Origin of the sequence: Longimicrobium sp. (assembly GCF_036388275.1) — a bacterium.
Lineage (GTDB): Bacteria > Gemmatimonadota > Gemmatimonadetes > Longimicrobiales > Longimicrobiaceae > Longimicrobium.
In genome coordinates, this window is record NZ_DASVSF010000053.1 from 1 (window position 1) to 171334 (window position 171334).

At 69.5% G+C, this 171334-nt stretch carries 139 protein-coding genes, 1 tRNA gene, 2 pseudogenes and 1 riboswitch; of the genes and pseudogenes, 57 read left to right on the plus strand and 85 right to left on the minus strand.

Annotated elements, in window-relative coordinates:
- Positions 1 to 188 (plus strand): annotated as a pseudogene (locus VF632_RS10420) (hypothetical protein); the annotation flags it as partial.
- 130 nt (positions 189 to 318) lie between these two features.
- Here the strand turns inward: VF632_RS10420 and VF632_RS10425 are convergent.
- From VF632_RS10425 to VF632_RS10435, 3 genes are all read right to left on the minus strand, one after another.
- Positions 319 to 1377: a BMP family ABC transporter substrate-binding protein gene (locus VF632_RS10425; RefSeq protein WP_331022821.1), complete on the minus strand. Its 1059-nt coding sequence runs from the start codon at positions 1375 to 1377 to the stop codon at positions 319 to 321.
- Entirely contained in the window at positions 1367 to 3175 is a 1809-nt protein-coding gene (locus tag VF632_RS10430; protein WP_331022822.1) for a methyl-accepting chemotaxis protein, read from the minus strand. The genes VF632_RS10425 and VF632_RS10430 overlap by 11 nt, the downstream gene beginning before the upstream one ends.
- 255 nt (positions 3176 to 3430) lie before the next feature.
- On the minus strand, positions 3431 to 3679 hold the full coding sequence (locus VF632_RS10435; protein ID WP_331022823.1) for a hypothetical protein: 249 nt from the start codon (positions 3677 to 3679) through the stop codon (positions 3431 to 3433).
- Between the two features lie 180 nt (positions 3680 to 3859).
- Here VF632_RS10435 and VF632_RS10440 point away from each other — a divergent pair, with 180 nt between their 5' ends.
- Together VF632_RS10440 and VF632_RS10445 are read left to right on the plus strand one after the other, a co-directional pair.
- On the plus strand, positions 3860 to 5401 hold the full coding sequence (locus VF632_RS10440) for a pre-peptidase C-terminal domain-containing protein (protein ID WP_331022824.1): 1542 nt from the start codon (positions 3860 to 3862) through the stop codon (positions 5399 to 5401).
- 36 nt (positions 5402 to 5437) lie between these two features.
- Positions 5438 to 5932: a hypothetical protein gene (locus tag VF632_RS10445; protein ID WP_331022825.1), complete on the plus strand. Its 495-nt coding sequence runs from the start codon at positions 5438 to 5440 to the stop codon at positions 5930 to 5932.
- A 473-nt stretch (positions 5933 to 6405) separates the two neighbouring features.
- Here the strand turns inward: VF632_RS10445 and VF632_RS10450 are convergent, their stop codons facing one another.
- The 9 genes from VF632_RS10450 to VF632_RS10490 form a co-directional block, all read right to left on the minus strand.
- Complete coding sequence (locus VF632_RS10450) at positions 6406 to 9072, minus strand: PAS domain S-box protein (protein ID WP_331022826.1); 2667 nt, start codon at positions 9070 to 9072, stop codon at positions 6406 to 6408.
- A 446-nt stretch (positions 9073 to 9518) separates the two neighbouring features.
- Entirely contained in the window at positions 9519 to 11126 is a 1608-nt protein-coding gene (locus tag VF632_RS10455) for a hybrid sensor histidine kinase/response regulator (protein WP_331022827.1), read from the minus strand.
- The gene (gene cheB, locus VF632_RS10460) at positions 11126 to 12184 is read right to left on the minus strand and encodes a chemotaxis-specific protein-glutamate methyltransferase CheB (RefSeq protein WP_331022828.1); all 1059 of its coding nucleotides are present in this window, start codon (positions 12182 to 12184) and stop codon (positions 11126 to 11128) included. Before cheB ends, VF632_RS10455 begins: the two co-directional genes overlap by 1 nt.
- Positions 12181 to 13026, minus strand: a complete 846-nt coding sequence (locus tag VF632_RS10465; protein WP_331022829.1) for a protein-glutamate O-methyltransferase CheR — start codon at positions 13024 to 13026, stop codon at positions 12181 to 12183. Before VF632_RS10465 ends, cheB begins: the two co-directional genes overlap by 4 nt.
- The gene (locus VF632_RS10470; protein ID WP_331022830.1) at positions 13026 to 14909 is read right to left on the minus strand and encodes a HEAT repeat domain-containing protein; all 1884 of its coding nucleotides are present in this window, start codon (positions 14907 to 14909) and stop codon (positions 13026 to 13028) included. Before VF632_RS10470 ends, VF632_RS10465 begins: the two co-directional genes overlap by 1 nt.
- Entirely contained in the window at positions 14902 to 16884 is a 1983-nt protein-coding gene (locus tag VF632_RS10475; RefSeq protein ID WP_331022831.1) for a methyl-accepting chemotaxis protein, read from the minus strand. The genes VF632_RS10470 and VF632_RS10475 overlap by 8 nt, the downstream gene beginning before the upstream one ends.
- Positions 16881 to 17303 (minus strand): chemotaxis protein CheW, encoded by a 423-nt coding sequence (locus tag VF632_RS10480; protein WP_331022832.1) that lies wholly within the window; start codon positions 17301 to 17303, stop codon positions 16881 to 16883. Before VF632_RS10480 ends, VF632_RS10475 begins: the two co-directional genes overlap by 4 nt.
- The gene (locus tag VF632_RS10485; RefSeq protein WP_331022833.1) at positions 17300 to 17686 is read right to left on the minus strand and encodes a response regulator; all 387 of its coding nucleotides are present in this window, start codon (positions 17684 to 17686) and stop codon (positions 17300 to 17302) included. Before VF632_RS10485 ends, VF632_RS10480 begins: the two co-directional genes overlap by 4 nt.
- Complete coding sequence (locus VF632_RS10490; RefSeq protein WP_331022834.1) at positions 17676 to 19556, minus strand: chemotaxis protein CheA; 1881 nt, start codon at positions 19554 to 19556, stop codon at positions 17676 to 17678. Before VF632_RS10490 ends, VF632_RS10485 begins: the two co-directional genes overlap by 11 nt.
- 563 nt (positions 19557 to 20119) lie before the next feature.
- On the opposite strand from VF632_RS10490, the gene VF632_RS10495 reads away from it, so the two are divergent.
- Both VF632_RS10495 and VF632_RS10500 read left to right on the plus strand, forming a co-directional pair.
- The gene (locus tag VF632_RS10495; RefSeq protein WP_331022835.1) at positions 20120 to 21415 is read left to right on the plus strand and encodes a hypothetical protein; all 1296 of its coding nucleotides are present in this window, start codon (positions 20120 to 20122) and stop codon (positions 21413 to 21415) included.
- Positions 21416 to 21807: 392 nt separating this feature from the next.
- On the plus strand, positions 21808 to 22449 hold the full coding sequence (locus VF632_RS10500) for a hypothetical protein (RefSeq protein ID WP_331022836.1): 642 nt from the start codon (positions 21808 to 21810) through the stop codon (positions 22447 to 22449).
- Between the two features lie 149 nt (positions 22450 to 22598).
- On the opposite strand, the gene VF632_RS10505 is transcribed toward VF632_RS10500, so the two are convergent.
- Positions 22599 to 22672 (minus strand) — tRNA-Arg (locus tag VF632_RS10505).
- 331 nt (positions 22673 to 23003) lie between these two features.
- Between VF632_RS10505 and VF632_RS10510 the strand changes: the two genes are divergently transcribed.
- Both VF632_RS10510 and VF632_RS10515 read left to right on the plus strand, forming a co-directional pair.
- Positions 23004 to 23501 carry a VOC family protein gene (locus VF632_RS10510; RefSeq protein ID WP_331022837.1) on the plus strand — a complete coding sequence of 166 codons (498 nt, stop codon included), beginning with the start codon at positions 23004 to 23006 and terminating at the stop codon, positions 23499 to 23501.
- Complete coding sequence (locus VF632_RS10515; RefSeq protein WP_331022838.1) at positions 23498 to 23833, plus strand: helix-hairpin-helix domain-containing protein; 336 nt, start codon at positions 23498 to 23500, stop codon at positions 23831 to 23833. Before VF632_RS10510 ends, VF632_RS10515 begins: the two co-directional genes overlap by 4 nt.
- Positions 23834 to 24176: 343 nt before the next feature.
- Here the strand turns inward: VF632_RS10515 and VF632_RS10520 are convergent, their stop codons facing one another.
- On the minus strand, positions 24177 to 24800 hold the full coding sequence (locus VF632_RS10520; protein WP_331022839.1) for a PadR family transcriptional regulator: 624 nt from the start codon (positions 24798 to 24800) through the stop codon (positions 24177 to 24179).
- Positions 24801 to 24967: 167 nt separating this feature from the next.
- Between VF632_RS10520 and VF632_RS10525 the strand changes: the two genes are divergently transcribed.
- The gene (locus tag VF632_RS10525; protein ID WP_331022840.1) at positions 24968 to 25564 is read left to right on the plus strand and encodes a VOC family protein; all 597 of its coding nucleotides are present in this window, start codon (positions 24968 to 24970) and stop codon (positions 25562 to 25564) included.
- A 228-nt stretch (positions 25565 to 25792) separates the two neighbouring features.
- Here VF632_RS10525 and VF632_RS10530 read toward each other — a convergent pair whose 3' ends face one another.
- Entirely contained in the window at positions 25793 to 27262 is a 1470-nt protein-coding gene (locus VF632_RS10530) for a S8 family serine peptidase (RefSeq protein ID WP_331022841.1), read from the minus strand.
- A gap of 59 nt (positions 27263 to 27321) precedes the next feature.
- Positions 27322 to 27397, minus strand: a riboswitch (cyclic di-GMP riboswitch).
- Between the two features lie 554 nt (positions 27398 to 27951).
- Between VF632_RS10530 and VF632_RS10535 the strand changes: the two genes are divergently transcribed.
- The 4 genes from VF632_RS10535 (at position 27952) to VF632_RS10550 (ending at position 30465) form a co-directional block, all read left to right on the plus strand.
- On the plus strand, positions 27952 to 28323 hold the full coding sequence (locus VF632_RS10535) for a response regulator (protein WP_331022842.1): 372 nt from the start codon (positions 27952 to 27954) through the stop codon (positions 28321 to 28323).
- A gap of 242 nt (positions 28324 to 28565) precedes the next feature.
- A complete protein-coding gene (locus tag VF632_RS10540; protein WP_331022843.1) occupies positions 28566 to 28967 on the plus strand; it encodes a response regulator in 402 nt (133 codons plus the stop codon).
- Between the two features lie 321 nt (positions 28968 to 29288).
- On the plus strand, positions 29289 to 29411 hold the full coding sequence (locus VF632_RS10545; RefSeq protein ID WP_331022844.1) for a hypothetical protein: 123 nt from the start codon (positions 29289 to 29291) through the stop codon (positions 29409 to 29411).
- A 58-nt stretch (positions 29412 to 29469) separates the two neighbouring features.
- Positions 29470 to 30465 carry an HD-GYP domain-containing protein gene (locus VF632_RS10550; RefSeq protein WP_331022845.1) on the plus strand — a complete coding sequence of 332 codons (996 nt, stop codon included), beginning with the start codon at positions 29470 to 29472 and terminating at the stop codon, positions 30463 to 30465.
- Positions 30466 to 30622: 157 nt separating this feature from the next.
- Here VF632_RS10550 and VF632_RS10555 read toward each other — a convergent pair whose 3' ends face one another.
- Positions 30623 to 31984, minus strand: coding sequence for a sigma-54 dependent transcriptional regulator (locus VF632_RS10555; protein WP_331022846.1), 1362 nt, complete (start codon positions 31982 to 31984; stop codon positions 30623 to 30625).
- An 85-nt stretch (positions 31985 to 32069) separates the two neighbouring features.
- Here VF632_RS10555 and VF632_RS10560 point away from each other — a divergent pair, with 85 nt between their 5' ends.
- Positions 32070 to 33122, plus strand: coding sequence for an HD-GYP domain-containing protein (locus tag VF632_RS10560; protein ID WP_331022847.1), 1053 nt, complete (start codon positions 32070 to 32072; stop codon positions 33120 to 33122).
- 252 nt (positions 33123 to 33374) lie between these two features.
- Positions 33375 to 33839 carry a cold-shock protein gene (locus tag VF632_RS28045; RefSeq protein WP_349263943.1) on the plus strand — a complete coding sequence of 155 codons (465 nt, stop codon included), beginning with the start codon at positions 33375 to 33377 and terminating at the stop codon, positions 33837 to 33839.
- 248 nt (positions 33840 to 34087) lie between these two features.
- On the opposite strand, the gene rpsU is transcribed toward VF632_RS28045, so the two are convergent.
- The 4 genes from rpsU to VF632_RS10585 form a co-directional block, all read right to left on the minus strand.
- On the minus strand, positions 34088 to 34297 hold the full coding sequence (gene rpsU, locus VF632_RS10570; protein WP_331022848.1) for a 30S ribosomal protein S21: 210 nt from the start codon (positions 34295 to 34297) through the stop codon (positions 34088 to 34090).
- A gap of 144 nt (positions 34298 to 34441) precedes the next feature.
- Positions 34442 to 35971 carry a serine hydrolase gene (locus VF632_RS10575; protein WP_331022849.1) on the minus strand — a complete coding sequence of 510 codons (1530 nt, stop codon included), beginning with the start codon at positions 35969 to 35971 and terminating at the stop codon, positions 34442 to 34444.
- A gap of 97 nt (positions 35972 to 36068) precedes the next feature.
- Positions 36069 to 37298, minus strand: coding sequence for a serine hydrolase domain-containing protein (locus VF632_RS10580; RefSeq protein WP_331022850.1), 1230 nt, complete (start codon positions 37296 to 37298; stop codon positions 36069 to 36071).
- A gap of 89 nt (positions 37299 to 37387) precedes the next feature.
- Positions 37388 to 38422, minus strand: coding sequence for a Leu/Phe/Val dehydrogenase (locus VF632_RS10585; protein ID WP_331022851.1), 1035 nt, complete (start codon positions 38420 to 38422; stop codon positions 37388 to 37390).
- 386 nt (positions 38423 to 38808) lie between these two features.
- Here VF632_RS10585 and VF632_RS10590 point away from each other — a divergent pair, with 386 nt between their 5' ends.
- The 3 genes from VF632_RS10590 (at position 38809) to VF632_RS10600 (ending at position 45830) form a co-directional block, all read left to right on the plus strand.
- Positions 38809 to 41649: a S8 family serine peptidase gene (locus VF632_RS10590; RefSeq protein ID WP_331022852.1), complete on the plus strand. Its 2841-nt coding sequence runs from the start codon at positions 38809 to 38811 to the stop codon at positions 41647 to 41649.
- 419 nt (positions 41650 to 42068) lie between these two features.
- Positions 42069 to 44924, plus strand: coding sequence for a S8 family serine peptidase (locus tag VF632_RS10595; RefSeq protein WP_331022853.1), 2856 nt, complete (start codon positions 42069 to 42071; stop codon positions 44922 to 44924).
- 207 nt (positions 44925 to 45131) lie between these two features.
- On the plus strand, positions 45132 to 45830 hold the full coding sequence (locus tag VF632_RS10600) for a GntR family transcriptional regulator (RefSeq protein WP_331022854.1): 699 nt from the start codon (positions 45132 to 45134) through the stop codon (positions 45828 to 45830).
- Between the two features lie 15 nt (positions 45831 to 45845).
- Here the strand turns inward: VF632_RS10600 and VF632_RS10605 are convergent, their stop codons facing one another.
- The 3 genes from VF632_RS10605 to VF632_RS10615 form a co-directional block, all read right to left on the minus strand.
- Positions 45846 to 46502, minus strand: coding sequence for a class I SAM-dependent methyltransferase (locus VF632_RS10605; protein WP_331022855.1), 657 nt, complete (start codon positions 46500 to 46502; stop codon positions 45846 to 45848).
- A gap of 495 nt (positions 46503 to 46997) precedes the next feature.
- Positions 46998 to 49295 (minus strand): hypothetical protein, encoded by a 2298-nt coding sequence (locus tag VF632_RS10610; protein ID WP_331022856.1) that lies wholly within the window; start codon positions 49293 to 49295, stop codon positions 46998 to 47000.
- Positions 49296 to 49467: 172 nt separating this feature from the next.
- Positions 49468 to 51096, minus strand: coding sequence for a peptidase dimerization domain-containing protein (locus VF632_RS10615; protein WP_331022857.1), 1629 nt, complete (start codon positions 51094 to 51096; stop codon positions 49468 to 49470).
- Between the two features lie 201 nt (positions 51097 to 51297).
- Here VF632_RS10615 and VF632_RS10620 point away from each other — a divergent pair, with 201 nt between their 5' ends.
- On the plus strand, positions 51298 to 53202 hold the full coding sequence (locus tag VF632_RS10620) for a flavin monoamine oxidase family protein (protein ID WP_331022858.1): 1905 nt from the start codon (positions 51298 to 51300) through the stop codon (positions 53200 to 53202).
- A 56-nt stretch (positions 53203 to 53258) separates the two neighbouring features.
- Here the strand turns inward: VF632_RS10620 and VF632_RS10625 are convergent, their stop codons facing one another.
- Positions 53259 to 53879, minus strand: a complete 621-nt coding sequence (locus VF632_RS10625) for a hypothetical protein (protein ID WP_331022859.1) — start codon at positions 53877 to 53879, stop codon at positions 53259 to 53261.
- Positions 53880 to 54186: 307 nt separating this feature from the next.
- A complete protein-coding gene (locus tag VF632_RS10630; protein WP_331022860.1) occupies positions 54187 to 55011 on the minus strand; it encodes a hypothetical protein in 825 nt (274 codons plus the stop codon).
- A 101-nt stretch (positions 55012 to 55112) separates the two neighbouring features.
- Here VF632_RS10630 and VF632_RS28050 point away from each other — a divergent pair.
- Positions 55113 to 55284: pseudogene (locus VF632_RS28050) on the plus strand (IMP dehydrogenase); the annotation flags it as partial.
- Between the two features lie 196 nt (positions 55285 to 55480).
- On the opposite strand, the gene VF632_RS10635 reads toward VF632_RS28050, so the two are convergent.
- Positions 55481 to 56770, minus strand: coding sequence for a hypothetical protein (locus VF632_RS10635; protein WP_331022861.1), 1290 nt, complete (start codon positions 56768 to 56770; stop codon positions 55481 to 55483).
- 1165 nt (positions 56771 to 57935) lie between these two features.
- On the opposite strand from VF632_RS10635, the gene VF632_RS10640 reads away from it, so the two are divergent.
- Both VF632_RS10640 and VF632_RS10645 read left to right on the plus strand, forming a co-directional pair.
- Positions 57936 to 59045: a helix-turn-helix domain-containing protein gene (locus VF632_RS10640; RefSeq protein WP_331022862.1), complete on the plus strand. Its 1110-nt coding sequence runs from the start codon at positions 57936 to 57938 to the stop codon at positions 59043 to 59045.
- A gap of 232 nt (positions 59046 to 59277) precedes the next feature.
- Entirely contained in the window at positions 59278 to 59940 is a 663-nt protein-coding gene (locus VF632_RS10645; RefSeq protein WP_331022863.1) for a hypothetical protein, read from the plus strand.
- A 321-nt stretch (positions 59941 to 60261) separates the two neighbouring features.
- On the opposite strand, the gene VF632_RS10650 is transcribed toward VF632_RS10645, so the two are convergent.
- From VF632_RS10650 to VF632_RS10660, 3 genes are all read right to left on the minus strand, one after another.
- Positions 60262 to 62088 carry an alpha-amylase family glycosyl hydrolase gene (locus VF632_RS10650; RefSeq protein ID WP_331022864.1) on the minus strand — a complete coding sequence of 609 codons (1827 nt, stop codon included), beginning with the start codon at positions 62086 to 62088 and terminating at the stop codon, positions 60262 to 60264.
- 142 nt (positions 62089 to 62230) lie between these two features.
- Positions 62231 to 65809, minus strand: coding sequence for a M1 family aminopeptidase (locus VF632_RS10655; protein WP_331022865.1), 3579 nt, complete (start codon positions 65807 to 65809; stop codon positions 62231 to 62233).
- A 9-nt stretch (positions 65810 to 65818) separates the two neighbouring features.
- Positions 65819 to 66697 carry an ABC transporter ATP-binding protein gene (locus VF632_RS10660; RefSeq protein WP_331022866.1) on the minus strand — a complete coding sequence of 293 codons (879 nt, stop codon included), beginning with the start codon at positions 66695 to 66697 and terminating at the stop codon, positions 65819 to 65821.
- Between the two features lie 509 nt (positions 66698 to 67206).
- Between VF632_RS10660 and VF632_RS10665 the strand changes: the two genes are divergently transcribed.
- From VF632_RS10665 to VF632_RS10720, 12 genes are all read left to right on the plus strand, one after another.
- Complete coding sequence (locus tag VF632_RS10665; RefSeq protein WP_331022867.1) at positions 67207 to 69063, plus strand: hypothetical protein; 1857 nt, start codon at positions 67207 to 67209, stop codon at positions 69061 to 69063.
- 323 nt (positions 69064 to 69386) lie between these two features.
- On the plus strand, positions 69387 to 69908 hold the full coding sequence (locus tag VF632_RS10670; RefSeq protein WP_331022868.1) for a hypothetical protein: 522 nt from the start codon (positions 69387 to 69389) through the stop codon (positions 69906 to 69908).
- The gene (locus tag VF632_RS10675) at positions 69905 to 70657 is read left to right on the plus strand and encodes a hypothetical protein (protein ID WP_331022869.1); all 753 of its coding nucleotides are present in this window, start codon (positions 69905 to 69907) and stop codon (positions 70655 to 70657) included. Before VF632_RS10670 ends, VF632_RS10675 begins: the two co-directional genes overlap by 4 nt.
- Positions 70658 to 70675: 18 nt before the next feature.
- Positions 70676 to 71338, plus strand: a complete 663-nt coding sequence (locus VF632_RS10680; protein ID WP_331022870.1) for a hypothetical protein — start codon at positions 70676 to 70678, stop codon at positions 71336 to 71338.
- A gap of 25 nt (positions 71339 to 71363) precedes the next feature.
- Positions 71364 to 72710: an NTP/NDP exchange transporter gene (locus VF632_RS10685; RefSeq protein WP_331022871.1), complete on the plus strand. Its 1347-nt coding sequence runs from the start codon at positions 71364 to 71366 to the stop codon at positions 72708 to 72710.
- A gap of 290 nt (positions 72711 to 73000) precedes the next feature.
- The gene (locus VF632_RS10690) at positions 73001 to 74224 is read left to right on the plus strand and encodes an alpha/beta fold hydrolase (protein ID WP_331022872.1); all 1224 of its coding nucleotides are present in this window, start codon (positions 73001 to 73003) and stop codon (positions 74222 to 74224) included.
- A 118-nt stretch (positions 74225 to 74342) separates the two neighbouring features.
- Positions 74343 to 75455 carry a serine hydrolase domain-containing protein gene (locus VF632_RS10695; protein WP_331022873.1) on the plus strand — a complete coding sequence of 371 codons (1113 nt, stop codon included), beginning with the start codon at positions 74343 to 74345 and terminating at the stop codon, positions 75453 to 75455.
- A 50-nt stretch (positions 75456 to 75505) separates the two neighbouring features.
- Positions 75506 to 76738 (plus strand): Kelch repeat-containing protein, encoded by a 1233-nt coding sequence (locus VF632_RS10700; RefSeq protein ID WP_331022874.1) that lies wholly within the window; start codon positions 75506 to 75508, stop codon positions 76736 to 76738.
- A 49-nt stretch (positions 76739 to 76787) separates the two neighbouring features.
- Complete coding sequence (locus VF632_RS10705) at positions 76788 to 79178, plus strand: TonB-dependent receptor plug domain-containing protein (protein ID WP_331022875.1); 2391 nt, start codon at positions 76788 to 76790, stop codon at positions 79176 to 79178.
- A gap of 83 nt (positions 79179 to 79261) precedes the next feature.
- Positions 79262 to 79699, plus strand: a complete 438-nt coding sequence (locus VF632_RS10710) for a VOC family protein (protein WP_331022876.1) — start codon at positions 79262 to 79264, stop codon at positions 79697 to 79699.
- A gap of 210 nt (positions 79700 to 79909) precedes the next feature.
- The gene (locus VF632_RS10715) at positions 79910 to 80860 is read left to right on the plus strand and encodes a hypothetical protein (RefSeq protein WP_331022877.1); all 951 of its coding nucleotides are present in this window, start codon (positions 79910 to 79912) and stop codon (positions 80858 to 80860) included.
- A 167-nt stretch (positions 80861 to 81027) separates the two neighbouring features.
- Positions 81028 to 81594 carry a hypothetical protein gene (locus VF632_RS10720; protein ID WP_331022878.1) on the plus strand — a complete coding sequence of 189 codons (567 nt, stop codon included), beginning with the start codon at positions 81028 to 81030 and terminating at the stop codon, positions 81592 to 81594.
- Positions 81595 to 82080: 486 nt separating this feature from the next.
- Here the strand turns inward: VF632_RS10720 and VF632_RS10725 are convergent, their stop codons facing one another.
- Positions 82081 to 82332 carry a hypothetical protein gene (locus tag VF632_RS10725; protein ID WP_331022879.1) on the minus strand — a complete coding sequence of 84 codons (252 nt, stop codon included), beginning with the start codon at positions 82330 to 82332 and terminating at the stop codon, positions 82081 to 82083.
- Here VF632_RS10725 and VF632_RS10730 point away from each other — a divergent pair.
- From VF632_RS10730 to VF632_RS10740, 3 genes are all read left to right on the plus strand, one after another.
- Positions 82331 to 82690, plus strand: a complete 360-nt coding sequence (locus VF632_RS10730) for a hypothetical protein (protein WP_331022880.1) — start codon at positions 82331 to 82333, stop codon at positions 82688 to 82690. The two genes, VF632_RS10725 and VF632_RS10730, sit on opposite strands and share 2 nt — an antisense overlap.
- Before the next feature lie 410 nt (positions 82691 to 83100).
- A complete protein-coding gene (locus VF632_RS10735) occupies positions 83101 to 83895 on the plus strand; it encodes a hypothetical protein (protein WP_331022881.1) in 795 nt (264 codons plus the stop codon).
- 247 nt (positions 83896 to 84142) lie between these two features.
- A complete protein-coding gene (locus VF632_RS10740) occupies positions 84143 to 84871 on the plus strand; it encodes an endonuclease NucS domain-containing protein (protein WP_331022882.1) in 729 nt (242 codons plus the stop codon).
- Positions 84872 to 84999: 128 nt separating this feature from the next.
- Here VF632_RS10740 and VF632_RS10745 read toward each other — a convergent pair whose 3' ends face one another.
- The 3 genes from VF632_RS10745 to VF632_RS10755 are packed head-to-tail and all read right to left on the minus strand — an operon-like array spanning position 85000 to position 89467.
- Positions 85000 to 85692, minus strand: coding sequence for a redoxin domain-containing protein (locus tag VF632_RS10745; protein WP_331022883.1), 693 nt, complete (start codon positions 85690 to 85692; stop codon positions 85000 to 85002).
- A complete protein-coding gene (locus VF632_RS10750) occupies positions 85689 to 87959 on the minus strand; it encodes a protein-disulfide reductase DsbD family protein (protein ID WP_331022884.1) in 2271 nt (756 codons plus the stop codon). Before VF632_RS10750 ends, VF632_RS10745 begins: the two co-directional genes overlap by 4 nt.
- Before the next feature lie 53 nt (positions 87960 to 88012).
- Complete coding sequence (locus tag VF632_RS10755) at positions 88013 to 89467, minus strand: serine hydrolase domain-containing protein (protein ID WP_331022885.1); 1455 nt, start codon at positions 89465 to 89467, stop codon at positions 88013 to 88015.
- A gap of 236 nt (positions 89468 to 89703) precedes the next feature.
- On the opposite strand from VF632_RS10755, the gene VF632_RS10760 reads away from it, so the two are divergent.
- The 5 genes from VF632_RS10760 to VF632_RS10780 all read left to right on the plus strand — a co-directional run bounded on the left by VF632_RS10760 (position 89704) and on the right by VF632_RS10780 (position 93110).
- Positions 89704 to 90684: a sensor histidine kinase gene (locus VF632_RS10760; RefSeq protein ID WP_331022886.1), complete on the plus strand. Its 981-nt coding sequence runs from the start codon at positions 89704 to 89706 to the stop codon at positions 90682 to 90684.
- The gene (locus VF632_RS10765) at positions 90681 to 91418 is read left to right on the plus strand and encodes a LytTR family DNA-binding domain-containing protein (protein ID WP_331022887.1); all 738 of its coding nucleotides are present in this window, start codon (positions 90681 to 90683) and stop codon (positions 91416 to 91418) included. The genes VF632_RS10760 and VF632_RS10765 overlap by 4 nt, the downstream gene beginning before the upstream one ends.
- Positions 91419 to 91531: 113 nt before the next feature.
- Positions 91532 to 92128, plus strand: coding sequence for a TetR/AcrR family transcriptional regulator (locus VF632_RS10770; RefSeq protein WP_331022888.1), 597 nt, complete (start codon positions 91532 to 91534; stop codon positions 92126 to 92128).
- Positions 92118 to 92525 (plus strand): SgcJ/EcaC family oxidoreductase, encoded by a 408-nt coding sequence (locus VF632_RS10775; protein WP_331022889.1) that lies wholly within the window; start codon positions 92118 to 92120, stop codon positions 92523 to 92525. The genes VF632_RS10770 and VF632_RS10775 overlap by 11 nt, the downstream gene beginning before the upstream one ends.
- A 162-nt stretch (positions 92526 to 92687) precedes the next feature.
- The gene (locus tag VF632_RS10780) at positions 92688 to 93110 is read left to right on the plus strand and encodes a hypothetical protein (RefSeq protein WP_331022890.1); all 423 of its coding nucleotides are present in this window, start codon (positions 92688 to 92690) and stop codon (positions 93108 to 93110) included.
- An 18-nt stretch (positions 93111 to 93128) separates the two neighbouring features.
- On the opposite strand, the gene VF632_RS10785 is transcribed toward VF632_RS10780, so the two are convergent.
- The 9 genes from VF632_RS10785 to VF632_RS10825 all read right to left on the minus strand — a co-directional run bounded on the left by VF632_RS10785 (position 93129) and on the right by VF632_RS10825 (position 105680).
- A complete protein-coding gene (locus VF632_RS10785) occupies positions 93129 to 93593 on the minus strand; it encodes a hypothetical protein (RefSeq protein WP_331022891.1) in 465 nt (154 codons plus the stop codon).
- A gap of 109 nt (positions 93594 to 93702) precedes the next feature.
- A complete protein-coding gene (locus tag VF632_RS10790; protein ID WP_331022892.1) occupies positions 93703 to 93915 on the minus strand; it encodes a hypothetical protein in 213 nt (70 codons plus the stop codon).
- Between the two features lie 985 nt (positions 93916 to 94900).
- Complete coding sequence (locus tag VF632_RS10795; RefSeq protein WP_331022893.1) at positions 94901 to 97057, minus strand: PAS domain-containing sensor histidine kinase; 2157 nt, start codon at positions 97055 to 97057, stop codon at positions 94901 to 94903.
- A 145-nt stretch (positions 97058 to 97202) separates the two neighbouring features.
- On the minus strand, positions 97203 to 97658 hold the full coding sequence (locus VF632_RS10800; RefSeq protein ID WP_331022894.1) for an RES family NAD+ phosphorylase: 456 nt from the start codon (positions 97656 to 97658) through the stop codon (positions 97203 to 97205).
- Positions 97658 to 98242 (minus strand): type II toxin-antitoxin system Xre/ParS family antitoxin, encoded by a 585-nt coding sequence (gene parS / locus VF632_RS10805; RefSeq protein WP_331022895.1) that lies wholly within the window; start codon positions 98240 to 98242, stop codon positions 97658 to 97660. The genes VF632_RS10800 and parS overlap by 1 nt, the downstream gene beginning before the upstream one ends.
- Before the next feature lie 53 nt (positions 98243 to 98295).
- Entirely contained in the window at positions 98296 to 99183 is an 888-nt protein-coding gene (locus VF632_RS10810) for an oxygenase MpaB family protein (protein ID WP_331022896.1), read from the minus strand.
- Positions 99184 to 99262: 79 nt separating this feature from the next.
- The gene (locus VF632_RS10815; RefSeq protein ID WP_331022897.1) at positions 99263 to 102895 is read right to left on the minus strand and encodes a hypothetical protein; all 3633 of its coding nucleotides are present in this window, start codon (positions 102893 to 102895) and stop codon (positions 99263 to 99265) included.
- Positions 102892 to 103797 (minus strand): ABC transporter ATP-binding protein, encoded by a 906-nt coding sequence (locus tag VF632_RS10820; RefSeq protein WP_331022898.1) that lies wholly within the window; start codon positions 103795 to 103797, stop codon positions 102892 to 102894. Before VF632_RS10820 ends, VF632_RS10815 begins: the two co-directional genes overlap by 4 nt.
- Before the next feature lie 923 nt (positions 103798 to 104720).
- Positions 104721 to 105680 carry an alpha/beta hydrolase family protein gene (locus tag VF632_RS10825; protein WP_331022899.1) on the minus strand — a complete coding sequence of 320 codons (960 nt, stop codon included), beginning with the start codon at positions 105678 to 105680 and terminating at the stop codon, positions 104721 to 104723.
- Positions 105681 to 105823: 143 nt separating this feature from the next.
- Here VF632_RS10825 and VF632_RS10830 point away from each other — a divergent pair, with 143 nt between their 5' ends.
- Complete coding sequence (locus VF632_RS10830; RefSeq protein ID WP_331022900.1) at positions 105824 to 107035, plus strand: DUF5700 domain-containing putative Zn-dependent protease; 1212 nt, start codon at positions 105824 to 105826, stop codon at positions 107033 to 107035.
- A gap of 178 nt (positions 107036 to 107213) precedes the next feature.
- Here the strand turns inward: VF632_RS10830 and VF632_RS10835 are convergent, their stop codons facing one another.
- Positions 107214 to 107453 (minus strand): hypothetical protein, encoded by a 240-nt coding sequence (locus VF632_RS10835; protein ID WP_331022901.1) that lies wholly within the window; start codon positions 107451 to 107453, stop codon positions 107214 to 107216.
- Between the two features lie 572 nt (positions 107454 to 108025).
- Between VF632_RS10835 and VF632_RS10840 the strand changes: the two genes are divergently transcribed.
- The 3 genes from VF632_RS10840 to VF632_RS10850 all read left to right on the plus strand — a co-directional run bounded on the left by VF632_RS10840 (position 108026) and on the right by VF632_RS10850 (position 110431).
- A complete protein-coding gene (locus VF632_RS10840) occupies positions 108026 to 108850 on the plus strand; it encodes a hypothetical protein (RefSeq protein ID WP_331022902.1) in 825 nt (274 codons plus the stop codon).
- A 123-nt stretch (positions 108851 to 108973) separates the two neighbouring features.
- A complete protein-coding gene (locus VF632_RS10845; protein ID WP_331022903.1) occupies positions 108974 to 109606 on the plus strand; it encodes a hypothetical protein in 633 nt (210 codons plus the stop codon).
- 150 nt (positions 109607 to 109756) lie between these two features.
- Positions 109757 to 110431, plus strand: a complete 675-nt coding sequence (locus tag VF632_RS10850) for a hypothetical protein (RefSeq protein ID WP_331022904.1) — start codon at positions 109757 to 109759, stop codon at positions 110429 to 110431.
- 321 nt (positions 110432 to 110752) lie between these two features.
- Here the strand turns inward: VF632_RS10850 and VF632_RS10855 are convergent, their stop codons facing one another.
- The 11 genes from VF632_RS10855 to VF632_RS10905 all read right to left on the minus strand — a co-directional run bounded on the left by VF632_RS10855 (position 110753) and on the right by VF632_RS10905 (position 124005).
- Positions 110753 to 111337, minus strand: a complete 585-nt coding sequence (locus VF632_RS10855) for a single-stranded DNA-binding protein (protein WP_331022905.1) — start codon at positions 111335 to 111337, stop codon at positions 110753 to 110755.
- A 73-nt stretch (positions 111338 to 111410) separates the two neighbouring features.
- Positions 111411 to 111890, minus strand: coding sequence for a ribosomal protein S18-alanine N-acetyltransferase (rimI, locus tag VF632_RS10860; protein WP_331022906.1), 480 nt, complete (start codon positions 111888 to 111890; stop codon positions 111411 to 111413).
- Between the two features lie 11 nt (positions 111891 to 111901).
- Positions 111902 to 112612, minus strand: a complete 711-nt coding sequence (gene tsaB, locus VF632_RS10865) for a tRNA (adenosine(37)-N6)-threonylcarbamoyltransferase complex dimerization subunit type 1 TsaB (protein ID WP_331022907.1) — start codon at positions 112610 to 112612, stop codon at positions 111902 to 111904.
- The gene (gene tsaE / locus VF632_RS10870; protein WP_331022908.1) at positions 112609 to 113073 is read right to left on the minus strand and encodes a tRNA (adenosine(37)-N6)-threonylcarbamoyltransferase complex ATPase subunit type 1 TsaE; all 465 of its coding nucleotides are present in this window, start codon (positions 113071 to 113073) and stop codon (positions 112609 to 112611) included. Before tsaE ends, tsaB begins: the two co-directional genes overlap by 4 nt.
- Positions 113070 to 115118 carry an excinuclease ABC subunit UvrB gene (uvrB, locus tag VF632_RS10875; RefSeq protein WP_331022909.1) on the minus strand — a complete coding sequence of 683 codons (2049 nt, stop codon included), beginning with the start codon at positions 115116 to 115118 and terminating at the stop codon, positions 113070 to 113072. Before uvrB ends, tsaE begins: the two co-directional genes overlap by 4 nt.
- Before the next feature lie 130 nt (positions 115119 to 115248).
- Positions 115249 to 117516 (minus strand): bifunctional (p)ppGpp synthetase/guanosine-3',5'-bis(diphosphate) 3'-pyrophosphohydrolase, encoded by a 2268-nt coding sequence (locus tag VF632_RS10880; RefSeq protein WP_331022910.1) that lies wholly within the window; start codon positions 117514 to 117516, stop codon positions 115249 to 115251.
- A 105-nt stretch (positions 117517 to 117621) separates the two neighbouring features.
- Positions 117622 to 118377: a RadC family protein gene (gene radC, locus VF632_RS10885; RefSeq protein WP_331022911.1), complete on the minus strand. Its 756-nt coding sequence runs from the start codon at positions 118375 to 118377 to the stop codon at positions 117622 to 117624.
- Positions 118378 to 118585: 208 nt separating this feature from the next.
- Positions 118586 to 121855 (minus strand): preprotein translocase subunit SecA, encoded by a 3270-nt coding sequence (gene secA, locus VF632_RS10890; protein WP_331022912.1) that lies wholly within the window; start codon positions 121853 to 121855, stop codon positions 118586 to 118588.
- A gap of 19 nt (positions 121856 to 121874) precedes the next feature.
- A complete protein-coding gene (nadD, locus tag VF632_RS10895; protein ID WP_331022913.1) occupies positions 121875 to 122456 on the minus strand; it encodes a nicotinate-nucleotide adenylyltransferase in 582 nt (193 codons plus the stop codon).
- Positions 122457 to 122464: 8 nt separating this feature from the next.
- Positions 122465 to 123238, minus strand: a complete 774-nt coding sequence (locus VF632_RS10900; protein ID WP_331022914.1) for an outer membrane protein assembly factor BamD — start codon at positions 123236 to 123238, stop codon at positions 122465 to 122467.
- 38 nt (positions 123239 to 123276) lie between these two features.
- The gene (locus VF632_RS10905; protein WP_331022915.1) at positions 123277 to 124005 is read right to left on the minus strand and encodes a tetratricopeptide repeat protein; all 729 of its coding nucleotides are present in this window, start codon (positions 124003 to 124005) and stop codon (positions 123277 to 123279) included.
- A gap of 161 nt (positions 124006 to 124166) precedes the next feature.
- Here VF632_RS10905 and VF632_RS10910 point away from each other — a divergent pair, with 161 nt between their 5' ends.
- The gene (locus tag VF632_RS10910; RefSeq protein ID WP_331022916.1) at positions 124167 to 125306 is read left to right on the plus strand and encodes a nucleotidyltransferase family protein; all 1140 of its coding nucleotides are present in this window, start codon (positions 124167 to 124169) and stop codon (positions 125304 to 125306) included.
- A gap of 45 nt (positions 125307 to 125351) precedes the next feature.
- Here VF632_RS10910 and VF632_RS10915 read toward each other — a convergent pair whose 3' ends face one another.
- From VF632_RS10915 to VF632_RS10985, 15 genes are all read right to left on the minus strand, one after another.
- Positions 125352 to 126779, minus strand: a complete 1428-nt coding sequence (locus VF632_RS10915; RefSeq protein WP_331022917.1) for a sugar transferase — start codon at positions 126777 to 126779, stop codon at positions 125352 to 125354.
- 151 nt (positions 126780 to 126930) lie between these two features.
- Entirely contained in the window at positions 126931 to 128139 is a 1209-nt protein-coding gene (locus tag VF632_RS10920; RefSeq protein ID WP_331022918.1) for a glycosyltransferase, read from the minus strand.
- Between the two features lie 14 nt (positions 128140 to 128153).
- The gene (locus VF632_RS10925) at positions 128154 to 128975 is read right to left on the minus strand and encodes a sulfotransferase (RefSeq protein ID WP_331022919.1); all 822 of its coding nucleotides are present in this window, start codon (positions 128973 to 128975) and stop codon (positions 128154 to 128156) included.
- Positions 128976 to 129003: 28 nt separating this feature from the next.
- The gene (locus tag VF632_RS10930; protein ID WP_331022920.1) at positions 129004 to 129768 is read right to left on the minus strand and encodes a class I SAM-dependent methyltransferase; all 765 of its coding nucleotides are present in this window, start codon (positions 129766 to 129768) and stop codon (positions 129004 to 129006) included.
- Positions 129769 to 129803: 35 nt separating this feature from the next.
- Positions 129804 to 131018 (minus strand): glycosyltransferase family 4 protein, encoded by a 1215-nt coding sequence (locus VF632_RS10935; RefSeq protein ID WP_331022921.1) that lies wholly within the window; start codon positions 131016 to 131018, stop codon positions 129804 to 129806.
- Positions 131019 to 131025: 7 nt separating this feature from the next.
- Positions 131026 to 132282, minus strand: a complete 1257-nt coding sequence (locus VF632_RS10940) for a hypothetical protein (RefSeq protein ID WP_331022922.1) — start codon at positions 132280 to 132282, stop codon at positions 131026 to 131028.
- The gene (locus VF632_RS10945; RefSeq protein WP_331022923.1) at positions 132279 to 132944 is read right to left on the minus strand and encodes a class I SAM-dependent methyltransferase; all 666 of its coding nucleotides are present in this window, start codon (positions 132942 to 132944) and stop codon (positions 132279 to 132281) included. The genes VF632_RS10940 and VF632_RS10945 overlap by 4 nt, the downstream gene beginning before the upstream one ends.
- A gap of 232 nt (positions 132945 to 133176) precedes the next feature.
- Positions 133177 to 134457, minus strand: a complete 1281-nt coding sequence (locus tag VF632_RS10950) for an acyltransferase (RefSeq protein WP_331022924.1) — start codon at positions 134455 to 134457, stop codon at positions 133177 to 133179.
- Positions 134458 to 134542: 85 nt separating this feature from the next.
- Positions 134543 to 137005, minus strand: coding sequence for a polysaccharide biosynthesis tyrosine autokinase (locus VF632_RS10955; RefSeq protein ID WP_331022925.1), 2463 nt, complete (start codon positions 137003 to 137005; stop codon positions 134543 to 134545).
- Between the two features lie 8 nt (positions 137006 to 137013).
- Entirely contained in the window at positions 137014 to 137655 is a 642-nt protein-coding gene (locus VF632_RS10960) for a polysaccharide biosynthesis/export family protein (RefSeq protein ID WP_331022926.1), read from the minus strand.
- A 55-nt stretch (positions 137656 to 137710) separates the two neighbouring features.
- Positions 137711 to 138640, minus strand: coding sequence for a sulfotransferase (locus VF632_RS10965; protein ID WP_331022927.1), 930 nt, complete (start codon positions 138638 to 138640; stop codon positions 137711 to 137713).
- The gene (locus VF632_RS10970; RefSeq protein ID WP_331022928.1) at positions 138637 to 140094 is read right to left on the minus strand and encodes a lipopolysaccharide biosynthesis protein; all 1458 of its coding nucleotides are present in this window, start codon (positions 140092 to 140094) and stop codon (positions 138637 to 138639) included. The genes VF632_RS10965 and VF632_RS10970 overlap by 4 nt, the downstream gene beginning before the upstream one ends.
- Positions 140091 to 141986: a sulfate adenylyltransferase subunit CysN gene (gene cysN, locus VF632_RS10975; RefSeq protein ID WP_349263990.1), complete on the minus strand. Its 1896-nt coding sequence runs from the start codon at positions 141984 to 141986 to the stop codon at positions 140091 to 140093. The genes VF632_RS10970 and cysN overlap by 4 nt, the downstream gene beginning before the upstream one ends.
- Before the next feature lie 74 nt (positions 141987 to 142060).
- Positions 142061 to 143026, minus strand: coding sequence for a sulfate adenylyltransferase subunit CysD (gene cysD, locus VF632_RS10980; RefSeq protein WP_331022930.1), 966 nt, complete (start codon positions 143024 to 143026; stop codon positions 142061 to 142063).
- 47 nt (positions 143027 to 143073) lie between these two features.
- Positions 143074 to 144138: an SDR family oxidoreductase gene (locus tag VF632_RS10985; RefSeq protein ID WP_331022931.1), complete on the minus strand. Its 1065-nt coding sequence runs from the start codon at positions 144136 to 144138 to the stop codon at positions 143074 to 143076.
- A 429-nt stretch (positions 144139 to 144567) separates the two neighbouring features.
- On the opposite strand from VF632_RS10985, the gene VF632_RS10990 reads away from it, so the two are divergent.
- The 4 genes from VF632_RS10990 (at position 144568) to VF632_RS11005 (ending at position 148324) form a co-directional block, all read left to right on the plus strand.
- Positions 144568 to 145896 (plus strand): aminotransferase class V-fold PLP-dependent enzyme, encoded by a 1329-nt coding sequence (locus tag VF632_RS10990; RefSeq protein ID WP_331022932.1) that lies wholly within the window; start codon positions 144568 to 144570, stop codon positions 145894 to 145896.
- Between the two features lie 368 nt (positions 145897 to 146264).
- The gene (locus tag VF632_RS10995; protein WP_331022933.1) at positions 146265 to 146621 is read left to right on the plus strand and encodes a hypothetical protein; all 357 of its coding nucleotides are present in this window, start codon (positions 146265 to 146267) and stop codon (positions 146619 to 146621) included.
- A 261-nt stretch (positions 146622 to 146882) separates the two neighbouring features.
- Positions 146883 to 147551 carry a YceH family protein gene (locus VF632_RS11000; RefSeq protein ID WP_331022934.1) on the plus strand — a complete coding sequence of 223 codons (669 nt, stop codon included), beginning with the start codon at positions 146883 to 146885 and terminating at the stop codon, positions 147549 to 147551.
- An 8-nt stretch (positions 147552 to 147559) separates the two neighbouring features.
- Positions 147560 to 148324: a DNA alkylation repair protein gene (locus VF632_RS11005; RefSeq protein ID WP_331022935.1), complete on the plus strand. Its 765-nt coding sequence runs from the start codon at positions 147560 to 147562 to the stop codon at positions 148322 to 148324.
- Between the two features lie 216 nt (positions 148325 to 148540).
- On the opposite strand, the gene VF632_RS11010 is transcribed toward VF632_RS11005, so the two are convergent.
- Positions 148541 to 149323 carry a nucleotidyltransferase domain-containing protein gene (locus VF632_RS11010; RefSeq protein WP_331022936.1) on the minus strand — a complete coding sequence of 261 codons (783 nt, stop codon included), beginning with the start codon at positions 149321 to 149323 and terminating at the stop codon, positions 148541 to 148543.
- Between the two features lie 437 nt (positions 149324 to 149760).
- Between VF632_RS11010 and VF632_RS11015 the strand changes: the two genes are divergently transcribed.
- Positions 149761 to 149949: a phosphopantetheine-binding protein gene (locus VF632_RS11015; RefSeq protein WP_331022937.1), complete on the plus strand. Its 189-nt coding sequence runs from the start codon at positions 149761 to 149763 to the stop codon at positions 149947 to 149949.
- Here the strand turns inward: VF632_RS11015 and VF632_RS11020 are convergent.
- The 5 genes from VF632_RS11020 to VF632_RS11040 all read right to left on the minus strand — a co-directional run bounded on the left by VF632_RS11020 (position 149946) and on the right by VF632_RS11040 (position 156718).
- Positions 149946 to 150659 carry a B3/B4 domain-containing protein gene (locus VF632_RS11020; RefSeq protein WP_331022938.1) on the minus strand — a complete coding sequence of 238 codons (714 nt, stop codon included), beginning with the start codon at positions 150657 to 150659 and terminating at the stop codon, positions 149946 to 149948. The genes VF632_RS11015 and VF632_RS11020 overlap by 4 nt on opposite strands.
- Positions 150656 to 151300 (minus strand): DUF6875 domain-containing protein, encoded by a 645-nt coding sequence (locus VF632_RS11025; protein WP_331022939.1) that lies wholly within the window; start codon positions 151298 to 151300, stop codon positions 150656 to 150658. The genes VF632_RS11020 and VF632_RS11025 overlap by 4 nt, the downstream gene beginning before the upstream one ends.
- A 422-nt stretch (positions 151301 to 151722) precedes the next feature.
- On the minus strand, positions 151723 to 153963 hold the full coding sequence (locus VF632_RS11030; RefSeq protein WP_331022940.1) for a putative bifunctional diguanylate cyclase/phosphodiesterase: 2241 nt from the start codon (positions 153961 to 153963) through the stop codon (positions 151723 to 151725).
- Between the two features lie 158 nt (positions 153964 to 154121).
- The gene (locus VF632_RS11035) at positions 154122 to 155981 is read right to left on the minus strand and encodes a DUF885 domain-containing protein (protein WP_331022941.1); all 1860 of its coding nucleotides are present in this window, start codon (positions 155979 to 155981) and stop codon (positions 154122 to 154124) included.
- Positions 155982 to 156337: 356 nt separating this feature from the next.
- Complete coding sequence (locus tag VF632_RS11040; RefSeq protein WP_331022942.1) at positions 156338 to 156718, minus strand: hypothetical protein; 381 nt, start codon at positions 156716 to 156718, stop codon at positions 156338 to 156340.
- Between the two features lie 381 nt (positions 156719 to 157099).
- Here VF632_RS11040 and VF632_RS11045 point away from each other — a divergent pair, with 381 nt between their 5' ends.
- Both VF632_RS11045 and VF632_RS11050 read left to right on the plus strand, forming a co-directional pair.
- On the plus strand, positions 157100 to 157624 hold the full coding sequence (locus tag VF632_RS11045; protein ID WP_331022943.1) for a hypothetical protein: 525 nt from the start codon (positions 157100 to 157102) through the stop codon (positions 157622 to 157624).
- A 106-nt stretch (positions 157625 to 157730) separates the two neighbouring features.
- Positions 157731 to 158306: a GNAT family N-acetyltransferase gene (locus tag VF632_RS11050; protein ID WP_331022944.1), complete on the plus strand. Its 576-nt coding sequence runs from the start codon at positions 157731 to 157733 to the stop codon at positions 158304 to 158306.
- 40 nt (positions 158307 to 158346) lie between these two features.
- Here the strand turns inward: VF632_RS11050 and VF632_RS11055 are convergent, their stop codons facing one another.
- The gene (locus tag VF632_RS11055; protein ID WP_349263991.1) at positions 158347 to 158700 is read right to left on the minus strand and encodes a DUF2200 domain-containing protein; all 354 of its coding nucleotides are present in this window, start codon (positions 158698 to 158700) and stop codon (positions 158347 to 158349) included.
- Between the two features lie 34 nt (positions 158701 to 158734).
- Positions 158735 to 159145, minus strand: coding sequence for a VOC family protein (locus tag VF632_RS11060; RefSeq protein ID WP_331022946.1), 411 nt, complete (start codon positions 159143 to 159145; stop codon positions 158735 to 158737).
- Between the two features lie 204 nt (positions 159146 to 159349).
- Here VF632_RS11060 and VF632_RS28225 point away from each other — a divergent pair, with 204 nt between their 5' ends.
- Positions 159350 to 159721: an addiction module protein gene (locus tag VF632_RS28225; RefSeq protein WP_414682891.1), complete on the plus strand. Its 372-nt coding sequence runs from the start codon at positions 159350 to 159352 to the stop codon at positions 159719 to 159721.
- Between the two features lie 157 nt (positions 159722 to 159878).
- On the opposite strand, the gene VF632_RS11065 is transcribed toward VF632_RS28225, so the two are convergent.
- The 6 genes from VF632_RS11065 to queG all read right to left on the minus strand — a co-directional run bounded on the left by VF632_RS11065 (position 159879) and on the right by queG (position 165856).
- Complete coding sequence (locus tag VF632_RS11065; RefSeq protein ID WP_331022947.1) at positions 159879 to 161660, minus strand: hypothetical protein; 1782 nt, start codon at positions 161658 to 161660, stop codon at positions 159879 to 159881.
- 153 nt (positions 161661 to 161813) lie between these two features.
- Complete coding sequence (locus tag VF632_RS11070; RefSeq protein WP_331022948.1) at positions 161814 to 162554, minus strand: hypothetical protein; 741 nt, start codon at positions 162552 to 162554, stop codon at positions 161814 to 161816.
- Positions 162555 to 162556: 2 nt separating this feature from the next.
- Positions 162557 to 162865, minus strand: a complete 309-nt coding sequence (locus VF632_RS11075; RefSeq protein WP_331022949.1) for a hypothetical protein — start codon at positions 162863 to 162865, stop codon at positions 162557 to 162559.
- Positions 162866 to 163607: 742 nt separating this feature from the next.
- Positions 163608 to 163742, minus strand: coding sequence for a hypothetical protein (locus VF632_RS11080; protein ID WP_331022950.1), 135 nt, complete (start codon positions 163740 to 163742; stop codon positions 163608 to 163610).
- Between the two features lie 475 nt (positions 163743 to 164217).
- Positions 164218 to 164520: a hypothetical protein gene (locus VF632_RS11085; RefSeq protein WP_331022951.1), complete on the minus strand. Its 303-nt coding sequence runs from the start codon at positions 164518 to 164520 to the stop codon at positions 164218 to 164220.
- Between the two features lie 169 nt (positions 164521 to 164689).
- On the minus strand, positions 164690 to 165856 hold the full coding sequence (queG, locus tag VF632_RS11090) for a tRNA epoxyqueuosine(34) reductase QueG (protein WP_331022952.1): 1167 nt from the start codon (positions 165854 to 165856) through the stop codon (positions 164690 to 164692).
- A gap of 125 nt (positions 165857 to 165981) precedes the next feature.
- Between queG and VF632_RS11095 the strand changes: the two genes are divergently transcribed.
- The 3 genes from VF632_RS11095 (at position 165982) to VF632_RS11105 (ending at position 168015) form a co-directional block, all read left to right on the plus strand.
- On the plus strand, positions 165982 to 166377 hold the full coding sequence (locus VF632_RS11095; RefSeq protein WP_331022953.1) for a GxxExxY protein: 396 nt from the start codon (positions 165982 to 165984) through the stop codon (positions 166375 to 166377).
- Positions 166378 to 166501: 124 nt separating this feature from the next.
- On the plus strand, positions 166502 to 166879 hold the full coding sequence (locus VF632_RS11100) for a carboxymuconolactone decarboxylase family protein (protein ID WP_331022954.1): 378 nt from the start codon (positions 166502 to 166504) through the stop codon (positions 166877 to 166879).
- On the plus strand, positions 166876 to 168015 hold the full coding sequence (locus tag VF632_RS11105) for an aminotransferase class V-fold PLP-dependent enzyme (protein WP_331022955.1): 1140 nt from the start codon (positions 166876 to 166878) through the stop codon (positions 168013 to 168015). Before VF632_RS11100 ends, VF632_RS11105 begins: the two co-directional genes overlap by 4 nt.
- Before the next feature lie 153 nt (positions 168016 to 168168).
- Here the strand turns inward: VF632_RS11105 and VF632_RS11110 are convergent, their stop codons facing one another.
- A complete protein-coding gene (locus VF632_RS11110; protein ID WP_331022956.1) occupies positions 168169 to 170628 on the minus strand; it encodes a fibronectin type III domain-containing protein in 2460 nt (819 codons plus the stop codon).
- A gap of 487 nt (positions 170629 to 171115) precedes the next feature.
- On the minus strand, positions 171116 to 171334 hold a 219-nt coding region (locus tag VF632_RS11115; RefSeq protein ID WP_331022957.1), incomplete at its 5' end, for a hypothetical protein.

Below are 171334 nucleotides of genomic sequence, written 5' to 3' on the forward strand. Positions count from 1 at the left end.
GCAACGCAGCCGGCGTGCACTGGCGCAGCGACTACACCGAGTCGCTTCCCTTCGGCGAGGCCATCGCCATCGGCCTGCTCCAGGAGATGAGCCTCACCTTCAACGAAGACGACGCGTTCTTCCAACTCACCCGCTTCGACGAGACCACCATTCGCATCTTCGACGGCAAGGTGGTTCCGGCGCTCTGACACCGGCTTCGCACTCTGTGTGAATCTTTCACGCGGAGGCGGGGAGGAAAACTGAAGAGCCGCGGAGGGGCACCCAACGCCTCCGCGGCTCTCCGTTCCTCCGCGCCTCCGCGTGAGATTCTTCGTCCTCCTACGGGCCTGCGGTGGCGCTTTCGGGAACGCGCGGCACCTGGATGAGGCCCGCGATCACCGCCTGGCGCAGCGTCTCGACCCGCGCGTAGACGGCGGCGGGGATCAGCGGGCGGTTGCGCTCGTCGTAGATCCATCCCACGGCATCCTCGGCCAGCCCCTGCGACACCACGCCGCCCTGGAAGGCGCCCCGGGCCTCCTGCCCCACCAGCCCGCGGACCGAAACGCCCAGGTTCTTGGTGATGGAGGTGAGCACGCGCCCGGGCGCCTGGTCCCACTGGTCCACGTCTACCCCGATCACCCACTTTCCCGACTCGCGCGCGGCGCGGAAGACGCCCGCGCCCGTGCCGCCCGAGGCGTGAAAGATCACGTCCGCGCCCGCGGCGTACTGCCCGGCGGCCAGCGCGTACCCGCGCGCGGGATCGTTGAAGGCGGCGGGCGTGCTGCCGGCGAACTCCACGTCCACGCGGCAGTCGGGGCACACGCGCAGCACGCCGGCCGTATAGCCCGCCTCGAACTGGCGGATCACCGGCGCATCCATCCCGCCCACGAAGCCCACGCGGCCCGAGCGGGTCATCAGCCCGGCCAGGGCGCCCGCCAGGAATGCGCCCTCCTCCGAGCGGTAGGTGATGCCGGCCAGGTTGGCGGGCGGCGGCTGGGCGCGCCCCTGCGCGTCAGCCACGGGCGAGTAGTCGAGCACCGCGAAGTGCACCGACGGGTACTCCTTGGCCAGCTCGAACGCGGGCGCGCTGGCCATGAAGCTCACCCCAACCACCAGGTCGCGCTTCGCCTCCGCGTACTTGCGAAGGTCGTCGGGCTTCCCTTCCCCGCCCACCGCCTCGGTGACGGCGGTGTCGGCGCCCAGCTCGGTGGCGGCGGCGGCCAGGCCGGTGAGCGCGGCGTCGTTGAAGCCGCGGTCGCCCCGCCCGCCGCTGCTCAGCACCAGGCCCACAGACACGGAATCCCCCGCGCCGGTCCCCGCCGTCTCGCCGCCGCCGCAGCCGGCAAGCGACAGCGTGGCGAGCGCGAGGAGGAGGGGACGAAGTCGTTCAGCGGCCATGGGCACCCGGGAGTTTGAAGTAGCTGACGCGCGATTCCAGCTGGTCGGCCTCGGCGGCCATCTTTTCCGCCGTGGCCGCCAGCTCTTCGGACGCGGCCACGTTGCTCTGCGTGATCCCCTCGACGTCGCCGGTGCGCGAGTGGACGAGGGAAATCTGCTCCGTCTGATGAACGGACGCGCCGGCCACCTCTTCCATCAGCCCGGCGGCCTCGCGGATCATGGGCTCCAGCTGCGCCATCACCGAGGCGGAGCGCTCCGCGATCCCCCGGCTGCTCCCCGCGATGGCGCCGATCTCCTCCGCCGCCTCCTGGCTGCGCTCCGCCAGCCGGCGCACCTCGTCGGCGACCACGGCGAACCCGCGGCCGTGCTCGCCGGCGCGAGCCGCCTCGATGGCGGCGTTCAGCGCCAGCAGGTTGGTCTGCTCGGCGAGGTAGTGGATGACGGAGATGCGGTCGGTGATGCGCTTCATGGCATCCATCGTCTCCGCCGCGGCCGTGGCGCCCAGCTGCGCGTCGCCCGCGCCGCGAAGGACCACGCCACGCATGTCGCGGGTGCGCTGGGCGCTCTGCCCGGCGGAGGCGTTCACCTCGTCCAGCGCCTGCGCCGTTTCGCGGACGGCCTGCGCCTGCTCGGTGGCGGATGCCGACAGCTCCTGCGCGCTGGCCGCCACCTGGGCGGCGCTGGCCGACATGGTCTGCGTGGCACCGCGGATTTCGTCGATCACCGTGCCCAGCCGCTGCTGCATGTCGGCGAAGGCGCCACCGAAGCGGTCGTCCGCCGACCGGGGCTGCACGCGGCGCGTGAGGTTGCCCTCGGCGATCTCGCCCGCCACGGCCGCCATGTCGCGCAGGTACGCCGTCATCCCCACGAACGCGTGACCGAAGGTGTCGCGCTCCGACCGGGGGTGCACGGGTACGTCCAGGTCGCCCGCGGCGATGCGGTCCGCCGCGTGCGCCATCTCGCGCAGGTACGCCGTCATCCCCCGCATGGCGGCCAGCAGGCGCCCCAGCTCGTCGTCGGCCGCCGCCACGCCGTTGTCCGACTCGTCTTCCACGTCGCCCGCGCTCACCCGCTCCGCCACGCGCACCGCCTCGGCCACCTGCGTGGCGACGGAGTCCAGCACGCCGCGCGAGATCTGCCAGAGCAGCCAGGTGGCGAGCGCCGCCACGGCCAGGACGAGAATCAGCGCGACGATGCCCACCCGCCGCGAGGCCGCGAACACGCGCCCGATGTCGGCCTCGCGCTCGCTTCGCAGGGTGGAGAGGCGGGCGCGCAGCTCGGCGCGGCCGCGGGTCATCCCCTGCAGGTCGCGGATCATCTCCGGGCTGCTTTCGCCGCCGATGAAGCGCGCCGTGGTCCCCCGGGCCAGGGTGTACCACGCCTCGAACCCGTCGCGGAGCGCCTCCGTCTCCGCGCCCTCGACCGCCCCGGTCTCGCGAAGCGCGTCCACGTCGCGAAGGTAGCGCGTCCGCAGGGTGTCGGTGTCGGACAGCTTGGCGGTGTCGCGCAGGGCGACGGCGTCCTGCAGCCCGCGCTGCACCGCCTCGACGCTTTCGCCCAGGTTGCGACCCAGCTGCACCGCGGGTACGTAGCGCGAGCCGATGCGCTCGCCCTGCAGCAGGTTCAGCAGCACGGCGAAGGCGCCCACGGCCAGCACGGTAGCCAGGGCGGCCAGCGCCAGCCGGGGGAGCATCTCCATGCGGTCGCGAAAGCCCAGCCCGCCCAGGTGGGCGCGGGCGCGCGACGGGCGGCCGGCCAGCAGCGTGCGGGCCAGCGTGGTCCAGGGGCTAACGGCCATGGTGCCCGGCCGTCTGAGGAGCGAGCGGGGCCGGCGGCGGCCCCGAGGGCGAGGGCGCCGGGAACGAAGTAAGCCGCTCCGGGGAGCGGCGTATTTGCGATGAGACGAGCACGATGCACTTCCTCGCGCGGGCCGGTCAGTTGGACGGGAAACCCAGTCTAACGAATCGGCGCGGCGGGGTCAAATGCAGGTGTGGCAGGCACTTCCGCGATTTGGGGCGGGTAATGGCCGATGGATGACCAGCGTCCCTGTCGGTCACTCGCTCACGGCCCACCGGGGCCTGGTCCGCGCCTCGCGCGAGATCAGGGCAACCCCTTCCTCCGCCATCCCCCGCATGTGGCGGGTGAGGATGGCTTCGAAGTCCGCGGCGAAGCGCCGCTCCGGGGTGGATTCATACACCTGGCTGCACCCGCGGCAGGCGATCACGCCTTCTTCGGGGATGTACGTCCACGCCGCCACGCATTCCATCTTGTGCTCCAGTACGGCCACCGGCTCCCCTTCCATTCCGGGTTCCCGACAACGGGCGTTCTGAGAGGATACGAGCGATCCCGGCGGATCGGATTCGTCCGCGTTCGGGGAGGGGCGCGGATGATGAAGGTTGACATGGCCGGGGACGGCAGCAGATTGAGCTGACCGGCCGATCCCCTCCCGCGCCGTCCTCCATCCCCCGCCCCGAATGGCCCCGTGACCCTTTTCCCGACCGGGCTCTTTTTCCGCCTCCGCCGCAACGGTGCGCTTCTCCTCTGCGCCGCCGCGTCCATCGCCGCCGCGAGCCCAGCCGCCGCGCAGTCCACCACGTTCCGCGGCAAGGTGCTGTACGAGAAGGTGCCGGCGGGCCCGACGGGGCTGCGGCTGGACGCGCCGGTGCGCACGGCGGCGGCGGGGGTGCGGGTGGAGGTGGTCGCCTCGCCCTCGCGGCAGGTGCTGGGGAGCGGGTTCACCGACGCGAAGGGCGCCTACTCGATTCCCGTGACGTTCCGGGGACGGCAGGCGGTGTTCGTGCGGGCGCTGGCGCAAACGGAGAACGCCACCGTGGTGCGCGTGGGCGACCGGATGGAATTCGCCATGGTGGCGGCGACGGCGACCGTCACGCCCGGCCGCGCGGTCAGCACCGATCTGCTGGCGACGGACAGCACTCGGATCGCGGGCGCCTTCAACATCGCCACGACGGTCGCGCGGGCGAACGCGCTGGTGCAAGCCGCGCAGCCGGGCGTGGCCCTTCCCAAGGTGGAGATCCGCTGGGACACGGCGTACGTGGGAGGCACCTTCTTCCGCCGATCGCAGAACGCCGTATTCGTCAACGGAAAGCGCGACGAAGACAGCGACGAGTACGACGACCACGTGATCGCCCACGAGTACGGCCACTTCCTGATGTCGGCCTTTTCCAGCGACCCCAGCCCCGGCGGCGGCCACGGCTTCGGCGAGCGGCTTGACCCGCGGCTGGCGTGGTCGGAGGGGTGGGGAAACTTCTTCGGCGCGGCGGCAACGGGCGCGTCCACCTACATCGACACGGGGAGGCTCCACGGGAGGCAGGTGGTGCTGCTGAACATGGACCTGGAGGTGGATGCCCCGCGGAACGACGTTCCCGGCATCTGGAGCGAGCACTCGGTGGGCTCGGCGCTCTGGGACTGGTTCGACGCGGCGGGCGAGGAGGGCGACTCGGTGGCGCTGGGGTTCGCTCCCCTGTGGGCGGCCTTCACCGGGCTGGCCAAGGTGCCGGACGCCTACCTGCTGCGCTACGCCGACGTGCTGGGCGCGCAGACGCGGCAGGGGCGGCTGCTGGCGGCCACGCTGCAGGCACGCGGCATCCGCTACGCCGTGGGCCAGGAGCCCCGCCCGCGCGATCCGTTTCCCGAGCCGCTGCCGGCGGGAACCTCGGTGACGGGAACGGTGGACAGCCGCAGCACGCGGCGCAGTAACCTGTACCGCTCGTCGGCGCACTACGGGTTCACCGTGTCCCAGGGCCGGCAGGTGACGATCACGCTCAAGATCCTGGAAGCGCGCGACGAGGACTTCGCCGACCTGGACCTGTACCTGTTCGACGAGACGGGCGAGCAGGTGGCCACGTCGAACGCGGTGAACGGCGTGGGCGACAGCGAGCGCATCCAGCAGCAGCTGGAGCCCGGCTATTACCGGGTGGAGGTGAGGAGCTGGAGCAGGGGCGGCTCGCCGCTGCCCGCCGGCAGCGCCCACCAGGGCACCTTTTCGCTCGTCGCGCGGTACTGAGCGCGCACGGCCTACCCCGTCCCCGACATCGATCTCATGAAGCTCGTCCTTTTCACCGCCTGCATGCTCGCCGCCGTCCCCGCGTCTGCCCAGTCGGGCGTGCTCCGCCTGAGCGGGACCGAAGGCAAGGTGACCGCGCCCGTGACGGTGGAGTTGGTGCCGCTGCCGGACCCCGGACCGGGGCGGCGCCGCGTAAGGATCGTGGGGCTTCCCAGCGTGTCGGCGCCGTCGCTGACGCTGGACGTGAGCGCGGAAAACGGCATCGCGCTGGCGAGCCCCGTGGTATGGACGGGCGCGGCGACGGCGGGCGAGGAGGTGGCGCTGGAGGTGGAGCTGGTGGTGAACGGGCCGGGAGAGCAGCGGCTGGTGGTGGCCGCCACCGTAAAGCACGACAACGGCTTCAGCCAGACGGGGCTTCACGTCTTCAGCCTGAACCCCGCCGCGAACGCCAGCTTTCTGAAGCGCCTCCCGGCCGCGCCGACGGACCCGGGCGGCAGGCGCATCCTGGAAGTGCCCGCCGCAACGCCGTAAACAGCGAAAGACAGGATCACGCGGGAGGGGCGGAGGCCGCGGCGGGTGAACCCGCGGCTGGACCAGCGGAAAGCCCCGGCTCGGGCCGCTGTCGCGTCCCGCCCGGGGCTTCACCTGCACGCACACCAGCTGCCGACGCGCACCGCTGTCATCCCGACGGAGCGGCCCCGGTGAACCTTCCCCCACGCCGATGACAGCAGCGACGGAGGGATCCGCCACACACCTGCGGTCGTGCACCGGTCCGTCCCGCACGCCGGACCCGCCGCGCGAAGCTGGGACGTGCCACCTTGACCTCCCACACACCGGAGCAAGCCAGTCCGCGCAGGCGGACTTCGGGTCGTTGTTGCAGCGACTTCAGTCGCCCGTGCCGGGATTGACGCCAAAGCGGTGGCAAGCGCGAAGACAGGCGCGGCAGCCGAGGGCCGAGAACAACGGAGGAGCCAACTCTTGCGTGTAACCCGCTTACCCGTTTTTCAGCCGGTGGAAACCACGGCGCCCCGCGTGAGCGCCTCGCGGACGTGGTCCAGCAGGGCCTCGCGCGAGAATGGCTTTTCCAGCAGCATCACGGTGGGGTCCAGCACTCCGTGGTCCGCCAGCGCGTCGTCCGTGTAGCCCGACATGAACAGCGTCGGCAGGCCGGGCCAGCGGCGCGCCACCTCGTCCGCCAGGTCGCGCCCGCCCATCCGCGGCATCACCACGTCCGTCAGCAGCAGGTCCAGCGCCCCGCCGCACTCCGCCGCCACGTGCAGCGCCTGGGCGCCGTCCGCCGCGTCCATCACACGATATCCCGCGCCCGTGAGCACGGTGCGGACGAAGGTGCGCACCGCGGCGTCGTCGTCCACCAGCAGCACGGTTCCCGTACCCGCCGCGGGCGTCCGCGCCGGCAGCGCGGCCACGGCGCCGGGAAGCTCGTCCGTCGCGGGAAGGTACACGTGGAAGGTGGCGCCGCGGCCAGGCTCGCTCTCGGCCCACACGGTGCCTCCGCTCTGCTTGATGATGCCGTACACCGTCGCCAGCCCCAGCCCGGTGCCCAGCCCCGCCGGCTTGGTGGTGAAGAACGGCTCGAAGATCTGCGGCAGCACCTCCGGGGCAATGCCCTCGCCCGTGTCCGACGCGGAGATGACCACGTAGCGGCCCGGCTTCAGGTTCACGGGCGGCGCGCACAGGCCGTCGGCCGGGCCCACCACGGCCGCGCGGGTGGTGATGCGCAGGGTGCCGCCGGCGGGCATGGCGTCGCGCGCATTCACCGCCAGGTTCAGCAGCACCTGCTCCACTTGCGCGGGATCGGCCCGCACCTGCCCCGCCGCCGGGTCAAGCTCCACCTGCAGCCGCACGTCTTCGCGCAGCAGCCGGCGGAACATGCGCTCCAGGTCGCGGATGGTGGCGTTCAGGTTCAGCACGCGGGGCTGCAGCACCTGGCGGCGGCTGAAGGCCAGCAGCTGGCGGGTGAGCCCCGTGGCGCGTGCGGCGGCGTTGCGGATCTCCATCAGGTCCGCGTGCATCTCGCCGCCCGGCTCCACGTCGGACAGGAGCATCTCGGTGTAGCCGGTGATGGCCGTGAGCAGGTTGTTGAAGTCGTGCGCCACGCCCCCCGCCAGCCGCCCCACGGACTCCAGCCGCTTGGCGTCCACCAGCTGCGCCTCCAGCTGCTTGCGCTGGGTGACGTCTTCCATGGCCCCGATCATCCGCACGGCGGCGCCATCGGGGTCGCGCAGCACGTAGCCCCGGTCCAGCACCGTGGCCCAGCCGCCGTCGCCCCGCCGGATGCGGTACTCGTCCTGCCACGACGACCCGTTCCCGTCCACCACCTGGTACAGGCCGGCGACCACGCGTTCCTGGTCGTCGGGGTGCAGCTGCTGGATCCACCATTCGGCCGGCGCCTGGGCACTGGACTTCCGGTGGCCGAGAACGGTTTCCAGCGCCTCGTTCCACACCACGCGACCCAGCACCAGGTTCCAGTCCCACACGACGTCGTTGGTGGCCCGCGCCGCGATGCGGAAGCGCTCCTCCGACTGCCGCAGCTCCTCCGCCGCCCGTACCCGGTCCGTGGCGTCGAGCATCAGGCCGTCCCACACGACGGTGCCGTCGGGGCGGCGCTCGGGGCGCGAGGTGGCGTACACCGTCCGTACGTCGCCGCTCGGCGTGCGGATGCGGCCGTCCCAGCGAAAATCCTGCAGCGTGGCCGCCGACGCCGCGATGGCCGCGTGCAGCGCCGGCCGGTCCTCGGGAAGCACCAGCTCCTGCATGAACGACGGGTTCTGCTCCACGTAGGCCCGGTCCACCTCGCACAGGCTGCAGGCACCCTCGCTCACGTACGGCCACGACGTGGACCCGTCGGGGTGCAGCGCGAACTGGTACACCATCCCCGGCACCTTCGAGGCGATCCGCTCGAAGCGCGCCTCGCTGCGGCGCAGGGCCGCCTCCACGCGCACCTCGTCGGTGACGTCCACCACGTGGGCGAAGATGCCGGTCACGTGTCCCCGGGCGCGCACCGGCTGGTACACGAAGCTCACGAACCGCTCCTCCACCGGCACGCCGGGGCGGGGCTGCATGCGAATGGGAACGGCCGTGGCCACGAACGGCTCGCCGGTCTGGTACACCCGGTCCAGCAGCTCGAAGAAGCCCTGCCCTTCCAGGTCCGGCAGCGCCTCGCGCACGGGCCTGCCGAGCAGGTCGCTGCGCCCCACCAGCCGCTGGTAGGGCTCGTTGGCCACGGTGAACACGTGGTCCGGGCCCTCCGTCGCGGCGACCATGGCCGGCGCATCGCGAAAGAGCGCGTCGAACCGGGCGCGCTCCGCCTGCAGCCGCTCGCGCTCGGCGTCGACGCGCGTGGTGACGTCGTGCGCGCTTACCAGCCACGCAGGGCGGCCCTCCACCTCTACCCGCTCCGCCGCCAGTTCCACGTGGATCTCGGAGCCGTCGCCCCGCCGCAGCCGCCGCGCGGACGCATGGCCGTTTCGCGGCGGCAGCGGCCCGATCTCCTGCGGCCCCAGGTCAAGGAACTGGCAACGCGTGTAGCCGAACGCGCGGCACGCGGCGTCGTTCACGTCGAGCACCTCGCCGGTGCCGGCATCCACCACCCACAGGGGAACGGGTGCGCGCGCGAACAGCGTTTCCGTCGCGGGAAGCGTGGCCTGCATGGGCATTCTGCCGGGGGGCGCGGGGGTGTCCGAAAGAGGGGCAATTCGGCGAATATCGCGTGCACGAAATGTCGGGGCGGCGGCCCCCCTCAACAACCCCCGTCTCGGTTCCCAAAACGCAACTGCAGCGCCGTTTTTGCGCATACCGTCCGCATGTGTACGCCGCCTCTGTTCCCTAGCGGGAACGCCGCTCGACGGGGTGACGAATGCGCTCGGAATGTGTAGTGGCAACCGCTGGATCGATCTATCGTGACGTCGGAAAAAGATCGGAGTTCCTCACCGCGTGTCGCGGGAGCCAGGTCGTGCGGCGCTGGCTGGCGCCGCTCGCCGGAATCGGTTGCGCGGGAGTGCGGCCGGCGGTGTCGGAAGGGGAACAGGCGGGACGTGTGGGGAGCCATTCTGAAGGCAGGGACACCCACCGCAACCCGCGGCACCCCCGGACGCCGCTACGGCGCGCGCGTGCCGCCGGGGCGCGGCGGGGGAGTCGCGGCCAGGGGAAGGCGCAGGGTAAAGGCGGAGCCCTGGCCGGGGGTGCTCTCGATGCCGAGGCTGCCGCCCAGCAGGCCGGCCAGCCGGCGCGAGATGGGAAGCCCCAGCCCCGTGCCGCCGCGGCCGGCGCTCCCGCCCGTCTGCTCGAACTCCTGGAACACGCGCTCGTGGTCCTCGGGGCTGATGCCGGGCCCCGTATCCTCCACCCGCACCTCCGCCCACCGGCCGGCCGACGACACCGTCACCCGCACGGAGCCCGCGTCCGTGAACTTGACCGCGTTGGAGAGCAGGTTCAGCACGATCTGCCGCACCCGCCCAGGGTCGGTGACCACGTGCACGGGCTCGCCCGGGCGGATCTCCAGCTCCAGGTTCTTGTTGCGCGCCTGCAGCTCCACCGTGCCGGCCACGTCGCGCAGCAGCAGCGCCAGCTCCGTGGGCTCGGGGAACATCTCCAGCTTGCCGGCCTCCATCTTGGAGATGTCGAGCACGTCGTTCACCAGCTCCAGCAGGTGGCGGGCGCTGCGCACCACCCGCTCCAGCGTGCCGCCCTGGGTGGGCGTCAGGTCGCCGTACACCCCCTCCTGCAGCAGCTCGCCGTAGCCCAGGATGGCGTTGAGCGGCGTGCGCAGCTCGTGGCTCATGCTGGCAAAGAAGCGCGAGCGCTCCGTCATGGCCTGCTCCAGCACCGCCGCCTGCTCCTCGAGCGCGCGCGCCTGCTGCCGCGTCTGCGCGTGCAGCACGGCGTTGTCCAGCGCCAGCGTGGCCTGCCGACCCAGCAGCCCCAGCAGCGCCAGGTCCTCGTCGCCGAACGGCACCCCGCTCGCCCGAAAGGCGGCGAGCATCGCCGGGCCGTTGGACGAGCGTGCCACGCACACCCCGGCCCCCGCGCCCAGGGCGTACGGCCACTCCCCGTCGTCCCCGGCGGTGAACCGCACGGCGGGCGCGCCGGGGGCGCACGACAGATGCTCCAGCACCAGGTCCACCATCACGAACCACCCCGGGTCGTCGGGGCCGATGCCGAAACCGGCGCGCACCTCCGGCACCGACACGGCGCCGGGCATGGCGAGCAGCACCACCTCCGCGCGAAAGGTGCGCGCCACCTGCCCGGCCACGCCGTCGGCCAGCGCCTGCAGGTCCACCGCCTCCAGCGCCAGCCCCGACACCCGCGCCACCGACGCCAGCTCGTCGTAGCCGCGCTTGATGCGCGCCATCACGCCCACGCGCGCCAGCAGCTCGGCGCGGCTGCACCCCTTGTTCAGGAAGTCGTAGGCGCCCAGGTCCAGCCCGCGCACCAGCAGCTCCTCGGTGGGGGCCTGCGCCGTGAGGAGCAGGATGGGGATGGGGGCGGTGGACGGGTCCTGCTTGAGGCGCTCCACCACCTCGAAGCCGTCCATCCCCGGCATCTGCACGTCCAGGACGATGACGTCGGGGCACTCGGCCTGGGCGCGCTCGATCCCCTCCGGGCCCGACGAGGCGCTCTCCACCGTGTGCCCGGCGGCGTTGAGGATGGCGGCCACGGTGGCCCGCGAAACCTTCTGGTCGTCCACCACGAGAACGCGCGCCATCACCCCACTCCTACGATGGAGGCGAGCACGCCGGCCATCTCTTCCAGGTCCACGTCGCGCTCCGCCGATGGGCGCGCCGCCGCCGGCATCCCGTCGATCACCGCCGTCCGCGCGCTCTCCACCAGGCCGCGGCCGCCGGCGGCGCGGATGCGGGCCAGCCCCTCGGCCCCGTCGTTCCCCATTCCCGTGAGCACCACGCCCACGGCCGCGCTCCCCGCGGCCCGCGCCACGGAGTCGAAGAGCGTGTCCACGCAGGGCTTGTGCAGGCTCGCCGGATCGTCCCACAGGCGGATGGAGAGGGTGCCGTCGGCCGCGCGCTTCACCGCCATCTGCCGTCCCCCCGGGGCGATGAGCACCGTCCCCGGCACCACCGGGTCGCCGTCGCGGGCCTCCGCCACGTGCAGCGGGCTGCGCCGGTCCAGGCGCTCCGCCAGCGTCTCGGTAAAGCCGTGGGGCATGTGCTGGGCGATGACCACGGCCGCCGCGAAGCCGGCGGGGAGCGCGGGAACCAGCTCCGCCAGCGCCCGCGGCCCGCCCGTGGACGAGCCGATGGCCACCACCTCGTACCGCCCCTGCCGCGCGGCCGAAGCCGTGGCGCCCGCCCTGGACGACGATGGGCGCGGGGGATGCGGGGGCGCGGCGCGCGGGGCGGTGCGGGCGCGCAGCGCGGCGGCCACCTTCTCGCGCAGCAGCGGCGCCAGGGCGTGGATGTCCATCCCCGTGCCGGCGCCCTTGTCCATGAAGTCCACCGCCCCGGCCTCCAGCGCGCGCAGGGTGATCTCCGCCCCCGCCTGGGTGTGGGAGGAAAGGAGAAGGACGGGGGTGGGGCACTCGCGCATGATGCTTTCCAGCGCGGCCATCCCGTCCATCCCCGGCATCTCCACGTCCATGATCACCAGGTCGGGGCGCAGCGCGCGCACCTGGGCCAGCGCCTCCTCGCCGTCGCGCGCGCCGCCCACCACGGTGACGCCGGGGAGCGGGCCCAGCATGCGCTCCGTGGCCCGGCGCACGAAGGCGCTGTCGTCCACCAGCAGCACGCGCGCGGGCTCTTCCGTCACGCGGCCTCCAGGGGGCGCCGGTAGAAGAGCGCGCCGGGGCGGCGGTGCAGCTCGAAGGGAATGGGAACGTGGCGCAGGCTCTCGGCGTGCCCCAGGAACAGGTACCCGCCGGGGGCCAGCGCCTCCCACAGCCCCCGCGCCGCGCGCAGCACGGCGCCCTCGTCGAAGTAGATCATCACGTTGCGGCAAAGGACCAGGTGCTGGGGGCGGAGGGCCGTCCACCAGCCGTCCTGGACCAGGTTTGCGGATGCGAAGCGCACGGGCGCGCGCACCACGGGCTTGACCGTCCACGCGTCCTCGCCGCGCGGGTCGAACCAGCGGGCGCGCCAGGGCTCGTCCGTGGCGCGAAAGGCGTGGCCGCTGTAAACGCCCGCCTCCGCCCGCTCCAGCGCCCTGGGATCCACGTCCACCCCCGTCACCCGCAGCGCGCCGGGCGCGGCGAACAGCCCGCGCTCCCGGGCCAGGATGGAGAGCGTGTACGCCTCTTCCCCCGTGGAGCAGGCCGCGCTCAGCAGCCGCGCCTGGCCGCCGAGGCCCAGCCGCGCCGCCAGCTCCGGCAGCACTTCGCCGCCAATCACGTCGAGCGATCCCTGCTCGCGGCAGAAGTAGCTCTCGTTGTTGGTCAGGTGCGGTACCAGCCGCCCCCGCTCCGCTTCGCGCTCGGGGTGGAAGCGAAGGTGGAAGAGGAGCGCGTCGAACGACTCCAAGCCCAGCGCCGCGCGCCGCGGCTCCAGCCGGGTACGCAGGATCTCGCGCCGCTCGGGGCCCCAGCGGTGGCCCAGCTCCTCGGCCAGCCACTCCGCCCACAGGCGGAACTCCTCGTCGCTGAACGGAACCGCCATCAGCCGGCGGCCGTATGGGCGGCGAGGGCGCGGACGGCGGCCCGGCGGACGAGCGGGTCGGCGTCGTGCTCCGCGGCGGCGCGCAGCGCGGGCTCCGCGCCGGGCGCATGCACCCGCTCCAGCGTGCGGGCGGCCGCCAGGCGCAGGCGCCAGTCCGCGTCGGCCAGGGCGCGCACCAGCCGCTCCTCGGCCCCCGCCGGCGCGATCTTGCGCAGCGCGATGGCGGCCACCCGGCGCAGGTCGCGGTGGTCCCCGTCGATCCGCGCGGCCACGGCCTCGGCCGCGCGCGGGTCGCCCAGCTCGCCCAGCGCGTGCAGGGCCGCCGCCTCCAGCCCCGGGTCGTCCCCGCTGCCCAGCACCTGCAGCAGCACCTCCAGCGCTTCCGCCGCGCCCGTGCGCCCCAGCGCCCGCACCGCGGCGAAGCGCGCGCCCGCGTCCGTCCCGCGCGCCAGGAGGGCGAGAGGTGCCACCGCCGCGGCCCCGCCGGTGACGGCGAGCGCCGCGGCGAGCGCGCGGATGGCCGCCGGGTCCGTTTCCCGCGCCAGCGCGGCGGCGACCGCGGCGGCCACGGCGTCTCCCGGGCACCGGGCGATGCCCTCCGCCGCCGCGTGCCGCGTTTCCGCGGACGGGTCGTTCAGCAGGGGCACCAGCAGCTGGCAGGCGCCGCCGGGAAGACGGCCCAGCGCGAGCGCGGCCCCGGCGCGCCGGCCGGGCTCCGCCAGCGCCTCGCCCAGCAGCGCGCGCACTTCCGCGGCCGGCGCCGCGCGCCCCAGCGCCTCGGCCACGGTGGCGCGCACCTCGGGGTCGGCGTCGTCCAGCAGCGCGGCGACGCGCGCGGCGGCGGCGCGGTCGGGCAGCGGGGGAAGCGCGGCGAGCAGCTCCTCGCGCGCCCCCGCGTCCGCCGCCTCGATGCGGGGAAGGAGGACGGCCAAGGCGACATCGGAGGGAAGCAAGCCCAGCGCGCCCGCGGCCGCCGGCCCGCGCTCGGAGTCTCCCAGCGCGTCCGCCAGCAGCGCCGCCGCCTCTTCCGTCCCCGCCACGCCCAGCAGCACCGCGGCCCGCTCGTCCGCCGGCGCCCCGCCGGAGAAGCGCGCGGCGAGGGCGTCCGCGTCCGCCCGCGCCGCTTCGCGCAGCCACTCCGGGAGCGGGGGCGGCGCGCCGGGAAGGAGCCCCGCCGCCGCGGCCAGGGCGGCGCGGCGCAGCTCCGCGTCGTCCGCGAAGGCAGGGCCGCGCAGCGCATCCAGCCCCGCCGGCTCTCCCAGCTCGCCGATGGCTTCCACCGCCGCGCCCGCGAGCAGGGGATCGGCCGTAGCGGCCGCGAGCGCCGGCAGCGCCCGCGCCGCGCCGATGCGGCCCAGCGCGAAGACGGCCGCCAGCGCGCGCCAGGGATCGCCGCCCCCCGCGACGGCGGCCAGCGCCTCGACCGAGCGGGGATCGCGCAGGGAGCCCAGCGCGTCCGCGGCCGCGGCGGCCACGTTGGCGTCCGCGTCGCCCAGCGCCGCCTCCAGCCCGCCACGCGCGGCGGGGTTGGCGGATTCGCCCAGCGCAGACGCGGCCAGCAGGCGGACGTCGGGGTCCGCGTCGTGGCGCACCAGGCGGTCCAGCGCGCGCAGTGCGCCGGCCAGCGCCCCCGGCGCGGCGAGGGCGGCCAGGATGGAGCGCGCGGCGTTGCGGCGGCCTGCGTCGCCCCCGTCGCGCAGGGCGGCCTCCAGCGCGGGAAGCAGGAGGCGGGCGTGGCGCAGCCGGGGGAGCGCGGCCAGCGCGCGGTCGCGCACCCACGTGCGCTCGTCCGCGGCGCCGGCCAGGGCGCGCGCCGCCGCTTCGCCGCCCCGCCCGGCCTCCAGCAGCCCGGCCAGCTCCTCCGCCAGTGCCGGGTCAGACACGGAAGCGGCTCACCAGCTCGGTGAGGCGCGCGGCCTGCGCGGCCACGTCGTCGGCCGCGCTGCGGGCCTCGCGCACGGAGGCCTGCGCGGCGCGGGCGCCCTGCGCGATGTTTTCCGTGGCGCGGAGGATCATCTCCCCGCCCCGCTTCTGCTCGGCGGTGGCCGCGAAGACCTCCTGCGTCTGCTGGTTCATGCTCTCCGTGGCCTGCACGATCTGCCGGCTGGCCAGCGCCTGCTCGCGGGTGGCGATGCGCACCTCCTCGGAAACGTGCTGGATGTGCTGCGTGGCCTGCTGCGCCTGCCGCGCGGCCAGCACCTGCTGCTCCGTCGCCAGCGACACCTCCTGCATCAGCTCCGCGGTCCGCGCCGCCGCGGCCACGATGCGCTCCAGCGCGGTGGCCGCCGCCTCGGCCAGGGTGATTCCCTGCTCCGTCCGCTCGCCCAGCGCGCCGCTGCTTTCCATCGCCGAATCCACGCCGCCCCGGACCGCCTTGATGGTGTGGCCGATCTCGCGCGCCGACTCTACCGAGCGCTCGGCGAGCCGGCGGATCTCCTGCGCCACCACCGCGAAGCCGCGCCCGTGCTCGCCCGCGCGCGCGGCCTCGATGGCCGCGTTCAGGGCGAGCAGGTTGGTCTGGTCGGCGATGTCCTCGATGGTTTCCGAGATCTGCCCCACCGACTCGCCCTGCGCGGTCAGCACGCGCATGCGCTCCGTGAGCCGGTTGACCTCGTCGTGAATGCGGCGCATCCCCGCGACCGTCTGTTCGACCGTGTCTCCGCCGGTGCTGGCCGCGGACTTGGCGTCCAGGGCAATGCGGCGCGTCTCGTCCACGTGGCGGCCCACCTGCTGGATGCTCGCCGCCATCTCCTCGATGGTGGCGGACGTTTCCTCCACCGCCGTCCCCAGCGTGTCGGCGCTGCCGGCGGTGTGCTCGATGGACTGCCCCATCTGGGCGATGGAGCTGCTGGTCTGCTCCACCGACGCCGCGAGCGACTCCGCAATGGAGGCCACGCGGGTGATCTGCGCGGCGATCTCCTCCATGGAGGTGGAGGTCTCCTCCGTGGCGGCCACCTGCTCGTCGACCGTGGCGGCCATGCGCTGCGAGGTGGCCGAGATCTGCTCGGCCGCGGCGGCGGTCTGCACCGCGGCGGTGTTCACGCCCCCCACGGCGCCCCGCAGGTCGCGCGACATGCGGTTCAGGGTGTCGGTGAGCTGCCCCAGCTCGTCGCGGCTCCCCGCCTTCGCCTGCCCGGTCAGGTCGCCCTCCGCCACGCCGCCGGCAAAGCGCACGGCCTCCTGCAGCGGCTTGCCGATGCGGGTGGCCAGGAACCACGCGGTGCCCACCGCAACGGCGAGCGCCAGCACGGTGAGCCAGACGGCGGTGTCGCGCGCGCGGTCGGTGGCGGCGCGCACGTCGTTGCGGCGCGCCATGGACAGCTTGGTCTCCTGCTCGTGGAAACGGGACAGCACGTCGCGGGCGCGGTTGGCCCCCCGCCGCCCCGCACCGGACTGGACGAAACGGGCGACGGAGTCCAGCGGCGGCCCGCCGGCCTGCAGCGTGGCCCGGCGCAGCGCGATCCCGGGCGTGGCGACGGTGCTCACCCAGTCGCCGGCAAAGGTGACGACGCTGTCCAGGCGGGCCTCCTGCACGGGGTCGCTCACCAGCCGCTTGGCATCGGCGTGGAAAAACTCCACGCGCCGGTCGGCCTCGGCGTACATGGTGAGCGCCGTGTCCTGCCCGCTGAGCAGGAAGTCGCGATACGCCAGGGTGCGGTCCGCCAGCGCCACCTCCAGCTGCACCGCCGCGCGCTGCACGTCCTCCACCCGCCGCGACTCGGCATCCAGCCGGGTGAGCCGCCGCCCCTGCACGGCCACGGTGAAGGCGATGACCCCCATCAGCGCCAGCACGGGCACGAAGCCCAGCAGGATCTTGTTGCGCACCCGCATGTCGCCGAACCATTCCGACACGCTCATCTCGCCTCTTCGCCCAGGACACGTTCCAGGTGCAGCAGCGCCACGCGGCGCCCGGACCCCGGCACGGCGATGCCGGCCAGCCATCCGGGCGGCAGCGCCGCCGTTGCTTCATCCGGGGCCGCCTCTTCGTCCCCGTCCTCGTCCAGCAGTCCCACCACGCGGTCCACCAGCAGCCCCACCGCCTCCCGTCCGCCCCCCCACACCACCACCAGCCGTCCCGCCGCCCCCACCGGCGCCAGCCCCAGCCGCTCGCCAAGGTCCACGACGGCCAGCACCGTCCCGCGCACCTGTGAAATGCCACGCACGCCATTCAGCGCGAACGGCACCCGGGTGACCGGCGGGGGGCGCAGCACCTCGCGCACCCGCTCGGCGGGAATGCCGAACTCCGCGCCCCCCACGCTCACCGACAGCGTGCTCACGCCGCTCCGTCCAGCCGCGCGGCGAGCGCGGCCAGCAGCTGGGCGGGCTGCCAGGGCTTGGGAAGGAACCCGTTTGCCCCCGCCTGCCGCGCCGCCGCCTGGTCCGCCTCGGACGCCTCGGTGGAGCAGACGAGGACGGGGACGGACGTCATCCCCAGCTCCCCCCGCAGCCGGCGGATGAACTCCAGGCCGTCCATTCCCGGCATGTTGATGTCCACCACCATGCCGTGCACCTCCGGGTCGCGCGCGGCGGCGTCCAGCCCCTCGGCCCCGTCGGCGGCAAAGGCCAGCTCGTAGTGCGGGCCCAGGACCATGCGGTACATGCGCACCATCATGGGGCTGTCTTCCACCACCAGCAGCCGGCGTCGCCGTTCATCCCCCACCCGTGCCTCCCCGGTACAGGTCTACGTTCATCTCCAGCATCTCCCCCGGATCCAGCAGCAGCACCACCCGTCCGCGCGCGTCCACCACCGCGCCCGACACGCCGCGCGGGCCGCCCAGCGCCGACGGGAGCGCGCGCACGGCGGCGGCGTCCTGCGCCAGCAGCCGGTCGGCGCCCAGCGCCGCCGCCCGCGCCCCGCGCCGCAGCACCAAAACGAAGCGCGGGTCCGGCGCCGGCGCCCAGCCGAACACGCGGTCCAGGCGCACCAGCGGCACGGCCTCGTCGTGCACGGCGACGGTTTCCGCCGGGCCCGTGCGGCCGGGCGCGCCGGCGCGGAGGGTTTCTTCCACGTCCAGCGCCGGGATGGCGAAGGTTTCCCCCGCGGCCTGAAAGAAGAGGACGGGCACCAGCGCCACCGTCAGCGGAACGAGCAGGACGAAGCGGGTGCCTCCCTCGTCGCCGTCCTCCACCCGCACTTGGCCGCGCAGCCGCGACACGGCCTCGCGCACCACGTCCAGCCCCACGCCGCGCCCCGAAACCTCGTCCGCCACGGTCCGCGTGCTGAAACCGGGACGAAAGAGCAGGTCGTCGATCTCCTCCTCGTCCAGCGCCTCGCCCTCCGCCACCAGGCCCAGCTGGCGGGCGCGGCGCTCGATGGCGGCGCGGTCCAGCCCGCGCCCGTCGTCTTCTACCTCGATGCGCACGCGGTCGCCCTCCTGCGCGGCGGAGAGGCGGACGGTCGCCGTTTCGGGCTTGCCGGCCGCGCGGCGTTCGTCCGGCGGCTCCACGCCGTGGTCGACGGCGTTGCGCACCAGGTGCAGGAGCGGGTCCAGCAGCGCGTCGGAGGTGGCCTTGTCCAGCTCCGTCCCCTCGCCGTGCAGCTCCACGCGCACGCGCTTGCCGCGCTCGCGAGCAAGCTCGGCGGCCAGCGGGGGAAAGCGCGAGAACACGCGCTCCACGGCCACCAGCCGGAGCGACGTGGCGCCGCGGCGCACGGCCGAGGCCGACGCCTCCAGCTCCTCCAGCCGCTCGGCGGCGCCGCGGCGCAGTCTCGCGGCCTGCAGCGCCTGCGCGTTCTCCGCCATCCACGCGCGCAGCCCCTCCACGGCGCGCACCAGGTCGTCTACCTGGCCCAGCAGCGGGTCCAGCCGGGCAAACGGAATGCGCAGCGATTCTTCCCGTGCCCCCGCGTCGCTCCGGCGCTCCGGCGCCGGCGCGTCCCCGGGCGATGGCGTCCGCGCGGCAGGTGCGGGCGCCACGGCCGGCGACACGGCGCTGTCGGCCGGGAGGGGAACGCGCGGCGGGATGGATGGAAGCGGCGCGGCTTCCGTGGATGTCGGGGCTTCCGCTCGCGCACCGCCGGCGGCGGATGGAACCGCGGCGGATGCGTCATCCAGGGTCTCCGCGTCATCCGCGGCCTCGGCGGACGGCGCGGGGGCGGCGAGCGCGTCGGCGAGCTCCGCGCGCAGGGGGGCCAAGGGCGCAAAGGCCTGCTCCTGCTCCGCCCCGCCCGCGGCCTCCAGCGCGCGGTGAAGGGCGGCGGCGGCGCGCTGCAGCGTCTCCAGCGGCAGCACGGCGGGCGCGGGAGCGTGCTTGAACGCGTCTTCCACGCCGTGCACCAGCTCCTGCAGGGGCCGCAGCCCCAGCATGGCGGCATTGCCCTTGATGGTGTGCAGCGCGCGCAGCAGCTCGGCGCGCTGGGCCTCGTCGGGCGCCTGTCCGGCATCCAGCCCCGCCAGCACGGCATCGAGCCGCGCCAGCTGGGCGCGGCCCTCGTCGCGAAAGTCGCCGAAGAGCTCGGAAAGGTCCAGCAGGTCCGACAGCGTGTCCGTCCAGTGCCGATGGTGGGTGCCCGCAATGTAAACTGCCATGCAAACTTACGACCACCGGCAGCGGCGGGCGGCAGAACCAGCACCTCAAGCGGCACGACGATGGTGATCGGTCGCGGATGAGCTGCCAACACGCAATCCGCCTCAAAGTCGCACTATCCGGGAAGTGCCACAAAATCACACTATTGGGGCGCCTACAGATGCGCCACCGTGAGCGTGCGCCGGGGGTCCGGCATGAACTCACATGGCGGCATCTGGAGGTACCCATGAGCAGCACCCCGAAGCCGGAGGCACCGGCAGCGGCAAAGCCAGTGCGCCAGAGAAAACCCGCACCTGGCTCGAGGACAGGCGGGCCGTTCGTCGATCCACAGCCTGCTGAGGAACGAGATCCGGAGGACGCGGCGCGCAGATTTCATCGCGGGCTCAACCTCCTGGGGAGCGGGAACTGATCCGGAGGGCTCCGCCGCCGGGCGCTCAATCCGGCGGGGGGATACATCGCGGGAACGCAATCCCATCCGCTCATGGGATGTCGCCTTCAGGTAGCGTGTATCTGGACGTTGTGTTAAGGTGTCACATCGAGAGTACCCCTTTGAGGCTTTCCCGATATGGGCGTCGATCGCGCGGCAGAGAACGAGCGCGGCTGCATCTGGACTGCCCCGAACTGGGTTCTGGGGGAACTCTCCGTTGTCGTGGAAATCGACGACGACATCCTCGCCGTAGAGTTGTGGAGGGCCGTGGCAAGGGTCCGGCTATGGGCCCACTCCATAGAGAACCGTGAGGCGTTGTTCAGCGGACGTGACGACTCCATCGCGGATCGGCGCGCATCCATCGAGCGTACCGAACCCGATCTCGCGCGCCTGCTGGATGTCTTCGCCCGCTTCCACGGCTCAGTGGATCCACCCACCGAGAAGGAAGTGATCGCGGCGTGCAGAAAAGTAGCGGGGTGGGCAGAGCAGCGTAGCGCATACGAAACTGCAATGCAGTTTGCCGAGGCGGCCGCGATGGTAGATCCGGAGGATCCGCGACTCGCAAACGATGCCGGCCGTGTGTGCCGCAGGGCAGGAGATCGCCCGCGGGCTGAGGTCTGGTATTCCCGGGGGATCGGCTTGGCGCGGCGGTCACAGAACAAGAAGCAGTACGCCAGCGGATATCTAGGCCTCGCGGCGGTGCTGAGGGACGGGGGTGAGCACTATCCCGCGATGGCCCTGATTCGCCGTGCGGGCAACGCCGCCAAGCGCGGGGGTTTGCGCGGCAAGGCGGCGGAGGCGTACCAGGACGCTCTGGGCGTGGCAACGATCCACGGCGACATCACCCGCGCGGTATTCTTTGCCTACCGTGCCCTGAGTGTCTATCCCGTGCACCACAAGCGATTCCCCGCGTTTGCGCATGACGTCGCCTTCCTGCTGATCAACCGGGGCCTGTACTCAGCCGCAACGTCCATCCTGCCAGCTGTGCTGAAGCACATTCAGAGGCCGGTCGAGCGACTGGTGGTCCTCGGCTCGCTGGCTCGAGCAGCCGGCGGCGCAGGGAATCAAGAGGTTTTCCGATCTGCCCTGAGCGAAATCCGTGCGATGGCCTTTGCCCAGCGATCAACGTGGGCGGGCGCGATCTATAGCGCGGGCGAGGGGGCTAGACTGCTCGAGCTTTGGGACGTAGCCGCAGATCTGGCGGATGAAGCGATCAGAGCGGCACGTGAGAACGACGACCCCGTGGTCCTTCAGCTCGCCACACAACTCGCCGCTGAAACCGAACATCGTATTGAGGGGGTGGAGACCTGCCCAGAAGATGACCCCGCAGGGCGGTACCTGCGAACCTTGGCAGCGGAGCTGCAGCTTCGGCTGGCTCGCTGGCGGGGACCGACGTGGCGGCCCCGCCGCTCCCGCGGGGCCCAGGACGACTAGTTCCCCGAACCCAGCACCAAGCCCCCATCGTCCGCCGCTGTAGCAGAGCTGTCCTGGGGCATGGACTGTGTCGTTGTGGTGGAGTCCTGCCCCCGATTGCCTGACCCGAGAACCAGTCCTCCGCTCCCCGAAGGACCGGCGCCAGCAGCACTTGAAGTCGGGCTCGAGTTGCACGCTGCGCAGAGAAGTAGCGCAGCGGCTACGAGGGACGCGCGCAATTTCATGGGAGGCTCCGTCGAGGAAGTCGGGTAGCATCGGCCCAGGCACCCAGCCTGGGCCGACTCGCGTGAAAATACCCTTGCCACACGTTTTTCGCCACAGAGTCAATCCAGCTGCTGTCCGTCATTAAGTGGCACTTTTTCAGGTGGCGCTTGGACGGGTACGCTGGGAGCATGAAAAGCTCACTTTCGCTAGCGGCTGCACCGATTCTGACGTACCTGCTCCACCTGATCGCGCGGGAGGCTGGTATCCATGCGCTCGCCACCCGTGGCTGGGCAACGGCGAGCTACGTAGAAGCCGACACCAGACAGTGGGGAACATCGGATGAGCTCCGCGCCCTCGCGAAAAGGGGCCTCGTGCGCCAGCTCGACGTTCGCCCGCCAGGAGGTACCCGTTCCGTGTTCATCTACCGGATCACGCAGAAGGGCGCGGACCGGGTTGCCGCAACGGCGGGCATCGCCCCAGCGGTCGTCACTCCGCCCTTTGCAGGCCGGGAGACCCGAGTCTATCTGCGGGACGGCGTCGTAGCGGCCATCTCCGGACTGCGAGACGCGGCTGGGGAAACTCACATACGCCCGCGGGAGTGGGTGTTGGGTGAGACGGGGTGGTGCTCCGCCCGCGAGATCAGCCGGGCATGGGAGAAAGCAGCCAAGGAGAGTGGCGCGGCGGAGTTCTATTTCGTCACGGACGACATGCAGTGGCTCGTCCGCAACGGCTTCGCAGAGCATCAGGTCGTGAACGCAGTCCACGTGTACCGCCTCACGCCGGCCGGCGCCGCGCTCCAGGCCCTGGAGTGGAACGAACCACGCGGATGATGAACGCGGCACCTGCGGCTGCGCAGTGCAGAGCCGTCCCGCTGGACGTCTGCGAACGTTTTTGGCAGGGCGTGCGCGAACGTGCAAGCAAACCATCACGCATAAAGAACGAGGGTCGCACCGCGGCTGCGGTGCGACCCTCTCTTCAGTGCCCCCGGCGGGACTTGAACCCACTACCTCAGGATTAGGAATCCTGCGCTCTATCCGGATGAGCTACGAGGGCGAACGGCTAAAAAGGTAAGCCGATCCGCCGTTTCGGTCAACCGATCTTTCTAGCGGCGGGACGGGGGCAAACCCGCCACAACCAAAGCGCACGATGTCATCTCGAGGAGCAGGCCCAAGACGACCAGGTCGGCGGCGGTGAGGCGCTCGTGGCGCTCGGCTGCGCGGCGGGGCATGGCCGGGTAGAGTGCATCGCGCGTCAAGATCGACGGGCCGCGCCGAGTTGACGCCGGGCGTAGTCTAGTTTAGATTAGACCATGCCGGGAGGACGTCCCAACGCCGCGTTCGGCTGCGCCCACCCGCTTCTCTCTTCACCCCTCACTACACCGCCCATGCAGCCCCTTCTCTCCGCGGACTCGCCCGCCCCGACCGGCCCGCGCGCTCACTTCGGCAAGCTCTCGCCGGTGCTCGTCGTCGACGCCGTCGAGCCCTGCCTCGCGTTCTGGACCGAGCGCCTCGGCTTCCGCCAGGCGAACGCAGTTCCGGGCGAGGACGGCCGGCTCGTGTTCGCGAGCGCCGAGCGCGACGCCGTCGAGATCATGTACCAGTCGCACGCGAGCGTGCTCGCAGCCGAGCCCGAGGCCACGCGCCCCGAGCGAGCGCGCGACCTCGCCGGACACGCCGCGGCGCTCTTCATCGAGGTGGACGACCTTGACGCGGTCGAGGCCGCGCTGGCCGGCGCCCCGGTGGTGAAGGCGCGCCACGAGACGTTCTACGGCACCGCCGAGCTGTACGTGCGCGAGCCCGGCGGCACCACGGTCGGGTTCTCCATGCGCCTGCCGGCCCCGCCGGCGCCGGCCGCCGCGACGACCGCCGGGGTCGACCCGTGAGTGCCGCGCAGATCGCCCGCGCGCGCCGCGCGCCACCTTCGATCACGCGCGAGACGGTCGCGCGGCTCGAGGACCTGCCGAACGTCGGGCCGTCCATCGCCGGGGACCTGCGCGGCATCGGAGTGTCACACCCCGGCGACCTCGCCGGGCGTGACCCGTACGCGCTCTACGACGCGCTATGCGCCGCGACCGGCGTACGCCACGACCCGTGCGTGCTCGACGTGTTCCTCTCGGCGGTGCGCTTCATGGAGGGCGCGCCCGCACGTCCGTGGTGGCACTACACCGCCGAGCGCAAACGCGCGCTCGCGGCGCGGGCGCACTCCGGCCCGTAACCTTCGGGGACCTTGGAGGGAGCGGCCGTGGCCTACGCGACCTCGGGTGCGGTCCGCAGCCAAGGCACCGCGCCACGATTTCGCGCTACCTGGCGCTCTACCGCGCCGGGGGCTTGGATGCGCTCCTGCAGAGGGCGCACAGGCGAGCGCTCGGCCGCCGAGGCGGCCCGGCTGCTGGGGCGATCTCCCGGCTCGTGGCCCGTGACGAGGTGCGGCGCGCGCAGCCGCAGGAGCCTTTGCCCCTGCGATAGCTCGGCACCAGGTGGCCGCTCGCAGGCACCAAAGAGAATGCCCCCCACGGCAAGCCATGCGGGGCATTCACGTTGTCTCACAGGGTGTTTCGTCAATCGGGTTCCTGGTGCCCCCAGTGGAGCGCCGCGGCGACCTCGCCGAGCCAGGCCAGTTCCGCCTCGAACTGGCGGATGGTGAAGCTCACGATGAGCTCGGCGACCGCGACCGTCGGCCCCGTATCGGCCCGGATCGCCGCGAGAGTCGCCCGCTCCCGTGCCGCCTCGGCCTCGAGGAAGGCCCGCCGCCGAGCGAGCTGGAGCGCCCGTACCGCCGGGTCGCCCTGTGTCGCGAGCACGAGCCAGGTGAGGAAGGGCGGTGGCGGACGCTGGGTCGCCCACTCGGGCCGCGCAAGCGCGGCCGCGTACGCCCGCCGCCCCGCCGCGGTCACCCGGAAGACGCGGCGTTCCGGCCCGCCCCCGCCGGATCCCCGTTCGGTGGACCCGCGCTCGGCGCCGGCGGCGCGGCCGGGGGCCGGCCCAATGTGCCCGGCGTCGGCGAGCTTGCGGAGCGAGTAGTAGACCTGCGGGCGCGAAACGCCGGCCCAGTCGCCGACCTCGCGCAGTGCGAGCTCCTGGTTCACCTCGTAGCCGTGCATCGGCCGCTCGAGGAGCAGGCCCAGGACGACGAGGTCGGCGGCGGTGAGGCGCTCGTGGCGCTCGGCTGCGGGGCGGGGCATGGCCGGGGAGAGTACGCCGCGCCGCACCGCGCGTCAAGATCGACGGGCCGCGCCGAGTTGACGCCGGGGGTAGTCTAGTTTAGACTAGATGATGCCGGGAGGACGTCCCCAGCGCCGCGTTCGGCTGCGCCCACCCGCTTCTCTCTTCACCTCTCACTACACCGCCCATGCAGCCCCTTCTCTCCGCGGACGCGGGTCCGCAGACCAACCGCCGCGAGTTCCTGGGCAAGGCCACCGCCATGGCCGTAACGGCCGTGAGCGCCCCCGCCCTGCTGGCCGCGTGGGACAGCTCGCCCGCCCCGACCGGCCCCCGCGCTCACTTCGGCAAGCTCTCGCCGGTGCTCGTCGTCGACGCCGTCGAGCCGTGCCTCGCGTTCTGGACCGAGCGCCTCGGCTTCCGCCAGGCGAACGCAGTCCCGGGCGAGGACGGCCGGCTCGTGTTCGCGAGCGCCGAGCGCGACGCCGTCGAGATCATGTACCAGTCGCGCGCGAGCGTGCTCGCAGCCGAGCCCGAGGCCACGCGCCCCGAGCGAGCGCGCGACCTCGCCGGACACGCCGCGGCACTCTTCATCGAGGTGGACGACCTTGACGCGATCGAGGCCGCGCTGGCCGGCGCCCCGGTGGTGAAGGCGCGCCACGAGACGTTCTACGGCACCGCCGAGCTGTACGTGCGCGAGCCCGGCGGCACCACGGTCGGGTTCTCCATGCGCCTGCCGGCCCCGCCGGCCCCGCCCGCCGCGACGACCACCGGGGTCGACCCGTGAGTGCCGCGCAGATCGCCCGCGCGCGCCGCGCGCCACCTTTATCACTCCGTTCCGCGGGACTGTTTCGATTGCCCGTCCTGACGTAACTGGAACCTGGGTTGGATATCGAAAGCCCGCAGGCGGCAACGGTGCCGCCCTGCGGGCTTTTGTCAGGCTACGAACCGAAGCCGGGGCACGGAGACGAATCTCCGTGCCCCGGCTTTCGGTGTCGAGCGTGCTGCCGGGCGACTACAGCCCCAGCGCGGCGCCCACGTCGATGCGGCCGCGGCCATAGTACGGGTCGGTGCCCGACTGGCCCAGGTCCGCCGAGGACGCCTCGATGATCTGCTTGATGCGCACCGGGTTGCCGGTGCCGTGCTCCGCCATCAGCAGGGCGGCGAGGCCGGCCACGTGCGGCGCAGCCTGGCTCGTGCCCACCTGGCCCGTCAGGCGGTTGCCGGCCTGGCAGCCCGCGTAGCCCAGCACGCCGCCCGTCGCCGACAGCACCAGCTTGGTCTTGCTGCAGTACGACCACACCCACGAAGCGATGTCGTTGCCCCAGGGCCACGGCGACGCCGCGAAGTCAGCGCGGTAGTTGCCGCCCGGCGCCGCCACGTTGATGGACGAGCGGCCGAAGTTGGTGAAGGCCGACGGCTGGTCGACGTAGGCGCCGGCGGACTCGGGACCCACCGCCGAGACGCAGATCACGTGCACGGTGCCGCAGTAGGTCTTGAACAGGTTGCCGTCGTGGTCCAGGTCGGCCCTCTCGTTGCCGGCGGCGACGACGACCAGCATGCCCTTCTGCTTGGCGTAGTTCATGGTGCGCTGGATCAGCGCCACCGCCTGCCCGTTGCCCGGCTTCGCGAAGACGCCGCCCAGGCTCATGTTGGCGACGTGCGCGCCCTGGTCGGCCGCCCAGGTGATGCCCGAGATGATGCCGCCCAGCGAGCCGCTTCCCTTGGCGCCCAGCACCTTCACGCCGATCAGCGTGGTGCGCGAGGTGACGCCGGCCAGCGCGATGGCCTTGCTGCTCACCTGCGTGGCGACGTTCGTTCCGTGGCCGTTGTAGTCGGAGATCTGGTTGCGCGACGGGAAGTACGTGGAGGTGATGGTGTTGTCACCCGGCACGAACGAACGCGAGCGCGACAGGTCCACCAGCCCGTTCAGGTCCGGCGCGTCGTAGTCGATGCCGGTGTCCAGGATGGCCACCGTGACGTTCGAGGAGCCCAGCTTGCCGGCGGCCCACGCCTTGTTGGCGCCGATGGAGCGCATGTTCCACTGCCACACGTAGCGCGAGGCGGTGGCGGGATTGGCCTGGCTCTGGATCTCGTCGGCCGCCGAGCCGTCGAACTCCATGCTCGCGGCGTCCTGCGGCTGGTGAAGCGTGAACTCGGTGTCGGCGGTCACGCCGGCCACGCTGCTCATGGCGCGGATCTCGGCCGCGCCGGCGTCGGAAAGCCCCTCGACCATCGCGAAGCCCACGCCGGCATGCGCGTAGGTGACGGTTCCCCCGAGGCCCTGCACACGCTCGGCGAAACCAGCGGGAACACCGTTGCCCTTGAACAGCACCAGCGACGAAGAGGAACCCGCTTCTACGGACAGGCTGGTTCCGGCCATGGTGGGGGCCAGGGGGGCCGAAGCCTCGTCGGAACAGGCAGCGAGCGCCAGGGTGCCGGCAAGGGCACAGGCAAGGGACGAAACCGGGGTGAAACGCTTCATCAGGCGAGCTCCACGAAAGGAAATTGAGGGAAGAACCCGTGGGAGAACAGGTCCTGGTCCTCGGCGGCCGGGCTGTCTGCGAGAGACCCCTTGGCTTTGCGGACCGGCCTCGCAGCCGGGGTGCCTTTTTCGGGGAAGGGTGGAACGCCCGGCGCGACGGGACCGTCGGTGGGCGTCACTCAATATACCCGCCGAACGAACGTACGTCAACTCCCCGCCGGATGCTAAAGCGTTGGAGGAGAGCCGTTTGCAATTTCTGCGGGTCGCGCCTTTGACGTCCTTGCGCTACGCGCGCCGGCAGACGCACTCCATCCGCCGTCCCGGTTCCTCGCCCGCCCGTTCGCCTCACGAACCCCCGTGTGGCCTTCCCTGTCCCGCGCGCCGCGGCATGGCGCGGACGCTGCCTAACACCCGAGGGCTCACCCTCCACCCCGTTTCTCGCATCTTGTTGCAAACGCACGACTTGGCCCGCAGGCAGCCGGCTCCCGCAAACGGAGGAAATCGTCCGGAATCCGGACGAGACGGCGCGGGAGGAGGAATGCAGGAGGTTGCGGGAGCGGCAGTTACACGGATTCGTACGGATTTCGGGCAGCGGCCCGGGCGGACGGATCACGGACGGTGAGACTCGCGGCCCCACACGGGCCGCCAACCTGGGAAGGCGCGCAGCCGTGCGCCGGGAAAGGAACACGATGAACCGCACGATTCTGCTCGTCGACGACGAGGACGACATCCGCGAGGTCGCGCAGGTCACGCTCGAAATGACGGCGGGGTGGGAGGTGCACACCGCGCAGGACGGGCTGGAGGGCGTGGCCATGGCGCGCCAGTGGCGGCCGGATGCCATCCTGCTGGACGTGATGATGCCGGGGATGGATGGCCCCAACACCGTCAGGGCGCTGCGGACCGATCCCTCCACGGCGGGCATCCCCGTGCTGCTGCTGACTGCCAAGGTGCGCTCGTGCGACCGCCGCGGCTTCTCGGAGCTGGACGTGGCCGGCGTGCTCTCGAAGCCGTTCGACCCGATGGAGCTGGCCAGCCAGGTCTCGGCCGCGCTGGGCTGGTGAAGCCCCGGGCCGGGCACCCGCCCGGCCGCGGACACCGCCGCCCCGCGATCATGGCATCGCGGGGGTCCAGCGGCGCACGCCCATTCCCCCGCATACAAGCCGACTTCATTCCCCGGCAAAAGACGCCAAAGTGGCGCTCACCCACGGGTGGGGGATAGATTCAGGCCTGTCCCGGCCGTTCGTCCTTGCGCATCGCACGCGAGGGGAGCGGACACCTGCAGGCCGCCTTGCCCCGAGACGACGTGACCGAATCCACGGAAACCGCCCGCGAGCCGCGCGCCACCATCCTGGTGGTGGACGACGACGACGGCGTCCGGCGCATCTCGCGCCGCATGCTGGAGCGCTCCGGCTACCACGTGCTGGAGGCCGCGACGGGACCCGAGGCCCTGGACGTGGCCGCGAGCCACGAGGGGCCCATAGACCTGATGGTCGTGGACGTGCTGATGCCCGGGATGACGGGCAACCAGGCGTCGCACCACCTGCGCGACCTGCGGCCCGGCGTTCCCATCCTGTGCATCTCCGGGCACCCCGAGAACGAGGTGGTGCGCTATGGCATCGCCGGCCACGGCACCGCCTTCCTGCAAAAGCCCTTCACCTTCGAGCAGCTCGCCGGCGCCGTCCAGGCGCTGATCGGCGCGCACTGACCCATCGGGGGCCCCGGCCCCCGCGCGGACCTCCCCGGTCCGCATCGAACACGCGGCGCCCCGCCCGTACGAAATCCGCACACTTTCCCAGAATCTCCAGCAACGACGCGGAACTTCCCCCTCCCGCCTCCCCCGCCCCGTCCGGAATCCGCACGATCCCCGCCCCTTCCGCGACCCTCCCGGGAATTCCATAACTCCATCCCGACAAACAACATAGGGCGAACCGCCATCGCGGAACGCCATTCGCCTTGTCCAGGGCCAGCCGCCGCGAGGGTCCGACAGGGGACCCGCGGACCGAACCCCCCGAACGGAGACCTTCCCATGACCCGCTACGAACGCCTCGAGGCCCGCGCCCGCTTCGCCCGCTCGCTTCGCCTGGCCATGCAGGCCGCCACGGCGCTCACCACCTGCATGGTGGCCGCGTACGCCGGCGCCCTGCTGTAGGCCCATCCATCGCCCGCCTTCATCGAACTTCCCTCCACGTCTCGCCCAGGAAACCGCCATGATGTTCACCGGACGCATTCTCATCGTCAGCGACCGCCGCGACGTGATCGCCGAGCTCGAGCCCATCATCCGGGCCGGCCAGCACCTGGCCAGCGTGGTGCCCGACGGCCAGGAAGCGCTCCACGTGCTCGAAGACGGGCTGGTCCCCGACGTGATGATCAGCGACCTGGGCTGCGAGCGCTCGTACGACCACATCGCCTACGTGCGCCGCTTCCGCGAGCTGAACGGGGCGGGATGCCACCTGGTGGTCACCGAGCCGGGCGCGCCGTTCAGCGGGCCGGGGCGGGCCGTCAACGACCGCTTCGCCGTGCTTCCCCGCCCCTTCGACACGGCCCGGGTGAGCACGCAGCTGGAAGACGCCCTGCGCCGGGTGGAGCAGGACTTCCGCGCCCTGCGGGCAGAGATGTGGCGGTCGATGGACCGGCTGAAGCGCGAGGTGGAAGACGCCCGCGGCGAGATGGTGCAGGCGCTGGCGCGCACGATCGGCGCGCGCGACGTGTACATGCACGGCCACTGCGAGCGCGTGGGCGACATGTGCCGCAAGATCGCGCTGGTGCTGAACCTGAACGACGAGCGCACCCACCTGCTTTCCACGGCCGCGCAGCTCCACGAGCTGGGCAAGATCTCGGTGCCGGTGGAGCTGCTTCACAAGACGGAGCCGCTGGACGCGGGCGAGCTGGAGCGCATTCGCGGGCACTTCAAGGTGGGCGCCGAGATCGTGCGCGGGGTGCCGTCGCTGCAGCCGCTGGCCGCGGTCATCGAGCACCTGGGCACCGACCACGCCGACCTGGCCACGCACGTGCCGCCCGACGCGCCGGAGTACCTGCTGATCGGCATCCTGCGGGTGGTGGACGTGTGGGATGCCATGAACCACGCGCGCGCCTACCGCCCGGCGATGTCGCGCGGCTACTGGGAGCCCCTGCTGCGGGATGGAGCCGAAGACCGCTTTCACCCGGCGGCCGTGGCGGCGCTCTTCCGCGTGCTGGGCGACTGAGGGACTTCGGCGGTAGGGGCGAGCCCCGCCTGGGACGGCTGAAGCCGCGGCAATGAACGCGGAAAGCCCCGCAAACGGCGCGGGGCTTCACGACCAGGGGACGGCGGGCGGTACCGTTGTGACTTTCCCTACGTTCGTTACCGTCGCTACCGTGGTTTTACCGGCCCGCCGCCTCCAGCCCGTACTGCGCGATCTTCGCGTGAAGGGTGCTTCGCGAGATGCCCAGCTTTTCCGCCGCGGCGGTGCGGTTGCCGTTCAGCAGGTACAGCGCGCGCTCGATGTGCCGCTGCTCCACCTGGGCGAGGGACAGGATCTCGGCGTCTTCGCGGTTGGCGCGCGGGGCGCCCCGGGCACGGAGCGGCTCGGGAAGGTGCTCCAGGTCGATGCGCTCGGCGCCCGACGCCAGCACCAGGGCGCGCTCCAACACGTTGCGCAGCTCGCGGACGTTCCCCGGCCAGGCGTACTCGGCCAGCGCCGTGGCGGCGCGCGGCGCCAGCTGCCCGGGAGAGGAGGGATGCCGGCCGCCCAGCTCGCGGAGAAAGCGGTGCATCAGCTCCAGCACGTCCTCGCGGCTGCGGTCGCGCAGCGGGGGAATGGTCAGCGGAAAGACCGACAGGCGGTAGAACAGGTCTTCGCGGAACTTGCCGGTGCGCACCTCGGCGGTCAGGTCCTTGTTGGTGGCGGCGAGCAGGCGCACGTCAACCGTCATCTCGCGGGTGCCGCCCAGGCGGCGGAAGGTGCGGGTTTCCAGCACGCGCAGCAGCTTGGGCTGCAGCTCCGGCGCCAGGTCGCCGATCTCGTCCAGGAAGAGCGTGCCCCGGTCCGCCACCTCGAACAGCCCGCGCTTCATCTCGCGCGCGTCGGTGAACGCGCCCTTCTCGTGGCCGAACAGCTCGGAGTCCAGGAACGTGGCCGACAGCCCCGCGCAGTTGATCTCCACGAACGGCGAACGCGCCCGCGGGCTGCGCGAGTGGATCATCTGTGCCACCCAGCTCTTGCCCGTGCCGCTTTCGCCCAGCAGCAGCGCCGTGGTATCGGCCGAGCCGGCCAGCAGCTCCACCTGCCGCGCCAGCGCCACCATCCGCGCCGACGTGCCCAGCGAGGCCGCCGTCTCGCCGCCGGCCAGCTGCCGCGACAGCAGCTCGTTGGTGCGCCGCAGCTCCTGCTTCTCGGCCGCGCGCTCCGCCGCCACCTCCACGTGCGCCAGGTCCACCGGCTTGGTGAGGAAGGTCTCGGCGCCGGCCTGCATGGCGTCGACCGCCGTCTCCACCTCGGCGTGGCCGGTGAGCATGATCACCGCGGCGCCGCGCGACACCAGCACGTCCAGCACCTGCAGGCCCGACATGCCCGGAAGGTCCAGGTCCAGCAGCACCACGTCCGGACGGGTCGATTCCCAGCGACGGAGCCCGTCTTCGCCGCTGCCGGCCTGGTGCACCTCCCAGCCCTTTCGCTGAAAGAAACGCGTGAGAACGCTCAGAACGCCGGGGTCGTCGTCGATGACGAGAATGGATCGTGGCATCGTATGTGAAATTGGCGATCGGGTGCGCCCCGCTGCAGCCGTGAGGTCCCTGCCGGCGGCGTGGGGCGCCGCCACCGGGCGCACTATGATAACACCATCGGCCCCCTCCGCGCGCATCCTTGCGGCGGACGACGACGAGTCGGCCCTGCGCGTGCTGAACCGCATCCTGACGCGGGGCGGGTTCGGCGAGGTGCGGACCACGACGGACGGCACGCGCGTGGAGGCGATGTTCCGCGAGTTCCGCCCCGACATGGTGCTGCTGGACCTGCACATGGGCGCCATCCAGGCGCCCGAGGTCATCCGCCAGCTGCGCGCGCAGATCCCCCCCGAGGACCACGTGCCCATCCTGGTGGTCAGCGGCGACCTGTCCGACGAATCGCGGCTGGCCGTGCTGGCCGAGGGCGCCGCCGACTTCATCAACAAGCCGTACTCCCCGGGCGAGGTGATGCTGCGCGTGCGCAACCACCTGCAGACCCGCCTGCTGCACACCGCCGTCCGCGAGCAGAACCGCACCCTGGAGGCACGCGTGCGTGAACGGACCGAGGCCCTGGAGCGCACCGCGGGCGAAGTGCTGGAGCGGCTGGCCCGCGCCGCCGAGCTGCGCGACGACGACACCGGGCTGCACACCCGCCGGGTGGGCGAGCTGGCCGGCGACCTGGCGCGGGCCATGGGCCTGCCCGAAGACCAGGTGCAGGCGCTGCGGCTGGCCTCCACCCTTCACGACATCGGCAAGATCGGCATTCCCGACTCGGTGCTGCTCAAGCCCGGCCGGCTGACCCCCGAGGAGTGGGAAGTGATGAAGTCGCACACCGTCATCGGGGCGCGCATTTTGGCCGAGGGCTCGTCGGAGGTGGTGCGCCTGGCCGAGCAGATCGCCCGGTCGCACCACGAGCGCTGGGACGGGGGCGGCTACCCGATGGGGCTGGCCGGCACCGACATTCCCCTTCCCGCCCGCATCGTGGCCCTGGCCGACGTGTACGACGCGCTGACCAGCGACCGCCCCTACCGCGCCGCCTGGGCGGTGCCGCGCGTGCTGGACGAGATCCGCTCGCTGCGCGGCACCCACTTCGACCCCGCCGTGGTCGACGCGTTCATGGAGGCGGTGGTGCCCTCGCTGCACGCCCGCGAAGCCGCGTGAAAACACCGTCCGCATGCCGCCCGGTTCCCGCCGGAACACCCGGAGCAGGCCCAAACGACGTTGTAGAGCGGATTTGCGGGACAAACAGATGACGGCCGGCCGCGCGGTGGCGCCGATCCTGCATGGGCACGCCCTCGCCGCCGAAGCACGCTCCCGGCAAATAAGACCCTTGGCGCGCGGAGCAAATCGGCTTAGGTTGCCGCCAGCGAAAGTCGCTGCGCTCCATCATCAACATCCAGCACGTGGACGGACATGGCCAGGGAGACGGGAGTAGTCAAGTGGTTCAACCCGGAGAAGGGCTTCGGGTTCATTACCCGTGACAACGGGGAGAAGGACGTCTTCGTCCACCACAGCGCCATCCAGGGCGGCGGGTTCCGCACCCTGAACGACGGCGAGCGCGTGGAGTTCGACGTCGTGCAGGGCACCAAGGGCCCCGCGGCCGAGAATGTCGTTCGCCTGGATGCGCCCGCCGATGGCGGTGGCGGTGACAGCGGCGGCAGCCGTGGCGGTGGCGGCTACGGCGGCGGCGGTGGTGGCCGCAGCGGTGGCGGCGGTGGGTACGGCGGTGGCAGTGGTGGCGGCGGCTACGGCGGTGGTGGCGGCGGCCGCGGAGGCGGCGGTGGCGGCTACGGCGGTGGTGGCGGCGGCCGTGGCGGCGGTTACGGCGGCGGTGGTGGTGGCCGCGGCCGTGGCGGCGGTGACGACGACCGCTGGTAGCCGATCAGCCGGAACACAACGGACGAGGCCCGGGCGCTATGCCCGGGCCTCGTTCTGTTTTCGTCCGCGTCGAACGAGCATCACGCGGAGGACGCGAAGAAACGGACGAGCCGCGGAGGGCGGATGCACCTCCACGGCTCTCTTCTTTCTCCGCGGCTCCGCCCGGAACCGAGTCGTCGATCAGGGATGACGCGGGGAGAAATGCAAGAGGCCCGATCCGCGGGGGATTGGGCCTCTCTGCTTGCGGATCAGAAGTCGAACCGGCGGGCGGCGCGCTTGCGGTCCTTGTGACGGCGGCGCTCGGCGGCCTTCTCCTTGAGCTTCCGCGCCTCGCTGGGCTTCTCGTAGTGCCGCTTGCGGCGCATGTCCTTGAACAGACCCGAACGAATCATCCGACGGCGGAACTGCTTGAGCGCCCAATCCAGGCGGTCAGTCTCTGCAAGCTGAATCTCGACCACGTCTTCTCCCTTCTGAGGAAACGATTGAAGACCCGCGCAGACGTGCCCCGGGTCTCCCGATTCTCCATCAATCCCATGACCAGACCCTCAAAATAATCGATTTTCCGCACAAGTCAACCAGGGGTCCACACGCGGATGCCGGGGCTACGGCGCGGAGGCCGCCGGCGCGTCGGGTGCGCGCACCCGTTCGTTGGCGCCCATCCGCATCCGGGGCACGCGCCCCCGCTCGTCGATGATGAACGAGAGGAAGCTTTCGCCCATGGCGCGGTTGGCCCAGCGGGCCAGGAACACGTCGTGGTGCCAGTGCTCCAGCGGCGCGGTGTTGCGCCCGCCCAGATCCGCCACGAGCACGCCATTCACGTGGCGGAGAACCACGGCGGACTGGATGCTGTCGGCGTCCACGTAGGTGCCGGCGTACGCCTGCAGCGGCAGCGACGGGCGGGTGCCGGCGGCCCGGTGCGACCTCCGCTCGCGCTCGGCGGCGCGCTCGCGCTCCGCCGCCTGCGTGTACGCGGGGCGCAGCTCGGCGCTCCAGTCTCGCCGCGGGCCGCCCAGGAACTCGTCGACGATGCGGTACATCAGCGCGTGCCGCACCTCGGCGTGGTCCAGGTTGGCGTAGATCACCAGCCCCAGCCGCTCTTCGGGCACCAGCGCCAGGATGGCCGTCATCCCGTCGATGCTTCCGGTGTGCATGGCCAGCTTGCGCCCGCGGTAGTCCTGCAGGAACCACCCCAGCCCGTAGGCGGTGAAGCTGGGGCGCGACAGCCGCGTGGCCTCGGGATAGAACGAGGCGGCGGGGATGAGGAACTGCGGCGTCAGCATCTCGCGATGGCTGGCCGCGCTCACCAGCCGGCGCCCGGCCACCCGGCCGCTGTCCAGCTGAAAGCGGATCCACCGCGCCATGTCGCTGACCGACGAGTTCATCGACCCCGCAGGGCCGATGTTGTCGAAGTCCAGGTACGGCACGGGGATCACCGTGTCGTTCACCTCCACGTGGGGAGTCGCCACGTTCGGCCGCTCCGCCAGGCCGGCGTAGCCCGTCAGCGTCTCGCCCATCCCCAGCGGCTGCAGGATGCGGCTGCGGACGAACTCGCTCCACGGCACCCCCGACGCCTGCTGCACCACCCTCCCCGCCACCATGTAGCCGACGTTGTTGTACTGGTACCGCGTGCGGAGCGCGGCGAACGGGCGCACGAAGCGCAGCCGCCGCAGGATGTCGTCGCTGGTGTTGGGAGACGCGAACCAGATGGCGTCGCTCCCCGGCAGCCCCGTGCGGTGGGTGAGCAGGTCGCGCACGGTCAGCTGGCCGGTCAGCGCGGGATCGTACAGCCGGAAGCCGGGCAGGTGCATGGAAACGGGATCGTCCCAGCGCACCTTTCCCTCGTCCACCAGCATGGCCAGCGCGGTGGCGGTGAACGCCTTGGTGGTCGAGGCGATGGCGAACGAGGTGTGCTCGTCCACGCGGTCGTTTCCCCCCACCGTCCTCACGCCGAAGCCGCGCGCGTACACCACCGAGTCGTCCTTGACGATGGCGATGGCCATCCCCGGCACGTGCCAGTCGCGCATGGCACCCTGGACGTACGCGTCGAACCCGTCCAGCGGTCGTTCCTGCGCGGCGGCGGGCGCGGAGGCCAGCACGGCGGTGGCGACGAGCGCGCGGCGGAGGATCGGCATCGGCGAGGCGCGCATGGTGGATTCGAAACGGTGGCGGGGAAACGGCGGCTGGACGGATCAAAGCTAGAGACGTGGCCTCACCCCGGCAAACGCTCGATCACGGTGCCGGCACCCCGGCGATGACGGCGTCGTACACCCGGCGGCGGAACCGCTGCATGTCTACCTCCATCTTCGGCAGGTAGGTGCGGTTGGCCAGCAGGACCACCCAGGTGCGGCTGACGGGATCGATCCAGATGGAGGTGCCGGTGACGCCCGTGTGGCCGAACGCGTACACCTCTTCGCACGCGCGGTGATCGGGCACTTTGCCTTCGCGGCAGTACACCTCCCATCCCAGGGCCCGCGTTCCCACGCCGGGCTGCGGGCGGGTGAAGCCGCGGACGGTGCGGGTGTTGAACACGCGGACGTCTTCCAGCCGGCCCTCGTTGGCGATTGTGGCGGCGAAGATGGCCAGGTCGCCCAGGGTGGAGAACGCGCCCGCGTTGCCCGTCACGCCGTCCAGCCGGCGCGCCACCTCGTCGAACGATCCCCCCGTGTACGGCTCGTCGGCCTCGGAGAGGTGAAGGGTCGGCGCGCAGTCGGCGCAGCCGGGGGGCACGCCCATGGCCGTGCGCGTCATCCCCAGCGGCCCCCACACGCGGCGCTGGAGATACCGAGGCAGGGGCTCGCCGGCCGCCCGCTCCGCCACTTCCCACAGGATGACGAAGCCGAGGTCGGAGTACAGCACGTCCTTCCCCGGCTCCAGCGCCAGCGGGCGGGACACCAGGTAGCGCCGCACCTGGGCGGGAGGCACGTCGGCGATGTCGGCTGCGCCGGCGCGGACGCCGGCGCTGTGGGTGAGCAGCTGGCGGACGGTGACCCGGTCCTTGTCCCCGCCGGAGAACTCGGGCACGTACTGCCGCACGGGCGCGTCCAGGTCCAGCCGCCCGTCTTCCACCAGCGCCATGACCGCCGCCGTGGTGGCGACCACCTTGGTGAGCGAGGCCAGGTCGAAGCGCGTGCGGTGCGGCGTCACCTCCGGTGCATCGTCGTCCCAGGTCGTCTGGCCGTAGACGGCGACGTGCTGGATGGCGCCACGGTTTCCAATCGCCAGCGCGGCGCCGGGAAAGGCCCCGGCCCGGACGCGCGCGCGCACCAGGCTGTCTGCCGCGGCCAGGCTGGCTGCGGGCAGGGCGATGGGCGGCGGGATCAGGGCGCGCTCCACCAGCCCCGGCGGTCCGGCCCGCACGTCGCCGCGCCCGGCGTTCACGCGCGCTCCGGCGAAACCCACCAGTACGGCCACCGCCGCGCAGGTGATCAGGACCCGCGAATTCTTGATTTCGTACAGCACGTTCCGCCCGTTGATAACCGAACCGCCGCCCTTCCCCGCCCCGGCGGAAATGCAGGGACCTTGCCGTGCAATGCGAGGATCACCTTCGTTCAGCGTGCCCGTGCCTGGGCGATGCGGTCTTCCGCGACGCGGTCCGCGGCCTGGTGCGGAAGCACGCCGGCCGCCTCGGCGCCCCGCAGCACCTCCAGGACGGTGTCGTGGATCGCCTCCACGCGGAGGGACGCCCACTCCGCCGGGTGCCCGTTCAGCCCCGCGAAGCCGGTAATCACCCCGCCCGCGTTCGCCACGTAGTCGGGAACGTACAGGATGCCACGCTCCGCCAGCCGCGTCCCATCCTCCTCCGGGTCGCGCAGCTGGTTGTTGGCGCCTCCCGCCACCACGCCCGCCCGCAGCCGGGCGATGGTGGACGCGCGGAGGATGCCGCCCAGCGCACACGGCGCGAACACGTCGGCGTCCACGTCGAAGATGGCGTCCGGCTCCGCCACCGCTGCGCCCACACGATCCGCCACCGCGTGAGCGCGAGCGGAGTCCACGTCGCTCACCACGAGCGACGCGCCCACCGCCGCCAGCTCGGCCGCCAGGTAGCGGCCCACGTTCCCGCACCCCTGCAGGGCGACCCGCATCCCACGCAGTTCCGCCGAGCCGTGGCGGTGAAGGACGGCCGCCTGGATGGCCCGGAACACGCCGCGTGCCGTGTACGGCGACGGGTCTCCCACGCCGGCGCTGGTTCCCGCCACGTGGCGCGTTTCGCCCGCGATCACGTCCATGTCGGCCGGGGTGGTTCCCACGTCCTCGGCGGTGATGTACGCGCCGCCCAGCAGTTCCACGCAGCGGCCATGGGCGCGGAAGAGGGCGCCGCGGTCGGCGATGCGCTCCGGCGCCAGGATCACCGACTTGCCGCCGCCCGCGTCCAGCCCCGCCACGGCGTTCTTGTACGTCATTCCGCGCGACAGCCGCAGCGCGTCGTGCAGCGCCTCCGCTTCTGACGGATACCGCCACAGGCGCGTGCCGCCCAGCGCCGTTCCCAGCGCGCTGCTGTGGAGCGCGACGATGCCGTGGTACGCGCCCTCACGCGCCACCAGCACCCGCTCCCATCCGTCCACCTGCACCTCGCGCACGTCCATCGGCAACCCTCGTCGGTGATGATCGATGCCGGAGCTCCGATACCGCAGCCAGGGAACCGCATGACCGTGGCCATCTTGTGCGGTGCACGCTCCGCCCACGTGTACGGCGCGTGCGCGACCTGATCGTCGGCGGGAGCCTGGCCCCGGCGTTGGCGCGCGCAATCGAACGTCTTGTCAGCGGCGCCCCGACGCATTATCCTGTCGCAAGCTGCTGCGAGCTGCTGTTGCAGATCCGCATCGGCCGTCCCTCCCACGCGGTTCCCCGTGAACATCCACCTCCCTGCGGGAATTCACGGTCGTACTGCCATCTCCGAACCGTCACCCACCGGACAATCCCTGCCGTGACGGGCAATTCATCGCACCTTCTTTCCCGGAGTCGCCGGCACATGAACATCCCACGGTTCTTCCGCACGCTCGCACCCCTCGTGGCGCTCGCGGCCTTCGCCGCGTGCGACCGACCCACGGAGCCGCTCACCTCCGCGCGCGCGCCCGGCGACGCGGCCCCGCTGCTTTCCGCCGGCGCCGATGCTATCCCGGGCCGCTACGTGGTGGTCCTGAACACCGATGTGTCCAGCCCGTCCGCGGCGGCGCACGAGATGGTGCGGGCGCACGGCGGCCGCCTCCACTTCAGCTACTCGTCGGCCCTCAAGGGCTTCGCGGCCACGCTGAGCCCCGAAGCGGTAGAAGAGCTGCGGCGCAACCCGCAGGTGAAGTACGTTGCCCCCGACGCCTGGGCCTACCCCGTACAGACGCAGCAGCCCAACGCCACCTGGGGCCTGGACCGCATCGACCAGCGCACGCTTCCGCTGAACGGCACCTACAGCTACGGCCCCACCGGGGCCGGCGTTCGCGTGTACGTGATCGACACGGGCATCCGCACCACGCACGTGCAGCTCGCCGGCCGCGCCAGCGTGGGCGCCGACTTCGTGGGAGACGGCCAGAACGGCCAGGACTGCAACGGCCACGGCACCCACGTGGCCGGCACCATCGCGGGCACCACCCACGGTGTTGCCAAGGGTGCGCAGGTGGTTTCCGTGCGCGTCTTCGGATGCACGGGCGGCGCTCCCTTCTCCACCATCATCGCGGCCGTGGACTGGGTCACCGCCAACGCGGTGAAGCCGGCGGTGGCGAACATGTCGCTGGGTGGCGGCCTGTACGCGCCCATGAACGACGCCGTGACGGCCTCCATCGCCTCGGGCGTGACGCACGCCGTGGCGGCCGGCAACAGCAACGCGGACGCCTGCACGGCGTCTCCGGCGAGCACCCCGGGCGCCCTCACCGTGGGCTCGACCGACGCCGGAGACTTCCGCTCCTACTTCTCCAACTGGGGAAGCTGCGTCGACCTGTTCGCGCCGGGTTCCAGCATCACGAGCGCCTGGTTCACCACCGACTCGGCCTCGAACACCATCAGCGGCACGTCGATGGCCAGCCCCCACGTGGCGGGTGTGGCCGCGCTGTACCTGCAGGGCCAGCCCACGGCTTCGCCGGCGGCCGTGGCCCAGGCCATCGGCGCCAGCGCCACCAGCGGGATGATCAGCGACCCGATGGGCTCGCCCAACAAGCTGCTGTTCTCGCCGCTCACGGTCGAGACCCCGGCCCCGAAGATCGCCCTGAACCCCAGCATGCTGCGGTTCACGTTCCTGCGGGTCCCGGCGGCGGCGGCTTCCGCGGCCCCCGCCGACACCGGCGCCCCGCAGCGGTTCACGGCCAGCGGCGCGGGAGAACCCAGGCAGGCGCCCCGTGAGTTCGACGCGCTGTACGCCGCCACCGTCGCGGACTCGGCCACTTCCGGTCCGATCAAGCTCACGAACACCGGAAACGGCGCGCTGAACTGGACGGCGTCCGTAGACCGCCCCTGGCTGGCGGTAGACCCCACCGAGGGCACCCTGAACAGCGGCTACGACGCCCTCCTGAACGCCACCGTCTCCGCCGGCTCGCTGGCCGTGGGCACTCACACGGGCAAGCTGGCGGTGCACGACTCCGCGGCCGGCATCGCCACCGGCTACGTGGACGTGGTGGTGAACGTGGCGAACGCGGCGGTCCTCACCCCGGGCACGCCGCTCACCGGACTGGCGGGCGCCTCCGGCAGCGAGACGTTCTACTCGGTGACGGTCCCGAAGGGGGTGACCAGCCTGACCATCAAGACAAGCGGCGGCACGGGCGACGTCGACCTGTACGTCCGCCAGGGCAACGCCCCCACGCTCACGGAATACAACTGCCGGCCCTTCATGGGCGGAAACATCGAAGAGTGCACCACCCAGTTCCCCGCCCCGGGCACGTACTACGTGATGCTTCGCGGCTGGTCCAGCTACTCGGGCGTCACCCTGTCCGCCGCGTTGGGCGGACCCCCCACCGCCCCCGCCAGCCTTACGGCCGCCGTGGAGACGCCTACCTCGGCCCTGCTGAACTGGGTGGACGGCAGCGTGAACGAAACGTCCTTCACCCTGTCGCGCCGAGCGATGACGGGCGCGACCACCTGGACCGCCTGGCAGGACGTGGGCACCCCCGCGGCGAACGCCACCAGCGCCACCAACGGCGGCCTGACGGGCGGCAGCACGTACCAGTACCGCATTCGTTCCTGCAACGCCGCGGGGTGCTCGGCATGGGCGGCCAGCGCGTCCATCACCATGCCCAACGCCACGCCCGCGGCCCCGACCGGCGCGGCGGCGACCGCGGTGGCCAGCACCCGCATCCGGGTGACGTGGACCGACGCCAGCAGCAACGAAACGTCGTTCAACGTCGCGCGCCGCATGCAGAACCTCGACGGCACCCTGGGTCCGTCGCAGGTCGTCGGCAGCCCGGGCGCGAACGCCACCGCCTACGCGGACAGCACGGTGACCGCGGGGCAGACGTACCGCTACTACGTCCGCGCCTGCAACAGCGCGGGGTGCTCCGCCTGGGCGTCCACGGCCAACGTTACGGCCCCCACCCTTCCAGCGTCGCCCACCGGTGTGGCGGGCACGGCGGTTTCGGCCACGCAGGTGCAGGTTTCGTGGACCGACGCCAGCAGCAACGAGACGTCGTTCAACGTCTCGCGCCGGATGCTGAACCTGGACGGCACCTGGGCCGCGGCGCAGAACCTTGGCAGCCCCGCGGCGAACGCCACCAGCTTCGCCGACAGCACCGCGACGGGTGGAAAGACTTACCGGTACTACGTCCGCGCCTGCAACGCGGCCGGCTGCTCCGCCTGGGGCATCAGCGGCAACGTGGTCACCCCGGCCCCGTGACACGCTCCGCGTAGTACGGCACGAAAGAACCCCCATGGACGGTGTCCATGGGGGTTCTTCGTCCGGGGCCACCTCGCCGCACAGAAGCGCGCCAGCGCCCGCGCGCGCGGCGTCATCGACCGCATCGGCGGGCGCGGGACCTGGCAGGGCGCGCGCGGCGCCGGCCAGCCAATCGCGCCTCCGCGTGCGGTTTGCGCTCTTGTGGGCGGCGCTCCCGCGTAGTATCCTCTACCAAGCCTGCTGCGGGATGCTGGTGCAGATCCTCCGGTCGGCTACTCCTTCCCGCGCGGACCTCCCCGTGACACCTTCCTCCGGCAATTCACGGTCGTACTGCCACCCCCAAGCCGTCGCTGTGCAAACAATCCCTGCGTGACGGGCGAGAATTCACGGACATCCTTCCCGCTGAGAGTGCCCGGCACATGCAAATCCCACGGTTCTTCCGCGCGCTCGCACCCCTCGCGGCGCTCGCGGCGTTCGCCGCGTGCGACCGGTCAGCCACGGAGCTGCTGACCTCCGCACGTGCGCCCGGCGACGTGGCCCCGCTGCTTTCGGCCGGCGCCGACGCCATCCCGGGCCGCTACGTGGTGGTCCTGAACGCCGACGTGGCCAGCCCGGCCGCGGTGGCGCACGAGATGGTGCGGGTGCACGGCGGCCGCCTTCACTTCAGCTACTCGGCGGCCCTCAAGGGCTTCGCGGCCACCCTGAGCCCCGAAGCGGTGGAAGAGCTGCGGCGCAATCCGCAGGTGAAGTACGTGGCCCCCGACGCCTGGGCCTACCCCGTACAGACGCAGCAGCCCAACGCCACCTGGGGGCTGGACCGCATCGACCAGCGCACGCTTCCCCTGAACGGCACCTACGGCTACGGCACCACCGGCGAGGGGGTGCGCGTGTACGTGATCGACAGCGGCATCCGCACCACCCACGTGCAGTTCGCCGGCCGCGCCAGCGTGGGCGCCGACTTCGTGGGCGACGGCCAGAACGGCCAGGACTGCAGGGGCCACGGCACCCACGTGGCCGGCACCATCGCCGGCACCACCCACGGTGTTGCCAAGGGCGCGCAGGTGGTCGCCGTGCGCGTCTTCGGATGCACGGGCGGCGCCACCTACTCCACCGTCATCGCCGCGGTGGACTGGGTCACCGCCAACGCGGTGAAGCCGGCGGTGGCGAACATGTCGCTGGGCGGCGGCGTGTACGCCCCCGTGAACGACGCCGTGACGGCCTCCATCGCCTCGGGCGTGACGTACGCCGTGTCGGCCGGCAACAGCAACGCGGACGCCTGCACCGCGTCTCCAGCGAGCACCCCGGGCGCCCTCACCGTGGGCTCGACCGCGTCCAACGACGGGCGGTCGTCCTTCTCCAACTGGGGAACGTGCGTCGACCTGTTCGCGCCGGGTTCCGCCATCACGAGCGCCTGGTTCACCAGCGACTCCGCCACGAACACCATCAGCGGCACGTCGATGGCCGCACCCCACGTAGCGGGCGTGGCCGCGCTGTACCTGCAGAGCCATCCCACGGCGGCGCCGGCGGCCGTGGCCCAGGCCATCGACAGCACCGCTTCCAGCGGGGTCGTCCTTGACCCGATGGGCTCGCCCAACAAGCTGCTGTTCTCGCCGCTCACCGTTCCGGCCCCGGCCCCGAAGATCGTCCTGAACCCCGGCGTGCTGCGGTTCACGTTCCTGCGGGTCCCGGCGGCAGCGGCTTCGGCCGCGGCGGCGGACACCGGCGCCCCGCAGCTCTTCACGGCCAGCGGCGCGGGAGAACCCAGGCAGGGGCCCCGTGAGTTCGACGCCCTGTACGCCGCCACGGTCACGGACTCGGCCGTTTCCGGTCCGATCAAGCTCACGAACACCGGTAACGCCGCGCTGAACTGGACGGCATCCGCAGACCGCCCCTGGCTGGAGGCAGACCCCACCGAGGGCACCCTGAACAGCGGCTACGACGCCATCCTGCACGCCACCGTTTCCGGCGGCTCGCTGGCCCTGGGCACGCACTCGGGCAAGCTGGCGGTGCACGACTCCGCGGCCGGCATCGCCACCGGCTACGTGGACGTGGTGGTGAACGTGGCGACCGTGGCGGTCCTCACCCCCGGCACGCCGCGCACCGGCTTGGCGGCCCCCACGGGCAGCGAGACGTTCTACTCGGTGACCGTCCCCAGGGGGGTGACCAGCCTGACCATCAAGACCAGCGGCGGCACGGGCGACGCGGACCTGTACGTGCGCCAGGGCAACGCCCCCACGCTCACGGAATACGACTGCCGGCCCTCCATGGGCGGAAACGTCGAAGCGTGCACCGCCCAGTTCCCCGCCCCGGGCACGTACTACGTGATGCTTCGCGGCTCGTCCAGCTACGCGGGGGTCACCCTGTCCGCCGCGTTCGGCGGACCCCCGACCGCCCCCGCCAGCCTTACGGCCGCCGTGGAGACGCCCACGTCGGTCCTGCTGAACTGGGCGGACCGCAGCGTGAACGAAACGTCCTTCACCGTGTCGCGCCGGTCAATGACGGGCGCGACCACCTGGACAGCCTGGCATGACGTGGCCACCCCGGGGGCGAACGCCACCAGCGCCTCCACCGGCGGCCTGACCGGCGACAGCACGTACCAGTACCGCATCCGTTCCTGCGGCGCCGCGGGGTGCTCGGCATGGGCGGCTAGCGCGCCCATCACCATGCCCACCCCCGCGCCCGGGCGGCCGGCGGCCCCGACCGGCGCGGCGGCGGCGGCCGTGTCCAACACCCGCATCCGGGTAACGTGGACCGATGCCAGCAGCAGCGAAACGTCGTTCAACGTCGCGCGCCGCATGCAGAACTCGTTCGACGGCACCCTGGGGCCGTCGCAGATCGTCGGCAGCCCGGGCCCGAACGCCACCACCTACGCGGACAGCACGGTGACCGCGGGGCAGACGTACCGCTACTACGTCCGCGCCTGCAACGGCGCGGGATGCTCCACCTGGGCGTCCACGGCCAACGTTTCGGCCCCCATCATTCCCATGGCGCCCACCGGCGTCGCGGGCACGGTGGTTTCGGCCACGCAGGTGCAGGTTTCGTGGACCGACGCCAGCAGCACCGAAACGTCGTTCATCGTCTCGCGCCGGATGCTGAACCTGGACGGCACCTGGGCCGCGGCGCAGAAACTCGGCAGTCCCGCGGCGAACGCCACCAGCTTCGCGGACGGCACCGCGACGGGTGGAAAGACCTATCGCTACTACGTCCGCGCCTGCAACGAGCGCGGCTGCTCCGACTGGGGCGTCAGCGGCAACGTGGTGACCCCGGCCCCGTGACACGCGCCGGGTAAGATCCGCACGAAAGAACCCCCATGGACGGTGACCATGGGGGTTTTTCGTTCCCAAGAACGGGGAGCGTGCGCTCGCTGCCGTTCAGCGCGGTCAGCGCCCATCGGCGCCGGGCGGAAACACCGGCACTTGCGCCCGGCCGGATTGTCGACAGTTTCGTCCTGCCATCATGATCCCACACGCAGCCAGGAACGCATGACCACGGCCATCCCGCGCGGGGCACGCTCCGCCCACGTGTACGATCGCCTGCGCGACCTGATCGTCCGCGGGCGGCTGGCCCCGGGCGTGCGCGTGGTGGAGCAGGAGGTGGCGGAACGGATGGGCGTGGGGCGTACGCCGGTGCGCGAGGCGCTTCAGCTGCTGGTGAAGGAAGGGCTGCTGGCGGGGTCGGAGGGCGGCCGGCGGCAGCTTACGGTCGCCCCGCTGCGCGCCGACGACGTCGCGGAATTGTTCGGGCTGCTGGGCGACCTGGAGGCGGCGGCGGTCCGCGGGCTCCCCACGCTCGCGGACCCCGCCCGAACGGCGCTCGCCGCCGGCGCGCACACCGCCAACCAGGCATTCGGCCAAGTCGTCCGGAAGGTGCCGCTGGACCTGGAGGCCGCGTTCGTTACGCGCAAAGCCTTTCACGCCAGCTTCACCGATCCGCTGGCCGGGCCGCGGCTCGCGTGGCTCCTGTCGCTGGTGCGTCCGCAGGTAGACCGGTACGAGTGGTTCTATGGCGCGCTGCTGCAGGGCGCGCTGACCGTGGCGATCGCGGAGCACGACGCCGTCGTCCGCGCGCTGGAGGCCGGCGACGCAGCCGCCGCCGAGGCCGCCGTCCGCCAGAGCTGGAAGAACGCCAGCGCCCGCCTGGGCGGCGTCATCGACCGCATCGGCGAGCGCGGAAGCTGGTAGCCCGTCCTGGAGGGATCACGCCGGGGGCACCGTCGCCTGGTAGTACACGGCGCTGCCCAGGAGCGATGGACGGCGGGCGAGCACCTGCGCATCCGCCAGCCCCGCGCCGCGCATCAGGGCAAGGACGCGGTCTTCGGCGTTGTCCTTCAGGTGCCGGTCGGCGTGGATCAGGTGCGCGATGAACCCGCGCCCGCCGGACCCCGGACCGCCCAAATCCACCATGTGAAAGCGGCCGCCCGGCTTGAGCACGCGCCGCGCCTCGCGCAGCGCCGCTTCCTTCACCGTGCGTGGCAGGTGGTGGAACATGAACGAGGAGAGAACGCGGTCGAACGAGGCGTCGGCGTACGGAAGCTCGTCCGCATAGCCCTGGTCCGTGCGGATCGGCACGCCCGCGCGTTCCGCCTTGCGCCGCGCGATGGCGAGGGCGGCCGGGTCCGGGTCCAGCCCCACCACCTCCGCGCCGGGCTGGGCCTGCTTGACGCCCAGGAGCAGGCTCCCCGTCCCGCAGCCGATCTCCAGCACGCGGTCGCCGGTCCGCGAGGCGATCTGCTGCACCAGCACCCGCCGTGCGGCATCCGCCCCCAGCACCTTCGCCATCAGGTCGTACAGCGGCAGCCGCCAGTGCTTGCCCGCGGCGGGCACGTAGGGCCTGCTGGGACCATCCGCCATCATTCAATCTCCCGATCCGGGGCCGAGCGGAACACGCGGACCCGTATCTTTATCACGATCGTCATCCCACATCAACAGAAATCTCGCGAGTACCGGCGAGACTCTTGTCTCAGGATCAGGAATCCCGCGCGGTGCGCTACTCGTGGTTCACCGCACGGGCTGGCGCCGCGCCGGAACCTCTCCCTCGGTCGACACCAGGGCGCCACCCGCGATACAGCAGACCGATCAGGGCGGAGAAAGCCGTCCCGGCGATGGCTCCCGCGAACCCGAACCGCGCGGCGACCAGGATGGAATCCAGCCAGATAACCGAGGGCTGAAGGAACCCTCCGGCTTTCAGCGCGGCGAAAACCACCAGCGCACAGGGCCGATAAGGCGGCGCCCCACACCACGGCGTTGCCCACGACGCCGCGCAGCCGCCTGAAGATCGAATCGGTATTCATCATCGCCTCCTGGCCCGCCACTCGTCCTCGCAAGTGCTTCGGGCTCCGCGACGGCCGGTCAGTGCATCGATCGCGGATACACCCGCACGCGCGAGGGAAGGCAGCGCGGCGCACCGCCGCCGCCGGGTGCCAGCATGATCCCGCGGTCGTAGGTGGCGACGAGCACGCTGTCGCCGGCGGGTGACGCCGCGCTCACGGGCCACGCCCACTGCCGCTGGGGCCAGGGAGCAGCGTACAGCGGCGTGCGCGCGGCACCCTGCAGCCGGAAAACCTCCCGCGGCGTGCTCGCCAGGTACGCAGCCCCGAACGGCTCCAGCTGCACGAACGGAAAGTCGCCCTTCCCGGCGGCGCGCCAGGTGCGGCCCCCGTCGGCCGTCGCGAAGGCGCGGAACCCCACGTTGTGGATGTTGCCGCTGACCCAGCCGTGCCGCTCGTCGGTGAAGTACGCCGCCAGCGGCTGCTCCACGTACGGGGTCGCGGGGGACCCCGTGGCCCTGTGCAGCGTTTCTCCCGACCATCCCGTGCCGCTCCTGGACACGCGACGCACCGAACCCAGCCAGGAGAACAGCACCATGCCCCCGTCCGGGTACATCCATAGCTGCGCCACGCCGGCATCGGGCCACGTATCCGCCCGGGTCCAGGTGGCGCCGCGGTCGCGCGACAGGTAAACGAAGCCGTGGGGGCGCGTTCCCGCGAACTCGCCCGCGTAGAACGTGCGCGACACTTCCACCCGCCCGGCGCTCTCGTACTGCATTCCGCCGAATGCCGCCCACAGGCTGTCGCGCCGCACCACGCCCACCACGTCGTCGCCGTTCAGGCTCTCCACCGTGCGAGACGTCCCGGTCCGCGCGTCGAAGAGGACGTTGTCGCCGTGGCCGCTCCACAGCAGCAGCTCGTCCGGCCCGCGCACGGCGACGCCGCGGATGGAGAACGGCACGTCGCCCCGCCGGGCCCAGGTGCGGCCGTCGTCGTCGGAGGTGTAGACGTGGCTGGTCGTGGTGCCCCACAGCCACCCCCCTTCCCTGCGCACGTGCGCCAGGGCACGCGGCGGGTGCTCGCGCGTGAGGGGATACCCGTGGCGAACGCCCCTCTCATCCGCCTGGTACACGGCGCCCTGCTCGTCCAGCGCGTACAGGGCGCCGCCCTGCACCACCAGGTCCAGCGGCGTCGCCTGCACCCGCGCTCCCGCCACCACGCTGGGCCGCAGCGCCGCGTCGTACCGCAACAGCCGGCCGTCGTGCGTGACCCCGGCGAGCCCGGCCCCGCCGCGGCTCACGGCGAAGAGGACGAGCGAGTCGCCCGGGAGCGGCTGCCAGTCGACGGAATCCAGTGCCGAATGGAAGACGCGCCCGCCCTGCGTGATCACCGCGCGGCCGGCGAACAGCCCCACGCGGTCGATGCGGTCCTGCCCGCCCTCCGTTGCTGGGTCTGGAAAGGTGTCGCCGGGCGCGGGCCGGCCAGCGGAGGGCATGAGTACCTCCACCGTGTCTCCATCCACGTCCATGGACCCCGCCGTCGTGTCTACGGCGCCCGGGGAGACCGGTGCCACCGCTTCCACCTCCGTGAACTCCACCATCTCCTCTTCGCCGCCCTCCTCCTCGTCCGCGGGCAGCGGCGAATAACGGCCCTGCTGCTGCGGGGTGGGGAGCGAGCTCCACGTGGTGCCGCCGTCGCGGGTGATGCGGAGCCCCTCGCCGATGGACCCGGCCAGCCCCACGCCACCCGGACCCATATCGAGGGCGACGAGCTGGGAACGGAACGGCCGCGAGCGCGCGGTCCACGATACGCCGTAATCGGCGGTGTACAGCAGCATTCCGCCGGATCCGCTCATCCACGCCTCGCCGGACGGGCTGGCCACCGCGTCGTGGAACCATCCCCCGCCCGCGACCGAGACCGAGTCCCAGGTTGCGCCGCCGTCGGTGGTGCGCAGAACGAGGCCCTGGTTCGTTTGGTAGTCCGTGCCGATGTTCCCCCAGATGAAGGCGGTGTCGGGCGTAAAGAAGGTGACGGCGTCCAGTTGGTCGTTCACCAGGAACATGCTGTCGGCCTCCGGCCCCTGGACGGAGCCGTAGCGCCAGTACGCGCCCACGCTGTCGGCGTGGTAGGTGTTCCCCATGTACGTGGTCAGCCACAGGCGTCCGGCCGGCGACACGGAAAGCCGGGTCACGCGGCCCTCCACTTCCAGCTCCACGGGCGTGGGACCCGGGCCGTCCGCCAGCCCCACGGGCCGGGGCGGGTGGCATTGCGCGAGGCCGGCGGAGTACGGCCCGCCCGCTTGCAGCGTAAGGGTCACCAGGACCACGGCCACGGCGGCCAAGCGGCGGGAGGGAAGCCGGGTGCGCGCGGAAGCAGGCATGGCACGGGCGGGTAGGGGGTGCGGCGGGGCGTGCTCGTTGTGATGAACGCGTGACCGGGGGAGAAATTGAACACGGCCCTTGGCCGTCGATGCCAGGCGGCACTCGCGCCGGCCGGGTCGTCGACGGTTTCGTTCCCTCGACGCAACATCTCCGAACCAGCGAGCGCCCCGCTCAGTCCTGCTGGGGCTCCGGCGCGCGCACCGTCGGGTAGGTGATTCCGAGCTGCTCCAGGTAGGTGCGGTACCGCCTGGAATCGTAGTAGTACCTCCGCATCTGCGGCCGGTAGCGCTGCATGGTCTGCGCGTTCATCTCCACGGGTGGCTGGTCGCCGGGGCGGATCAGCGGCTCGTACTTGATGTCGCGGGTCTGCACGTCGCGGAAGTAGCTCCACGCGCTGTCCACCAGCTCGGGCCGGGTGAACAGGTCCAGCAGCGTCATCGCGGTGGCCTTTGCCCCCGCGGTGGAGCCCTTGTGCGCGATGGGGGTGGCCATGGACACCGCGTTCGACCAGTGGTGGCCCGGCAGGTTGGGGATGTTGGCCGGATAGCGCAGGGTGATGGTCGGCACCACCCACGAGATGTCGCCGATGTCGTCCGACCCGCCGCCGCGGTTCTGCTCGGGCGGCACCCCGCTGTCGATCTTCGCGAGGGCGGTGTCCAGCCCCGGCGTCTTCTCGTTCCCCAGCTCCCGCTGCAGGGCCCGCGCGAGCGCCTGGTCGGCCTCGTCCCACCGGGGAAGGCCCACGCGGCGGATGTTGTCGTACATCGCCATCGCCACCGGGCGGTTGAAGTGCCGGGGCCACGCGGCGCCCAGCACCTGCACCGTGTCGAGCGTGGTCCCCGTCATCAGCGTGGCCCCCTGGGCGATCTGGTTGCCGATCTCCCACAATTCCCGGATGCGCGGATACTCGACCTCGCGGAAGTAGTACCAGACCGCGGCCGTGCGCGGCACCACGTTGGGCTGGTCGCCGCCCTCGGTGATCACGTAGTGCGAGCGGTGCGGCAGGCGCAGGTGCTCGCGGCGGTAGTTCCACCCCGCGTTCATCAATTCCACCGCGTCCAAGGCGCTGCGCCCGCGCCACGGCGCGCCCGCGGAGTGCGCCGTTTCTCCCTGAAAGCGGTACAGCACGCTCACCAGCCCGGTGCCGTCCGAGGGGCCGTACGAGACGTTGAGGTTGCTCCCCACGTGGGTGAAGATGGTCACGTCCACGTCGCGGAAGAACCCCTCGCGGACGAACCAGGCCTTGGCCGCCACCAGCTCCTCGGCCACCCCGGGCCAGATGCGGATGGTTCCGGCAATCCGCTCGCGCTGCATCACCTTCTTGGTCGCGATCGCGGCGGTGATCACCACCGGCAGCCCGGAGTTGTGCCCCTCCCCGTGCCCCGGCGCGCCCTCCACCAGCGGGGAGTGGTAGGCGACACCCGGCTTCTGAGAGGCCTGGGGGATGCCGTCCAGGTCCGACCCCAGCGCGATCACCGGCTTTCCACTCCCCCAGCTCGCCATCCACGCGGTCGGGATTCCCGCGATCCCCTCCTGCACCGTGAAGCCGTTGCGCCGCAGGATGCCCACCAGGTAGCGGGAGCTCTCGCTCTCCTGGAAGCCCAGCTCCCCGTACGAGAAGACCTGGTCGACCATCTGCTGCGTGAACTCGTGCATCCCCTCGATCTCGCGAGCGATCTCGTCCTTGAGCGCGGCGAGCCGCGCCGAATCCACCGGGGCGCCCTGCCGCTGCGCGGCCGCGCCGGTGGAGGACAGCGCGAGGACCAGGAGAGCCGAGCCCAACCGAAGGAGCAGGCGCATGGTGATTCCGGGGCGGGGGTGAAAGCGAACGCTGACGGCGAAGCGCGTCCCAACCTGCCCCGCCCGTCCGACAAGGTCAAGCACCCCGGGAACTCGCCGTGGAGCGCAAGCGAACCTTATACGACTTCATTGACATTGACGGAGCAACTGCTACATACTGCGACCCGGGTTCATTTTCCACAATCAAAAGAAAATTCCATCATGGCAGACCACGTCATCGTAGGCGCCGGGGCTTCCGGGCTCTACACCGCGTATCGGCTGCTCAAGGACGAGCGGCTGCCTCCGGGCGACACGGTGCGGGTGTACGAGTGGTCGGAGCGGCCGGGCGGGCGTATCTACACCTACACCTTTCCCGAAGACGTCGGCGGCAGTGACGGCCTGTACTGCGAGTTCGGGGGCATGCGCTTCGCCACCGACCAGGACTTTCCGGAAAAGACGACCGAGGGCCACCGCATCGTCCAGAGCCTGATCATCGAGTTGGGGCTGGCCCACCTGGTGGTGCCCTTCGGCAAGTCCGACGACCGCCTCTACTACCTGCGCGGCCTGAACGTCTACGAGAACGACCTCACCCTCCGAAAGCTCAAGAAGCTCCCGTACCGCTTCAACACCGAGTTCCTGAAGTTCCTCAAGACGAACAAGGTGAAGGAGCCCTACACGGCCGACACCATCATCGGCGCCATCGCCGGCGTCTTTGCCCCGGGGCTGGGCGACGGCAACGAAGACCGCCAGAAGTGGTGCGACTACTTCGCCCACGGCACGGTGCCCGAGGCCGGCGCCACGCCCACCTTTCCCGCGGGGACGCCGGCGCGCGACATCGGCTACTGGAACCTGCTGTACGACCAGCTGGGCGACGAGGGCTACGACTACGCGGCCGACGGCAACGGCTACTCGTCGAACGTCATCGACTGGAGCGCGGCCGACGCGTTCGAGAACAACAACGACGTCGGCTCCACCACCAGCTTCATGCGCCTGGACGGCGGCTACAGCATTCTGTTCGAGAAGCTGGCCGAGGAGGTCGCCAGGCTTGCGAAGGAGCGTCCCGGCTCCGGCATCTTCTACGGCCAGCAGCTGACGGAGCTCCGCGAATCCCGGGACGGCACCACCACCTGCACCTTCGTGGACCACCTGGGCTCGCGCGGAACCCACCGCGTGGAGGCCCACCGGCTGTTCCTGGCCATGCCCCGCCGGGCGCTGGAGCTGGTCGCGGCGGGATGCCCCGCCGACTACCTGCTCAACGACGACCGGGTGAAGTACTACCTGGAGGCCTCCATCAACCAGCCCGCCATCAAGATCGTGATGCTGTGGGACGAGGCATGGTGGACGGACGAAAAGATCTGCAAGCACACGCCGCGGCTGGAGTGGCCGGAGAAGCACACCGGGGCCCCGACGCCGAAGAAGCTCGCCCCGCCCGAGGCGCAGTGGGTGGGCGGGCCCACCGTCACCGACCTGCCGCTCCGCATGGTGGACTACTTCGCCAACAACGTTCCGGGCGGGCCTGGCAAGGATGGCGGCCCGTACGTGCTGCTGGCGAGCTACGACGACATGACCTTTTCCAGCTTCTGGCGCGTGATGGAGCAGAGCGGCGACTACGAGGCCGCTCCCTCCACCCTGCGGCAGCCGCTGAAGGGGCCCACGTCCGTGCCCATCGGCTCGCCGCTCGCCAACCTCCTCGTCAAGCAGCTCGCCGAAACGCACGGCGCCGAGGTGCAGAACGTGCCGGCGCCCCGGGCGGTCTACTACCAGGACTGGGGACAGGACCCGTTCGGGGCCGGCTACCACGGCTGGGCGGCGCACTACAACATCTGCGACGTGATGGACCGGGTTCGCGCGCCGTACCAGCGGATCCTGCACGAGCCTTCCCGCCACACCTACGTGATCGGCTCGTGCTATTCGTTCGACCAGGGGTGGGTGGAAGGCGCCCTCTGCGTCGCCGAGTCGGTGCTGCGGGAGTTCCTGGACCTCCCGCCCCTCAAGCCCGACCTGGAGAAGTACACGCTGGTCTGCCACGCCGGGTCCGGCGGGTCCGACCCGACCAAGGCGGCCAAGCGCACCCGCAAGCCGAAGCCATCCTCCAAGAGCCACAAGGCCCGCAACTCCCCCCGCTGACCGAATCTACGTGCAGGAGCGGCGCTGGGTGGAGGGGCCGTTCTGGGCGCGGCGGGTCAGCGGTAGTCCCAGTGCACGACGGCAAACGACGCCAGCGTGATCCGGGTGTCGCCGAACAGAAGGGCGGTGTGCAGCCACTCTGCCTGGGCGGCGCCCAGCTCCGCCTTGGCCGTAGGGGCGCCGCGCTTCGTCTGCAGAAAGGCGAAGTCGTCGCCGCGCCAGGCGAACACGTCCCAGCACCCGGCGTAGCGCTTCTTCGCCCGCCGCGCCACCCCGGCCAGCACCACGCGCGGGTCCTCGTCTTCGATCACGCGGTTGCGCTGCTCGGCGCGGGGCACGTCGTCCCACCGGGTGAGATACTTCCACACCTCGCCCTTGGCGCTGTACGTGTTCACCCACCGCCCGCTCCACCCCTCCCGCTCCAGCATCCGCAGCACCGCGAGCTCGGCGAACGTGTGCTCGCCATCCAGCTCCACCATCCCCGCCGCTTTCTTGCCGAAGTCGTCCGCGAACGGGGGGCCCTCCCAGCGCGGCAGGCGCAGGTACACGCCCGCCACGTCGCCGATCATCCGTCCGCTGGGCATGTGGATGGGTACCTTGAGCGGCACCCGGAAGTCCGTGCGCTCGGCGTACGGCTGCAGCGCCTGCATCCAGGCGGGCGATGGGGTGTCGGACATGATCTCGGGTTCCGGACGGAATGGGCGGCGGCGGACGGCACAATCTGCGTTCTCGGGCCTGCCCGGTCCAGAGAGGCGGGTACCAAGCCGCATCCAGCGGCGGGAGGCCGACGTCTGACGTGAATGCCCCGAGAGCCATTCCCGCGCCGATCAGCCCCGCCATCCGCAACGGGGAGATGGCCGGCTGCTCGCTCCCCCGCGTGGCTCCGGCGAGCACCACCCTCGGCTCTAGTTCGTCGATCACGTGGGTCGGCTGCTCCGAGGGTGCGGCGTGGGTAGTTGGGTCCGGCGCGCTGGGCTGCACAATTCAGCATCCGCTCTCACGAAGCGTAACCATGTCGAGTTCGGCGGCAGGGATGGAAGCAAGGTGTGCACGCCACCTTCGCTCGATCTCGGCGCCGCCCTCTCCCAGGGGGTGCTCCACGCCGTCCGGGGACTGCCTCCAGAGGGCTTCGACCGCGGCATTCCCGCGAGTCTGGGCCAGGTAGCCGATGGCGCTCCCCGCCGTGAAGTACGCGCGGAGTTCATCCACCTCCCAGAACGTGGCCGCCAGTTCCGGGAGCGGAAGCAGCCTGCCCTGCCGAAGAAAGCCCGCCGCGATCGCGTCCACGCTCTTTCCCTGGCACATTCCCGTGGCCCAGGTGGCCACTCCGTCCGAGATCCACGTGCCTGTACGGTGCGTGCCCCAGAGCGAGAGGGAAAGCGCATGCATGATCTCGTGGCGAACGGCCGGGCGGAGTCCGGGGAGGATCACGAGAAAGACGCTCAGCTCACCGGGAACCGCCTGCCCCATGTACGGGTTGCCGGTCAGTTGCCGGGCCTGCTCGCGCGAGTCGACCAGGAACACTTCCACCACCCCGGGTGGACGCGAGGCACCGATGAGCGCAAGGTCGTGGTGCAGACCTTTCTCGGCGTCGCGGGCAAACTCCCGGATGTGCTGGGCTGCGTATGAATCGGGGAGATAGTGGAGATGCAGGGACTGCCCGGCGTACGTGCGCCAGCTGTACTCCGCAGTCGTAAGCGAAGCGCGAGCAGCGCCGGACCCGTGGGGCTCGGCTACGCGATCGTCCGAAGGCGCCGACGTGCACCCCGTGAGGAAGCACGCCACCGCAAGCAGGGCAAGGCAAAGCATGGATTGGTGTCTGAACGAGTGCACTCGACGCGGGACCAAGTACGCGAGAATTCCTGTCCAGCGCAACAGTTACAACGTGATGGACTCGGCGTTCGGGGGCAGGCGGCCCCGCCCCGGCCCGGCGCTTTCTGCCCGATCTGATCGCCTGGATCTGGAGCGGGACGATCAACTCCGGCAGGGTATTCGACCTGACGCTGCCCTTGGACTAGGTGGCCAAGGGGCTACCGCGCCGTGGACGAGCGCTGCGCGATCAAGACCCTGCTGGTGCCGTAAACCGGGCGGGGGACGCGCCAGTGACGAGAACAGACGACCGCAGCCATGGCATCACGGGCTGGGCTGCGGTCGTTCTGGTCCGATTCACCGACGAGAAGTGACGTGCCGACACCGCACCAGAAGGACACGCAACTCTACGGAAAATATGGTGACCTTGGCGTCCGCATTCCACACCTTTGTGGCGGCCATGTACCGACTATACATCTGTGGGATCGCTGTGCAACAGCTTGACGCGATCCCGATAGGTTTCCGTTGCGCGGTAGACCACCCCGTATACAAGCACCGTAAGAACACCGCTGAGAATCGGCGCCACAGGGTTTCGGTAAGTCACGAGGTTGTCAATCAACAGACTGATCGGCGTGAGGAGACCGAGAGCAGCAAACACCCACGCTAGAAGAACAAGCGCAACTGGACCATCGCGAAGCAAACTTAGATGATGATCAAAGCTGGGCGAGGCACGAAAGCGGAAGAATGCCACCCCCCCAAGCATCGTAAGCGTGGAAAAAATACCTAGCAACCCACCGAGAGAGCGCAGTTCTTCCCGACTATGACCTGAGCGCCACCCGTCGACAACATCCCCAATACTCCCAGAGATAGCGTATATCGTCTCGTCCCAGTCCGCTGCGTCGTTCCCGCGCCGAACCTGAAGAACGATTCGGGTCGGTATGTACTGCTCCGATGGACGCCTGAGCTCTTGACCAAGTTGTTCGGCGAAGAGCTTGTAAAAGGCTGCTTTAGGGTATCGTCCAGTTCCGGTAGCAAGCGCCGGAAGGATCACGGTCTCGGGCGTCTGCCGCCGAGGAAGATCTTGAAGTCTCTCAAAAACCTGGTTGAGGGCGACACGGAGGTGAGTGGTGAGGCAAGCACTATAATCACCATCCGACAGCTCACCAGCAGGCTGCCAGTACGGAGTACAATGGCCGCGACCGCCAGCGCTCCGGTACACGATCAGCGCCGCATTAGCCACCCATGATACATTAAGATCCTCATGATAAGGACCACGACACCTCTGGATGCGAACCTCGCCAACCTGAAGAAGGTGTTCAGGTGAGGGGTCGATACGACAGCCGTACCCAATGTGGTAGCTAATTGACTCAGGGCTACCACGACTCATGATCTCGTCGACCGAGTTGACCAGCAGTGTAGATCCACGAACAGCATTCGACCACAACCCGCTGGGTTCAATGCCATCCCGAGTAAATTCTCCCTCCGCAACGAAGATTTCGACTTCCTTTCCGTTGTCGGCTCGGAAGGTTGCGAGATGCACGACCGCGGCAGGTGATGCCGAACCAACATCATCAGTTGCACCTTTCAGGCTTCGAAACATGCGCTGCCGGACCCCTTCGCCAAGCGCTACGGCCGGTGTCGGGACCTCCACCCACTTTCGAGTGGTCGCTTCGAGAAAGCGATAGCCGACTGCACAAGTGACAACAAGAAGCAGGAGGAAGGAAAGTAGCTGCTGCCTAGTGGGAGCGGATCGTTCCATGTGAATATCAAGCTGCTGAGATAATGTGTTCGCTCAGCATCCGAGGATGCACCGGCAAAACTCTTGGCTAAAGGCTGCGACAACAAGTACGCCGGAACGCTTGTCGTCCCTCCTAGCCGGCTCTGACGTCGCGTCCACGAGATGTGAGCGATCTCCGCTTACATCAATTGGTTCGCCTGAAAATGCCGATGACGTAGGCGTACTACGTAGTCTGGAATTCCGCAAACGCGCAAACGTTTCAACGCGATCGCCTCGGCAGCAGCACATTCCCGGCTCAAGTGCTCAAGAGCAAAGTTGGCATCTACGGAATTCCCGACTAGCCATCTGATCGCGCCGCACGATTCACTGCGGCTACGGGTTCCGGGTCTCTACGACGTGCGAGACGGCGGACCACCTCAACCGCACGCGCGCAGCCTGGTCCCGTAGACCGAACGCCCCGGCGGCGGCTTCCGCCGGATGCTCTCTGCGCACGACTATAGAATGACAGTTCCTAGCGCGTGTCCGCTCGCGTCGCGGCTGCTTAACGTCCCCTTGATTGCATCCCAGCGGATGCGAAGGTCCCCTTGGGAGCCGCATCGAAATACTACGACCTCGTCGTTTGTGCCGTTGGGGTTCGTCCTGTCGAACAACGTGCAAGACTGCCATCGATGGGATGCTTCGATGATCGACATCCTTGGTCCGCGCTCGCCGGCCCAGTCTTCGAACCATTTGCGGTACGCCGCGGATACTACTGGAGTACCGGGGCCTGTGAGTGTCACAGGCAGCGGGTGCTGGGCGGTTATCGTAAATACGGCGGCCGAATCCTGTGCAACGGCAACTCTCGGGATGCCGAGCGAAAGGACAGCACAAATGGAGATAAATGCGAGTGTTTTCAAGATCGTGGCTCCGTCCAAGGGATGAGATCACGCGGTCTACTTAGACTCGCGCGTGCGAGTCACGACTGATCGTGACCGGAAAAGCCTAATCCTGCGTAGCTACTCGCGCATTGGCAGAACTGCCAATCTTGATCCGGCACGCTACACATGGTTCGCATTCCGAGCTTTGGTTGAGCGGCGGAGATTTGTCGACGGTGTTGCGGTAGACCAGTGACAATACGATAGTTGTGGTGGTTGTAGCCCGTGAATGGTTAGGTACGCCAGCCCTCCCGTGCACATCTTGGCAGCCCATGTCGATCACCCTGTCGTCCGCTGACGTCGCAAAGCTGACTCGGGCGATCCAGTTGCTTGTTTCTCCCCTGGATTTCGAGAGTGTCGACAACTGGCGTTCGGCCGTAAATCGTGGTTTGGGCGACTTGTTGTGCGCGGACTCGGCTGGGTTTCTGCTTCCGGTGAATGACGGTCTTGCGATGTACAGTGACCAGCACGATCCGAAGTCGCTCTCGGCGTTCCCGGAACTCGAGCCTCCGCGTCTGGCTGATGGGCGAACTGTTTGGGAGGAGGGCATTCGGTGCGGCGTCACGTCGCTTGAGATGCTTTATGGACCGGGGTACGAACTGTTTCGCACGAGTGCATATTATAATGAGTACGCTGCGCCCAACGGAGCGCACGATACAATTGGCGCAACGGTTCCCCTCACCGGGTTGGGTTCAGACGCAAACGCGGTTGCTAGCCTGCATTTCTGGCATGCGCGTCCGGTAGGCCGGCTCTTTGGAGAACGCGAACTGGCGCTCCTTCGCCTTCTCTTTCCTGCCTTTCGCGCTGGTGTCGAGACTCAGGTGCGCTGGGATAGGTGGCGCATAGACCTGCTCCGCAGCTTGGATACCCTTGGCCAAGCGGTAATGGTTTTCGATTCCACCGGTCGGCCTATCCACCAAACCCCTGCACTCACTGGAATGCTCGCGGACGATCCAGAAAGCACAGTCTTAAACTTAGAACTGCAGGTGGTGATGAACAGCTTGCGCAGTGCCATGAGAATTCGGGGCTACACCGATGGACCCTTGGGCGCCTGCGCTTCCGTAATACATACAGGTAAGGCACGCTATGCAATCCGCGGGTCCTTGTACGGAGGCCCGCCCTCCGGTTCCATTGCATACATGCTCGTGTCTCTGGAGCGGCGCTCGCCGATCCGACGACCAGACGCGGAGTTACAAGCCGTTTTTGGCCTCACTCGAGCAGAGATCCGCGTTGCGGCGTTTCTGGCAGAGGGAAAGCCGAACGTGGAAATTGCAAGGGCGCTCGGCGTTACAGCACACACGGCCCGGCGCCACACCGAGCGCGTCTTGCAGAAGATGGGCATCCACTCGCGGGCACAAGTTGCTGTCTGGATGTACTCCTAACTATCAAGTAGAATTCGATGTTGACTTTTAGCGCCTCCCGCAAGCTGGCGTGCTAGCGCGCAACGACGATGTACGTAGGCTGCGCGGGTGCAGGGGGATCCGTCCAATCGTGGCTGGCGTGACCTACGCTTTCCTTGACCGCCGCCGTGCAGCAAAACAAGCTAGGCGGACGACGTGCTACCGTGGGCCACTTAGTACGTGGGGTCTGCTTTCCTCGTCAGGAGTGTGACTAGTGCCGACGCCAGATCCAATTTCGAATGTGGCCCCGCGCCTGTCGCGAAACCCGCTTGGCATCATCGCCCTTTTCATAGTGATGATCTACGGCTTTGCTTCTCTTGTACTCGGGATTGCCGCCAAGGCGCTTACGCAACACGAACGGTGGCCGCTGATTGCGTTCCTTGTCTCGTTCCCGGTGGTCGTGCTTTGGACCTTCTACATTTTGGTCAGCAAGCATCACCACAAGCTCTATGCACCGTTCGAATATCCTACTGAAGTAGTTCCTAAATTATTTATCGTCCCGAGTATCCCGGTTCCTACATCGAATGAACCGATCACTCAAACACACATCGCGCTGACATCGACTTGTTGGCGCGCCCCTAAACACGATTCGCGGTTCCCATACCCCGTGTATAGGTTCGATGTCGTGGTAGTCGGCGCGGATTCAGTCTTAGATCGCATAGAGCGCGTAGTGTATCACTTGCCTCCAGCGTGGAACGAATTCGGCACTGAACCCAGAGCTTTTCAGGAAAAGCAGAAGCGGTTAGATCGATTTAGACTTGAGGACATCACGTTTTCTGACCTGATAGTGCACGCGGATGTTTACGTACGGGAGCAGAAGGAGCCGGTGACACTCTCGACATTTGTGCAGCGATCAGAAACCGGGCATCGATTATGATGCGTTGAGGCACGCTTCCGTGCCTAGTCCGCCGCAATCGCCACCCCCGCGCTTGCGCACGCCCCTACCATGAACCGTTATCGCAGCACCACACCTGCGGTACATCTCACGGAGTATCTCGACTTGATGTCCCTAATACCCACATTGGCCCCAGCTTTTTCAACGAAGGGTCGCGCCCAATCGAGCGAGCGCGGGAACGGCGCGGCCTTGAACGCCTCGGAATCACAAGGAGGACAAGGAGGATGAACATCTCCGTGCCCTCCGTGAAGCCAGGCAGTTCCTGCGTACGTGACGGATCTCCCTCCCTCAACTCACATCAGCTCAGAACACGCAGCCGGTGCGGGGCGGGATGGCGATGACCAGGGCGTCACCGTCGCGGCGAGGCGGCGCGCAGCGGCCCAGCACGTCCGCGCCCAGCTCCGTGGCGGGGATGCGCACCTCGGCGGCGGTGGTGTCGTTGTTCAGCGCCACCACGGTGGCCCCGCGGCGGTACACGTACTGCTGGTCGGCCACGTGCAGGTTCACCAGCGGCCCCTGGCGCAGCTCGCCGCGCTGGGCGCGCAGCCGCAACAGCGCCTGCACGTGCGCGAACGTGGCCTGCTCCTCGGGCGTGCGACCCGACGCCTGGAATGCGTTGCGCGGGTCGCCGGGCCACCCGCCGGGAAAGTCGCGGCGGTTGTGGGGGTCGCCGCCGCCCGGCATGCCGATCTCGTCGCCGTAGTACAGCAGCGGCGTGCCGCGCGTGGTGAGCAGAAACGTGTACGCCAGCCGCAGTCCTTCGTGCGAGGCGCCCTGCTCGCCCATGAAGCGCGCCACGTCGTGCAGCCCCAGGAAGGTCACCATGGACTGGGGCTCCTCGTACAGGTGGTCGCGCCCCAGCATCTGCGCCACCTCGCGCAGCGGCTTGCCTTCCACGAACGCGCGCCGCAGCGGAAAGAACAGGGGAAAGTCGAAGAGGGCGTCCACCCCGTCGTCGATGCCGTCCCACCGTGAGCGGCCCCCCGTAAAGAACGCCACCGTGGCGGGATCGCCGTCGAACACCTCGCCCACCACGCGCATGGTGGGGTGCTCGCGGCGGATGGCCGCCATCCACTCGCGCCAGAAGGAGCGCGGCACGTACGGCCAGGTGTCCTGCCGAATGCCGTCGATGCCCGTCATCCCCGCCCACCACAGGGTGTTCTGGATGATGTAGCGGGCCACCTCGGGGTCGTTCTGGTTCAGGTCCGGCAGGATGTCGACGAACCACCCCTCCAGCACCGGGCGGCGGATGTCGGGCGTGGCGTGCGGGTCGGCCAGCGCCCACACCTGCCAGTTGTTGGACAGGTGCCGCTCCGCCGTGCCGTTGTACCAGGTGGGCGTGGGCGAGTCGGTGACCCAGGGGTGGTAGGCGCTGGTGTGGTTGGCCACCATGTCCAGGATGATCTTGATCCCCTGCGCGTGCGCCTCGTCCACCAGCCGCCGCAGCGCCTGCATGTCGCCGAAGCGCTCCTCCACCGCGTAGTAGTCGATGGCGTGGTAGCCGTGGTACGCGGTCGTGGGCTGCCCGTCGTAGACTTCCTTGGTGTCGAGCGTGTTGGTGTTGTCGTAGATGGGGTTCATCCAGATGGCGGTGATCCCCAGGTCGCGCAGGTACGGAAGCTTCTGGCGCACCCCCTCCAGGTCGCCGCCGTGCCAGCGGCGCGCGCCCGCGCGGTCCAGGATGCCGCGCGACACGGACGGCTCGTCGTTGCGCGGGTCGCCGTTGGCGAACCGGTCCGGCATCAGCAGGTACAGCACGTCGTCGGGCCCGAAGCCCTGGTAGCGCCCCGTGGCCGGCAGCGCCGCCGACACGGTGAACGGCACCTGTGCCGCGCCGCCGCCGGTGCGCAGGGTGAGCGGGTACCGCCCCGGCGCCGCCCCGTCTCCCACGGTGACGTCGACGAACGCGTACGTCCCCGCCGCGTTCACCTTTACCTCCCCGCACGCCAGCCGCGGGCACTCCATGCGTGCACCGCCCAGGTTGCGCCCGCGGATGAGCAGGCGCACGGGATTGATGGAGTGGCCCGCCCACCAGTCGGGCGGATCTACCTTGACCACCTCCGGCGCCTGCGCGTGTGCGGAACCGGCGATCGCGGCCGCGGCCACCGCGGCGAGCAGACGGAGCTTCATGGGGTCGTTTCCAGGGATGGGGGATGGAGCGAGCGGCCGTCTCTGCCCGCAGCGCGCAATCTGTGCACGAGCCGCCCCGTCCGACAAGGCGGGGCAGACCCGAGCGCTCGATTGCAGCGGCCCATCCCCGCGCGGGCGCCGTCTACCTCACCGGCAGCACGTTGTCCGCTGAGTTGCGGTCGATGTAGAAGTTGTAGGGGTCGATGCCGGCATGCGTCGGCTTGCGGTCGGTGACGAAGCGCAGCACCTGGCGGCCGGAGCGGATGGGGTGGCGCTCCAGCAGGACCACGTGCGACGCGGCGAACGCGTCCCGGCCGGGCTCGGCGGTGAACAGGCCGATCTCGATGCGCTCGGCCAGCGGCGTCTCCGTCTCCCCACCCTTGCCATCGGCGTAGAACTTCTTCGCCAGCACCGGCACCGTCACGTCCCACCGGCCATCCGCGCGGCGCACCGCCGTGGGCGCCGTCACTTCCAGGTGGTACAGGGTGACGCGCTCGAAGAGGTCGGTGATCAGCGCCTGCTCTTCCGGCGTGTTTGCCTCGGCGCGCAGGGCCGCGACCAGGTCCAGCGAGCGGGGGAACGGCGCACCCTTGAACGCGTAGCGGGTCAGCAGCGTTCGCAGCGCCCGGTTGACCCTGTCCTCGCCCAGCCGCTCCTGCAGCAGGTACATCGCCATCGCGCCCTTGCGGTAGGTGACATGGTCCTGCCCCGTCACGCGCGTGAGCGTCGGTTCCTCCCCCGCCGAATACTCCCGGCCCTCCAGGTAGCGGTCCAGCTCGTATTGCAGGTAGCGGCGCATGTAGTCCTTGCCGCGCAGCTTCTTCATCACCATCTGCGCGGAATACTGGGACAGCGTCTCCGAGAGCAGCTCCCGCCCCTCCATGTCGGCGCCGACCACCTGGTGCGCCCAGTACTGGTGCGCCAGCTCGTGCGCGGTGACGTACGACACGTAGTCGATCGTCTCCGGCGCGTCGAAATCGGCGGCGAAGCCCACGTCCTCCGAAAAGGGGATGGTGCCGGGGAACGCCTGCGCGAATTCGTGATAGCCCGGGAACTCCACGATCCGCGCGTGGTCGAACGGATAGGGGCCGAAGTTCGCCTGGTAGTAGTCCAGCGAGGCCGCGAGCGCGTCGAGCATGCGCTCCACGTTCCACCCGTGCGCGGGATGATGGTAGACGGCCAGGTCCACGCCGGTGTGCAGACGGTGCTTCTCCGCGTAGCGGGCAGACTGGATGGAGAAGCGCGGATGGATCGGCACGCCCGAGACGAAGCGCGCGATGCGCCTGCCTCCGCGCACCACGTCCGACACGTTGTTGCCGGGCGCGAGCGGCGTCTGGTCAGCCGAGGTGGACACGGTGATGTCGGACTTCGCCCATCCACGCCCGTACGTGGTGTTCGCCGTCGCGGCAAGGTCTTCCAGCTTCGCGACGCCGGGCGCCTCCGGCAGGCCGTACCGGCGCCGCGTATCGGGATCCTGCAGCAGCCCGGCGCGGACCAGGCCGATGGTCGGCATCAGGTGGGCCTCGGTGAGGAAGGTGCCGTTCTCCACGAGCCGGGTGAAGGTCGGCTGGTTGCGGAAGCCGCGGATCCAGAGCCGCGTCTCCCACGCCATCACCCGCTCTTCGCCCGGCTGCATCGGCCGGTCCAGGCGATAGATGCGGTAGCCGAACCGCGCGTCGTCGCTGATCAGCCGCGCCCCGGAGATGGTCGCGCTCGCGAGCTGCAGGTCGCCGCCCAGGACGCGGACGTGGATGTCGGGAATCGGCTGCGACGTCAGGTTGCGGAGGCGGTAGCGGCCCTTCGTCACGGCGCGGCGCTCCTCCGGGTAGAGGGCGACGTCCAGCGTCAGGTCCACGATCCTCGGGTGAGCCAGCTCGGCGTATCGCCCGTACTTCTTTTCGAACGCGGCCGCGTGGGCCTCGTTCGCGCCCTGCGTCCGGTAGTCGTTGAGGACGTCGGTGTTGTAGAAGGCGTAGGCACCCGTCGCGGTGAACGTCAGCAGGGCCGCGGCGGCCACCCATCCCGCCGCACCCGCCAGGCGCCGCCGCGCGAGCCCCAGCCTGGGCCTCAGCCGGATCTCGGTGCCCCGCCTCCACAGCAGGTGCGCGGCGACGAGAAGCAGCACGGCGAACGCGCCCCAGTACACGCGGAAGGTCCACGCGCCCACCCAGAACGAGCCGGCGCCGTTCATGTCCGTAAGCGGCATGCCGGGCGTGCCGCCGTACAGGAAAAGGTTGTGATCGACCGTGGTGTTCAGCTGCTGCCACGCCAGGAACACCACCATGATCGCCCATCCGACCGCCTTGTGCGGGCTGACCGCCTGGACGAAGATCGCCAGCGCCGCCAACAGCAGCATGTCCCACGTTCCCGGAAGCACGTGCCAGAGCAGGTACTTGCCCAGCTCCAGGTGCGTGTATCCCAGCGAGAGCTGCAGGACGACGGACGCGGCGACGCTCGTCAGCAGCATGGCCATCAGCACCAGCCCCATCGCCAGCGTCTTCGACACCACGAACACCCAGTTGGGCATCGGCGCCGCGCCGACCAGCTCGTGCATCCTGCGGTCGCGTTCGCGCCAGACGAGCTCGCCCGCGTAGAAGATGGCCACGATCAGCGGCGTCATCCCCATGCCGTCGGCGATCTCGGGGATCATCGAGAGCGTGGTGGGATAGGTCGGGCGGCCGTCCGGGTCGCGCTGCGTGGTCAGCACGAGCACGGTGATGTACAGCCCCCACGCCATCAGCACCACGAAGGCCGGGCTCAGCACCACCTGCTTGATCTCGAACCGCGTGCGCATCCACAGCATCGCCCGCAGCGCCGCATTCCCGTGCCGCGGCGCGGGAAGGGACACGCGATCCGCCACGGGCGGTGCTTCCACGGCCTCTCGTCCCGCGAGCTTCTGCATCTTCCGCTCGCGCTTCGACATCCCCTGGTCCGCGAAGCGGTAGACGGCGTGCGCGAGCGCCAGGCAGCCGATGGCGATCGCGATCCAGAGGAGGCGGTTGTAGAGCAGGGCGCCGCCGAACTCGGGGAGCGTCACGTTCCGCTCGGCCACCGTCCAGTACCGCGTGGCGTCGTTCAGCGCCCGCCCGCCGAACGGGTCCGCGAGGGCCGCCGCCGTCTGCAGCTGCGGCCGGTCGGCGAAGGCGCCCTCCAGGACGAAATAGGCGGAGACGAAGCCGATGACGCCCAGGTAGGAGCCCATCATCGACCGCGTGATCGTCGCCAGGGCGAAGAAGACGGCGGAGTGGACGAGGATGTTGGGCAGCCCGACCAGGAAGTAGCCGTAGAGCTGATCGAGGAGCCGATAGGGTCCCACGGTCGCGGGATCGGCCCACGGCATCAGCGATCCCAGCCAGATCCCCAGCGGCACCAGCAGCAGGCAGAGCGCCGCGACGGCGAACGCGCCCAGGAAGCGGCCGGCCAGGTACTCGAACTTGCTGATCCGCGTGGACCGCATGATGGGCCCGTAGCCGGTCTCGTCGTCGCGGATGACGGCGTTGGCGACGAAGGAGGTGGTCACGAACATGAAGAAGATCGAGACCATCAGGTAGTTCCGCAGCGTCGCGAAGGCCGCATTGTGCAGGAGGCCGCCCTCGGAGCCGAGTGGAAAGCCCATGCTGATGGAAACGAAGTACAGCGCGAAGACCGCCGCGGCGGAGACCCAGAGAAGCGGGTTGCGCAGCAGGTAGCGGAATTCGAAGCGGGCGATGTCGATGAGCATCGTCTTGCCTCAGGCCGCGCGGCGCGACTGCGCCAGCGTGGAGAAGTAGACGTCCTCCAGCCCGGCATCCACCGGGGCGAAGCCGTCGCGCGGATCCTGGTCGGCCAGCACGTGGACGATGGTGCGTCCGGCGAAGAGGCGCGTGGAGAGCACGTCGTACCGCTCGCGGCACGCGGACAGCTCGCCGCGGTCGATCACCTTCCTCCAGATTCGGCCGCGGGTGCGGAGGATGAGGTCCAGCGGCGCCCCCTCCAGCTGAACGCGCCCGTCCGCCAGCACGGCCATCCGCGGGCAGAGGTCCGACACGTCCTCCACGATGTGGGTGGAAAGGATCACCACCACGCTCTCGCCGATCTCCGCGAGCAGGTTCAGGAAGCGGTTGCGCTCCTCGGGATCCAGCCCGGCGGTGGGCTCGTCAACGATGATCAGCTCCGGGTTGCCGATCAGCGCCTGGGCAATGCCGAAGCGCTGCCGCATGCCGCCGGAGAAGCCGGCCAGCGACTTCTTGCGGACGCTCCACAGGTTTACCTGCTGCAGCAGGCTTTCGACCGTGGCCTTGCGATCGGCCGCGGAGGCGACGCCCTTCAGCACGGCCATGTGATCCAGCATCTCGTACGCGGAAACGCGCGGGTACACGCCGAAGTCCTGCGGCAGGTAGCCCAGGGTGCGCCGCAGCTCCTCCGGCTCGGCGATCACGTCCACGTCGCCGAAGCGGATGGCGCCCTCCGTCGGCGTCTGCAGCGTCGCGACCGTCCGCATCAGGGTAGACTTCCCCGCCCCGTTGGGTCCGAGAAGGCCGTACATGCCGCGCGGGATGGACAGCGTCACGTGGTCCAGGGCGCGCGTCCCGTTGGCGTACACGTGGCTGACGTCGAGAAGGTTCAGCATCGATTCTCCAGGAAGGGCATCGGCGGGCGGCAGGTGGATGGAGAGCGGTCCGCGTCGGCGATCATCCGCGCTCGATCAGGCTGATCGCAGCGGTGATCGACTCGCTGCCGCAAAGCTGCAGTGCCGTATCGAGTCTCGGAAGCCGCCATCCGCTGAACGGCAGATTGGGACGGTCGAATGGAGAATGCGGAGGTCGCCGGCACGCCTGGGGGGCCCGAACACCCCGGCCCAGGTGTGGCGGGAAACGCGTCGCTGAAAGCGTTCGAGATCGGGCCGCGTCACGCGTGCGAATGACCGGCTGCCGGCAGCCAGCAGCGGCGCGGGACCCGCCTTAGCCGACTTTGCGCGCCCGTCGCGAACGTATACATTTGGAAGCCTGCTCCAGGGAGGAGGCCACGTCACAAAACGTCTGAAACCTCCCTCGTCGCGCTTGCGTTGGCCACCGCCGCCGCGGACGCGCAACGGGTTCGCAGGACTCGCCCCACCAGCACCATGACTCGGAGGTCGCTTTGCGCCGTGCCCCGCTGCTCCCCGCGCTCGTCGCCGCGCTAGTCGTCGCCTGTGATGGCGGCGCGCCGGTAGAGCCGACGCGGCCGGTCCACCTGACCTCCGTCGATACGCTCCGTCCCGGGCAGATCGTCCAGGTCCGCGGCTCCGGCCTCACCAGTCTGCGCTCGCTCCTGGTCGACGGCGTGGCGGCGACGGAGATCGTCGCCCATTCCGACACCGTCGCCGAGTTCCGGGTGCCGTCCATGCGCGCCTGCGAAACCGACATGCGCGCGGTGAAGGTGTCGGCGCAGGGATCGGCGCCGATCGGCGCGGTCGTACGCGTCCCGCCGAGCGTCTCGCTGCGCCCGGGCGAGTCACGCGTTCTCACGGAGGACGACCTGCGCTGTCTGCGCCTCCCGGCGGCCGACGAGGACTACGTGCTGAGCGCCGCCAACCTCGCCATGCCGACGGCGGAGGTGGAGTCCCCGCGGATGCTGGTCTCCGTCCGCCTTCTCGGCACCGGTGACGCCACCGCCCCGACGCTCGCCTCGTCCGACGCACGCGGACCGCTCGCACCATTCTCCGCACCCGGTGCCGGCACGCCGCTGGAGCCCGCGATGCCCGAACGGAGCGCGCTGACGGGCACCTACTCGCAGGCGCCGGTACCCTTCGATCCGCGCTATGCGACGGCGGTCGCCGGGGACACGCTGCGCTTCGTAGACTGGCACTCCGGGAAGCCGGGAATCTGCCATCTGCCGGCGGAATCGGTGCCCAGCTTCCCGGCGAAGGTCGTCGCCGTCTCGGGCCAGGTCGTCGTCGTCGTCGATCTGCGGCACCCGTCGGCCGCGGCGTTCCTCGACCCGGCGACGAACGGCTGGCTGCGCGATGCGGCGGCGATGGCCAACCGATGGCTGCTGCCGACGATGCGCTCGGTCTTCGCGGACGACTTCCGGCCTCCCGCCGGGGGCGGCGGCCGCTTCTACGTGCTGCTCGGCTCTCTCTCGATGGGCCTTGGCTTCGCCTACGACGGTCCGCTGCCCACCGTGAACGTCGCGAGCCAGGTCCACTGCCCGCGCGCCTCCGAGATGGTGGTCAGCCTGCACAGCGCCGATCGGTTCGCGCTGCCGCAGAACCAGAACGCGAGCTTCGTGGCAGGGGTGTTCCTTCACGAGTACGCCCACAACGCCGACCTGCTGACCAGCCGCCGCGACCGCACGGCCAGCATCCTGAACGAGGGGCTGGCCACGCTCGCGCAGGAAACGGCCAGCCGCATCGCCTCGGGGCAGCCGCTCCACGCGCGTCACTCGGGTGTCGGCGGCGACGCACCGGCGAGCTTCGAAGGCGCGCTCGGCATGTGGGGCACACAGCCGGCGCTCGGGCCCTGGCAGAGCAACGGCCGCTACGGCGCGAATGCGCGCATGCTCCTCTTCCTGCGCGAGCTGGCGGGCGAGGCATCGGTCGATCACGGGCGCCGGCCGACGCTGTACCAGCGCCTCATCTACGCGCCGGTCGACTGGCTCGATCGCCCGGCCGTCATCGCCCACATCACCTCGGTCCTCGGCATCGGCTACGCCGACCTGACCGACCGGCAGGCGCTCGCCAGCGTCACCGCCGGGCTCATCGACCCGGGCGTCGTGCACGACCTGCCCCGCTACACCTCGTGGGACCACTCCGAGCGTGCTCGCCTGTCGGGCCCGCTTTCGGCGGGTTTTTCCGGCCGCGCCAGCCGCCGCGCCGGCGGCGAACACACCCTCGCGGCCGCGGACGGCGGCCACGCGGCGCTGTACCTGATGGGAGACGGGCCACGCGGGATCTCGCTGGAGCTCGTGTCGATGGCGCCGGCGGCGCGCATCGTCCGGCTGACCCGGCTGCGCTGAGCGGCTGCCCCGGTGGCTACCCAGGCGAACAGCACGCCGCGCGGCGGAACGACGGGACGGCGCGTTGGGTACGCTCCGCCGTCGTTCGTACCGGCGCGTGCGCGAGCGGGGGCCTGGGCTCCCTCGTGTTGCCATCCACAATTAGTTGACTTAATCTGACGGGACACTCGTGAGGAGGTACCACCAATCCCGTCGTACGGACGAGGACGCCGGCCGACCGTCCGGCCGTGTCCTGCAGAACGCTCGATCGAGGCAGCCGGCGGATGAAAACGACGCGGTCACGCTCGTGATCCCGGGCACTCACCCTCCACCAGGAAGATCGTATGCTCAACCGTCGTAAATTCCTCGGAATCGCGGCCGGCGCCAGCGCCGCGGTGGCGCTCACGCCGCGGCTGCTCCGTGCACTCCAGCCGGGCGCAACGCTCATTCAGCGGGCTATTCCGTCCTCCGGTGAGACGGTCCCGGTCATCGGACTCTCGTTCTCGAACCACGCGGGGTGCGCGGATCCCGCCGCGCTCAAGGAGGTCCTCAGGACGTTCGCCGACAACGGCGCCCGGGTCTACGACGCGCAGCATGGCAACGCGGCCGCGGAGCAGTTCCACGCCGCGGCCGCGAACGAGCTCGGGATTCAGAACCAGCTCTTCTGGTCGACGCGGGGTACCCCCCCCGGCCCGGCGCAGCTCGGCCCCGGCGCCGTGAAAGCCCACGTCGACACGCTGCTGGCGAGGCTCAGGGTGGCCCGGCTCGACCTGGTCATGCTGCCCCCCCAGGGCGACCCGATGCACCTCGCCGCCCTGAAGGAGGAGAAGGCGGCGGGCGCGTCCGGTACATCGGCGTGCAGGTGATCGCCGACGCCGTGTATCCCCAGCTCGAGGCGGTCATGCGCAGCGAGCCGATCGACTTCATCGGCGTCGACTACGACATCGGCAATCGCGCGCGCGTCGAAGACACGATCCTGCCGCTCGCCCTGGAGCGGAAGATCGGCGTGATGGCGTTCTTTCCCTTCGGCAACGCGGGGGGAGCCAGCTGCACCGCCAGCGGCACCAGTCTCTTCTCGCGCGTCGCCAACCGCCCCCTTCCGGCATGGGCCGCCGAGTTCGACGCCCAGACCTGGGCGCAGTTCTTCCTCAAGTACGTCATCAGCCACCCGGCCGTCACCGTGGCCCGTGTGGGAACGACCAAGGCGACGCACATGCTCGACAACATCGGCGGCGGCATCGGCCGGCTGCCCGACGAGGCGACGCGCCGGCGCATGGCGGAGCTGATCGACTCGTTTCCGCAGGCAACGCTCGCGGCTCCGCCGCACGCCGGCCACGGGCCCCCGGGCTCGCTCGTGCTGCCGGCGGCCGTCCTCGACCGCTACGTGGGCGAGTACAGGACGTCGGGCGGGACCCTCCTGAACTTCCGCCGCTACGGGACGATGCTGGTGGCGAAGGTGGGCAGCAATCCCGACATCGTCATCTACGGGCGCTCGGAAACCCGCTTTCAGCTGGGCCGGGATTTCATCGAGTTCCAGCTCGACGGCACCGGAAAGGCCACCGGTCTGATCCATGAGCAGGGCAGCCAGAAGGTCCAGGCATCACGCATCCGCTGAGAAGAGGAAGGATCGGAAATGAACAACCGTCAATCCACCGGGATCGCCGCAGGTGTGCTCGCGCTCGCCATGGCGGCCGGGCCCTTGGAGGCACAGGCACCCGTGCGCGTTCCCAGGTCGGTGCTCGAGCGGTACGTGGGCGAGTATGGCCAGGACGGGAACACCATCAAGATCCTCCTCCAGGGAGACACGCTGATCCGGGAGCAACCGGGACAGCGGCATGCCTTCGTGCCAATCTCCGAAACCCTGTTCAGGATCGGCGCCATCCTCACGACGGAGTTCGTGATCGACCCGGCGGGCGGGGTGACGCAAATCGTCAGCGACGGCGTGGGCTTCGAGGCTCGGCTCCCCCGCAAGGGGTCTCCCGCGCCGCCGCCGCCGCCACCGCCCGCCGCGGTGCGTGTTCCCAGGCCGGTGCTGGAGCGGTACGTGGGCACGTACGAATACATCCCGGGGCAGATGGGCCGAAACGATCTCACCGTCGTGGTCCGCCTCGAGGGAGACACGCTGATCCGGGAGGGAACGGGACCGGCGGCGATCCTCACGCCCATCTCGGAGACCCGGTTCAGGGTGGGCGACACGTCACTGGTGACGGAGTTCGTGGTCGACGAGGCCGGGGTGACGCAGGTCATGGGCACCGGCTTCCAGCAGCTGCTGGCCCGTCTCCGGCCGCAGCGCTGATCCCTGGGAGGGAGACGAGCTCGAGATGACCGCCGTCCTCCAGCGCTTCACGGAGGTCCGCCGGGAAGAGGCCGCGCCGGTGCTCGCATCGGCGCTCTCCTTCTTCTTCATCCTCACCGCCCTGATGGTGCTGCGGCCCGCACGGGAGGCGCTGGGGATGCAGCGGGGGATCGAGGCCATCCGCTGGCTCTTCGTGGGCACGGCGGTGGTCACCCTCGCGGTGAACCCGGTGTTCGGGGTGCTGGTGAGCCGCTTCCGGCGCCTGGTCTTCATCAACGCCACCTACCTGTTCTTCGCCGCCAGCCTGCTGGTCTTCTACGCCCTGCTGGTGATGGCGCCGGCGGCCATCGGCGAAACCAGCGGGATGGTCTTCTTCGTCTGGTTCAGCGTCTTCAACCTGTTCGCCACCATGGTCTTCTGGGGCCTGATGGCGGACCGCTTCTCGCTGGAGCAGAGCAAGCGGCTCTTCGGGGTGATCGCCGTGGGAGGCACGCTGGGCGCCATCGCCGGCCCCTGGCTCGCCTCGCGGCTGGCGGAGCCGCTGGGGACCGCCGGGCTCCTGCTGGTGGCGGCGGGTTCGCTGGGGCTGGCGGTGCTCTCGGTGCGGGCGGTGGCGCAGCTGCAGCCGGAGCACGCCCGCCCCGCGGCCCTGGACGACCCCGAGGCGTCCCCCGCGGTGGACGAGCGCGCGGTGATCGGCGGGAGCGCGTGGGACGGGCTGCGGGCGGTGTTCCGCTCGCCGTACCTGGCCGGCGTCGCGGGGTACATGCTGATCCTGGCGGTGGTCGCCACCTTCATCTACTTCACCCGCCTGCAGATGGTGGCCGCGCTGGGCGAGGACCTGGACATGCGCACCACGGTCTTCGCGCAGATCGACCTCTACACGCAGATCGCCACCCTGGTGCTGCAGGCACTGGTGGCGGGAAAGCTGATGAAGCACGTGGGCGTTCCGGCGACGCTGGCGCTGCTGCCGGTCACCGTGGCACTGGGCTTCCTGGGGCTGGCGCTGGTGGCCTCGCTGGCGGCGCTGGTGGTCTTCCAGGCGGCCTTCAACGCGGTGCAGCGCGCCATCATGCGCCCCGCGCGCGAGACGCTCTTCACCGTGGTGAGCCGCACCGACAAGTACAAGTCGAAGGCCTTCATCGACACCTTCGTCTACCGCGGCGGCGACGTACTGGGCGCGCAGGTGGAGGGGGTGCTGGGGCGCCTGGGGACGGGGCTCCCGGCGCTGATCTCGGTCTCGGTGCCGCTTGCCGTGGGCTGGGCCGCCCTCGGCGCCTGGCTCGGCCGGCGGCAGGAGCGGCAGGCGGAGCACCGCCCCGCGGCGGCCCCGGCCGAGACCCCGGCGCGGGCCGGGGTGGGCGCGCTCTAGCTCACCAGGGTACCCATCCCTCACGCGTCACCGCCGGGCTCATGGGCCCGGGCGCCGCGCACCGCCTGCCGCGTCGGCGGCGAACACACCCGCGCGCGCGCCGACCGCAGCCGCGCGGCGATCGCGTTGTCCATGAAACGCGCGCAAGAACGTTGATGGGTGGATCGTTCGCCGCGGCTGCATTCCGCCCACATCCGCTCCGGCGCACGACCTGTTTTCGACCTTCGATGACATGCGCCGCAGAGGCGTTTGAGAGCGCCGCGTACGTACAGCCTCCTTGGAGCGCATGAATGAAATCGGCAAAGGCAGTCGTCGCGGTAACGCTGGTGGCAGCCGCGGTCCTCGCGTGCGGCACGAGCCCGGTTGAACGGACCGGCGGTCCGCACCTCACGCTTTCCCCGGACAGCGTCGTCCTGGGTGTATCCGGATCGTCTGCGCTGACCGCCACGGTACGTACCACCACCGGGGCGATCCAGTACGTCACTCCGCAGTACGTTTCACGTGACCAGAGCGTGGCGACCGTAAATGCCGACGGGGCGATCAGTGCGGTGGCGGCAGGCTCCACCTATGTCGTCGCTACGCTCCCGGACCGCCCGGACGTGCGTGACTCCGTGCGCGTTCGCGTGCACGCCGATTCCTGTGCGGGTGCACGGCCCGATTTCGGCGGGGTGGCCACCGCGGAAGACCGGGCCCTGTTCGCGTACGACGCCGATGCACCCCTGAACCTGCAGAAGACGGTCGAATCCACGAACGACGGCGTGGAGGTCAGCAACGTATCCTTCAGCAGTCCGGACGGCGGTCTGGTGACGGGAAAGATGTGGGACCCGGTCACGCGGCCGGGGCTGCGCCCCGGCATGGTGCTCATGCACGGCCTGCCCGGCAATGCGAGCTCCATGACGGCGCCGGCGCAGAACTACGCACAGCACGGTGCAGTGGTGATCGCGATCGATGCGCCCTGGAATCACCGCGCGGCACCGCCCTACCTGACGTGGACCGACCAGGATCGGGCCGAGCAGATCCGGGTGGTCAAGGACCTGCAACGCGCCGTGGACGTATTGCGCTCACGTCCCAACGTCGACGATGGCCGCATCGCCTACGTGGGCTTCAGCTGGGGCGGCGCGACGGGTGCGCTGTTCGTCGGCATCGAACGGCGCCTCAAAGCGGCGGCGCTCGTCGTTGGACACGGCGGCCAGGTCACGCTCCACACCGATCCGGGAGGTTTCAAAGTTCCCGGGTTTACGTGTGCCAGACGTGTCGCCTGGATCCGAGCGATGGCACCGATCGAGCCGATTCGATTCGTTGGGCATGCCAACGTCCCGCTGCTGCTGCAAAACGGGACGCTGGACCCCTTCATCCCCGTTGCCAATGCGGCGGAGCTGCACGCAGCCGCACCGGAGCCCAAGACGATCCGCTGGTATGAAACGGGGCACTCACTCGGTCCCCAGGGGCGGATCGACAGGCATGAATGGCTGAACGGGCAGATCGGGCTCGACCCCCTCATCCCGGCGAGCTGATCGCCCCCGGGGAAGGAGCGCGGCCACGCAGACGCGGCCCTGCGGCCCGCGGCGTGAAGTGCTTGCCGGCGCACGAACGATGAGTCGTACGTCCCACCCGCTGAACACGGAGAACCCGATGCGGATCGTTGCTGCCCTGGTCCTGCTGGTCTGCGCCGCGTGCGGCGTTCGCGAGCCCACCGTACCCGGACCGGCCGCCACCCAGGCGGCGGCGGACTCGGCGTTCGCGGGCACGCTCCGCGCGCGGCTCGAGGCCGCCACGGCCGCCGGCGAGTTTTCCGGCGCCGTGCTCGTGGCCCGCGACGGGCGCACGCTGTTCGAGGGCGCGTACGGCCTCGCCGACCGGGAGCGGGGCGTCGCGAACACGCCGCTCACGCAGTTCCGCGTGGGGTCGATGAACAAGATGCTGACCGGGGTGGCGGCGCTGCAGCTGGTGCAGGCGGGGACGGTGCGCCTCGACACGCCGTTTGGCACCTATCTCCCGGACTACCCGAACGCGGAGATGGCGCTGAAGGTGACGCCCCACCACCTGCTCACCCACACCGGCGGCACGGGCGACATCTTCGGGGCGGCGTTCACCGCGCACCGCTTGGAGCTCCGCACGACGGCGGATTACCTCCGGCTCTACGGCGCGCGCGGCCTGCGGTTCGAGCCGGGAACGCAGTGGGAGTACAGCAACTACGGCTTCCTGCTCCTGGGCGCCGTCATCGAGCGGGTGGGCGGGACCAGCTACTACGACCACGTCGCGGCGCGCGTCCTCGCGCCGGCGGGGATGACGGCCACCGGCTCGGCGCCGGAGGACTCGCTCGTGCCCGGGCGGGCGGTCGGCTATACGCGGCAGGTGGTGCCGGGCCAGCTCGTGTCGAACGCCCCCACGCTGCCCTACCGCGGCACGCCGGCGGGGGGCGGGTACTCCACCGTGGGAGACCTCGCGCGCTTCGCCGTCGCGCTCAGGGAGCACCGGCTCCTGGATCCGGCGCACACGGCACAGCTCCTCGCCGGGAAGGTGGAGACTGGCCCGGGGACGCGATATGCCTACGGGTTCGTCGACCGCGTCGTGGGCAGCCGGCGTTTCGTGGGGCACAGCGGGGGCGCGCCGGGGATGAACGGGGAGCTTGCGTTCGAGCCGAACGGCGGGTACGTGGTCGTCGTCCTGTCGAACCTGGACCCGCCGGCCGCGGGACAGGTGGCGGCCTTCATCCTCCCCCGCCTGCCGGCCTCCACGCCCTGAGCCAGGACGCAGACACCCGCAATCGCAGCGATGAACTTCCCTGGAGAGTGATGATGAAAATGGCCATCTCGCTGTCGGCTGCATCCCTGGCGGCTGCCGCCTCCCTGGCATGCGCCAAAGGGCCGGTCGATCAGGGCGGTGATCCGCAGCTCACGCTTTCCGCCGACAGCGTCACCGTGGATCTGGGCGCGTCTGCTTCGGTTACCGCCATGGTACTCAACACCGGTGGGACGGCACAGTTCGTTTCGCGCGACCCGGGCGTGGCTGCCGTGAGCGCCAGCGGCGCGATCAGCGGCGTCGCGGTCGGCTCCACGTACGTGGTCGCGACCCTCTCCAGCCAGCCGGACGTGCGCGACTCCGTTCGCGTTCGCGTGCGGGTCGCGGTCGCCGGCGAATGGGGGCAGCGCGCCGGGTTGATCGTGAACAACTCCGAGTTTGCCCTCGCCGAATCGAACGGCAAGATCTACGTCCTCGGCGGTTATCCCCCGAGCCGGCAGACGGCCCGCACGGTGCAGATCTACGACATCGCGAGCGACACCTGGCAGCTTGGACCGCAGCTCCCGCAGCCTAACAACCACGGGATGGCGGCGGCCGTCGACGGGAAGATCTACCTGATCGGCGGCCAGACCACGGACAACCAGGAGGGCGCCACGGCGGTCAACACGGTGTACGAGCTGGATCCCGCGAAGGGTACGTGGGTCGCGAAGGCGCCGATGCCTACGAAACGCAGCGGGGGGGTGGCTGTCGTGCACGCGGGCAAGATCTACGTCGCCGGGGGACGCGTGCCGCGCGGAAACGACTTCGCCGTCTACGACCCGGCGGCCGACCAATGGGAGGTGCTGCCGGTTCTGCCGAGCCAGCGCAACCACATCACCGGTGCGGCGATCGACGGGCGCATCCACATCGTCGGCGGACGTCTGGGCAACGGGTTGTCGCCCCTGAAATCCGATGCGCACGAGGTGTTCGACCCCCAAACGCGGACGTGGACCACCGCAGCCCCCATGCTGCGCGGCCGCAGCGGGATGAACGGGGTCATGGCCAAGGGGTGCTTTCACGTCTGGGGCGGCGAGGCGCCGAGCGGCATGACGCCCGACCACGACTACTACGATCCCCGCACCAACACCTGGTCGAGCCTTCCCGACATGCCCAAGCCCGTTCACGGGGTCGTCGGGTCGGCCTTCGTGAACGGCCTGATCTGGGCCGTCGGCGGCGGCACCGACGTCGGCGGTGGCTTCGGCAGCCTGCTGAACCAGACCTACCGCCCGGTCGTGAGCTGCGAATGACGCGCACCGCCGCCAGCGGGCGCTGAAGGACGCGGCGGGAGACCGGCCCATGGTGCGCATCCGTGCACGAGCGGCGGCGATCGCCGCCCTGTGGAGTGCCCTGGTGGCGATCCCCGCACCGGCGGCGGCACAGCACGAAGGGCACGGCGTTCCGGCTGCCGGCGCGCAGGGGGTGCTGACGGGAACCGCCTCCTGCGCCGAAGGAACGCCGTCGAGCGGTGCCGTCGTGCAGCTCTTCCACGGCAGCGGCCCCGGCCGTCACCTCGTGGCGGCGTCCGTAGCCGATGCGGCCGGCCGCTTCAGCGTGCGCACCGGCGCCGGCACGTACACGCTGGAGATCGGCTACCCGGGGCAGGAGCCGCACCGCCGGCAGGCAACCGTTGCCCACGCTCCCGTGAGCGTGGGCACCGTGCGCATCCGGTGCGGCCCGCTGGGGCTGGATACGCTGATGGTGCGCGCGGAACGCGACGCGGTGCACCTGCGCAGCGGCGCCACCGTCGTGGCCGCGCGCGCGTCCGCGGCAGTGGGCGGCAGCATCGCGGACCTCCTGCGCACGGTTCCGGGCGTGGAGGTGGATGCGGAGGGGCGCATCAGCATGCGCGGCAGCACGAGCGTGCTCGTGCTGATGAACGGGCGGCGCATCCCGCTGACGGGTGAGGCTCTCACCGCGTTTCTAGGCCAGATGCCGGCGGCGGCGCTGGAACGCATAGAGGCAGGCACGACCATCTCCGCACGGCACGACGCCGATGGTGCCGCCGGTGTGGTGAACCTCGTCTTTCGAGATGATGCCGCGCGGCGCACCGGCATGCGCTCCCTGGCGGGGTCGGTGGCGACGGAGGACCACTACATGGGCTCCGCCGCCGCCAGCGGCAACGTGGGCCGCATCCTGAGCTGGGACGCGATGTACTCCCTGTCCGGCATGCGGCCGCGGACGGACTCGAGGACGGCGCGCTGGAGCCTCGTGCCCGGGGACCTCCCGCTCCAGACGGACGAGGACAGCCGCGCTCGTGCCAGGCATCGCCTGCACTCCCTCCTTGCGGGTGTAGCCGTAACGCCCACACCGAACATGTCCCTGGCGCTGCGCGGCGCGTACACCCGGATGGACGGCGCGTACCGGAACAGCACCGCGTTCGTGTACACGAATGCGGCGGGCAACCGGGGGACGAGCGCGACCAGCAGCCTGGTGGAGCACGTGATCCCGGCGGCGGAGCTGAGCGCCGTCGCACGCGTGGATCAAGGGCGCGTCCGCTTCACTTCCGAGGCGCGCACCAGCTTCGTGGATGAGGATTTCCGCGGCGGCTACGATGACGAGGATGCGGGCTATCGGTACATGACCACCGCCATGGACTCGCGGCAGCGTGAGCACGTCCTGCGGAACGACCTCGGCATCCGCTTCCCGGGGATCGATCTGGGCGTGGGGCAGGAATCCCGGTTCCGCACCCTCACCGCCGCGCACGATGAGACCCACTTCGACGCAACCGTGTCGCAGGCCTACCGCTACGAGACGGACGTGCACGCCGGCTACCTCGCCGCGCACCGCTCCACGCGCGGCATGCGTGCGGAGGCGGGGCTGCGCGTGGAGGCGGACCGCACGTCCATCCGGCTCGACACCGCCAGCGCGCGGACGGCGGTGCGCGTCTTCCCCAGCATCAGCGGCGAATGGACCGACGCCCGCCGCGCTCTCGTGTACCGGGTCGCGTACGGCCGCCGCATCCACCGGCCCGGGGCGGAGATGCTGAACCCGTTCTCCATGGCCGAGGACGAGATGAACGAGGTCATCGGCAATCCGTTGCTGTTGCCTGAAGTCTCGGACCAGGTGGAGTTCGGCGTGGAACGGCACGGCTCGCGGCTGACGCTGCAGCTGACGCCGTACCTTCGCTGGACGCGGGACCCCATCCGCCCGCTCATGGCGCCGACGGCAAGCGGCGGCTCGACGACCACGCTGATGAACCTGGACCGGACGCGAGCCGCCGGCGCCGACGCCAGCGTGCGCGCACGGCTGGCCGGCGGCACCGTCTTGACGCTGGCGGGAAGCGTCGCCCACATGCGGACGACGGTCGACACGTTCAGCAGCAGCGGCGTGTACGCCACGGCGCGGCTCACCGTCGATCTGCGGCTGGCCGAGAACACCACCGCGCAGCTCTACGCATACCGCCGGAGCGCACAGACGATCGAACAGGGGGAGATCCGGCCGGCATTCACCAGCGAACTCGCGCTGACGCAGCGGCTCGCCGGCGGCCGGGGGCGCGTGACCCTGCGCCTCGACGACCCGTTCCGCAGCGACCGCCTCGAATTCCGCGTCGCCGACGCATCCTTCACGGAGGAGAGCCGCCGGCGAACGGCGCGGCCGCTACTGTCGCTTTTCGCGTCCTACGCGGTAGGTGGTGCGCCGCGGGAAGATGCGCCCGTCCGAACGGAGGGTCCCGCCCGGATCTTCTGAGGCAGTGAAGTGACCGTCAGCGGGCGATCATCAGAGCCCCCGCCCGCCCACGCACCATCGACATAGCAACCCATGCACCGCCAATGACCGTCAAGCGGATGGACAACGTCGGCATCGTGGTAGAGGACCTCGATGCCGCCATCGAGTTCTTCACCGAACTTGGCCTTAACCTCGAAGGGCGAGCCCCGATCGAAGGAGAGTGGGCCGGGCGCGTCACCGGACTGGGGAACCAGCGCGTCGAGATCGCCATGATGCGCACCCCCGACGGTCACAGCCGGCTGGAGCTGTCGCGGTTCCTCGCACCGCCGGTGGTCGCCGACCACCGCAACGCCCCGGTGAACGCGCTCGGTTACCTGCGCGTGATGTTCACCGTGGAGGACATCGACGACACGCTCGCCCGGCTCCGCCAGCGCGGCGCGGAACTCGTCGGTGAAGTGGTCAACTACCAGGACACGTATCGGCTCTGCTACATCCGCGGGCCCGAAGGAATTCTCATCGGGCTCGCCGAAGAGCTCCGCTGAGGCCGCGTCGGACCAACTGGGCTCGCGGCAACGACACGTGACGCGGCGTGGAGTCGATAAGGCGGGTCGGCCCGACATACCGAAAAGGATTGGCCGCGGGGATGCGGGGCCGTTCATGCTGTTGGGTGAACAAAAACCTTGCGCGCCGCCCCCGCACCCCTGACCCTGGTGTTAGGCAGAACAGACTCACTTCCGTAAAGGATATCCTAAATGCCCAAGCTCCAATTACCTTTTCAGCCGATTCGCCAAGAGGTTTATACAAGCGACGAACTCTTCGCGCGCTTCGACCCCGGAATCCCCTCTTCTTGGGCGGATACTCCAGATTTTGCCGCCTACACGTACTTTGTGCGCGAAGGGCGCAGTGCTCCGAAGAACGCCTACTCTGGTATGATGCAGGCGCTGCACGACAGCGCCATCACTCAGGCGACCCTCGATTTCGTTAGTCAGAAGCGAGTCGTGGCGATTATGGGCGGCCATAAACTCGCGAGAAATTCGCCTGCTTACGCCTCAGTTGCCGATCTTTCAAGAAGGCTTACGCGGAGCGGCCTTCTCGTTTGCAGTGGAGGGGGTCCCGGGGCGATGGAAGCCAGCCACCTTGGCGCGGCGCTCGCTCCACATCCGGACGATGCTTTGGGGACATCACTGCGGAAGCTCGCGCACGAAGCGGTTGTCCCTGCACTGGGCGCGATTGTCGATAGCGGCGGCCAAGCTGACGCACAGCTTGTCGAGGCCGCTCACCGGTGGTTTGCGCCCGCGTTCGAGATACATTCCTCTCTTACAGTGCGCGGCGAGAGCCTTGCTATCCCAACCTGGCACTACGGGCATGAACCTGCCACCCCGCTGGCGTCTCACATCGCGAAGTATTTTCAGAACAGCATCCGGGAGGACGGCCTCCTAGCCTTGGGCTCACACGGCGTCGTCTTCGCCGAAGGGAAAGCCGGCACGATCCAGGAGATCTTCCAAGATGCTGCGCAGAACTACTATCGATCGTTTGGCCACTTCAGTCCAATGGTTTTATTCGGAGTGAAGTACTGGACCGAAACGTTTCCGGTTCTCCCTGTGCTACGTGCGCTGTTTTCGCGTGAAGATTTCGATCGTCTCGTGCTAGCAACGGACGACATCGTTCAGGCGGTAACGTTTATCGAGTCATTCGAGCCGTAGCGGCTAGGGATCGTTGTACATGCACACCGGTGCTCCGCAGGGTAACAATATGTTGCCGCGGACCAGCGGCCGGTTCTGGGCAAGCATCGCGGCTACTGCTGGTGCCTCCCGCGCTGAAGTGTGGTTAGAGCGACGATGCTAAACCAGATAGCTGACTCCGGAGATCGATGATGCTTGGCATCCTAGACTTAGACACTACGTCCAATCTGATCAGTGGGTTCGGCGGCGCGATCCTCGGGGTTCTCGCTACGGTTTGGTTTGAGCGAAGCAACGCTCGGAAAACCATGGCTTTCGATCTTCATCGAGAGTTGAATCAGGAATCGATGATGAAAGCTCGGATGGATGCACAAGCAACTCTTGCTGCATACTCCGACTACCATCTTGGGGAGTTGATCCGGGAAGTTCCGGATGAACTCCATTCGGTATGGGTAATCTCAGGGTTCTATGATCGTCTTCGTATCGCCCTTGATCACAGATTGGTGGACAGTCGCTTTGTCTCGCCTTTATTCGGATCACTGTTCTGCTTCTTCTATTTTGGCTTCTTCGAAGATCAGCTACTCCCGGCTGAGTGGGACATCTCGAAAAATATGAACAAGCTTGCGGATACGCTGCGCTCAAACACGCCGCGGAACGAGTGGAAGGCATGGGTAGAAGCTGCGCGGCGAGAAGCTACTCGCGTTCGCGATGCGACAGCGAAACGCCGGCTGAAAGTAGATCCCCAACGCCTTGGCTGACGAGGCTTCTGCCGAGTAGGTGCCTGAAGCACATGGGATCAAGTTCGACCGACGAACGTCCACGCAGGAGTTCGCACCGGCGACACGCTGCGCTTCACCCAAAAAAGAACCGCGGTTGTTAGGTCTGACACCTCAAACGGTGGCCCAACAATCGGGTGCAGGGGATGCGGGGCCGGCTATGCTTTCCGCAGACGAAAGAGTTGCTCGCCGGCGCCCGCACCCCTGACCTTTGTGTCGTTTAGGCACCTCAACTTGTGAGCAATGAAAGATGCGTCCCAAGCGCCACGTCTGTTGGGTAGCTGCACTGCTGACGCTTGCCGCGTGTGGTGACGGTGTAGATCAGGAAGAAATCGACGCCTGCGTGCGACGTGGTGTGGAGTACTTCAAGGAGATTGGATCGTACCCGACGCTCCATTCGTCCCCGAACGGTGGACGGTCGGCCGAGGATGTCGCGATAGAGCGCTGCAACAGAACAACGACTGCGTTTTAGGTCCGTGAAAGCTTCACGGCAGTCGCAGATCCTCCTGCGGCTGCCGTGCAATCCTTACGCAAGCGGTGCCATCCCCGCGCCTGCGCCCATTGCGTGGCCCCATCCCTCGCCTCGCGCAGGCTGCTGCCGAACTCCAGCACCGATGCCGCGACGAGCAGATCCATTGCCAGCTCGTCTTCCGGTGCGTAGCGGGCGAGCTTGATCGAGGAGTTGGCCACCGCTTCGAGTGCGCCAAAGTACATATCCATGGAAGATTCGCTCTCCCGCGATTTGAAGGCAGTTGGACGGCCAGTCCAGGTAATTCGCTCGTCCTCGTCACCGAATCCGCTCCTTCACATCATCCGTGAACTGCGAAACCTTGAAATTCATCTCCGGTCGAGCCAAATGTCGGTTTCCAAAACCGCGGCTAAATACGAAGATACGGAACAAACGGGAATTTGGCGTGACATCGAACTGAACGCCTGGTGGATAGATCCTATAACGGAGTCAGAGTTTGCGGAGTTGAGGAACGCGCGGAATTACAATCCCTCTGACATCACGCGCATGCTCGATTGGTTCAACGATGCGCAGAAGGTATGGGGGGTCGATGAACTGGTTCGGCAGTGAACTCTTTCTCACGGGAGATCGTGCTGACGCTCGGAATCGTGGCACGTAGCCCCTGACTATCGCCGACATGGGATCGCTCGACTGCAGCGTCACAGTCTGCGCGAGGTGCAATGGCTTTCGTCATTTGTGGTGGCGCTCACGCGCAACGTGCGCATGGTGGTCACCGCCTAATGATCGGCTGCAGGGGATGCGGGGCGTGGCATGATTTCGGCGGACGACAGGCTTTGCACGCCGGCCCTGCATCCCTGACCCTTGTGTCGTTAGGCCGGCCAGTTTTCCACCACTTGGGCTGATGCGCGATCCCGTGACGTACTGCTTCCATGCGAGTATTTGCAGAATAGCATGTGTTGTCTGCCTAAATAGCATGTAGGAGTCAGGCAGACGACGTACATCCAACCACTGACTTGTCGATGCAGAGCTATATCAAAAGCCTCACCCCAGATACGGTGAACCCCGGAAACGGCTGGGGATTTGTTGCGGCCCCCGATGGCGGCCGCGACTACTACTTTACACATGCCGAAGTTGCTGGAGTCCCTTATCCGCAACTCGAAGTAGGGATGCAGGTGACGTTCACTCCGAATGCAGCCAACCGCCGAGCAAAGGCGGTTCAGCCGCTCAGCAGCGAGCGTGAGCCGGATGCAAGTAGCACCCCAGCAGTCGAACAGGGCGCTGCTACCACTACCGAGACAATTCGTAGCCAAGTTAGATCTTCTCTGGAGCGTATCAACGAGGTGGAGAACCCCGAAGAATTTGAAGATAGCACTTTTCTGCTTCTCCGGTTGCTCGGAATACACGACCTATACCAATTCGACCGAGCTAATCAGGCTGGGAAGGCGGATGGCTTTTTCCACGTTGGAAACCTGGCAGTGATGTATGACTGCACTCTTCGCTCGGATTACTATGAATTCAAGCGTGCACAGATCGAGAACTATGCGAATAGACTCGCCACAGACGCGCGCTTAAAACTCGAACTCCGCCGAGTGGATGGTGGTACGAGTTGGAAGAGTATAAACGTCACGGGCAAAACCAGGCAGGTGTGGATCATTACTCGGGGCCAGAGCCGTGAACTCGAAACTATCGATGAGGTAAAGGTAAAGGAGGTTGCCATTTCGGACTTGCTAGCGATCCTACACAAGCGGCTGACGTCCGCCACCTTCGAATGCGACGACCTCGCAGCAGCCCTGACCTTGGTCGACAAAAAGTGAACTTTCAGCGACCTAGCACAGCCTAGTCGTTGCCTGTCTCAGCGGCGCGGCCGTCTAGGATCCGCGGGATGTGACAACGGTGCGCGCGCGGCTTAACAATCGGCTGCAAGGATGCGCGTCGGGCATGTTTTAGCCGGACAAAAGGCTTGAGCGCCCGCCCCGCACCCCTGACCCTTGTACCTCTAGGCTCAGCGGCTTTCGTCCTTGGCCGTCCCGGCTTGCCCCACACGCAAAACTTGGATGCCCGATGATAAGCGAGTACCGGCAGTGGCTACTGGATCAGAAGTACGCTGCAAATACCGTAACAGCACAGATCCACCGCGTAGCGCGCGTAGAAGAGTTCCACGGCGACCTGGACGAGCACTACGCGAACGACCGGATGACCACACTCCTGGCGCTTCTGCGGTACTCGACAGAGGATCTCCGCCGGAATCGGCCCAATCCGACACTCATCCCAATCGAAGGCGACCTCCGAGCCAACTTAGCTTCCTACCGGAGTGCCGTGGAGGGGTATCGGAGGTTTCGAGATTCAGGTGACCTACCGCAGGGCGACAGCGACGTTGCGCAGACCCGATCGGTCGATGTCGCCGAGGATATGGGGCATCGGATCGGGCTTGAGCGTGACATGCAAGCCGCGTTGCGACTGGCGATAAGTCAGCTCGAACCCGGACTAGTCATCATTGACGATGGCGTCGAGCGGTCAGTGGAATCAGGATTCATCGACATCACTGCTCGAGACGCGACCGGCGCGATAGTGGTGGTGGAGCTCAAAGCTGGAGTTGCGAGTCAACGGGCTGTGGCGCAGATCCTCAGTTACATGGGTGATGTCGCTGTTGAAGAGGACGGCACTCCCATTCGAGGTGTGTTGATAGCCTTCGAATTCGACTCTAGAGCTAAGTCTGCCGCACGGATGGTACCGAACCTCGTTCTTCGAAAATATAGCGTGCGCTTCTCATTTAGAGATGGACATGCCTGATAGGGACGCACTCTGGCACACGAGAAGGAGCCCGGGGTCCACGACGGGACCCCGGGCTCTATGCAACGGGACAATCACCACTGCAGTCGAAGGTGGCTACCCGCGACAAGACCGCCGTCCGCCAACTCTCAATACTTGACTTCGCAGCCGTAGGGCTGGGTCTGGGCGACCTCGATCTGGCGGCCCGCGAGCCCCGCGTCGAGCGCGGCGCGGACGTAGTTCGTGGCTCCCGCGATGTCTTTGGTGCTCGGCGAAGGCCGGTTGTCGATCGCACCGGCGTAGCGAAGCACACCCTGCGGATCGATGATCGCGTACTGCGGCGTGTTGCGGGCGCCGTACTGCCGTCCGAGCACGCCCGCCGTGTCGCGGATGATGGCGGTCGGCGCGGCGCCCTTGTCGCGAGCCATGTCATCGGCCTTTTCCGCGTTCGTGTATCCCTGCCTTCCCGGGCCCGACGACACGACCACGAGCCAGATCACCCCCTTCCTGGTGTACTCCTGCTGCATGGCCTGCGAGTTCCCTACCCCGTTCACCAAGGCGTAGTGCTTCTTGGTGTACGGGCATCCGTGGTTGAACCACTCCAGGACGACCCACTTCCCCGCATAGCCGACGAGCGAGTGCGATTGGCCGCGCGTGTCGGTCGCCGTGAATGCTGGCGCGGGGCTGCCGACGGTCAGGAGGTCCGGCAGGCTCGCCGGGTCCTCGTGCGCGGCGATGAACCGGCGTGCGGCGATGCCGCCGAGCAGCAGGACGGCAACGGCAACCGCGGCGATGATGCGACGCTTGCGGGAGCGGCGCGGGGTGATGGTCGTGTCAGTCATAAGGTTCCTTCGAGGGTCAGTGAGGGTTGGATTCGGCCGCTGGCCGGCGCCGCCGGCCTTGGGGCTGGGGATGGTGACGCCGCGGCGCGTTCCAGCGCGCCGGTCACGATGCCGGAGGTAAGCAGCGTGGGCATGACGATGGGCGCCGCACCGCGCGCCCGAGGGTAGACGACGACGAACGGCACGCTGGTGCGCCCGAATGCGGCGAGTGCGCGCGTCACGGCGGGGCTTCGCGTGGTCCAGTCGGCACGCAGCAGCACGACATCGCGGTCACGGATCGCTGTTCGCACCGCCTCCGATCCGAACGCGACGCGCTCGTTGACCTTGCACGTGAGGCACCAGTCGGCCGTGAAATCGAGCAGGACGATGCGGCCGCTGTCGCGCTGTGCCTCCAGCAGCGCCGCGCTGTACGGCCGCCATGCGAGCGCGCCCTCGGCCGCCGCCGCGCTCCCCGCCTGCACCCCGCCCGGCGCCGATGCACCCAGCGCGCGCGCACCCGAGACGAGCGCGAACGCGCCGGCGGCTGACGCGAGTGCGAGCACCTGGGCGAGTCGGCGGCGGCCCACCGGTGACGCCAGGGTGCCGAACCGGCCGAGCGCCCACAGCCCGAACGCGAGCAGGGTGCACGCGGCGAGCAGCGCGACCAGCGCGTTCACCCCGGCCTGCCGGCCGAGCACCCAAGATAGCCACACGACGGTCGCGAAGAGCGGAAAGGCGAGCACTTGGCGCAGCGTGACCATCCAGGCACCGGGCTTGGGCAGCCATGCACGCAGACGCGGCACCGCAGCCACCATCGCCAGCGGCCAGACCAGGCCCAGCCCCAGCGCCGTGAACACCACGAACGACGCGGCCGCCCCCGCCGTGACCGCGTACGCGACCGCCGCAGCGAGGAAGGGGGCGGAACATGGCGTGGCCAGCGCGGTCACGAGCACGCCCCCCAAAAAGGCTTCCACGCCGCGGGGGGCCCGGCTCGCCGCGGCGGAGAGGCTCCCGCCAACCGGCATCAAATCGAACACGCCCGCCATGTTCAGCCCCGCAGCGAAGATGACGAGCGCGAGTGCGCCGACCACTGCGGGATTCTGCAGCTGGTAGCCCCATCCGACCTCCGAGCCGGCCGCGCGAAGGGCGAGCAGCACGCCCACGAGCGCCCACATCGACACGAGCACGCCGGCCCCGAACAACAGCACGTGCCTCCGCGCCGTACGCGCGTCGTGTGCGGCCGCTTCCGCGATCCCCAGTGCCTTGATCGAAAGCACGGGGAGCACGCACGGCATCAGGTTGAGCAGCGTCCCCCCGAGCAGGGCCAGGAGCCCCGCGGTGGCGAGCGCGACCCATCCCGCGCCCGCGCCAGGCGCAGGTGGCGCCACGGCGGCGAGTTGCGCCATGGCGACGACCGGGGCATCCACTTCGAGCATCATGCGGGGCGCGCCGCCGCCCGGTGAGGCGGCGGTGTCGATCGCGAGCACCCCGGTGATGCGGGACGGCGTGCCGGCCGCGTACGCGGAGCGGCCGATTTGCAGCTCCAGGCCGGCCGGCCACTCGCGAACCCGGGGCTGCGCCGCGTGGTCGATCACCGCCGTCGAGTCGATGAAGAACTCCACGCGAGGCGAGGTGCTTCCCGACGCGATCGCGGCTCCACCCGGCGGATACGCGTGCAGCACTACGTTCGTGGAATCGACTGCCGCGCTGAACGTCCAGCCGTCACGCCGCGCCGGGACGCGCGCGGCCTCCGCGGCGAACGCGCGGGCGACGGTCTCGTCGGCGATCGTTCGGACGGCCACGGGCACGGCGAGCGCGACCTCCACGTCCCCCGCGACGCACTCCAGCTCGCACACCACCACCGAGATGGCCGCCACGACGTTCGCGGTCGACCCCACGCGCGCGGACGACGGCACGTGCACCGCGCCGAGGAGGTGCACCTCGCGCTCGTAGCCGTATGACGCAAGCGGCGGCGATTCGATGCGTTCCGGCGTGGGCCAGCGGAGCGGAGCGGCGGTAAAGCCGTCCGGCAGGCGCCAGGTGACCTCCGGCGCGCTGCCCACGTCCCCCGCGTGGCGCCAGTACGTGTGCCACCCCGGGTTCGGCCGCAGCCGGATGGCCACGGGAATCGTGTCACCCGGCGCCACCGCCCGGGCGGCGCTCCGGAGTTCGACCTCGACGGGACGGTCGGACGCGGCGCGCACCAGCGATGGCGGTGACTGGGCCGTGGCCCAGGCCGGGAGCAGGGCCGCGGCGAGGGCGGCCACGAGAATGCGGTTGCGGATCATCGAGATGGATCGCGTTTGAAGTGCATGCGTCGGGAGGCTATGGGGACGCACGACTACCGGATCTTCCGCAGGCGCCGTCCGGGGCTCCCCGCATCCCGCGCCTCGAATCCCACGACCCGGCCATCAGCGTCGGCGAGAAAGGTGATGGTGTTCCCGGAACCAGCGCTCCCGCGCTCGTAGGTCGCCCCCGACTGATGCACCAGCGCGCCCTTCTCGCCCCAGGGTGTCGTGACGACGAAGGAGCCCTCCTCGAAGCTTACCCTGAACACCGCACCGGGCCGCATCTCGTACTCGCCCACGAACTGCCGGCGGGCGTCCTCTCCGGCAATGCCCGTGGCCGGGGTGCCGGCGACGGCGGGCTGCGGCGCCGGAGTGCGCGTGGTCGGCGGCGTGTGACCCAGGGCGAGCGCCGCGATCACGTGGGTGCCCCCGGCGGCCACACGGGGGTAGACGTTGTACAGGAGGGTCACCGACAGCGAATCGGCCGGGTACCAGCCGTGCTCCGAGACGAACCCCGTCACGTCCTGGCCGCCGTGCGTGATGGCCGGGGCGCCCCACGGCGCGGGGCCGACGGTCAGCCCGAAGCCGTAGTCCTGCGTCACCGCCGCGCCGCGCGGCGTGGTCATCGCCCGGTACGAGGCCTCGGAGAGCACCCGCCCGCCGTGGAGCGCCCGGTTCCACTTCGCCAGGTCCGCCGCGGTGGAGCAGACGCCGCCCGAGCCGAGCTGCTGTGAGGGATGAACGGCGGGGGGCGGCGAGAGCGTCCCCTCTTCGGAGCGCACGTATCCGCTGGCCCCGGCGCCCGCCGCGACCTCTCCGCACGACCGGAGCGCGGACAGCCCGAGCGGCCGCGCGATTTCGTCCCGCAGCGCCGCCCCGTAGGGCTTGCCGTACAGCTTTTCGACGAGAACACCAAGGATCATGTACCCGGTGTTCGAGTAGAGGAACGCCGTGCCGGGCCGTGAGGCCATGGTGTCGCGCGCCGCCTGCGCGATCAGCGAGTCGCCGGGCAGGTTCGCCTGGATGCGCGACCGGTCGACGTAGCTCCGCTGCAGCCCGGAGGTGTGGTTCAGGAGCTGCTCGATGGTGATCGCCCGCCACTCGGGGCGGAGCCCGGACAGGTGGCGGCCGATGGAATCGCCGAGCGTCAGCCGGCCGCGGTCCACGAGCCTGAGCAGCAGGGCGGCGGTGAACTGCTTGCTGTTCGAGCCGATGGCGTAGACCGTGTTCGGGTCCGCCGCGCGGCCCCCTGACACATCCGCCATCCCCCACGCGCGCTGCAGCAGCGTCTCGCCGCCGCGCGTAACCACGATGGAAGCGCTGGGCACGCCCTGCGCGAGCAGCTGAGCCTTCACCAGGGAATCGGCGAGCGCCGCGAGCGCCGTCGCGGAAGGCTGCTGGCCGCTCACCGGGCCCCGGGCAATCCTGGCCTCCTGCGCCTGGGCAGCGGAAACCGCCGGGGCCGCGGCCAGCAGTGATGCGAGGACGAAGCGGAATGTTCTGGACATGGATGGCACCTTGGGAGTCGGAGCGCGGAGATGGAGTGACACGCTGGTGTACGAGTTACCTAGTACACTAATATTGTGGGTCACTGATGGCAAGAGTCATCATCAGTCACCGTTCGCCCAACGGTAGATCGGAACCGCCGAATGGGGCGAAAGGACGTCGCCAGTCGGGGCCGAAGGGTCGTATCATCATCAGAGGCCACGCAGCGCCTTCATCCATCCGCCCGGCGAGACGTTCGATGCACCTGATCATGATGATCTCTCTCCAACAGGCCGCGCCGGTGTGGCGCGAAGGGGAGAAGGCGGCCGCCGTGATCGGGATGGGCACCGGGGCCGCGGTCGCCTTCCTCGTCTATCGCCTCGCCCGACGGGTGCCGTGGCCCAAGCCGTTCCGCCTGCGGTTCGCGGCGCTGCACCTCGTGGCCGCACCGTTGGCCGCGCTGACCTGGTACGCCCTTTCGGTCACGCTCGAGAGCTTGGTGCCCGGATACGTTCCCGACGTGCAGGGGGGCAGCCGGGTAGAGATGCACCTGATGCTCGGAACGATCTTCTACGCCATCGTGGCCGGGGTGGCCCATGCCGTAGAGGGGAGCGCGCGCGCCGCGCGGGCCGAGGCGATGGCGGCGCGGACGCAGGTGGCGGCGCTGAGGGCACAGCTGCACCCGCACTTTCTCTTCAACGCGCTTCACACCGTCGTGCAGCTGATCCCGGTCGATCCTGCACGCGCCATGGAGGCGGCGGAACTCGTCGCCGACCTGCTGCGCGCGACGCTGGAGGAGCAGCGCGACGAGGTGGCGCTCGGCGATGAATGGGGCTTCGTCGATCGCTACCTGGCCGTGGAGCGCATCCGCTTCGGCGAGCGGCTGATCGTGCGCGCGGACATGCCGGATGATCTACTCGACGAGCGCGTACCCGCGTTCGCGCTGCAGACGCTGGTGGAGAACGCCGTCCGACATGGCGCTGCGCCACGCGTGGCGGCGACGGAGATCGTAATCACCGCCGCCGGCACCGCGTCCGAGCTGACGCTCTCGGTCCGCAACTCGGGAGACGGCAAGCCCGCCCCCGCCTCCGGCGCCGGGACAGGAACGGGGCTGGCGCGGCTGCGTGAGCGGCTGGCGGTGCTCTATGGAAGCGCGGCGAGGCTGGCATGCGGCCCGGCCGCGGACGGGGGATACGAGGCGGTGCTCGTCGTGCCGCGGCACCGCGGGAGGAATGCGTGAAGGTGACGACGTTCGTCGCCGACGACGAGCCGGTGGCCCGCGCGGGGTTGCGCGCGATGCTGACTGCGTTCGACTGGGTGCAGGTAATCGGGGAGGCGGCCGACGGGGAGTCGGCGGTCACGCAGATCCAGGCGCTGCGGCCGGAACTCGTCTTTCTGGACGTGCAGATGCCGGGGCTGCTGGGGACGGACGTGCTGCGCCGGCTGGAGCGGCCGCCGTTCGTCATCTTCACCACGGCGTTCTCCGAGCACGCGGTGACCGCGTTCGAGCTCGGCGCCGTCGACTACCTGCTGAAGCCGTTCGGGCCTTCGCGCCTGGCGGGGGCCATGGAGCGCGTGCGCACCGCGCTCGGCGAGCCCGCCCCCGCCGACACCTTCGAGCGGCTGAGCGGCGCACTCGCGGGCGGACCCATCAGCCGGCTCTTCGTGCGGGTGGGCGGAACGCTGGTTCCCCTCCCCGTCGAGCGCGTGTCGTGGTTCGAGGCCAGTGGCGACTACGTGACCGCGCACGCGGCCCACGCCAAGCACCTGCTCCATCTCTCACTGAGCCGCCTGGAGGCGCGCCTGGATCCGCGGCGCTTCGTGCGGGTGCACCGCACCCACATCGTGAACCTGGACCAGGTGCGCGCGTTCCGGCGCGACGCCCGCGGCAACCTGGAAGCGGAGCTGATGGACGGCGCGCGCGTACCGGTGAGCCGCGCGAAGGCCCAGGAGATCAGGAGCCTGGGCCGGTAGCACGTGTGCCGGTCGATTCACCTGGATGTCCCGCCGCGCGTTGATGGCCGGGGCGGACGACGGCACGTTCATCTGCTTGACACCATGTCCAACATATTGATACATTATGTCCAATGAACGCGCGAGAGAGGATTCTGGAAGCCGTTGTGGGCCTGCTGGGCACCGAAGTCGGGGCCGGGTTCACCTACGACCGTCTCGCACGGGAGGCGAAAGTATCGCGTCAGACGCTGTACGCGCACTTCCCAACGCGGGCAGACCTGCTCGTCGCGGTGGCGGACCATGCTCGTGCGAAGCTCGATGCGGACCGCCTGAGCAGCCCCATTCTCGAGGCTGCCACCGGTGTCGACGCACTCGCCGCCCTGCTGGCCTTTCACGTCGCCTTCACCCCCAGGGTGCTGCGGGAGTACAGGGCGGTGGAGTTCGCGCGCTCCACCGACCCGGAGCTGATGAAGGCCTTTGGCCAGCGCACCCGCGGCCGCGACCAGTTCATCAGGCTCGTCATGACGCGGCTGGAGGCCGAGGGGCGGCTGCAGCCCGCGTGGACCGTCGCCACCGCCACCGATTTCGTGACCGCGGTGGTGAGCGCGTCCACGACGTACGAGTTGCTGGAGAACCGTGGATGGTCACCCGCGGAGCTCCAGGAACGCCTGCTCCGGGTGTTCACCCGGTCACTTCTCACCACAACCGAGGGAGGAACTCTTGAGCACTGATCCCACCGCGATCGCCACCGAGCTGTTCGCGCAGCTGGAGACGGCGTGGAACGCCGCCGACGGGGCCGCCTTCGGCAAGCCCTTCGCCGACGTGACCGACTTCGTGGACGTCCGCGGCGCCCACCACCACGGCGACGGAGTGGCCATCGGCGGGGGCCACCAGCACATCTTCGACACCATCTACAAGGGCAGCACCGTCCGCTACCAGGTGACTTCCGCACGGCAAGTGGTGCCCGGATGCTTCGTGGCGACGGTTTCCGCCACCCTCGACGCTCCCTCCGGCCCGCTGCCCGGCACCAACCAGTCCCGGATCACCGCCGTGGTCGTCCGCGAGGGGGACCGCTGGGCCATCACGGCGTTCCACAACACCCTCGTTCTCCAGGCGCCTCGCGCATAAGGACGGGAGCGACGGCGCGATTCTCCATCCACGCACGAGGCGGCGGCGCCCGGTCCCGACGCGCCGCCTCGCCTTCAAAAACCTGTGTTTCTTGTTCGGAGCGGCCCGCGCGGCTATGATGCACTGCCCCGCGGATGTCCTCCCCCTTACTGAAGGTACCCGATGCGTTTCTCGCGAATCATCCCGCTGCTCGTCGTGACCCTGGCCGCCGGAGCCTGCCTGCCTACGGGCGAGGACATCGAGAACGAACTCGAAGCAACGCTGGCATCCGTCGTCGGCCCGTGGACCGGAGCGTCGCCGACGCTCACGCTGGACTTTCAGCTGCAGCAGGGATCGGGGAACGCCGTGTCGGGAAGCGGCACCATGAAAGAGGCGGCGGCGGCCAACTCGGTGCCCATCACCGTGACCGGTACCTTTCAGCGTCCGCAGCTGAGCCTGACTTTCAGCGGGATGACCTTCGAAGGCCGCGCCGTGCAGGGCACGTTCACGGGCAGCTACACGACGGTCGGCGGCATCAACGCCCCCTTGCAGCTGACGGCCACGGGATATTCCAAGAACGTGACGATCCTGCTGCAGGAACGCTGACGCGCGGACCCGAGTAGCCTACGGCCGCGAGCCAAAACGCACGGCGTTCAACGTGTGCGTGCAGCACGTACAATACGGGACGAGATCCTGCGGCCGCAGATCGGGGTTGACGAGCTGCAGGATCCCGGCGGCGTCGATGTACAGGCCGCTGTAGTAGCTGGACTCGCCCACTCGCACCTTCTCCTGTCTCTCGTGCTCGTGCAGCGCGACGAGCCAGAAGATGGGATCGGGACGATCGAGCCGCGCGATCGCCTCGCTGTAGACGCTGTTCCACTCCGAGCCCACCCTGGAGAGGAGAAACCTGAACAGCGGCGTGTAGTCCAGCCCCCGCCGGCTTTTGCCGTGCATGGCGCCCCGGCTGGCGTCGGATTCCCCCGCCGCCTGGCGCTCCGTACGGAAGTTGCCGCCCACGTCGTGGTGTACACGGTGCGTCTGGGTGTTCACCTTCCGATAGAGCGGCTCCTTGTGCGCGCCGTGCGACATAATGTCCCGTCCCTGATGCGTGGCTCCTGGCGGGAACGCCCTCTCCCACGGACGCACAATCTGCGGCAGCCCCGGCGGGTCCACCACGGTTGCCGCGGCCCGCGTCTGATCAGGGGCGAGCTTCGCCGCGGTCCCGGGTGGGGCGAGAGCGGGGAGCGCGGTTTCGCTGGAGGTAGCGGTCCCGCTCGATGTCCTCGGCCTGGCGGGCGATCTCGCGCCGGGCCGTAGCCTGCATCCGCGCGGCGCGGGCCTGGTCGCGCTCGCCGTACGTCTCCATGGCGATGGTGCGCTGGCCGTTGATGAACAACTCGCCGTTGCGCACTCCCCACGCGCGCCCGCTCGGGTCTTTCCAGGTCCAGTCAGCCGCGAGCCGCTCGCGGTCGATGTCGTGCTGTATGCTGTCGCGGAACGCCCGCCACCTGACGCGGAACTCCGTCTCGATCGCGCCGCGTCGCCCAGCGCGCTCACTGATCGGGCTGGCGGAGCCACGAGCCGGGGATCACCGTACTCCGGACGCAGCCGCGCGTCCCTGCCCGCCGCGCCGGCGCCGCCCCCCACCACGGGCGGCGCCGGCTCCGTTTGGTGAAGAGCGGACTGCGCCGGGCCCGCTGCCTCAGCGGAATGCGCGGTGACGGCCGGGCGGTTCGCATCCACGGCAGGAGCCGCGCGGCCCGGGCTCGGGCCAGGCGCCACCGTCCCTGTGCTCTCGGGCCGCGCGCCTGCAGGGAAGGGACTCGCGGACGCGCCAGGCCACGCACTAAGCTCCATGTACGCAACGTGCTCCGCAGGCCGATAACTCGTTGGTGGTGACCGGTCCGGCGCGCGCGGGGCGAGAGCGATGACGAACACCAGCACCCCGTGCACGGCGGCGGAAAGCCCCACCGCTACGTACGAGCGGCGCAACTCGCGAGTCCGCGGGATGGAGCGGCTGAGTGGAGGGCGCACGGAGGTCGCGGTCGGGGTGACTCGGAAGGGCGACGCGTGCTACTCGCGCGCAAGCTCTGGTGTTCCGGCGTCACAGGTACGAACTGCAACAGCTAGTCCGGTGTGGCCACCTGAAATCCGACAGCAGCCGACAGCTATTTACGTCGTTAAAGTTGTGTTCTGCGACGTCTTCATCTAGCTTCGTCTATGTCCGCGACGCCTGACTTCCACGCATGAGAGGCACCGATGGAAACGGATCCGAACTGCTCCTGTTTGTACGACGTAGAGGGCAACATAGTCTACCGCGACCCGTATTGCAGGGCGACCTTCCTGCACTGAGATGTTCCCCAAGCGGGGAGTGAACGGGAGTCGGCGCGGAACGATCAGACTATCGGCAGGGTCAGCGTGAACGTGCTCCCCACGTCCAGGGCGCTCTCGACGGTCAGGTCGCCCGCCATGCGAACCGCCAAGTCGCGGCTGATGGCCAGTCCGAGCCCGGTTCCTTCGTGAGGGCGTGACAGATCGCTGCGCACCTGCACGAACGGATCGAAGATCGAGTCCAGCTTGTCCGGCGGAATGCCCATTCCCGTGTCGCGGATCTGGATGCAGGCGCGGTCGCCGGCGCTCGCGCACATGATCTCGATCCGCCCGCCCGGATCGGTGAACTTCACGGCGTTGGATGCAAGGTTCACCAGGATCTGCCGCAGCTTCTCCGCATCGGCTCGCACGGCGAGGGTGGGCGGGGCGGCGGGGATGGAGAGCGTCAGACCCTTGCTGCGCGCCTGTGGCCTCACCAGCAGCTCCGCCGCGGCAAGGGCCTCCCCCACGGGAACGTCCGTGATGTCGAAATCCACGGTGCCCGTCTCCAGCTTGGCGTAGTTCAGCACCTCGTTGATCAGCCCAAGCAGGTGGCGCTGGCTCAGCTGGATCCTCCGCAGGTCGTCCAGCTGCGCGCGCGTCACGGGCCCGCGAATTCCCATCTCCAGCAGTTCCGCGTACCCGCCGATGGCGTTGAGAGGGGTCCGCAGCTCGTGGCTCATCACCGCCAGGAACTCGCTCTTGGCGCGGTTCGCCGCCTGTGCCTCGTCGCGGGCCTGCTCCGCTTCGCGCCGCGCGAGCACCTGCGCCGTCATGTCGGCGCCGTGCGCGATGACCCCCGACCACGTCCCGTCGGCCTCCATGAGCGGAAGGTAGGTAAGGTCCAGGAACCGCTCCTCGAGCGCGGCGCCCGCCTGGCGTTCCACGAGCAGCGGTACGTCGCGGCCCACGAAGGGCTCGCCCGTCTCCAGCACGCGGTCCAGCAGCTCCTTGAACCCCTGGTCGCGCACCTCGGGAAGCGCCTCGAACACGGGCTTTCCCAGCAGCTCCCGGTGGCCGACGAGCTGGTAGTATGCGTCGTTCACCAGCTCGAAGACGTGATCCGGCCCGCGCAGCACCGCCAGGAACGTGGGCGCCTGGCGAAACACGTCGGCCAGCCGTGCCCGCTCCAGTTGCAGCTCGCCCAGCAGCTTCTCGCGCTCCCCTTCTATCGCGCGCCGGGCGCTGATGTCGTTGAACAGCATGGCGATGCGCCGGTCCCGGGGCGCTCCGACGCGGAAGATGAAGACGTCGAACCATCTGCCCAGCCCCTCGGCGGCGGACTCGAACCGCGCGGGCTCGCCCGTGGCCGCCACCCGCCCCACCATCTCCACCCAGTGTTCCTCAAGCCGGGGGATCACCTCGCGTGCCGTGCGTCCGACCGGGTCGGAGATGCCCGAGTGCTCCACGAAGGCCGGGTTCGCCTCCAGGTACCGGTAGTCGACCGGGCGGCCGTCCGCATCGTGGAGCACTTCGGCAATGAAGAACCCCTTATCCAGGCTGTCGAAGAGCGACTTGTACTTCGCCTCGCTCTCCATCAGCGCCTCCGTCTGCATCTCCAGCTCGGCCGTCTGCTCCTGGAGCATCTCGTTGGCCCGGGTCAGCGCGGCGCTCTCCTGGTTCAGCTCGGCGACCGCCTCCACCGCCGCCGCGCGTGTCCGCTCGCTGTCCGCGTGCTCGCCGGAGAGCCGGTCCAGCGACGCCTGCAGCCGCACCTGTTCCGTCACGTCCTCCACGCGCTGGATCAGGTGCGTCACGCAGCCGGTGCCAGAATCCAGCACGGGCGTGTGGATGGGGCTCCAGTAGTGCTGTTCCCACGTCCCATCCGGCAGCGGCACCGGGTAGAGCTGCACGGGCATGGGGTCCGGCGCGCGGGTCGCGGCCGCACGCTCCAGCGAGGCACGGACGTTCTGCTCGCCCGTTGCGTCCGGGTCCTCCGGCGGATCGGGGAACGCCTCGAAAATGCCGCGGCCGACGATCCCCCGGGGGCCGTCGCGGGTCGACCGCGTGGCGCTCAGGTAGGCGTCGCTCGCGGCGACGATCGTGTAGCGCGGGGCGTCGGCCAGCAGGATGAGGAAGAGCCCGGGAAGTGCGGCGATCAGGCGGTCGGCGGGGGGAACGTCGGCCGGCCGGGACGCACCGCGCTCCCGGTCTGCGCCTTCATCCACGGTGTGCTTGTGCATGCGAGAGGACTACGGGTACCAGACGGGCGTGCCGCAGGTGCAGCACGCCCCTCATCCTTCGCAATTCCGTAGCCGCTATCCGGCGGAGTGATCCAGCCCCGCGCGGCCTCCACATACGCGCAGAGGACATGAGCAGCCGCTGGGTTTAGCCCAGGAGGCGGGGATCAAACGCAAAAGGCGTGGAACTGAGTACCCGCACATTCCCTGCATCTGCGTGGCGCGGATTCAAGAGCACGTTCGACTCCACACGAATGAGCGCGCTGGGAACCCGCAGCAGGAGTGAATCGCCCCGCTCTACCCACGAATCTCCAAGCTCCACGCACGTTGGATGATCGGCTACATTGAACCAGTCGTCGGGTAGAGTCTCGGTCTCGATCTCCTCCGCAGGCGCCGTATCTGGCACCTCCACCTTCAATGCGACAAGGTCCGTGGGGGCGTCCTCGATGTCGATGTGAACGAGGTATTCGAGAGCGGCAAGAGATAGATTCGACGACAGGTACACGACGGGTACGCCCTCGGAATTCCAACGACCGCCATGCAGCCGCGCGCCTTCTCCGTCGAGCTTCGAGTACGCGGCTCTGGTGAGGCGCCAGAGAATCATCAGCTTACGATCCCATGCTCGATCCTGCCGAGAACCCTTTCTACGGCGCGAGTTCCCGCGTCAGTCCCCAGTAGGTCGACTGGCCGCTTTCCTTCCAGAGCGCGATTTTCCTTGTGCAGCCACCTGGACGCTCGGGACATGTCCCCGATCGCTTCCTCCGCACGTGCATAAACGCGGAGCACGCGCGCGAGCCGATCGGACTGTTCAGGGCTGAGCAGCTTCTCTTTCTGCTTCCGGTCGGCCAACGTACGGCGCGATACGACGAGTTCGTACATGACTCGGGGTTCAACCAATCCCGAGCTGATTACATCGTCGACAGCTCGTGTTGGATAGCCCGCGGCAACTTTACCCGCTAAACGTAATTCGCCGCTCAGAGCTTCAGCTTTCCGGGCCTGTCCTCCTACTTCCAATCGATACCACTTCTGGATTACGGAACCGGCTCTTTCCGGAACGAATCGCCGCGGCTCTGCCAGTTCCTTGACGGCCGACTCCTTACCGGCACGGGCTCCCCCGTGCTTCTCCGTCGGCACGGCCTTGGTAGCGGATCTGGTGGCTTTTCGGCCGGTGTCGCTCTTGGTCGCCATATTTCATCCCTGTGCAAGATTGCACACGTAATTTGGCAAATCCCGCACCGCAGTCAAGAGTTCCGACGGAGCCCGACGAGACGCGTCCATGCCGAAGTCCCCACCCGCCCGCTGCACTCCTGCCCTTGCGAGTGGAGGCCGGAGCGGTCCATGCCACAGAGTTGCGCGGCTCGGGACGGCTCGCCGGCGGGGTAGTCCAGCCCCCGCGCGGCCTCCAGGTACGCCGACGGCATCAGCAGCCGCTGGATGATGGAACGCAATCCGGCGCGGACCAGCATAGGGTAGATGCGCAGCAGCGGACGCAGCCACGCCCCGCCCTTCAGCCGCAGCAGGCCGCGCACGTGCCCGGGGGTCAGGATGGCCTGGAGCCGCAGCAGGAGATGATAGCGTGCCGGTCCAAGGTGCTTCCGGTACTGGGCATAGAGCGCTTCCGTGCCCTCGCCGTGTACCAGGTCGCGCCGCAGGTGAAGCTCGCGATCGAGCCTCCATTCGCCGTAGGTCCGGGGGAGGTCGGGGATGCCCAGGCCCGTGCCCACCCGCCGGAACACGTCGTAGAGCTCGCGCTGCTCGTCCGCGGTCAGCGGCCGCGCTAGCATCTCATGTGCTCGCTCGGAGTAGTCGATGAGCATGTAGAGCACGTCGCGGTGCGCCCAATCCGGGATGCGCTGACCCCGCTGGCCCTCGACCGCTGCGTGGACCGCCCGGATGCGATCGAGCGTGCGCGCGGCGGTCTGCGAGTCGGCGAACACGATGTGCTGCGCGTAGCCGGCCGTCGAGAACAGCCGGCCGATGGGATCCGCCGGCAGCTTTCCGGTGAAGAACAGCCAGTCGACCGCGCGGTTGAGCGCGAACTCCGCGGCGGAGCCGGCGAAGACCAGGAGAATCATGTCTCCATCGCCCCAGATCCTCCGCACGATCGAACCACGTTCGACGAAATCCACTGCCCTGCCCCGCTCGCTTGGGCGAAGGGAATCCGCCGAATCGAAAGCTCGTCCGCGGTGAACCGCCCGTGGCGCGACCTCAGCCCTCAATGTCCACCTCCTCCACGTTGTCGAACCGCTCCGTATCGATCAGCACCACGTAGGGGTCGATGCCGGCGTCGGACGGCTTCTTGGGCACCGTTACCGTAATCGTGTGCTGGCCGGAGCGGATGCGGTGCATGCGCAGGTACAGCGTTTCGCCGAACTCGGAGCCCTCCCCCTCCGTCGGCGCAAAGACACCGATGGGCACCCACTCGTCCATCGGCACCTCCGTCTCCACGCCCGTGGGCGCGACGGTCACCTTGCGCGCCTTTACGCGGATCGTCACCTGCCAGGCACCGGCCGCGGTCTTCCTGGCCGTCGCCCGCTCCGTCTCCAGCTCCCAGAAGGTGTTCGCCGCGAACAGGTCGTGCAGCAGGGGCCGCAGCGAGTCCGGCGTCACCGCCTGCAGCTCGCGGTACAGGTCCAGCGAGGTCGCGCCGCCCGAACGCGGGTTCTCCATCAGGCGCCGGAAGGCCAGGTCCACGCGCTCCCTGCCCATGTACTCGCTCATGGCGTACAGCGCGAACGGGCCCTTGCGGTACGCGGCGTACGGGTCCAGCGCCCGCACTAGCGGCTGCGACTGGCGGATGGGCGGAATGGGCGACGGCTGGCGGAAGAAGCGCAGAAGCCGCCGCAGGTGGTCACGCCCGTAGGTATCTTCGATGGCACCCATCGCGGCGTACCACGCGAAGCTTTCGGTAATGAGCGGCGCGCCCTCCGCAAAGGCGTACGCGACACCCCATTGGTGCGCCATCTCGTGCGCGACGACGGCGAACGGCATGTCCAGCCCCTGCGGGTCGTGCTCCGGGTTGTAGCGCGAGAACCCTTCCGTGAAGTCGATGGTCCCCGGCTCGGCGTGCGCGCCGATCCCCTGGCCGGGGTTCTCCACCAGCCGGATGATGCTGCCGTGCCGGTACGGCCCGTACGCGCGGGTGTTGTACGCCAGTGACGCGCGCACGCTGCGGAGCATGCGCTGCAGGTTGGCGGCGTGCGCGGGGTGATGGTACACCTGGATGGTGACCGGCTGCCCCGCGCCCGCCGGAGGGGTCCACCGCTCCTCGTGCACCGCGTACGCGGCGGAAAAGAAGGCGTACTCGCTGCCGATGGGGGTATCGGTCACGTAATGGAAGTAGCGGCGCCCCCGCTCCGTCCACGTGCGGCGCAGCGCCCCGGGGGCGACGGCGACCTGGCTTGCAGCCGTCCCGATGACCGCGTCCAGGGTGATGCGCTCGGGGCCGGCCGACTCCCGCTCGCCCGTGACGTCGCCGGCCTCGGCCAGCGTGGGGACCATGGGCCGCGCGGGGAGCCCCTGCGCCCTCCGTTCACTGGGCTTGAAGAGTTCGCGGCTCTTCTGGTAGCCGATGGCGGGAAGCCAGTCCTGGCCGCGGAAGTAGGTGCTGGCCTTGGTCACGGACAGCACCGGGTCTACGCCGCCGTTCCGGAAGCCGCGCTGCGCCACGCGCACCGTAAAGTCGAGGCGGAGCGAGTCGCCGGGCTGCAGCGGCTGCCGCAACGCGTAGATCCGGTGCCGGTGCTCCGCATCCACCAGCACACGCGCGGCGGGCCGGTCGAAGCTCACGTCCCCAGTCTCCACGCCGATGGGCGGCGCCACGTGGATGGATTCGATCGCGCCCGCGGTGTGGTTCACCAGGTGATAGGTGCCGCGGATGTCCGCCGCCCGCCGCCGGGGATGGATCTCCACGCGCAGGGTGACGCCCGCCAGGCGAGGCTGCGGAACGTCCGCGTACCGCCCGAAGCGCCGCTCGTACTCGGCGCGCAGTTCCGCGACACCGGCCGCGGTGCGGTACTGGTTGAGGACGTTGGTGTTGTAGAAGATGAACCCGCCCAGCCCCAGGATGAGCGCCGCGGCCAGCGCGGCGGCCCCTGCCGTTGGCCGCGTGAACCGGCCGCGCGCCAGGTGCAGGCGCGTGCGCAGCTTCTTCTCCAGCCCGCGCACCCAGAGCAGCCGCGCGGCGACAGCCAGCAGCAGCGCCCACGCGCCCCAGTACATCATGAACCACAGCCACGGCCCCAGCGACGCGCCAAAACCGCGCATGTCCGAGTACGACCAGCCGGGCACGGCGCCGTAGACCAGCAGGTTGTGCCCCACGCCCAGCCGGTCGGCGAAGATGATCAGCGCGTAGATGATGAGGGCCGCCATGTGGCCCAGGTACTTCTGGTTGATCATCCCCTGCACCGCCAGGGCGAGCAGGGCGAACAGCAGGTATTCGGGAAGCTGAAGGCCGAAGAGAACCTTCAGGTACAGGCCGACCTGGAACTCGTGGTAGCCCATGCTCACCTGAATGAGCATGCCGATGATCATCAGCACCAGCATCCACGCGGCGAGCAGCAGGCCCAGCGCCCCGAACTTGCCCAGGAACGGCACCCACTCCGGCACCGGCGCCGCATCGGTGATCTCTCCCAGCCCCGCCTCGCGCTCCCGCCAGACCAGCTCGCCGGCCCAGATCACCGTGAGCATGGGGATGACCAGCCACGGCGTCATGAAGCTGGTCAGCGGCGTCGCCAGGAACGTCAGGATGTAGCCGGTACGCGGCAGCAGCGGCGTGCCCATGTTCACCAGGTGCTCCGGCAGGATCATCACCGCCACTACCGCGATGGGGAGGGTGACGATCAGCCCGACCCGGCTCTTGGCGACGGACTTGAACGACGTCCACGCGATGTCCAGCGCCTGCCGCATGTGCGTCGCAAAGCTGAAAGTCCCTTGCACGCGCGGGACGGCGATGGCGTTCCTCGCCAGCTCGGTGCCGGCGGGGGTGGGGGCGTGCGCGGCACGCCGACGCCCAATGCGGCTCCACCACGGCTGCGCGGCCAGGTGCTCGAACCGGAAGCGGGCGTAGGTGAACGCCAGCACGCCGACGGCGATCCCCAGCCACAGCAGGCGCCGCCAAAGCAGCGCCCCCTCCAGCCGCAGCAGGCGCGTGTTCTTTTCGATGGGCGTCCAATCCGTCGTAACGTCGAAGATGGTCATGTGGGCCAGGGCGTCGAGCACCGTCGCCAGCGCCACCTGGTCCAGGAAGACCATGACGGCGACCATCCCGCCGTAGACCACCGAGAACAGGATCACGCTTCCCACGTAGCTGCCGATGGCCCGGCGCCCCCGCGTGGCCACCGCGAACTGGATGGCGGTGACGATGAAGGCGTTCGGCAGCGCGAGAAAGGCGTACGCGGTCAGGTAGGCCATCGGCCGGAACGGGCCGATCACCTGCGGATCAACGCCGGGCAGGTAGACGGCCAGCATCACGCCCACCGGCACCGCCAGCATGATCAGCGCGTTCAGGGCGAACGCGGCCAGGAACCGGCCACCCAGGTACTGTCCCCTGGTGACCGAGGCGGTCCAGGTGAGGGGATGCATCCCCGCCTCCACATCGCGCACCGCCACCTCGCCGGCGACGCCCGCGCCGAGCAAGAGCCAGAACAGGCTGCTCATGATGGTGACGACCGCGATGACGTACGGCGAGTTGATGTAGAAGTCCGCGTAGAGCGCGTCGGCCAGGAAGTTCTTCCGCACGAACAGGTACGCGACGACCACCATCGCCACGAACGGCAGCCAGGTGGAAAGCCGGCGCGCCTGGTAGGCGAACTCGAAGCGGAAGATCTCGCGCAGCTTCATGCCGCCGCCTCCGCCCGCTCGCGCCGCCTGCCGATGTGGCTGGCCATGGTGGCGAAGTAGACGTCCTCCAAATCCGGCTCGGCCGGCTCGAATCCGTGGCCGGGCGATCCGTCCGCGTAGACGTGCACGAGGGTCTTTCCGGCGAGCAGCTTGGTGGAGATCACCGCGTGCTCTCGCTCCATCTCCGCCAGCGCGCGCTTCTCGATCACGCTGCGCCAGATCCGGCCGCGCATCTGCTCGATGGCGCCCAGCGGCTCGGCTTCCAGCAGGATTTCGCCCCGGTCGATGATCGCCATCCGCGTGCACAGCTCGCTGACGTCCTCCACGATGTGCGTGGAAAGGATCACCGCGCTGTTCTCGCCCAGCTCGCTCAGCAGGTTAAGGAACCGCACGCGCTCTGCCGGGTCCAGCCCCGCCGTCGGCTCGTCGACGATCAGGAGCTTCGGGTTGCCCAGCAGCGCCACCGCCACGCCAAAGCGCTGCCGCATCCCGCCCGAGTAGCCGCCCAGCTTCTGCTTGCGCACGTCCCACAGGTTCGTCTGCCGGAGCAGCGCCTCCACCACCTCCCTGCGCGCCTTTTTGGCCGCGATGCCCTTGAGGATGGCGAAGTGCTCGAGCAGCTCCTCGGCGCTCACCTTGGGATACACGCCGAACTCCTGCGGCAGGTAGCCGAGCGTCTGCCGCACGCGGTCCTTTTCGCGCACGACGTCGATCTCGCCCAGGTGGATGGTCCCGCTGTCCGGCTCCTGCAGGGTGGCCAGAATGCGCATCAGCGTAGACTTGCCTGCGCCGTTGGGCCCCAGCAGGCCGTACATCCCCGCGGGAATCGTAAGCGAAACGTGATTCAGCGCCTGCACGCCGTTCGGGTAGATCTTGGATACGTCGCGGATCTGCAGTTCCATGGCTTTTCGCTGTGTACGACGCCCAGGCGGATCCGGCGCATCCGCCAGCGCTCCTGAGCACGAAGAACTTTACGATACAAAGAACTTGTGCGCAAGGGTACTACCACGTGGGGGCACTTACGGACGCGACATCCGCAAGAGGCAGACGTCTGGGTCCGCGAATCTCCTCTCGGCCTGCGTCCGTATTCTCCTCTGGGTAGCCGGCCATGCTTTCGGCGAACGAAGGTATCGCACACCGGCCCCGCACCCTGACCCTTGTGGGCCAGGGCGCTCACATCACGATCACAGGAAACCGTATGGCGAGGAAGCAGGAGGCGGGCAGTACCCCCGGACGGCGAAGTCCGAGGCCAGGACGTATGCGTTGCTGGCAGTGCTCCAGAGTATCCAGGATGAATGAGGACATGACCTGCCCTGCCTGTGGGATTTACAACCAGGTTCCGCCCAAGGAATCGTTAGGCTACCGGATCCTGATGTGGATCCTGTGGGTGGACGTGGCAGTCACGATAGGTACCGTCGTCTTGGTGGCGGAGAGCTGTGGCTGAAAGCCCCGCGGCGACGATGCCACGTGCCAGGTTCACGAAAGCGGTGTACTCCTCGCCCCCTCGCCCACTCCATCGCGCCGTCCCCCGCCCCGTGCAGTCTGCAGCCGAACTCCCCCATCCATCGCCAGTTCATCCTCCCGGTGCGTATCGCGCCAGCTTGATCGAGGAGTTTCGCCACCGCCTCGAGCGCGCCCAAGAACTCGGCCGCAACGTTCCGCGCGTGCACTCCCGGCCGGTCGCGCACGGCGCCGTCGACCGGCAGAACGAACGATCCGGTGGAGCTCGGGAACCCCGAACCCCACCGGATGCGTATCCTGGCACTACGCCAGGACCTTCGCCTTACATGGTCAGCGCGCCGGGGCGCCGCGTCCGGGCGTAGGCTCAGAGCGCCGGGGCGCGCATCCCGAGCCGCTGCTGCAGCCACACCAGGCGGTCGCGCGCGGCCTCGGCGTTCAGGCCGTGCCCCGCGTTGTACCAGAGGATCGTCTTCGGATCGCGCACCGCGGCGTGCAGCCGCTCGGCGTCGCGCGGCGGCACGAGGTCGTCCTGCCGCCCCGACTGCAGCAGGAGGGACGTCGGTGACGCGAAGCCGACGTACTTGATCGGCTCGATCGGGATCATCGACTCGAGCCAGCGCCGCCGCTCCGCGCAGGTGAGCCCGGCTAAGGCGCCGGCGTCCTCGGGGCTGGCGAAGTGCGAGACGAGCCCGCCGTCGGCCACCGCGAGGATGCCCGTCTTGAGCCGCCGCTCAATCCCGACGAAGAGCGCGCCCATCGTCCCGCCGTAGCTGAAGCCCACGAAACCGAGCCGACTCGCGTCCACGTCCGGGCGCGCCACGAGCACGTCCACGGCACGCTGCAGGTCGGTCATGAGCTGCACCTGCTCGGCGCTGTCAGCCTCGGTGAAGCGGAGCGAGCTGCCCCCGCGCCGCGCGAACGGGGCGTCGAGCGCCACCACCACCGCCCCGTGGCGCGCCAGCAGCACCCCTTCGCCCGTCATCTGTTGGGAGTTGCCCTGCATTCCGTGCTGCAGCAACAACCCCGCGAACGGGCCCGCACCCTCGGGCACGAAGAGCCGCCCCGTCGCGCGGCCGGTACCGCGCGGGCTGAGAAAGCTCAGTTGGTAGATCTGCACACCCGGCTGGGTGCCGATCGGCTGGAGCACCAGGTCGTAGGCCGCCGCGCGGTCGTAGGCGAACGCCGTCAGGGCCAAGGCGGGTGCCGGCGCATCGCTGAGCGTCGGGAGGCTGCACACGCCGCCGGGCGGGTCGGCAGGCAGGGCGCAAGCACCAGCGAGCAGGAACACAAGCAGTAGAGCGAAAGTGACGGAGCGCATGAGCATGGTGGCACCTCCACAGGAGTTGCAATTCAATTCAAGCTTGTCGGCAAAAAGACTTTCGTCAAGATGGCACCGCTATGGCGCCGGCAGGCGCTGTCGGCGATGATAGAGTTCTCAGGCGGCAGTGGGGCGCAGCGGTGGGCGAAGTGCCGGCTGGAACGGCGGCATCGGTCGAGACACGCTCTCCACTCTTCCGGCACCCTTCACTCGAAGTCGGCGGAACCATGTCCAGCCTCGTCCATAGATCCCGTTGGGTCGCAACGCCCCTGCTGATCGTGCTCGCCACCTCGGGGTGTCGCGAGCGGAGCGTGGTGCCGCGGCAGGCCGCCGCACCCGTCCCGCGAGCCGAGGTGAGCCTCCAGATCGACTACGCCGGCGCCGAGGCCATGATGGCGGCGCTGGAGCGCGACACCATCACCGATGCGGCGGTGGACTCGCTCCTCCAGATTCACGGCGTGAGCATGATGGTGGACAATGTCGTCCGCCTCGTCCCTGGTGTGCAGCGCGCTGATTTTGGCACCGCCCTCCAGAGGTTCCTGGGGACGGGCGACGTTGCGCAGGAGCACATCCACTTCAACCTGCCGAAGGCCCATGGCGAGCGGGAGCGCATCCGGAGGCTCCTCGCGCATCTCCGGGAGAATGAGCAGGCCGTGCTGGACCGGTTGCTCGCCATCATGGGTCCCTACACGCCGGAAACCGGTCCGCTCCATCTGAAGGCGTACCTGATGGCGGGGGGCACGTCCACTGGCTTCGTCCGCACCACGCCCGAGGGTGACGTGTTCTACTACAATCTCGCGGACGCGGCGGGAGACTGGGAGGGCGTGATGGCCCACATCACCCATGAGACCTTCCATCTCGTGCAGAAGGCGGCGTTCCGCCGGGTGCCGAGCCTCGCGGCCATGGCCGACTCGGCGGAGAGCCTCCCCCTGCCCGAGCGGACGCTGGCGACGGTCGTCGGCGAGGGCACCGCTGATCTGGTGTCGGACCCGGAGAGGTTCGGCGGTGGCGGCCCCGAGATCGCGCGCATGCGCCAGCGCTTCCGTACGGATGCCGAGCCCGCGCGCGTGCGTGCAAATTTCGCGCTCTTCGACACCACGTTTCAGCAGGTGGCCCGCAACGAGATCACCTGGCGGGAGGTTCTGGACCGGGGCTTCATGAGCAACCCCCGGTTCTATGCCCTCGGCTTCCAGATGGCGAAGGCGATCGAGCGTCACTGTGGAGCTGAGTGCATCCGCCGCCTGCTCCAGCAACGACCCGTCGAGTTCTTTCTCCAGTACATCTCCCTTTATCGTGAGCACCCGGAAATCGTGGGCCGCTTCGCCCCGGAGACGGAGCGATACCTCATGTCGCTCCGGTGAGGGCAGGACGGCGGGCCGGGTTCCGCTTCTCTCATCGCGCGGTACACTTCCAAGTGCGCATCTAGTCGGGGGCGACACGCCCGCAGCGCATCACCCCCGATCCGACTGTCGCCCGCCCCTCGCCAGCGCTGCTGCGACTACCACCGCCAACCGCCGGGGCTCCGCCTCCCTGCCATCCTCACGCAAGCGGTGCCACTCCGCGCGCCCTCGCCCACTCCATCGCGCTCTCCGCCGCCTCGCGGAGGGTGCAGCCGAACTCCAGCACTGCCTCGGCGACGAGCAGGTCCATCGCCAGCTCGTCCTCCGGTGCGTAGCGGGCCAGCTTGATCGAGGAGTTCGCGACCGCTTCGAGCGCGCCGAACCTGTCCGTCAGGATCTCCAGGAACCGCATCGGCGAGGGCAGTTGGTCTCGTTCCATGCTCACCTCCATCTCTTGACCCGCGCCGCCGAGCAGGGGTATCCTTTGCAGGCGAGCAGGCTTGCGGGTCTGTTCGAGTCGCGAGGCTGGCCAGGACTTCATGATGGGAGGAACGGTCAGCCTTGTCTCCTACCCTGCTGTCAGTAAGCTACCTGACAGAGCACGTTTTGTCAAGTGTGCTCCTGACAAAGACAAAAGTTGAACTTCAAAGCAGCGACCGACCGGCTGATCACCCGAGTAACGCTACCTGAGATCGCCGCAGCATGTGGTGCCTCGGTGAACTCGATCGAGCGTGCCAGAATGGATGCCGCGAGCGGCGGATATAGAAATCCGCCCGCAGGTTGGGAGCTTGCCGTCGCGAGGCTTGCTCGGGAGCGTAGCCACGAACTTCAATCGCTTGCCGAGGATTTGGAACGCCAGCACTGCAGCAGGACCTAACACAACGCCTGCAGGGGATGCGGGGCCCTCCATGAATTTCGCAGCGGCCACGCTTGCGTAGTGGCCGTCCACATCGACCCGTAGGCCGTTCGGCGCACACACGGCCCGGACCACTTCACGATTACGGTACCCAAATGCCCACTGATCAGCGGCTCCTCCACGCCCTCGCACTCGCGGCCAAGGAGTATACGCTTCGTACGATCAAGGATTTGTTTGTGTTGGCCGGCGCACAGCCGAACTGGAAGCGCGATATCGAGTTGCCGGCTGCAGGCCAGCGCGAGTCTGCCTTCTATGGCTGGATTGAGGGTATTAGTGCCGAAGCGCCCTCGCAGCTGGACAGCATCGTCGGCGGGGTGCTGACGCAAATGCTTGAGAACCAAGCGCTCTCGCAGTCGACGCGAGCAGCGCTCCAGCGATTCGCAACTAACGCACCTGCTGAGCCGCCAGGAGAAGTTGACTTTCCGAGCGACGTTCAACGCCTGCTGGACCGCCTCATTACGGGTCTTCGGCGTGCGGAGTTCCCCCTGAAGCAGCGCCGCCAAGGCAAGCCAATCATCGAGCTCCTTGACGAGTACGATGTGCAGGACCTGCTTCACTGCTTACTCAGACCCTGGATCAAGGATATCAGGCCTGAAGAGTACACGCCAAGCTATGCGTTGAACTCGACACGCATTGACTTTGTGCTGCCGGAGCACCGCATTGCTCTGGAGGTGAAGTTCGTCCGTAGCGAGGCACATGCCAAGAAAGTGGGAAGTGAGTTGATTATCGACGTCGCACACTATGCCAACCATCCAGACGTTGATCAACTCTGGATCGTGGTCTTTGATCCGAGTGGATATGTTATGAATCCGCGAGGGCTACGCGACCTGAGTGGTACGCACGTACAGAACGGACGGTCAGTTCAGGTTTCGTCCCGAGTAGTTGGCGGACACCACTCACCGGGTGTAGTGAACGAGTGATCATCAACGACCAAGCTTACAAGCTACGAAGGCCACTCGTGGCATCATCATGGGCGATCACTCGTCTGAGCCGTTAGTCTAGACTTTGGGAGTTAGGCTGTTCAGATGTTTCCCGAGTACCAAATGGCGACGATGAATCTAAAAGAAAGAGTTGAAGCGCATTCTGTTTGGTGGCTACTGAGTGCACTCTTGGCCGGTTTCTTAGCCGGGTTGGCTACGTACAGCGGCATTCTTCGGATCGCGAGTCTGCACGTCGTATCGCAGGCAACGTTCGATCGTTTGGAAGAGAACGCAGGCGATCCGTCCGACAACGGCGGAGACACTGTCGTTGCCCAACGCGAGGCCTTACGCCGGCGTTTGGACGCTGAAATCTCCCGGCGGCTCGGTGTATTCTTAGGCGACTTGGCGCTTTGGCAGTTCAGCTTACAATCTTCCAATCAACTTCGTGCAGCCGCGGAGTGGCGCCAACTGGAAGTAGGACTCTTTGCACCTCCTGCAACCAGTGGCGCGGTGAGTAATGTGTATCCCGAGTTCCGCAAAACCGGGATCAAGGAATTGTTTGACCGCGTGGCATCTATTTCACCGCCGCCGGAACAACTTGAGATTGAGCGAGCAATGGAAGAACTGTCTCAGGTTGAGCGAATCATGGCACAAGCTTCTCTGAGAATAGAAGACCCCGGAACATCATCACAGCGCGTTTTGGAAGCAATCTCTAGAAATCCTGCATTCGAGCGCTGGATTGGCGCCCGTCCATAACTCTATTCAAGGGCTGACTCGGGCGCGGGCGCCGCTAGCAACCGGCTACAGGAATGCGCGGGCCCTGCGTGCTTTCGCCCGCGACAAACTTGCGCGCCGACCCCCGCACCCTGACGCTTATGGCGTTAGAGAGCACAACGGAGATTCTCAATGTGGGACACGCTTCTTCAACTCGCGGGAGTGAGCCAAGCCAAGTTGGCTGGCCTCCCGGAGTCCGGGATGGGTTACGTGCTCGCTTCCGCGCTCCTCCCCGACGATAGAAGTGAGTCGCTAGTCATTGTCGGCGGCAACGACTACGTTATTCCACTAGAGCCTCACCCACGCTTTTTCTCGCTCGCGGATCTTCTTGCCGGACAACCGTTCCCCTCTATAGTGCCGAGAGTGGTAACCGTCGCACTCACCGCACCCGCGGCGCACAACGTCGCAACGCTGCCGGCGGGCTATCTGCCGGTTGCCGGTGCGATCGCTCTCCTGGGCACGATCATGGTTTCGAGCAAGACGCGGTTTTACAGGTACACGGGTACAGTAGGAGACCGTCGTTTCAGCGGCACTCATCTCGCCGTGGATACATACCTGACGACTGAGGCCGATCAGACCTACGCGAACACCGGATTCGCCGCAGTTGGTCGCTACGCGTTGCCTATCCCGGTACCTGCATCGTATGTCCACGTTTACGATCTTCCCGTTGGGACCTCTCTCCTGGTCGGAACTGTTCTGCCAAATTACGGTCAGGCGGGAGGTGGTGTAGAGGTCAAGACTCTTGCTTCAGCCGGCATCGGACCAACCGCGACCCTCGTGTCTTCCGGCCCGATTGACGACTTCTAAGTGGCGCTGCTGGGCGTGCTGAAAAATCACGACCCCATCCGCAGCCCGAATCGGACGGCGGACCGGCTCGCCGATTCAGAATCGAATGTTGTCCCGCTGTCAGCTTAGGAATTGGCCGAAGTCCTACCGCATTGCAAGCTCCGCGGCTGCCCGATCCTGTCAGGTCCGCTCGTGCGGGCTCACACCAGGCTGACCGTGGGCGTGGAAATCCGCAACCAGGCGGGCTGAAAAAGACCGCCCCCGGGACGATGTCCGGAGGCGGTTTCTCAAGCCTAGGGCTGACGATCACGACGTTAAGCCGACGGCCGTGATGATCGGTCCTCAGAACGGCAGGTCGTCGTCGTCCTCGAACGGCGGAGCCTGGAAGTCGTCGTAGTCGCGACCGCCCGCCCCGCCGGAGCCGGCCCCGCCGCGTCCACCACCGCCACCCGCCCCACCGCCACCGCCGCGCGGGGCACCGCCTCCGCCCCCGCCGCCACCGGAACGGCCACCGCCTCCGCCGTACCCACCACCTCCTCCGCCACCACCACCGTACCCGCCGCCACCGCCCGACTCGCGGTCGCCGCCCTCACGGCCGCCGCCCAGCAGAATGATCTCGCGGGCGCGGATTTCGGTCATGTACTTGGTGACGCCGTCCTTGTCCTCGTACTGCCGGTACTCGATCTCGCCCTCCACGTAGATGCGGTCGCCCTTCTTGACCCACTTCTCCACGATGTCGACGAGCTTTTCCCACACCACGATCCGGTGCCACTCGGTCTTTTCCTGCTGCTGCCCGTCGCGTCCGTTCCACCGGCGCGTGGTAGCCACCGAGAACTGCGCAACGCGCGCACCGCTGGGGATGGTGCGGATTTCGGGGTCCTGCCCCAGGTTTCCGATCAGAATGGCCTTGTTCAGGCTGCGGGCCACGGCTCCTCCTCAGTGAATTCAAGCGAACAGAGTGGACGCGAAAGCGCCATGATAAAGGGGCGCCGGATGCGTGTCAAGCAAACGATTGGATCCGCAGCCGCATCACCAGCGCATCCTCGGTTGGGTGCGAGTAGTACGAGCGGCGCCGGCCCACGCCGGTAAAGCCGCGCTGGCGGTAGACGGACTTGGCCGCCTCGTTGGAAACGCGCACCTCCAGGAACAGCTCCGCCGCGCCCCGGTCGCGCACGTGGTCCACCACGGCGTCCACCAAGGCGCCGCCCACCCCGGCGCCGCGGGCTTCGGGAGCGACGGCCACGTTGCCGAGTTCCGCCTGGTCCAGCACCGTCCACGCGGCCGCGTAGCCCACGACGTCGCCGTCCATCTCGGCCACCAGGAAATCGCTGTCGGTGCGCTTCAGCAGCCCGCGAAAGGTGTCCTCCTTCCACGGCATCGAAAAGCTCGCGATCTCGATCTCCACCACCCGCGCGATGTCACCCTCGCGGCAGCGGCGGACGTGGAACGACGAAGCCCGCGCCACCGGCGTCCTGGCCATCGGCGTCGACATCACGCGCCCGCCCTGGCCGCCGCGATGCGCTCCACCCCCGCGGCGCGCACGTACTCCGGCTCCCACGCCGCCGCGTCCGCCACCCGCCCGGCGTCCGGCGCCGCGCGCGCCAGCCACAGCAGCCCGCGCGCGAGCGACCGGTCCTCCCCATCCACCGCGTCGTCGCCGAACTCCGCCACGAGCGCATCCCGGTGCAGTGCCGCGCCGTCCCCCACGAAGCGCACCGGCAGCCCACGCAGCCGCTGCACCAGCTCGTCGATCCCCTGCGCGGAAACGGCGAGCACTTCCTCGCGCACAGAATCGTCGGCGAACAACCAGCACCCCGCGTACACCTCGCGGTTGCGGGCGTCGAACAGCGCGCAGACGGGCCGCTCGTCCACCCGGTGCGCCGCCGCCGCGGCCATCAGCCCCGAGTAGGCGTACAGCGGCACGCCCAACGCGCGGACGATGCCCTTCGCCGTCGCCGCGGCGATGCGCAGCCCCGTGAACGAGCCCGGGCCCCCGCCGCACACCACGGCCGCCACGTCCCCGGGCCGCAGCCCCGCCGCCGCCACGGCGCGATCGACTGCGGGCAGCAGCGCCGACGACGCGTTCGCCTGGGCGGAGACGGTTTCCTCCGCCAGCACGCGCCCGTCCACCTCCACGGCGACGTACGCAGAGCGGCCCGAGCTGTCGAGCGCCAGCAGGGGCCCGCCCAAAAGCCCGCTCACGCCGCCTCCCGCATGGGCGGCAGCGGCGGCGGCTCGCCCACGGGCGACGCGGTCACCTCGCGCGAATCCGGTTCGTGCTCCAGCAGCTCGATCTCCCAGCGCACGGGCGGCAGCAGCGCCTCGGCCCGCTCCGGCCACTCGATCATCACCAGGTCGCCGTCGCCGCCCAGGTCGCCCCACCCCAGCTCCCACACCTCGTCGTCGCGCTCCAGCCGGTACAGGTCCAGGTGCCACACCCGGGCGCGCGGCGTGTCGTAGCGAAACACCAGGTTGAAGGTGGGCGAGGGAACGTCGCCCTCCACCCCCGCCCCGTGCGCGATGGCGCGGGCCAGGGTGCTCTTCCCCGCCCCCAGGTCGCCTCGCAGGCACAGCACCAAGGGCGTCCGCGCCTCCCGTCCGATCCGCCGCCCCCACCCCTGCAGCGCCTCCTCGTCCAACGCCCCACTCAGCACGCCCGTCATGCCCGCAGCGACGCCACGGAACGGCGCTGCGCGGGCCGGGCGCCGTCCACCTCGGCCTTCAGCTCCAGCAACTGGTCGCGGAGCAGCGCGGCGCGCTCGAAATCCAGCTGCGACGCCGCGTCGCGCATCTCCTGCTCCAGCTGCGTCATCAGCTCCGCCGGGCTCTTCTTGCCCTCCAGGACGGCCTTGCGCTCCGCCGACTTGGCGGCCTCGGCCTTGGCATCCACCTTGGGCGTGCGCGCGTCGGCCACGCGGGTGCTGCTCTCGATCTCCCCCACCGACTTGAAGATGGTCTGCGGGATGATGTTGTGCTTCTCGTTGTACTCCACCTGGATGGCCCGCCGCCGGTCGGTCTCCTCGATCATCCGCTTCATCGACCCGGTGATGCGGTCGGCGTACAGGATGGCGGTGCCCTGGGAATTGCGCGCCGCGCGGCCCACCGTCTGAATCAGTGAGCTACTGGAGCGCAGGAAGCCCTCCTTGTCGGCGTCCAGGATGGCGACCAGCGACACCTCGGGCAGGTCCAGCCCCTCGCGCAGCAGGTTGATGCCGATCAGCACGTCGAACTTGCCCAGCCGCAGGTCGCGCAAAATCTCCACCCGCTCCAGCGACTGGATGTCGGAGTGCAGGTAGCGCACGCGCACCCCGTTCTGCTGCAGGAAGTCCGTCAGGTCCTCCGACATCCGCTTGGTAAGCGTGGTCACCAGCACCCGTTCCTGGCGTTCGGCGCGCAGGTGGATCTCGTGGAGCAGGTCGTCAACCTGCCCCTTCACCGGACGGATCTCCACCACCGGGTCCAGCAGCCCCGTGGGGCGAATGATCTGCTCCACCACCACGCCGCCGCTCTGCGCCAGCTCGTACTCGCTAGGCGTGGCCGAAACGAAGACGGCCTTGGGAACCAGCTGCTCCCACTCGTCGAACTTCAGCGGCCGGTTGTCCAGCGCCGAGGGAAGGCGAAAGCCGTGGTCCACCAGGGTGAGCTTGCGCGCGCGGTCGCCGTTGAACATCCCGCCGATCTGCGGCACGGTCACGTGGCTCTCGTCCACCACGACCAGGAAGTCTTCCGGGAAGTAGTCGAACAGGCACGCCGGCCGCTCGCCCTCCGCACGTCCCGCGATGTGGCGGGAATAGTTCTCGATGCCGGAGCAGGTGCCGATCTCCAGCATCATCTCGATGTCGAAGTTGGTGCGCGACTCCAGCCGCTGCGCCTCCAGCAGCCGCCCCGCGCCCAGCAGCTCCCGCAGCCGCTCGTCAAGCTCGCGGCGGATGCGGTCCACCGCGCGCTCCAGCTTGCTCTTGGCCGTGACGAAGTGCGTTGCGGGAAGGATGGCCGTGCGGGTGAGCGTGGCGATCGTGTCGCCCGTCAGCGGCTCGAACCGCGAGATGCGCTCGATCTCGTCGCCCCACAGCTCGATGCGCACCCCCTGCTCCTCGTACGCGGGATACACCTCTACCGTGTCGCCGCGGACGCGAAAGGTGCCCCGCACGAACGAGGCGTCGTTGCGCGAGTACTGGATGGCCACCAGCCCTTCGAGGATCTTCTTCCGCGTGATCTCCTGCCCCACCTCCAGCACCAGCATCTGCGACCGGTACTCCTGCGGGTCGCCCAGGCCGTAGATGCACGAGACGGAGGAGACGATGATCACGTCGTCGCGCTCCATCAGCGACGAGGTGGCGCGCAGGCGCAGCCGCTCGATGTCCTCGTTGATCGACGAGTCCTTTTCGATGTACGTGTCGGTGCTGGGTACATACGCCTCGGGCTGGTAGTAGTCGTAGTAGCTGATGAAGTACTCGACGGCGTTGCGGGGGAAGAAGTTCTTGATTTCCCCGTACAATTGCGCGGCGAGCGTCTTGTTGTGGCTCATCACCAGCGCCGGCCTGCCGTGCTGGGCGATGACGTGCGCCATCGTCAGCGTCTTGCCGGTGCCGGTGGCGCCCAGGAGTGTCTGGTACTTGTCTCCCCGCTTCAGCCCCTCGGTGAGCTCGGCGATGGCGCGCGGCTGGTCGCCCGCGGGAGAAAAGGGAGAAACGAGATCGAACGGCATTCAGGAACCCCGGTAAACACGGTAACAACGGTAAGGACGGTCACTTTGGTCGGAACGGAACCACGCACGGCACCCTTGGCGGCAATGACCCAAGCAACCGTGGTTATTGTAGTTACCGTGGTGACCGTAGTTACCCCTCCCCCACCTCGGCCACCTCGGCCAGGTCCGTCTGCTCGCGCCGCTCCACGCGCATCACGCCCTTCACCTTCTTGATGGCGTTCAGCACGCGGTTCAGGTGCGCCAGGTTCTCCACCTCCACCACGAAGTCGCCGCGCATGCCGTGCTGGTCGGCGTTGATGTCGGCGCTCTTGATGTTGGTGTTCGTAGCCGAGATGGCGCTGGCGATGTCGGCGAACAGGCCACGCCGGTCGCTCCCCTCCATCCCCAGGCGCACGAAGAAGCGGTCGGCGCCGCCGCCGTCCCAGTCGATCTCCACCCGCCGCTCCGGGTGCCCCTGCAGCTGCAGGATGTTGGGGCAGTCGATGCGGTGGATGCTCACCCCGCGGCCGCGCGTCACGTACCCCACCACCTTGTCGCCCGGCACCGGCTGGCAGCACTGGGAGTAGCGAACCATCAGGTTGCTCATCCCCTGGATCTTCACCGGGGCGTTGGTCTGCTCCCCCCGCACCCGCGAAACCAGCCGCTCGAAGGCGGAGGGCGGCTTCGGCGGCTCGTCGACGGACTCGGGCCACAGCGCCGCCATCACCTTCGACGGGCCCAGGTCGCCGCGCCCCAGCGCCGCGAACAGGTGGGCGGCGTCGGGAAGGTCCAGCACACGCGCCGCCTCGCCGAAGCGGTCTTCCGACACCTTTTCCCTGCGCGCCTTGCGGATCTCGCGCTCGATGAACTCGCGCCCCAGCCGCACCGAGTCGCCGAACTCCTCGTCCTTGATCCACTGGCGGATCTTGTTGCGCGCCCGGGCGGTCTTCACGAAGGCCAGCCAGTCGCGCGAGGGCCGCTGCTTGGCGTCGGTGACGATCTCCACCTGGTCGCCGTTCTTGAGCTCGCGCGTGATGGGCGTGTAGCGCCCGTTCACCCGCGCGCCGGCGCAGTGAAGCCCCACCTCGGTGTGCACGGCGAACGCGAAGTCGATGGGCGTGGCGCCCTTGGGCAGCTGCTTTACGTCGCCCATGGGCGTGAACACGAAGATCTCGTCCTGGAACAGGTCGATGCGAAGGAATTCCATGAATTCCTCCGGCTCCTTCGTTTCCTGCTGCCACTCCAGCACCTGGCGGAACCAGGTCAGCGTCTCGTCGACGTCGTCGCCGCGGGGGCCTTCCTTGTACTTCCAGTGCGCCGCGATGCCGTACTCGGCGGTGCGGTGCATTTCGCGCGTGCGGATCTGGATTTCGTACAGCCGCCCCCCCGGACCGAAGATGGTCGTGTGGAGCGACTGGTACATGTTGCTCTTGGGCGTGGCGATGTAGTCGTGGAACCGCTCCGTCAGCGGCGTCCAGCGGTTGTGGATCACGCCCAGCCCATGGTAGCAGTCGGCGATGGTGTCGACGATCACCCGCACCGCCATCAGGTCGTAGATCTCGTCGTACTCCTTTTCGCGCTGCACCATCTTGCGGTAGATGGACCACAGGTGCTTGGGCCGCCCCGTCACCTCGCAATCGATCCCCGCCTCGCGCAGCTCGCTTTCCAGCGGCACGCGAAGGTTCTCGATCCACTCCTCGCGCTCGCGGCGCTTCTCCGACACGCGGCGCGCCAGGTCGCGGTAGGGCTCGGGCTCCAGGTACTTGAAGCACAGGTCCTCCAGCTCCCACTTGAGCGCCGCCACCCCCAGCCGGTGCGCCAAAGGCGCGTAGATCTCGCGCGTTTCCAGCGCAATGCGCAGCCGCTTGTCTTCGCGCAGCCAGTCGAGCGTGCGCATGTTGTGCAGCCGGTCGGCCAGCTTGATCAGGATCACGCGGGCGTCCTGCGCCATGCTCAGCAGCAGCTTGCGGAAGTTCTCCACCTGCTGCTCGGTGCTGGTGCGGAACTGCACCTTGGCGATCTTGGTGAGCCCGTCCACCACCGTCGACACCTCGGGCCCGAACGCCGCGCGCACGTCCTCCAACGTGGCCGGGGTGTCCTCGACCACGTCGTGGATCAGCCCGCCCGCGATGGTGGCCGAGTCCAGGTGCAGCTCGGCCAGCACCTTGGCCACCTCGATGCAGTGGACGATGTAGTCCTCGCCCGAGTGCCGCTTCTGCCCCTGGTGCGCAACCGCGCTGAACTCGTACGCCCGGGTGATCAGGTCCAGGTCCAGCCGCTCGGCGTACGGCTCCACCGCCGCGAACAGGTCGGGCGGCAGGATGCCACGCGCATGCTCGCGCGCCTCGTCGGCGCCCTGCAGCAGGGGGGCCTGCTGCGCCATCAGCCGCGCGCCTCCGGCGCGCGCGCGTGCACGCACGTCACCCGGGGGGCGGCGTGGCGAAGCGGAACGGGTGCGAAGGCAGGGGTGCACATGCCGTGAAATGTAAGCGATTGTCGGGCCGTGGTCACCCCTGCCGCGCCCTCAGAGCCGCTCCAGCAGCCCCGCCTCGGCAAACGAGTAGTAACCGTGCTCGCCCACGATCACGTGGTCGTGCACGGGAATGCCCACCAGCCGTCCGGCCACGCACAGCTCGCGGGTGAGCTCCTTGTCCTGGGGCGAGGGCGTGGGCCGGCCGCCGGGGTGGTTGTGCACCACCACCACGCACGACGCGCTCTCGGCCATGGCCGGGCGAAAGACGTCGCGCGCGTGGATGTTGGAGTGGTCCAGGGTGCCCCGCGTGACCACCACCTCGCGCAGCACCTCGTTCTGGCGGTTCAGCAGCAGCACGTGGAACTCTTCCTGGGGAAGGTCGCGCATGGCTAGGCGCATGCGCTCGTACACGTCGCGCGCCGAGGCCACCTGCACGCGCACGGGGAGCGACTCGCGGGCGGCGCGCCGGCCCAGGTCCAGGGCGGCCAGGATCTTGGCGGCCTTCGCCGGTCCGATGCCGGGCACCTCGCAGAGCGCGCTGAGCGGCGCCTGGCTGATGCGCCGCAGCGATTCGTCGCCCCCCTCGGGCGCAAACCAGTTCAGGAGGTCGCCCGCCAGGTCCATGGCCGACCGCGGCGGCCGGCCGCGCCGGGGTGGCTCGCCCGTTTCGATGAGCAGCGCCAGCAGCTCGCGGGCGGACAGCGCCCCGGCGCCCTGCGCCCGCAGCCGCTCGCGCGGCTTTTCGGACTCCGGCCACTTCTTGATGCTGACGAAGGCGGGGGGAATGGGACACGTGATCGTGACCATGCACGCGGCTCCGGGACCGGGGTTTCGCCAGGCGCCCGCACCGCGCAGGCACCCGAACACATCCCGAATATAATCCCCCTCCGCCTTCCACACCAGCCACTTTTCCCGCCTGGGGGCAGGTGCGTGAGTGCATGAGTGCCGAAGTGCGAAGCGGGAGCCCGGAGCATTCCGCTCCGGGCCCCCGCCCGCTGTCCTCCTCTCCCCTGCCCTACGCCTTGCCGTGGCAGTTCTTGTACTTCTTGCCGCTTCCGCACGGGCAGGGCTCGTTCCGCCCCACCGAGGGAGTGGGGGCGGGCTTGGGCGCGCCCGGCTCTTCGCGGTTGGTGTGCATCTCCCGCGGCTTCGGCGGAACCGCGGTGTACGGGTTGATGCCCAGCGACGCCCGGCGCGGCGGCGGCGGCGGCGCGGGCGGCTCGTCGCGCTCCCGCGCCTCGTCGGCCACGCCCAGCTCCGCATCGGCGGCCGGGCCGGAGAAGGTCATCGGCGGCGGCGGCTGGGGCGGCGCCATGGGCGCCAGCTGCGCCCGGTACACGAAGCGCGCTGCCGACTGGTAGAGGTCCGTCATCAGGTCCTCGAACATGTCGTACGCTTCCTTCTTGTACTCCAGCAGCGGGTCCTTCTGCCCCCATCCCCGGAACCCGATCGACGCCTTCAGGTGGTCCAGGTCGTACAGGTGGTCCTTCCACTTCTCGTCGATCGTGTTGAGCACCACGAAGCGCAGCACCGCGTCGGCCGCCTCGCCGAAGCGGTCCAGCTTCTCGTGGTAGTGCTCCCGCGCCGCCTCCACCAGGTAGTCGTCCAGCTCCTCCCGGCCCGCGAAGCCCGGCGCGTCCCCTTCGTTCGCCGGCAGCCGGTCGGCCGTGAGCATGAAGTCCAGCATCAGGCGCTGGCGCAGCCCCGGCAGGTTCCAGTCGTCGGTGGGCGCACCGGCGGGGGCGTACTCGTCGACGATCACCGGGAGCGCCCGCTCGATCATCTCCCACACCTCGCCCTTCAGCTCTTCGCCGCCTTCCAGGGCAAAGGTGCGCAAGTCGTAGATCACCTCGCGCTGCTGGTTCATCACGTCGTCGTAATCCAGCAGCCGCTTGCGCGCCTCGAAGTTCTGCATCTCCACCCGCTTCTGTGCGCCGCTGATGGAGTTGGTGATCCACGGGTGGGTGATCACCTCGCCCTCTTCGGCACCCAGCCGGTCCATGATCGAGGCGATGCGGTCGGAGCCGAACAGCCGCATCAGGTCGTCTTCCAGCGACAAAAAGAACTGCGACGCGCCCGGGTCGCCCTGGCGCCCCGCGCGGCCGCGGAGCTGACGGTCGATGCGCCGCGACTCGTGCCGCTCGGAGCCGATGATGTGAAGCCCGCCCGTTTCTACCCCGAAGTCGTCGGCCTGCGTGGTCAGGTCCACCACCGTGGCCGGGTCGGGCGAGGTGCTGAGCGCCTTGAGGTCCGCATTGCGGGCCTTGAGCCAGGCGATGGTTCGCTGCGCGGTGACCCCTTCGCCCAGCTTGATGTCGGTGCCGCGGCCGGCCATGTTCGTGGCGATGGTCACGGCGCCCGGCTGCCCGGCCAGCGACACGATCTCGGCCTCGCGCTGGTGGTACTTGGCGTTCAGCACCTCGTGCGGCACTCCCGCGCGCTTCAGCATGCGCGAAAGCGTCTCGGAGGTGTCGACGCTCACCGTGCCCACGAGGACCGGCAGCTCCATGGTGTGAAGCCGGCGGACCTCTTCGACGATGGCGTTCAGCTTTTCGCGCTTGGTCTTGTACACCAGGTCGTGGCGGTCCTGGCGCTGGGCGGGACGGTTGGTGGGAATCACCATCACGTCCAGCCCGTAGATCTGGTGGAACTCGCCCTCCTCCGTCTCGGCGGTGCCCGTCATGCCACCGAGCTTGTCGTACATCCGGAAGTAGTTCTGGATGGTGATGGTGGCCAGCGTCTGCGTCTCGGCCTTCACCGCGACGCCCTCCTTGGCCTCCACCGCCTGGTGAAGCCCGTCGCTCCAGCGCCGGCCGGGCATCATGCGGCCGGTGAACTCGTCGACGATCATCACCTCGCCGTTCTGGATGACGTACTGCTCGTCCTTGTTGAAGAGCGTGTACGCCTTGAGCAGCTGGTGGATGATGTGGATGCGCTCGCTCTTATCGGCGTACTCGCGCTCCAGCTCGTCCTTGCGGTCGCGCTTTTCGTCCAGCGAAAGCGATGGGTCCAGCTCCACCCGGTGCACCGCCTCGGAGATGTCGGGCACCACGAACGCGTCGTGGTCGTCCGGGGCCAGCACGTCGAGCCCCTGGTCGGTCAGGTGGATGGTGTGGCCCTTTTCGTCCATGGAGTACAGGAGGTTCTCCTCCAGCTCGTGGACGCGCTTGTCCATCATGTAGTCGCGCTCGACCTTGCCGATCACCTTCACCAGGCCCGGGTCGTCGTTCAGCATCTTCTGCAGCCGCTTGTTCCGCGGCGAGCCGCGGCGGGCCAGGAAGAGCTTTTCGCCGGCGGCGTAGGTGTCGCCCCCCTCGATGTCCTTTTCGGCCTGCGCGATCAGCTCGTTCACCAGCCGCGTCTGGCGGCGGTGCAGGTCGGAAACGGACGGGTTGTAGCGGGCGTACGCCGCATTGGTCCCCGTGCCCACCGGGCCGGAGATGATCAGCGGGGTGCGCGCCTCGTCGATCAGCACCGAGTCCACCTCGTCGACGATGGCGTAGTGGTGGCCGCGCTGCACGCGCTGCCCCACCTCGTGCACCATGTTGTCGCGCAGGTAGTCGAATCCGAACTCGTTGTTGGTGCCGTAGGTGATGTCGGCGCCGTAGGCGGCGCGGCGCTCGGGGGTGTTGGGCTCGTGCAGGTCGATGCACCCCACCGTGAGACCCAGGAACCCGTACAGGTGCCCCATCCACTCGCTGTCGCGCTGTGCCAGGTACGGGTTCACCGTCACCAGGTGCGCGCCGCGGCCGGCCAGCGCGTTCAGGTACAGCGGCAGGGTGGCGACGAGCGTCTTCCCCTCGCCGGTGGCCATCTCGGCAACGCGCCCGTGGTGAAGCGCCATGCCGCCGATCAGCTGCACGTCGTAGTGCACCATGTCCCAGGCAAGGCTGCGCCCCGTCACCTGCGCCTCGCTGCCCACCAGCCGGTGCGCCGCCGCCTTGACGGTGGCGAACGCCTCGGGAAGGATCTCGTCGAGCTCCGCCTCCAGCTCGGCGTTCAGCCGCTTTTCGGCGTCGCCGATGGCCTGCGACAGCGCCTCGCGCTCGGCGGCGTCTTCCGACTGGCGGCGCTGGGCGCGAAGGTCGCCCAGCTCGGCCTCCACCTCCGACGTAGCTTCGGCGATCCGCTCGCGGAAGCGCGCGGTTTGCCCGCGCAGCTCGTCGTCGGACACGTCCTTCAGCCGCTCGAAGTGGGCGTTGATCTGTTCGACGACGGGCCGCAGCCGCTTCAGCTCGCGCGTGTGGCGCGTGCCGAACACGGCGTGTACGAGGCTCTTCAGCATCTGCGTTCCTTCAGCCTGATCAATGGGAAAGGTCCCGGTACAGCCGCTCGCGCTCGATGACGGCGCGGACGGCCTCGGGAACCAGGTATCGAATGCTCTTGCCCGCCGCGGCCAGGCGGCGGACCTGCGTCGACGAAACGTCCACGCGGGTGATCTCGACGGCCCGGGCTGCGACGCCCTCGGACGGCGAAAGCGCCTCGCCCGCGCGCGAAACCACCACCAGCGTAGCCAGGCGAAGCACCTCTTCGGGCTCGCGCCAGCGATGGAGCTCGCCCAGGATGTCGGCGCCGGTGATGAAGAACAGCTCGGCGCCGGGCTCGCGCGCGCGCAGCTCCCGCAGCGTGTCGACGGTGTACGACGGGCCCTGCCGGCGCAGCTCCCGGTCGTCGGCGGCGAAGCGCGGGTCGCCGCCGATGGCGGCCCGCACCATTTCCAGCCGCAGCTCCGGCGGTGTGCGTACCCGTCCCGCCTTCAGCGGGTGGACGGCCGAGGGCACCCACAGCACCCGGTGCAGCCCCAGCGCCTCGCACGTTTCCGACGCGGCTACCAGGTGCCCCAGGTGCGGCGGGTCGAAGGTGCCGCCGTACACCCCCAGGCGCACGGGCCGTGTCAGCGTCCGGCCGAGTCGGCCGGGGCCGCGGCGGGAAGCATGCGGGCCTCGGCGCTCTGCGGGAACTGGGCGAGCAGCCGCGCCCGGGCGGCGGCCTCTTCCTCGCGGTACCCCATGCGGCCGTACGCCTCTACCAGCCGCAGCAGCGCCGGAGCGGCCGACGGGGTGTCGGAGTACGAGTCCAGCACCTCGTTGAAGTACACCAGCGAGGCGTCGTACAGGCCGCGGCGGAAGTAGAAGAACCCGTTCTGGTACGCCTTGTCGGCCAGCTTGTGCCGCATGGCCGTGATCCACTCGCGGGCCTGCGCGGCGTCGGGGGTGGCGGGGTACAGCGAGGCGTACGAGTCGCAGTAGGTGATGGCCGCGACCGTGTACTCCTGGTCCAGCTGCGCCCGGGGCGACAGGCTGTGATACGCCTGGCACAGGCCGAACCGCGCCTGGATGGCCTCGGGGTCCGAGGGAAACTCGGTCGCCACGCGCAGGTAGTCGGAGGCGGCGGTCACGTAGTCGCGCGCCTGCATGTGGCTGCGGCCCAGCGCCATCAGCGCGGGCTTCAGCCGCGCGTCGGCGCCGGCCGCGGTGACGAACTGGGTGAGGAGCTCGGCGGCGCGGCGCCAGCGGCCGGCCTCGTAGGCCCGCATTCCCTGCGCGTACGCCGACTCCAGGGTGAGCGGCGGCGGGGTGCGGAAGATGGCGCAGCCCCCCAGGGTGGCGGCGGCGGCAAGGGCCACGAGGGCCCGGCGGATGGGTGTCTGGTAAGTCATGGGCTGCATGTACCCGCGGAGCGTCCGCAGGTTCTCTCGGGTGCGTGTCACGCGGACCGGGCCTCGCCGCGGCGCCGCTCCAGCATGCCCAGGTAGGCGGAAACCTGCGCGTTCGCGGGCTGCTGCTGCAGGCAGCGCCGCCACTCGCGCTCGGCCGCGTCCAGGTCGCCCGCGCGAAAGCGGGCCAGCCCCAGGTTGGCGCGCGCCTGGGCGAACCCGGGGTTCTGGTCGAGCACGGCCTCCAGCTCGGCGGCGGCCTCGTCCAGGCTGCCCATCTCGATGAGGGTGCGGCCCAGGCGAGTGCGGATGTCGAGGAACTGCGGGCGGATCCCGACGGCCGCCCGGTACTGCGCCACCGCCTCTTCGGCCGCGCCCGCCTGCTCGTACGCGTCGCCGAGCTCGCGGTGCAGGTTGGCGATGCGCGCCGCGGCGGCCGACGGAAAGCGTCCGCCCTTGGCCTCGTCGGCCTCGGCGGCGCGGCGGAACGACTCGCGCGCCTCGTCGACGCGGCCCAGGTCGTTGAGGGTGATCGCCTGGTTGACGTGCGCCTCGACGTAGCCCGGGTTCAGCTCGGTGGCGCGCGCGAAGGCGGCCAGGGCCTCGTCGGCGCGCCCCAGCATCGACAGGCACAGCCCCAGCATGTTCTGCACGTCGGCGAACCCGGGGCGCTGCGCGGCGGCGGCCTGCAGGTCGTCCAGCGCGGACAGGTACTGGCTGCGCGCCAGCGCGTCCCTGCCGCGCGCGATCAGCTGCTCGACTGCGGGCTCCTGCGTCATTCGTCCTTGCTCTCGGGGCGGGCCGGAACGCGAAAAAACCGGGAGAACATAGGCGTCTCCCGGCAGTGCGGCAACCCGGGGGTCCGCGGCAGGCGGCTTGCACGACCCTGGAGGCCGGTCCATTTTCGGCGCTCGCCGCTCCCCCTTGCGCTCCCCCGTGCATGCCGCGCACCTCCGAACCCGTGCTGGGCGCCCTTCACCTGCGGACGTGGGCGCTTCGCGTTCTTTCCTCGGCCGGTTCCCCGCCCCCCCCGCCCCCGGTTTCCCGCGAGGGATGGGGGCTGTTCCTGCGGGTGGAGCGGTGCGCGCTCGCCCTGGCCGCACGCGGCGCCGGGCCCGACGACCCGGCCGGGAGCCAGGCGATCCGCGCCCGGGCCGTGGACGAAAGCCGCAGCATCCTGTCCGCACGGGCAGAACTGCGCCGCCTGGGCGAGGCGGTGCGCGGGCCGGGGCTGTCGCTGGTGGTGCTGAAGGGGGCGGCGCCGCTGCTGTACGGGGGGCGGCAGGTGCCGATGCAGGACGTGGACGTGCTCGGCACCCCCGCCACGGCGCGTGCGGTGGCGGAGGCGCTGGACCGGTCCGGGTTCCAGGGGCAGGGCCGGGCCGCCTCGCACCGGCTGGCGGTGCGCACGCAGGAAGCGGGGCTGCCGGTGGAGATCCACACCACCGCCCCCGGCCTCCCTCCCGCCGCGCTGGACCGCGCCGTTCCCGTCCCCCACTCGCCGCTGCGGGTGCTTCACCCCGCCGACCACCTGCTTCACCTGCTGGTGCACTCCGCCGTGCACCACCCCGACCGGCGCGGCCGCCTGCGCGACCTGCTCCTGATCGCCGACGCGGTGGCCCGGTGCGCGCCCGGCGACCTGGACGCGGTGCGCGCGGCGGCGGCCCTCGAGGCACAGGCGGGGCCGGTGACGGCGCAGCTGGAGCTGGCGAGCGCGATCGCGAACGGCGCCGAGGCCGAGGTCGACGGTTTCGCGCTCACCGCGGCCGGAAGCTACCTGATGACGGAAGCGTTTCCGCGGTGGGGGCTGCGGGGGGCCGTGCTGGAATACGCCTGGCTGGCCGGCGGCGCCGCGGTGGCGGCGCGATCGGGAGCGCCGTCGGCGCGCGGCGCGCACACGCTCGGCATCGCCTCGGCCGTCGCGCCGCTGGCCTGGCTGCGGCGCCACGCACCCCGGGCCGAGCAGGCCGCCCGCGTGCTGTTGCGGCGCGGCCGGGAATGGGCGCTGCTGCTGCCGGTGGGGCTGTTCATCGCCCGGGCGGCGGAACGCGCGGTCCGCGAAACGCAAGGGGCCGGGTGAAGCTCGCTTCACCCGGCCCCTTCGTTTTCCCGCCGCGCGCCGGAGCTAGCGGCTGCCCTGGGCGAAGAGCAGCACGCTGAGGGTCTTGGCCATCACCCGCAGGTCGAAGAGCGGCGTACGGTGGCGGATGTAGTACAGGTCGTACTCCAGCTTGATGCGGGCGTCCTCGACCGAGGCGCCGTATGGGTAGCAGACCTGCGCCCATCCCGTGATCCCCGGCTTCACCAGGTGCCGCAGCTCGTAGTAGGGCACCCGCTCGGCCAGCAGACGCACGAACTCGGGACGCTCGGGGCGGGGGCCCACCAGGCTCATCTCGCCCCGCAGCACGTTCACCAGCTGCGGAAACTCGTCCAGGCGCGACAGCCGCAGCCACTTGCCCAGCCGGGTGATCCGGGTGTCGTTGCGCACCGCCCACACCGCCCCGGTGCCCCGCTCGGCGTCGGCGCGCATGGTCCTGAACTTGATGATCTCGAAGACGCGGCTGTTGGCGCCCACGCGCTTCTGCCGGTGGAACACCGGCCCCGGCGAGTCCAGCCGCACCAGCAGCGCCAGCACCAGCCCCACGGGCAGGAACAGCAGCAGCAGGGCCAGCGACGCCCCGATGTCGACCAGCCGCTTGACCTTGGCCTCGAACCGGCGGTGCGGGAGGAACCCCGAGGCGAACGCCACCCACTCCTTGGTCAGGTGGTTCACGGGAACGCGTCCGGTGAGCGCCTCGTACGGAGGGATGATGTCGGTGACGGGGACGCCGTGCGTGCGCGCCTCCAGCAGCACGTCGAGCGTTTCCTGCGAAAGCGGCCCGGTCACCGCCACGATGATCTGCTCCACCCCGTCGCGAAGGGAATCCCCCCCGGACCGGCGCGACGCCACGATCCGGCGCAGGGTGGTCCCCCCGTCGGCGCACACCGCCACCACCTCGTGGGCCCGGCTTCCCTTCATCACGCGCACCAGCGCCTCGGCCGCCTCGCCGCTTCCCACGATGGCCACCCGAAGCGGGGGCAGCGACACGTGCATCACCCAGTTCAGCGCCTGGTTGCAGATGGGGTGCACCAGCATCACCAGGGCCAGCACCGACAGCAGCAGCGCGTGGGGCAGGCGCAGCGAGTCCAGCAGGTACGCCAGGGGCGCGGCGATCCCCGCCACCAGCACCGAGGCCATCACCAGCCGCTGGAGCGTACGGCGCCCGCTGACGCGCACGTCGATCTCGTACATTCCGCTCAGGTAGAACGCGAGCGGGTAGGTAAGCAGCAGCACCACGGTGGCCATGAGCCCCGTTTCGGGGCGCACGTCCAGCAGCCACGCCGAAACGAGCACGGCCCAGCCCACCACCGCCGAGTCGGCGAGGACGCGCACCACCTTCCGGGGGAGCGTCATGATGTAGCGTTCGGCCGGCGGCGTTTCGGCCCGGTCCGGGATGGCGATGCGCGCGACGGTCACCTTGGCGGTGACGGACGGCGGCTCTTGGATGCTCAAATCTGCTTTCTCGGCGGTGTCGGGCCGGACCCGGAGGCGGCGGTGGCCTGGCGCGGAGGCCGGCGGTTCATGCGGTAGGCAAAGCCGGGGCGCGCATCGCGCGGAGCACCATTGTAGCGGGTCGGCGCCGCACGCGCAAGCGCACGCCCCTTCAGCGTTTACGCACCGGCTCGGCCAGCAGTTGCTCGTACACCGCCTCGATGCCGCGAACCATCTCGCCCGCCCCGTAGCGGGGGGCCACGAAGCGCCGCGCGTTCTCGCCCAGGCGCCGGGCCAGGACGGGGTCGGCCAGCAGCGAGGCCACTGCCGCATGCACCGCGCCGGGGTCGTACGGCGGCACCAGGACGCCGGTTTCCCCGCTCTTCACGATCTCGGGAACTCCGCCGACGGCGGTGGCCACCACCGGGCGCCCCGTGATCATGGCCTCGGTGAGGGAGCGCCCCAGCCCGGCCCACGCCGCGGTGGACACGTACACGTCGAAGTGGGGAAGTATCCGCTCCACGTCGCTTCGCTGCCCCACCACGCGGATCTGCGGGAATGGCCGGGCGCTCTCGCGCACTGCGTCGGCCAGGGGGCCGCTTCCCACCATCACGAAATAGGTGCGCGGGTGGCCGGCCAGGTACCGCCGGGCCGCCTCGACGAAGACGTCAGGGGCGTTCTGGTCGGCCAGGCGCGCCACGAACCCCACGACGGGCCAGTCCTCGTCCAGCCCCAGCGAACGCCGGACACCGGGGTCGGAGGGAGCTTCGAAGCGCCGCAGGTCGATGCCGCTCACCACCGTAGTGAGCTTCCGGGCCGGAGCCAGCCCCAGCTCCACCGAGCGGTGCAGGTTGGAGTCGCAGACGGTGATGATGCGGTCGGTGACGCGCGTGGTGGCTTTTTCCATGGCCAGGTACGCCGGCCTCACCGCCCGCGGAAAGGAAAGATCCTCGCCCGGGACGGTGTGGTAGGTATGCACCACCGCCCGCGTGCGCGCCAGCGCGGCGGCCCACCGCCCCACCAGCCCCGCGTTGGCGCTGTGCGTGTGCACCACGTCGTAGCGCTCGCGGCGCAGGATGCGGGCGATCTGCGCCACGGCGCGCGCGTGCCCGGGAACGCTGAACGAGCGGGTGATGTCGGGAAGAACGTACAGCCGGTCGGCCACGCGCCGGGCGCGCTCTTCGGTGCTCCCCCCCGCCCCGCCCATCAGGTCTACCCGGTAGCGCGACCGGTCCAGCCCCTCGACGGTGAGAAAGGTGTTGTCCTGTGCCCCGCCCACCACGAACTCGGTGATGATGTGGAGCACCCGGACGCGGCGGTCCTCGCCCGCCCCCGGGTCGGGGGCGGCGCGCGGGGCGTGCTCGAGTTCCAAAGTGGTCACGCTGGGATCGCGGGTCAGGTGCGCCAGGCGGGAAGCTCCCGCCCCAGAAGGTCTTCGACGAACGCCACGTCGGGGGCGAACTCCCGCAGCAGCCGGGCGCGGGTGTCGCCGTCCATCCGCGGCGCGCCGCCCATGCCCCCCGAGTACACGCGCTTCAGGTTCAGGCGCTTCGCCAGGTTGATGGGCCCGTACAGGCGCCGCTCGCGCAGCCAGTCACCGCCCCGCGTGGCCGCCCGGGCCAGCAGGGGAAAGCGCGGCAGCGACGCGGCGTTCACCCGCTCGCCCGCGCTGGCCGGCAGTGGAAGGGGCGCAAGGGCGGCGAAGGCGTACACCTGCTCCAGCACCCGCTCGGGATGCGCGGCGATGTCGTCGTGAAGCACGGCCAGCACCCGCTCGCGCCCGAACTCGCGGAACCAGCGCGGAAGGTGGGTGGCATACCGGCTTCCGTCCAGGATCGAGGGCATGGCCTCGACGGCCTGGCCGAACGACCCCGCCACCCGCCCCTTCTTCAGGTGGTGCAGGTACAGCGAGAACGTGCGCTCGGCCGGGTGCCGCAGGTTGGCCACCACCAGGGCGCCGGGGCTGTGCTCGCGCACGCGCCGGGGTGCCTCCCGGTGTTCCAGGTAGGTGGGGCCGATCTCGGCCAGCCGCTGGCCCGGACGCGCGTGCCGGAAGTGGGACGCGTACCACTCTTCCCCGTTGCCGAACCGGACGTCGAAGAAGAACGTTTCCTTGACACCCTGGGGAAAGCACAGGTCGGGGTGCCCGCGCAGGCACTCGTACAGCCAGGTAGTGCCGGCCCGCTGCGGGCCGATCCCGATCAGGTCCAGTTTCATGACGCGTCTCCCGGCCTGCTCCCACGCCTCACCCGGCCTCCGCGGCGCGTTCGGCGAAGACGAACAGGGTGGGCTTCACGAAGTGCGGCGCGTGCCGCTGGTGCGCCACCCCGAACCGGTACAGCAGGCGCGAAAACCCGAAGTGGGCGGGCTCGGCCTGGTAGCCGTACACGTAGTGGCTGAAGCCGTGGCGGCTGAGCATGCGCCGGAGCTTCCACACCGTGTTGCAGCGGTAGACGGTCGGGAACACGTCGCGCTCCTCGCGCGCGTCCCGGGCGTAGGCGGTGCGAACCACCTTGGCATGGTACCGGCCGGGAACGGCCCGGGCGAGCACGCCGAAGTAGCTGAACACGTTGGTGGTGCGCATGCACAGCTTGCCGCCGGGGCGAAGCACCCGCCGCAGCTCGGAAAAGAACAGGGACGGATCGGCCACGTGCTCCAGGACGAAGTTGCTGACCACCATGTCGACCGAGGCGTCCGGCAGCGGCCAGGGCTTCGCCGGGTCCAGCAGGTGGAACTCGTCGATGGTGGGGTTGTCGGCGGCGTCGGGGTCCACGTCGATCCCGATCACCCGCGCGCAGCGGCCGCGCAGCGACGAAAGCTCGCGGCGCACGTCGACGGTGTCCTCGGCCGCCTTGCCGCGCCCGCACCCCACGTCGAGCACCCGGTGCTCGGGGCGCAGCAGGGCGTTCACGCGCAGGTAGAAGATGATCCCCTGGTCCTCGTCGGTGAAGCCGCCGTACCGGCTCTGCGGGTAGAAGCGGGTCCTGAGGTCGGTCGACTGGGTCGCCACTGGTTTCGATGAAGTTGAATGCTGAAGGTCCACCGTCAGGCCGCCGCCGCGGGCCGGGGCCGGATCTCCTGGTACACGCCGCAAACCTGCCCCACGAAGGCTTCGAGCGAAAATCGTTCGGCCACGCGCTCGCGCCCCAGCCGGCCCATGCGCTCACGGAGCGCGGGGTCGGCCAGCAGGCGCTCCAGCGCGTCGGCCAGCGCGGCGCCGTCGCCGGGGGGCACCAGCAGCCCGGTGCGGCCGTCCTCCACCTGCTCGGGGACGGCCGCGATGGCGGTGCCCACCACCGGGATGCCGAACCACATGGCTTCCAGGTGGGTGGTGGGAAAGCCCTCGTGGCCCACCACCTCGTGCACCCGCCCGCCGATGGTCAGGCGGTCTTCGCGGACCGACGGCAGCACCTCGACGTCGGTCACCCGGTAGAAGGAGTAGGGGTCGGCCTGCCAGCCGGCGAAGATGAAGTTGTCGAGCCCCAGCCGGCGCTGCTCCTCCACCAGCCACTCGTTGTACTCGGCCGTCTCGTCGGCCATGGAGCCCACGCACACGAACACCACCCGATCGCGCCACCCCCGCTCGTTCAGCAGCGCGGCGGCGTGCAGCAGGTGGCGGTGGCCCTTGAAGGGCACCACCGAGGCGAAGCACCCGACCACGGCGACCCCTCGCTCGCGAAGCCCGGCCAGCCACGGAAGCGGCGAGCCCAGCCCCGACACGTCGCGGATCCCCGTGTACACCGTCGTGCACTTGGCGCGGGCGCGGGGCGTCAGCGACTGCCGCACCGGCTCGGCGTTGGCGATGATGCGCTGCACCAGGCGCTCGTACACCCGCCAGGGTGCCCCCCCCACGGCTCGCTGCCCCTGCAGGTGCCCCACGATGGGCAGGCCGCACCAGCGCGCGGCGCCGCCGGCCATCAGCGCGCTGCGGATGTCGTTGGGGTGAAGCAGGTCGATGCCGCGGCCGCGGATCAGGCGCACCAGGTCGCGGGTGTAGGGCAGCCACTCGGCAACGGCCGTCTTGAGGCGGCGCGCCGCCGAGGCCCGCACCAGCGCCTGTCCGTACTGCAGCATGCGGGTGCCCGGGCGCACCACCACCACGTCCACCCCCGCGGCGGCAAAGGCGTCGTACACCTCGCCGTGGTCGGGAACGGCCACGGTGGGCCGCACCCACGCCGGCAGGTTTACGATCAGCTCGAAGATCTGCCGCTGCGAGCCGGCCATCCGGTAGGGATAGCCGATCAGGTACAGTACGTTCACGGCGCGTTCAGTACCGGTACGCGGGGACGGCCATGCGCGGGCGCGCCAGGCGCGCACCCGGCCGGGGCGCCTGGGCCGCCGCGGCCGCCTGCGCGCGCAGCGTGCCCACCCCCAGGACGAAGAAGAAGAAGATCCACAGGTGGGTGAAGCGCAGCCCCTGGTGGGTGGCGTTGTAAAAGACCACCGGCACCAGCACCAGCATGTCGGAAATCGACACCAGCCGGAAGGTGCGCAGCACGAAGAGGCTGAGCGACAGCGTACCGATGATGCCGTAGCAGAACACCAGGCTTCCCAGCGCCGAGTGCAGCTCCGAGCCTTCGGACATGGCCTCGAAGCGGTCGTACGCCCCCTCGGCGGCGCCCATCACCAGGTACTCGGGCTTCTGCGCGATGCGGTCGTACCCGCGGCCGGCGAGCGAGTCGTCGTCCTGCTTGCCCATCGACGCGAACCGCGTGATGGTCCGCTCGATCTGCGGAACCTCCATGAGCCGCGCGCCCACCACGGGGCCACCCAGCATCACCGCCGCCAGCGAGGGCACCAGCAGCGCGGGGCGCCGCACCACCTGGAAGACGATCAGCGCCGCGATGGCGAGCATGGCGGCCTTGGAAAGCGACAGCATGGCCAGCCACCCCGCCGACACCAGGGTCAGCAGCAGCACCCGCAGGGTGATCAGCCGGTTGTTGTACGCCACGGCGCAGATGCAACCCGCCAGCATCGCGTAGTAGCCGAGCTGGTTGGGGTTGTTGAAGAACAGGGTGGCGCGCACGCCGCCATGATGCCCCGGAAGCGAGATGAACAGGGGGATCAGCGCCTGCACCCACACCGACACCGCGATCAGCCAGGCGGTGGTGCGCAGGAAGGCGGGGCCCCGCTCCGCCAGCAGGATCAGCCCGCCGGCCAGCACGCACAGGTTGAACAGGTAGAACGTGGGAAAGATCAGCAGGTCCACGCGCCCCAGCCACACCGCCCACGCCGTGGTGATGAAGAACGTGTAGGCCACGAACAGCACCAGCGGCCGGACGGGCCCCAGCGCCGCGACGGGAAAGCGCAGCGAGCGCCGCAGCAGCCCCGACGTCACCAGCAGGGCCACCACCAGCGCCGCGATCCAGTCGCCGGGCTGGGGCATGCCGCTGCGGAACACCGCGATGGGGCTGAAGAGCAGGAACAGCCACCACAGGCCGGCCGCGATCCCCTCGGCCGCCACCCTGCTGCGGCCGGGCGGGGGGGCGAACGCCGGCATGGGCATGCGGGCGGTGCCGTTCACGGCGCCGTCGCCACGCAGAAGACCTCGTACCGGTCCCGGAGGGCCGCCACCACGCCGCGGGCCAGGCGGTGGACCGCCGGCAGCGCCCTGAGCGCCAGCAGGTAGTGCGACTCGCCCGCCGCGCGCACGGTGCACTCCTCCACGCGGAAGCCCACGGCCGTGGCCAGGTTGCCGAAAGTCTGCGCGTTCCAGCAGAACAGGTGCTTGTGCAGGTCGTCGGGACGAAAGCGGTCCTTGCCGCGCTCGCGGGGCGACTCGGCGGGAACCACCAGCACGGCGCGCGCGCCCGGCTTCAGCACGCGCAGCATCTCGCGCAGCGCCTCGTCGGGGCGCACCAGGTGCTCCAGTGCGTGGTGCGAGATGCACAGGTCCACGCTGTGGTCGTCCACGGCCGCCAGGCTGTTCACCACGCGGGCGCCGCGGTCGCGGGCCAGCTGCGCCGACTGCTCGTTGATCTCGACCCCGATCTTTTCGCGGCCGGGAATCTCGGCCAGCACGCCGCCGGGCCCGCAGCCGAAGTCCAGCACCACCGCGTCGGGGCGGGAATATCCGCTGAACTTCACGGCGTGCCGCTGCTGGGCCGCCGTGCCGAAGCCGCGGCTGCGAAACGCGAAGTAGCGCTCGCCGGCGGCCCCGGTGTAATGGTTTTCGACTCCGCTCATGGCACCGTCGGGTAAAGCAGTCGGCATCCCGGAACGTCGGCCAACACCGCAAGCCGCGGGATACGCCGGGGAAGAACCAAAACGACCGGCCCGGCAGCGCCCTTGAAGGCGTCGTCGGGCCCGGGGTGGCGGCGCGCCGCGCGGGCGCGCTCCCAGTCCCCCAAAAGTTAACGTCCCTGGCCGGTGCGAACAAGGCGAAGGTCGCCGTGCGCCAACCAGGGGCCGCCCGGCCTCATCTCCGCTCGCCTGCCGCCGCCGCGCCTCGGACCACGGTGGCAGGCGCCCGCGCGGGCAGGCCGAACCGGCGTCGCAGCCCCGCCATCGCCACGCTGGGCCAGTTGGGGATCATGAAGGTGCGCTCGACGAGGGCGTAGAACCCGAGCCCCACCACCAGCACCACCGGGATCTGCACCAGCAGCGCCGCGCCCAGCGCCACCAGCCACGAATCGGGCTGAAAGACGCGGAACATCACCGCGCTCATCACCTGCATCACCTGCAGGTGCGTGAGGTACAGCGAGTAGCAGGCGCCGCCGATCAGGCTGATCCACGGAAGCGAGCAGAAGCGCCGGAAGGCGGTGTGCTCGGCCGAGAACACCGCCGCGAAAATGGCCACCACCGAGGCCAGCCGCACGCCCATCATCAGCCCGCGCCACTCGGGCATGTCCTGCAGCGGCCCCACGATGCACAGCCCCACCAGCCCCGCCCACCCCAGCCACGACCAGTGCCGGCGGCTGGCGGCGAAGGCGCGGATGGGGTCCTGGAAGTCGGCCATCAGGATCCCCACCCAGAAGTAGGGAAAGAACACCAGCAGGGAGCGGCCCAGGTGCACGGGGCCGGCGTCGGCCGGCGCCAGGAGCGCCACCGCGACGCTGGCCGCCAGCGCCACGGCGCCGATCATCGCACGGCGGGCGGCATCGCGGGTGCGGAAGTACGCGAAGAAGCAGAGGGGGGCAAAGACGTAGAACTGCACCTCGACCTCCAGCGACCACCCGGGCCCGAAGAGCCGGGGGGTGTTCTCGTACAGCAGCACGTGCACGTATCCCAGGCTGGCCAGCAGGCTGTCGGCCAGCGAGGCCGGGGGGCCGGCGAACCGGGCCGTTTCCGGGGGCTGGAAGCCCGTCACCCGGATGAGGGCGTAGGTACCCAGCAGGAGCAGCAGGTACGGCGGCTCGATGCGCAGGATGCGCCGGCGGAAGTAGCGCGACAGGAAGGGGCCGCTGAGCGGCGCCCGGTCCTGGCGAAGGAACTGCACCGCGAGGATGAAGCCGCTGATGCCGAAGAAGAGCAGCACCCCGGCGCCGGGGTGCGTCAGGAACGAGAAGATCCCCGCCTCTGCCCGCGACGGAGGCGACGAGCGGGCCAGGAACTTCTCGACCCGCGAGGCCAGGTGGCCCAGCAGCACGATGGCGATGGCGAAGAAGCGCAGCCCGTCGATCTCGGGGCGGTACGCACCGGCGGTCAGCCGCTGCAGCCGGTGGGGGATGTCGACGAGGGCGCGGTACAGGTTGGGCATGCGTTTTCTTCTGGGCGGGACGTGGCGGTCCCCTGGAGGTGCGGCGCCGCCCCCGCCCGCACGGGGCGGGTGGGGACGGCCACGATCAGACGGAGGCGTGCTCGCGCCGCTTGCCGTTGGGGGTGGGCTCGCCCACCGCGGCGTAAGCCGCGTAGTAGTAGTTGTAGTCGCCGTAGCCGCCGTAGGCGGGCATGCGGCCCTCGGGATCGTTCAGCACCACGCCGAGCACGCGGGCGCCCACGGCGGCCAGCTGCCGCAGCGCGTGCTGCGCCGCCCCGCGGGCGGTGCTCGCCGCGCGGACCACCAGCACCACGCCGTCGGCGCGGGCCGCCAGCACCACGCCATCCGAGGCCGCCAGCACGGGCGGGGTGTCGAACAGCACCAGGTCGAAGGCGCCCTGCAGTTCGGCCAGCACCTCCTGCATGCGGTCGCTGCCCAGCAGCTCGGCCGGGTTGGGCGGCAGCGTTCCCGCAGTGAGCAGGAACAGGTTCTTGATCGTGGTGGGCCGGATGGCCTCGGCCAGGGTGGAGTGCCCCAGCACCACCTGCGTGAGCCCGGGCTCGGCCGGGACCTTGAAGATGGCGTGCTGCCGGGCGCGGCGAAGGTCGCAGTCCACCAGCGCCACGCGCATTCCCTGCTGCGCCAGCGCCGCGGCCAGGTTCGACGCCGTGGTGGACTTGCCGTCGCCCGGCACCGGGCTGGTGACCACCAGTGCCTTGAGCTGGCCGCTGACCTGCGAAAAGAGCAGGTTGGTGCGCAGGGTGCGGTACGCCTCGGCGCCCGCCGAGCGCGAGTCCAGCACCGCCAGCTCGACGGCAGCGTCGTCCTTGGCGGGGGCCGCGGCGCGCCGCAGCCCCTTCCGCCTGGCGCCGGCCAGGGCCGGCACCACGCCCAGGCTGGGCACGCGGAGCATCTCCTCGATTTCCTCGCGGCTGCGCAGCGTGGTGTTCAGCTGCTCGCGCAGCAGCGCCGCGCCCGCCCCCAGCCCCACCCCGCCCAGCAGGCCCAGCAGGATGATCAGCGCGCCGTGGCTGCTCATGCGCCTGGCCGTCGAGGGCAGGTCCAGCACTTCCACCTGGCCGGCCTCGACCGCTTCGGAGATGCGCGCCTTCTGGTACTCCTGCCGCAGCTGGTCGGCCATCCCCTGCACCGTCGTCATCTGCTGCGTCAGCCGCACCTCCTGCGCCTGGCGGTCGGGCATGGCCCGCATGCGCCCCTCGGCGCGGGCGCGCACCCCGTCCATGGCCGCCAGCCGCGCCGTGACCGACGCGATCTGGCTGCGCACCGCCTCGGCGATGCGCGTTTCGGCGGTGGCGATCTGGGTGTTCAGCCGCTGGATGTCGGGGTCGGAGGCGGCGCGCGCCTGCGGCCCGCTGAGCAGCGAATCGCGTATCATCTCGTGGCGCGAAAGCTGGGTATACAGCTGGGCCACGACGGGGTTGGCCGCCACGCCGGGCGTGGCCGCCAGGGCGCGCAGCGCCGCGGCGTCGTCGGTGGTGCGGGAGCGCATCACCCGGTCCAGCAGCTGCTGGTAGGTGCGGCGCTCGGCGTCGAGCTCCTCGCGGCGCTGCTCCAGCTCCATCATCGACTGCTGCTCGGTGCTGAACCGCTGCGTGGAGCTGAACGCCTGCTCCGACTGCTGGAAGCGGGTGAGCTCCAGCTGGGCCATGGCCAGCACCGAGTCGGCCGTGCGCATCTGCTCTTCGATGAAGATGCGGCGCCGCTTGGACTGCTGCTGCGCCCGCTCGGTGTTGACGGCCTGGAAGTTCTCGACCACGGCCGACAGCACGCGCTGCGCCCGCACCGGGTCGCCTGCCACGTACCCCAGCCGTACCACGTCGGTGCGCTCCTGCAGACGCGCGTTCAGGCCCTCGATCACCCTTCCGATGGCGACTTCGCGCGAGACGATGGGGAATGAGGCCTCGGAAACCTGGGGGCGCGCCGTGACGGTGAAGCGGACGCCGCCGACGTTGACCGGCTGGCCGTACGCCGCCCGCGCGGTGCCGGCCCGGCCCGCGGCCGTGTAGCCGTCGTCGCGGAACTCCATCGCGAGCGTGTCGGTGGGGGCGCTGGGCGGCACCAGCGGGTCGCCGACGAGGTTCGACGGCACTTCGCCGGTGCGCAGGCGCAGCGACCCGTGATCGACCACGCGGCCGATCACGGTGCGGCTGCGCAGCACCTCGATCTGCGAAAGCACCGGGTCGACGGGCGTGCCGCCGGCCAGCCGCTCCATGGCCTGCTCCTCGATGCCGCCGGTCAGCGACCGGCGAAGGTCGGCCACCCGGATGCGGGCGTCGGACTCGTACTGGGGCGGGCGCGAACGGGCGTACCAGAACGCCAGCCCCGTGCAGGCCAGCGCCACCGCGGCGATCAGGCGCACGTGGCGGCGGAACACGCCCAGGAGCGCGTGAAGGTCGACGGCCAACAGGGTGGTCCCGGGCCCCGCCACCTCGGGGGCCGCATCGGCGGCCGCCACGGGTGTACGCGCCACGCGCAGGGCGGGACGGACGGGCCCGGCCCTGCCGCCGGAATCGTTGGAGAGCGGCATCGGTACCTCTACTTCGACGATGACGGGGAGATGAACAGACGGGCCACGGCGGCCAGCGCGGCCACCACGCTGGCCGCGGGCGCCACGTACTCCCGGAACACCGAAACCCTGCGGTCCACGCGGATCTGGTCGCCGGAACGGACCGGGATGTCACCCACCCCGGGGACGGTGAGGTTCAGGACGCGGTCCTGGCCGCCCCGCACCAGGTGCACCCGGTCCAGCCTGCCGCGCTCCGTAACGCCCCCGGCCTGCGCGACGGCCTGCATGAGGGTGACCTCGGGCCTCACCAGCAGCAGGTCGGGCTGGCGCACCTCGCCGGCCACGGCCACCCGGAACAGCGGCACCACCAGGAACTGCGGGTTGGCCTCGAAGCGCTGCAGCACCCTTTGCACGCCCGCCTCCACCTCGGCCAGGGGCACGCCGGCGGCGCGCACCTCGCGGTAGATGGGGTGCGCGACGACGCTGTCGCCGCCCACCACGAATTCGCCGCTGAGCGCGTCGTTCTTCCACACGGTGATCCGGACCAGGTCGCCGGGGCGCAGCACCGGCGCCTCGGGAGCCGCCTGTGCGTGCAGCCGCGGCGCGGCGGCGAACACAAGGAGAACGATCAGGCCGCGCAGGGGCGCGGACCATGGAAGAAGCCGTTTCAAGGAAGCGGAATCGGAAGTGTAGGGAAAGGCACGCCACCCGGCGGGAGCGCGTAATCTAGGGCCGAACACGCGAAATGGCAACCGGTTGCGTGCTCCCGGCATCCGGTCCGGCGGCCTCGGCCGAGCCCGTCCACTCCGGAAGGGGGCGTCCCAGGAGGGCGCGCAAAAGGTCTACTTCCGCCGCAAAGAACCGCCCCAGCATGTGCACCGTCGCGGGGTCGGAGGCCACGCGGCCCTCGGACTTCACGTTCAGGCGCCCCAGCCCCAGCCCGCGCGGAAGCCCCATGCGGTCGCGCACCGCGGCGCCCCAGCGCATCACCCGGGCTACGCGCAGCGAGCGGGGGTGCTTGGCCCGGTTGCGCACGGGAAACTCCGACCGGCCGTCGTCGGGGGCGCCCAGAAACGCCAGCACGCGCCGGTATTCGCGCGCGGGGTCGTCGCGCATGTCGTCCAGCAGGATGGGAAGCACGCGGTCGCGGCCCACGCGCGCGTACAGCCGCTGCAGCTGTTCGCCCAGCGCGCACACGCTGCCGTACTGCAGGAACGCGGGCTCCTCGCACGACCGGGGGATGCCCTCGCCGCGGGCCCGCGCCTCCTGGCGGCTCCACGCCGTCTGGAAGTCGGGCGCGTCCTCGCGGCCGGTGAACACCAGGTGCTGGTACAGCGAAAGAGCCATCTGTACCGGGTTGCGCAGGCACACCACGTAGCGGGCGCCCGGGCTGTACCGCTCGATCTCGCCCACCGCGGTGCGCGAGTACAGGTACCATGTGGTGGCCTCGCCCACTGCCGCGTGCCCTTCGCCCGCCCCGGCGAAGAGAGCCTCGTACTGGGCCGGCGTCCGCACCTGCCGGTGAAGGTCGGTGCTGAAGTGGAAGGGCTCCTTGACCGGCGACACGTACACGCCGGGATTCTCGGCCAGCCAGCGGGCCAGCGAGGTGGTGCCGCACTTGGGCGCACCGATCACGAAGAAGTCGGGCCGTCTCATGGTTCCGGCGGAGATTCGGTCGAGAGGGCCGCGGCCGTGGGCCGCCGCCGCAGGAGCGCGCGGGGAGCGAAGGCGAAGGCCACCAGCCCCGTCCGGCGGTACAGGAACACCGACAGCAGGACGTTCCAGGCGACCAGCCCGAGCGCCATCGACACCGCTGCCCCCTCCATCCCGAAGCGCGGGATCAGGAGCAGGTTCAGCGCGACGTTGACGGCGGCGGCGGCGCCCAGCCCGCGCAGTGCGTCGCGTTCGTGGCCGGTCATGTTCAGCGCCAGCCCCACGGAGCCGGCGGCCACGTTGGCCAGCTCGCCGACGGCCACGATGACGAGCGCGGCGTAGGCGGGGGCGTAGCCGGCCCCGAACACCGCCGACAGCAGCTCGCGCCCCGCTCCCACGAAGAGCGCCACCGGCACCAAGGCCGTGGCCAGCGCCACCCGCGAGGTACGGGTGAGGATCCGCTGCAGGCCGTCCATGTCGCCCCGGGTGTACAGCCGCGCGATCTGCGGCCCCAGCGCCACGTTGGTGGCGTTGAGCGTAAAGGCCACCAGGGTGGCGCCCTGCAGGGCGACGCGGTACAGGGCCACGTCCTCGGTCGACGCGAACAGCCCCAGGACGAAGACGTCGAAGTGCTGGATGCACGCCTGCACCCCGGCCAGCAGCGAAAGCGGGCCCACGCTGCGCAGCCAGCCCCGGTCGTCGTACGCGGGTGCCGCCGAGTGGTACCCGGCCGGCAGCCTGCGGCGCAGCATCCAGCTGGCGGCCGCCAGCGCCACCAGCGCGGCGGCCACGTGGCTGGCCGTGGCCACCGGGGCCGTAAGCCCCCCGGGGACCAGGAGCGCGGCGGCGGCGGCCAGCAGCAGAAAGGCCGCCGGGCGGATCAGCTGCTCGGGAAGCAGCCCGGCGCCCACCGCGTGCAGGCCGCGCAGCGCCGCCCCGCGGGTGTTGCCCAGCGCCACCGCGGGCACCAGCAGCAGCGACCAGAGCACCGTCTGGCGCATGCCGCTCCCCGGCGTCTCCGGGATGAAGGGCAGCGCGGCCAGCGCGACCACGGCAAGCGCCAGCCCGAAGGCGAGCAGCCCCCGGTCGGCCCGGCGAAAGAGGCCGCGCACCAGGTCCCACCGCCCCTGCGCCTCGTACGCCGAGGTTTGCCGCACCACCAGCGTGGGCACCCCGAGCTGCAGGGGCATGGCCAGCAGCGACGCCCCCGCGAACACGAAGGCGTACACGCCGTAGCCGTCGGGCCCCATCAGCCGCGCCATCAGCGCCGCCGTGCCGATGGTCAGCGCCGTGTAGCCCAGCTTCAGCGCCAGGCTGTGCAGCGCGTTGCGCCTCATCCCCCCGCCCGGCACGCCCGCGCCCTCCAGCGCGCCGGCCCCCCGTGCACGGCCGGGAGCCGCGCCGCGGCCTTCCCCGCCCTTCACCGCTACCGCCCCCGGGCCCGCCGGCAGGCTCATGCGCGCCCGGCGTCCGCGTCCGGGACCAGGCCCCGCTCCCGGAGGAGCGCCAGCAGCGCCTCGACCGCCTCGTCCACCTCCACCCCGGCCGTGTCCAGCCGCAGCTCCGGGTTTTCGGGGGCCTCGTACGGGGCGGACACCCCCGTGAGCTCCACCACCTCGCCGGCGTCGGCCCGGGCGTACAGCCCCTTGGGGTCGCGGCGGCGAAGCTCGTCGAGCGCGCAGTCCACGTGCACCTCCAGGAAGCGGCCCTCGGGGACCAGCTGGCGGGCCCGGGCGCGGTCGTCGCGGTAGGGCGACACGAAGGTGCACAGCACCACCGAGCCCTGCTCGAAGAACAGGCGGGCCACCTCGCCCACGCGCCGGACGTTCTCGGCCCGGTCGGCGGGCGAAAAGCCCAGGTCGGCGTTCAGCCCGTGGCGCAGCTGGTCGCCGTCCAGGAGCATGGTGCGCACCCCCGCCTGGAACAGGCGCCGCTCCAGCGCCCGGGCGATGGTGCTCTTGCCCGCCCCCGACAGCCCGGTGAACCAGAGCACCGCCGCGGCGTGTCCCTGGGCCGATTCGCGCTCCTCCCGCGGAACGTTCCACTCCTCCCACACCACGCCGGGCGAAGCCGCCGGGGCGGCCGGGCGGGGGGCGAACAGCTCGTCCGCCGTCTGCACGGGGCCGCGGATCATCCCCGCGGCCACCGTGGCGTTGGTGAACGGATCGACCAGGATGAAGCTGCCCGTGGCGCGGTTCAGCTGGTACGCGTCGAAGAAGAGCGGCACCGAGGCGGTGATCTCCACCCGGCCGATGTCGTTCAGCTGGAGCCGGTCGACCTCTTCGCGGTGAAGGGTATCCACGTTCACCCGGTACACCACGCGCGACACGAGGGCCCGCGCCGATCGGGTGGTGTGCTGGACGACGTACGAAACCGACGGGTCCAGCTCCGCCTCGCCCATCCAGCACAGCATGGCGTCGAAGCGGCTGCCCACGGTGGGCAGGTTCATCCGGCGGACGATCATGTCGCCGCGCGAGATGTCGACCTCGTCCTCGGTGGTGAGCACCACCGAGTCGCCCTCGGCCGCCTCGGCGAGGCGGCCGTCCATGGTCTCGATGGCGGCGACCCGGGTGGTCTTTCCCGAGGGAAGCACCACCACCTCTTCGCCCGGCGTGATGGTGCCCGACGCCACCTTTCCCGCGAAGCCGCGGAAGTCCTGGTGGGGGCGCACCACGTACTGCACGGGAAAGCGGAAGTCGACCAGGTTGCGGTCGGCGCCCACGTTCACGTTTTCCAGGTGGTGGAGCAGCGTGGCCCCGTCGTACCAGGCAAGGCGCTCGCTCTTGGAAACGATGTTGTCGCCGTGCAGCGCCGAGATGGGAATGAAGGTGAGGTCGGTGATCCCCAGCTTTTCGGCGAAGGCGGTGTAGTCGGCCACGATCTCGTCGTACACGTCGCGGCTGAAATCCACCAGGTCCATCTTGTTGACGGCCACCACCACGTGCGGAATGCGCAGCAGCGAGGCGATGAAGCCGTGGCGCCGCGACTGCGTGAGCACGCCGCGGCGCGCGTCGACCAGCACGATGGCCAGCTCGGCGGTGGACGCCCCCGTCACCATGTTGCGCGTGTACTGCACGTGCCCCGGGGTGTCGGCGATGATGAACTTGCGCCGCGGGGTGGCGAAATACCGGTACGCCACGTCGATGGTGATGTTCTGCTCACGCTCGGCCCGCAGGCCGTCCGTGAGCAGGGCGAGGTTCAGGTACAGCTCGCCCCGGCGGCGGCTGGCGCCCTCGATGGCCTCGAGCTGGTCCTCGAAGATGGACTTGGTGTCGTACAGCAGGCGGCCGATCAGCGTGCTCTTGCCGTCGTCCACGCTTCCCGCGGTGGTCAGCCGCAGCAGGTCCATCTCCCGGTACTGCCGGGCGGCCTGCTCCCACGCGCCGTCTGCGCCCGCCGGAGCGGTTTCGTTCAGCACCTGCATCAGAAGTACCCCTGCCGCTTGCGGTCTTCCATGGCGGCCTCGGAGCGCCGGTCGTCGGCTCGCCCGCCCCGCTCGGTCACCCGGGCCGCGGCGATCTCCACGATGATCTCCTCCACCGACGCCGCCGCCGATTCCACCGCGCCCGTGCAGGTGGCGTCGCCGACGGTGCGGAAGCGTACGGTGCGCTCCTCGGCGGTTTCGCCGGCCTCGAGCGTCACCCAGGGCGAGCGCGCCAGCCACTGGCCGTCGCGCATGATCACGTCGCGCCGGTGCGAAAAGTACAGCGAGGGCACGGCGATGCGTTCGCGGGCGATGTACTGCCACACGTCCATCTCCGTCCAGTTCGAAAGCGGGAACACCCGGAAGTTCTCGCCCGGCGCCTTGCGGCCGTTGTACAGGCTCCACAGCTCGGGGCGCTGGTTGCGCGGGTCCCACTGCCCGAAGGCGTCGCGGTGGCTGAAGAAGCGCTCCTTGGCGCGCGCCTTTTCCTCGTCGCGGCGCCCCCCGCCGAAGGCCGCGTCCACCTTGAGCTCGCGAAGCGCGTCGAGGAGGGTGACGGTCTGCAGGGCGTTGCGGCTGGCCCCGGGACCCGTTTCCTCGGCGCAGCGGCCCTGGTCGATGGAGTCCTGGACATAGCGCACCACCAGGCCGGCCCCAGTCTCGGCGGCCAGCCAGTCGCGGAAGTCGATGGTTTCGGGGAAGTTGTGCCCCGTGTCGATGTGCAGCAGCGGAAAGGGAAAGGGTGCGGGCCAGAAGGCCTTGCGGGCCAGGTGCACCATGACGATGGAGTCCTTGCCCCCGGAAAACAGCAGGTGGGGGCGCTCGAACTGCGCGGCCACCTCGCGCATCACGTGAATGGCCTCCGACTCGAGCAGGTCGAGGTGGCTCTTTCGGTACGAGGCCGGGAACGAGGCGGCGGGCGCCTGCTCCTCGCCGGCGGGATCCTTGATCAGCGTAGCTTGCATGGACGGCACGACCTGACGGAAATCAGAACGAAAGAAGGGCCGCTCGCCTACGGCGAGGAGGCCAGCGCGGGCTCGGCGGCGCCGGTACCCACGTTTTCGGCGTACCAGGGCAGCGCCCTGGCGAGCCCCGAGCGGGGGGTGTGCTCCGGCCGGTACCCCAGCCGCGTGCGGGCCTTGGAGATGTCGGCCTGCGAGTGGCGGATGTCACCGGCGCGGAAGTCGCCGTACTCGGGGCGGGCGCCGGCTACCTCGGGGCGGTACGGCACCAGGCTGTCCCGGATCATGCCGAACAGCTGGTTGAGCGTGGTGCGCTCGCCGAAGGCCACGTTGTACACCTCGCCCGTGACCCCTTCACCCGTGGCGAAGGCGGCCAGCAGGTTGGCCTGCACCACGTCGTCGACGTAGCAGAAGTCGCGGCTGGTTTCGCCGTCGCCCAGGATGACGCAGCGCCGGCCGGACAGCAGCTCGCCCACCCAGCGGGGGATCACGGCGGCGTACGCCCCCTCCGGGTCCTGCCGGGGGCCGAAGACGTTGAAGTACCGCAGCCCCACCGTGCCCAGGCCGTAGGTGCGCTCGAACACGCCCGCGTACAGCTCGTTGACGTACTTGGTGACGGCGTAGGGCGAAAGCGGCCGGCCGACGGAGTCCTCGACCTTGGCCGGCTGCGGGTCGTCTCCGTAGGCGGCGCTCGACGCCGCATACACGAACCGGCGCACTCCCGCGTCACGCGCGGCCACCAGCATGTGCAGGAAGCCGTCGACGTTGACCTGGTTGGCGGTCAGGGGGTCGTCTACCGAAAGGGGGACGGAACCGAGTGCCGCCTGATGCAGCACCACCTCCACCCCCGCACACGCCTCGCGGCAGACCTCGAGCGAGCGGATGTCGCCCTCCACGAAGCGGAACCGCGACCACCCCTCTTCGCCGACGATGTGGCGTACGTCGTCGAGGTTGCGGCGATGCCCCGTGGCGAAGTTGTCGAGGCCCACCACGTGCTGTCCCAACCCCAGCAGCTGCTCGACCAGGTTGGAGCCGATGAACCCGGCGCAGCCGGTGACGAGCCACCGGCGCGGCTCTTCGCGAAGGCGGGACACCACGCTTTCAAAGCCTTCCATTGACCCTATCGTCGTGGGTACTGCCGGAGGGCAGCGCCGGGACATTCGGCGGATGAACACAGAGGCGGCGCAGGGCCCCCGTTGAGAGGCCGAGCCCGCCACATGAAAACCCGGGAGGTCGGCAGGAGCCGCCTGGGACGCCGCGCGCCCCGGAGGGGCGGGCCGTCCAGGCGTACAAGATAAACCGGCCCGGTGCGCGCGGGCAAGTGCACGGCGCGCGTACAGGGCCACTCGTGGACCGGGGAAGACGGCCGCGTCTCGTTGGGCAAGCCCTGCGGCGGAGCCGGTCGACCCGCGACGCAGGCCCGTGCGGAACGGAGTGCCGTCGGATGGCAGTGGATCGGGGCGTTTCCGCGCGTATTCCTGCAAGGCGGCCCTGCCCGGGCCGCACTCCCCCGCTTCCCGTGACCTCTCGTCCGGAGCCGTCCCATGATCCACCGTCGCGAGTTCTTTTCCCGTGGGGCCGGCGCGCTCGGCGCCCTGGCCCTGGCGCCCGTGGCCGCCGCGGAGCGGATGAGGGCCGGCCTTGCCGCGAACGACTGGGCGGCGTCGGAGCTGCCGGCACTGGGACCGGGGTCGGACCCGGCGCGGCTGGCGGAGGACGAGCGGTTCTGGGCCGGCGTGCGCCGCGCCTACACGCTGCAGCCGGACGTGCTGAACCTGGACCACGGGTGGACGAACCCGGCCCCGCGCGATGCCGTGGACGAGCTGGTGCGCGGCGCGCGGGCCCTGGAGGCGCTGCCGGCCGAGCAGCTGCCGAAGTTGTGGGAGGAGGTCGCCAACACCGCCGTGCGCCAGGCCCTGGCTGAAGCCATGGGCGTGCCGCCGGGGGAGATCGCCCTCGTGAGGAACGCCACGGAGGCGCTGGACACGGTGCTGCTCGGCATTCCCCTGCGCGAGGGCGACGAGATCGTCTGCTCGGCGCACGACTACTATGCGATGCTGGATGCGCTGGAGCAGCGGCGCGCGCGCGACGGCGTGGTGCTGCGCATGCTCCGGCCGCCGGTGCCCGCCCCGTCGCTGGACGCGCTGGCGGAGATGTACGAGGCGGCGATGGGGCCTCGCACCCGCCTGGTGCTGCTGACGCACCCCAGCAACCTTACGGGGCAGCTGCTTCCCGTGGGGCGCATCGCCGCGGCGGCCCACCGCGTCGGCGCCGAGGTGGTGGTGGACGGCGCGCAGTCGCTGGGGCTGCTGGAGGACCCCGTGTCCGCGCTGGACTGCGACTACTATGGCGCCAGCGCGCACAAGTGGCTGGGCACTCCGGTGGGGATGGGGGTGCTGTGGATGCGGCCCGCGCACGTTTCCAAGGTGTGGCCCCTCGTCCCCCCCGCGCCGCACGTGACGGGAATGGGGCGCTTCGAGTGGATCGGCACGACGCCGGCGTACGTGGAGCCGGCGTCGCTCCCCGCCCTGGCGCTCCATCGAACGCTTGGGGCGGCGCGCAAGGCGGCGCGGCTGCGGTACCTGTCCTCGTACTGGCGCGCGCGGGCCGCCGCCGCCCTGCCGAATGCGCGCTTCTACACCGGCGACGACCCGTCGATGGGCCTCGGGCTGACGGTGATCGAAGTCCCTGGAATGGACCCGCAGGAGATCCAGAAGCGGCTCCGGCAGCCCGACCGCATCCTGGTGCAGGCGATGGCGGGCAATGCGCGCGCGCCGGAAATCCGCGGCGTGCGCGTGAGCCCGAACGTCTACACCACGCCCGCCGAGCTGGACCGTTTCGTGGCGGCGCTGGCCCGCGTGGCCGCGGGATAGCGTCGACGGAAAGGCATCGTGCACGGCTGTACGCAGAACGCCCCGGCTTTCACCGGGGCGTTCCGCGTACAAGGATGAAGGAGCTGATCAGGCAGTTCATCAGCCGTGCCCGGAAGGAGGCCGGGGGTAGCGTCGGCATTCTAGCACCACCTGATCCAACCTGATGCAAACATCGTGCACCGTCCACTGAGGCTCACGCGGCGGATACCAAGTCTTCCGCCAAGCGCCTTGCGCGCAGTGACACACGACACATACACTCACATTACCGGCACGTTCTTGTGGATGCGGCGCACGCGAGGACTGCTCGCCTGAACGCCTGCCCGCCGCACGCGTGCCCCTCCTTTCATCCCCAGCCGGAAAAGGTCTCCATGCGCTACCGTACGCTCGGAATGGTCGCAGGATTGGTCGCGGCGCTCGCCGCCACCGCGAGTTCGGCACCCGCCGCTCCGGAAACGGCGCGAGCCAGCCAGTTCGCTACGACGCTTTCGGTCACCATGTCGTGCCACATCGACGGCCAGACGTGCGAGGCCACGGCGTCCGGCGGCAGCGGCGAGTACAGCTTCGAGTGGTCGTGGCCGTTTCAGGAGCAGTACGATGCCGACGGCGTGAGCGGCGGCGACATCACCTGCTATCCGTACTGGGGATGGCGCACCGTCTCCGTGACCGTCACTGACAGCTGGAACGGGACGAGCACGGATAGCACGTACTTCTTCTGCCCGGCCTGAGGCGCACCAGGTCGCGGATGCAACCAACTGGGACGGGCCCTCTCGCCGCAATGCGAGGGGGCCCGTCTTCCGTTCCTGCGACGCTGCCGCGCCGCGACGCGGATACTCTAGAGTGACGGCTGTGTGACGGGCGGGCCACCCGCCCGCCGGGCACGATCCGCGCAATCCCGAGCACCGCTGCTGGAGGCTGGAGGGCGCGCAGAGAGCGCCACCCCTCCGCCTCGTACGTTCCCGGACGATTTCGGACAGAGGAGACCCGCCGTGCATCCCCCGCTGACAGATGTAGAAGTGCGTATCCTCGGCTCGCTCCTGGAGAAGGAGGTCACGACGCCCGACAACTACCCGCTTTCCCTGAACGCGCTCCTGGCCGCGTGCAACCAGACGACCAACCGCGAGCCGGTAATGCGGCTGGACGAGGACGCGCTGGTGCCGGCGACGGTCGCGCTCCGCCACCGTGGGCTGCTGCGGCAGATCCAGCGGGCGGGGTCGCGGGTGACCAAGTTCGAGCACCGGCTGGACGAAGAGCTGAGGCTCGTACGGCCCGAGCTCGCCGTGCTGGGCGTGCTCATGCTGCGCGGACCGCAGACGCCGGGCGAGCTGTACGCGCGCACCGAGCGGCTGCATCCGTTCGCCGACCTCACCGACCTGGAGAACTTGCTGGAATCGCTGATCGCGCGGGAGCCAGAGCCCCTCGTCGCGCGGCTCGCCCGCCGCCCGGGGCAGAAGGAGGTCCGCTACGCGCACCTGCTGGGCGGCGAGCCGGCGCAGGCGGAGGCGTCCGCGGCGGAGGAAGAGCGGCCCGTCGCCACCCGCCGCGCCGGTCCGGAGGACGACCGTGTCGCCGCGCTGGAGCGTACCGTGGAGGAGCTCCGGGCCGAAGTCACGGCGCTGCGCGCCGATCTCGAAGCATTCCGCTCCCAATTCCAGTAAGGACGCGCATGAAGATGCGCGCACCGACGAACCCGACCGCCACCGCGGACGACATCCGCGCGCGCCTCCAGGCGCTGGGCGATCCCGAGCACGCGCGGTTCGTCGCGGGCTACTTCCGCACGGGGCCGGGCGAGTATGCCGAGGGAGACCAGTTTCTCGGCATTCGGGTGCCCGTGCTGCGCGGGCTGGTACGCGAGTACCGCGGGCTGCCGCTGGAGCGCACGGCGGAGCTGCTGCGCTCCCCCTGGCACGAGGCGCGGCTGCTCGCCTGCCTGCTGCTCGCGGACGCCTACTCGCGAGGCGATGAGGTCGCGCGCGAGGCCATCTACCGCCTGTACCTGGCGAGCACGGAGTACATCAACAACTGGGACCTGGTGGATACGTCCGCGCCGCACGTGGTCGGCGCGCACCTGCAGGCGGGGGACCGCACGGTGCTGGACGAGTTGGCGCGGTCCGACTCGCTGTGGGAGCGGCGGATCGCCATCCTCGCCACGCAGCACTTCATCCGCGATAACGATTTCGGCACCACGCTGAAGATCGCGGAGATGCTGGTGGATGACCGGCACGACCTGATCCACAAGGCCGTCGGCTGGATGCTGCGCGAGGTGGGCAACCGCGACCGCGCCGCGGAAGAGGCGTTCCTCCGCCGGCACCACCGCACGATGCCCCGCACGATGCTGCGCTACGCCATCGAGAAGTTTCCGCCCGACCTGCGCGCGGCCTACCTTCGGCCCGTGCCGGGGAAACGGGAAGCGGGCGATCGGGAACCCTGACCGGGGGCGGGCGCAGAGCGCCTCGCGCTTGATCCCGTACGCGCGGACGTCTTGGGAACGTGCGCGCCAGCGACTGGGCCACCGCCCATTGAACGAGTCTGCCCGTGTCCGTCCGCGCACCTGCTTCGCACGGCCGTCGATTCCCTGTTCCCCCGCTGAAAGCAACGAGCCCCCGAGGCGCGTGCGCGCATCGGGGGCTCGTGCGGAAATGAACCGTCAGCTTGGGACGGGCTCGGGGTCCGTGGAGAGCTCGTACAGGCGGCCGCCCACCCCCTCCAGCACCGCGTCCGTGAACGCGATGGCGTGAACGGACGAGTACGAGGTGTAGAAGCTCTCGATCTTCGCGCCAAGCGAGGAGTCGCGGCCCTGCAGCTGGCGCAGCATGACCCATGGCTTGCGGTTCGGCCAGAACCGCTGAGCCGCGCACCAGAAGCGCAGCGCCTCCAGCACCATAAAGCCGGCAAGCACGCGTGCCTCCAAACTGTCCTCGGCCATGTCCTCCAGGTCGAGCACGATGTTGGTGATCGCGTAGCGCTGCCGCTGGAAGAACTTGGGGCCGGGCTCCGCCGGCCCCGCCCGGAAGCGCTCCTCCGCGTCACGCTTGAGCGCCGTGGCCTCGCCCGTCCGGTCGAACAGCAGCTCGCCCGTGGCGAACGCATCGATCATGGCGGGGTTTCCCTTTTCGATGTCCTCGCGCCAGTGTTGCAGGGGCCCCACCTGCAGCTGCACCTCCACGCCGTTGATCATGCGGCTCCGCTTCCAGTACTCGGTGCCGTTCGTAAGAGCGAGGACGTCCAGGTCGGACTTGGGCTTGGCCTCGCCGCGTGGCGCCGAGCCGAAGCAGAGGAGCGCGATCACCTCCTCGCGGGCGAGCATCTCGTCGTGCACCGCCGCCAGCCCCGGCCTGAAGCGCGCCTCCATGGCCGGCGGAAAGGCGATCTGGCCGTCTTCGGCGGGAGCGATCGCGAAAACCGGTACGGACTCAGTGGCAACACTCATCGGCTCGACCGTCTCAGGCTGGGGTAGGTGTACGGCGGGGCTCGCCGGGGCCGGGGATAGACGTTTCCGCAGGCGCGTCCGCTCGGATTGCGACAGGACGCGAGCCTGCGGCGCGTTCGGCGGGCTCCAACACATGGATAACCTGCCCCACCATTCCCGTCAAGCATCATGGGAACGGATGACGCCACCGCCCGGACAGGACGCGCCCCTTCCCGGGCCGCGCACCGAAAGCTGGTGCGCCGCCATCCCGACGCACGGGGCGGGCGCGCCGTGGCCGCCCCGCTGCGCCGCCCGGCAGACGCGGGAGACGCCCCAGGGCGAGCGGCAGCGCCGGGTTCCGCTCCCCGCGTACCCTGTCCAGCGCCTTTCGTCGCACTGCACGGGGAGACGGAGACGGCCGCAGCGCGGGTGTGGGAGGAGATGCTCGGCGTGGGCCCGTGGGCGCGGACGACGATTTCCTCGCGCTCGGCGGCGACTCGCTGCTGGCGGCGCAGCTCATCTCCCGCGTGCGCGAGTGCCTGGGTGCGGAGCTGCCGGTGCGCACCCTGTACGAGACGCTCGCCCCAGTTGGCGTTGCTTTCGCCTTCCAGCTGAACGCTGGGCGGTTGGACAGCAGCGAGCGTTAGATTGCGATCTGGCGATTGTCAGAAGAAAGGCGCTCCACACGGACCAGACCGCCACAGAACTGGCTGACCAGAGACACCGCTTCGGAAAGGGCTTCATCCAGAACATCATGGCCTACGATGCGTGACAAACAATCAATGTCGATGATGGCGTTCTTCGTGTCTGCGGAAACGGCGGTGGTTTGTCCACCACGACTGTTCCAAGCGCGGCAAACGACTGTGTTTTGACCGGAATCCAGTAGAATCACCTCACCTGAAACAACACCTGTCGCCGTGTCTTTCCCAAATGGAAGGAAGCTTTCCTCGCCTGTGGCAGCCGTCAACATCAGATCGCCTGTGACACGGCCGGTGTCGAAGACCCCACAGGGCATCATGTACTTTACCGCGATGATGTTGGAAATGGCAACCAGGGGGGAAATGAAGGGGATCCGCTCGGCGTCGCCCTTCTTGAGCCGTTTGAGCAGGGTGCCATGACCGGGATGTATCCGCTCGCCGCGCGGCAAAGGAAACGTCTTGTACGTTTCCTCCCAAGCAGTGATTCGAGGATCCGTCGTTGTTCTACCACCATCTTCCGCAGCCTGGTACATTTCCCCCCTGAATAGAGAGCCTAAACGCTCGTGCTGACCAGAATTATCCAGGTTCTCGATCACTACGATACCCCGAACGAATTCCGGGACATCGCGGAACACCTCCGAATCGATGGTATACCTCAATTTTGCCACCTGTCCTTTGCTTCGAAGTAATGATCGATCAAATGACGGTTGTACTCTTCGATCTTCTCCGGGCGGTTGAATTTCTCACCAAAGTGGAGATTATATGCGTTGAACCACTCTCGCGAGTTCTTGACGAATAGTATGTCGTGGACGGCCATGTGCCGAATTGCGATCAGGGCGACCGGTGATTGAGAAACCAGGAATCCGCGATTGTATACACTTGCTTCTTTACAGTTCTTGTGGAACTGACCGATCATCAAACCGCTTTCAACGAACACGGATTTTACACTCTCATGCACGATGTCCAGTACCCGGCCCTGGTTGTCTGGAAGGGAAGGAAAGACGAGTAGCAAAGATTTCCGTGTGCAATCCCCTGGCGCGAACGGACCGAGCTTTTTGAAGGTCCTGATGTATTCCAGCACCAGACTTTCGATCTGCCCCGCGTCTTTTCCTGAAATTTCGGGGTGAAGAGAAAGATAGAAAGAGTTGTTGTCCAAGGATGGCCCGACGAACGGGCACACCACCTTGCTTCCAACTGGTCTTTTCATCTGAGGGTTTTCTGTTGCCAAAAACTCCCGCGCCCACTGAATGACCGTCGATGCGACCTGAATCATTTCGGGGTTGAGGAGTGCTGCAGGCATTTTGCGTTCGCAGGAGGGGGAGACAAACGTATCGCGACATCCCAGGCTAACGACCGTATCGGAAGGTGTCAACCTTTTCTCGATATCGCTTGATCGGTGCGTTCGGCTCCGCTCCGGGTAGACGCCCTGAACGATACCGCCGACAGGCTGGTGACGAACTCGCCGTTCACCGAGGGGGCTTCGGGATGGGGGAGTGAAGCGTCCGTTCCTCCGCTGTGTCGGTGGGGTGAACTTCTCCGATGTACCAGGCCGCGGCTCGTGCGCGTGGCCCGCCGGTGCTGCTGTGCGGGGCGCGCCCTCGTCCCGTCGGTCCAGCGAACCTTCGGCGCGTCCGCGAGCATGATGCCGTTCGGAGCCCGCGCCGACGCTTCGGCCCGTTCGCGGAGTGGCGCGGGAGTATCGATCCGAAACGAGTCTCGGGGTCAGCGGGCGGCGAGGACGGCGGGGAGGGCGGCGAGAATGCGGCCGGCGTCGGCGGGGGCGAGGGGGCGGGAGAAGAGAAAGCCCTGGCCCAGGCGGCAGCCCATGCGGTGCAGCGCGCGGGCGTCCTCGTCCGTCTCCACCCCCTCGGCCACGGTGTCCAGCCGCAGCGAGTCGCTGAGCGAGATCACCGTCTGGATCACGGCCTGCAGGGCGGGATCGGTGTGCATCTGGTGCACGAACGAGCGGTCGATCTTGAGCGTGTCCAGCGGCAGCCGGTGCAGGTAGGCCAGCGACGAGTACCCCGTCCCGAAGTCGTCCAGCGCCATCCGGATCCCCGAGTCGCGCAGCCGCCGCAGCACCTGGGTGACGGTGGCGGGGTCGTCCATGATCACGCTTTCCGTGATCTCCAGCCGCAGCCGGTCGGGCGGAAAGCCCGTCTCGGCCAGCACGCCATGAATCTCCTGCACCAGCCGCGGGTGCAGGAACTGGCGGCTGCTCAGGTTCACGCTCAGCCACAGCCGGTGCGCTTCGGGGTACGCGCCCCGCCACTCCTGCATCTGCCGGCACCCCTCGCGCAGGGCCCAGCCCCCCACGGGCATGATCATCCCGGTCTGCTCGGCCAGCGGGATGAACGCCTCGGGCCCGATCAGTCCGCGCCCGGGGTGCTGCCAGCGCAGAAGCGCCTCGAACCCCACCAGCTCGCGCGACTCCATCACCACGATGGGCTGAAAGTGCAGCCGCAGCTCCCCGTTCTCCACCGCCTCGCGCAGCTGGCTCTCGAGCTCCAGCTGCGACAGCGAGTGCGCGTGCAGCTCCGCGTCGGCGATCTCCACCCGCGCGCGGCCGCGGGCCTTGGCGCGGTACATGGCCGCGTCGGCATCGCGCAGCACGTCCACCGGGCGCGAAAAGCCGGTAGAGCTGATGGCGATCCCCAGGCTCGCCGTCACCAGCAGCTGCTGGCCGGCCACCTCGAAGGGCGCCTGCAGCTCGTGCTGCACCCGGTGCGCGGCCACGGCGGGCTCGTCGGTGTCTTCCAGCAGCAGCGCGAACTCGTCCCCGCCCAGCCGGGCCACGCTGTCGCCCGCGCGCAGGCAGCGCAGCAGCCGCTCGGCGACCGCCTGCAGCACCTGGTCCGCCGCCAGGTGGCCCACGCGGTCGTTGATGACCTTGAAGCGGTCCAGGTCCAGGAAGATGACGGCGAACTGGCGCTCCGGGTGGCGGTGCGTGTGGGCGATGGCCCGCTCCAGCCGGTCCAGGAAGAGCGCGCGGTTGGGCAGCCCCGTCAGCGAATCGTGAAGGGCGTCGTGCACCAGCTGCTCTTCGAAGCGCTTGCGCTGGCTGATGTCGGTCTGCGACCCCGCCATCCGCACGATGGCGCCGCGCGAGTCCGTCACCCACACGCCGCGCACCAGCACCCACCGCCAGCTGCCGTCGCTGTGCCGCACCCGGTGCTCGCTCTCGAACAGGCCGTCTGCCCCCTGGCCGCGGCGAAAGAGGTCGGCGTCCACCCGCGCGCGGTCGTCGGGGTGAATGCGGCCGAACCACGCCGCCGGGTCGCTGCCGATCTCGCCGTCCGCGCACCCCACGATCTCCTTCCAGCGCGGGGACAGGTACAGCGCGCCGCGGCGCAGGTCCCAGTCCCACAATCCGTCGTGCGCCCCCTGCGCGGCCAGGGCGTAGCGCTCCTCGCTGGCGGCGATCTCGCGCTCGGCCCGCAGCCGGTTGCGGACGACGACGTAGAACAGCACCAGGATGACCACCAGGTAGCTGCCGAAGAGCAGCGGGCTCACCCGCGGCTCGGGGATGCGCGCGGCCACCAGCGCCACCCCCGCCATGGTCGCGGCGCCGTAGGCCGCCAGCGCGCGGGTGCTGCGAAGGACGGCGCTGATGATGGCGGAGATGACCACCAGCCCCAGCGCGTACTCCGGCGCGAAGTCGTTCATCCCCAGCAGCACCACCACCCACGCGGTGATGACGCCGAACAGCGTGTAGACGGCGGGAATGAACCCGGGCCGCCCCGGGATGAACGACATCGCCGCCACCACCAGGCACACCCCGGCGACGCCGAAGCGGTAGCTCCAGGGGTCGTGCGCCTGCGGCAGCACCACGCGGTACACGTATCCAAACCCCACCACCGCCACCGACCCCAGCACGGCCAACCAGCGCACCGTCAGCACGTCCTTGTCGGGAAGCTGCGCGCGCCGGCGTTCCGCACCCGACGGCTGGGCGTCGTCGTTCACGGCAGCCAGGGGTCCCTCACGGCGGCAGGCGGCACCAGCCCGGCCGGCGGGTCCGATCTCTCGGAGATGGCGGTGGAGAAGAGTTCGACCGGTTGGCTCGCGCGTATCAAATCTCTCCTTGCTTCGGTATGACGGGACCCGTCGACTGGCGCGGACCGCTATCGCCGCAGATACTCGTCCACGTTCTTCGCGAGCACGTCGAGGGGCACGTTGCCGCCCCGCACCACGGCGTCGTTGAACGCCTTGAGGTCGTACGCCGCGCCGAGCGCGGCGTGCGCGCGCTCGCGCTGCCGGTTGATCTCGCTGTGGCCCACCTTGTAGCCGCACGCCTGCCCGGGCCACGAGCAGTAGCGATCCACCTCGCTGGCCACCTCCAGCGGGTTGGACCCGTTCACCTCGACGAAGAACCGCACGCCCTGCTCGCGCGTCCACCCCTTTGCGTGCAGACCGGTGTCCACCACGAGGCGGCAGGCCCGGAACGCGATGGACTGCAGGTAGCCCAGCCGCCCGACGGGATCCTGGTCGTAGGCGCCCAGCTCGTCGGCGAGCTGCTCGGCGTAGAGCGCCCACCCCTCGGAGTACGCGTTGAAGGCCAGCATCTGGCGCACCAGCGGCATGTCGTGCGTGTACTCGCCCTGCCAGATGTGGCCGGGGATCGCCTCGTGGAAGGCCAGGTCCGCCAGGCTGTATTTGCTGTGCAGGTCGGTGGTGCGCAGGTTGATCCAGAAGCGGCCGGGAATCGCCCCGTCCACCGACCCGGCGCCTCCGTATGCCGCCGGCGCGCCCGGCTCCTCCTCGGGCGGCAGGCGCTTCACCTCCATGTTCGGATCCACGACCGTGTTGAACGCCCGCGGCATCTGCGCGCGGATCCACGCCAGCCGGTCTTCGATGAAACGCATGATCTCGGCGCGCCCCGAGTCGCCCTCCGCGAACTGGTAGCGCGGATCGTTCGCCAGGGCCTTCATCCGCTCGCCCACGCTGCCCTGCGTGTAGCCGGCGTCCTTCAGGATGGTATCCATGCGCGCGTGCAGCCGCGCCAGCTCGGTCCGGCCGAGCTCATGCACCTCGTCCGGCGACATGGTCGTGGTGGTCGACGCCTTGAGGGCCCAGCGGTAGAACTCCTCGCCGTGCGGCCGCGCGGAAATGCCCGCGTCGTTCGTGGCGACGGCGCGCTGCGCCTCGAGCTCCCGGATCTGCCGGTCGAGCGCCGGCGCGACCTCCTGCGCGGCGATCCGCCGGGCGCGCCCGGCCCAGTCGCCGGCGATGGTGCGCGTCCGCCGCTCCAGCGACTCCACCAGCATTCCCCCGTCGCGTGCCCCCTGCGCGGAAAGGCGCATCTGCGTGAGCGCCTTGTCGATCAAAAAGGCCGGCGGGACCATGCCGATCGCGCGCGCCTCCCGCACGCGTTCGAGCTCGCCGTCCACCTGCCGTGCGTACGACTGCAGCCGCGCCAGGTACGCCTCGGCGTCGGCGGCGTTCTCCACACGGTGGTCGCTGTCGAGAAAGCGGGGAACGTCCAGGTAGGCCCCGACGTTCTGGATGACGACGTACGGCGTGTTGCGCCAGCCGCCCACGGTGATGTCGCCGTAGGGAAGCGCGAATCCCTCGAGCGCCGTGGTGTAGGCGCTGCGGACGACTTCCACGCTGGTCCGCACGGCGTGCGACAGGCGGCTGGCGTCGACGGCCGCGATCGCGCCCAGGTCCGCGCGCAGCTGCGCGGCGATCCGCCCCTGCCCCGCCGCGGAGCGGTCGGCGAGCCGGGACCGGAGCTCGGCTCGCGCGCCGACGTCCAGGCCAAGGGAGGTGGCCAGCTCGGGGAAAAGATGCAGGAGGTCGCCCCCGATGCGGTCGAGGAGCGCGATGGCGTTCCGGTCGGCATCGCCTGGCGCGGCCTGCGGCACCGTGCGGGCGGCGCCGCCGCATGCGGCAACGAGCGGCAGCGCGGCGACGGATGCAAGGGCGGCCAGCATCTCCCTGCGCGTGAGGAGTCCGTGGGTGTTCGGAGCGTTCCACATCATCGAGGCTCGATTCCAGGCGTATGGGTGATGCTGCGCGGGCCCGCGTCGCGGCGGGACGGCGGCCGGGCGGCTGCCGGCGCAGGCCGCCCCTGCTCGCCGCGTTACGGCTTCCAGGGAGGAGCCATGAGCCGCTGCGTGATGGACGGAGCAGGACGGACAGCTCCAGCCCGGCGTCCAGCTGCACCAGCGCCAGCACGAGCGGGTCGGTCCCCGCGGTCGGGAACCGCACGAGAGATCCGGCCGATGCGGATACAGGCGTTCCCGACACGCAAAACATGCGGAGAATGAATCTACTCCGAAAGAGGGCGGACCGCTCCGCGACGAATCCCCGGAAGGTGCCTCGTTGCCATGCTCGCTCAGTCCAGCCGCACGCACCCGGCGGGGATGCGGATGGAGTCGCCGGACAGCCGCAGCGTGGCCATTATCCGATAGGTGCCGGGCGGCAGCGTATCGCCGCGAAGCGCCGGGACGGCAACGCGGCGCCGCCACTCACGATGGACGATGGACACGCCCGGTGACAGGCTGTCCGCGCGCTCGTAGGAAGGGTACTCCATCGCACGGCCGGTGGCCGGGTCCGTCTCGCGCTGTGAGTCCCACGCGGCCACCCCGGCGCTGTCCGGCGCGCGCCAGGCCTGCACCCGCAGCGCCATTGCGTCCCACCGCATTTCGACGCGCGACTCGCCCGAGTTCGTAACGGACGCCTCCACCCAGAGCGTGTCGGGCGTACCGTTCACCATCCACGCGCCCCCCCGCGCCGTCAGTTCGCCCGGTGCCCGCACCGTCTGCGCCGCTTCGGCGCACCCTGCCGGTGCCGCCGCTGGCTCCCGACGGCCGCACGCCGTCGTCACAGCCGCAAGCAGGAGGCGCAAGAGGGTCCGGAGGCGAGTGTGGCGCATGGTCAGTGCACCCGGAACGTGGTGCGGTCCGTGGTTGCCGGGCCCATGTCCAGGCGAATCATGTCCAGCGAGCTGACGTAGATGGAGCATTGCTCCCGACTCGAAAGGTTTCTATGCTGGTCCGTGTCCATCGCGGACGGGATGCCGTTCTGTACCTTCGAGCCCCACTCATTGGGTCCGGCGGCAACAGGACGCGCTTCAGCTCCTCATCCGGAGGCATGAATGTTCGGACTGTTCAAGAAGAAGGAACCGCCAAGCGAGCCCCCGAAGCGGTTTCCCCCGGTGCCTGATTGGCGGCCATCGATCGTGCAGCCGCTCGACCGGATCATCGAACGGGTGCGGCACTACACAAACGCCAAGCGCGACTTCGCGGTCTTTGCCCACGGCACGGCCGTCCTCCTTCCGGACGGGCTGACGGATGCGCAAGCAGAAAGCCATGCCAGGGAGGCGCTGCACAGGGTTTTCCACGCACATGCCGACATGCATCCCATGAACATGAAGGACGGCAACGTCTTCGTGGGCTACAAACATGATGTACTGAACGTAGTGCTCAGCGAAGTGGCAGCCGCGCACTGGCAGGAAATCGTGGAGCAGCACCAGCGCGCGATTGCCACGCATGAAGTGCTGCTGACGCCGCTCGGCCCCAACAAGTTCGACAAGCTCGGGATGAAGGGACTCTTTGGCAGGTGCTTCATGTTCATGGACGCGCAGGCCCCGCAGGTCGTCAGGGTCGAGCGCAGCGTCTGAACTCTCCATTGCGCGGACGTCCAACCGCCGTGACGATTGGACGCCGCGGGCCCCGCCACCCGTGCACGCGGGGCCTCATTCAACCCTGTTCTTTCCCGGAGGGCACATGCCGATCGTGGTTCGCCCGGCGACCGTGTTCGAGGACGTCGCGACGATGGTGGGGCCCAAGCGGCCGGACGCGAACGTCTGCTGGTGCCTGAGCTACCGCATCCCGTCGAAGGAGAACGTCGCGCTCAGGGGCCCGACGCGTGGCGAGCGGGTGGCCGCGCTCATGGAGCAGGGGCCCATCGGGGTCCTGGCCTACGACGGCGACGAGGTCGTCGGGTGGGCGGCGGTCGCGCCACGCCGCGAGACGACCTTCGCGAACAGCCGCACGATCCCCCTTGTCGACGGTACGGACGCCGACGTGTGGGCGGTCTGGTGCATCCGCGTCCGCCCGGGGCACCGGGGGCGCGGGATCTCCCATCCCCTGCTGCAGGGTGCGGTCGAGTTCGCGCGGTCGCGGGGGGCGGCCGCCATCGAGGGGTACCCCGTCGACAATGAAGGCGCGAAGGTCGACCTGACCATGGCGTACGTCGGCACGCGGGGCCTGTTCGAGAAGGTGGGGTTTCGGAAGGTGGCCGATACCTCATCCGTGCTCAACGGCTTTCCCCGGGTGCTGATGCGGCTGGAGCTGCGCTGACGCCGACGAACGCCCTCTGGAAGATGCGTCGTGTACGCGGCTATGGGTTCCGCAGGATCTTCTCCATGGCTTTGCCCTTCGCCAATTCGTCGATCAGCTTGTCAAGATAGCGGATTTCCCGCATGGTCGGCTCTTCGATGTCTTCCACCCGGACACCGCAAACGACACCTTTGACCAGGGCCCGCGCAGGATTCATCCGCGGAGCTTCATCGAAGAAGGTTTCGAAGTCTGTCCGTTTTTCCAGCTGCGCCTCCAACGCATCCTGGCTGTACCCTGTCAGCCAGCGGATGATTTCGTCGACCTCCGGCTTGGTACGTCCTTTCTTCTCCGCCTTCGCAACGTAGTGCGGATAGACGCTTGCGACACTCGTCGTAAAGATCCGGTGTTTGGTCATCATGCACCCCTGTTTCCGAGGTATTGGGCCGCCGTCACGCCGGGCGCGGGTGGAGGATGGTCCACAGGGTGCCGAACCGGTCGCGGAGCTGCGCGAATCGTGGAGCGAAGAACGTCTCGCCCAACGGCATGCTGACCTGTCCGCCCTCGGCAAGCGCCGCGTAGGCGCGCTCCGCAAGCTCGATGGAATCGAGCGAGAGATACAGGTACGAGCTGCGTACGGGCTGGAAGTGCTCGGGCGGTACGTCGTTCCCGATGAGCTCGACCCCGGCTACGCTCAGGCGCGCGTGGATCACCGCGTCCCGCGAGCCCGGCGGGCCGGGAACGTGGGCGGGAAGGTCGCGCACCCTGATCATTGCCGTGATCCGCCCGTCGAGGTGCTCCTCGTAAAAGCGGAACGCCTCCTCGCAGTTGCCCCCGAAGTTCAGATGCGTATACAGCTTCATCTGGCTCCTATGAGTTGCCATCGTGGAAGAGAATCGTCAGAACCAGGGCCGACATCGAACGGCCGACATCGCGCTTGTACAAAGGTTTTCCCATGAATCCGCTGATCATTGTCAAGTCGAAGAGAGTCTAGCAACGTTCTAGCCAGGAGTGCACTATGTCGCTGACTGCGTTGACTGTTCACGAACTCGAAGCGAGGCGCGGACCTGACCGCCCCGGAGCGAGCCGAATTAGCCCAGCGGCTGTTCGCCAGCGTGGAAGACGAACAGCCGGCGGGTAGCGAAGCCGAAGTGGCGCAGGCGTGGCTCGAAGAAGCGGACCGGCGATACGATCGATACCTGGCAGGCGAACCGGAGTCCGTGCCAGCCGCGGACGCTCGCGCGGGTTCGCGCGCGTCTCGGCGAACGTTGATCCCCGCATGCTCCCAATCGACGGCGTCGCTCGTCTCCGCGGTTTTGGAGGCGTTACGCAACCCTCGTGAGATCGCCATCCCAGAGATTCCAACCTGGGCACTCGTACGGGTCCATCTCGTTCGTGATGATGCTCCACGGCGTCCTTTTGCTTTCCTTCAGGACTGATGTGAAACAGACAGGGCGCAGGGGGAGATCATCCCCCCGCGTCCGTTGAGCGCTCACCATCGCCGCCAGCCGTTCACGGCGCCTCCCTCACCTCGCTTCCACCGCGTCGCGCATCAGCGACAGGGTGGGACGGCAGCGCGGCATTGACCCTTGCCGATCACCGCCCCGGAAGTTGAGTTGGTTCCGCGGCGCCCGCCTGGACCTGCATCCGGGCTGCGGCGAGCGGTTCCACGTCCTGATCGACGGCCGGGGAACGCGGTGCGGGAATCCGCCCCAGCATTCGCGGGAAGCCCTCGCCGGCACCCGACCGCCAGACGAGCTGCTTGACTTGGGCGCCCTGGAAGAAGGCGTTCACGGCCTTGATCATCAGTGCCCACTTCTCCACCTCACGATACGGATTTCGCTTGTTCGCTCGGTCCCGCAGCATCAACTCGCGAAACCGGCGGATCGGGTCGTTCAGCCTCAGTTCCACCCCGTCGCCTACCCGCGCCATGAAGTGGTCCGCCTGCTCGCGATGCGTACGGGCGGCGAGACAGTGCGTGGTGCCGGCGATACCTCCAGGAACTATTTCGCGAAGGTGCGTGAGGGTAAAGTGCACGCTCTCGCGGATCTCTGGGTTTTCCTCGAGAACGCGAAGCAGCTCGGCATGGCTGCCCCGTAGGGTGTTGTATGTCGGCATGTCCTGCTCGTAAAGCCAGAACTTCTGCAATGCCGCCGCGAGCGAGTTTACGTTCCGCTCACCGCGCGTGCCCAACACCTCGCCCAAGCTTCGGACGGGCCCGGAGTCGAGGGTTTCAAAAATCGCGTCCGGCAGCCCCCGCACCACGATGGCCTGAAAGCTCTTGCCCGCCTTCATCGCCGCGTAGCAGCGGTGCTGGCCATCCAGGAGCCTGCCTGTGGTGCTGACCTTGAGCGTTTGACCATTGAGTGCCCAGCTCCCCGCCTGCATGTCACGCGCGTACTTTTCCGCCGTTCGCGGGATGATCTTGCGGTTGTTATCGTTCGTTGCAAGGAACTGCTCGGCGTTCGCTGGCGTGATGGTTTCGATTCCGACCTCCAGATCCCGCGGGTCGACCGCCACATCAAAGTTCGGCTGCCGCTGCTGCTCCAAGTCGGCGCCGTCGTCGTCCGGCAGGTCCGCGACGGTGGGAAAGCGCTGCGGCCGGTCGCCGTCCTGCCTCCACCGCAGCGTCTTCAGGGAAACATTCAGGTACTCGGCGTTCCACGCCAGAATCGTGAGCGCCAGCATTCGTTCCTGGCCCGACCCTGTCGACGCTTCCAGCTGCTTGCGGAGCAGGTCTGCTGGATCGCCTTCCATCGTAGTCTCGCTGGCGACCCTGTCGAAGAACGCGTCGGCCCGTTGCGGGTCTACGCGAGACGCCAAATGGTGGGCTGCGGCGGCAACGGAATGCCAACCCACACGGGAGAGATCCGCCGTCTTTTGGACGCTTTCGCGGATCCCCGGGCGCAGGTCCAGAAGGAACAGGGTGTCTCGTGGGGTCACCACCGACTCCGTGACGCCCGGGTGCTGGTAGTACCGGTAGTACCGGTACACGATGTTCAGTACGGCCGAGAGCCGTCGGGGAAACTCCTCGCCTCTGATGTAGAGGGTGTCGACCGCCGTGCGTGCACGAAGCGCGTCGATGGTCTGAAAATCCTTCTCTCTGACGTTCTCCACTACGATCACGGGAAAGGAGGTTCCGCTCAGTTCGCAGGCGCGAAGCCGCTTGCGTCCGTCCAGCAGTTGTCCCGCGTCGGAGAAGATGATGGTACCCCCGTTCAACTGCCACCGCCGCTCGCTCATTTCCCGGGCATAGGCCTCGACATACCGTATGCTTTGCCGTTGCGGCCGGTGGTCTCGCTTCAGCCACTCCGCGGCTTCCTCGGGAGTGACCTCCCGGATGGTGAAGCGGACTGCGTTCGTGTCGAGATTGGCCATGCCTGCACCTCGCGGGGAAGCGGCCGCTCGTCTCCCGGACCTGAGTGCCGTAGAGTGAGGACGCGCACGGGGCGTTCGGCGTGGTTGCCGTCCGCCCGACCATCTCATGTTCCCTTCGGCCAGCCCCCTCCCGATTGGAAACGGGGCCCGGCTTCAGATTGCCATTCCAACCAGGATACCCGCGGCCTCGCGGAGCCCGAGCCGGGTGAGCGTATATCCCGCTTCCGGCGTCCCTTCCACGAGGCGTTGCTTCCACGCGGTCTTCAGCGCGTTCAGGACGGACCGGGTGCTGCTCCGGTCCAAGCTGTCGGTGATCTGCCGCTGGCCAAGACCGCGTGGATACTCACTGTGAAGAAGAACCAGGATTTCCTCGCGGACCGGGAGTTCCGCCAGCACCAGCTTGCGGTCACCAAAATCCTCGACCACCCCGCCCACCGGGGCACGAATGCGTCGGAGCAGGGCGTTCGCTTCTGCGATGGTGCAGTGTGAAGCTGTACGGACCATCTCGGCCATGACCCACTGCGCGGCTGCGTGCAGGTACAGCAGGTCGTATTCATTGGGGTCGATGTCGCCCTTGTGGGCGATTCCCCTCTTGTTCCTGAGGGTGTACATCGACCGTGCGATCCGGGCGACGCAAATCCGTAGACCCTCGTCCAGGCCGGCGTGACCTTCGGCCGTATGTAACACTCGGTCCACCGCGGGATGGTCGTCGTACGCCCCGGTCGTCAGGAACTGGAGCGCCTGGACGACGCTTTCCACGAATTTGCCGGGCGCCGCTTTGCCGGGTATCCCCACCGCCACGTCGCGTCGGATCGTGAGAAAATCGTCCGCGAGCTCTGCAGCGAGCTTGGCGGGAATCCACCCGGCGAGCGCCTGAACGAGTTCGTCGCGCATGTCTACATCTCCGGCTGGCCGAGGCTTCGATGGGACCAGCGCAAACCTTCGCGCGAAAGGCGAAATCGTCGGCGGGGCTTGATCTGCACGAGCATCAGGTGCTTTGAGGTGGTCAGCCTGGTCAATTCGCGTGTGATGTTGCTAATGCTGTAGCCGCACTGGCGGATCGCCTGGTTCACGGCCATGGCGTCGAAATCCTTCTGTCTCTTGACCTCCTGAAGCCAGTAGCCGGTGATCAATGCCCGTTCCCATTGGGCCGTTACTTTAGCCGCAGCATAGAGCGCCTCCAGGTCAACCAGGGTGTGGGCCACAGCCGGTACCGTCGGCTGCGCGGTGACTTCCTTTCGGCTCGAGTACTGGTCCGACCCAGGGTCAGGGTGCCCACTCGGATCTCCGTACCGGTCGTTCAACCACCTGTGCACTCGACGGCGGGCACTTTCGTCCAGCGCGTCAAAAGCCTCGGCGAGGAGTTGGATCGTTTCTACCTCAAGGTCTGACGGCATTCCTCCAACACCCCCTTTTTCCAGTCCAACGTCACAGGCAGACCCCATACTACAGAGCGTACCAAACGTCCGAAGAATAGCACTATATGTCTACACGCACCAGAGCCGTTGTGTCGGCCTGCTCGGCCGCTTTGCTACAGCGTCATACTGGGGGAGGCACCTGCCCGGTGGCAGGTGAGCTCTCGACGCCATTGGAGGTGTAGCAGTGCTCTGTTCAACAAGCTCACGGCACTTGATTCGAGACGTGCTCGCGAGGATTGCTGATCTACCAGACGGGACGAACTCCGATTCTTGAGTTGACCGCGTGGCTTGCAAAGCCTTCTTCAGCGGAATCGATGGTACCGGGCCTCGCGCGTACGGCGGCCTCACGACCGACGCCCTCCGGAACCCCGGCAGCTCCTCTCTGCCACGCTCGCAACGGAGTTGCCCCCCAGGCCCTCGAGTGTAGCGGCTCCGAGCACCGCCGCACCGCCGCACCGCCGCACCGCCGCACCGCCGCGACCCAGCGCCCAAGGCTACTTGCTTTGAGCGAACCCGTTGGGGTGCATCATCAGTGCTCCGCCAGCGCCGACGCGATCTCCTCCCGCACTCCCGCGTCCGCCTCCACCTCTTCCCTCCCCCGCAGCACCTGCCGCGCCGCCTCCGTGCCGATGTGCCCCAGCGCCCATGCCGCGTGCCCGCGCACCAGCCGGCTCCTCGTCGTTCAGCGCCACGGCGAGCGCGGGAATGGCCTCGGACGAGCCCCAGTTCCGAGCGCCACGGCCACGTTGCGCAGCAGGCCGCGGCGCTTCGCCCGCGTGATCGGCGAGCCCTTGAAGCGCGCGCTGAACTCCACCACCGCCAGGAGGCTGCTTAAGACGCTCTCGAAACGCCCTCACCCCTCCGTGCCCTTACCTGGGAGCCAAACTCGAACAGGCGGCTATGTGACGTACCCCCTGCCTCTGCGCCTGATCGGCGGACTGCCGCCGTCGTCGCATACGAGAAAACGCGCCCTGACCATCGGCGGTCAGGGCGCGTTCGTGTTTACTCATCTCCTGAACGATGGCCGCTCTCAGCTCCCACCGTTCATCGCCGGGGTCTTCGCGAGCCGACACCCTCTCGGCGTGGGGAGTGGATGCGCAAGGGGAGCGCGCGCAGGTGGGGCGTGCTCTCCTCGTACGTCACCAGCAGGCGTACGGAGTACAGCCGCTGTAGAGGGCGCAGGTTTGATAGCACGAGTCGCCAGCACCGCAACTACCGCCGCAGGTGTTACACGAGTAGTCGCAGGTCCCGTTGCAGGACGCGTCGCAGGTAGCGGCGCACGTACCGTTGCACGAGGCGTCGCAGGTGGGGCAGCCCGGACACGAACAGGCAGTGTTGCAGGTGCACTGCTCGCCGAACACCGTCCCCTTTTCCTTCTCCACCGGCGTGGTCGAGAAGCTGTCGATACGCAGGTCTTCCAGTTGCAGCCTGAGCTTCTTCATAGGTCCTCCTGGCGTGGGGGGTGATGGAACTGGCAGATGCGGAAGCGGTCCACGGCTCGAACGCCGCCCTGCGTGCAGGCGACACACGCGCGGAAGCGACGGAGACGACGATCCGGCCTCCGTCTCCGTGAGATGCAAGTTCCTTTCCAGCCAGTCAAAGAAACAGGCGTCATTTCTCGTCGAGCGACGACCTGATTTCGGAGACGACCCACTCGTCGTCTTCCACGGCCAGCCGCGCGCGCAGCACGTCCACACACCGTTCGTCGGGGATCTGCCCAAGCGCCCACGCCGCGTGCCCGCGGACCAGCGGCTCCTCGTCGTTCAGCGCGACGGCGAGCGCGGGGACGGCCTCGGGCGCACCCCAGTTGCCGAGGGCGACGGCGACGTTGCGGAGGAGGCCGCGCCTCTTCGCCCGCTTGATGGGCGAACCCTTGAAGCGCGCGGAGAACTCCTCCTGCGTCATCGTCACCCACTCGATGAGCGACGGCCCGTCCAGCCCTTCGCGCGCCAGGAACGCCTCCTCCGCCGACGGCGTGGCGAAGCGGTTCCAGGGGCAGACCTCCTGGCAGATGTCGCATCCGTAGACGCGGTTACCGATCAGGGGGCGCAGGTCGCGGGGAATGGCGCCCTTGAGCTCGATGGTCAGATAGCTGATGCACCGGCGCGCATCCATCCGCGGCGCGCCGGTTTCGTCGCGTCCCAGGAGCGCGCCGGTGGGGCAGGCGCTCACGCAGGCGTTGCAGGTGCCGCAGTGGTCCTTCTGGAACGCCTCGTCGTACGCCAGCTCGACGTCCAGCAGGATCACCCCCAGGAACCAGAACGAGCCGCGGCCCGGCTGGATGAGCATGGTGTTGCGCGCCTGCCAGCCCAGGCCGGCGCGGCTGGCCAGCTCGCGCTCCAGCACGGCGCCGGTATCGACGTAGGCGCGGCCGGTGACGGGCAGAAGCTCGGCGTTGATCCACTCCTGGAGCGCGATCAGGCGCTCCTTCATCAGTTCGTGGTAGTCGTGGTTGCGGGCGTAGCGGGCGACGATGCCGCGCGAGGGATCGGCCGTGGCGGCGGGATCGGCGTCGGCATTGTAGTACTCCAGGCCTACGACCACGGCGGACCGGGCGCCCGGCACCAGGACGGCCGGGTCGCGGCGCTTGGCGACAGCGTCTTCGCGGGCCAGGTAGCCCATCTCGCCGTGCATCCCCGCGTCCACCCATCGCGCGAACGCGTCCCCCTGGGCGCTCTCGTGCGCAGGCGCGATCCCCGCCACACCGAAGCCCATTTCCAGGGCCTGGGCCCTGATGCGCTCGCTCAGCTTGGCGGGTAACAGCAGGGTCGATTCCATGGGCTGCACATACCCCTCAAGCTCGCTCGCGTGCCTCAACCTTTCTCGGAAATGCTTACACTATTAACATCAACATCGGCCTCACGCAGAGGCGCAGAGCCGCAGAGAGAGAAAGGCAAGAGGAAATGCAGGAGAGGGATCGGCTCACGGGGGCGATCGTCGACGCAGCGTACCGGATTCACACGAAGCTCGGGCCGGGACTGCTGGAGTCGGTTTATGAGGCCGTGCTGGCCAGGTCGCTCGAGCAGAGGGGATTGAAGGTCGAGCGGCAGAAATCCGTTCCCATCGAGTTCGACGGCCTCCGCTTCGACGAGGGATTCCGGATCAATCTGCTCGTGGACGATCGCGTGGTGGTGGAACTGAAATCTGTCGAGCAGCTCGCTCCCGTTCATTCCAAGCAGCTGCTGACGTACATACGCCTGCTGGATCTCCGCGTAGGACTCCTCATCAATTTCGGCGCAGCGACCCTCAAGGAAGGCGTGCGGCGCGTCGTGAACGCGTACTCTCCGGAAGACCAGTAAGCACTTCTCTTCTGTTCTCTCCCTGCGGCTCTGCGTCTCTGCGTGAGGCCGAAGTTGTCCTTGACGGAGCCGGCGAAGGCGGGCACTTTGCGCGCTCGCCTGAACCCGGGAAGGAAGCACGCGCATGGCAGACAGACTGGAAGAATTCCGCCGCTTCAGGGAGCGCATGAACGAGCGCATCCTCGAGGCCGGCAACCTGGAAATCAAGCGCTTCTTCGCGCTCGACACCCGCTGCTACGAGCCCGGCGCGCTGGACGTAAAAACCAAGGAGCTGCTGGGCCTCGTCGCCTCCATGGTGCTGCGCTGCGACGACTGCGTGACGTACCACCTGGTCCGCTGCAAGGAAGAAGGGGTCAGCGACGCCGAGCTGTTCGAAACCTTCAACGTGGGGCTGATCGTGGGCGGCAGCATCGTCATCCCGCACCTGCGCCGCGCGGTAGACATGCTCGACCGCCTGAACGCCGACGGACCCATCGACATCGACCGCGAGACGGCCGAATGAGCACCATTCCGCACCCGGAGCTGGAGCGCTTCCGCACCGAGTTCCCCATCCTGCAGACGCGCACGTACCTGAACTCGTGCTCTCTGGGCGCCCTGTCGCGCCGGTCGATGGGCTACCTGGGCGAGTACCAGGCCCTGTGGAACACCATGGGCGCCAGCGCGTGGTACGAGCTGTGGATGGGCCGCATCGGCCAGCTGAAGCAGAGCGTCGCCACGATGTGGAACGCCCAGGAGTCCGAGATCGCCCTGTCGCCCAGCGTGTCGGGCGCGCTGTCGTCCATCGCCTCGTCCATCGACTACACGAAGCGCAACAAGGTGGTGGTCGCCGAGCTGGACTTCCCCACCCTGGTGTACCAGTGGCTCGCCCGCCCCGACGTCGAGGTCGTCCGCGTGCCCTCCGACGACGGCATCGGCATTCCGCCCGAGCGCTGGGCCCAGTACGTCGACGAGCGCACCGCCCTGGTGGCCACCAGCCACGTATTCTACAGCACCGGCTACATCCAGGACCTTTCCGGCGCGGCGAAGGCGGCGCGCGACAATGGGGCCCTGTTCCTGGTGGACGGCTACCAGGCCGCGGGCCAGATCACCGTCGATCCCCGCGCGGTCGACGCCGACATCTACGTGGCGGGGCCGCTCAAGTGGCTTCTGGGCGGCCCCGGGCTGGCGTTCCTGTACGTCCGCCAGGAGCGCATCGCCGAGCTCCGGCCCACCATCGCCTCGTGGTTCGGCGCGCGCGACCAGTTCCAGTTCCGCAACGACGAGCTGGAGTTCCGCGACGACGCCGGCCGCTTCTCCATGGGCACCCCCGCCGTCCCCACCGTCTATACGGCGCTCGGCGGGCTGGAGATCTTTGCCGAGGCGGGGCAGGAAAAGGCGTACGAGCGCATCGCCGCGCTCACCGCAGACCTGGTGGGGCTGGTGGACGAGCAGGGGTGGGAGATGAAGATCTCGCGCGAGCCCGCGCACCGCTCGGGGATCATCCTGGTGCGCCACGACGACGCGGCGCGCGCGGTCCGCCAGCTGGCCGACCGCAACATCATCGTCGACCACCGCGCCGACTACGTGCGAGTTTCGCCCCACTTCTACAACACGCCGGACGAGAGCCGGATGTTCATCGAGGCGCTGCGCCAGGTCTGAACAGCATCGCACGGACACACGGAGGGCACGGAGGAACGGCAGCCCTCCGCCCTTCCTCCGTGCCCTCCGTGTGAAACCGCCGGTCGTGCCTGCCTCGAAGGGCGATTCTCGTCGGTCCTCCCCCGGCGCGCGAAAAGCCGCGCCCGGCGCGGGTCAGAGCGGCCCCGTGCTGGGCCAGAACGCCGTGCACACCGTGCCTTGGCACGCACGGGCCTGGTAGCGGTACTGCGCCCCGGCCGTCAGCCCCTCGTCCGTATAGCCGCCGGACGCGGGCGCCACGCTCGCCACCGCCTCGAAGGCCGTGTAGGTGCCGTCCTCCTGCCGCCGCCGCCGCTGGATCTCCACTCGATCGCCCCCCGTGGGGTTGATCGTCCACGTGACCGCCACGGAGGTGGGAGCAACGCGCGTGTAGGTGGCCCGCAGCTCGGCGGTGGTACGCGGCGGCGAGGTCACGGCCGCGGAGCAGCCCACGCTGTTGCACGCCCGCAGCTGGTACTGGAACGCCGTCCACGACGCCAGCCCCTGCTCCGTGTAGGACGTGCTGTTGCGCGGCAGCTCGGCCACCGGCGAGTAGGCGCCGAAGCCGCTTCCGGTGCTGGCGCGCCGCGTGAGGCGGTACAGGCCCTCGTTGTCGCTCACGTCCTCCCAGCTCGTCTGCAGCGTGTGCACGCCGTACTGGTTGATGGCCAGCGCCGGGGGTGCGGCTGGCGGCCCGGCGTTCACCAGGGCTTCCACCAGCGAGGTGTTGCAGCCCAGGCCGTTGCAGGTGCTCACCTCGTACTGATAGGTGGCGCCGCCGGTGAGCCCCGTGTCGGTGTACGCCGCGGGCTCGGCGGGCACCTCCACCGTCGCCTGCACCGGCCCCAGGGTACCGTCGCCGCCGCGCTGCCGGCGCGCGATGCGCAGGTAGGTGGGCACGGTGGGGCCTGGCGTCCAGACCAGCTCCAGCGCCGTGGGCGACACCGTCTGCACGCGCAGCACCGGCGACGTGGGGATGGCCACGGGCACCTCGACCACCACGGGATCCGACCACGCGGTACAGAAGCTCCCGTTGCAGGCGCGCACCCGGAACTCGTAGCTCACCCCGGGGGCCACGCCCACCGTGTCTACGAAGCGCTCCACCGGGTACCCCTCCGGCGCGCCCGGCACCTGCCCCGCCGGGGCGAACGTCGCCCCCGAGTCGGCGGTGCGCCGCTGCACCTCGTAGCGGTCCTGGCCCAGGGCGAGGGAGCCGCGTATCCAGCCGACGTGGTTCCGCGCTGGGGAGTAGCGTGTGCCGTGCAGCGCCACCGGGAGACGGGACATCGTCACCACCGCGCTGGTGGGCGACGTGGAGCAGCCGCCGGCGTTGCAGGCCTGCACCCGGTAGCGGTACGCCACCCAGGGCGACGCGCCCACCGAGTCCACGTGATAGGTGACGTTGCCCGAGCGCTCCGCCACCGGCTCGAAGGGGCCGAAGCCCTCGCCCGTGTCCCGGCTGCGAACGACGCGGAAGGAGGCCTCGTCGCTGCTGACGTCGCTCCAGGTTACGATCACCTCGTGCGCCGAGGTGCCGAGCGGGCCCGCGTGGATGGCGCCTGGCGCCACGGGCGCGGGACCCACCACCAGCGCCACGTCGCCCGAGGTGCGCCGGGCGCATCCGCCACCGCCGCACGCGCTCACGCGGTACTCGTACGTTTCTCCGGAAACCAGGCCGGCCGAGTCCCGGAGCGAGAGCCGCTCCGCCGCCAGCTCACCCAGCGGCTGGTACTCGCCATACCCCCCGTCGCCGTTGCGCTGCCGGCGCTCCACGAGGTAGTAGCGCGGCGCCGGCCCCGTGCCGGCCGTCCAGGCGAGCGCGATCACCCCGGCGCGCGCCACGGCGCCGTACACGCTTCCAGGGGCCGCCGGCACCGGGCCGGGCAGGACGTACGCGGTGCGCACCCACAGCGAGCACGCCGCGCCGTTGCACGCGCGCAGGCGGTAGCGGTACTTGCCCGTGGGCTCCACCCCCACGCTGTCCATGTGCGACGTGGCGGTGGCCGGGACCTGCGCGATCACCTTGGGCTCCGTGACGGTGCCCGGACCCAGCCACTCGCGCCGCTCTACGTCCACGTGCGTGGCGCCGGGGGGGAGCCACAGCCAGGCGAGCCGCACCCGGGTGGGCGCCCACCGCGCCCACTCCACTCCCGCGGGCGGGCGTGCCACCGTGACGATCTCGCTGTTCATCTTGGCGGTGCACACGGTTCCGTGGCAGGGCCGCACCTGGTACTGGTACAGGGTCCAGGGGGCCAGGCCCACGCTGTCCGCAAAGCCCACGCTGTTGGCGGGGACATCCGCCAGCACCTGGAAGGGCGGGTGGCTGCCGTCTACGGCAGCCACCCGCCGGTAGACGCGGAACGTCGTCTCGGTAGACGACGTGTCGGGCCAGGCCAGGTGGATGCGGCTGCCGTCGTCGGAAAGCAGCGCCGTCAGGCGGTCCGCAGCAGACACCGCCTCGAGCGCATCCGCGCACTCTTCCGGGTCGCAGCTGAGCGGCTCGATGGCCGTGAGTGGGGGCGTGCCGTCGCACCCGTACAGAATGCCGGCCAGGAGAGCCAGGGTGATGCCTCGAAAGCTGCGCGGGGAAGCCATGGCAATCCGTGGCGGAGGGAAGCGGCGGCATGGCCGCTCGGGCAAGTACCGCGAACACCGGCGAGGGCTGGCGCACTGGGGGTGAGGCCCGCGGCGGGTGCTCCCGCCGGGCGTCGTAACGTGCGTCAGAAAAGGATAGCGTGCCTACGCGCGCCACACAATGTCGGCGTGGCAACCCCACCCATCCACGAAAGCCTCACCTTCTGTTCAGGTACTCGCGCCGCGCCGGGCAACGGCGTACAGCACGGGTCCCAGCGCGGCCACGGCCAGAGCAGAAAGTACGGCGGGGCCGCCGTAACTCCGGGTCGCGCGGGTTCAGGACCGTCACCACCGGCCGGGGAGACCTTCGGACCGGATGAGGCTTGGGATCGCGCATGCCGCGGCGCCCCCCATCCCCAGCCCTTCCCCCGCAAACCCCCGCGGGGGAAGGGAGCCAGTGCCGTGTGGTCAGCCTGGCTCGGTGCTCGGGCTGGCAGCCCTGGCACAGTCAGGTGCGCTTCGGCGGGGCCGGCGCATTCCCCGGCTGCCCTCTCCCGGTCGCGCTCCAGGCCCCAACCCGCACCCGAGCAAGCCAGTCCGCGAAGGCGGACTTCGTGTGGTCGTTGCAGCGAATTCGTTCGCATCCGGAAACAGGGCTTTTTGCCCGGGTCAGTGTCCGCTCGAGTGCATCGTTGGCAGAGGATTCATACCAGTGCCGATCGTTCTG

What these genes read in the sequence shown, in the direction of transcription:
- VF632_RS10425 (WP_331022821.1), bottom strand. Translation starts at nt 1,377, where the DNA reads ATGGCCGCTGAACGACTTCGTCCCCTCCTCCTCGCGCTCGCCACGCTG.
- VF632_RS10430 (WP_331022822.1), bottom strand. Translation starts at nt 3,175, where the DNA reads ATGGCCGTTAGCCCCTGGACCACGCTGGCCCGCACGCTGCTGGCCGGC.
- VF632_RS10435 (WP_331022823.1), bottom strand. Translation starts at nt 3,679, where the DNA reads ATGGAAGGGGAGCCGGTGGCCGTACTGGAGCACAAGATGGAATGCGTG.
- VF632_RS10445 (WP_331022825.1), top strand. Translation starts at nt 5,438, where the DNA reads ATGAAGCTCGTCCTTTTCACCGCCTGCATGCTCGCCGCCGTCCCCGCG.
- VF632_RS10450 (WP_331022826.1), bottom strand. Translation starts at nt 9,072, where the DNA reads ATGCAGGCCACGCTTCCCGCGACGGAAACGCTGTTCGCGCGCGCACCC.
- VF632_RS10455 (WP_331022827.1), bottom strand. Translation starts at nt 11,126, where the DNA reads ATGGCGCGCGTTCTCGTGGTGGACGACCAGAAGGTTTCGCGGGCCACC.
- VF632_RS10465 (WP_331022829.1), bottom strand. Translation starts at nt 13,026, where the DNA reads ATGGCGGTTCCGTTCAGCGACGAGGAGTTCCGCCTGTGGGCGGAGTGG.
- VF632_RS10475 (WP_331022831.1), bottom strand. Translation starts at nt 16,884, where the DNA reads ATGAGCGTGTCGGAATGGTTCGGCGACATGCGGGTGCGCAACAAGATC.
- VF632_RS10490 (WP_331022834.1), bottom strand. Translation starts at nt 19,556, where the DNA reads ATGGCAGTTTACATTGCGGGCACCCACCATCGGCACTGGACGGACACG.
- VF632_RS10495 (WP_331022835.1), top strand. Translation starts at nt 20,120, where the DNA reads ATGGGCGTCGATCGCGCGGCAGAGAACGAGCGCGGCTGCATCTGGACT.
- VF632_RS10500 (WP_331022836.1), top strand. Translation starts at nt 21,808, where the DNA reads ATGAAAAGCTCACTTTCGCTAGCGGCTGCACCGATTCTGACGTACCTG.
- VF632_RS10510 (WP_331022837.1), top strand. Translation starts at nt 23,004, where the DNA reads ATGCAGCCCCTTCTCTCCGCGGACTCGCCCGCCCCGACCGGCCCGCGC.
- VF632_RS10520 (WP_331022839.1), bottom strand. Translation starts at nt 24,800, where the DNA reads ATGCCCCGCCCCGCAGCCGAGCGCCACGAGCGCCTCACCGCCGCCGAC.
- VF632_RS10525 (WP_331022840.1), top strand. Translation starts at nt 24,968, where the DNA reads ATGCAGCCCCTTCTCTCCGCGGACGCGGGTCCGCAGACCAACCGCCGC.
- VF632_RS10530 (WP_331022841.1), bottom strand. Translation starts at nt 27,262, where the DNA reads ATGAAGCGTTTCACCCCGGTTTCGTCCCTTGCCTGTGCCCTTGCCGGC.
- VF632_RS10535 (WP_331022842.1), top strand. Translation starts at nt 27,952, where the DNA reads ATGAACCGCACGATTCTGCTCGTCGACGACGAGGACGACATCCGCGAG.
- VF632_RS10545 (WP_331022844.1), top strand. Translation starts at nt 29,289, where the DNA reads ATGACCCGCTACGAACGCCTCGAGGCCCGCGCCCGCTTCGCCCGCTCG.
- VF632_RS10550 (WP_331022845.1), top strand. Translation starts at nt 29,470, where the DNA reads ATGATGTTCACCGGACGCATTCTCATCGTCAGCGACCGCCGCGACGTG.
- VF632_RS10555 (WP_331022846.1), bottom strand. Translation starts at nt 31,984, where the DNA reads ATGCCACGATCCATTCTCGTCATCGACGACGACCCCGGCGTTCTGAGC.
- VF632_RS10560 (WP_331022847.1), top strand. Translation starts at nt 32,070, where the DNA reads ATGATAACACCATCGGCCCCCTCCGCGCGCATCCTTGCGGCGGACGAC.
- VF632_RS28045 (WP_349263943.1), top strand. Translation starts at nt 33,375, where the DNA reads ATGGCCAGGGAGACGGGAGTAGTCAAGTGGTTCAACCCGGAGAAGGGC.
- VF632_RS10575 (WP_331022849.1), bottom strand. Translation starts at nt 35,971, where the DNA reads ATGCCGATCCTCCGCCGCGCGCTCGTCGCCACCGCCGTGCTGGCCTCC.
- VF632_RS10585 (WP_331022851.1), bottom strand. Translation starts at nt 38,422, where the DNA reads ATGGACGTGCGCGAGGTGCAGGTGGACGGATGGGAGCGGGTGCTGGTG.
- VF632_RS10590 (WP_331022852.1), top strand. Translation starts at nt 38,809, where the DNA reads ATGAACATCCCACGGTTCTTCCGCACGCTCGCACCCCTCGTGGCGCTC.
- VF632_RS10595 (WP_331022853.1), top strand. Translation starts at nt 42,069, where the DNA reads ATGCAAATCCCACGGTTCTTCCGCGCGCTCGCACCCCTCGCGGCGCTC.
- VF632_RS10600 (WP_331022854.1), top strand. Translation starts at nt 45,132, where the DNA reads ATGACCACGGCCATCCCGCGCGGGGCACGCTCCGCCCACGTGTACGAT.
- VF632_RS10605 (WP_331022855.1), bottom strand. Translation starts at nt 46,502, where the DNA reads ATGATGGCGGATGGTCCCAGCAGGCCCTACGTGCCCGCCGCGGGCAAG.
- VF632_RS10610 (WP_331022856.1), bottom strand. Translation starts at nt 49,295, where the DNA reads ATGCCTGCTTCCGCGCGCACCCGGCTTCCCTCCCGCCGCTTGGCCGCC.
- VF632_RS10615 (WP_331022857.1), bottom strand. Translation starts at nt 51,096, where the DNA reads ATGCGCCTGCTCCTTCGGTTGGGCTCGGCTCTCCTGGTCCTCGCGCTG.
- VF632_RS10620 (WP_331022858.1), top strand. Translation starts at nt 51,298, where the DNA reads ATGGCAGACCACGTCATCGTAGGCGCCGGGGCTTCCGGGCTCTACACC.
- VF632_RS10625 (WP_331022859.1), bottom strand. Translation starts at nt 53,879, where the DNA reads ATGTCCGACACCCCATCGCCCGCCTGGATGCAGGCGCTGCAGCCGTAC.
- VF632_RS10630 (WP_331022860.1), bottom strand. Translation starts at nt 55,011, where the DNA reads ATGCTTTGCCTTGCCCTGCTTGCGGTGGCGTGCTTCCTCACGGGGTGC.
- VF632_RS10635 (WP_331022861.1), bottom strand. Translation starts at nt 56,770, where the DNA reads ATGGAACGATCCGCTCCCACTAGGCAGCAGCTACTTTCCTTCCTCCTG.
- VF632_RS10640 (WP_331022862.1), top strand. Translation starts at nt 57,936, where the DNA reads ATGTCGATCACCCTGTCGTCCGCTGACGTCGCAAAGCTGACTCGGGCG.
- VF632_RS10650 (WP_331022864.1), bottom strand. Translation starts at nt 62,088, where the DNA reads ATGAAGCTCCGTCTGCTCGCCGCGGTGGCCGCGGCCGCGATCGCCGGT.
- VF632_RS10655 (WP_331022865.1), bottom strand. Translation starts at nt 65,809, where the DNA reads ATGCTCATCGACATCGCCCGCTTCGAATTCCGCTACCTGCTGCGCAAC.
- VF632_RS10660 (WP_331022866.1), bottom strand. Translation starts at nt 66,697, where the DNA reads ATGCTGAACCTTCTCGACGTCAGCCACGTGTACGCCAACGGGACGCGC.
- VF632_RS10670 (WP_331022868.1), top strand. Translation starts at nt 69,387, where the DNA reads ATGCTCAACCGTCGTAAATTCCTCGGAATCGCGGCCGGCGCCAGCGCC.
- VF632_RS10680 (WP_331022870.1), top strand. Translation starts at nt 70,676, where the DNA reads ATGAACAACCGTCAATCCACCGGGATCGCCGCAGGTGTGCTCGCGCTC.
- VF632_RS10685 (WP_331022871.1), top strand. Translation starts at nt 71,364, where the DNA reads ATGACCGCCGTCCTCCAGCGCTTCACGGAGGTCCGCCGGGAAGAGGCC.
- VF632_RS10690 (WP_331022872.1), top strand. Translation starts at nt 73,001, where the DNA reads ATGAAATCGGCAAAGGCAGTCGTCGCGGTAACGCTGGTGGCAGCCGCG.
- VF632_RS10695 (WP_331022873.1), top strand. Translation starts at nt 74,343, where the DNA reads ATGCGGATCGTTGCTGCCCTGGTCCTGCTGGTCTGCGCCGCGTGCGGC.
- VF632_RS10700 (WP_331022874.1), top strand. Translation starts at nt 75,506, where the DNA reads ATGATGAAAATGGCCATCTCGCTGTCGGCTGCATCCCTGGCGGCTGCC.
- VF632_RS10705 (WP_331022875.1), top strand. Translation starts at nt 76,788, where the DNA reads ATGGTGCGCATCCGTGCACGAGCGGCGGCGATCGCCGCCCTGTGGAGT.
- VF632_RS10710 (WP_331022876.1), top strand. Translation starts at nt 79,262, where the DNA reads ATGACCGTCAAGCGGATGGACAACGTCGGCATCGTGGTAGAGGACCTC.
- VF632_RS10715 (WP_331022877.1), top strand. Translation starts at nt 79,910, where the DNA reads ATGCCCAAGCTCCAATTACCTTTTCAGCCGATTCGCCAAGAGGTTTAT.
- VF632_RS10720 (WP_331022878.1), top strand. Translation starts at nt 81,028, where the DNA reads ATGATGCTTGGCATCCTAGACTTAGACACTACGTCCAATCTGATCAGT.
- VF632_RS10730 (WP_331022880.1), top strand. Translation starts at nt 82,331, where the DNA reads ATGGAAGATTCGCTCTCCCGCGATTTGAAGGCAGTTGGACGGCCAGTC.
- VF632_RS10725 (WP_331022879.1), bottom strand. Translation starts at nt 82,332, where the DNA reads ATGGATATGTACTTTGGCGCACTCGAAGCGGTGGCCAACTCCTCGATC.
- VF632_RS10735 (WP_331022881.1), top strand. Translation starts at nt 83,101, where the DNA reads ATGCAGAGCTATATCAAAAGCCTCACCCCAGATACGGTGAACCCCGGA.
- VF632_RS10740 (WP_331022882.1), top strand. Translation starts at nt 84,143, where the DNA reads ATGATAAGCGAGTACCGGCAGTGGCTACTGGATCAGAAGTACGCTGCA.
- VF632_RS10745 (WP_331022883.1), bottom strand. Translation starts at nt 85,692, where the DNA reads ATGACTGACACGACCATCACCCCGCGCCGCTCCCGCAAGCGTCGCATC.
- VF632_RS10750 (WP_331022884.1), bottom strand. Translation starts at nt 87,959, where the DNA reads ATGATCCGCAACCGCATTCTCGTGGCCGCCCTCGCCGCGGCCCTGCTC.
- VF632_RS10755 (WP_331022885.1), bottom strand. Translation starts at nt 89,467, where the DNA reads ATGTCCAGAACATTCCGCTTCGTCCTCGCATCACTGCTGGCCGCGGCC.
- VF632_RS10760 (WP_331022886.1), top strand. Translation starts at nt 89,704, where the DNA reads ATGCACCTGATCATGATGATCTCTCTCCAACAGGCCGCGCCGGTGTGG.
- VF632_RS10770 (WP_331022888.1), top strand. Translation starts at nt 91,532, where the DNA reads ATGAACGCGCGAGAGAGGATTCTGGAAGCCGTTGTGGGCCTGCTGGGC.
- VF632_RS10780 (WP_331022890.1), top strand. Translation starts at nt 92,688, where the DNA reads ATGCGTTTCTCGCGAATCATCCCGCTGCTCGTCGTGACCCTGGCCGCC.
- VF632_RS10785 (WP_331022891.1), bottom strand. Translation starts at nt 93,593, where the DNA reads ATGTCGCACGGCGCGCACAAGGAGCCGCTCTATCGGAAGGTGAACACC.
- VF632_RS10795 (WP_331022893.1), bottom strand. Translation starts at nt 97,057, where the DNA reads ATGCACAAGCACACCGTGGATGAAGGCGCAGACCGGGAGCGCGGTGCG.
- VF632_RS10800 (WP_331022894.1), bottom strand. Translation starts at nt 97,658, where the DNA reads ATGATTCTCTGGCGCCTCACCAGAGCCGCGTACTCGAAGCTCGACGGA.
- parS (WP_331022895.1), bottom strand. Translation starts at nt 98,242, where the DNA reads ATGGCGACCAAGAGCGACACCGGCCGAAAAGCCACCAGATCCGCTACC.
- VF632_RS10815 (WP_331022897.1), bottom strand. Translation starts at nt 102,895, where the DNA reads ATGAAGCTGCGCGAGATCTTCCGCTTCGAGTTCGCCTACCAGGCGCGC.
- VF632_RS10820 (WP_331022898.1), bottom strand. Translation starts at nt 103,797, where the DNA reads ATGGAACTGCAGATCCGCGACGTATCCAAGATCTACCCGAACGGCGTG.
- VF632_RS10825 (WP_331022899.1), bottom strand. Translation starts at nt 105,680, where the DNA reads ATGCTCATGCGCTCCGTCACTTTCGCTCTACTGCTTGTGTTCCTGCTC.
- VF632_RS10835 (WP_331022901.1), bottom strand. Translation starts at nt 107,453, where the DNA reads ATGGAACGAGACCAACTGCCCTCGCCGATGCGGTTCCTGGAGATCCTG.
- VF632_RS10840 (WP_331022902.1), top strand. Translation starts at nt 108,026, where the DNA reads ATGCCCACTGATCAGCGGCTCCTCCACGCCCTCGCACTCGCGGCCAAG.
- VF632_RS10845 (WP_331022903.1), top strand. Translation starts at nt 108,974, where the DNA reads ATGGCGACGATGAATCTAAAAGAAAGAGTTGAAGCGCATTCTGTTTGG.
- VF632_RS10850 (WP_331022904.1), top strand. Translation starts at nt 109,757, where the DNA reads ATGTGGGACACGCTTCTTCAACTCGCGGGAGTGAGCCAAGCCAAGTTG.
- rimI (WP_331022906.1), bottom strand. Translation starts at nt 111,890, where the DNA reads ATGGCCAGGACGCCGGTGGCGCGGGCTTCGTCGTTCCACGTCCGCCGC.
- tsaE (WP_331022908.1), bottom strand. Translation starts at nt 113,073, where the DNA reads ATGACGGGCGTGCTGAGTGGGGCGTTGGACGAGGAGGCGCTGCAGGGG.
- uvrB (WP_331022909.1), bottom strand. Translation starts at nt 115,118, where the DNA reads ATGCCGTTCGATCTCGTTTCTCCCTTTTCTCCCGCGGGCGACCAGCCG.
- radC (WP_331022911.1), bottom strand. Translation starts at nt 118,377, where the DNA reads ATGGTCACGATCACGTGTCCCATTCCCCCCGCCTTCGTCAGCATCAAG.
- secA (WP_331022912.1), bottom strand. Translation starts at nt 121,855, where the DNA reads ATGCTGAAGAGCCTCGTACACGCCGTGTTCGGCACGCGCCACACGCGC.
- VF632_RS10900 (WP_331022914.1), bottom strand. Translation starts at nt 123,238, where the DNA reads ATGCAGCCCATGACTTACCAGACACCCATCCGCCGGGCCCTCGTGGCC.
- VF632_RS10905 (WP_331022915.1), bottom strand. Translation starts at nt 124,005, where the DNA reads ATGACGCAGGAGCCCGCAGTCGAGCAGCTGATCGCGCGCGGCAGGGAC.
- VF632_RS10910 (WP_331022916.1), top strand. Translation starts at nt 124,167, where the DNA reads ATGCCGCGCACCTCCGAACCCGTGCTGGGCGCCCTTCACCTGCGGACG.
- VF632_RS10925 (WP_331022919.1), bottom strand. Translation starts at nt 128,975, where the DNA reads ATGAAACTGGACCTGATCGGGATCGGCCCGCAGCGGGCCGGCACTACC.
- VF632_RS10945 (WP_331022923.1), bottom strand. Translation starts at nt 132,944, where the DNA reads ATGAGCGGAGTCGAAAACCATTACACCGGGGCCGCCGGCGAGCGCTAC.
- VF632_RS10950 (WP_331022924.1), bottom strand. Translation starts at nt 134,457, where the DNA reads ATGCCCAACCTGTACCGCGCCCTCGTCGACATCCCCCACCGGCTGCAG.
- VF632_RS10955 (WP_331022925.1), bottom strand. Translation starts at nt 137,005, where the DNA reads ATGCCGCTCTCCAACGATTCCGGCGGCAGGGCCGGGCCCGTCCGTCCC.
- VF632_RS10965 (WP_331022927.1), bottom strand. Translation starts at nt 138,640, where the DNA reads ATGAGACGGCCCGACTTCTTCGTGATCGGTGCGCCCAAGTGCGGCACC.
- VF632_RS10970 (WP_331022928.1), bottom strand. Translation starts at nt 140,094, where the DNA reads ATGAGCCTGCCGGCGGGCCCGGGGGCGGTAGCGGTGAAGGGCGGGGAA.
- cysN (WP_349263990.1), bottom strand. Translation starts at nt 141,986, where the DNA reads ATGGACCTGCTGCGGCTGACCACCGCGGGAAGCGTGGACGACGGCAAG.
- cysD (WP_331022930.1), bottom strand. Translation starts at nt 143,026, where the DNA reads ATGCAAGCTACGCTGATCAAGGATCCCGCCGGCGAGGAGCAGGCGCCC.
- VF632_RS10985 (WP_331022931.1), bottom strand. Translation starts at nt 144,138, where the DNA reads ATGGAAGGCTTTGAAAGCGTGGTGTCCCGCCTTCGCGAAGAGCCGCGC.
- VF632_RS10990 (WP_331022932.1), top strand. Translation starts at nt 144,568, where the DNA reads ATGATCCACCGTCGCGAGTTCTTTTCCCGTGGGGCCGGCGCGCTCGGC.
- VF632_RS10995 (WP_331022933.1), top strand. Translation starts at nt 146,265, where the DNA reads ATGCGCTACCGTACGCTCGGAATGGTCGCAGGATTGGTCGCGGCGCTC.
- VF632_RS11005 (WP_331022935.1), top strand. Translation starts at nt 147,560, where the DNA reads ATGAAGATGCGCGCACCGACGAACCCGACCGCCACCGCGGACGACATC.
- VF632_RS11010 (WP_331022936.1), bottom strand. Translation starts at nt 149,323, where the DNA reads ATGAGTGTTGCCACTGAGTCCGTACCGGTTTTCGCGATCGCTCCCGCC.
- VF632_RS11025 (WP_331022939.1), bottom strand. Translation starts at nt 151,300, where the DNA reads ATGCCTGCAGCACTCCTCAACCCCGAAATGATTCAGGTCGCATCGACG.
- VF632_RS11035 (WP_331022941.1), bottom strand. Translation starts at nt 155,981, where the DNA reads ATGATGTGGAACGCTCCGAACACCCACGGACTCCTCACGCGCAGGGAG.
- VF632_RS11040 (WP_331022942.1), bottom strand. Translation starts at nt 156,718, where the DNA reads ATGGTGAACGGTACGCCCGACACGCTCTGGGTGGAGGCGTCCGTTACG.
- VF632_RS11045 (WP_331022943.1), top strand. Translation starts at nt 157,100, where the DNA reads ATGTTCGGACTGTTCAAGAAGAAGGAACCGCCAAGCGAGCCCCCGAAG.
- VF632_RS11050 (WP_331022944.1), top strand. Translation starts at nt 157,731, where the DNA reads ATGCCGATCGTGGTTCGCCCGGCGACCGTGTTCGAGGACGTCGCGACG.
- VF632_RS11055 (WP_349263991.1), bottom strand. Translation starts at nt 158,700, where the DNA reads ATGACCAAACACCGGATCTTTACGACGAGTGTCGCAAGCGTCTATCCG.
- VF632_RS11060 (WP_331022946.1), bottom strand. Translation starts at nt 159,145, where the DNA reads ATGAAGCTGTATACGCATCTGAACTTCGGGGGCAACTGCGAGGAGGCG.
- VF632_RS11065 (WP_331022947.1), bottom strand. Translation starts at nt 161,660, where the DNA reads ATGGCCAATCTCGACACGAACGCAGTCCGCTTCACCATCCGGGAGGTC.
- VF632_RS11070 (WP_331022948.1), bottom strand. Translation starts at nt 162,554, where the DNA reads ATGCGCGACGAACTCGTTCAGGCGCTCGCCGGGTGGATTCCCGCCAAG.
- VF632_RS11085 (WP_331022951.1), bottom strand. Translation starts at nt 164,520, where the DNA reads ATGAAGAAGCTCAGGCTGCAACTGGAAGACCTGCGTATCGACAGCTTC.
- queG (WP_331022952.1), bottom strand. Translation starts at nt 165,856, where the DNA reads ATGGAATCGACCCTGCTGTTACCCGCCAAGCTGAGCGAGCGCATCAGG.
- VF632_RS11095 (WP_331022953.1), top strand. Translation starts at nt 165,982, where the DNA reads ATGCAGGAGAGGGATCGGCTCACGGGGGCGATCGTCGACGCAGCGTAC.
- VF632_RS11100 (WP_331022954.1), top strand. Translation starts at nt 166,502, where the DNA reads ATGGCAGACAGACTGGAAGAATTCCGCCGCTTCAGGGAGCGCATGAAC.
- VF632_RS11105 (WP_331022955.1), top strand. Translation starts at nt 166,876, where the DNA reads ATGAGCACCATTCCGCACCCGGAGCTGGAGCGCTTCCGCACCGAGTTC.
- VF632_RS11110 (WP_331022956.1), bottom strand. Translation starts at nt 170,628, where the DNA reads ATGGCTTCCCCGCGCAGCTTTCGAGGCATCACCCTGGCTCTCCTGGCC.